The 225,956-nt window shown below is 68.4% G+C and carries 207 protein-coding genes, 4 tRNA genes and 6 pseudogenes (2 of these 217 cut by a window edge); 114 read left to right on the top strand and 103 right to left on the bottom strand.

Features of this window, described 5'->3' with window-relative positions; translation table 11 throughout:
* The 4 genes from rplI to JGR78_RS15645 all read left to right on the top strand — a co-directional run.
* Window positions 1-252, top strand: partial view of a 50S ribosomal protein L9 gene (rplI, locus tag JGR78_RS15660; RefSeq protein ID WP_182790981.1) — the final stretch only. It extends 336 nt beyond the left edge of the window; the window shows 252 of its 588 coding nt (coding positions 337-588); its start codon lies off the left edge, out of view; the stop codon is at window positions 250-252.
* A 123-nt stretch (window positions 253-375) separates the two neighbouring features.
* Window positions 376-591, top strand: coding sequence for a hypothetical protein (locus JGR78_RS15655; RefSeq protein ID WP_182803462.1), 216 nt, complete (start codon window positions 376-378; stop codon window positions 589-591).
* A gap of 97 nt (window positions 592-688) precedes the next feature.
* Complete coding sequence (locus tag JGR78_RS15650) at window positions 689-1,534, top strand: hypothetical protein (protein WP_182803464.1); 846 nt, start codon at window positions 689-691, stop codon at window positions 1,532-1,534.
* A 69-nt stretch (window positions 1,535-1,603) separates the two neighbouring features.
* Complete coding sequence (locus JGR78_RS15645) at window positions 1,604-2,701, top strand: YihY/virulence factor BrkB family protein (RefSeq protein WP_182790984.1); 1,098 nt, start codon at window positions 1,604-1,606, stop codon at window positions 2,699-2,701.
* A gap of 45 nt (window positions 2,702-2,746) precedes the next feature.
* Here the strand turns inward: JGR78_RS15645 and tig are convergent, their stop codons facing one another.
* Complete coding sequence (gene tig / locus JGR78_RS15640) at window positions 2,747-4,081, bottom strand: trigger factor (RefSeq protein ID WP_182790985.1); 1,335 nt, start codon at window positions 4,079-4,081, stop codon at window positions 2,747-2,749.
* Window positions 4,082-4,272: 191 nt separating this feature from the next.
* Between tig and JGR78_RS15635 the strand changes: the two genes are divergently transcribed.
* Window positions 4,273-5,112 (top strand): glycosyltransferase, encoded by an 840-nt coding sequence (locus JGR78_RS15635; RefSeq protein WP_182790986.1) that lies wholly within the window; start codon window positions 4,273-4,275, stop codon window positions 5,110-5,112.
* A gap of 60 nt (window positions 5,113-5,172) precedes the next feature.
* On the opposite strand, the gene JGR78_RS15630 is transcribed toward JGR78_RS15635, so the two are convergent.
* Window positions 5,173-5,257, bottom strand: a tRNA-Leu gene (locus JGR78_RS15630).
* Between the two features lie 64 nt (window positions 5,258-5,321).
* Window positions 5,322-6,920: an NAD(P)H-hydrate dehydratase gene (locus JGR78_RS15625; RefSeq protein ID WP_182790987.1), complete on the bottom strand. Its 1,599-nt coding sequence runs from the start codon at window positions 6,918-6,920 to the stop codon at window positions 5,322-5,324.
* 138 nt (window positions 6,921-7,058) lie between these two features.
* Here JGR78_RS15625 and JGR78_RS15620 point away from each other — a divergent pair, with 138 nt between their 5' ends.
* The 7 genes from JGR78_RS15620 to gap all read left to right on the top strand — a co-directional run bounded on the left by JGR78_RS15620 (window position 7,059) and on the right by gap (window position 14,074).
* Window positions 7,059-7,397 (top strand): P-II family nitrogen regulator, encoded by a 339-nt coding sequence (locus JGR78_RS15620; protein ID WP_090752357.1) that lies wholly within the window; start codon window positions 7,059-7,061, stop codon window positions 7,395-7,397.
* 48 nt (window positions 7,398-7,445) lie between these two features.
* Entirely contained in the window at window positions 7,446-8,861 is a 1,416-nt protein-coding gene (glnA, locus tag JGR78_RS15615; protein WP_182790988.1) for a type I glutamate--ammonia ligase, read from the top strand.
* A gap of 131 nt (window positions 8,862-8,992) precedes the next feature.
* Window positions 8,993-10,162, top strand: a complete 1,170-nt coding sequence (locus tag JGR78_RS15610) for a zinc-dependent alcohol dehydrogenase (RefSeq protein ID WP_182790989.1) — start codon at window positions 8,993-8,995, stop codon at window positions 10,160-10,162.
* 109 nt (window positions 10,163-10,271) lie between these two features.
* Window positions 10,272-11,579 (top strand): adenylosuccinate lyase, encoded by a 1,308-nt coding sequence (purB, locus tag JGR78_RS15605; protein WP_182790990.1) that lies wholly within the window; start codon window positions 10,272-10,274, stop codon window positions 11,577-11,579.
* 67 nt (window positions 11,580-11,646) lie between these two features.
* Window positions 11,647-12,669, top strand: coding sequence for a flagellar motor switch protein FliG (locus tag JGR78_RS15600; RefSeq protein WP_182803466.1), 1,023 nt, complete (start codon window positions 11,647-11,649; stop codon window positions 12,667-12,669).
* A gap of 134 nt (window positions 12,670-12,803) precedes the next feature.
* On the top strand, window positions 12,804-12,947 hold the full coding sequence (locus JGR78_RS15595; protein ID WP_182790992.1) for a hypothetical protein: 144 nt from the start codon (window positions 12,804-12,806) through the stop codon (window positions 12,945-12,947).
* 107 nt (window positions 12,948-13,054) lie between these two features.
* Window positions 13,055-14,074 carry a type I glyceraldehyde-3-phosphate dehydrogenase gene (gene gap, locus JGR78_RS15590; protein ID WP_182803468.1) on the top strand — a complete coding sequence of 340 codons (1,020 nt, stop codon included), beginning with the start codon at window positions 13,055-13,057 and terminating at the stop codon, window positions 14,072-14,074.
* 61 nt (window positions 14,075-14,135) lie between these two features.
* Here gap and JGR78_RS15585 read toward each other — a convergent pair whose 3' ends face one another.
* Window positions 14,136-14,441, bottom strand: coding sequence for an antibiotic ABC transporter (locus JGR78_RS15585; protein WP_234450784.1), 306 nt, complete (start codon window positions 14,439-14,441; stop codon window positions 14,136-14,138).
* A 149-nt stretch (window positions 14,442-14,590) separates the two neighbouring features.
* Between JGR78_RS15585 and pyrC the strand changes: the two genes are divergently transcribed.
* From pyrC to JGR78_RS15550, 7 genes are all read left to right on the top strand, one after another.
* Window positions 14,591-15,634 carry a dihydroorotase gene (gene pyrC, locus JGR78_RS15580; RefSeq protein WP_182803470.1) on the top strand — a complete coding sequence of 348 codons (1,044 nt, stop codon included), beginning with the start codon at window positions 14,591-14,593 and terminating at the stop codon, window positions 15,632-15,634.
* Entirely contained in the window at window positions 15,631-16,299 is a 669-nt protein-coding gene (locus JGR78_RS15575; protein WP_182790995.1) for an orotate phosphoribosyltransferase, read from the top strand. The genes pyrC and JGR78_RS15575 overlap by 4 nt, the downstream gene beginning before the upstream one ends.
* Window positions 16,300-16,437: 138 nt before the next feature.
* A complete protein-coding gene (locus JGR78_RS15570; protein ID WP_182790996.1) occupies window positions 16,438-17,931 on the top strand; it encodes a replicative DNA helicase in 1,494 nt (497 codons plus the stop codon).
* Window positions 17,922-18,272, top strand: coding sequence for a DMT family protein (locus JGR78_RS15565; protein WP_182790997.1), 351 nt, complete (start codon window positions 17,922-17,924; stop codon window positions 18,270-18,272). The genes JGR78_RS15570 and JGR78_RS15565 overlap by 10 nt, the downstream gene beginning before the upstream one ends.
* A 120-nt stretch (window positions 18,273-18,392) precedes the next feature.
* Window positions 18,393-19,790, top strand: a complete 1,398-nt coding sequence (locus JGR78_RS15560; RefSeq protein WP_182803473.1) for a short-chain fatty acyl-CoA regulator family protein — start codon at window positions 18,393-18,395, stop codon at window positions 19,788-19,790.
* Between the two features lie 189 nt (window positions 19,791-19,979).
* Window positions 19,980-21,206 carry a DUF5930 domain-containing protein gene (locus JGR78_RS15555; protein WP_182790999.1) on the top strand — a complete coding sequence of 409 codons (1,227 nt, stop codon included), beginning with the start codon at window positions 19,980-19,982 and terminating at the stop codon, window positions 21,204-21,206.
* Complete coding sequence (locus JGR78_RS15550; protein WP_182791000.1) at window positions 21,196-21,690, top strand: polymer-forming cytoskeletal protein; 495 nt, start codon at window positions 21,196-21,198, stop codon at window positions 21,688-21,690. The genes JGR78_RS15555 and JGR78_RS15550 overlap by 11 nt, the downstream gene beginning before the upstream one ends.
* 50 nt (window positions 21,691-21,740) lie before the next feature.
* Here JGR78_RS15550 and JGR78_RS15545 read toward each other — a convergent pair whose 3' ends face one another.
* The 4 genes from JGR78_RS15545 to JGR78_RS15530 form a co-directional block, all read right to left on the bottom strand.
* Complete coding sequence (locus JGR78_RS15545) at window positions 21,741-22,685, bottom strand: DUF2189 domain-containing protein (protein WP_182803476.1); 945 nt, start codon at window positions 22,683-22,685, stop codon at window positions 21,741-21,743.
* Entirely contained in the window at window positions 22,682-23,203 is a 522-nt protein-coding gene (gene coaD, locus JGR78_RS15540) for a pantetheine-phosphate adenylyltransferase (RefSeq protein WP_182791002.1), read from the bottom strand. Before coaD ends, JGR78_RS15545 begins: the two co-directional genes overlap by 4 nt.
* A gap of 74 nt (window positions 23,204-23,277) precedes the next feature.
* Entirely contained in the window at window positions 23,278-23,718 is a 441-nt protein-coding gene (locus tag JGR78_RS15535) for a CBS domain-containing protein (RefSeq protein WP_182803478.1), read from the bottom strand.
* 56 nt (window positions 23,719-23,774) lie between these two features.
* A complete protein-coding gene (locus tag JGR78_RS15530; protein WP_182791004.1) occupies window positions 23,775-24,668 on the bottom strand; it encodes a LysR family transcriptional regulator in 894 nt (297 codons plus the stop codon).
* Between the two features lie 96 nt (window positions 24,669-24,764).
* Between JGR78_RS15530 and JGR78_RS15525 the strand changes: the two genes are divergently transcribed.
* From JGR78_RS15525 to JGR78_RS15505, 5 genes are all read left to right on the top strand, one after another.
* Window positions 24,765-26,264 carry a CoA-acylating methylmalonate-semialdehyde dehydrogenase gene (locus JGR78_RS15525; protein ID WP_182791109.1) on the top strand — a complete coding sequence of 500 codons (1,500 nt, stop codon included), beginning with the start codon at window positions 24,765-24,767 and terminating at the stop codon, window positions 26,262-26,264.
* A 135-nt stretch (window positions 26,265-26,399) separates the two neighbouring features.
* Window positions 26,400-27,545 carry an acyl-CoA dehydrogenase family protein gene (locus JGR78_RS15520; protein ID WP_182803480.1) on the top strand — a complete coding sequence of 382 codons (1,146 nt, stop codon included), beginning with the start codon at window positions 26,400-26,402 and terminating at the stop codon, window positions 27,543-27,545.
* Complete coding sequence (locus JGR78_RS15515; RefSeq protein ID WP_182791006.1) at window positions 27,545-28,552, top strand: enoyl-CoA hydratase/isomerase family protein; 1,008 nt, start codon at window positions 27,545-27,547, stop codon at window positions 28,550-28,552. Before JGR78_RS15520 ends, JGR78_RS15515 begins: the two co-directional genes overlap by 1 nt.
* Window positions 28,549-29,436 (top strand): 3-hydroxyisobutyrate dehydrogenase, encoded by an 888-nt coding sequence (gene mmsB, locus JGR78_RS15510; RefSeq protein ID WP_182791007.1) that lies wholly within the window; start codon window positions 28,549-28,551, stop codon window positions 29,434-29,436. The genes JGR78_RS15515 and mmsB overlap by 4 nt, the downstream gene beginning before the upstream one ends.
* Before the next feature lie 56 nt (window positions 29,437-29,492).
* Window positions 29,493-29,894 (top strand): hypothetical protein, encoded by a 402-nt coding sequence (locus JGR78_RS15505; RefSeq protein ID WP_182791008.1) that lies wholly within the window; start codon window positions 29,493-29,495, stop codon window positions 29,892-29,894.
* Between the two features lie 18 nt (window positions 29,895-29,912).
* Here the strand turns inward: JGR78_RS15505 and recN are convergent, their stop codons facing one another.
* From recN to murB, 8 genes are all read right to left on the bottom strand, one after another.
* On the bottom strand, window positions 29,913-31,586 hold the full coding sequence (recN, locus tag JGR78_RS15500; protein ID WP_182803482.1) for a DNA repair protein RecN: 1,674 nt from the start codon (window positions 31,584-31,586) through the stop codon (window positions 29,913-29,915).
* 28 nt (window positions 31,587-31,614) lie between these two features.
* Window positions 31,615-32,460 carry an outer membrane protein assembly factor BamD gene (locus tag JGR78_RS15495; RefSeq protein ID WP_182791010.1) on the bottom strand — a complete coding sequence of 282 codons (846 nt, stop codon included), beginning with the start codon at window positions 32,458-32,460 and terminating at the stop codon, window positions 31,615-31,617.
* A gap of 167 nt (window positions 32,461-32,627) precedes the next feature.
* Window positions 32,628-33,566 (bottom strand): UDP-3-O-acyl-N-acetylglucosamine deacetylase, encoded by a 939-nt coding sequence (gene lpxC / locus JGR78_RS15490; RefSeq protein ID WP_182791011.1) that lies wholly within the window; start codon window positions 33,564-33,566, stop codon window positions 32,628-32,630.
* 231 nt (window positions 33,567-33,797) lie between these two features.
* Complete coding sequence (gene ftsZ, locus JGR78_RS15485; RefSeq protein ID WP_182791012.1) at window positions 33,798-35,393, bottom strand: cell division protein FtsZ; 1,596 nt, start codon at window positions 35,391-35,393, stop codon at window positions 33,798-33,800.
* Between the two features lie 197 nt (window positions 35,394-35,590).
* A complete protein-coding gene (gene ftsA / locus JGR78_RS15480) occupies window positions 35,591-36,928 on the bottom strand; it encodes a cell division protein FtsA (RefSeq protein ID WP_182803484.1) in 1,338 nt (445 codons plus the stop codon).
* Between the two features lie 25 nt (window positions 36,929-36,953).
* A complete protein-coding gene (locus JGR78_RS15475; protein WP_234450783.1) occupies window positions 36,954-37,973 on the bottom strand; it encodes a cell division protein FtsQ/DivIB in 1,020 nt (339 codons plus the stop codon).
* Entirely contained in the window at window positions 37,961-38,848 is an 888-nt protein-coding gene (locus JGR78_RS15470) for a D-alanine--D-alanine ligase (protein ID WP_234450968.1), read from the bottom strand. The genes JGR78_RS15475 and JGR78_RS15470 overlap by 13 nt, the downstream gene beginning before the upstream one ends.
* A 199-nt stretch (window positions 38,849-39,047) precedes the next feature.
* Window positions 39,048-39,971, bottom strand: a complete 924-nt coding sequence (gene murB / locus JGR78_RS15465; protein ID WP_182803486.1) for a UDP-N-acetylmuramate dehydrogenase — start codon at window positions 39,969-39,971, stop codon at window positions 39,048-39,050.
* A 123-nt stretch (window positions 39,972-40,094) separates the two neighbouring features.
* Here murB and choX point away from each other — a divergent pair, with 123 nt between their 5' ends.
* The gene (gene choX, locus JGR78_RS15460; protein WP_182791016.1) at window positions 40,095-41,039 is read left to right on the top strand and encodes a choline ABC transporter substrate-binding protein; all 945 of its coding nucleotides are present in this window, start codon (window positions 40,095-40,097) and stop codon (window positions 41,037-41,039) included.
* Window positions 41,036-42,538, top strand: a complete 1,503-nt coding sequence (betC, locus tag JGR78_RS15455; RefSeq protein WP_182791017.1) for a choline-sulfatase — start codon at window positions 41,036-41,038, stop codon at window positions 42,536-42,538. The genes choX and betC overlap by 4 nt, the downstream gene beginning before the upstream one ends.
* Window positions 42,539-42,678: 140 nt before the next feature.
* Here betC and JGR78_RS15450 read toward each other — a convergent pair whose 3' ends face one another.
* The 15 genes from JGR78_RS15450 to JGR78_RS15380 all read right to left on the bottom strand — a co-directional run bounded on the left by JGR78_RS15450 (window position 42,679) and on the right by JGR78_RS15380 (window position 58,529).
* Window positions 42,679-42,960 (bottom strand): hypothetical protein, encoded by a 282-nt coding sequence (locus JGR78_RS15450; protein WP_182803488.1) that lies wholly within the window; start codon window positions 42,958-42,960, stop codon window positions 42,679-42,681.
* A gap of 4 nt (window positions 42,961-42,964) precedes the next feature.
* On the bottom strand, window positions 42,965-44,389 hold the full coding sequence (murC, locus tag JGR78_RS15445; protein WP_182791019.1) for a UDP-N-acetylmuramate--L-alanine ligase: 1,425 nt from the start codon (window positions 44,387-44,389) through the stop codon (window positions 42,965-42,967).
* Window positions 44,386-45,471: an undecaprenyldiphospho-muramoylpentapeptide beta-N-acetylglucosaminyltransferase gene (murG, locus tag JGR78_RS15440; RefSeq protein ID WP_182791020.1), complete on the bottom strand. Its 1,086-nt coding sequence runs from the start codon at window positions 45,469-45,471 to the stop codon at window positions 44,386-44,388. Before murG ends, murC begins: the two co-directional genes overlap by 4 nt.
* Window positions 45,468-46,634 carry a putative peptidoglycan glycosyltransferase FtsW gene (locus JGR78_RS15435; protein WP_182791021.1) on the bottom strand — a complete coding sequence of 389 codons (1,167 nt, stop codon included), beginning with the start codon at window positions 46,632-46,634 and terminating at the stop codon, window positions 45,468-45,470. Before JGR78_RS15435 ends, murG begins: the two co-directional genes overlap by 4 nt.
* 125 nt (window positions 46,635-46,759) lie before the next feature.
* Window positions 46,760-47,233 (bottom strand): GFA family protein, encoded by a 474-nt coding sequence (locus tag JGR78_RS15430; RefSeq protein ID WP_182791022.1) that lies wholly within the window; start codon window positions 47,231-47,233, stop codon window positions 46,760-46,762.
* Window positions 47,234-47,338: 105 nt separating this feature from the next.
* Window positions 47,339-48,742: a UDP-N-acetylmuramoyl-L-alanine--D-glutamate ligase gene (gene murD / locus JGR78_RS15425; RefSeq protein ID WP_182791023.1), complete on the bottom strand. Its 1,404-nt coding sequence runs from the start codon at window positions 48,740-48,742 to the stop codon at window positions 47,339-47,341.
* Window positions 48,739-49,113, bottom strand: a complete 375-nt coding sequence (locus JGR78_RS15420; RefSeq protein ID WP_182803490.1) for a hypothetical protein — start codon at window positions 49,111-49,113, stop codon at window positions 48,739-48,741. The genes murD and JGR78_RS15420 overlap by 4 nt, the downstream gene beginning before the upstream one ends.
* Before the next feature lies 1 nt (window position 49,114).
* Window positions 49,115-50,194, bottom strand: a complete 1,080-nt coding sequence (gene mraY / locus JGR78_RS15415; RefSeq protein WP_182791025.1) for a phospho-N-acetylmuramoyl-pentapeptide-transferase — start codon at window positions 50,192-50,194, stop codon at window positions 49,115-49,117.
* A gap of 5 nt (window positions 50,195-50,199) precedes the next feature.
* Complete coding sequence (murF, locus tag JGR78_RS15410) at window positions 50,200-51,585, bottom strand: UDP-N-acetylmuramoyl-tripeptide--D-alanyl-D-alanine ligase (protein WP_182791026.1); 1,386 nt, start codon at window positions 51,583-51,585, stop codon at window positions 50,200-50,202.
* Complete coding sequence (locus JGR78_RS15405) at window positions 51,582-53,069, bottom strand: UDP-N-acetylmuramoyl-L-alanyl-D-glutamate--2,6-diaminopimelate ligase (RefSeq protein ID WP_234450782.1); 1,488 nt, start codon at window positions 53,067-53,069, stop codon at window positions 51,582-51,584. Before JGR78_RS15405 ends, murF begins: the two co-directional genes overlap by 4 nt.
* A 14-nt stretch (window positions 53,070-53,083) precedes the next feature.
* The gene (locus JGR78_RS15400) at window positions 53,084-54,886 is read right to left on the bottom strand and encodes a penicillin-binding protein 2 (protein WP_182803492.1); all 1,803 of its coding nucleotides are present in this window, start codon (window positions 54,884-54,886) and stop codon (window positions 53,084-53,086) included.
* A 5-nt stretch (window positions 54,887-54,891) separates the two neighbouring features.
* Window positions 54,892-55,332, bottom strand: a complete 441-nt coding sequence (locus JGR78_RS15395; RefSeq protein ID WP_234450781.1) for a cell division protein FtsL — start codon at window positions 55,330-55,332, stop codon at window positions 54,892-54,894.
* On the bottom strand, window positions 55,332-56,294 hold the full coding sequence (gene rsmH, locus JGR78_RS15390; RefSeq protein WP_182791028.1) for a 16S rRNA (cytosine(1402)-N(4))-methyltransferase RsmH: 963 nt from the start codon (window positions 56,292-56,294) through the stop codon (window positions 55,332-55,334). The genes JGR78_RS15395 and rsmH overlap by 1 nt, the downstream gene beginning before the upstream one ends.
* A complete protein-coding gene (mraZ, locus tag JGR78_RS15385) occupies window positions 56,294-56,791 on the bottom strand; it encodes a division/cell wall cluster transcriptional repressor MraZ (protein ID WP_182791029.1) in 498 nt (165 codons plus the stop codon). Before mraZ ends, rsmH begins: the two co-directional genes overlap by 1 nt.
* Window positions 56,792-57,422: 631 nt before the next feature.
* Window positions 57,423-58,529 (bottom strand): Mrp/NBP35 family ATP-binding protein, encoded by a 1,107-nt coding sequence (locus JGR78_RS15380; protein ID WP_182803494.1) that lies wholly within the window; start codon window positions 58,527-58,529, stop codon window positions 57,423-57,425.
* Window positions 58,530-58,966: 437 nt separating this feature from the next.
* On the opposite strand from JGR78_RS15380, the gene rlmJ reads away from it, so the two are divergent.
* Window positions 58,967-59,743 carry a 23S rRNA (adenine(2030)-N(6))-methyltransferase RlmJ gene (gene rlmJ / locus JGR78_RS15375; RefSeq protein WP_182803496.1) on the top strand — a complete coding sequence of 259 codons (777 nt, stop codon included), beginning with the start codon at window positions 58,967-58,969 and terminating at the stop codon, window positions 59,741-59,743.
* Here the strand turns inward: rlmJ and JGR78_RS15370 are convergent.
* From JGR78_RS15370 to JGR78_RS15360, 3 genes are read right to left on the bottom strand one after another with little or no spacing between them, the layout of a single operon-like run.
* Window positions 59,728-60,177 carry a GFA family protein gene (locus JGR78_RS15370; RefSeq protein WP_234450780.1) on the bottom strand — a complete coding sequence of 150 codons (450 nt, stop codon included), beginning with the start codon at window positions 60,175-60,177 and terminating at the stop codon, window positions 59,728-59,730. The genes rlmJ and JGR78_RS15370 overlap by 16 nt on opposite strands.
* On the bottom strand, window positions 60,170-60,526 hold the full coding sequence (locus JGR78_RS15365) for a chaperone modulator CbpM (protein ID WP_182803498.1): 357 nt from the start codon (window positions 60,524-60,526) through the stop codon (window positions 60,170-60,172). The genes JGR78_RS15370 and JGR78_RS15365 overlap by 8 nt, the downstream gene beginning before the upstream one ends.
* On the bottom strand, window positions 60,523-61,452 hold the full coding sequence (locus JGR78_RS15360; RefSeq protein WP_182791033.1) for a DnaJ C-terminal domain-containing protein: 930 nt from the start codon (window positions 61,450-61,452) through the stop codon (window positions 60,523-60,525). The genes JGR78_RS15365 and JGR78_RS15360 overlap by 4 nt, the downstream gene beginning before the upstream one ends.
* Window positions 61,453-61,615: 163 nt before the next feature.
* Here JGR78_RS15360 and JGR78_RS15355 point away from each other — a divergent pair.
* Window positions 61,616-61,692, top strand: a tRNA-Met gene (locus JGR78_RS15355).
* 57 nt (window positions 61,693-61,749) lie between these two features.
* On the opposite strand, the gene JGR78_RS18265 is transcribed toward JGR78_RS15355, so the two are convergent.
* Complete coding sequence (locus JGR78_RS18265; RefSeq protein ID WP_256435013.1) at window positions 61,750-62,412, bottom strand: tyrosine-type recombinase/integrase; 663 nt, start codon at window positions 62,410-62,412, stop codon at window positions 61,750-61,752.
* Here JGR78_RS18265 and istA point away from each other — a divergent pair, their 5' ends adjacent.
* From istA to JGR78_RS15335, 3 genes are all read left to right on the top strand, one after another.
* The gene (istA, locus tag JGR78_RS15345; protein ID WP_200559303.1) at window positions 62,413-63,942 is read left to right on the top strand and encodes an IS21 family transposase; all 1,530 of its coding nucleotides are present in this window, start codon (window positions 62,413-62,415) and stop codon (window positions 63,940-63,942) included.
* Window positions 63,932-64,726, top strand: a complete 795-nt coding sequence (gene istB, locus JGR78_RS15340) for an IS21-like element helper ATPase IstB (protein ID WP_200559304.1) — start codon at window positions 63,932-63,934, stop codon at window positions 64,724-64,726. The genes istA and istB overlap by 11 nt, the downstream gene beginning before the upstream one ends.
* Window positions 64,727-64,979: 253 nt before the next feature.
* A complete protein-coding gene (locus tag JGR78_RS15335; RefSeq protein ID WP_182805314.1) occupies window positions 64,980-65,624 on the top strand; it encodes a hypothetical protein in 645 nt (214 codons plus the stop codon).
* Between the two features lie 60 nt (window positions 65,625-65,684).
* On the opposite strand, the gene bfr is transcribed toward JGR78_RS15335, so the two are convergent.
* From bfr to JGR78_RS15320, 3 genes are all read right to left on the bottom strand, one after another.
* Window positions 65,685-66,170 carry a bacterioferritin gene (gene bfr / locus JGR78_RS15330; RefSeq protein WP_182791035.1) on the bottom strand — a complete coding sequence of 162 codons (486 nt, stop codon included), beginning with the start codon at window positions 66,168-66,170 and terminating at the stop codon, window positions 65,685-65,687.
* Window positions 66,171-66,187: 17 nt separating this feature from the next.
* Entirely contained in the window at window positions 66,188-66,442 is a 255-nt protein-coding gene (locus JGR78_RS15325) for a bacterioferritin-associated ferredoxin (RefSeq protein WP_182791036.1), read from the bottom strand.
* Between the two features lie 115 nt (window positions 66,443-66,557).
* The gene (locus tag JGR78_RS15320; RefSeq protein ID WP_182805312.1) at window positions 66,558-66,734 is read right to left on the bottom strand and encodes a hemin uptake protein HemP; all 177 of its coding nucleotides are present in this window, start codon (window positions 66,732-66,734) and stop codon (window positions 66,558-66,560) included.
* Between the two features lie 213 nt (window positions 66,735-66,947).
* On the opposite strand from JGR78_RS15320, the gene exbB reads away from it, so the two are divergent.
* Genes exbB through JGR78_RS15305 form a run of 3 tightly spaced genes read left to right on the top strand, consistent with a single transcriptional unit; the run spans window position 66,948 to window position 69,333 of the window.
* Window positions 66,948-67,931, top strand: a complete 984-nt coding sequence (gene exbB / locus JGR78_RS15315) for a tonB-system energizer ExbB (RefSeq protein ID WP_234450777.1) — start codon at window positions 66,948-66,950, stop codon at window positions 67,929-67,931.
* The gene (exbD, locus tag JGR78_RS15310) at window positions 67,931-68,389 is read left to right on the top strand and encodes a TonB system transport protein ExbD (RefSeq protein ID WP_182805308.1); all 459 of its coding nucleotides are present in this window, start codon (window positions 67,931-67,933) and stop codon (window positions 68,387-68,389) included. Before exbB ends, exbD begins: the two co-directional genes overlap by 1 nt.
* Window positions 68,386-69,333 (top strand): energy transducer TonB, encoded by a 948-nt coding sequence (locus JGR78_RS15305; RefSeq protein WP_182805306.1) that lies wholly within the window; start codon window positions 68,386-68,388, stop codon window positions 69,331-69,333. The genes exbD and JGR78_RS15305 overlap by 4 nt, the downstream gene beginning before the upstream one ends.
* A 121-nt stretch (window positions 69,334-69,454) precedes the next feature.
* Here the strand turns inward: JGR78_RS15305 and gltX are convergent, their stop codons facing one another.
* On the bottom strand, window positions 69,455-70,783 hold the full coding sequence (gene gltX / locus JGR78_RS15300; protein ID WP_182805304.1) for a glutamate--tRNA ligase: 1,329 nt from the start codon (window positions 70,781-70,783) through the stop codon (window positions 69,455-69,457).
* 84 nt (window positions 70,784-70,867) lie between these two features.
* Between gltX and JGR78_RS15295 the strand changes: the two genes are divergently transcribed.
* From JGR78_RS15295 to yihA, 5 genes are all read left to right on the top strand, one after another.
* Window positions 70,868-71,275 (top strand): metallopeptidase family protein, encoded by a 408-nt coding sequence (locus JGR78_RS15295; protein WP_182805302.1) that lies wholly within the window; start codon window positions 70,868-70,870, stop codon window positions 71,273-71,275.
* A complete protein-coding gene (locus JGR78_RS15290; RefSeq protein WP_182791043.1) occupies window positions 71,272-72,243 on the top strand; it encodes a 1-phosphofructokinase family hexose kinase in 972 nt (323 codons plus the stop codon). The genes JGR78_RS15295 and JGR78_RS15290 overlap by 4 nt, the downstream gene beginning before the upstream one ends.
* Window positions 72,244-72,342: 99 nt before the next feature.
* Window positions 72,343-74,199: a membrane protein insertase YidC gene (yidC, locus tag JGR78_RS15285; RefSeq protein WP_182791044.1), complete on the top strand. Its 1,857-nt coding sequence runs from the start codon at window positions 72,343-72,345 to the stop codon at window positions 74,197-74,199.
* The gene (locus tag JGR78_RS15280) at window positions 74,196-74,954 is read left to right on the top strand and encodes an MOSC domain-containing protein (protein ID WP_182791045.1); all 759 of its coding nucleotides are present in this window, start codon (window positions 74,196-74,198) and stop codon (window positions 74,952-74,954) included. The genes yidC and JGR78_RS15280 overlap by 4 nt, the downstream gene beginning before the upstream one ends.
* Window positions 74,951-75,601 (top strand): ribosome biogenesis GTP-binding protein YihA/YsxC, encoded by a 651-nt coding sequence (yihA, locus tag JGR78_RS15275; RefSeq protein ID WP_182791046.1) that lies wholly within the window; start codon window positions 74,951-74,953, stop codon window positions 75,599-75,601. The genes JGR78_RS15280 and yihA overlap by 4 nt, the downstream gene beginning before the upstream one ends.
* A 3-nt stretch (window positions 75,602-75,604) precedes the next feature.
* Here yihA and JGR78_RS15270 read toward each other — a convergent pair whose 3' ends face one another.
* A complete protein-coding gene (locus tag JGR78_RS15270; RefSeq protein ID WP_182791047.1) occupies window positions 75,605-76,366 on the bottom strand; it encodes an ABC transporter permease in 762 nt (253 codons plus the stop codon).
* 156 nt (window positions 76,367-76,522) lie between these two features.
* On the opposite strand from JGR78_RS15270, the gene JGR78_RS15265 reads away from it, so the two are divergent.
* Both JGR78_RS15265 and JGR78_RS15260 read left to right on the top strand, forming a co-directional pair.
* Window positions 76,523-78,301 carry a capsule biosynthesis protein gene (locus JGR78_RS15265; protein ID WP_182805300.1) on the top strand — a complete coding sequence of 593 codons (1,779 nt, stop codon included), beginning with the start codon at window positions 76,523-76,525 and terminating at the stop codon, window positions 78,299-78,301.
* A 9-nt stretch (window positions 78,302-78,310) separates the two neighbouring features.
* Window positions 78,311-78,985: an ABC transporter ATP-binding protein gene (locus tag JGR78_RS15260; protein ID WP_182805298.1), complete on the top strand. Its 675-nt coding sequence runs from the start codon at window positions 78,311-78,313 to the stop codon at window positions 78,983-78,985.
* On the opposite strand, the gene JGR78_RS15255 is transcribed toward JGR78_RS15260, so the two are convergent.
* Entirely contained in the window at window positions 78,982-80,352 is a 1,371-nt protein-coding gene (locus JGR78_RS15255; RefSeq protein ID WP_182805295.1) for a phosphomannomutase, read from the bottom strand. The genes JGR78_RS15260 and JGR78_RS15255 overlap by 4 nt on opposite strands.
* Before the next feature lie 128 nt (window positions 80,353-80,480).
* Here JGR78_RS15255 and JGR78_RS15250 point away from each other — a divergent pair, with 128 nt between their 5' ends.
* From JGR78_RS15250 to JGR78_RS15240, 3 genes are read left to right on the top strand one after another with little or no spacing between them, the layout of a single operon-like run.
* Window positions 80,481-80,888: a ketosteroid isomerase-related protein gene (locus JGR78_RS15250; protein WP_182805293.1), complete on the top strand. Its 408-nt coding sequence runs from the start codon at window positions 80,481-80,483 to the stop codon at window positions 80,886-80,888.
* The gene (locus JGR78_RS15245) at window positions 80,885-81,466 is read left to right on the top strand and encodes a GNAT family N-acetyltransferase (protein WP_182805291.1); all 582 of its coding nucleotides are present in this window, start codon (window positions 80,885-80,887) and stop codon (window positions 81,464-81,466) included. Before JGR78_RS15250 ends, JGR78_RS15245 begins: the two co-directional genes overlap by 4 nt.
* A complete protein-coding gene (locus JGR78_RS15240) occupies window positions 81,463-82,338 on the top strand; it encodes a carbon-nitrogen hydrolase family protein (RefSeq protein ID WP_182805289.1) in 876 nt (291 codons plus the stop codon). Before JGR78_RS15245 ends, JGR78_RS15240 begins: the two co-directional genes overlap by 4 nt.
* Here the strand turns inward: JGR78_RS15240 and ttcA are convergent.
* The 4 genes from ttcA to rpmH form a co-directional block, all read right to left on the bottom strand.
* Complete coding sequence (gene ttcA, locus JGR78_RS15235; protein ID WP_182805286.1) at window positions 82,329-83,213, bottom strand: tRNA 2-thiocytidine(32) synthetase TtcA; 885 nt, start codon at window positions 83,211-83,213, stop codon at window positions 82,329-82,331. The two genes, JGR78_RS15240 and ttcA, sit on opposite strands and share 10 nt — an antisense overlap.
* 109 nt (window positions 83,214-83,322) lie before the next feature.
* Window positions 83,323-83,562, bottom strand: coding sequence for a membrane protein insertion efficiency factor YidD (gene yidD / locus JGR78_RS15230; RefSeq protein ID WP_182791055.1), 240 nt, complete (start codon window positions 83,560-83,562; stop codon window positions 83,323-83,325).
* Window positions 83,559-83,951 (bottom strand): ribonuclease P protein component, encoded by a 393-nt coding sequence (gene rnpA, locus JGR78_RS15225; RefSeq protein ID WP_182791056.1) that lies wholly within the window; start codon window positions 83,949-83,951, stop codon window positions 83,559-83,561. The genes yidD and rnpA overlap by 4 nt, the downstream gene beginning before the upstream one ends.
* Before the next feature lie 83 nt (window positions 83,952-84,034).
* Entirely contained in the window at window positions 84,035-84,169 is a 135-nt protein-coding gene (gene rpmH / locus JGR78_RS15220) for a 50S ribosomal protein L34 (protein ID WP_073061402.1), read from the bottom strand.
* Between the two features lie 258 nt (window positions 84,170-84,427).
* On the opposite strand from rpmH, the gene JGR78_RS15215 reads away from it, so the two are divergent.
* Complete coding sequence (locus tag JGR78_RS15215; protein WP_182791057.1) at window positions 84,428-85,828, top strand: HAMP domain-containing sensor histidine kinase; 1,401 nt, start codon at window positions 84,428-84,430, stop codon at window positions 85,826-85,828.
* Between the two features lie 77 nt (window positions 85,829-85,905).
* A tRNA-Arg gene (locus JGR78_RS15210) sits at window positions 85,906-85,982 on the top strand.
* Between the two features lie 120 nt (window positions 85,983-86,102).
* Here the strand turns inward: JGR78_RS15210 and adh are convergent.
* The 5 genes from adh to JGR78_RS15185 all read right to left on the bottom strand — a co-directional run bounded on the left by adh (window position 86,103) and on the right by JGR78_RS15185 (window position 90,774).
* Entirely contained in the window at window positions 86,103-87,629 is a 1,527-nt protein-coding gene (gene adh, locus JGR78_RS15205) for an aldehyde dehydrogenase (RefSeq protein ID WP_182791058.1), read from the bottom strand.
* A 77-nt stretch (window positions 87,630-87,706) separates the two neighbouring features.
* Window positions 87,707-88,705 carry a GAF domain-containing protein gene (locus JGR78_RS15200; RefSeq protein WP_182791059.1) on the bottom strand — a complete coding sequence of 333 codons (999 nt, stop codon included), beginning with the start codon at window positions 88,703-88,705 and terminating at the stop codon, window positions 87,707-87,709.
* Window positions 88,706-88,754: 49 nt separating this feature from the next.
* Complete coding sequence (locus tag JGR78_RS15195; RefSeq protein WP_182791060.1) at window positions 88,755-89,564, bottom strand: metal ABC transporter permease; 810 nt, start codon at window positions 89,562-89,564, stop codon at window positions 88,755-88,757.
* Window positions 89,564-90,274 (bottom strand): ATP-binding cassette domain-containing protein, encoded by a 711-nt coding sequence (locus JGR78_RS15190; RefSeq protein WP_182805316.1) that lies wholly within the window; start codon window positions 90,272-90,274, stop codon window positions 89,564-89,566. Before JGR78_RS15190 ends, JGR78_RS15195 begins: the two co-directional genes overlap by 1 nt.
* Window positions 90,275-90,318: 44 nt before the next feature.
* Window positions 90,319-90,774 carry a Fur family transcriptional regulator gene (locus JGR78_RS15185; RefSeq protein ID WP_182791061.1) on the bottom strand — a complete coding sequence of 152 codons (456 nt, stop codon included), beginning with the start codon at window positions 90,772-90,774 and terminating at the stop codon, window positions 90,319-90,321.
* A gap of 77 nt (window positions 90,775-90,851) precedes the next feature.
* On the opposite strand from JGR78_RS15185, the gene JGR78_RS15180 reads away from it, so the two are divergent.
* On the top strand, window positions 90,852-91,766 hold the full coding sequence (locus JGR78_RS15180; protein WP_182805284.1) for a zinc ABC transporter substrate-binding protein: 915 nt from the start codon (window positions 90,852-90,854) through the stop codon (window positions 91,764-91,766).
* On the opposite strand, the gene ptsP is transcribed toward JGR78_RS15180, so the two are convergent.
* Together ptsP and JGR78_RS15170 are read right to left on the bottom strand one after the other, a co-directional pair.
* Window positions 91,763-94,000: a phosphoenolpyruvate--protein phosphotransferase gene (gene ptsP, locus JGR78_RS15175; protein ID WP_182805281.1), complete on the bottom strand. Its 2,238-nt coding sequence runs from the start codon at window positions 93,998-94,000 to the stop codon at window positions 91,763-91,765. The two genes, JGR78_RS15180 and ptsP, sit on opposite strands and share 4 nt — an antisense overlap.
* Window positions 94,001-94,054: 54 nt before the next feature.
* Window positions 94,055-95,311 (bottom strand): aspartate kinase, encoded by a 1,257-nt coding sequence (locus tag JGR78_RS15170; protein WP_182791114.1) that lies wholly within the window; start codon window positions 95,309-95,311, stop codon window positions 94,055-94,057.
* A gap of 359 nt (window positions 95,312-95,670) precedes the next feature.
* Between JGR78_RS15170 and JGR78_RS15165 the strand changes: the two genes are divergently transcribed.
* Window positions 95,671-98,412, top strand: coding sequence for a Hint domain-containing protein (locus JGR78_RS15165; RefSeq protein WP_200559360.1), 2,742 nt, complete (start codon window positions 95,671-95,673; stop codon window positions 98,410-98,412).
* A gap of 64 nt (window positions 98,413-98,476) precedes the next feature.
* On the opposite strand, the gene JGR78_RS15160 is transcribed toward JGR78_RS15165, so the two are convergent.
* The 4 genes and pseudogenes from JGR78_RS15160 to JGR78_RS15145 all read right to left on the bottom strand — a co-directional run.
* The gene (locus tag JGR78_RS15160; RefSeq protein WP_182805277.1) at window positions 98,477-98,899 is read right to left on the bottom strand and encodes a DUF1178 family protein; all 423 of its coding nucleotides are present in this window, start codon (window positions 98,897-98,899) and stop codon (window positions 98,477-98,479) included.
* A gap of 59 nt (window positions 98,900-98,958) precedes the next feature.
* Window positions 98,959-100,164: a 3-deoxy-D-manno-octulosonic acid transferase gene (locus JGR78_RS15155; RefSeq protein ID WP_182805275.1), complete on the bottom strand. Its 1,206-nt coding sequence runs from the start codon at window positions 100,162-100,164 to the stop codon at window positions 98,959-98,961.
* Window positions 100,165-100,222: 58 nt separating this feature from the next.
* Window positions 100,223-100,726 carry an ABC transporter ATP-binding protein gene (locus JGR78_RS15150; RefSeq protein ID WP_234450776.1) on the bottom strand — a complete coding sequence of 168 codons (504 nt, stop codon included), beginning with the start codon at window positions 100,724-100,726 and terminating at the stop codon, window positions 100,223-100,225.
* Between the two features lie 238 nt (window positions 100,727-100,964).
* Window positions 100,965-101,270, bottom strand: a pseudogene (locus JGR78_RS15145) (iron chelate uptake ABC transporter family permease subunit); the annotation flags it as partial.
* 64 nt (window positions 101,271-101,334) lie between these two features.
* Here JGR78_RS15145 and JGR78_RS15140 point away from each other — a divergent pair.
* The 7 genes from JGR78_RS15140 (at window position 101,335) to JGR78_RS15110 (ending at window position 106,982) form a co-directional block, all read left to right on the top strand.
* Window positions 101,335-101,625, top strand: a complete 291-nt coding sequence (locus tag JGR78_RS15140; protein WP_182805273.1) for a cytochrome b — start codon at window positions 101,335-101,337, stop codon at window positions 101,623-101,625.
* 239 nt (window positions 101,626-101,864) lie between these two features.
* Window positions 101,865-102,776, top strand: coding sequence for a VOC family protein (locus JGR78_RS15135; protein ID WP_200559358.1), 912 nt, complete (start codon window positions 101,865-101,867; stop codon window positions 102,774-102,776).
* 50 nt (window positions 102,777-102,826) lie between these two features.
* Complete coding sequence (locus tag JGR78_RS15130) at window positions 102,827-103,198, top strand: winged helix-turn-helix domain-containing protein (RefSeq protein ID WP_182805271.1); 372 nt, start codon at window positions 102,827-102,829, stop codon at window positions 103,196-103,198.
* Window positions 103,199-103,258: 60 nt separating this feature from the next.
* Window positions 103,259-104,014 (top strand): molybdate ABC transporter substrate-binding protein, encoded by a 756-nt coding sequence (modA, locus tag JGR78_RS15125; RefSeq protein WP_182805269.1) that lies wholly within the window; start codon window positions 103,259-103,261, stop codon window positions 104,012-104,014.
* Between the two features lies 1 nt (window position 104,015).
* Entirely contained in the window at window positions 104,016-104,714 is a 699-nt protein-coding gene (gene modB / locus JGR78_RS15120; RefSeq protein WP_182805267.1) for a molybdate ABC transporter permease subunit, read from the top strand.
* Window positions 104,672-105,805: a molybdenum ABC transporter ATP-binding protein gene (modC, locus tag JGR78_RS15115; RefSeq protein WP_234450775.1), complete on the top strand. Its 1,134-nt coding sequence runs from the start codon at window positions 104,672-104,674 to the stop codon at window positions 105,803-105,805. Before modB ends, modC begins: the two co-directional genes overlap by 43 nt.
* A gap of 91 nt (window positions 105,806-105,896) precedes the next feature.
* Complete coding sequence (locus JGR78_RS15110; protein ID WP_182791071.1) at window positions 105,897-106,982, top strand: NAD(P)-binding domain-containing protein; 1,086 nt, start codon at window positions 105,897-105,899, stop codon at window positions 106,980-106,982.
* A gap of 4 nt (window positions 106,983-106,986) precedes the next feature.
* Here JGR78_RS15110 and JGR78_RS15105 read toward each other — a convergent pair whose 3' ends face one another.
* Complete coding sequence (locus JGR78_RS15105; protein ID WP_182791072.1) at window positions 106,987-107,997, bottom strand: NAD-dependent epimerase/dehydratase family protein; 1,011 nt, start codon at window positions 107,995-107,997, stop codon at window positions 106,987-106,989.
* Window positions 107,998-108,001: 4 nt separating this feature from the next.
* Window positions 108,002-109,168, bottom strand: coding sequence for a nucleotide sugar dehydrogenase (locus JGR78_RS15100; RefSeq protein WP_182791073.1), 1,167 nt, complete (start codon window positions 109,166-109,168; stop codon window positions 108,002-108,004).
* Window positions 109,169-109,284: 116 nt separating this feature from the next.
* Here JGR78_RS15100 and JGR78_RS15095 point away from each other — a divergent pair, with 116 nt between their 5' ends.
* The 4 genes from JGR78_RS15095 to JGR78_RS15080 all read left to right on the top strand — a co-directional run bounded on the left by JGR78_RS15095 (window position 109,285) and on the right by JGR78_RS15080 (window position 114,256).
* Window positions 109,285-110,361: a glycosyltransferase family 2 protein gene (locus JGR78_RS15095; RefSeq protein ID WP_200559356.1), complete on the top strand. Its 1,077-nt coding sequence runs from the start codon at window positions 109,285-109,287 to the stop codon at window positions 110,359-110,361.
* A 72-nt stretch (window positions 110,362-110,433) separates the two neighbouring features.
* Complete coding sequence (locus tag JGR78_RS15090) at window positions 110,434-111,252, top strand: hypothetical protein (RefSeq protein ID WP_234450774.1); 819 nt, start codon at window positions 110,434-110,436, stop codon at window positions 111,250-111,252.
* 16 nt (window positions 111,253-111,268) lie between these two features.
* The gene (locus JGR78_RS15085; RefSeq protein WP_234450773.1) at window positions 111,269-113,050 is read left to right on the top strand and encodes a glycosyltransferase family 2 protein; all 1,782 of its coding nucleotides are present in this window, start codon (window positions 111,269-111,271) and stop codon (window positions 113,048-113,050) included.
* A 30-nt stretch (window positions 113,051-113,080) separates the two neighbouring features.
* Entirely contained in the window at window positions 113,081-114,256 is a 1,176-nt protein-coding gene (locus tag JGR78_RS15080; RefSeq protein ID WP_182805261.1) for a glycosyl transferase family 90, read from the top strand.
* Between the two features lie 48 nt (window positions 114,257-114,304).
* Here JGR78_RS15080 and JGR78_RS15075 read toward each other — a convergent pair whose 3' ends face one another.
* Window positions 114,305-115,276 carry an IS481 family transposase gene (locus JGR78_RS15075; protein ID WP_200559354.1) on the bottom strand — a complete coding sequence of 324 codons (972 nt, stop codon included), beginning with the start codon at window positions 115,274-115,276 and terminating at the stop codon, window positions 114,305-114,307.
* Window positions 115,277-115,367: 91 nt separating this feature from the next.
* On the opposite strand from JGR78_RS15075, the pseudogene JGR78_RS15070 reads away from it, so the two are divergent.
* Window positions 115,368-116,363, top strand: a pseudogene (locus tag JGR78_RS15070) (glycosyltransferase family 2 protein); the annotation flags it as partial.
* A gap of 233 nt (window positions 116,364-116,596) precedes the next feature.
* Here JGR78_RS15070 and JGR78_RS15065 read toward each other — a convergent pair.
* Genes JGR78_RS15065 through JGR78_RS15050 form a run of 4 tightly spaced genes read right to left on the bottom strand, consistent with a single transcriptional unit; the run spans window position 116,597 to window position 123,062 of the window.
* Window positions 116,597-118,585, bottom strand: a complete 1,989-nt coding sequence (locus JGR78_RS15065) for a calcium-binding protein (RefSeq protein WP_200559352.1) — start codon at window positions 118,583-118,585, stop codon at window positions 116,597-116,599.
* 15 nt (window positions 118,586-118,600) lie between these two features.
* On the bottom strand, window positions 118,601-120,904 hold the full coding sequence (locus tag JGR78_RS15060) for a sulfatase-like hydrolase/transferase (protein ID WP_182805720.1): 2,304 nt from the start codon (window positions 120,902-120,904) through the stop codon (window positions 118,601-118,603).
* Between the two features lie 2 nt (window positions 120,905-120,906).
* Entirely contained in the window at window positions 120,907-121,611 is a 705-nt protein-coding gene (locus JGR78_RS15055) for a hypothetical protein (protein WP_182805716.1), read from the bottom strand.
* 5 nt (window positions 121,612-121,616) lie between these two features.
* A complete protein-coding gene (locus JGR78_RS15050; RefSeq protein ID WP_182805710.1) occupies window positions 121,617-123,062 on the bottom strand; it encodes a hypothetical protein in 1,446 nt (481 codons plus the stop codon).
* A 149-nt stretch (window positions 123,063-123,211) separates the two neighbouring features.
* On the opposite strand from JGR78_RS15050, the gene JGR78_RS15045 reads away from it, so the two are divergent.
* Window positions 123,212-123,568 (top strand): hypothetical protein, encoded by a 357-nt coding sequence (locus tag JGR78_RS15045; protein WP_182805708.1) that lies wholly within the window; start codon window positions 123,212-123,214, stop codon window positions 123,566-123,568.
* A 52-nt stretch (window positions 123,569-123,620) separates the two neighbouring features.
* Here JGR78_RS15045 and JGR78_RS15040 read toward each other — a convergent pair whose 3' ends face one another.
* From JGR78_RS15040 to JGR78_RS15030, 3 genes are read right to left on the bottom strand one after another with little or no spacing between them, the layout of a single operon-like run.
* Window positions 123,621-124,247: a class I SAM-dependent methyltransferase gene (locus JGR78_RS15040; RefSeq protein ID WP_182805706.1), complete on the bottom strand. Its 627-nt coding sequence runs from the start codon at window positions 124,245-124,247 to the stop codon at window positions 123,621-123,623.
* A gap of 9 nt (window positions 124,248-124,256) precedes the next feature.
* Window positions 124,257-124,994 carry a phosphatidylcholine/phosphatidylserine synthase gene (locus JGR78_RS15035; RefSeq protein WP_182805703.1) on the bottom strand — a complete coding sequence of 246 codons (738 nt, stop codon included), beginning with the start codon at window positions 124,992-124,994 and terminating at the stop codon, window positions 124,257-124,259.
* Window positions 124,991-125,671, bottom strand: a complete 681-nt coding sequence (locus JGR78_RS15030) for a phosphatidylserine decarboxylase (RefSeq protein ID WP_182805701.1) — start codon at window positions 125,669-125,671, stop codon at window positions 124,991-124,993. Before JGR78_RS15030 ends, JGR78_RS15035 begins: the two co-directional genes overlap by 4 nt.
* Window positions 125,672-126,081: 410 nt before the next feature.
* Here JGR78_RS15030 and JGR78_RS15025 point away from each other — a divergent pair, with 410 nt between their 5' ends.
* From JGR78_RS15025 to JGR78_RS15000, 6 genes are all read left to right on the top strand, one after another.
* Window positions 126,082-127,464: an SLC13 family permease gene (locus JGR78_RS15025; RefSeq protein ID WP_182791087.1), complete on the top strand. Its 1,383-nt coding sequence runs from the start codon at window positions 126,082-126,084 to the stop codon at window positions 127,462-127,464.
* A gap of 111 nt (window positions 127,465-127,575) precedes the next feature.
* On the top strand, window positions 127,576-128,763 hold the full coding sequence (locus JGR78_RS15020) for an alanine--glyoxylate aminotransferase family protein (RefSeq protein ID WP_234450771.1): 1,188 nt from the start codon (window positions 127,576-127,578) through the stop codon (window positions 128,761-128,763).
* Between the two features lie 59 nt (window positions 128,764-128,822).
* On the top strand, window positions 128,823-129,248 hold the full coding sequence (locus JGR78_RS15015; RefSeq protein ID WP_182791089.1) for a heme-binding protein: 426 nt from the start codon (window positions 128,823-128,825) through the stop codon (window positions 129,246-129,248).
* Window positions 129,249-129,327: 79 nt separating this feature from the next.
* Window positions 129,328-130,017 (top strand): GntR family transcriptional regulator, encoded by a 690-nt coding sequence (locus JGR78_RS15010; protein ID WP_182805695.1) that lies wholly within the window; start codon window positions 129,328-129,330, stop codon window positions 130,015-130,017.
* 81 nt (window positions 130,018-130,098) lie between these two features.
* Complete coding sequence (locus tag JGR78_RS15005; protein WP_200559350.1) at window positions 130,099-130,788, top strand: GntR family transcriptional regulator; 690 nt, start codon at window positions 130,099-130,101, stop codon at window positions 130,786-130,788.
* A gap of 89 nt (window positions 130,789-130,877) precedes the next feature.
* Window positions 130,878-133,802: an FAD-binding and (Fe-S)-binding domain-containing protein gene (locus JGR78_RS15000; RefSeq protein WP_182805691.1), complete on the top strand. Its 2,925-nt coding sequence runs from the start codon at window positions 130,878-130,880 to the stop codon at window positions 133,800-133,802.
* A gap of 244 nt (window positions 133,803-134,046) precedes the next feature.
* Here JGR78_RS15000 and JGR78_RS14995 read toward each other — a convergent pair whose 3' ends face one another.
* From JGR78_RS14995 to JGR78_RS18260, 5 genes are all read right to left on the bottom strand, one after another.
* Window positions 134,047-135,204 carry a radical SAM protein gene (locus JGR78_RS14995; protein WP_182791093.1) on the bottom strand — a complete coding sequence of 386 codons (1,158 nt, stop codon included), beginning with the start codon at window positions 135,202-135,204 and terminating at the stop codon, window positions 134,047-134,049.
* Window positions 135,205-135,440: 236 nt separating this feature from the next.
* Window positions 135,441-135,650: a hypothetical protein gene (locus tag JGR78_RS14990; RefSeq protein ID WP_182805689.1), complete on the bottom strand. Its 210-nt coding sequence runs from the start codon at window positions 135,648-135,650 to the stop codon at window positions 135,441-135,443.
* Between the two features lie 22 nt (window positions 135,651-135,672).
* On the bottom strand, window positions 135,673-135,840 hold the full coding sequence (locus tag JGR78_RS14985; RefSeq protein ID WP_182791095.1) for a hypothetical protein: 168 nt from the start codon (window positions 135,838-135,840) through the stop codon (window positions 135,673-135,675).
* A gap of 38 nt (window positions 135,841-135,878) precedes the next feature.
* Window positions 135,879-137,438, bottom strand: a complete 1,560-nt coding sequence (locus JGR78_RS14980; protein WP_234450770.1) for a peptidase domain-containing ABC transporter — start codon at window positions 137,436-137,438, stop codon at window positions 135,879-135,881.
* A 26-nt stretch (window positions 137,439-137,464) separates the two neighbouring features.
* The gene (locus tag JGR78_RS18260; protein ID WP_234450769.1) at window positions 137,465-137,818 is read right to left on the bottom strand and encodes a hypothetical protein; all 354 of its coding nucleotides are present in this window, start codon (window positions 137,816-137,818) and stop codon (window positions 137,465-137,467) included.
* Between the two features lie 712 nt (window positions 137,819-138,530).
* Between JGR78_RS18260 and JGR78_RS14975 the strand changes: the two are divergent.
* Window positions 138,531-139,813 (top strand): annotated as a pseudogene (locus JGR78_RS14975) (transposase).
* On the opposite strand, the pseudogene JGR78_RS14970 reads toward JGR78_RS14975, so the two are convergent.
* Together JGR78_RS14970 and JGR78_RS14965 are read right to left on the bottom strand one after the other, a co-directional pair.
* A pseudogene (locus JGR78_RS14970) lies at window positions 139,779-140,734 on the bottom strand (MFS transporter); the annotation flags it as partial. The pseudogenes JGR78_RS14975 and JGR78_RS14970 sit on opposite strands and share 35 nt — an antisense overlap.
* Complete coding sequence (locus JGR78_RS14965; RefSeq protein ID WP_182803222.1) at window positions 140,640-141,023, bottom strand: hypothetical protein; 384 nt, start codon at window positions 141,021-141,023, stop codon at window positions 140,640-140,642. The gene JGR78_RS14965 and the pseudogene JGR78_RS14970, both read right to left, overlap by 95 nt.
* A 161-nt stretch (window positions 141,024-141,184) precedes the next feature.
* On the opposite strand from JGR78_RS14965, the gene JGR78_RS14960 reads away from it, so the two are divergent.
* The 6 genes from JGR78_RS14960 to JGR78_RS14935 are packed head-to-tail and all read left to right on the top strand — an operon-like array spanning window position 141,185 to window position 145,211.
* Window positions 141,185-141,973 (top strand): PAS domain-containing protein, encoded by a 789-nt coding sequence (locus tag JGR78_RS14960; RefSeq protein ID WP_182803225.1) that lies wholly within the window; start codon window positions 141,185-141,187, stop codon window positions 141,971-141,973.
* Complete coding sequence (locus JGR78_RS14955) at window positions 141,970-142,665, top strand: PAS domain-containing protein (protein WP_200559348.1); 696 nt, start codon at window positions 141,970-141,972, stop codon at window positions 142,663-142,665. Before JGR78_RS14960 ends, JGR78_RS14955 begins: the two co-directional genes overlap by 4 nt.
* Window positions 142,662-143,480, top strand: coding sequence for a HAMP domain-containing sensor histidine kinase (locus JGR78_RS14950; RefSeq protein ID WP_182791779.1), 819 nt, complete (start codon window positions 142,662-142,664; stop codon window positions 143,478-143,480). The genes JGR78_RS14955 and JGR78_RS14950 overlap by 4 nt, the downstream gene beginning before the upstream one ends.
* Window positions 143,481-143,497: 17 nt before the next feature.
* Window positions 143,498-144,388 (top strand): response regulator, encoded by an 891-nt coding sequence (locus JGR78_RS14945; protein ID WP_182803227.1) that lies wholly within the window; start codon window positions 143,498-143,500, stop codon window positions 144,386-144,388.
* Window positions 144,388-144,759 carry a response regulator gene (locus JGR78_RS14940; protein WP_182791777.1) on the top strand — a complete coding sequence of 124 codons (372 nt, stop codon included), beginning with the start codon at window positions 144,388-144,390 and terminating at the stop codon, window positions 144,757-144,759. Before JGR78_RS14945 ends, JGR78_RS14940 begins: the two co-directional genes overlap by 1 nt.
* Window positions 144,756-145,211 carry a CBS domain-containing protein gene (locus JGR78_RS14935; protein ID WP_182791776.1) on the top strand — a complete coding sequence of 152 codons (456 nt, stop codon included), beginning with the start codon at window positions 144,756-144,758 and terminating at the stop codon, window positions 145,209-145,211. Before JGR78_RS14940 ends, JGR78_RS14935 begins: the two co-directional genes overlap by 4 nt.
* A 486-nt stretch (window positions 145,212-145,697) precedes the next feature.
* Here the strand turns inward: JGR78_RS14935 and JGR78_RS14930 are convergent, their stop codons facing one another.
* Window positions 145,698-146,261, bottom strand: coding sequence for a DUF533 domain-containing protein (locus JGR78_RS14930; RefSeq protein WP_182791775.1), 564 nt, complete (start codon window positions 146,259-146,261; stop codon window positions 145,698-145,700).
* Window positions 146,262-146,357: 96 nt separating this feature from the next.
* On the opposite strand from JGR78_RS14930, the gene JGR78_RS14925 reads away from it, so the two are divergent.
* From JGR78_RS14925 to JGR78_RS14920, 3 genes and pseudogenes are all read left to right on the top strand, one after another.
* Window positions 146,358-147,701, top strand: a complete 1,344-nt coding sequence (locus tag JGR78_RS14925; RefSeq protein ID WP_234450768.1) for an SLC13 family permease — start codon at window positions 146,358-146,360, stop codon at window positions 147,699-147,701.
* Entirely contained in the window at window positions 147,692-148,132 is a 441-nt protein-coding gene (locus JGR78_RS18255; protein WP_234450767.1) for an SLC13 family permease, read from the top strand. Before JGR78_RS14925 ends, JGR78_RS18255 begins: the two co-directional genes overlap by 10 nt.
* Before the next feature lie 31 nt (window positions 148,133-148,163).
* Window positions 148,164-149,012, top strand: a pseudogene (locus JGR78_RS14920) (integrase core domain-containing protein); the annotation flags it as partial.
* A gap of 50 nt (window positions 149,013-149,062) precedes the next feature.
* On the opposite strand, the gene JGR78_RS14915 reads toward JGR78_RS14920, so the two are convergent.
* Both JGR78_RS14915 and JGR78_RS14910 read right to left on the bottom strand, forming a co-directional pair.
* Entirely contained in the window at window positions 149,063-149,311 is a 249-nt protein-coding gene (locus tag JGR78_RS14915) for a hypothetical protein (RefSeq protein WP_182791774.1), read from the bottom strand.
* A gap of 94 nt (window positions 149,312-149,405) precedes the next feature.
* Complete coding sequence (locus tag JGR78_RS14910) at window positions 149,406-149,933, bottom strand: hypothetical protein (RefSeq protein ID WP_182791773.1); 528 nt, start codon at window positions 149,931-149,933, stop codon at window positions 149,406-149,408.
* 197 nt (window positions 149,934-150,130) lie between these two features.
* Here JGR78_RS14910 and JGR78_RS14905 point away from each other — a divergent pair, with 197 nt between their 5' ends.
* Window positions 150,131-152,818, top strand: coding sequence for a molybdopterin-dependent oxidoreductase (locus JGR78_RS14905; protein ID WP_234450766.1), 2,688 nt, complete (start codon window positions 150,131-150,133; stop codon window positions 152,816-152,818).
* Window positions 152,819-152,915: 97 nt separating this feature from the next.
* Here JGR78_RS14905 and JGR78_RS18250 read toward each other — a convergent pair.
* Window positions 152,916-153,580 (bottom strand): annotated as a pseudogene (locus JGR78_RS18250) (IS5 family transposase); the annotation flags it as partial.
* 673 nt (window positions 153,581-154,253) lie between these two features.
* Window positions 154,254-154,327 (bottom strand) — tRNA-Gly (locus tag JGR78_RS14895).
* Between the two features lie 85 nt (window positions 154,328-154,412).
* On the opposite strand from JGR78_RS14895, the gene JGR78_RS14890 reads away from it, so the two are divergent.
* The gene (locus tag JGR78_RS14890) at window positions 154,413-155,861 is read left to right on the top strand and encodes a TrkH family potassium uptake protein (RefSeq protein ID WP_182803230.1); all 1,449 of its coding nucleotides are present in this window, start codon (window positions 154,413-154,415) and stop codon (window positions 155,859-155,861) included.
* Here the strand turns inward: JGR78_RS14890 and JGR78_RS14885 are convergent, their stop codons facing one another.
* Window positions 155,862-157,277, bottom strand: a complete 1,416-nt coding sequence (locus JGR78_RS14885; protein ID WP_182803232.1) for a peptidoglycan-binding domain-containing protein — start codon at window positions 157,275-157,277, stop codon at window positions 155,862-155,864.
* Window positions 157,278-157,373: 96 nt separating this feature from the next.
* Here JGR78_RS14885 and JGR78_RS14880 point away from each other — a divergent pair, with 96 nt between their 5' ends.
* From JGR78_RS14880 to JGR78_RS14850, 7 genes are all read left to right on the top strand, one after another.
* Entirely contained in the window at window positions 157,374-158,321 is a 948-nt protein-coding gene (locus JGR78_RS14880; protein WP_182791769.1) for a glycine--tRNA ligase subunit alpha, read from the top strand.
* The gene (locus JGR78_RS14875) at window positions 158,318-158,800 is read left to right on the top strand and encodes a DUF6446 family protein (RefSeq protein ID WP_182791768.1); all 483 of its coding nucleotides are present in this window, start codon (window positions 158,318-158,320) and stop codon (window positions 158,798-158,800) included. The genes JGR78_RS14880 and JGR78_RS14875 overlap by 4 nt, the downstream gene beginning before the upstream one ends.
* Window positions 158,797-161,202 carry a glycine--tRNA ligase subunit beta gene (gene glyS / locus JGR78_RS14870; RefSeq protein ID WP_182791800.1) on the top strand — a complete coding sequence of 802 codons (2,406 nt, stop codon included), beginning with the start codon at window positions 158,797-158,799 and terminating at the stop codon, window positions 161,200-161,202. The genes JGR78_RS14875 and glyS overlap by 4 nt, the downstream gene beginning before the upstream one ends.
* Before the next feature lie 611 nt (window positions 161,203-161,813).
* A complete protein-coding gene (gene kynU / locus JGR78_RS14865) occupies window positions 161,814-163,001 on the top strand; it encodes a kynureninase (protein WP_182791767.1) in 1,188 nt (395 codons plus the stop codon).
* Between the two features lie 68 nt (window positions 163,002-163,069).
* Window positions 163,070-164,134 (top strand): efflux RND transporter periplasmic adaptor subunit, encoded by a 1,065-nt coding sequence (locus JGR78_RS14860; RefSeq protein ID WP_234450765.1) that lies wholly within the window; start codon window positions 163,070-163,072, stop codon window positions 164,132-164,134.
* Window positions 164,135-164,136: 2 nt separating this feature from the next.
* Window positions 164,137-165,231, top strand: a complete 1,095-nt coding sequence (locus JGR78_RS14855) for an efflux RND transporter periplasmic adaptor subunit (protein ID WP_182791766.1) — start codon at window positions 164,137-164,139, stop codon at window positions 165,229-165,231.
* Window positions 165,228-168,344: an efflux RND transporter permease subunit gene (locus JGR78_RS14850; protein ID WP_182803234.1), complete on the top strand. Its 3,117-nt coding sequence runs from the start codon at window positions 165,228-165,230 to the stop codon at window positions 168,342-168,344. The genes JGR78_RS14855 and JGR78_RS14850 overlap by 4 nt, the downstream gene beginning before the upstream one ends.
* An 89-nt stretch (window positions 168,345-168,433) precedes the next feature.
* Here the strand turns inward: JGR78_RS14850 and recQ are convergent, their stop codons facing one another.
* Both recQ and JGR78_RS14840 read right to left on the bottom strand, forming a co-directional pair.
* On the bottom strand, window positions 168,434-170,455 hold the full coding sequence (gene recQ / locus JGR78_RS14845) for a DNA helicase RecQ (RefSeq protein WP_182803237.1): 2,022 nt from the start codon (window positions 170,453-170,455) through the stop codon (window positions 168,434-168,436).
* Window positions 170,455-170,748 (bottom strand): YggT family protein, encoded by a 294-nt coding sequence (locus tag JGR78_RS14840; protein WP_182791763.1) that lies wholly within the window; start codon window positions 170,746-170,748, stop codon window positions 170,455-170,457. Before JGR78_RS14840 ends, recQ begins: the two co-directional genes overlap by 1 nt.
* A 143-nt stretch (window positions 170,749-170,891) precedes the next feature.
* Between JGR78_RS14840 and JGR78_RS14835 the strand changes: the two genes are divergently transcribed.
* The 5 genes from JGR78_RS14835 to JGR78_RS14815 all read left to right on the top strand — a co-directional run bounded on the left by JGR78_RS14835 (window position 170,892) and on the right by JGR78_RS14815 (window position 175,364).
* Window positions 170,892-171,467, top strand: coding sequence for an acyl-CoA thioesterase (locus JGR78_RS14835; RefSeq protein WP_182803240.1), 576 nt, complete (start codon window positions 170,892-170,894; stop codon window positions 171,465-171,467).
* Window positions 171,468-171,511: 44 nt separating this feature from the next.
* Window positions 171,512-172,870, top strand: a complete 1,359-nt coding sequence (locus tag JGR78_RS14830; RefSeq protein ID WP_182803242.1) for an MFS transporter — start codon at window positions 171,512-171,514, stop codon at window positions 172,868-172,870.
* A gap of 17 nt (window positions 172,871-172,887) precedes the next feature.
* Window positions 172,888-173,724 carry a penicillin-insensitive murein endopeptidase gene (mepA, locus tag JGR78_RS14825; protein ID WP_182791798.1) on the top strand — a complete coding sequence of 279 codons (837 nt, stop codon included), beginning with the start codon at window positions 172,888-172,890 and terminating at the stop codon, window positions 173,722-173,724.
* A complete protein-coding gene (locus JGR78_RS14820; RefSeq protein WP_182803244.1) occupies window positions 173,700-174,599 on the top strand; it encodes an esterase-like activity of phytase family protein in 900 nt (299 codons plus the stop codon). Before mepA ends, JGR78_RS14820 begins: the two co-directional genes overlap by 25 nt.
* Before the next feature lie 159 nt (window positions 174,600-174,758).
* Window positions 174,759-175,364 carry a queuosine precursor transporter gene (locus tag JGR78_RS14815; protein ID WP_182791759.1) on the top strand — a complete coding sequence of 202 codons (606 nt, stop codon included), beginning with the start codon at window positions 174,759-174,761 and terminating at the stop codon, window positions 175,362-175,364.
* 306 nt (window positions 175,365-175,670) lie between these two features.
* Here JGR78_RS14815 and JGR78_RS14810 read toward each other — a convergent pair whose 3' ends face one another.
* The gene (locus JGR78_RS14810) at window positions 175,671-176,855 is read right to left on the bottom strand and encodes an acetyl-CoA C-acyltransferase family protein (RefSeq protein ID WP_182791758.1); all 1,185 of its coding nucleotides are present in this window, start codon (window positions 176,853-176,855) and stop codon (window positions 175,671-175,673) included.
* A gap of 159 nt (window positions 176,856-177,014) precedes the next feature.
* On the opposite strand from JGR78_RS14810, the gene JGR78_RS14805 reads away from it, so the two are divergent.
* Window positions 177,015-177,602: a lytic transglycosylase gene (locus tag JGR78_RS14805; RefSeq protein ID WP_182791757.1), complete on the top strand. Its 588-nt coding sequence runs from the start codon at window positions 177,015-177,017 to the stop codon at window positions 177,600-177,602.
* Window positions 177,603-177,608: 6 nt separating this feature from the next.
* Here JGR78_RS14805 and JGR78_RS14800 read toward each other — a convergent pair whose 3' ends face one another.
* Both JGR78_RS14800 and JGR78_RS14795 read right to left on the bottom strand, forming a co-directional pair.
* Window positions 177,609-178,205, bottom strand: coding sequence for an outer membrane lipoprotein carrier protein LolA (locus tag JGR78_RS14800; RefSeq protein WP_182791756.1), 597 nt, complete (start codon window positions 178,203-178,205; stop codon window positions 177,609-177,611).
* A gap of 92 nt (window positions 178,206-178,297) precedes the next feature.
* A complete protein-coding gene (locus JGR78_RS14795; RefSeq protein WP_182803246.1) occupies window positions 178,298-179,524 on the bottom strand; it encodes a UbiH/UbiF/VisC/COQ6 family ubiquinone biosynthesis hydroxylase in 1,227 nt (408 codons plus the stop codon).
* A gap of 281 nt (window positions 179,525-179,805) precedes the next feature.
* Here JGR78_RS14795 and JGR78_RS14790 point away from each other — a divergent pair, with 281 nt between their 5' ends.
* The 4 genes from JGR78_RS14790 to JGR78_RS14775 all read left to right on the top strand — a co-directional run bounded on the left by JGR78_RS14790 (window position 179,806) and on the right by JGR78_RS14775 (window position 185,841).
* Window positions 179,806-181,134, top strand: coding sequence for an amidase (locus tag JGR78_RS14790; RefSeq protein ID WP_182803248.1), 1,329 nt, complete (start codon window positions 179,806-179,808; stop codon window positions 181,132-181,134).
* Window positions 181,135-181,224: 90 nt separating this feature from the next.
* Complete coding sequence (locus JGR78_RS14785; protein WP_182803251.1) at window positions 181,225-182,406, top strand: aminotransferase class I/II-fold pyridoxal phosphate-dependent enzyme; 1,182 nt, start codon at window positions 181,225-181,227, stop codon at window positions 182,404-182,406.
* 7 nt (window positions 182,407-182,413) lie between these two features.
* Window positions 182,414-185,029: a DNA translocase FtsK gene (locus tag JGR78_RS14780; RefSeq protein WP_182803253.1), complete on the top strand. Its 2,616-nt coding sequence runs from the start codon at window positions 182,414-182,416 to the stop codon at window positions 185,027-185,029.
* Window positions 185,030-185,049: 20 nt separating this feature from the next.
* Window positions 185,050-185,841: a DUF2268 domain-containing putative Zn-dependent protease gene (locus JGR78_RS14775; protein ID WP_182803256.1), complete on the top strand. Its 792-nt coding sequence runs from the start codon at window positions 185,050-185,052 to the stop codon at window positions 185,839-185,841.
* 1 nt (window position 185,842) lies between these two features.
* Here JGR78_RS14775 and JGR78_RS14770 read toward each other — a convergent pair whose 3' ends face one another.
* The 3 genes from JGR78_RS14770 to ribA form a co-directional block, all read right to left on the bottom strand.
* The gene (locus tag JGR78_RS14770; protein ID WP_182803258.1) at window positions 185,843-186,460 is read right to left on the bottom strand and encodes a rhomboid family intramembrane serine protease; all 618 of its coding nucleotides are present in this window, start codon (window positions 186,458-186,460) and stop codon (window positions 185,843-185,845) included.
* Window positions 186,461-186,561: 101 nt separating this feature from the next.
* Window positions 186,562-187,092, bottom strand: a complete 531-nt coding sequence (locus JGR78_RS14765; protein WP_182791797.1) for a L,D-transpeptidase — start codon at window positions 187,090-187,092, stop codon at window positions 186,562-186,564.
* A 169-nt stretch (window positions 187,093-187,261) separates the two neighbouring features.
* Entirely contained in the window at window positions 187,262-188,323 is a 1,062-nt protein-coding gene (ribA, locus tag JGR78_RS14760; RefSeq protein WP_182791744.1) for a GTP cyclohydrolase II, read from the bottom strand.
* 136 nt (window positions 188,324-188,459) lie between these two features.
* Here ribA and JGR78_RS14755 point away from each other — a divergent pair, with 136 nt between their 5' ends.
* A complete protein-coding gene (locus JGR78_RS14755; protein WP_182791742.1) occupies window positions 188,460-189,146 on the top strand; it encodes a response regulator transcription factor in 687 nt (228 codons plus the stop codon).
* A 124-nt stretch (window positions 189,147-189,270) separates the two neighbouring features.
* Here JGR78_RS14755 and JGR78_RS14750 read toward each other — a convergent pair whose 3' ends face one another.
* Window positions 189,271-190,245, bottom strand: coding sequence for a glutathione S-transferase family protein (locus JGR78_RS14750; RefSeq protein ID WP_182803260.1), 975 nt, complete (start codon window positions 190,243-190,245; stop codon window positions 189,271-189,273).
* A 40-nt stretch (window positions 190,246-190,285) separates the two neighbouring features.
* On the opposite strand from JGR78_RS14750, the gene JGR78_RS14745 reads away from it, so the two are divergent.
* The 5 genes from JGR78_RS14745 to JGR78_RS14725 all read left to right on the top strand — a co-directional run bounded on the left by JGR78_RS14745 (window position 190,286) and on the right by JGR78_RS14725 (window position 193,420).
* Window positions 190,286-191,077, top strand: a complete 792-nt coding sequence (locus JGR78_RS14745; RefSeq protein ID WP_182791796.1) for an exodeoxyribonuclease III — start codon at window positions 190,286-190,288, stop codon at window positions 191,075-191,077.
* A gap of 77 nt (window positions 191,078-191,154) precedes the next feature.
* Window positions 191,155-192,066 (top strand): co-chaperone YbbN, encoded by a 912-nt coding sequence (locus JGR78_RS14740; RefSeq protein ID WP_182791738.1) that lies wholly within the window; start codon window positions 191,155-191,157, stop codon window positions 192,064-192,066.
* Window positions 192,063-192,695 carry an LON peptidase substrate-binding domain-containing protein gene (locus JGR78_RS14735; RefSeq protein ID WP_182803262.1) on the top strand — a complete coding sequence of 211 codons (633 nt, stop codon included), beginning with the start codon at window positions 192,063-192,065 and terminating at the stop codon, window positions 192,693-192,695. The genes JGR78_RS14740 and JGR78_RS14735 overlap by 4 nt, the downstream gene beginning before the upstream one ends.
* Window positions 192,696-192,748: 53 nt before the next feature.
* A complete protein-coding gene (locus JGR78_RS14730; protein WP_182791795.1) occupies window positions 192,749-192,907 on the top strand; it encodes a Trm112 family protein in 159 nt (52 codons plus the stop codon).
* A 3-nt stretch (window positions 192,908-192,910) separates the two neighbouring features.
* Window positions 192,911-193,420 carry a GNAT family N-acetyltransferase gene (locus tag JGR78_RS14725; RefSeq protein ID WP_182803264.1) on the top strand — a complete coding sequence of 170 codons (510 nt, stop codon included), beginning with the start codon at window positions 192,911-192,913 and terminating at the stop codon, window positions 193,418-193,420.
* Window positions 193,421-193,474: 54 nt separating this feature from the next.
* Here the strand turns inward: JGR78_RS14725 and JGR78_RS18245 are convergent, their stop codons facing one another.
* The 5 genes from JGR78_RS18245 to JGR78_RS14700 form a co-directional block, all read right to left on the bottom strand.
* Window positions 193,475-193,921 (bottom strand): DUF1003 domain-containing protein, encoded by a 447-nt coding sequence (locus JGR78_RS18245; protein ID WP_255434692.1) that lies wholly within the window; start codon window positions 193,919-193,921, stop codon window positions 193,475-193,477.
* A gap of 190 nt (window positions 193,922-194,111) precedes the next feature.
* Entirely contained in the window at window positions 194,112-195,017 is a 906-nt protein-coding gene (gene argC / locus JGR78_RS14715) for an N-acetyl-gamma-glutamyl-phosphate reductase (protein WP_182803266.1), read from the bottom strand.
* Window positions 195,018-195,057: 40 nt separating this feature from the next.
* Complete coding sequence (locus tag JGR78_RS14710; RefSeq protein WP_182803269.1) at window positions 195,058-195,387, bottom strand: DUF779 domain-containing protein; 330 nt, start codon at window positions 195,385-195,387, stop codon at window positions 195,058-195,060.
* A complete protein-coding gene (locus JGR78_RS14705) occupies window positions 195,384-196,439 on the bottom strand; it encodes a DNA topoisomerase IB (protein ID WP_182803270.1) in 1,056 nt (351 codons plus the stop codon). Before JGR78_RS14705 ends, JGR78_RS14710 begins: the two co-directional genes overlap by 4 nt.
* A gap of 61 nt (window positions 196,440-196,500) precedes the next feature.
* The gene (locus JGR78_RS14700; RefSeq protein ID WP_182791725.1) at window positions 196,501-197,553 is read right to left on the bottom strand and encodes a quinoprotein relay system zinc metallohydrolase 2; all 1,053 of its coding nucleotides are present in this window, start codon (window positions 197,551-197,553) and stop codon (window positions 196,501-196,503) included.
* Between the two features lie 157 nt (window positions 197,554-197,710).
* Here JGR78_RS14700 and JGR78_RS14695 point away from each other — a divergent pair, with 157 nt between their 5' ends.
* The 3 genes from JGR78_RS14695 (at window position 197,711) to JGR78_RS14685 (ending at window position 200,660) form a co-directional block, all read left to right on the top strand.
* Window positions 197,711-198,502 carry a quinoprotein dehydrogenase-associated SoxYZ-like carrier gene (locus tag JGR78_RS14695; protein ID WP_182791723.1) on the top strand — a complete coding sequence of 264 codons (792 nt, stop codon included), beginning with the start codon at window positions 197,711-197,713 and terminating at the stop codon, window positions 198,500-198,502.
* A 60-nt stretch (window positions 198,503-198,562) separates the two neighbouring features.
* Window positions 198,563-199,621, top strand: a complete 1,059-nt coding sequence (locus JGR78_RS14690) for an aldo/keto reductase (RefSeq protein ID WP_220494863.1) — start codon at window positions 198,563-198,565, stop codon at window positions 199,619-199,621.
* 70 nt (window positions 199,622-199,691) lie between these two features.
* A complete protein-coding gene (locus tag JGR78_RS14685) occupies window positions 199,692-200,660 on the top strand; it encodes a nitronate monooxygenase family protein (protein ID WP_182791722.1) in 969 nt (322 codons plus the stop codon).
* Window positions 200,661-200,665: 5 nt separating this feature from the next.
* Here the strand turns inward: JGR78_RS14685 and JGR78_RS14680 are convergent, their stop codons facing one another.
* Window positions 200,666-202,147, bottom strand: coding sequence for a nucleobase:cation symporter-2 family protein (locus JGR78_RS14680; protein WP_182791720.1), 1,482 nt, complete (start codon window positions 202,145-202,147; stop codon window positions 200,666-200,668).
* A 142-nt stretch (window positions 202,148-202,289) separates the two neighbouring features.
* Here JGR78_RS14680 and JGR78_RS14675 point away from each other — a divergent pair, with 142 nt between their 5' ends.
* Genes JGR78_RS14675 through trxA form a run of 6 tightly spaced genes read left to right on the top strand, consistent with a single transcriptional unit; the run spans window position 202,290 to window position 211,976 of the window.
* On the top strand, window positions 202,290-203,141 hold the full coding sequence (locus JGR78_RS14675; protein ID WP_182791719.1) for an IclR family transcriptional regulator: 852 nt from the start codon (window positions 202,290-202,292) through the stop codon (window positions 203,139-203,141).
* 16 nt (window positions 203,142-203,157) lie between these two features.
* Window positions 203,158-204,591, top strand: coding sequence for a tRNA (adenosine(37)-N6)-threonylcarbamoyltransferase complex ATPase subunit type 1 TsaE (tsaE, locus tag JGR78_RS14670; RefSeq protein ID WP_182791717.1), 1,434 nt, complete (start codon window positions 203,158-203,160; stop codon window positions 204,589-204,591).
* Window positions 204,588-205,271: a nucleotidyltransferase family protein gene (locus JGR78_RS14665; protein ID WP_182791716.1), complete on the top strand. Its 684-nt coding sequence runs from the start codon at window positions 204,588-204,590 to the stop codon at window positions 205,269-205,271. The genes tsaE and JGR78_RS14665 overlap by 4 nt, the downstream gene beginning before the upstream one ends.
* The gene (addB, locus tag JGR78_RS14660) at window positions 205,268-208,204 is read left to right on the top strand and encodes a double-strand break repair protein AddB (RefSeq protein WP_182791714.1); all 2,937 of its coding nucleotides are present in this window, start codon (window positions 205,268-205,270) and stop codon (window positions 208,202-208,204) included. The genes JGR78_RS14665 and addB overlap by 4 nt, the downstream gene beginning before the upstream one ends.
* Complete coding sequence (addA, locus tag JGR78_RS14655) at window positions 208,197-211,616, top strand: double-strand break repair helicase AddA (protein ID WP_234450763.1); 3,420 nt, start codon at window positions 208,197-208,199, stop codon at window positions 211,614-211,616. The genes addB and addA overlap by 8 nt, the downstream gene beginning before the upstream one ends.
* Before the next feature lie 39 nt (window positions 211,617-211,655).
* Window positions 211,656-211,976 carry a thioredoxin gene (trxA, locus tag JGR78_RS14650; RefSeq protein WP_182791712.1) on the top strand — a complete coding sequence of 107 codons (321 nt, stop codon included), beginning with the start codon at window positions 211,656-211,658 and terminating at the stop codon, window positions 211,974-211,976.
* A gap of 32 nt (window positions 211,977-212,008) precedes the next feature.
* Here trxA and JGR78_RS14645 read toward each other — a convergent pair whose 3' ends face one another.
* Window positions 212,009-213,700 carry a bifunctional diguanylate cyclase/phosphodiesterase gene (locus JGR78_RS14645; RefSeq protein WP_182791711.1) on the bottom strand — a complete coding sequence of 564 codons (1,692 nt, stop codon included), beginning with the start codon at window positions 213,698-213,700 and terminating at the stop codon, window positions 212,009-212,011.
* A gap of 166 nt (window positions 213,701-213,866) precedes the next feature.
* On the opposite strand from JGR78_RS14645, the gene JGR78_RS14640 reads away from it, so the two are divergent.
* From JGR78_RS14640 to JGR78_RS14630, 3 genes are read left to right on the top strand one after another with little or no spacing between them, the layout of a single operon-like run.
* Window positions 213,867-214,373, top strand: coding sequence for a 2Fe-2S iron-sulfur cluster-binding protein (locus JGR78_RS14640; protein WP_182791709.1), 507 nt, complete (start codon window positions 213,867-213,869; stop codon window positions 214,371-214,373).
* Complete coding sequence (locus JGR78_RS14635) at window positions 214,370-215,344, top strand: xanthine dehydrogenase family protein subunit M (RefSeq protein WP_182791708.1); 975 nt, start codon at window positions 214,370-214,372, stop codon at window positions 215,342-215,344. Before JGR78_RS14640 ends, JGR78_RS14635 begins: the two co-directional genes overlap by 4 nt.
* A complete protein-coding gene (locus JGR78_RS14630; protein ID WP_182791706.1) occupies window positions 215,344-217,557 on the top strand; it encodes a xanthine dehydrogenase family protein molybdopterin-binding subunit in 2,214 nt (737 codons plus the stop codon). The genes JGR78_RS14635 and JGR78_RS14630 overlap by 1 nt, the downstream gene beginning before the upstream one ends.
* A gap of 15 nt (window positions 217,558-217,572) precedes the next feature.
* Here JGR78_RS14630 and JGR78_RS18240 read toward each other — a convergent pair whose 3' ends face one another.
* The 8 genes from JGR78_RS18240 to JGR78_RS14590 all read right to left on the bottom strand — a co-directional run.
* Window positions 217,573-219,171: a M10 family metallopeptidase C-terminal domain-containing protein gene (locus tag JGR78_RS18240; protein ID WP_220495359.1), complete on the bottom strand. Its 1,599-nt coding sequence runs from the start codon at window positions 219,169-219,171 to the stop codon at window positions 217,573-217,575.
* Window positions 219,172-219,279: 108 nt separating this feature from the next.
* The gene (gene pheT / locus JGR78_RS14620) at window positions 219,280-221,685 is read right to left on the bottom strand and encodes a phenylalanine--tRNA ligase subunit beta (protein WP_182803272.1); all 2,406 of its coding nucleotides are present in this window, start codon (window positions 221,683-221,685) and stop codon (window positions 219,280-219,282) included.
* Between the two features lie 343 nt (window positions 221,686-222,028).
* Window positions 222,029-222,418, bottom strand: a complete 390-nt coding sequence (locus tag JGR78_RS14615; RefSeq protein WP_182803274.1) for a DUF2513 domain-containing protein — start codon at window positions 222,416-222,418, stop codon at window positions 222,029-222,031.
* Complete coding sequence (gene pheS, locus JGR78_RS14610; protein WP_182803276.1) at window positions 222,415-223,497, bottom strand: phenylalanine--tRNA ligase subunit alpha; 1,083 nt, start codon at window positions 223,495-223,497, stop codon at window positions 222,415-222,417. Before pheS ends, JGR78_RS14615 begins: the two co-directional genes overlap by 4 nt.
* A gap of 54 nt (window positions 223,498-223,551) precedes the next feature.
* On the bottom strand, window positions 223,552-224,898 hold the full coding sequence (locus JGR78_RS14605) for a cytochrome P450 (protein WP_182803278.1): 1,347 nt from the start codon (window positions 224,896-224,898) through the stop codon (window positions 223,552-223,554).
* Window positions 224,899-225,017: 119 nt separating this feature from the next.
* Entirely contained in the window at window positions 225,018-225,401 is a 384-nt protein-coding gene (rplT, locus tag JGR78_RS14600) for a 50S ribosomal protein L20 (protein ID WP_182791696.1), read from the bottom strand.
* Between the two features lie 14 nt (window positions 225,402-225,415).
* Entirely contained in the window at window positions 225,416-225,616 is a 201-nt protein-coding gene (rpmI, locus tag JGR78_RS14595; RefSeq protein ID WP_182791695.1) for a 50S ribosomal protein L35, read from the bottom strand.
* Between the two features lie 118 nt (window positions 225,617-225,734).
* Window positions 225,735-225,956, bottom strand: partial view of a hypothetical protein gene (locus tag JGR78_RS14590; protein WP_182791694.1) — the 3' portion only. Its footprint extends 3 nt past the window's final position; 222 of the gene's 225 nt are visible here — the last part of the coding sequence; its start codon lies off the right edge, out of view — the gene reads right to left on this strand; it ends in the stop codon at window positions 225,735-225,737.

Raw genomic sequence — 225,956 nt, 5'->3', positions numbered from 1 at the left:
CAGATCGTTCTGGCCGAGCCGATCAAGGATCTGGGCCTGCACGACGTGACGGTCCACCTGCACCCCGAGGTCGAGGCGAAGATCACCCTGAACGTCGCCCGCTCGCCCGAAGAGGCCGAGCTGCAGGCGACGGGCCGCTCGATCCAGGATCTGGCCGCCGAGGAAGACGCCGCCGCCGAATTCGAGATCGCCGAACTGTTCGACGACATCGGCTCGGCCGGCCGCGACGAGGACGACGCCCCCCGCGGCTGATTCCGGCCTTCTTGAAAACTTTGAACCGCGCCGCATCCCGGCGCGGTTTTCTTTTGCGCGAACCTCACCGGAACGCCCCTGCCCCGCCGCAAGTTGGTCTGCCGGACCTGCAAGGAGGCAGTCATGAGCACGCATCCCACCATCCTCGGCGACATGGTCAGGAACGAGGGGGAAAAGGACGACAGAACCTCGCTGGATGTCGAGCGCGACCTCGGCACACCCACCGGCATCGACAGCGACACGATGGATGTCGCCCGCGATCTGGCGATCCCGCCCTCGGACCTGCCCGATGCCGAGCGGCAGCCGGACACCGCCCCCGGACACAAGCAGTCCAAGTGAAGCGGCGCGCGGCTGCGGGAACGATCGGCCGAGCCGATGTGTTGGAGGACCAAAGGGACCGCATCGCCGCAGACGCGGCAGCAGCAAGGAAAACCTCATGTCCGATACCGACAACCTGCCGTCCAACAGCTATATACCCCAGGGCGGGGGCCTTGGCCGGCCGGTGGACCGCCGGCAGGAACGCTACCAGCCCTCGGGGCACAGCGCCCGCCCGATCCCGCCGCATGGCGACGTATCGCCTGACGGGGAACGGATCTGGCCGCAGCCGTCGATGACCTCGCGCGTGCTGGTCTATGGCGGCGCGGCAATCGCCGCGGCCGCCGCGACCGCCGGCGTGGTGCTGGCCGCGCGGAAGGTGGCCGACATGGTGACCGGCGACGACAGGCTTGACCGCGAGGCCGAGGACGCCGCCGAACGGGCGCGGGTCAAGGTCTATGACGAGTCCCGCGGCCGCTACACCGCGCCTCGCATGGCCGCCCTGCCCGAACGCGAGCGCGAGGCCGTGCGCGCCCGTGCCCGCAGCCGGATGCGCGAGGATGACGCCCAGCGCAGCCGGATGCGCGCGGAAGCCCGGCGCAAGCACGGGGGCGACCGCAAGCCTGCCCCTCCGCGCCAGGGGGTTCAGCCCATGGGCTTTCTGGACGATGTCGAACATACCGCCCAGCGGCTGACGCGCACCGTCAACGACGTGGTGAACGGCATCGGCGCGGCGGTCGCGGCCTTCCGGTCGGTCGCAGCCCAAGCCGAAGGCGTGATGCGCGACTTCCATGGCGCAGCCGATCAGGTGCGCGGCTTTCTGGATACCGGGCGCGGCACCGGAACGAACCCCGCGCCGCGCCGCGACCCTTACCGCCGCCCCGCGCGCCGCGACGTGGTCGACCTGCGCGACACGGGCGAACCCGCGCAGGGCGAGGGCGATCCCGCCCGGACCCACCGCCTGTAAGCCCGGTCGTCCGGCATCCCCGATCCGGCCGCGCCTTTCCGGCGCGGCCTTTCCCCACCCGAGGCACCCATGACCGATCCGAAACCCGATGTCTTCGCAGCCTTGTTCGACCCGCTTCCCGAAGGCTGGCGCGAACGCAAGGGGTTGCCGCCCGAACCCGGAGGGTCGAAGCAGGACAGGCCGGAAAAGCCGGGCCACGGGAAGGAGTCCGCAGCCGCGGCTGCCAAGACCGAAAAGGCAAACGAGGCGCCGCCGCCCCGGCGTCCCGGCGCCCCGGAATCGCCCTGGCAGTTGAGCCGGCAAAGCTGGGTCAAGATCGGCAAGCGCGTCGTCACTGAATTCACCGCCGACCGCGTCACCTCGGTCGCGGGCGGCGTCACCTTCTTTGCGCTGCTGGCGCTGTTTCCCGCGATCACGGCGCTGGTGTCGATCTACGGGATGCTCGCCGATCCGGCGACCATCGCCGACAACCTGTCGATGCTGGATCGCATCCTGCCGGAAAGCGCGCTGGAACTGATCTCGGGACAGGTGATCGCCATCGCGTCGGCCCCCACTACATCGCTGTCCATCGCCGGGATCATCGCGATCCTGATTGCCCTGTGGTCCGCCAATGGCGGCATGAAGGCGCTGATCGAGGCGCTGAACATCGCTTGGTTCGAGACCGAGAAGCGCGGCTTCATCAAGCTGAACCTGGTGTCGCTGGCGCTGACCCTCAGCGCGATCGTGGGCGTCATCCTGATGATCGCACTGGTCGCGGTGCTGCCGGTGCTGCTGAACACCGTCCTTGCCGGCAGCGGCGTCGAGACATGGCTGAACTGGCTGCGCTGGCCGATCCTTGCCGGGATGCTGATCCTGGGGCTGGCGGTGATCTACCGCTTCGGCCCCAGCAAGGAAGACCCCCAGTGGCAATGGATTTCCCCCGGCGCGGCCGTGGCGGCGCTGGGGCTGCTGATCGCCTCGATCCTGTTTTCCTGGTACACGGCGAATTTCGCCAACTACAACGAGACTTACGGCTCGCTGGGGGCGGCGGTCGCGATGATGATGTGGCTGTGGATCGCCGCCATCGTGGTCCTCACCGGGGCCGAGGTGAATTCCGAGGTCGAGCGGCAGATCAAGATCGAGAACGGAGTCGAGCCCAAGGACGAGGACGACATGGACCGCAGATGAAAAAGGCCGCCCCAAGGGGCGGCCCTGTCGTTCAAGCCGGGACGATCAGATCTCGTCCAGCGCCTCGAGCGCCTTTTCCAGTTCCTCCTTGGAAACGGAACGGTCCGTCACCTTGGCGCCGGCGATGATGTGATCCACCACCTTGTCTTCGAAGATCGGGGCGCGAAGCTGCTGGCGGGCGCCCTCGTTCTGCTGGATGAACTCGAAGAAGGCGCGTTCCTGTCCGGGGAAGTTCCGGGCCTGGCGCATGACCGCTTGGGTCATTTCCTGGTCCGAGACGTTGATCTCGGCCTTCTGCCCCACATCGGCCAGCAGCAGGCCCAGACGCACGCGGCGCTCGGCCAGCTTCTTGTGCTCGTCCGTCGGCTCGATGGAGCCGTGGTTGTGGCCCTGCTCTTCCGGGTGTTCCTCGTGCCAGAGCTGGTGGGCGATCTGCGCGGCCTCGGCCTCGACCAGCGATTCGGGCAACTCGAAGCTGACCAGCTCGTCCATGCGGTCCAGCAGGGCGCGCTTGACCAGCGCACGGCTTGCGCCCTGGTATTCGGCCGACAGACGCTCGCGGATCTGGGTCTTCAGCGCGTCCAGGCTTTCCGCGCCGAAGCGCTTGGCCAGTTCGTCGTCGATCTCGGCCGCCTTCGGCGACTTGACGGCGTGGATGGTGGTCTCGAAGACCGCGTCCTTGCCCTTGAGATTCGGGGCGCCGTAATCCTCGGGAAAGGTGACGTTGACGTTCACGCTGTCGCCTGCCTTGACGCCAGCCAACTGGTCCTCGAAGCCGGGGATGAAGGACCCCGAGCCCAGCACCAGCGGATAGCCCTCGGCGCTGCCGCCCTCGAATGCCTCACCATCGACCATGCCCTTGAAGTCGATGGTGACCTGGTCGCCCGGCTGCGCGGCCTCGCCCTCGGCGCGGTCCTCGAAGTCTTGGGCGTTCTTTGCCAGGTTCTCCAGCGCCTCGGTCACGGCCGCTTCCTCGGGCTCGACCGTCAGCCGTTCAAGCTCGACCGCCGACAGGTCCACTTCCGGGATCTCGGGCAGCAGCTCGTAGGAGACGTTGACGACCACGTCGTCGCCGTCCTTCCAGCCTTCGCCGTTCTGCATCTCGATCTTCGGCTGCATGGCGGGGCGGACGCTGTTTTCCTGCATATGCGCGCTGATCGCGTCGTCGATGGATTTCTGCATCGCATCGCCCATGACACGCGGGCCGTAGTTCTTCTTCAGCAGCGCCATCGGCACCTTGCCCTTGCGGAAGCCCTTCATCTCGATCTGGGGCTGCGCCTCGGCCAACTGGCGATCGACCTCGGCGGCCAGATCGGCGGCGGGCAGCGTGAACTGGTAGCCGCGCTTGAGACCTTCGTTCAGGGTTTCCTTGACCTGCATGGGCATTCCTTTTGTCATGTCGAAGGGGCCGCGACAGCAGCGGCCGTGCAGTTTGTGCGCCCTTCTAGGGACCCCCGGCCGCGCGCGCAAGCAGCGGCGCCATGCTGTCGCAGGGCGGACTTCACCGGTTCGTGCCTTGTGCTTGCAACCCGGCTGATCCATCGCGGACTGCCCAAACCAGGGATGGCGTGATGAGGATCGTTGGTCTGTGCCGCTTTTCGCTGGTCGGACGGGGCGACTGGCGGGCCACCCGGAAGATGAGGGCGGAGGAGTTCGGGGCAATCGCCTCGGAACGCGCCGCGATGCTCTTCGCCCCCCGCCGGCTGGAAGCGCGGCTTGCCACCTTCGAGCATCTCACCCTTGCCTCGCTGAAGGGGCAGACGGACCCCGACTTCACCTTTGTCGTGCTTGCATCAAGCCTGATGCCCGAGTTCTACCAGGACCGGCTGGAAGCGGTCTGCGCGCAGGTGCCCCAGGTCGTGCTGCGCTATTTCCCCGTGACCAGTGCCGAGGCGGCCCAAGACGCGACCTTCCGGGAACTCGGCATTCCGTATCGCGACACCCTGCAGTTCCGGCTGGATGACGACGACTGCCTTTGCGCCGATTACGTCGAGGTGATGCGACGGCACGCGGCGCCCCTGATGGACGGCCCTGAGGTCTTCGCCGCAAGCCTGACAGGGGTGATGTTCTCGGTCCTGAACGGGCAAAGGCCGGTGATCCATGACTGGCCGGTGGCGTTCTTCAGCGCCGGCGCCGCCATGCGCCATCCCCGGCGCAGCATCTTCCGCTTTGGGCATTACGCGCTGCCGCAAAGGTTTCCGCATCTGACATTGCCGCGCGGGATGGCGCTTGTGACGCATGACGGCAGCAACGACACCGGCGCGCCGAACGAGACCCGGAAAAAGCGCCGCGGCATGACCGAGATGAGTCCATCCGAGATCGGGGCCGTGCGGGACAGGTATTTCCCGTTTCTGACCGAAGCGGGCATGATGGTGGCCGGACTGACCGGCGCGCTTGAAAGGGCTGGCTGATGCGGCATTTCCCGGCCACATGCCGGGCATGACGGCGCGGCGGATGCTTCAAGGGTGGCATGGTGCGGGTAAAGGGACTCGAACCCCCACGCCTTACGGCGCCAGAACCTAAATCTGGTGCGTCTACCAGTTCCGCCACACCCGCATCCCCGGCGCAGCGCGCCGGTCGGGGCCTTGTAGCAAAGCCGCCGGGCGCGCGCGAGAGGAAATCACAGCCCGAGATCGCGGAACACGCCCGGCAACTGGTCGGGCAGGTCGTCGGCGATCAGGCCGGGGCCGAAGCGGCGGGCGGCGGCGGCGTGCAGCCAGGCGCCGGTCGCCGCGGCCTCAATCGGCGGGAAGCCGCGGGCGAGCAGCCCGGTGATGATGCCCGCAAGCACGTCGCCTGTCCCCGCAGTGGCAAGCCAAGGCACGTCCCAGGCGCCAATGACGCGCGGCGGCCCGGACCCGTCCGCCACGACCGTCGCCGCGCCCTTGTGCAGGAGCACGCATCCGACCCCGCGCGCGGCCTCCTGTATCGTCCCGATGAGGCTGCGGCTTGCGTCGACGCTCTTGGGAAGCAGGCGGGCAAACTCGCCGCCATGGGGGGTCAAGACGACCTCGCGGTGCCGGGTCAGATCGAACAGCGCCTGTGGATCGTCGGCAAAGGCGGTGAGCGCGTCGGCATCCAGCACGAGCCTCAGCCCATGGCGCGCGCGGGGATGGTGCAGCGCCGCCTCGACCAGAGCGCGGGCACGCTTCAGCCCAAGGCCCGGGCCGAGGCAGAGGGCGCGGATGCGTTCATCCTCCAGCGCGGCGGTCAAGTCGTCCGGTCCCGCTATGACCCGGCGCATCAGCGCGTCGGGCAGGGCCGGAGTCACGCCGCCCTCCGGCAACCCCAGCGTCACCAGCCCCGCGCCGACGCGCAGAGCGGCCCGCGCGGCCAGCCGCGCCGCGCCGGCGTGGCTGGCGCCGCCCGACAGCACCAGCGCATGGCCGTGGTCGTATTTGTGCTGCCCCGCGTCCTTGGCGAGCGCGGGCGCAGAGGGCGGCAGATGGCGGGTCCACAAGAGGGGATACTGGTTGAACCTGCGCGAGCCGGGACCGGAGAAGCGCATCCATTCGTTGTGCAGCCCAAGATCGGCAACCATCACCCGGCCCGACAGCAGCGGCCCTTGCCCCAGCACATGGCCGGGACGGGCGCGATGGAACGTGACCGTCAGTTCCGCCGCCGGCTCGGCGGAATCGGCCGCGCCGCTGTCGAGGTCGAGCGCGCTGTGGCCATCGACGCAGACCAGATGATCCGAGTTCTCGGCGAAATCGTAGAGGTTGCCATACCAGCCCTGCGGCATCGGATGGCGCGCGCCCGAGCCGAGGATCGCATCAACCGCGACATCGTAGGAGGTTCCGATCATATGGCCGGGGAACTCGCCTTCCGGGTCGGGCGCATCGTCCACCTTGCCCCCGGCCTCGATCAGCCTCTGGCGGGCGGCGGCGGCCTCGGGGGGCTGGCGCGCGGGATCGCCCAGGCCGATCACGTCCACGGACCAGCCCTTCTCGTGCAGCAGCCGGGCGACGATATAGCCGTCGCCGCCGTTCAGCCCCGGCCCGCAGAGGACCACGGCCGAGCCGGGAAACCGCCCGCCCCCCGGCGCAAGCTCGGGCCATGCCTGCTCGATGGCGGCGACCACGGCAGCGCCCGCGATCTCCATCAGCCCGGCACTGGTCGCCGCGCCGCTGGCGAAGACCTCCTGTTCAAAGGCGCGGATGGTGCGGCAGGGCACAAGTTCGGTCCCAGCTTCCGGGTTCGTTCCAAGTTCGATCAACATCTCACCACCCTGCCCAAGATTTGGGCACCTGCTGCCGAATGCCGGAAACCAGGGCAGTCGCCCGGCGCACCGGCATTTACCCCGTCCATCAAACCCGCCACCACACCTTCAAGGCAAGCCGGACAGGAGCAAAGCGCGATGAAGAAGGTCGAAGCCATCATCAAGCCGTTCAAGCTGGACGACGTGAAGGAGGCGCTGCAGGACGCGGGCGTCCAGGGCTTGTCCGTCACCGAGGTCAAGGGCTTCGGCCGCCAGAAGGGCCATACCGAGCTTTACCGCGGCGCCGAATATGTCGTCGATTTCCTGCCCAAGGTGAAGATCGAGATGGTGCTGCCCGACGACCTGGTCGATGCCGCCATCGAGGCGATCATCGGCGCCGCCCGCACCGACAAGATCGGTGACGGCAAGATCTTCGTTTCCCCCGTCGAGCAGGCGATCCGCATCCGCACCGGGGAAACCGGCGACGACGCCGTCTGAGCCGAAATCCTACCCACGAACCCGCAACCACGCGGCAAGGAGAAGTTTATGGCCACAAAAACGGTCGCAGAGGTTCTCGACCTCATCAAGTCGGAAGAGGTCGCCTATGTGGACGTCCGCTTCACCGACCCCAAGGGCAAGCTGCAGCATGTCACGCTGGACGTGGACCTGATCGACGAGGACTGGTTCGAGGAAGGCTTCATGTTCGACGGCTCCTCCATCGCCGGGTGGAAGTCGATCGACCAGTCGGACATGAAGCTGATGGCCGATCCTTCCTCGGCCTATATCGACCCTTTCTACGCCGAAAAGACGCTGTGCCTGCATTGCAACGTGGCCGAGCCCGACACGGGCGAGCCTTATGACCGCGACCCGCGCAGCACCGCCGTCAAGGCCGAGGCCTATCTGAAATCGACCGGCATCGGCGATGCCTTCTACTGCGGTCCCGAGGCCGAGTTCTTCATCTTCGACGACGTGCGCTATTCGGTGACGCCGCAGAAGGTCAGCTTCCAGATCGACGCCCATGCCGCCGCTTGGAACACCGACGCTGAATACGACAGCGGCAACCAGGCGCATCGCGCGGGCTTCAAGGGCGGGTATTTCCCCGTGAATCCGATCGACGAGGGGCAGGACATCCGGTCCGAGATGCTGTCCACCATGAAGCGCATGGGCATCAAGGTAGACAAGCACCACCACGAGGTCGCCACCTGCCAGCACGAGCTGGGGATGATCTTCGGCGGGCTGGTGGAACAGGCCGACAACATCCAGAAATACAAATACGTGATCCACAACGTGGCCCACGCCTATGGCAAGAGCGTGACCTTCATGCCGAAGCCGATGAAGGGCGACAACGGCTCGGGCATGCACGTCAACATGTCGATCTGGAAGGACGGCCGCCCGCTGTTTGCCGGCGACCGCTATGCCGATCTGTCGCAGGAAGCCCTGTGGTTCATCGGTGGCATCCTGAAGCACGCGAAGGCGCTGAACGCGATCACCAACCCCTCGACCAACAGCTACAAGCGGCTGATTCCGGGCTTCGAGGCCCCGGTGCTGCGCGCCTATTCCGCCCGCAACCGCTCGGGGGCGGTCCGCATCCCGTGGACCGAGTCGCCGAAGGCCAAGCGCGTCGAGGCCCGCTTTCCCGATCCCTCCGCCAACCCCTATCTCGCCTTCGCGGCGCTGCTGATGGCGGGGCTGGACGGAATACGGGGCAAGATCGACCCCGGCCCGGCCTCGGACAAGGATCTCTATGACCTGCCGCCCGAGGAACTGGCCGAGATCCCAACCGTCTGCGGGTCCTTGCGCGAGGCGCTGGAGGAGCTGGAGAAGGACATGGACTTCCTGCTGCAGGGCGACGTCTTCACCCGCGACCAGCTGGAAAGCTACATCCGGCTCAAGTGGGAAGAGGTCTATGCCTTCGAGCATACTCCCCATCCCATCGAATACGCGATGTATTACAGCTGCTGATCCCAGCGGCAGGATGATGCGGAAGGGCGCCCCATGCGGGCGCCCTTTTCTGTCGCGCCCGTCACAACAAAGTTCAGCGGAACACCTCCGCCGTCGCCGCCGTTCGGCTGGCACAACAGTTGGAGGCATGAATGCGCGCGATCACCTTTCAGGGCACCGGCAAGGTCCAGGTGGACAACGTCGACGACCCCACTATCGAGGATCAGGGCGATGTCGTCCTGAAGGTCACCAGCACCGCCATCTGCGGCTCGGACCTGCATCTTTACGACGGCTTCATCCCCGAGATGCGGAAAGGCGACATCCTCGGTCACGAGTTCATGGGCGAGATCGTCGCTGTCGGCTCGGGCGTGACCAGGTTCAAGCAGGGGGACCGGGTGCTGGTGCCCTTCAACATCGCCTGCGGGCAGTGCGACTTCTGCCGCGTCGATGCCTTTGCGCTGTGCGACAACACCAACCCCGACCACGAGAAGGTGGACGCGCTCTATGGCCAGTCTCCCGGCGGGATGTTCGGCTATTCGCATCTCTTCGGCGGTTATGCCGGTGGACAGGCGGAATACGTGCGCGTCCCCCATGCCGACGTGGGACTGGTCGCCGTTCCCGAAAGCCTGCCCGACGAAAAGGTGCTGTTCCTGACCGACATCTTCCCGACCGGCTATCAGGCGGTCGAGCAGGTCGGCACCGGCCCCGGCGATCTGGTCGCGATCTGGGGCGCGGGCCCCGTGGGGCAGTTCGCCATCCGCTCGGCCTTCATGCTGGGGGCCGAGCGGGTCTTCGCGCTGGATTTCGAGGAAGGGCGGCTCGACATGGCCCGCAAGGCGGGGGCCGAGACGATCAACCTGTCGAAAGAGGACAGCTACGAGCGGCTGCTGGACCTGACCGGGGGCAAGCTGCCCAACCGCTGCATCGACGCCGTGGGGCTGGAAGCGCATGGCGCATCCGTCATCGGCAACATCTACGACAAGGCCAAGGCAGCCATGATGCTGGAAACCGACCGGCCGAACGCACTGCGCGATGCGATCATGTGCTGCCGCAAGGGCGGCGCGGTGTCGATCCCCGGCGTCTATGCGGGCGTGGCCGACAAGTTCCCCATCGGCGCGGCCTTCGGCAAGGGGCTGATGATGCGCGGCGGCCAGACCCACACCCGCGCCTATATGGAGCGCCTGCTCAAGCGCGTCGAGGCGGGCGAGATCGACCCCAGCACCATCATAACCCACCGCGGCACGCTGGAGGACGGGCCGGGCTTCTACGAGAATTTCCGTGACAAGCGCTCGGAATACATCAAATGCGTGATGACGCCCTGACGGACGCCTGACCAAGGCCGGGCTAAGCTGCCCGGCCCGATTCGGTTGCACTGCCGGCGTGGGGGGTTCTAAGAGGCAGGCGAACGCTCCCGCGACGGAAGGCCCCGCCATGATCCCCCGCTATTCCCGCCCCGAGATGGTGGCCATCTGGTCGCCGGAAACCAAGTTCCGCATCTGGTACGAGATCGAGGCCCATGCCTGCGATGCCCAGGCCGACCTTGGAGTGATCCCGCGCGAGAACGCCGAGGCCGTGTGGAAGGCGAAAGACGTCCAGTTCGACGTCGCCCGCATCGACGAGATCGAGGCCGTCACCAAGCATGACGTCATCGCCTTCCTCACGCATCTGGCCGAGCATATCGGCGCGGATGAAGCCCGCTTCGTCCACCAGGGCATGACCTCGTCAGACGTGCTCGACACCACGCTGAACGTCCAGTTGGTGCGCGCCGCCGACATCCTGCTGGACGACATGGACCGGGTGCTCGCCGCGCTGAAGACCCGCGCCTTCGAGCACAAGGATACGGTGCGGATCGGCCGCAGCCACGGCATTCATGCCGAGCCCACGACGATGGGCCTGACCTTCGCCCGCTTCTACGCGGAAATGGCCCGCGGCCGCGAACGGCTGGAACGTGCCCGCGAGGAGGTCGCGACCGGCGCGGTCTCGGGCGCCGTCGGCACCTTCGCCAACATCGACCCGGCCGTCGAGGAACACGTCTGCCGCATGATGGGCCTGCGCCCCGAGCCGATCAGCACGCAGGTCATCCCCCGCGACCGCCACGCGATGTTCTTCGCCACGCTGGGCGTCATCGCGTCGTCCATCGAGAACATCGCCATCGAATTCCGCCACATGCAGCGCACCGAGGTGCTGGAGGCGGAGGAGTATTTTTCGCCCGGCCAGAAGGGCTCGTCCGCGATGCCCCACAAGCGCAACCCGGTTCTGACGGAAAACCTGACGGGCCTTGCGCGCCTCGTCCGCATGGCCGTGGTGCCGGCGATGGAGAACGTGGCGCTCTGGCACGAACGCGACATCAGCCATTCCTCGGTCGAACGCGCCATCGGGCCGGATGCCACGGTCACGCTGGACTTCGCCCTGAACCGTCTGGCGGGCGTGATCGAGAAGCTGGTGATCTACCCCGAGAACATGCTGAGGAATATGAACAAGTTCAAAGGGCTGGTCATGTCCCAGCGCGTGTTGCTGGCGCTGACGCAGGCCGGTGTCAGCCGCGAGGATGCTTACCGCTTGGTCCAGTGCAATGCCATGAAGGTCTGGGAACAGGGCGCCGACTTCCGCGAGGAACTGCTGGCCGATCCCGAAGTGACGGCGGCGCTCTCGCCTGCCGAGATCGAGGAAAAGTTCGACCTCGGCTATCACACCAAGCATGTGGACACGATCTTCCGCCGGGTCTTCGGCGCGGCGTGAAGCCGTTAACCTGAGGTTAAGGCCCGTCTGCGAGACTGCCCCCCAGGTCTGATTCACGGGGGCGGACATGCTGAGGGCAGTGCCGGGGTTGTCCCCCCGGCAGAAGGCGGCGGTGGTGGTCCGGGTGATGCTCGCGGACGGGGCGGATCTCGACCTGTCCCGACTGCCGCCCGAGTTGCAGGCGCTTCTGGCGCAGGAAATGGCGGGGATGGAGCTTGTCGACCGCGACACCTGCGACCGGGTGATCGCCGAGTTCTGCGGCCAGTTGGAAGCGGTGGGCGTGACCTTCCCCGGATCGATCGACGGGACGCTCGACATCATCGGCGCGCATCTGTCGGCCGACACCAACAGCCGGCTGCGGCGGATCGCGGCGCTGAACGGCTCGGCAGACCCTTGGGACCGCATCGCCGCGCTGCCCCCCGCGCAACTGGCGGAACTGGCGCGGACCGAGGCCATCGAAGTCGCGGCGGTGATGTTCACCCGCCTGCCCGTCGCCCGTGCGTCAGAGGTCTTCGGGCTGCTCGACCCCGCGCTTGCCCGCCAGATCGCCTATGCGATGTCGCTGACAGCCGGGATCGAGGCGCCTGCCCTGCGGCGCATCGGGCTGGCGCTGATGCGCGCCGTGGACGCCCTGCCCCGGCCCGCCATCGAAGGTCAACCGGTCGAAAAGGTCGGCGCGATCCTCAACTTCGCCCCGGCGCTGACGCGCGACACGGTGCTGGCGGGGCTGGATCAGGACGATGCCGATTTCGCCGGCCGCGTCCGCAGGACCATTTTCACCTGGGCCACCATCCCCCGCCGCATCGACCCCCGCGACATCCCCCGCGTCATTCGCGAGGTCGATGCCGCCACCATCACCAAGGCCCTTGCCGGCGCAACGGGCGAGAATGCCGCAACGGTGGAGTTCCTGTTGTCCGGCCTCAGCACCCGCCTGGCCGACAGCATGCGGGAAGAGATGGAAGGCGCAGGCAAGGTCACGGCCCGCGACGCTGAAGAGGCGATGAGTGCCGTTGTCGCCGCGATCCGGCGGATGGAACAGGCCGGAGAGCTGTTCCTGATCGTCGAGGACGACGAGGGCACCGGCGGATGACGGCATCGCGCACGCTGCGGAAGGGCGATCCGCGGACGAGCCGCCGGGCCGCGGCGCTTGGCCCGCGCCGCCGGCTTGCAGCGGGGCGGGCGGCCCGATTATGACGCGCGCAGGACTTATTCGGGGGCAGAGCCATGACCAACAGCATCGCGCTGGCGCTGGCGCTGATCGTTGTCGGGTTCTTCGTTCTCGACGCGGCGGTGCTGCACTGGAACCTGCCGCTGCTGGTCGGGCGGCAGATGCTGTCGTTGATCGAATGGGTCAGCTTCTGGCGCTGAGCGGGCGCTTTTCCCCGGCGGCGCGGGCGGCTGACCCCTTCGACTGATTGCATTTCCCCGCAATCTTGGGCATTGCGTCCCCGCGCAGTCAGCGGTTGGAGGTATTCATGGCAGTCAAGGTAGCGATCAACGGCTTCGGCCGGATCGGTCGGAACGTGTTGCGGGCGATCGTGGAATCGGGCCGCACCGATATCGAGGTCGTGGCCATCAACGATCTCGGCCCCGTCGAAACGAACGCGCATCTGCTGCGCTACGACTCGGTCCACGGCCGCTTCCCGGCGCAGGTGACCACCACCGCTGACAGCATCGACGTGGGCCGCGGCCCGATCCGCGTCACCGCCGAGCGTGATCCGGCCAAGCTGCCGTGGCAGGACGTGGACGTGGCGCTGGAATGCACCGGCATCTTCACCGACGGCCAGAAGGCCGCGATCCATCTGCAGAACGGCTCGAAGCGCGTGCTGGTCTCGGCCCCCGTCTCGGGCGAATGGTCCACCGACCGCGCGCTGAAGACCATCGTCTATGGCGTGAACCACGACACGCTGGAATCGGAAGACCACGTCGTCTCGAACGCCTCCTGCACGACGAACTGCCTGTCGCCCGTGGCCTATGTCCTGAACGAGGCGGTGGGCATCACCCGCGGCTTCATGACCACGATCCACAGCTATACCGGCGACCAGCCGACGCTGGACACGATGCATAAGGATCTTTACCGCGCCCGCGCCGCGGCGCTGTCGATGATCCCGACCTCGACGGGCGCGGCCAAGGCCGTGGGCCTGGTGCTGCCCGACCTCAAGGGCAAGCTCGACGGCGTGGCGATTCGGGTGCCGACCCCCAACGTCTCGGTCGTGGACCTGACCTTCGAGGCCGCCCGCGACACCTCGGTCGAGGAGATCAACGCGGCGATCAAGTCGGCCGCGGACGGCAGGCTCAAGGGCGTGCTGGGCTACACCGAGGAGTCGCTGGTTTCGATCGACTTCAACCACGATCCCCATTCCTCGGTCTTCCACATGGACCAGACCAAGGTGCTGGAAGGCAAGCTGGTCCGCATCCTGTCCTGGTACGACAACGAATGGGGCTTCTCGAACCGCATGTCCGACACCGCGGTCGCCATGGGCAAGCTGATCTGAATCCCTGCCCCATGAATGACAAAGGCCCGGCAACCGCCGGGCCTTTTCGCTTTCCGCCGCCTCAGAGCCGGGTGCCGAGCCGTCTGGCATTGGCCCGCGTCCGCCGCCCGTAAGGCTTCAGTGCCGCTGCGAGGATCTGGTCGGCCCGCGCCCCGCGCGCCGCCGAGCGGAAGGCCGCGCCGAAGGATTCGCGCACCGCGTCGGTCTTTTCCGATACCATCAGCGTGTTCTCGTTCTTGCCATGCGGCAGCAGTCCCAGCATCCCCGCAGTCCGCAGGGTCATGACGAACTGGGCCTCGATCCCCATCCGCATCATGTCGCCCCAGAGTTTCGCCGAAGGCACAAGCGCGCCAATCATCATGTTCATCAAAGACATCCTTTCGAATTGATCTGCGTCATTGCTGCCGAAGCTGAGGGACGATGGTCAAACACGCCACTCAGCCTTTTGGACAGGGAATCGGTCAGGCGCAGTCCCACCGCTGGCTAACGCGATATGGTTCGTTATAGATGCAGGTCATGAACAACTTCTTGCGACTTCGCCGGCCTGACGATTGGCATCTGCACCTGCGGGACCAGCAAATGCTGGCCGCCGTGGCCCCCTGGTCGGCCGATCTGGGGCGCGCGATCATCATGCCGAACCTTGTTCCTCCGGTAGTTACGGGGTCCGAGGCGGCGGCCTATCGCGACCGGATCACGGCCGCGCTGCCCGAAAACGCGACGTTGCGTCCGTTGATGACGCTTTACCTGACCGAAGCCACCGATCCGGCTGATGTGGTAGGCGCCCACGCCCAAGGAATCATCTCGGCGGTCAAGCTTTACCCGGCGGGCGCGACCACCAACTCGGCCAGCGGCGTGCGTGATTTCGACCGGGTGCGGCCCGTTTTCGAGGCCATGGCAGAGGCGGGCGTCCCCCTTTGCGTCCATGGCGAGGTGACGGACCCCGCCGTGGACATCTTCGACCGCGAGGCCGTCTTCATCGACCGCGTCCTTGACCCGATTCGCCGCGCCACCCCAAGCCTGCGGGTGGTGATGGAACACGTCACGACTTCGGACGGCGTGGATTACGTCCGCGCGGGTGGCGACATCGGGGCCACGATCACGACGCATCACCTCGTCATCAACCGCAACCACATCCTCGCGGGCGGCATCCGGCCGCATTACTACTGCCTGCCCGTCGCCAAGCGCGAATCCCACCGGCTGGCGCTGGTCGAGGCCGCGACCTCGGGCGATCCGCGCTTTTTCAGCGGCACCGACAGCGCCCCCCATCCCGACCGCGCCAAGGAAAGCGCCTGCGGCTGCGCCGGCTGCTTCACTGCCCCGAACTGGCTGTCCATCTGCGCCCATGTCTTCGAGGAAGCCGGCGCAATCGACCGGCTGGAAGCCTTCACCAGCCTGAACGGCCCGGCTTTCTACCGCCTGCCCCCGAACAAGGACCACATCCGCCTGGTCCGCCGCGACGAGCCCGCGGTCTTCCCCGACCGTATCGAGGCGGGCGGCGAGACCGTAACGGTCTTCGACCCCGGCTTCCCCTTGTTCTGGCATATCGAGACCGACGCATGACCCTGAGCTTCCCCACCCGCGAGGAGATCGCCCGCCTCTCGGCCCGGATGCTGCTGGAGATCAGGGCCGTGCATTTCTCGGCCGAGCCCTTCACCTATGCCTCGGGGCTCAAGGGGCCGACCTATATCGACTGCCGCAAGCTGATCTCCTACCCCCGCATCCGGGGCACACTGATGGATTTCATGGCGGCCACCGTCTGCCGCGACGCGGGCTTCGAAGCTTTCGACAACATCGCAGGCGGCGAGACCGCGGGCATCCCCTTTGCCGCGCTGGTGGCGGAACGGCTGGGCCTGCCCATGACCTATGTCCGCAAGAAGCCCAAGGGCTATGGCCGCAATGCCCGGATCGAGGGCGAGATGCGCGAAGGCCAGCGCGTGCTGCTGGTCGAGGACCTGACCACCGACGGCGGATCGAAGCTGTCCTTCGTGGACGCCATCCGCGAGACGGGGGCCACCTGCGCCCATACGGCGGTGATCTTCTACTACGGCATTTTCCCCGAGACGACGCAGCGTCTGGCCGATCATGGTGTAAGGCTGCATCACCTGTGCACCTGGTGGGACGTGCTGGAAGAAGCCAAGGCGCAGGGGTCTTTCGACAGTGCAACCCTTTCCGAAGTCGAAGCTTTCCTGACCGACCCGCGCGGCTGGCAGGCAGCTCATTCCTGATTCACCCACTGAGTTGTCCACAATTTCGCCGGTTATCCACAGCTTTCCCCCGGCCTGCCCCGCGCGATACGGGGCGTGATCGTGGACCCCCGCCCCCTGTCATGAGATAGTCGGGCGCACCCGAGTCGAGGACATGAGATGAACGAGCTTCGCGCGCTCACGCCCCGCCCTGTGGCGGGTGCCGATGAGTCCGATACCCCCTCCGTGCCCTTCTCGATCGAGGCCGAACAGCAGCTTCTGGGCGCACTGCTGACCAACAACGACGTGTTCGATTCGATCACCCGCCTGATCCGGGCCGAGCATTTCTACGACCCCGTCCACCGCCGCATCTTCGAGCTGTGTTCGGAACGCATCGTCAGGAACGCCCTGGCCAGCCCGGTGACGATCAAGGCCTTCATGGAACATGACGCGGGGCTGAAGGAACTGGGCGGCCCCGCCTATCTCGCGCGTCTGGCCGGGGCGGCGGTCTCCTCCTACGCCGCGCGCGATTATGCGAAGATGATCCGCGAGTTCGCCCTGCGGCGCGAACTGATTTCGCTGGGGCAGGAAATCTCGGCCCGTGCCGCGACCGTCGTCATCGATGACGACGCCGAGGAGCAGATCAAGACCGCCGAGCAGACGCTTTACAAGCTGGGCGAGCAGGGCGTGGCGGAACGCGGGTTCCAGTCTTTCCTGCAGGCCGTCACCGGCGCAGTGGAAACCGCAAACGCCGCCTATCAGCGCGGTGGCAAACTGTCGGGGATCTCGACCGGGCTGTCCGATCTGGATGCCAAGCTGGGCGGCCTGAACAAGTCGGACCTGCTGATCCTGGCCGGGCGGCCGTCGATGGGAAAGACCTCGCTTGCGACCAACATCGCCTTCAACGTCGCCAAGGCGCACCGGATGGGCGAGTTGCCCGACGGCAGCCGGGGCACCGTGGACGGCGGCATCGTCGGATTCTTCTCGCTGGAAATGTCGGCGGAACAGCTTGCCGCGCGGATTCTCTCTGAGGCATCGGAAGTGCCCAGCGAGATGATCCGGCGGGGTGAGCTTTCCGAAGAGGAGTTCCGCCGCTTCGTGGAAGCGGCCCATGCGCTGCAGAACTGCCCGCTGTATATCGACGACACGCCGGCGCTGCCGATCAACCAGTTGGCCGCCCGCGCCCGCAAGCTGAAGCGGACGATGGGGTTGGACGTGCTGATCGTGGACTACTTGCAGCTTCTGCGCGCGGCTTCTGCCAAGGACAGCCGCGTGAACGAGGTGAGCGAGATCACGCAAGGGCTCAAGGCCATCGCCAAGGAACTGAACATCCCCGTGATCGCACTGTCCCAGCTTTCCCGTCAGGTCGAGAACCGCGAGGACAAGCGCCCGCAGCTGTCGGATCTGCGCGAATCCGGGTCCATCGAGCAGGACGCCGACATCGTGATGTTCGTCTTTCGAGAGGAATATTACCGCGAGCGCGAGAAGCCCTCGGACCACGACCTCGACAAGATGGCGACCTGGCAGCAGGTGATGGAGCAGGTCCACGGCAAGGCCGAGGTCATCATCGGCAAGCAGCGCCACGGACCCATCGGCTCGGTGGAACTGAGCTTCGAGGGCCGCTTCACCCGCTTCGGCAACCTGGCGCGGAACCACGTCCAGCAATGGGGCTGAGCGTCCCGGCCGTCACCATCGGCCTGCTGATCGCATCCAACCTGTTCATGACCGTCGCCTGGTATGGACATCTCAAGTTCAAGACGGCGCCTCTTTTGATGGTGATTCTCGTCAGTTGGGGCATCGCCTTCTTCGAATATCTGCTGCAGGTGCCCGCGAACCGCATCGGGCACGGGCATTTCAGCGCGGCCCAGTTGAAGACGATCCAGGAGGTCATCAGCCTGACCGTCTTTGCCGGCTTCTCGTGGCTTTACCTCGGCGAGCGGCTGGGGTGGCAGCACGCCGTGGGCTTCGGGCTGATCTGCGCGGGGGCCTGGTTCGTCTTCCACGACTGGGGCTGAGGGACTTTGCAGCGGATGCACGACCGATGCACAGGTGATGCACAGTCGATCTGAACGCCACCCTGCATTTGCGTTTGCAAAACCACCGTGATTTTGCAAACGACGCGGCAGGAGGGATCGATGGCCAACCACAAGATCTACGCCGGCGCCTCGCTGCGCGAGACGCGCAACCGCCACGGGCTGACGCAGCGGGTCTTTGCCGACCGGCTGGGCGTGTCCCTGCCCTATCTCAGCCAGATGGAAAACAACCACCGTCCCGTCTCGGCCGGGGTGCTGCTGCGGCTGGCGTCCGAGTTCTCGGTGGACGTGGGGGCGCTGGCAACGGGGGACGGCGACCGGATGGTGGTCGATCTGGCCGAGGCGCTGGCCGATCCGCTGTTCGCCGCGACGCCGACGCTGGCCGACATGCGGCTGGCCGCGTCCAACACGCCGGGGCTGGTGCGGGCATTTCTGGACCTTTACCGCGCCCATCGCGCCGGGCAGGACCGGCTGGCGGCGCTGGACGAGGCTTTCGGCCCCACGGGCCAGAATGCGCTCACCTCGCCATGGGAGGAGGTGCGCGACTTCTTCCATTACTGCGACAATTACATCGACGCCGTGGACCGCGCCGCCGAACGCTTCGCCTGCCCCGAGGGACGCCGCGCCCCGCCGATGGACCGGGCGCTGGCCGCGCTGGGCGAGCGGGGGATCACCGTCCGCTCGGCCGAGCTTGCGGCGGGATCGGTCTTTCGGCGCGAGGGCGACGTGGTCACGCTGAACACGCTGGCCGATCCCGCCACGCAGGTGTTCCAGTTGCTGAACCTCGTCGCGCGGGAAACGCGGGGCGAGTTGCTGGACGCGACGCTGGACCTTGCGCGGTTCCGCAGCAATGCCGCCCGCGACATCGCCCGGCTGGGGCTGGCCAATTATTTCGCCGGCGCGGCCCTACTGCCCTATCGCGCCTTCCTGGCGGCGGCGCGGGCGGAACGGCACGATCTGGAACGGCTGTCGCATCTCTTCGGCGCCTCGCTGGAGCAGGTGGCGCACCGGCTGTCCACCCTGCAGCGGGCGGGGGAACGCGGCATCCCCTTCTTCTTCGTCCGGGTCGATCAGGCGGGCACCATCACCAAGCGCCATTCCGCCACGCGCCTGCAATTCGCCCGCTTCGGCGGTGCCTGTCCCCTGTGGAACGTGCATCGCGCCTTCGAGACTCCGGGCCGGTTCCTGCGGCAACTGGCGCAGACGCCGGACGGGGTGCGTTACCTGTGCCTGTCGCGCGAGGTGGCCAAGCCCGGCGGGTCCTTCCGCGCGCCCGTGCGGCGCTTTGCCATCTGCCTCGGCTGCGAGATCACCCATGCGCGCGACTTGACCTATGCCGACGATCTCGATGTCGGAAATCCGGCGGGCTACGAGCAGATCGGCGTCAGTTGCCGCATCTGCCCCCGGCAGGACTGCCACCAGCGGTCCGTCCCGGCCATCGACCGCGAGGTGAAGATTCCCGAGGACCGCACCGGTCCCCTGCCCTATGCCATGGCCTGAAAGAGCAAGACACGAGTGGTCGCGCCGCTGTGATTGGGCGGAAACTCTCCACCGGAACGGCTTTCCTGCGCGGGCTTCCGCCGACCCTGCTGCAAAGATTTCGTGAAGCGTTGCAGGTCTGCCACGGTTTCCGCTAGCAAGCCGCAACCGCGAGGCGACCGCCTCGGCCTTCACGAATGGATAACCCCCATGACGCGACCGGCTGTTGACCGTCCCGCAACCATTGCCCCTGTTTCCCCTGCACGCCGCCCGCTGGTCCGGCGGCTCGGCATGGTGGTGGTGGTCGGATGGGCGGCCGCCGCAAGCTCGATCCTGACGCTGGACGCCATGGGCGGGACCGCGCCGCGCAATGCATCCGCGGCGATGGAACAGCAGCTTCAGCAGCTTGCCGCCGAGCGCGACACCCGCGCCGCCGAGGCCGCCGCTGCGCAGAGCCGCTTCACCGCGGCGCTGGACCAGATCTCGGCCATGCAGTCGCACCTGCTGGCATCCGAGGAAAAGCGGCGCGAGCTGGAAAGCGGCATCGGCGCGATCCAGGCCGCGCTGCACGACGTGCAGGCGGAAACCGAGGCGGCGCGCCAGGCCGGAACGATGGACGCCGGGCCGCAGGCCGCCCGTGCCGAGGAAATGTCGGTGGCCTTGGGGGCGCTGTCGAGCGAACTGGCCGCCACCGCCGCGGCAAGGACCGCGGCCAGCCTGCGCGCCGATGCCGCCATCCGCACCGCCGAGGCCATGGCGGTCGAGCGTGACGCCATGCTGAAGCGCAACGAGGAAATCTTTGCCCGGCTGGAAGAAGCCGTCGAGATGTCGGTCAAGCCGCTGGACGAGATGTTCGAGCAGGTCGGCGTGGACAGCGACCGCCTGCTGGCCACCGTGCGCGAGGGCTACGAGGGCACCGGCGGGCCCCTGACGCCCATGGGCTATTCGTCGCGCGGCAATGCCGCCATCAGCGAATCCGAGGCGCGGGCGACCGAGGTCATGGTCTCGCTGGGCAAGGTCAAGGATTACAAGATCGCCGTCAGCAAGCTGCCGCTGGCGATGCCGGTCAAGTCGGCCTTCCGCTTCACCTCGGGTTTCGGTCCGCGCTGGGGCCGCCAGCACCAGGGGCTGGACCTTGCCGGTCCAGTGGGCACCCCGATCTTTTCCACCGCCGACGGTGTCGTGACCTATGCCGGCTGGCAGCGCGGCTATGGCAACCTCATCAAGATCCAGCACGAGCTGGGGACCGAGACCCGCTATGGCCACCTGTCCAAGATCCGGGTGAAAGCCGGGCAGAAGGTCTCGCGCAACAGCCTGATCGGTGATATGGGCAACACTGGCCGCTCGACCGGACCGCATCTGCACTATGAAGTGCGCGTGGACGGGAAGGCCGTGAATCCCATGAGCTTCATCAAGGCCGCACAGAATGTTTTCTAAAACCCGCGTCACCGACCCCGGCCCCCGTGCCCAATCCCAAGAATCGGAAATGAACCGGCCCGCCATGGACATGAAACCCGACTTTCCCCCGCCCGCCGCGATGCGCACCCGGTCAGGGCCGTCGGTCCTGTCCAGCGACCTGACGGTCAAGGGCAACATCACCACCCAGGGCGATGCCCAGATCGAGGGCACGGTGGAAGGCGACATCCGCGCCCACCAGTTGACGGTCGGCGAAAGCGCCACCATCCGGGGCGAGATCGTGGCCGAAGAGATCATCGTGAACGGCCGCGTCGTGGGCCGGGTGCGCGGCCTCAAGGTCCGGCTGTCGGCAACCGCGCGGGTGGAAGGCGACATCGTCCACAAGACCATCGCCATCGAATCGGGCGCGCATTTCGAAGGCTCGGTCCAGCGGCAGGAAGACCCGCTGGGCAACGGCATCACGCCCAAGCTGGCGCCGCCCGTGTCGGCCGATCTGGACGCCTGATCGTCCTTTGGATCTGAGATGACGGGCGCCTTCGGGCGCCCGGTGTCGTTTCAGTCCCAGTCCTCGGGCGGCAGCAGGTGGCGATACATGTGCCAGCTTGCATGGCCCAGCACCGGCAGGGCCACGAACAGCCCCAGGAACAGCGGCGCGATGCCGGCAAACAGGATCGCCGCGATCGTGACTGCCCAGGCCAGCATCACCAGCGGGTTTGCCGTCACCGCGTCGAAGCTGGCGATGATGGCGCTGACCAGGTCCACCTCGCGGTCGAGGATCAGCGGCAATCCGCCCACGGTCATGCCGAACAGGGCCGCGGCGAAGCCCGCGCCGATAACCGTGCCCAGCGCCAGCATGGTCAGGCCGCGGGGCTGCAGCAGCAGTTCGGGCGAGTTGGTGATGTTCGTCAGCGACTGGATGCCCATGAAGACGGCAAAGATCGTGTGGGCGACAAAGACCCAGAACATGAACATCAGCAGGATTGCCATGGCCATCGACGGCACCTGCCGGTCCTTCTGGGCGAAGACCACGCCCAGCACGCCCGCCCAGTCCAGCGCCTCGCCGGATTCGAGCCTGCGGCTGACCTCGTAGAGACCCACGCCCGCAAAGGGGGCGAGCAGGGGAAAGCCCACGATGAAGGGCATCAGCCACCATTCCTGCCCCGAGGCGGCGGCCACCGCCGTCAGGACCAGCCCGCCCAGCACATAGAAGGCGGCGAAGAACAGCCCGAAGGCCGGGGCGCGGCGGAAATCCGACCAGCCCGCCTTCAGCGAATCGATGATCGCGTCGAAGCCGATCAGCGCGGGTTCAGGAATCCTGTCCGCCGCGATGTCGGCCCGCAGCGAGGCCGGGCTGTAGGGGGTGGACCGTTCGTCATGCGTCGTCAGGCGGGTGAAGTTCGTGCGCCGCGCGCGCGGCTCGGGCGCGGGGTCCGGCGCCGGGTCGGGCATCGGCGGGCGGGTGGGATCGGGGATCGGCCGGGGGGGACGCGGTTCTCTCATCCGGCGGGCTTTCCGCTGCCGGCGGCAAGGGCATAGCGGTCCCGCAGCGCCCGGTTGATCGCCGGTGGCACGAACTTGGACACGTCCCCCCCCAGCCGGGCGATTTCCTTCACCAGCTTCGAGGCGATGGCCTGCCGGCGCGCGTCGGCCATCAGGAACACCGTTTCCACGCTGGAATCGAGCGCGCGGTTCATGCCGACCATCTGGAATTCATATTCAAAATCCGCGACCGCCCGCAGCCCGCGCAGGATCACGCTGGCGCCCACGTCGCGGGCGCAGTCGATCAGCAGGTTCTCGAAGGGGTGGACGACGATCTCGATGCCGGTCGTGCGGGCAACCGCCTCGCATTCGGCCTCGACCATCGCCACGCGCTCTTCCAGCGGGAACAGCGGTCCCTTGTCGCGGTTGATGGCGACGCCGATCACCAGCCGGTCCACCAAGGTGGCGGCCCGCTGGATGATGTCCACATGGCCCAGTGTGATCGGGTCGAAGGTGCCGGGGTAAAGGCCGATCCGCATGGGGCTGCTCCGTTCACGGTTCCGTCACGACGGAAAACGTCAAACTCGGGCGCTTTGCAAGCGGCAAGGGGGCTTCAGTTGCCCATGATCATGCCGGTCAGCGCCTCTTTCTCGGCATTCAGTTCCTTGAGCCGGCCGAAGACCACGTCACCGATGGACACCACGCCCAGCATCTCGCCCTTGTCGTCCAGTACCGGCAGATGGCGGAAGCGTCCCTTGGTCATCCGGTCCAGCAGTTCCAGCGCGTCATCGCCGCAGACGCAGGTCATGACCTTGCTGGTCATCAGCTCGCTGGCCTTGCGGTCCAGCACATCGGGGCCGGAACGGCCGAGTTCGCGCACGATGTCGCGTTCCGACAGGATGCCTTCGGCCTTGCGCCCGTCCGAGGACACGACCACCGCGCCGATGCGGCGTTCGGACAGAAGCCGCGCGGCCTCGCCTACGGTCGAATCGGGACGGACCGTCACGATTTCCTCCGGGCCGGCTTTCATGGCGAGGATCTGCTTGACGATCATGGCGGGCACCTTCGCATTCGTTTCACCACCCAGCGTTGCCGCGCAGGATCGTTTCGTCAACCCTGCGCTTGGACGGAAGCCTCAAGCCGCGCGATCTCGCGCCTGAGGCCGTTGGCCACTGCCTCGGCCAGCCGGTTCAGCCGGTCGGACCGGCGGTCGTCGGCCGGGCGCAGCAGCCAGAAGGACCGGGTCAGCGAAATCTCGTCGGCCAGCAGCCGCCGCACGCCGGGCGCGAAGGGGATGGCGAAGTCGTGGACGATCCCCAAGCCTGCCCCCACCCGGATCGCCTGCAACTGCACGCTGACCGAGTTCGAGGACAGCGCCGCGTGATCCGCCCCCGTTTCCGACAAGTAGTCCAGTTCGCGGTCGAAGATCATCTCGGGGATATAGCCGATCATCCGGTGGCCTTTCAGATCGGCACGGCCTTGGATCGGCGGGTGGCGGTCGAGGTAGTCGGCGTGCCCTGCCAAGTGCAGTTGGTAATCGGCGATCTTCTGGATCGCCGCCCGGCCCGTCTGCGGGCGGCTGACGGCGATGGCCATGTCGGCCTCGCGCCGGGAAAGGTTGAAGACGCGCGGCAGGGCGACGATCTGGACCTCCAGCCCCGGATGCTCGGCCATCAGCCGCGCGGCAAGCTGCGGCAGCAGGTAGTTGGCGCAGCCGTCCGGGGCGCCGATGCGAAGCTGGCCGCCAAGGGTTCGCGTGAAGGATTCGGCCGCCGCCTGCGCCGCGGCCTCGGCGGCCTCGGCATGGGGGACCAGCGCCGCGCCTTCCGTCGTCACCGCATAGCCCTGCGGGGTCTTGGCGAAAAGGACGCGGCCCAGCGCGGTTTCCAGCCGGGCGATGCGGCGGCCCACGGTCGAGGCGTCCATCCCCAGCCGCCGCCCGGCGCGGGAGAGCGACTCCTCGCGCGCGACGGCAAGGAAGATGCGCAGGTCGTCCCAGTCCATCCCTGCAATCCTGCAAAACCGTTTGGCCGGATCGTCGCTTTACGCAGGCGTTTGTGCAAGGCTATGGTTCGCCCGAAAATCAGGGGAGAGCCTATGATGCGTTCCGTTCATCACTGGATCGACGGCAAGGAAGCGCCCGGCACGTCCGGCCGCACCGCCGATGTCTTCAACCCGGCCACCGGCGAGGTGCAGGCCAAGGTCGATCTCGCCAGCAAGGCCGAGATGGACGAGGCCATCGCCCGCGCGGCCGAGGCGCAGGTGAAATGGGGCGCCACCAACCCCCAGCGCCGCGCCCGCGTCATGATGGAGATGGTGCGGCTGCTGAACCGCGACATGGACAAGATGGCCGAGATGCTGTCATCCGAGCATGGCAAGACCTTTCCCGACGCCAAGGGCGACATCCAGCGCGGCCTTGAAGTGATCGAGTTCTCGGTCGGCGCGCCGCACCAGTTGAAGGGCGAGTTCATCGACGGCGCCGGCCCCGGAATCGACATGTATTCGATGCGCCAACCGCTTGGGGTCGTGGCCGCGATCACGCCCTTCAACTTCCCGGCGATGATCCCGCTGTGGAAGCTGGGCCCGGCGCTGGCGTCCGGCAACGCGGTGATCCTGAAGCCGTCCGAGCGTGACCCCACCGTGCCGAACATGATCGCGGCGTTGTTCAAGGAAGCGGGGCTGCCGGATGGCGTGCTGCAGGTCGTCCACGGCGACAAGGACGCGGTGGACGCGATTCTGGACAGCGAGATCATCCAGGCGGTGGGCTTCGTGGGTTCCACCCCCATCGCGCAGTATATCTATGAGCGCGCGGCCCAGACCGGCAAGCGGGCGCAGTGTTTCGGCGGCGCCAAGAACCACATGATCATCATGCCCGACGCCGACATGGACCAGGCGGCGGATGCTCTGGTCGGCGCGGGCTATGGGGCTGCGGGCGAACGCTGCATGGCGATTTCCGTGGCCGTGCCGGTGGGCGAGGAGACCGCCGACCGCCTGATCGAGAAGCTGGTGCCCCGGATCGAAAAGCTGAAGGTCGGTCCCTGGACCGCCGGGAACGATGTGGATTACGGCCCCGTCGTGACGAAGGCCGCCAAGGAGAACATCCTGCGGCTGGTGGAAACCGGGATTCAGCAAGGCGCGGAACTTGTCGTGGATGGCCGCGACTTCAGCCTGCAGGGCTATGAGGACGGCTTCTTCGTCGGCCCGCATCTGTTCGACCGGGTGACGCCCGACATGGACATCTACCGGAAGGAAATCTTCGGGCCGGTGCTGTCTACCGTCCGCGCCGCGTCCTACGAGGAGGCGCTGGGGCTGGCGATGGACCACGAATACGGCAACGGCACCGCGATCTTCACCCGCGACGGGGACGCGGCGCGCGACTTCGCCAGCCGGGTGAACGTGGGCATGATCGGGATCAACGTGCCGATCCCGGTGCCGCTGGCCTATTTCACCTTCGGCGGCTGGAAGAAATCGGGCTTCGGCGACCTGAACCAGCACGGGCCGGACGCCTTCCGCTTCTATACCCGCACCAAGACGGTGACCTCGCGCTGGCCCTCGGGGATCAAGGAAGGGGCGGCCTTCAACTTCAAGGCGATGGACTGACGGAGGCGCGGGACCGGGGCGCTGCCCCGGACCCCGGGGATATTTCCACGAAGAAGATGGACCGGAGCGTCGTGGCTTGCGCGGGATGCGCAAACCCCGATGTACTGGCCGCAAGAGGATGCAAGGGGAGGTCGCATGGATTTCGCACTGACCGAGGAACAGCAGGCCATCTTCGACATGGCGCGCGATTTCGGGGCCGAGCACATCGCGCCCCATTCGCGCGAATGGGAGGCAGCGGGGACCATCCCCAAGGACCTGTGGCCGCGCATCGCCGAACTGGGCTTCGGCGGGCTTTACGTATCCGAGGAATATGGCGGCTCGGGGCTGACGCGGCTGGACGCCACGCTGGTCTTCGAGGCGCTGGCGATGGCCGATCCGGCGGTGGGATCGTTCCTGTCGATCCACAACATGTGCGGGGGAATGATCGACAAGTTCGGCAAGCCCGAGGACAAGGAGCGCTGGCTGCCCGACCTCTGCAGCATGCGGAAGGTGTTTTCCTACTGCCTGACCGAACCCGGCAGCGGCTCGGACGCGGCGGCGCTGCGGACGCGGGCCGAGCGGACGAACGAGGGCTGGAAGCTGAACGGGACCAAGGCCTTCATCTCGGGCGGCGGCTATTCGGATGCTTACGTCTGCATGGTTCGGACCGGCGAAGACGGGCCGAAGGGCATCTCGACCGTGGTGGTCGAGGACGGCGCGCCGGGCCTGTCCTTCGGCGCGCTGGAACAGAAGATGGGCTGGCAGGCGCAGCCGACGACCGCGGTGCAGTTCGACGACTGCGCGATCCCGGCCGAGAACCTGCTGGGCGAGGAAGGGCGCGGCTTCGCCTACGCCATGGCCGGCCTCGACGGCGGCCGCCTGAACATCGCGGCGGGCGCCTTGGGCGGAGCGCAGGCGGCGCTGGACCGGACGCTGGTCTACATGGGCGAGCGGAAGGCCTTCGGCAAAAGCCTCGACCAGTTCCAGGCGCTGCAGTTCCGGCTGGCCGAGATGGAGGTCGCGCTGCAATCCGCCCGCACCTTCCTGCGGCAGGCGGCGTGGAAGCTGGACAACAAGGCCCCGGACGCGACCAAGTTCTGCGCCATGGCCAAGATGTATGTCACCGACCGCGCCTTCGAGGTGGCGAACGGCTGCCTGCAACTGCATGGTGGCTATGGCTACCTGGCCGACTATGGTGTGGAAAAGATCGTGCGCGACCTGCGGGTGCACCAGATCCTGGAAGGCACCAACGAGATCATGCGGCTGATCGTCAGCCGCGCCATGCTGGCCGAGAGGGGCTGATGGACGACCTGAACATCCGCCGCGACCATCACGCGGGCCGCATTACCCTGAACCGCCCCAAGGCGCTGAACGCGCTGAGCCACGAGATGGCGAACGCGATCAAGGCGGCGCTTGACGGCTGGCGCGACGATCCGGCCGTGAGGCTGGTCATCATCGACGCCGAAGGCGATCGCGCCTTCTGCGCGGGAGGCGACATCGCGGCGGTCTATCACGGCGGCCGGGCGGGCGACCACGGGATCGGGCAGCAGTTCTTCGCGGACGAATACCGCATGAACGCGACGATCAGGGATTTTCCCAAGCCTATCACCGCCTTCATGCAGGGCTTTGTCATGGGCGGCGGCGTGGGGATCGGCGGCCATGCCTCACATCGGGTCGTGGGCGACACGACGCAGGTGGCGATGCCGGAATCGGGCATCGGGCTGATCCCGGACGTGGGCGGGACATGGCTTCTGGCCCGCGCACCGGGACGGATCGGGGAATATCTGGGGCTGACCGGCGCCCGGATGGGCGCGGGCGACGCCATCCACGCGGGGTTTGCCGACATCTATCTGCCCGAGGCCGAGTGGGCGGCGGTGAAGGAGCAGTTGGCCGAAACCGGCGACATCTCGGTCCTGAAACGGGGGACCCTGCCCCCGGCGGCACTGGAAAGCCGCGACCTGTCGGCCTTTGGAGGCCGCACGGTCGAGGACATCATCGGCGCGCTGGAACATGCGGGCGACGCCGAGGCGCTGAAGGTGATGCGCCGCAACTCGCCCCTGTCGATGGCGGCGACGCTGGCGATGGTCAGGGCGGCGCGCGGCGACCGGCGGATGCAGGAATCGCTTTCGCGCGAATACCGCTTCACCCACCGGGCGACGGCGGAAAGCGACTTCCTGGAAGGCGTGCGGGCGCAGATCATCGACAAGGACCGCAACCCGGCATGGAAGGCGGCGGCCGACCCGGCGATGGTGGACGCGATGCTGGCCGATCTCGGCCCGAACGAGTTGACGTGGGAGGAACAGGCATGAAGGTCGCCTTTATCGGCCTTGGCAACATGGGCGGCCCGATGGCCCGCAATCTCGCGCAGGCGGGGCACGAAGTCACGGGCTTCGACGTGGCGGCGCCGGATGTCGAGGGCCTGATCCCGGCGCTGAGCGCGTCCGAGGCCGCACGGGGGGCCGAGGTGGTCATCACCATGCTGCCGAATGGCGAGATCCTGCGCAGCGTCGCCGGGCAGGTGATCCCGGTGATGCAGGCGGGCGCGGTGTTGTGCGACTGCTCGACCGTGGACGTGGACAGCGCCCGGGCGGTGGCGGACCAAGCGCGGGCCGCGGGGCTGGGGACGCTGGACGCGCCAGTCTCGGGCGGCGTCGGCGGGGCGGCGGCGGGGACGCTGACCTTCATGGTCGGGGGCTTGGCCGGGGATTTCGCCACGGTGAAGCCGCTGTTCGACATCATGGGCCAGAAGGCCGTCCATTGCGGCGATTCGGGCGCGGGACAGGCCGCCAAGATCTGCAACAACATGATCCTGGGCGTGACCATGATCGCCACCTGCGAGGCTTTCGCTCTGGCCGACAAGCTGGGGCTGGACCGGGCGCGGATGTTTGACGTGGTGTCCACGTCCTCGGGCTACAGCTGGTCGATGAATGCCTATTGCCCGGCGCCGGGGGTGGGGCCGGTCTCGCCCGCCGATAACGGCTACAAACCCGGATTTGCGGCCGAACTGATGCTGAAGGACCTGCGGCTGTCGCAGCAGGCCGCCGAAAGCGCGGATGCGGATACGCCGATGGGTGAGATGGCGATGCGGCTTTACACCGAGTTCGTCGAGCGCGAGGACGGCCGGGGCCTCGACTTCTCGGCCATGCTGCCACGCTTTGCCGCCCGCGCCCGTGGGGGCCAGCCGGGGGACTGAGGCGAAACCTGCCTGCCGGTGGCGCGTTGGTTCAGCCACAGCAGAAAGGACGCAGGATGAAACTTTCCGGTTTCCTTGCGGGTGCCGCCCTGGCCCTGTCGCTTGCGCCCGCCGCGCTGACGGATCAGGCGGGCCGGGATAACCCGCCCGGTCCTGCCCCTGCGGAAAGGGACGGACGGGTGGTCGTCGCGCAGCAAAACCCGCCCGGCTGTCCACCGGGGCAGGCAAGGGATGACGGGGGGTGCCTTCTGCCCGGACAGGCGGCACATGGTCCGCTGGTCGGCCGGGTCGTCGATTGGAATGACGTGCATGTTGTCAGGAAGCCGGGGCTTTACGGCCTTGCCGACCCGCCCGAGGGGCAGCATTACGCCATCATCGACGGCAGGCTGGTGCGGATCGAGGCACGCTCGGCCAAGGTGCTGTCGGTGATCCGGGGCGTCGAGGCGATCCTCGACTGACCGCGGCGGCCTGAGGGTTCAGGCGGGCGCGGAGGTCAGCAGGGCGATGGCGGCGGCGCGGGCGGCAGGGGTGATCTCTTCGCCGGCGAGCATCCGGGCGATCTCCTCGACCCGCTCGGAGTCGTCCAGCGCCGCCACCCGCGAGGTGGTGACGCCATCCGCCACCGACTTGGCCACCCGGAAATGCTGCTGCCCCAAGGCCGCGACTTGCGGCGAATGGGTGACGACCAGCACCTGCGCGCCCTCTGCCAGCCGCGCGAGGCGGCGGCCGACGGCATCGGCGGTGGCGCCCCCGACCCCGCGGTCGATTTCATCGAAGATCATCACCAGCGGCTCGCCGCCACGGGCAAGGCAGACCTTGAGCGCCAGCAGGAAGCGCGAAAGCTCGCCGCCCGAGGCGATGCGGTCCAGCGGACCGGCAGGGGCACCGGGGTTGGTGGCGACGGTGAAGGCCCCGCTGTCGCGGCCGTCGGGACCGGGCTCGCCTGCGGTCACGCGGGTCTCGAAGACGGCGCGTTCCATCTTCAGGGGCGCAAGCTCGGCGGCCATGGCGGTATCGAGCCGCCCTGCCGCCGCGCGCCTGTCGGCGCTGACCTTCTTCGCCGCCGCGTCATAGGCGGCATCGGCCTCGCGGACGGCCTGCTCAAGCTCGCCCATCCGTGCCTCGCCCGCGTCCAGTGCCTGCAGGCGCGTCGAGAGTTCCGCGGCAAGCGTCGCCAGATCGTCCGGCAGCACGTCATGCTTGCGGGCAAGGGCGCGCAGGGCGAAAAGCCGCTCCTCAGTCGCTTCCAGCGTCCGGGGGTCGAAGTCCATGCGCGCCAGCGCGTCCTCAACCCCTCGGGTGGCGTCGCCCAGTTCGATCGAAGCGCGGGACAGGGCGACCAGCGGTTCGGACAGCCCTTCGTCACTGTCGCCGATCTTGTCGGCGGCGCCTTCCAGCCAGCGGGTCGCCTCGACAATCAGCCCCTCGGCGCCGAGGTCGGCCCCTGCCCCTGCCAGCATCTGCAGCGCGCGGGCGACATCGCCCCGCACCCGCTCGGCGGCCTGCATCTGGCGGCGGGCGACATCGAGCGTGGCCTCCTCGCCCGGTTGCGGGTCGAGCTTTTCCAGTTCGGCCACGGCATGGCGCAGGAAGTCCTCCTCTTTCCGGGCGGCTTCCAGCGCCGCCTCGGCCTCGGCCAGCGCCGTCGCTGCCTGCCGGCGGGCGGTCCATGCGGCGCGGACCTGCGACAGGTCCAGCGCCCCGAAAGCGTCCAAGAGCAGCCGGTGGCCGCGCGGGTTCAGCAGGCCGCGGTCGTCATGCTGCCCATGCAGTTCCACCAGCGCGTCGGACAATGCCCGCAGCACCTCGCCCGAGACGCGGCGGTCGTTGATCCAGCCGGTCTTGCGGCCATCGGCGGCGTTGACGCGGCGCAGGATCAGTTCGTCCTCGACCTCGATGCCTGCGTCCTCAAGCACCGTCCGCGCCGGGTGTTCGGTAGGCAGGTCGAAGACGGCCGTGACCTCGCCCTGCGCCGCACCGGCGCGGACCAGTTCGGCCCGGCCGCGCCAGCCCAGCACGAAGCCGAGGCAGTCCAGCAGGATCGACTTGCCCGCACCCGTTTCTCCGGTCAGCACGTTCAGCCCCGGCGCGAAATCCAGAGACAAGCGGTCGATCAGCAGGATGTCGCGTATGTCCAGCGTCCGTAGCATCCGCCCGTTCCCCGCCGGCCCGCGGCCGTTACAGCCACCGGCCCTGGATCACCTCGCGGTAGACCCGCGTCAGCCAACTGTCGCCCTGCGGCGTGGCCGTCAGCCCCCGCCCCCGCAGTTGGGCATAGGCGTCGGTGTAGAAGGGCGACGAGCGGAAGTTGTGCCCGAGGATCGCCCCCGCCGTCTGCGCCTCGTCGGTCAGGCCGAGCGCAAGATAAGCCTCGACCAGCCGCATCAGCGCCTCGGGCGTGTGGGTGGTGGTCTGAAACTCTTCGACCACGACGCGGAAGCGGTTGATGGCGGCAGTGTGGTGGCCGCGCTTGAGGTAATAGCGGCCGATCTCCATCTCTTTCCCGGCGAGATGGTCGAAGGCGAGATCGAATTTCAGCACCGAGGAGCGGGCGTATTCGCTGTCGGGATATTGCTCGATCACCTCGCGCAGACCCTGCAGGGCCTGGAAGGTCAGGCCCTGGTCGCGGCCGACCTCGTCCACCTGGTCGTAATAGCTGAGCGCGAGCAGATACTTGGCATAGGCCGCGTCCTCGTCGCCCGGATAGTTGTCGATGAAGCGCTGGGCCGCGGCCCGCGCCTCGTCATACTGGCGGGCCTTGTGATGCGAATAGGCCTGCATGATCAGCGCGCGCTTGGACCATTCGGAATAGGGATAAAGCCGCTCGATCTCGCTGAAATAGCGGACGGCGTCCTGGGGACGGTTCTGATTCTCAAGTTCGTATTCGCCGCGCTTGTAGATTTCCTCGGCGGTGAAATTGTCCAGCGGCTCGGACGTCGCGCCAGCGCCGCCGCGCCCGCAAGCCGCCAGCGAAAGAGACAGCGCGACTGCCATGAGCACGAGGCGCGTTTTGCTGAATGCCATGTCCGTCCTGTCTGTCCGTCGTCCTGCGGTCGCGTGCCCCGCACCCGTCAACGCCCGCGTGGCCCGGCTGTCCTAGCACACAACATGGACCCGCGCAAAAGGGCAAGTCGCCCTGTGTTCAGGCAGTTGTGACCGCGGCGCCCGCCCTTTTCAGGCCGCCACACGCGTCAGGCGACAGCGCGGACGCGGGCGACAACCGGCGCGGTGGCCCGCTGGGCGATGACGCCCGCGCCGGGAAGCTGTTCCTCGATCTCGGGGGTGCAGGTGGTCCATTCCCAGGCGTCGTCATTGGCGAACAGCGTCCGCAGCAGGCGGTTCGTCATCGCATGGCCCGCACGGTTGCCGGTGTAGCGCGCCAGCAGCGGCGCGCCTGCCAGCGCGAGGTCGCCCACGGCGTCCAGCATCTTGTGGCGCACGGGTTCGTCCCGGTGACGCAGCCCGCCGGGCGACAGCACCCGGTCGCCGTCCACCACGACGGCGTTGAAATAGGTGCCGCCAAGGGCAAGGCCATTCGCCCTCATCGCCTCGACATCCGCCTGGCGGCAGAAGGTGCGCGAATCCATCAGTTCGCGCAGGAAGGCGCCATTGGCGAGGTCGAGCCGCTTCTGCTGCCGCCCGATGGCCGCGTCGGTGAAGTCGATGGCGAAATCCATCTGCAGGCTGTCGGCGGGCGAGAGCCGGGCAAAGCCCGCGCCCTCATGCACCTCGACCGTCTTGAGGACGCGGATGGCGCGCAGCGGCTCGGGCGAATGGCGCAAACCGGCCTTGAGGATGCCTGCCACGAAAGGCGCGGATGAGCCGTCGAGGATCGGCACTTCCGGCCCGTCGATGTCGATCAGCGCGTTATGGACGCCGGTGCCGACCAGCGCCGCCATGACATGCTCGACGGTCGAGACGGTGACGCCGTCCTCGCCCTGAAGAAGGCTGCAGAGCGGCGAGGGAACGACGTGATCCCAGCGCGCAGGAATCTGCGCGCCGCCCAGATCGGTGCGGCGGAACGTGATGCCGTGCCCGGCGGGGGCCGGGTTGATGGTCAGCCGGGCCGGTTTCCCCGAGTGGAGACCGGCGCCCTTGAAGCGGGCGGGGGTGGCGAGGGTGGCTTGCATCGTCCTGTCCGTCTTGTTGGGGAACGCAACGGTTCCCGTGTCAGGATCGATGTAGGTCCGCGGGGGGAGTCTCTCAATTAACGATTTGTGACGCCTTGTAACATGGACCGCCGCCGCGCGCCGGAACAGGGCATTCCCCGCAAGCAACCGTTCACGAAAGAAAAAAGGCCGCTTGCGCGGCCTTTCGCTGTCATGTCGATCCTTGCCGCCGTCGCGATCGGCGGCAGGCCGTCAGTTCGCCTGACGGCGCAGGAAGGCCGGGATCTCGACGTTGTCCTGGCCTGCGTCCGGCGAGGCGAGATCGTCGAAATCCGCTTCGGCCTTGCGGGCGCGGGCCATGCGGTCGTTCACCCGCTCGGCGATCGTCTCGGGGCGGGGACGCTCGGCCTCGGCGGAGGTGCCGGCGACGCGGTTCAGCATCCGGCCAAGGCCCGACATCCTGCCCTGCGCAGTGGTGGGCTCGGGCGCGGCGGGGCGGCCGGCGCTGCCGTCGCGGTTGAGGGCGCGGTCCAGCCGCTCCTTGACCGCGGCGGAGGGTTCGGCGCGCGGGGATTGCGGCCGCGCGGGCGCGGTGAAGTCGCTGGCCGGGTCGTTCAGCCGCTGGTCCATGCTGCGGGTGTCCGGGCGGATCTGGACGCGCGGCTCGGGCGCGGGCTCGGGGGTCGTCGGGCGGTAGGCGGGTTCCGGCAGCTCCTCGGCGACCGGGGCCGGACGCGCGGCGGGAGCCTCCATGACCGGGCTGCGGCGGGCGGGGGCCGGCGCCTCCTCGGGGACGGCGGGGGCGGCGGCGCGGCCGACGGTCGGGTGCTGGGTCAGCGGCTCTTTCAGCCCGCGGCGGGGGGCGGGGGCCTCCGTCGTGGCGGCGCTGTCGATGCCGGTGGCCACGACCGAGACGCGGACGGCGCCGTCAAGCGACGGATCAAGGGTCGAGCCGACGATGATGTTGGCCTCGGGATCGACCTTCTCGCGGATCTTCTCGGCCGCCTCGTCCATTTCGAACAGGGTCAGGTCGTGGCCGCCGGTGATGTTGATCAGGACGCCCTTGGCGCCATGCAGGCTGATCTCGTCCAGCAGCGGGTTGGCGATGGCCTTTTCGGCGGCTTCCACCGCGCGGTTGTCGCCGGTGGCTTCGCCCGCGCCCATCATGGCCTTGCCCATCTCGTCCATCACCGCGCGCACGTCGGCGAAGTCGAGGTTGATGAGGCCCGGGCGCACCATCAGGTCGGTCACGCCCTTGACGCCCTGATACAGCACGTCGTCGGCCATGGCGAAGGCTTCGGTGAAGGTGGTTTTCTCGTTGGCGATGCGGAACAGGTTCTGGTTGGGGATGATGATGAGGGTGTCCACGACCTTCTGCAGGTTCTCGACGCCCTCGTCGGCCTGCCGCATCCGCTTGCTGCCCTCGAACTGGAAGGGCTTGGTCACGACGCCGACGGTCAGGATGCCCATCTCGCGCGCGGCCTGGGCGATGATCGGGGCCGCGCCGGTGCCGGTGCCGCCGCCCATGCCGCAGGTGATGAAGCACATGTGCGCGCCCATCAGGTGATCGACAATGTCCTCGATCGTTTCCTCGGCGGCCTTGGCCCCGATCGAGGGCTTGGCCCCCGCGCCCAGCCCTTCGGTGACCTTGGGGCCAAGCTGGATGCGGCTTTCCGAACGGCTTTGCGCCAGCGCCTGCGCGTCGGTGTTGGCGACCACGAAGGTCACGCCGTCAAGCTGCTTCTCGATCATGTTGTTGACGGCGTTGCCACCGGCACCGCCGACGCCGAAGACGGTGATGCGCGGGCGCAGTTCCTCGTCGTCACTCATCATCAGGTTGAGATTCATCGCCGCCTGCCCTTCTGTTTGCCTGCCGGAGCGTCGGGCGCCCGGTCGAATCTGCTCTTTTGCCGCGAAGGTATCAGATTGAGCCCTCGCGTCACTTACCAATCGTCCGCCGTCCGCCGATTCGAGGCCCGGCCGGGGCGGGTTTTGGCGGTATGCCGCCGATAGTGCAACCGGGTGCGACAGCCCGCGCCACCCCCCTACCAATTGGCCCGGAACCACCGGATCGCCCGGCCGATCCCCGCGACCCCGGCCCGTTCGGCGGGCATCTCGAAGTCCCACCATTCGTCCTGCGGATTGGCCGCGTGCAGGGCCAGCCCCACGGTCGCGGCATGGCAGGCGGCGGTGTGCTGCTGCGCCAGCCCCTGTATCCGCAAGGGCCGCCCGATCCGCACGTTGTAGCCGAGAATTCGCGTGGCCAGCGTGTCGAGGCCGGGGATCTGGCTGCCGCCGCCGGTCAGCACCACCTGGCGGGCGGGCATCTGGTCGAAGCCCGCCGCGTCCAGGATCTCGCGCACGCCGTCGAAGATTTCCTCGACCCGCGGGCGCATGATGCCGATGAGGTCGGCGCGGCTGACATGCCGGCGCTCGCCCCCTTGGTCGTCGGGATTCCCGTCGGTGACGGGGATCATCTCGCGGTCGTCGCGGCCGGTCGCCTCAAGGCCGCCGTGGCGGGTCTTGAGCCATTCGGCCACCGTTATCGGCACCCGCAATCCCTGGCTGATATCGCGGGTGACCAGCTCGCCCCCCATCGGTACGGCATCGGCAAAGAGCATGTGCTTCTTGAGGAAAAGCGACACGCCGGTGACGCCGCCGCCCATGTCGATGCAGGCCGCGCCCAGTTCCTGTTCGTCCTCGACCAGCGCCGCGCGCCCGGCCGCATAGGCGGCCGAGCCGAGGCCCGCGAGTTCCAGGTCGCAGCGCCGCATGCAGTGGATCAGGTTCGACACGGTCGTGCTGTCGATGGTCAGGACGTGCATGTCCACCGCCAGCCGGTTGCCCACGATATCGCGCGGGTCCGAAAGCCCCGAGCGCGCATCGACCGCGAAGTTCACCGGCTGGGCGTGCAGCACGTCGCGGTTGCGGCCGAAATCGGGGACCTCGCAGGCGGCCAGGACCGCGCCGATGTCGGCCTCGGCCACCTTGCCCGAACGCAGCGGGACCTCTCCGGCCAGGCCATAGGAGGCCGGGCGGCCGCCCGAGATGGTGGCGATGACGTGATCGACGCGAAGCCCGGCCTGGTTCTGCGCCCCCTGGATCGCGTGGCGGACGCATCGCTCGGTTTCGGCCATGGCCTCGATCTCGCCATAGCGGACGCCGCGGGACTGGGTGGTGAACTGGCCGATCACCCGGAACGAGGATTGCCCGGCCATCGGTCCGACCCCGTCGGCCCCGCGGAACTGGCCGGGGCCGTCGAACTCCAGGATGATGCAGGTGACTTTCGAGGTGCCGATGTCCAGCAGCGCCAGCACGCCCCGCGCCATCGCCGCGCGGCGCGCCTGCCGCATCGCCCGCTGAGCCTCGTAAAGATCCCGCATCCCCGTCGTCCCCCTGTCCCTGTCGTCAGCCGCGCGACGCGCTTGCGGTCTTGGCGCCGGTCTTCGCCCCGTCCTCGGGGTCGATCTCGTTGCCCTGGGCGTCCAGTTCCGGCAGCCCGGCGGCGCGGCGCAGCGTGTTCTGCGCCGTCAGCCCCATCCGCAGCACGGGGCGCGCGGGGTCGCGCATGTCCACCGCCACCACGTCGCGGGCCAGCAGCCCGTCCTCGCGGTCGATGGCGAGAACCCTTTTCAGCGCCGGCAGCGGCCGGTCGGTCGGCAGCATGATCCGCTGGCCGCCGTCCAGCACCACGTCCCAGCGCCGCTCGCCCATGCGTTCCAGGCCCCGCAGGCGCGGCAGGATCGGGCCGATGGCGTTGATCAGCGCCAAGGCCTCGGCGGCGTGACGGCCCGCGCCCTCGCCCGCGATCATCGGCAGGTCGGTCCGCACGTCGCGCGAGGTGACGGAGGCCACGCGATGGCCGCCCGCGTCCAGCAGGTCCAGCCCCCGCGCATGGCGCCACAGGATCGCGGGCGTCCGCTCGGTCACGACGGCGGACAACAGCCCGCCGGGCTGGATCCGCAGTTCCATCTTCTCGATCGCGTCCAGCCGCTCGGCCGCGGCCCGCAGTTCGGGCAGGTCGATGTCGAAGCTGGATGCGGGCAGCGTCACCGGCAGCATGGCCCGCAGCGCCTTGTCCACGGCAGGAGATGCGCCCTCGATCTGCATTCCGTGGACCATGAAGGCTTCCTGCGACTGGATACGGTCCACCATCGCCGTCATCGTGCCCGTCAGGTTCGCGCGGCGGGTGTCGTCGGCCAGCCACGCCCCGGCAAAGGCGCAGATCACGAGGATCGGGATGCCCACGCGGAACAGCCGTCGGTAAAGCGGCGTCAGCCACAGCCGGTTCAGCCGGTAGGCCAGCCGCGAAGGCCCCGGTTCCCGCCGCGGGGTGGTTGCGGGCTGCGGCCGCGCGCCCGCCCGGCGCATGGGCGCAGGCAGGCGCGCGGACTGGAAGGTCCGGGTGAGATGCTTCAGTCCCGACACAGCGCGTCCTCCACGATCCAGCGGCACAGCGCGGGGAAATCGATGCCCGCAAGGGCCGCCTGCTCGGGGGCGAGCGAGGTCGGCGTCATCCCTGGCTGGGTGTTGGTTTCAAGGATCACCAGCCCGTCCAGGCCGCGGCTGTCGTCCCAGCGGAAATCGGTGCGCGACAGGCCCTGGCAACCCAGCGCGTCATGCGCCCGCAGCGCGTAATCCAGACAGGCGCGGGTGATCTGATCGGGGATCTCGGCCGGGACCACGTGGCGCGATCCGCCGGCCGAATACTTGGCCTCGTAGTCATACCAGCCGTCGGTGACGATCTCGGTCACGCCCAGCGCGCGGTCGCCCAGCACCGTCGCGGTCAGTTCACGGCCCGGCGCATAGGCCTCGACCATGACCTCGTCGGGCATATCGTCAGACAGTGGCGGGGCATTGTCGCCCTCGCGGACGATATAGACGCCGACCGAGGACCCCTCGTCATTCGGCTTCACGACATAGGGCGGCGGCAGCAGATGCTCGGCCCGCGCGTCCTCGCGGCTGGCCAGCACGCTTTCGACGACCGGCAGCCCGGCCTCGCGGAAGACCTGCTTGGCGCGGGTCTTGTCCATCGCCAGCGCCGAGGCCAGCACGCCCGAATGGGTATAGCGGTAGCCCAGCCATTCCAGCAGGCCCTGCACGCGCCCGTCCTCGCCCATCCGGCCATGCAGCGCATTGAAGACCACATCGGGACAGGCTTCCGCCAGCCGCAGGGGCAGGCTCGCGCCGTCATCCGGGCCGAGCGCGATCTCGACCACCTCATACCCCGCCACCCGCAGCGCATCCGCGCATCCGCGCCCCGAGGACAACGACACCTCTCGTTCCGCCGAGGGGCCGCCCATCAGGACCGCTACGGTGTGGGCTGTCCTGCTCGACCTGCCCGCCACATCTGCCTTTCGCCCCGTAAGCCGGGGACTGATTCGGGGATCTTCGCCCCCGGTTTCGCCGCGCCTTGGACGGCGCTGTTCGATGCGGTGATGATAGTCACAAAGCCGTGGCCGGGGGAAGGGGGTTCGCGCGGCGAACACACGCTCTGCGCGATCAGCGCTCGCCGACCCGCACGACCTCCCATGCAAGGTCGTGGCCGCTGGCCGCGCGGACGCGGGCGCGGACAAGCTCTCCCAAGTCCTCGAGATCGGCTGCCGTGGCCCCGCCGGTGTTGAGCAGGAAGTTCGGGTGCTTCTCGCTCATCTGCGCCCCGCCAAGGCGGTGGCCGCGCAGGCCGGCGTCCTCGATCAGCTTCCAGGCCTTGAGATCGTGGCTGTCGTCCGCCCGCCCCGTGGAACTGTAGCCCGCCGGGTTGCGGAAGGTCGAGCCGGCGGTGCGGTCCTTCGTGGGCTGGGAAGCGTCGCGTTTCGCAAGCTGCGCCTCCATCTTCGCGGCCAGCGCCTGCGGGTCGCCGGCCTCGGCGCGGAAACTGGCGCGGGTCAGCACCCAGCCTTCGGGCAGCGCCGACGAGCGATAGGCGAAGCGCAGGTCGTCGGAGGTCAGCACCTGCAGATCACCCTGCCGCGTCACCGCCTCGGCCTGCACCAGATGGTCGGCCACATAGGAACCGTAGCAGCCCGCGTTCATGCGGATCGCGCCCCCGATGGTGCCGGGGATGGTGCGCAGGAAGGTCAGGTCCAGCCCCGCCTCGGCCGCGCGGCGGGCCACATGCATGTCCAGCGCGGCGGCGCCGGCATGGACAAGCCCGTTCTCGACCTCGACGCCGTTGAAGCCACGGCCCAGCCGGATCACCACGCCGCGGATGCCGCCGTCGCGCACGATCAGGTTCGAGCCGACGCCCATCGGGAAGACCGGCACCTCGGGCAGCAGGTTCCGCAGGAACAGGGCCAGGTCGTCTCGGTCGGCAGGCTGGAACAGCCAGTCGGCCGGGCCGCCCACGCGCAGCCAGGTCAGCTCGGCCAAGGATCGGTCCTGCGTCAGCGTGCCCCGGATGGGCGGAGGGTTGGTCATCGGCATACTCCTTTCGGCGGCCCCCGCCTAGGGCAGCCGCCCCCGTCGGGCAAGTCGGTTGCAATGCCCCGGCGCCCGCGCCACCATCCTGCGACACCGACGCCCCTGCGCCCCAAGACCGGAGACCCGATGCCCCTGCCCGCCCGTTCCGCCGCCCTGACCGCCGCCCTGGCGCTTGGCCTTGCCGCCCCGGCGCTGGCCGAGGATGCGTCCTGCGAAACCGTCCGGCTGTCCGACCCCGGCTGGACCGACATCACCGCGACGAACGGCGTGGCCCATGTGCTGCTGGAGGCGCTGGGCTACGAGCCCGACGTGCGCTCGCTGTCGGTGCCGATCGGCTACGAGGCGCTGAAGACGGCACAGATCGACGCCTTCCTCGGCAACTGGATGCCGGCGCAGCAGGCTTTCCGGGCCGATCTGGACGCTTCGGGGCAGGTGCAGGAATTGGCCGTGAACCTCGAGGGCGCCAGGTTCACGCTGGGCGTCAACGCGGCAGGCAGCGCGCTGGGGATCACGGATTTCGCCGATCTCGACGCGCACCGCGACGCCTTCGAAGGCCGCATCTACGGCATCGAGCCGGGGGCGCCCGCGAACCTGTCGGTCGCAGGCATGATCCAGGCGGACAAATTCGGCCTGGGCGACTGGGAACTGGTGGAATCGAGCGAGCAGGCGATGCTGGCGCAGGTCGCGCGCAATGACAGCCAGCGAACGCCCACGGTCTTCCTCGCCTGGGCGCCGCATCCGATGAACGTGGCGCATGAGATCACCTGGCTGACCGGGGGCGACGCGGAGTTCGGCCCAGACTTTGGCGGCGCCAGCGTCCACACGCTCGCCCGCAAGGAGTGGGTCGCCCAGTGCCCCAACGCCGCGAAGCTGCTGACGCAACTGACCTTCGACGTGGACATGGAAAACGCGCTGATGGCGCTGATCCTTGACGGCGCCATGACCGGGCCGCAGGCGGCAGAGGCCTACCTTGCCGACAAGCCCGACCTGATCGAGCGCTGGATGGCGGGCGTCACCACGCTGGAAGGCGGCGACGGCACTGCCGCCGTGAAGGAAGCCGTGCTGAAGTGAGCCGTCCGAACATCCTGATCCTGATGGCGGACCAGCTTTCGGGCACATGGTTCCCCGACGGCCCCGCGCCTTTCCTGCACGCGCCGAACCTGCGGGCGCTGGCGGAACGTTCGACCCGCTTCGCCAATGCCTACACGGCCTCGCCCCTTTGTGCCCCGGCGCGGGCGGCCTTCATGTCGGGGGAGTTGCCGCGCCGCACGCGGGTTTATGACAACGCGGCCGAGTTCGCCTCCGACATCCCGACCTATGCCCATCACCTGCGCCGCGCGGGCTGGCACACCTGCCTGTCGGGCAAGATGCATTTCGTCGGCCCCGACCAGATGCACGGCTTCGAGGAGCGGCTGACCACCGACATCTATCCCGCCGATTTCGGCTGGACCCCGGATTACCGTCGCCCCGGCGAGCGTATCGACTGGTGGTATCACAACATGGGCTCGATCACCGGCGCGGGCGTGGCCGAGATCACCAACCAGTATGAATATGACGACGAGGTCGCCTATAATACCTGCCGCAAGCTTTACGACCTGTCGCGCGGCGGCAATCCGCGCCCGTGGTGCCTGACGGTCAGCTTCACCCATCCGCACGACCCCTTCGTCGCCCGCCGCCGCTACTGGGATCTCTACGAAGGCGCACCGGAACTCGAGCCGCCCGCGCCGATTTCTTATGAAGCGCAGGACCCCCATTCGCGGCGCATCCTCGACGCCTGCGACTGGCGGAAATATGACATCACCCCGGAACAGGTCCGCCGCGCGCGGCAGGGCTATTTCGCCAACATCAGCTATATCGACGACAAGATCGGCGAGATCCTGGGCGTGCTGCGCGACACCCGGCAGGAGGCGATCATCGTCGTCCTGTCCGACCACGGCGAGATGCTGGGTGAGCGCGGGTTGTGGTTCAAGATGAACCTCTTCGAACCCTCGGCCCGCGTGCCCCTGATGATCGCGGCACCCGGGATGCCTGCGGGCCGCGTGGACACACCCGTCTCCACCATCGACGTGCTGCCGACGCTGGGGGAACTCGCCGGCATCTCGCTGGACAAGATCGCCCCTTGGACGGACGGGCAGTCGCTGGTTGCGGTCGCCTCGGGCGCGGCGGCCCAGCCCGTGCTGATGGAATATGCGGCGGAAGCCTCGGTTTCCCCCATCGTCGGCATCCGCGAGGGCCGGTGGAAATACACCCGCTGCCTTGCCGATCCCGAGCAGCTTTTCAATCTGGATGCGGACCCGGACGAGCGGGCGAACCTTGCGGCCGATCCTGCCCATGCCGGAACGCTGGCGCGCCTGCGCGCGCGGGCCGAGGCGCAGTGGGACCTTGCCGCCTATGACGCCGAGGTGCGCCAGTCCCAGGCCCGCCGCTTGATTGTCTACGAGGCGCTGCGGAACGGCGCCTATTTTCCCTGGGACTACCAGCCGCTCATGGACGCATCCGAGCGCTACATGAGGAACCACATGAACCTGGACATCCTTGAAGAAAGCAAACGCTTCCCGCGCGGGGAGTAGGACTTTAGGCGGCCCTGAACATTCTCGGGGCCGTCTTGATCGAGGCAGCCGAAGGCAATCAGAGCCCCTCCCTACGCCTTTCTGACGGTCTCAGATATCGCGGCAGGCGATGGGGGCGGAAAGCCCCCCTGCTGCGGTGGTCACAAGCGCCGCCGGTGCGCCTCCCAGAACCCGGCGATGGCGCCAAGCACGACCGAGACGATCCCCGGCACCACCACGAAGAAGATGATCGACGACCGGCGCAGCTGGTCGTCGCCCGTCAGCACGTCGCGGGTCAGGTTCCAGCCGATGACCGCGATCACGCCGATGAAGATCATCACGGCGAGCAGCCCCGCAAGGCCGAAGCGCCTGCCGGCGAGCCAGGCAAGCACTCCCGGCAGAGTCACTGCCAAGGCCGCCGGCAGGGCATAGTCCCCGATCATGCCCTCAGGCCGCCTTCAGCGTCAGCCGTTCGGGCAACCCGTTGGCCCAGGCGCTGATCGTCCCGGCGCCGAGGCAGACCACCATGTCGCCCGGCCGCGCCTGTTCCCGGACGAGCCGTTCAAGGTCCGATTCGTCCATCACCGCGCGGGCATGGCGGTGACCATGGGCGATCAGCCCGGCGACCAGATCGTCGCGCGAGGCGCCGGGGATCGGGTCCTCGCCGGCCGAATAGACCTCGGCGATGGCGACGACGTCGGCCTCGTTGAAGCAGGTGCAGAAATCGTCGAACAGGCTCGACAGCCGCGAATAGCGGTGCGGCTGGTGGACCGCGATCACCCGGCCCTTGGTCGCCTGCCGTGCGGCCTTCAGGACGGCGGCGATTTCCACCGGGTGGTGGCCGTAGTCGTCGATGATGGTGACGCCATTCACCTCGCCCACCTTGGTGAAGCGCCGCCCCACCCCGGCGAAAGCCGCCAGGGCATCCCGGATTTGCGCGCGTTTCAGCCCGAGGTGCCGCGCCACGGCAATCGCAGACAGCGCGTTCGAGACGTTGTGGTCGCCCGGCATCGGCAGGGTGCAGCCCTCGATCATGGGGACCTCGCCGGTCTCGTCGCGCTCGCCCTGCAGGGCCACGTCGAAATGGGCGATTCCGTCCTCATAGCGCAGGTTCACGGCGCGCACGTCGGCCTGGGCGTTGAAGCCGAAGGTCACGACGCGGCGGTCGGTGACGCGGCCGACGAGGCTCTGTACCTCGGGGTGGTCGGTGCAGCAGACGGCGAGGCCATAGAAGGGGATGTTCGACACGAAGTCGGTGAAGCCCTTGCGCAGCGCGTCGAAGGACCCCCAGTGCTCCATGTGCTCGGGGTCGATGTTGGTGACGATGGCGATGGTCGCGGGCAGGCGGTTGAAGCTGCCGTCCGATTCGTCGGCCTCGACCACCATCCACTCGCCCGCGCCCGCCCGCGCGTTGGACCCATAGGCGTGGATCACGCCGCCGTTGATGACCGTGGGGTCCAGCCCGCCCGCATCCAGCAGAGTCGCCACCATCGTCGTGGTGGTCGTCTTGCCGTGGGTGCCCGCGATGGCGATGTTGGATTTCAGCCGCATCAGTTCCGCCAGCATCTCGGCCCGGCGGACGACGGGCAGGCCGCGGCGTCGCGCCTCCTCAAGCTCGGGGTTGCCCTTCCTGATGGCGGTCGAGATCACGACCACGCCCGCGTCCCCGATGTTCTCGGCCCGCTGACCCTCGAAGACGGTGGCGCCCAGCTTTTCCAGCCGGTCGGTGATCTTGGACCGTTTCGCGTCCGAACCCTGAACCGTGTAGCCCAGCGTCATCAGCACCTCGGCGATCCCGGACATGCCGATGCCGCCGATGCCCACGAAATGGATCCGCCCGAGTTCTCCGGGAAGCTTGGTGGCTGCGTTCATGGGGTCAGTTCCGTCACAAGGTCATGCAGGCGGGCCGCCGCGTCGGGGCGGCCCAAGGAGAGCGCGGCTTCCGCCATCCGGCGGGCGCGGGATGCGTCCGTCAGGATCGCCCGCAGATCGCGCGTCAGGCTGTCCGCGTCCAGCACGGATTCGGGCAAGACGACCGCTGCGCCGGTTTCCGCCAATGCGCGGGCGTTGGCGGTCTGGTGGTCGCCCGCAGCCGCCGCATAGGGAATCAGGATCGCGGGCCGCCCGATCACGGTGATGTCGGCGATGGACGACGCCCCGGCCCGGCTGACGACAAGCTGGCAGGCCGCAAGCCGTTCCGGCACGTCGGTGAAGAAGGGCTGCACCTCGGCCCGTATCCCCGCGTCCGCATAGGCGCGGGTGACGCGCCCGGCATCCTCGGCGCGGGCCTGATGGCTGACCTGCAGCCGCGCACGCAACTCGTCCGGCAGGGCGGCCACGGCGGCGGGCACGGTCTGCGACAGTACCCGGGCGCCCTGACTGCCGCCGATCACCAGCAGCTTCAGCGCGCCGTCGCCAGGCGGCTGATAGGGGGCGCCTGCCCGGTCCAGCACGGCCTGCCGCACCGGGTTGCCGACATGCAGGCCCCTGACCCCCTTCGGCAGGTCGGTCGGCCATGTGCCGCAGGCGACCCGGTCCACCCGGCGGGCGAAGATGCGGTTCACCCGGCCCATGATGCCGTTCTGCTCATGGATCATCCGCGGCAGGCCCAGCGCCAGCGCCGCCCCCATCGCGGGAATCGTCGGATAGCCGCCGAAGCCCACCACCACCGCAGGACGATCGCGGCGCATGACGCGGACGGCCCCCGCAAGCCCCTGCCCGATCCGCAGCGGCGCGGACAGCTTGCCCAGAAGCCCGCCCCGCGCCGTGGTGGCGGAACGCAGGATCTCTCGCGTGACCTCGGGCGGGAAGCCCCCGGCATAGCGCGCGCCCCGTTCGTCAGTGGACAGCTTCACCCGCCAGCCCGCGGCCAGCAGCCGTTCGGCCAGCGCCTGCGCGGGGAACATATGCCCGCCAGTTCCCCCCGCTGCGATCAGGGCGAGCCTTCCGCTCATCGGCCCGGCCGCCCCAGCACGTCCGCCAGGGCGTTCTGCGGCCGCGTCCGGGTCAGCGCCAGCAGCATCCCCAGCGTGATCCCCGAGGCGATCACCGACGAGCCGCCATAGCTGACGAAGGGCAGCGTCATCCCCTTGGCCGGCAGCAGCCGCACCGCCACGCCCATGTTGATCAGCGCCTGCACGCCGAAGGCGCAGGCAAGCCCGGTGCCGGCGATGCGGGCAAAGGGGTCGCGTTCCTCCAGCAGCCGCCACAGCGAGCGCACGACGATGGCGCAGTAAAGCGCGATGATCGCCATGACCATGACGAAGCCGTATTCCTCGGCCGCGACGGCGATGATGAAGTCGGTATGCGCGTCCGGCAGCGACCATTTGACCGTGCCCTCGCCGACGCCGACGCCGAAGAAGCCGCCCTCCTGGATGGCGTTGGTGGCATAGCCGATCTGAGTGCGGGGATCGACGTCATTCGACAGGAAGCCGTTGATGCGACGGGCGAAATGCTCGCTGTTGGCATAGGCGAACATGCCCCCGATCCCGGCCAGCCCGACCGTGCCCGCGATCAGCACCACCGGCGCACCGGCGACGAAATACATCACCAGCCAGGAAAACAGCACCAGCGATGCCTGGCCGAAGTCCGGCTGCAGCGCCAGCATGACGATGACGGCGCCCGCGATGAAGAACGAATAAAGCTTGCCCGGCGGCCCGCCCACCGCCTGGGCCGAGGCCATGAACCAGCCGCAGATCGCGATGAAGCCGGGCTTGAGGAACTCGGACGGCTGGACGGAGGCAAAGCCGAGCGACAGCCAGCGCGTCGCGCCCTTACCGAAATCGGTGCCGATCGCCGGCAGCGCGGCGACGGTCAGGAACGCCCCGATGAACAGCAGCACGCCAAGGCGGCGCACCTGCACCGGCGACAGCATCGAGATGACCAGCATCACCCCCAGCGCCATGCCCCCGAAGGCGGCTTGGCGGGTGACATAGTAGAAGGCGGGCAGGTTGTTGCGTTCCGCCAGTGGCACGGATGCGGCGAGGCCCAGCAGCAACCCCAGCGCGAACAGCGCCAGCACGCTGGCCAGCGCCCACTTGTCCACCGTCCGCCACCAGCGTGGAAGAATGGGGTCGCCCACGCGCACGGGCGTGGCGCCGTAGACCATCTCGGTCATGGGTTCACCGCTGTCACTGCCTCTGCCTGCGTCCGGTTCGGCCCGGATCTGGGCAGGAAGATAGCGCGGAAGGCGCGGTGAAGCCAGAAATGTTTGCGCGATCAGCCGCCCTGCCCGCCCGGCCGTCAGGAACCGGAGGGCTGCGCCTGCCGCATCGCATCGCGGCGTGCCAGCGCCGCCGCGGGCCAGTGTTCCGAGGCGCGGTAATAGCCGGGCATGGCCGGCACGCCCTCGGGCAGGATCACCCAGGGCCGTCGGGTGGTCACATAGATGTGGATGTCGGGCGGCACCGCGCCGGGATCGTCCAGCGTACCGGTGCGGACAAAGGCGACTGCCCGCCGCATCCCACCATAATGGCTGAGGATCGTCGTGCGGCAATTGGCGCATGCCACGAGGATCTGCCCCTTGCCCGAGGCCGAGGGGATCGTCCGCTCCTCGACCGGCCCGGACAGATGGACATGCGCGGTCTCGATCAGCGCATTGACGGCGAATGCGCTGCCGGTCTCTCGCTGGCACCAGCTGCAATGGCAGCAGTGGGTGAACAGCGGCGGCTGGTCGAGCCGGTAGCTCACCGCGCCGCAGACGCATCTTCCGTTCATCGGCCCCTCCAGTTTGCCGCCGCCAGCCTGCATCCGGCGATGACGCCCGGCAAGCCGCAAGGGCTTCTTTCTGGCCCAAATACCTCTGGGGGAGGCCGAAGCCCCCTAACGCGGCAAGGCCTGAACCAGCGCCGTGAAATGCTCGCCGCGTTTCTCGAAGTTCGGATACTGATCGAAGCTGGCCGATGCCGGGGCGAGCAGCACCGTGTCCCCGGGCTCGGCCTCCGCGGCCGCCCGGGCGACGGCGGCCTCCATCGTCTCGACGACCTCGTGAGGGGTGTCCGAAAGTTGCAGCGCGAAGTCGCGGGCCGAATGGCCGATCAGGTAGGCCTTGCGGATATGCCCGAACAGCGGCGCCAGAGCGGCGATGCCGCCGTCCTTCCCCATGCCGCCCGCGATCCAGCGGATGTTGTCGAAGGCCATCAGCGCCTTTTCCGCGGAATCGACGTTGGTGGCCTTGGAATCGTTCACCCAGCGCACGCCGCCGATCTCGGCCACCGTCTGGCTGCGGTGCGGCAGGCCCGCGAAGCTGTGGAAGGCGGTCTCGATGTCGCGCGGGGCAAGGCCGATGCTGCGGCAGGCGGCATAGGCGGCGCAGGCGTTCTGGTGGTTGTGGGCGCCGGGCAGGCCCGTGATCCCGCGCAGGTCGATGGAGGCCACCTGCCGCCCCTTGCGCCATTCCGACAGGAAGCCCTTGCGCGCCGACACCGACCAGCCGAAGCCGTCGAGCTTGTCCTCGACCGAGACGCGGATCACCCGGTCGTCCTGCGGCCCCTGCCCCATCTGGTTGGCGAGGTAGCGCCCCTCGTCCTCGTCCACGCCGATCACGCAGCGGTCGGGGCCGCCTTCCGAGAACAGCCTCCGCTTGGCCGCGAAATAGCCGCCAAAGCCGGAATGTCGGTCCATGTGGTCGGGCGACAGGTTGGTGAACACCGCCACGTCCGGCGTCAGCGCGCGGGCAAGGTCGGTCTGGTAGGAGGACAGTTCCAGCACCACCACCTCGCCATCCACCGGCAGTTCCAGCGAGAGGGCCCCGGTGCCGATATTGCCGCCCATCTGGGTGGGCCGGCCCGCGGCCTGCAGGATATGGTGGATCAGGGCGGTCGTCGTGGACTTGCCGTTCGAGCCGGTGACGCAGATCACCCGCGGGGCCACATCGAACGCATCCCAGTCGAGCGCGCCGAAGCTGCGGAAGAACAGGCCGATGTCGTTGTCTACCGGTACGCCTCGGCGCAACGCCTGCGTGATGGCCGGATGCGGGCGGGGGTAGAGATGCGGGATGCCGGGCGAGGTGATGAGCGCGTCGATCCGGTCCCGCCAGCCAGCATCGCGGGTCAGGTCAGTGAGCGTTAGCCCTTCGGCCTCGGCCTGCGCCCGCGTCTCGGCGCTGTCGTCCCAGGCGACGACATTTGCGCCGCCCTCGCGCAAGGCGGCGGCGGTGGCCCGGCCGGAGCGGCCGAGGCCAAGGACGGCGACGGTCTGGTTCTGAACGCCTTGCACGGGGATCATGGTGACATACTCATGGCGAGTTCGCGGACTTCAGTGATGACGATCCCCATGACGAGGCAGATAGCGAAAAGGAATGGCAGGGCAAGCAACTTGGCCAAGCGTCCCCAGCGCCTTACGGGCGGGCCGATCTTCTCGCCTATCAGCACTATAAGGGCGAAACTTTGGGCAAGCGCCAAGAGGATAAGGACAAGAGCGGCCAAGGCGGCGACTGCACCGTCCAGCCCGATGGTAGCGAGACCAAACTCGCCGGCCATCTCATCCCAATTTAGCCCATCCCTGCTGGCCACCAAGCCGGCAGCGGCACTTACACCGATCAACCGTGTCAATCGTGCGCAGACTTCATCGACAGCGTTGAGAGAATTCGATGCCATTCTAGCGCAGCTTCAACGTGCTGAGCCCGATCAGCGCCAAGATCACCGCGATGATCCAGAAACGGATGACGATCTGCGGCTCGGCCCAGCCCTTCTTCTCGAAATGGTGGTGGATCGGGGCCATCAGGAAGACGCGGCGGCCCGTGCGCTTGAAATGGGCGACCTGGATGATGACCGACAGCGCCTCGACCACGAACAACCCGCCGACGATGGCAAGGACGATCTCGTGCTTGATGCAGACCGCGATGGCGCCAAGCGCCCCGCCAAGGGCGAGCGAGCCGGTGTCGCCCATGAAGACGGCGGCGGGGGGGGCGTTGTACCACAGGAACCCCAGGCCGCCGCCAATCAGGGCGGCGACGAAGACCGCGATCTCTCCGGTGCCGGGGACGAAGTGGACGCCGAGGTAGTTGGCAAAATTCGCGTTGCCGACGAGATAGGCGATGATCCCGAAGGTGCAGGCGGCGATCATCACCGGGCCGATCGCCAGCCCGTCCAGCCCGTCGGTCAGGTTCACCGCGTTGGCCGCGCCCACGATCACCAGCATGGCGAAGGGGATGAAGAAGATACCGAGGTCGATCAGCACGTTCTTGAGGAAGGGCAGCGCCAGTTGCCCCGACAGCGGGTCCGGGTTCAGCCAGGCGACCGCGATCCCGGCCAGCGCGCCGATCGCAAGGCCGATCGCCATGCGGATACGGCCCGAAAGTCCCGCGTGGTGCTGCTTGGTCACCTTGGCATAGTCGTCCGCGAAGCCGATGGCCGCGAAACCCGCCGTCACCAGCAGCACGACCCAGACATAACCGTTGTCGAGCCTCGCCCAAAGCAGGGTCGAGATGAACAGCGCCGACAGGATCAGAATGCCACCCATCGTGGGCGTGCCGCCCTTGTGGACGTGGTCCGGGCCGATCTCGCGCAGGGGCTGGCCCTTCTTCTGCTTGACGCGCAGCCAGTCGATCAGCGGGCGGCCGAAGATGAAGCCGAAGATCAGCGCGGTGAAGAAGGCCGCGCCCGAGCGGAAGGTGATATAGCGGAACAGGTTGAAGACGCCGCCATTGTCGGACAGATCCGCCAGCCAGTAGAGCATCGGGTTTACCCCTTGTTGTTATCTGATGCGGGCGTCTGCCGCGCCCGGCGGATCGCGTCAACCACGCTTGCCACGCGCGAGCCCTTCGATCCCTTCACGAAGACCACGTCTCCGTCGCGGACCAGTTCGCTCGCGCGGGCGCAGAGGTCGGCGGCGTCCTCGGACCAGATGCCGCGCCTGTCCTCGGGCAGCGCGTCCATCAGGTGGCGCATCCGGGGACCGCAGGCATGGACCAGCGCAACCCCCTGCATTTGCGGATAATCGGCGATGCCACAGTGCAGGGCAGTCTCGTCCTCGCCCAGTTCCAGCATGTCGCCGAGGATGGCAACCCGACGACCGGGCGGCATCGCATCCAACGTAGCGAGGCCCGCCGCGAGGCTGGTCGGGTTGGCGTTGTAGCTGTCGTCGATCAGCATGATCCCGCCGATCCGTTCGACTCCGCCCCGGCCCTTGTAGGGGCGCCAGTCGGATAGATTCTTGGCGGCGGCCCTGGGGTCAGCACCCAGCGCGGTGACAGCGGCCAGCACGCCCACCGCGTTCATGGCGAAATGCGCGCCTGCGGTGGCGATGGTGAAGTCCAGCGTCTCGCCCAACACGCGGGCGCGGACGTGGGTTTCTCCTTCCGTGACCGCCGAGGACAGGGGCTGCGCTACGCCGCCCTGGCCAAAGCCGACGACGATGGCGCCGGCACGGTCGGCAGCGTCGCGCAGGATCTGCGTCACGGGCAGGTCCTCGGGGAGGATGGCGTGGCCCGCAGGTTCAAGCCCCTCGAAGATCGAGGCCTTTTCCACCGCGATGCCTTCAAGGCTGCCGAAGGCCTCCATGTGGGCGGGGGCGACGGTGGTGATCATCGCCACATGGGGGCGGGCCATGCGCGACAGGGGCGCGATTTCCCCCGGATGGTTCATGCCGAGTTCGAGGATCGCCCAGTCAGTATCTGCCGGCATCCGCGCCAGGGTCAGTGGCACACCCCAGTGGTTGTTCAGGCTTGCCTCGGCGGCATGGACCCGGCCCTGCCCGGCAAGCGCGGCGGCGGCCATGTCCTTGGTCGAGGTCTTGCCGACCGAGCCGGTGATCGCCAGCACCTTCGCGGCGCTGCGGACCCGCGCGGCGCGGCCCAAGGCTTCCAGAGCGGGCAGGACATCGGGGACGATGAGCAGCGGCGCATCCGGGGGAACGCTCTCTGGGATGCGGCTGACCAGCGCGGCGGCGGCCCCCTTTTCCAGCGCCTGCGCCACAAAGTCGTGGCCGTCGCGGGCATCCTTCAGGGCCACGAACAGATCGCCCCGACGAATCGTTCGGGTGTCGATGGAAATACCCTCGGCCACCCAGTCGGCAGTCGCGCGGCCGCCGGTCGCGGCGGCGGCATCCTGCGAAGTCCAGAGGCTCATATCATGCCGTCCAGCGCAGCGACGGCGACCGAGGCCTGTTCGGCGTCGTCGAAGGGGAAGACGTCCGAGCCGATGATCTGCCCCGTCTCGTGCCCCTTGCCCATGATGAGCAGCGCATCGCCCGGTTCCAGCGCGTCCACGGCGCGCAGGATCGCCTCGGCGCGGTCGCCGACCTCGGTCGCATCCGGGCCCGCGCCCGCCATGACCTCGGCGCGGATGGCGGCGGGGTCCTCGGTCCGGGGGTTGTCGTCGGTGACATAGACCACGTCGGCGTGCTGCCGGGCGGCCTCGCCCATCAGAGGGCGCTTGCCCCGGTCGCGGTCGCCGCCCGCGCCGATCACGGCGATGATGCGGCCCATCACATGAGGACGCAGGGATTGCAGCGCCGCGATCACGGCGCCGGGCTTGTGGGCGTAGTCCACGAAAACCGCCGCACCGTTCTGGCGCTGGGCGGCAAGTTCCATCCGGCCGCGCACGGTGGTCAGGCCGGGAAGCGCGGCGATGACGCGGGATTCGTCAGACCCGGTGGCAAGGCACAGGCCCGCCGCGCACAGGACGTTTTCCGCCTGGAAGCCGCCGATCAGGTTCAGGCGGATCAGGTGGGTCCGGCCTTTCACGGAAAACCGCAGCTCCTGCCCCGTCGCGTCATAGCGCTGGGCAAGGATGCGCAGGTCGCAGCCCTCAGCCCGGCCGTAGGTCATAAGCCTCAAGCCACGGTCGCGGGCGATCTGCGCGGCCTCGCGCCCGCGCGCGTCGTCGGTGCAGATGACCGCCGCCGCGCCGGGTTCGAGGATGTGGTTGAACAGCAGCGCTTTGGCGGCGAAGTAGCTGTCGAAGTCATGGTGATAGTCCAGGTGGTCCTGGCTGAAGTTGGTGAAGGCCCCCGCCGCGACCCGCACTCCGTCCAGACGGCGCTGGTCGAGGCCGTGCGAGGATGCCTCCATCGCCGCATAAGTCACTCCGGCGTCAGCCGCTTCGGACAGCACGCGGTGCAGTGTTACCGGCTCGGGCGTCGTGTGGGCCAACTTCGCCGTATAATCCCCTTCCACGCCCATGGTCCCAAGGCTGATCGCTTTCAGCCCCAGCGCCTGCCAGATCTGGCGGGTGAAGTTCGTGACCGAAGTCTTGCCAGAGGTCCCCGTGACCGCCACGACCGTCTCGGGCTGCGTCTCGAACCACAGTGCAGCCGCGCCGGCCAGCGCCGCGCGAGGGTCTTCGGCCACGACCAGCGCGGCAGGGAATGCAGCAAGCTCGGCCGCCGCGATCCCGGCGCCCTGCCTGTCGGTCAGGATTGCCGCCGCTCCCTGCCGCAGGGCATACTGGATGAACTCGCCCCCGTGCAGCGCCGATCCGGGCAGCGCCGCGAACAGATGCCCGTCTCGGACATGGCGCGAATCGACCGAAAGGCCGGTGATCCGGGGATTGCTTCCATCTCCTGCCCGCAGCCCCAACCGGGACAGGCTCATGGCCTTGTCGTTCTCCATGGTCCCCTCGGTCCTTATTTCGCCGAGACCCTTACGGCATCGGCCGGACGGGGTTCAATGACGGGCAGGTCCACCCCGTCGGGCTGCAGGCCCAGCGTGGGTGACAGCCGCTGGATCAGGGCGGCCGCGACCGGCGCGGCGGTGGCGCCGGCGGTCCGCATCTCGCCCCCGCCGGCGGCGGACACCTTGGGCTCGTCCAGAGTCACCACCAGCACATAGGCCGGATCGTCGGTCGGATACATGGATGCAAAGGTCGAAACGTTGCGGTTCTTGTAGTAGCCGCCATTGGGGCGGGGCTTGTCGGCGGTGCCGGTCTTGCCGCCGACCTGATAGCCCGCGACCTCGGCCTGCCGCGCGGTGCCGTTGGTCACGACATGGCGCAGCAGATCCCGCGCCTGCTTCGCCGCAGCCGGCGACAGCACCTGCTCGCCCTGCACGGACTCCTTGCGGTGCACCAGCGTCGGGCGCACCCGGCGGCCATCGTTGGCGATGGTGGCGAAGGCGGATGCCAGATGCAGCGGGCTCGCCGCCAGCCCGTGGCCGAAGGACACGGTAGCCGCCGTCACCGCCGGCCAGCGCGATGGCACGATGGGTTTGCCCGTCGGTGCCTCGGTCATCTCGACGGTGGTCGGCTCGAAGAAGCCCAGGTCCTTGAGGAACTTCTGCTGCCGTTCCGCCCCCAGCATCTGCGCGATCCGTACGGTGCCCACGTTCGAGGACTTGCCCAGCACGTCGCGCACCGACAACTGGCCGCCATAGTTGTGAAAGTCGTGGATCAGGTATTTCCCGATCTTCATGGGCGAGGAGGCGTTGATCATGGTGTTGCCGTTGACCAGCCCCTCGTCGATCGCCTGAGCAATGGGAAAGATCTTGAAGGTCGAGCCAAGCTCATAGACCCCCTGCACCGCCCGGTTGAACAGCGGGCTGTCCGAGGGGTCGCCCTGGGTCAGCGGCCGCGGCCGGTCGTTGGGATCGAAGTCGGGCAGGCTTGCCATGGCGACGATCTCGCCCGACTTCACCTCCATCAGGATGCCGGTCGCGCCCTTGGCGTTCATGACCTTGATGCTGTTGCCCAGCACTTCCTCCATCGCCGCCTGCGCGGTCAGGTCGATGGACAGCTGCAGGGGGGCGCCCGCATTGGCCGGGTCGCGCAACCAGCGGTCGAAGGCCTTTTCGACGCCCGCCATGCCCAGCACCTCGGCGGAACTGACGCCTTCCGCCCCGAACTGGGAACCTCCGAGGATATGGCTGGCGAGCCGCCCGTTCGGGTAAAGCCGCATCTCGCGCGGGCCGAAGACGAGGCCCGGCTCGCCGATGTCATGGACGGCCTGCATCTGTTCGGGGGACAGCTTCTTCTTGATCCAGACGAACTTGCGCTCGCCGGTCAGGTCACGCTTGAGCCTCTCGGCATTCAGGTCGGGAAAGATGCGGGCCAGCTTCTCGGCAGCCGTCTCGGGGTCCACGAGGTCGTGGGGGTGGGCGTAAAGCGCGTGGGTGGACAGGTTCGTGGCCAGCACCCGCCCGCGCCGGTCCACGATGTCGGCTCGCTGCGAGATGATCTGCGCCCCCGAGGCATGGGCGCGGGGTTCCACCGGCTGGCTGCTGGCCAGAGCCCCCATCCGCAGGCCCACCGTGCCGAAGGCGACCATGAAGCCCAGCACCATCAGCTTGATCCGCCCCTCGGCCCGGCGGCGGGCGCGGCCCTGGATCTCGGCATGGCGGCGGGCGCGCTGCTCGGCCTCGATCTCGTCGGGGTCCTGTCCGGCCTGCCGGGCGCTGAGGATGCGGGCCAGCGGGCGCAAGGGGGTGCGGATCATGGCGGTCACTCCTGTTCCGGGGCGGGATCGGCGGACGGCTCGAAGCCGGGGGGCGCGGGGCGCGGCATCGGCGCCCCGCGGTTGTTCGACGGCGTGCGGGGCACCCAGCCGGCCATCGATTCGCCGGGCGTGAGTTCCGTGGGCGGCGCGACCGGCTCGGGCGGCGGATAGTCGATGTTGCGGGCAGAGCCGAACTGGTTGGCCTGCACGGGCGCCAGCCGCAGCCGGTCAAAATTCATGTCCACAAGCTGGCTGAGGCGGTCGGGACGGTTGAGATAGGCCCATTCGGCGCGCAGGACGCCTAGGTTCTCGCGCAGGCTCGCGATCTCGCGCTGGACCACCTGCATCCGGTCGATCTGCGCCTGGGTGCGATAGTTCTCGCGGTAGGCCCAGAAGGCGAGGCCCATGACGGCCATCATGGCCAGAAGATACAGCAGCGGCCGCATCAGCCGTTCCCCGGCAGGCGCGGCAGGCCCAGCGCATCCGCATCGGTGCGGCCTGTAGGCGCGTCGGTGCGGATCGCGACGCGCAGGAAGGCGGAACGGGCGCGGGGGTTCGCGGCCAGTTCGGCCGCGTCGGCGCCCACCGCGCGGCGGAAGGGCAGCGTGAAGGCGGGGGCGTCCTGCCGCACCTCGGGCGCGTAGCGGCTACCGCCGCCCGCCGCGTTGGCGCGGACCTGCATGAAGCGCTTGACCACGCGGTCTTCCAGCGAATGAAAGCTGACCACCGCCAGCCTGCCGCCGGGCTTAAGCGCGCGTTCTGCAGCCTCAAGCCCGGAAAGAAGCTGGCCGAACTCGTCGTTCACCCAGATGCGGATGGCCTGGAAGCTGCGGGTGGCCGGGTGGCTCTGCCCGGGCTTGGGGCGCGGCAGGCAGGACTGGACGACCTCGGCCAGTTGCGCGGTCGTCGTTAGCGGCCGCGCGGCGACAATGGCGCGGGCGATGCGGCGGGCGGCGCGTTCCTCGCCATAGTGGTAAAGGACGTCGGCGATGCGGGACTCCTCGGCGCGGTTCAGCAGGTCGGCGGCAGTGGGACCGTCCTGCGCCATCCGCATGTCCAGCGGCCCGTCGCGCAGGAAGGAGAATCCGCGCTCGGGCTGGTCGAGCTGCATGGAACTGACGCCGAGGTCCAGCACCACGCCATCGACCGGCGCGCCCGCCAGTTCGTCGAGATCCGAGAAGGTGCCCTGCACCAGCCGCAGCCTTTCGCCATAGCCGCTCGCCCATGCGCGGGCCATGTCGAACACCGCCGGGTCGCGGTCGATGCCGATGACGCGCTCGGCCCCGGCCTCAAGCAGCCCGCGCGCATAGCCGCCCGCGCCGAAGGTGCCGTCCACCCATGTGCCACGGACAGGGGCGACCGCCGCCAGCAGGGGGTCGAGCAGGACAGGGACATGCGGCGCGCTCATCAGCTTTCAGCGGGAGGCAACAGCGACAGCGGGTCAGCGCCGGGTTCCAGCGCGGGCATCCCGGCCTCGATCTTGCGCAGGTCGGCCTCATGCGTCTCGGGCGTCGTGACCTTGAGGTAGTCGCCCTGCGCCATGAAGAAGGCGCGGTCGCCCAGTCCGATCTTCTCGCGCAGGCGCTGGGGCAGGACGAGGCGGCCGTCCGAATCGATCTCGGCCTCGTCCGACAAGCCGTTCATCAGGGTTTCCAGATAGCTGCGCTCGGCCGAGCCGCGGGCCATGCGGCTGATGCCCTCGTCAATCTCTTCAATCGCTTCCATGGTATAAAGTCGAAGATGCGTCCAGTCGGCGAAGCCATATACGATGACCATCTGCGCGCGCTGGCGGGATTCAAAATCGGGGTCGGCGGCTTCGAAGACGCGCCGGAAGCGGGCGGGGATCGAGATGCGCCCCTTGGCGTCGATCCTGACCTCTTCCGAGCCTCTGAACCTGCGCGCCAAGCCCTGCCACCTTCCACTGTCCCTCGCCGGAACCGCAAGGCCCTGAAACGAGAAAGGGCGGATCGGGCCGCTGCCACTGCCCGATCCGCCGCCCTCGTCCCATCTCTGGGCCCCGAAGTTTCGGGGATCGCCCGGTCTCATGCGCCACCTCGGGGGAAGGTGCTGCTCGCGCGCGGCCAGGTCGTTTTTCGGAAGGCGGGGTGCCTGTATGAAGCCTGCCTATGGCTTGGGGTCTTGGTGCCCCTTCACTGCCCGTCATCCGTGATGAAGGGATGCCATGGGAAAGCATGGGAAGCAATGGGCTTCTGGGGGGAAAGATGAGGTGCCGGATCAGGCCCGTTAGAACGTGACGCGAACACAAATTCGAAGCCATTGATTCGTGGTCAGCTTTTGGTTGAGCGGAAAGATTCCTACACAAGATGTTGTGGCGGCCGGGGTGTGGCAGGATAGCTGCAGATTAGCCCGTGCAAGGGAAAAACAGCCGCGACTCACTTTGAAATGCTCGTTACGGCCCTTGTGATCACAGCTTTTCACGGGTGCGAGATTCGGATTTGGTGTGCCGGGCAAAAGGCGTCCCGTGCTTTCCCGGGCCGTGTCCGCGCGGCTTTCCCGCGCTTTCCCAGAAGGCCGCTCAGGCCATCCCGCCCCGGACCAGCCGTTGCGCGAGATCGGCATAGGCATCAGCAATCGGCCCCTGCCCCAGGGCCACCGGCTGGCCCGAGTCGCCCCCGAGTCGCACCGACAGGTCCAGCGGCACCGAACCGAGGAAGGGCAAGCCGCGCGCCTGCGCCTCGGCGGCGACCCCGCCATGGCCGAACAGATGCGCCTCGTGCCCGCAGTTCGGGCAGACATAGGACGACATGTTCTCGACCAGCCCCAGAATTGGGGTCTTCAGCTTGTCGAACATGTCGATGGCGCGGCGGGCGTCGATCAGCGCCACGTCCTGCGGGGTGGACACGATGATGGCACCCGTCACCGGCGCCTTCTGGCACAGGCTCAGCTGGACGTCGCCGGTGCCGGGGGGCAGGTCCACCAGCAGCGCGTCAAGCTCGCCCCATTCCACCTGGTTCAGCATCTGCTGCAGCGCGCCCATCAGCATCGGGCCGCGCCAGACGACGGCCTCGCCTTCCTTCATCATCAAGCCCAGCGACATCATGGTGACGCCATGGGCGCGGATGGGAATGATGCGGTCGTTCTCGCTGCGGGGGCGGTCGGTCACGCCCAGCATCCGGGGCTGGCTGGGGCCGTAGATGTCGGCATCCAGCACCCCCACCCGCCGCCCGGCGCGGGCCAGCGCGACGGCGAGGTTCGTCGTCAGCGTGGACTTGCCGACCCCGCCCTTGCCCGAGCCGATGGCAAGGATGCGGTCCACGCCGGGAATTGTCTCCGGGCCGGCCTGCGGTGTGGGGTGACGGCCGAGCTTCAGGCTGGGGGGGGCGCCTGCGCCGGGGTCCGCCCCCTGACCAGAGCGGGCGGTGACCTGCGGCGCGCGGCCGGCCTGCGCGGTGGTGACGATGCGGACCCTTGAAAACCCGAGAGCGCGCAATCGCGCCTCGGCATCCTTGCTTGCGCTGTCCAGCGCACGGGCAAGGACCGCATCCGGGGCCTCGATGACGAAGCTCACCTCGTCATCCGTGATGGTCAGGGCGCGCACAAGGTCGGCATCGACGAGATTGCTGCCGCCCGGAACGGGGATGGCCGAAAGTTCCTGCATGACCCTGTCGCGATTCGCCGTCATCCTGCCGCCCATCCTTCTTGCTGTCCTTGGGGCGATATAGGCGCTGGCATCTGCGGGAACCAGACGCCGGAAAAATGCTGCTTTGCAGCATTAAGAAAAAAGTTCCTGATTTCCGTTGCGTCACACACATAGGTGATACATCTTCCGAGTGTATGATAATAGATTTCTGCGAACTTCTAGGAAGCGAACAACCCTGAGGCGGTTCAACCATGCGCCTGCAGCATAACAGATAGGCGCAAAAAGCCGTTGTGCATTTGCAGCAACCGGGCCATCTTACGGACATGGATCGCAGCCGACCTCCTCCCCGGCAGCGATCCGATTGCAACGCCGCCCTCTCCTCCTCCCTGGGCGCGTTGTCGGCGGCGACCCCTCTCCTCCTCCCCGGGGTCGCCGCTTCCTCTCTTTCCATCGGTGACAGCGGCGGCTAGGCACGCGCCATGTTGTCCTATCAGCACGCCTTTCATGCCGGGAACCTGGCGGATGTGCACAAGCACGCGCTGCTTGCGACCGCATTGGCGCGGCTGACCGGGAAGCCCAAGCCCCTCAGCTATATCGAGACCCATGCCGGCCGCGGGCTTTACAACCTGCGTGCCGAAGCCGCACTGAAGACCGGCGAGGCGGAAGTGGGCATCGTCAGGGCGCTGTCTTCGGGCTGGCTGCCGCAGGACCACCCCTTGCGCGAGGCGCTGGCAGCCATCCGTGCGCAGCATGGCCCCGATTCCTATCCCGGCTCTCCGCTGATCGCAGCGCATTTCCTGCGGCCGCAGGATGCCGCCCATCTGGCGGAACTGCACCCGGCCGAACAAGCCGCGCTGGCCGAGGTCGCCGGTTTCGCGCGCCTTCACCATCAGGACGGCTTCGCCATGGCCAACGCCCTGATTCCGCCGACGCCCCGGCGCGGGATGCTGCTGGTGGACCCGAGCTACGAGGTCAAGCCCGACTATGACCGCATGTCCGACTGGATCACCCGCATGGCGCGCAAGTGGAACGTCGGCGTGATCGCCCTGTGGTATCCGGTCCTGACCGACGACCGCCACCGCCCCATGGTCGGGGCGCTGGCCGCCACCCATCCGCAGGCGCTGCGGTCCGAGGTGCGCTTTCCCCCGGCCCGTCCGGGACATGGCATGGTCGGATCGGGGATGTTCGTCATCAACCCGCCCTATGGGCTGGATGCCGAGGCGGACCGTCTTGCCGCCCTTTACGCGGGACTGTAGCGCAGCATCCCGGCGCGTCCGCCGCCCCCGTCCGAGGGGTGATGCACCCCGTCCGAGACCGGCAGGTCAAGGAAATCGAAGGGACTCACCCCGTCCAGGCAGGCGGCGCTGACGGCAACCTGCCCCGGCACCGACCGGCGTTCATGATGGGTGTTGATGCCGCAGCACCGGCAGAAGTGATGGGCCGCGACCCCGGTGTTGAAGCGATAGGTCGCGAGGCGATCAGCGCCCGAGAGCAGTTCGAACCCGCCCTCGGCGACAGTGACCGAGATGCTGCCCCGCATCCGGCAATAGGAGCAGTCGCAGCACCGGGCCGAGGCGAGGCCCTCGGCCAGCCTCACCCGGAAACGCACCGCCCCGCAATGGCAGCCGCCCTCGGCCGCGGCGAGGTCCAGAGGCGGGCCGCCGGGACGCAGGCGGACGCCGTCACTCACCCTGCACCCGCAGGATGCGGGTTTCCCGGATCACGCGGCGCAGCCGGGCGCGGGTTTCGGGCGGCTCTTCGGCCAGCGCGCCCAGCACCGCCTGCATTTCTCGCTTCAACCCGTTCAACTGGTCGATGAGCGACAGCACCAGCGCAAGCCCGTCGGGGTCGAGCCGGAAGATCTCTTCAAGGTCCACGGCAAGCTGCAGGCGGGCCGCGTCGATCTCGCGGAAGCGCGGCTCGGCCGCGCCCAGGACGGGCTGGACGATCCCCGCCTCGGTCAGCACCGCAAGCGCCTCGTCCGAGAGTTCGGGGATCAGCGCGAGGATCTCGTCCCGGGTCATCGAACGGCGGGTCATCGTGCCTTCCCTCCCTGCGCGCGGGGATCATAGGCGTGATCCTTGCGCCAGTTCTCGACAAAGCGGGCCAGCCCGTCGTCGATCTTCGGCGGCATGACCACGCGCAGTTCCACATGCTGGTCGCCGCGCCGGCCGCCCGCGCCCGCCAGCCCCCGTCCGCGCAACCGCAGCTTCTGCCCCGAGGAGGCGCCCCGCGGGATCGTCAGCATCACCGGCCCGTCGATCGTGGGCGCCTCGACCTTGCCGCCCAGCACCGCCTCGTCCAGCGAGATCGGCAGCACCGTGGTCACGTCGTCGCCCTCGCGCCGCCAGTCGGGATCGTCGCGCACGGTGATCGCCAGCAGCGCGTCCCCCGCGGGGCCGTTGCCCATCCCGGCGCCGCCCTTGCCGCGCAGCCGGATGGTCTGGCCGTCGCGGGTTCCGGGCGGGATCGTCACGTCCAGCACATTGCCGTCCGGCAGGGTGATGCGCGTGGTGCCGCCCCGGGCCGCGGTCATGAAATCGACCTCCAGCGTATAGCGATGGTCCTGCCCGCGCATGTCGAAGCTGCGGGCGCCGCCGAAGCCGGCCTGCCGGGTGCCGCGCCCGCCTTCCCCGAACAGGTCGGCGAAGACATCCGAGAAATCGCCGTAATGCGCCTGCCCGCGATACGGATTGTCGGGCGATTCCGAGAAATCGCGGTAATAGCGGCGCTGCGGGCGTTCCTGCCCCTGGGCATCGATCTCGCCCCGGTCGAATCGGGCGCGCTGATCGGGGTCCTTCAGCAGGTCGTAAGCCGCCGAAGCCGCCTTGAAGCGGTCATGCGCCTTCGGATCGTCGGTCAGGTCCGGGTGATCGGTCTTGGCGATCTTGCGATAGGCCTTCTTGATCTCGGCGTCGCTTGCCGTCTTCGACACACCCAGCGCGGCATACGGATCGTCCGCCATCTGCAACCCCTTGCTATCCCTGCTTCAACGCCCCGCGGCGCGCCCGGTTTCCCTGCACGACCCTGCCCTGCCCGGCAAGGGCCGCATGGCGGTTGGCCGCGAATCCGCTTGACGCATGGCCTTGGTGGCCCTAAATCGCCCGCACCTCTCGCGGGATGCTTGGGGCGGAGTAGCTCAGTTGGTTAGAGCAGCGGAATCATAATCCGCGTGTCGGGGGTTCAAGTCCCTCCTCCGCTACCATTGATCTTAAAGCGTTTTTCCTCTGTGAGTGTTTGGCACTATAGAACAGTTGGGCGCTTAGTTGGGAGTCTTAATCGCTCCCTCGTAGATTTCCCGCTTCCTGATAGCCGACAGACCAAGCGCCGAGTCGCGGCTCAGGTAGTGGGAATCCAGTATCGCTTCGACTTGCTTGAGACTGTGCCCGGTGATGGTTCCAATCTCAGGCGTCGTCGCGCCAGCGACAGCAAGGCGGGTCACAGCCGTCCCCCGCAGGTCGTGAAAGGTAAGTCCGTCAATGCCCGCCGCTTCGCAGGCGGTGCGCCAAGATGAGCGGAAGCCCGACTCGGTCCACGGGGTTTGGCGCGACGTGGCAAGAATCGTTTCGGTTGTCCGCTCGGTGTTGTCGAGGATCAGCCGCAGCGGTTCCCCGACAGTAATAGTGACGCGCGCACTTGTCTTGCTCTGGCGCAGACGGATTTCCTTGCCGTCATAGGCGGACCATTTGAGCCGCAGCAGGTCGCCTTGCCGTTGCCCGGTCCAGATCGCCAGCATGAACGCCAGGCCGATATGAGAGGGGGCGGTGTCGAGAAACCGGCGTTCGTCCTCAAGGGTCCAGACAGAGTCGATGCGTGTTGATTTCCACCCGGAACTGACCCGGGTAGGGGCGTAATTTCCACTGAGAACTGACCCATGTGAACCTTCCCCAAAGCGGAGCGCGGCGGGGGTAATGGAGTGATCCACATGGGACTTTTGAACATCATCCGACGCATGGCGTTGCGGGAGAAGCTGCCGATCCGGGAGATCGCACGGCGGACCGGCCTGTCGCGCAACACCATCAGGAAGTATCTGAGCGCTGGGACCATCGAGCCGAGGTTCGCGACGCCTGATCGGCCGAGCAAGCTCGATCCGTTTTCCGAGAAGCTGGCGGCGTGGCTGAAGACGGAAGCCGGCAAGTCACGCAAGCAGCGCCGGACGCTGAAGCAACTCCATGCCGACCTCGTGGCGCTCGGCTTCACCGGCTCCTACGGCCGGGTCGCGGCCTTCGCCCGGCAATGGCGGATGGACCGGCAGCGCGAGCAGCAGACGACGGGCCGCGGCACCTTCGTCCCCTTGGTCTTTCGTCCGGGCGAGGCGTTCCAGTTCGATTGGAGCGAGGACTACGCGGTTCTGGGCGGGGAGCGCACGAAGCTTCAGGTCGCCCACATCAAGCTGGCACACAGCCGGGCCTTCCTGGTTCGGGCCTATCTGCTGCAAACCCACGAGATGCTGTTCGATGCCCATTGGCACGGGTTCCGCGTCTTTGGCGGCGTGCCGGGTCGCGGCATCTACGATAACATGAAGACAGCGGTTGACCGCGTTGGCCGCGGCAAGGAACGGCAGGTCAACATCCGCTTCCTCGCCATGACCAACCACTATGTCTTCGAGCCGGAGTTCTGCAATCCTGCCGCGGGATGGGAGAAGGGACAGGTCGAGAAGAACGTTCAGGATGCCCGGCCTCGTTTGTGGCAGCCGATGCCGAACTTTCCTGACCTGGCGGCGCTGAACGCCTGGCTGGAACGGCGCTGCCTGGAGTTGTGGCGCGAGATCCCGCACGGGGTTCTGCCCGGAACCGTCGCCGACGCCTGGGCCGAAGAACAGGCCGCGCTGATGCCGCTGCCGCCTGCCTTCGACGGCTTCGTCGAGCGGAGCAAGCGTGTCTCACCCACCTGCCTGATCAGCTTCGAGCGCAACCGCTACAGCGTGCCGGCGTCCTTTGCCAACCGTCCTGTCAGCCTCAGGGTCTACCCGGATCGGCTGGTGGTTGCCGCCGAGGGACAGATCCTGTGCGAACATGGGCGGGTGATCCAGCGGTCCCATCACCTGCCGCCTCGCACGATCTATGACTGGCGGCATTATCTGGCCGTCATCCAGCGCAAGCCGGGTGCCCTCAGGAACGGTGCGCCCTTCGCGGAACTGCCCGCGGCCTTCCGACAGTTGCAGGACCAGATGCTGCGACGACCCGGTGGCGATCGCGAGATGGTCGATATCCTGGCGCTGGTCCTGCAGCATGATGAACAGGCTGTGCTGGTTGCTGTGGAAATGGCCCTGGCCGAAGGCGTCGCGACCAAGACCCATGTGTTGAATCTCCTGCACAGGCTGATCGATGGCAAGACGACCGGCGGCCCGAACATCGACACACCGGAGGCGCTGATCCTGCGCCATGAGCCGAAGGCCAATGTCGAACGCTATGACGACCTGCGGGCGCAGATCGGAGACCGCCATGCGTCATGATCCCGCCAGCGGCGCCATCGTCATCATGCTCCGCAGCCTGAAGATGCACGGCATGGCCCAGGCCGTCACCGACCTGATCGAACAGGGGGCGCCGGCATTCGAGACAGCCGTGCCGATCCTGTCCCAGCTGCTGAAGGCCGAACTGGCGGAACGCGAAGTGCGCTCCATTGCCTATCACATGAAGGCCGCGCGCTTCCCGGCCTACAAGGATCTCTCGGGCTTCGACTTCGCTGCCAGCGAGATCAACGAGGTCACGGTGCGCCAGCTCCACCGCTGCGAGTTCATCGACGGCGCGCAGAATGTCGTGCTGATCGGCGGGCCGGGCACCGGCAAGACCCATGTCGCAACCGCCCTGGGCATCCAGGCCATCGAACACCACCGCCGGAAGGTCCGCTTCTTCTCCACCATCGAACTCGTCAATGCCCTCGAGCAGGAGAAAACCAAGGGCAAGGCGGGCCAGATCGCGGAGGGATTGACCCGGCTCGATCTCGTGATCCTGGACGAACTGGGCTACTTGCCGTTCAGCGCTTCAGGCGGTGCGCTGCTCTTCCACCTTCTGAGCAAGCTCTATGAGCGCACCAGCGTTGTCATCACCACCAACCTGAGCTTCAGCGAATGGGCCACCGTCTTCGGCGATGCCAAAATGACCACCGCGCTGCTCGATCGCCTCACCCACCGCTGCCACATCCTGGAGACCGGAAACGACAGCTTCCGCTTCAAGGCAAGCTCAGCCGCAGCAGCCAGGAAAACCAAGGAGGCCGGCCATGCCTTGACCCAAGCCTAACCCACGAAACATAACCTGAGGGTGGGTCAGTTCTCGATGGAAAACCCGGGTCAGTTCCGAGTGGAAATCAACATTCCTGTTCCATGACGACGCGTCGGTGGCCTGCAATGTCGCGCTCCACGGGGTCCGGAACACCGTCTGCCAAGGTCGATGGTGGAGGCGAGGCCGGCCGGACGCGCTGGAGGATCGCCAGGTCCACAACGCAACAAAAGCCAAGGCCTGGTGCGAAACGGACTGGCTCCTGCATTGCGACGTGGATGAACTGATCTGGTCCGCGCAGGATGTGGGCGAAGTGCTGGGCCTGATCCCCGATGACGTCGGCGGCATCGTCATCAACACCGCCGAGGCGGTCTATGCCGCCCCGCCAAGTCAACACACAATGTTCAGGACGCCTTTCTTCAAGTTCTTCTTCGACGAACGGGGAAGGCCGAGAGCCTATCGCGCCATCTCGCAGCAGGCCTATGGCGATCTTTGGAACGCTTCAAAATATGGCTTGTGGGGGCATATCCTCGGCAAGTCCTTCATCCGGGCAAAGGCGGATGTCGGACGCATGCCTTTGCACCACAAGAAGCAGGAGCGGATCAACGGCTTTCTGATGCGGCAGCAGGCGCCGCAATTGGTGCTGCGGCACTACGACACGCTATCGCCCGAGATGTGGAAGGAAAAGCACCTGCGGCGCATCCGCAGCGAGGTCTCGGTTCCGATGGCAGGACGGTTCAGAGAGCGTCAGCAGGCACTGATCGCCGAGGCGGAAGCAAGGGACGGCAATGCGGGCCTCGACCAGCTTTACCTGCGAATGTCCACGCTGCCGCCCGGCATCCTGGCGGAATGCCTCACCGAAGGCTTCGTGCGGGTGATCCGGCCCGAGGCGCATCTGCTTGCCCAGGACCACAGCTGACGACTGTGAAATGAAAACGCCGCCCGAAGGCGGCGTCCGCAGCTTCTTGGTCGTCGCCGCTCACTCTGCCTTGTCGGCGGGCCTTGCATTCAACTGGCCGTAGTTCTGGGCACCGATCTCGTCCATCAGCGACAACTGCGTTTCCAGAAAGTCGATATGGCCTTCCTCGTCCTCGATCAGGTCGTCGAACAGGGATTTCGACACCTGGTCGTTCACCTGCGAGCAATGCTGCCGCGCCTCGAGATACAGGTTGCGGGCCTCATGCTCGGCGGCGAGGTCCGCTTCGAGCGTTTCGCGCAGGTTCTGACCAATCCGCAGCGGGTCCAGCTTCTGCAGGTTCGGATGCCCTTCAAGGAAGATGATCCGCTCGATCAGGCGATCGGCGTGATGCATTTCCTCGATCGATTCCTCGCGCGACTTCTTGGCGATCCGGCCATAGCCCCAGTCGTCCTGCAGGCGGTAATGCAGCCAGTACTGGCTGACGGCCGTCAGCTCGGACCTGAGCGCGGCATTGAGATACTCGATGACCTTCGGATCACCCTTCATGGACAGCCCCTCTGCTTTCAGACCGCCGCCCGCTGCCGCAATCCGCGCAGAACCGCCGGCACCTGCCTTGGGTCTGCATCGACGGCAAAGCCATCGGCGGCGCGCATCGTCGCGACGAACAGTTTCATGCACCCGCCGCAATCCGCGCGCTTGCCGAGCGCGTGGTAGATCTTGCCGGGCGTCACGATCGTATCAGCATCCGAGGCGCGCATCCAGCCGACCGCGGCGCGGATCTCGCCATCGGTGATCCCCATGCAATGACAGACGATCATCGGGCTGTTTCCTGTTGCGCGATCATGGCAGGGGCCGGGAAGCCGGGGGAAAGGATGACAGGGTGCATGGGGCCGGGCTTTCGTGGGTGGCTGGGCATGCGGGGGGCGTCCCCGGTCACTTGGTCAGGATCAGCTTTCCGGCGCGCGTGATTCGCAGCGTATAGATCTGATCGGCCAGCGCGATCTGGGCCAGATGCCCGCCCGCGGTCAGGGCCGTCGCGTCATGCAAAGGGGCCTGCAGCCGGACCTGGACAGGCATGGGATCGTTACCATGGAAGGTGAGGTCGTTCATCTGAGCCTCCAACTTAAGTGAGCTTGTTGCTCGGGTATGTCAGAGTGTTTACGTCAGGATTGACCTCTGTCAATACGATTCTGTTGCTCAGGTACAGCGCCGGTTGCGGCGAATTGGAAATTTGCCCTCCAGCTCGCAGATAGTTGACAAGAAATGTCAGAGTCTATTTGGACCGGAACGAATGCGGCCACGCCGCTCAGCAAGGTTTGTTCCATGATGTTTGCCCTTCCTCGCGCTGCCCTGCTCCGGCTTTCGCTTGCGCTTGCCGTTGCTGCCGGAAGTGGCGCGCCTGCCGCGCTGGCGCAGGATGTTCCCTTGTCCCCCGCGCCGCAGGTGGTGCCCGCGCCTGTCGCGACGACGCCCGCTGCGCCCTCCGCGCCGCAGGTCGCGCCCCCTGCAGCCATCGCGGCGGGCGAGGCCGGCACCGCCGCCTCGCCGTCCATCGGAACAGATGCGCCTGCTGCCGATGATTCGACCGGGCCGGACTCGAGTCCTCTCGGGGCGATCCCGGCGGATGCACTGCCCCATGACCTGTCGCCGATGGGGATGTACCGGCAGGCCGACATCGTGGTGAAGGCGGTGATGATCGGCCTTGTCTTCGCCTCGATCGTCACCTGGACGGTGCTGATCGTGAAGATGATCGAATACCTGACGGCGATGCGCGCCATAAACCAGGGCGCACGCCGGATCGAGGCGGCCGCCAGCCTGCGCGCCGCCCTGGGCTCGGCCGACGGGCGCGGCCCCGAGGACCGGATGCTGCGGGCGGCGGCGCGCGAGCTGAACCGATCTGCCGAAGGGTTGTCCACCGACGGGGTGCGGGAACGCATCGGCTCGCACTTGGGCCAGATCCAGGCACGGGCGGCGCGGCACATGGGGCGCGGCACCGGGGTTCTGGCCACCATCGGCTCGACCGCGCCCTTTGTCGGACTGTTCGGCACCGTCTGGGGGATCATGAACAGCTTCATCGGCATTTCCGAGGCGCAGACGACCAACCTCGCCGTGGTCGCGCCGGGCATCGCCGAGGCGCTGCTGGCGACCGCCCTCGGCCTTGTCGCGGCCATCCCGGCCGTCGTCATCTACAACTTCTTCGCCCGCGCGATCACCGGCTACAGGCTGCGCCTGAACGAAACCGCGGCAGGGGTCGACCGGCTGGTCAGCCGCGACCTTGACCGCGCGGCGGCGGGGTTCGCGGTCTGATGGCGGGGGGCATCCGGAACCAGCCGAATGGCGACGACGATCTGGTGGAAAACCACGAGATCAACGTCACCCCCTTCATCGACGTGATGCTGGTCCTGCTGATCATCTTCATGGTGGCGGCGCCCCTGTCCACCGTGGACATCAACGTGGACCTGCCGGTGTCGAACGCGCCGGTATCCGGTCGTCCCGACACGCCCGTCTGGCTGACCGTGGGCCCGGATCTGGCGCTGTCGCTGGGCAACGAGACGATCGCCCCCGACGCGCTTGCGGCCGAGCTTGCGGAGGCGACCGGGGGCGACCTTGAAACCCGCATCTACCTGCGGGCCGACCAGGCGGTGGCCTATGGCGACCTGATGGGGGTGATGAACCGCCTGCGCGATTCGGGCTACCTGAAGATCGCCCTGGTCGGAATGGACCGCGCCAGCGCACCGCCGGCGGCGCTGGCGGCAACGCCATGAGCGGCGGGCGCCTGGGCAACGCGGGGGCGTGGCTGGCGGTGGGCGCGCTGGTGCTGTCGGCCCATGTGGCGGCCGCCGCCTGGGCCATGCGCCAGCCCGGCCAGACCCTGCCCGCCGTGCCTGACGCGATCCTGCTGGACCTCGCCCCGCCGCCTGCGGGCGAGGAGGCGCCGGAGACCGACGCCAACGAAGAAACTGCCGACCCGCCACGGGAGTTCACCCCCGAGCCTGTCGATCCGCTGCCCCCACCTGATTTCTCTGAACTGGTGCCACCGGAACCCGAATTCGTCCCACCCGGGGTCGAGCCGCTGACGCCCCCCGATTTCGCCGAGATGCCCCCTCCCGAGCCGGTGCCGGAGTTCGAGCCCCCCCCGGTCGTGCCCCTGCCGCCGCCCGACTTCGCCAGCCTCACGACGCCGCCCGAGGCCACCCCCGCCGCCGTCCCCCCGCCGCCTCGCCGCCCCGAGCGGCTGATGCGGCCCGAGCAGCCCCGCGAGGAGCCGCGAGAGGAACGCCGCCGCGAGGCTCGGCGCGCGCCAGAACAGCCCCGCGCGGAACGCAGCGATCCGCGCCGCGAACAATCCCAGTCGTCGCGTTCGGGCCGACAGGGCCGCGGCGCGGAAAGCGGCGCGCGGCAGGCCCCCGCCGCCGCATCCGGCGCCTCGCGGCAGGCACAGGCCAGTTGGGAACAGCGCGCCGGCGCCACGGTCAGCCGGCACATGAGCCGCACCCGCATCCGCGGCAAGGGCGGCACCGTGCAGGCCACCGTGACTGTCAGCGTAGCCGCCAACGGCGCCACCAGCGCCCGGCTGGCGCGGGGAACCGGCGATCCCCAGATCGACGCGGCGCTTGCCCGACAGGCGGCCCGGATGCCGGGCCTGCCGCCGCCGCCCACCGGCCGGTCCTTCCAGTTCACCCAGCCCATCGCGATCAGGCTGCGGTGACAACTGCGGCACGGGCCGGAGCGCACCGAGGGGCTGTGCGGGATCTGTCCCTCGCAGGCGCTGAAAACCGCCCGCAAGGCACGGGCGCTTGAAGGCCGCGTCTTGCGGAAGCGGCGGCTGCTCAGCCTTCGGCGGCGGGCACCCTTTGCAGCAGCGGCATCAGGTCGGCCATCTCGGGGCCGTGATCCATGCCGGTCAGGGCCTTGCGCAAGGGCATGAACAGCCCCTTGCCCTTGCGGCCCGTGGCGGCTTTCACCGCGCCCGTCCATTCACCCCAGGTCGCTCCGGTCCAGGGACGGGCGGGCAGCATCGCCAGCGCCTGCGGGATGAACTCGGCGTCCTCGGGGTCGATCAGTGGCTGCGCGCCGTCGCGCATCAGGCTCCACCACTCGCCCAGATCGTCCAGCTTTGTGATGTTGGCCCGCGCAACCGACCAGAACCGCTCGGCAATGTCGCCGGGCACGCCCATGGCGGCGATCCGGTCGCGCACCGCCTCGAACGGCAGGTGCTGGTTGCGCTCGCGCGTCAGCGGCCACAGGTCCTCGGCGTCGAACTTGGTGGGCGAGGCGCCGAATTGCGACAGGTCGAAGCCCTCGGCCAACTCGTCAAGGCTCATCCGCAGGGTCACCGGCTGGTTCGACCCCAACCGCGCCATCAGGGACAGCAGCGCCTCGGGGGCGACGCCCTGCTCGCGCAGGTCGCGGAGCGACAGGGTGCCCAGGCGCTTGGACAGTTCCTCTCCCCCCGGGCCGGTCAGCAGCGAGTGGTGGGCAAAGCGCGGGGGTTCGCTGCCCAGCGCCCGGATGATCTGGATCTGCGTTGCGGTGTTGGTCACATGGTCGGCGCCGCGCACGATGTCGGTCACGCCCATGTCCACGTCATCGACCGAGGACGCGAAGGTATAAAGCACCTGCCCGTCATGCCGGATCAGCACCGGGTCGCTGACGGAGGCCGCGTCGATCGACACGTCGCCGATGATGCCGTCGGGCCACTCGATCCGCTCCTGGTCCAGCCGAAAGCGCCAGTAGCCCTCGCGCCCCTCGGCCCGCAGCCGCTCACGGTCCTCGTTGGACAGCGCAAGCCCGGCGCGGTCATAGACCGGCGGTTTCCCCATGTTGAGTTGCTTCTTGCGCTTCAGGTCCAACTCGGTCGGCGTCTCAAAGACCTCGTAAAGCCGTCCGGCCCCGCGCAGCGCATCTGCGGCCTCGGCATAGCGGTCCAGCCGGTCGGACTGCCGCTCGGTCCGGTCCCATTGCAGCCCCAGCCATTCCAGATCGCGCTGGATGCCGTCGGCATATTCCTGCTTCGACCGCTCGCGGTCGGTGTCGTCCAGCCGCAGGATGAACGTGCCGCCGGTTTTCCGGGCGATCAGGTAGTTCATCAGGGCGGTTCGCAGGTTGCCGACGTGGATATGGCCGGTCGGCGAGGGCGCGAAACGGGTCGTGGTCATCGGCGTCTCCTTGATCCGCCCGCTCTTTCATACCGGGCGATTCTTGTCCATATCGGGGCCTGACCGCCACGACCCGGAGACGTCATGACCGACTGGACCGAGGCCACCGCGCCCTCCGCCGCCGATATCGAGGCGCTGGCACGCGAGATTCTGGCCGGCCTGCCCGCCGAGTTCGCCGGCCCCGCCGCCCAGGTCATCCTGCGGGTCGAGGACTTCGCCGGCGAGGACGTGCTGGACGAGCTTGAGATCGACGACCCGCTGGAGCTGACCGGGCTTTACGACGGCGTCCCCGAGACCGAGAAGATGGCGAGCCAACCCCAGCATTTCCCCGACACGGTCTGGCTGTTCCGCCGGGCGATCTTGGACGAATGGGCCGAACGCGGCGACGTGGCGCTAGGGGCGCTGGTCCGCAACGTGGTGATCCATGAATTCGCCCATCACTTCGGCTGGTCTGACGGCGACATCGCCAGCATCGACAGGTGGTGGGAATGATCGTCACGCCCCAGCCGCAGGTCCCGATCCTGACCGTCACCCTGAACCCGGCGCTGGACATCGCCACCAGCGCCGAGAAGGTGGTGCCTGACCTCAAGCTGCGCTGCGAGGCACCGGTCTTCGACGCGGGCGGCGGCGGCATCAACGTCAGCCGCGCCATCGCGCTGATGGCCGGGCAGTCCACGGCGGTGGTGGCTCTGGCAGGCCACAACGGCAAGCGGATGCGGGATCTTCTTCTCTGCGAGACGGGGCTTGAGATCCTGCGCCTGGAGGCGCCCGCCGAGACGCGGCAGTCCGTATCGGTCATCGACCGCAGCACCGGCGAGCAGTTCCGCTTTGTCCTGCCGGGGCCTGAGTGGCAGGAGGACGATGTGCGCGAGGCGCTGGACGCGGTGGCCTCGGCCGCGCCCGAGGACGGCATCCTCGTCGTCTCGGGATCGAACCCGCCGGGCGTTCCGGCCGAGTTCCCGATCCTGCTGGCCGAGCGGCTGAACGGCCGCGACACCTGCCTGTTCGTGGACACCTCGGGCAAGGCGCTGGCCGCCGCCGCCTCGGGCCGGGCCGGTCCCATCGCGGTGCTGCGGATGGACGACGCCGAGGCCGAGGGGCTGGCGGGCCGCGCCCTGTCCCGGCGGCAGGACACTGCCGACTTCGCGTCGAGCCTCGTGCAGGCGGGCGCCGCCCGTGCGGTGATTATCGCGCGGGGATCGGACGGCAATATCGTCGCGAACGCGCAGGGACGCTGGCACGCCGAAGCTCCGAAGGTCGAGGTCGTCAGCAAGGTCGGCGCGGGCGACAGCTTCGTCGCGGGCTATGCGCTGGCGGTCGCCCGCGGCATGGCGGAACCCGACGCGCTGGCGCTGGGCGCCGCCGCCGCGGCGGCGGCGGTGATGACGCCCGCGACCGATCTCTGCCGCGCCGAGGATGTCGAGCGGCTTTACGCGGAACGCGTCGTCACCGCCATCTGATCGGCCCGCGCCAGCCCTGAACCTGCTATTCGCTTGACCTTTGCAGGGGGGTCCGGTTGAAGCGGCGCGTATTTCTCGCACAGACCGGGGTCCCGAAGGATGGACGACAACAACCGCAACCTGATCCTTGCCATGGTGCTGTCGGCACTGGTCATGATCGGGTGGTATGCCTTCTTCGCGCCGCCTCCGCCCGAGCCCGTGGCCCCGGCCACGGTGACGCAGACGGCGGCCGGGACGGTCCTGCCGGATGCGCCGGCCGGGCAGGCGCCTGCGCCGACGCTGATCGGGGCGGCCGACGATCCGGTGCTGACCGCGCCACGGGTGCAGATCGAATCGCCCTCGCTCAGCGGCTCGATCTCGCTGGCGGGGGGCCGGATCGACGACATCCTGCTGACCGGCTACCGCGAGACGCTGGACCCGAACTCGCCCTTCGTGCGGCTGATGTCGCCGACGGCGCAGCCGCGGGTCACGACCGAGGGCACGCCCGTCGCCCCCGGCGCGAACCCGGAAATCGTGGTGCAGAAGCCCTATTACGCCGTCTACGGCTGGATGCCCGGCCCCGGCGTGGACCCGGCGCTGGTTCCCAGCCCCGCGACGCAATGGACGGTGGAAAGCGGCGAGACGCTCGCTCCCGGCCAGCCGGTCACGCTGGCCTGGGACAACGGCGCGGGCCAGATCTTCCGCCGCAGCTTCGAACTGGACGACCGCTACCTGTTCACCGTCACGCAAAGCGTCGAGAACCTGGGGACCGCGCCCTTCGTGGCCGCGCCCTATGGCATCCTCGCCCGCCACGGCCAGCCCGACACGCAGAACTTCTTCATCCTGCACGAAGGTGCGGTCGGCATGAGCGACGGCCAGCTGCTCGAGGCCAAGTACAAGGACATGGCGAAGTTCGACGCGGCCGGACAGGAAGGTCCCGCCGAGATCACCCAGGTCACGGAAAACGGCTGGGTCGGCTTCACCGACAAGTACTGGATGACGACGCTGATCCCGGCGCCGGGCCAGCCCTTCACCTCGGTCGTGAAATACGCGCCGGGCGCCGACATCTACCAGGCCGAGACGCGCCTGCCGATGCAGACGGTGGCAGCAGGCACGCAGCTTTCCTCCTCCAGCTACCTTTTCGCCGGCGCCAAGGAGTGGGAGACGATCAATGCCTACCAGCAGACCAAGGGGATCGACCGCTTCGTCGATTCGATCGACTGGGGCTGGTTCTACTTCCTGACCAAGCCGATCTTCCGCCTGCTGCACTGGTTGAATGGCGCCATCGGCAACATGGGCTGGTCGATCATCGCGCTGACCTTCATCCTCAAGGCGCTGGTATTCCCGCTGGCCCGCAAGTCCTATGTCTCGATGGCCCGGATGCGCGAGCTTCAGCCCGAGATGGAGGCGATCAAGGAGCGCACCGGCGACGACCGGGCGAAATACCAGCAGGAGGTCATGGCGCTGTACCGCAACGCCAAGGTGAACCCGGCGGCGGGCTGCCTGCCCTTGCTGCTGCAGATTCCGATTTTCTTCGCGCTGTACAAGGTGATCTTCGTCACGCTGGAACTGCGCCACGCCCCTTGGGTCGGCTGGATCCGCGACCTTTCCGCGCCGGATCCCTCGTCGCTGCTGAACCTGTTCGGCATGCTGCCCTGGGACGCGCCGGCGCAGGGAACGATGCTGCACTCGCTGTCGCTGCCGGTGCTGGCGATCATCCTCGGCATCTCGATGTGGATGCAGCAGAAGCTGAACCCGGCACCCACCGACCCGGCGCAGAAGATGATCTTCGCCTGGATGCCCTGGATCTTCATGTTCATGCTGGGCGGCTTCGCCTCGGGGCTGGTGCTCTACTGGATCACCAACAACGTGATCACGATCATCCAGCAGTACGGGATCATGTCGATGCATGGCCACCGCCCCGACCTGTTCGGCAACATCCGGTCGGGCATACCCAAACGCAGCCCGAAGAAGTGAGCGCGCGGCTCGCCCAAGTCTTCCGCTATCCGGTCAAGTCGGCCGGCGGAGAGGCGCTGGCCGAGGTCGCCCTGACCGCAGGCCAGCCCCTGCCCGGCGACCGCCGCTTCGCGGTGATGCACGCGGCGGCGGTGCAGCATCTCGACGGCGAGGAACTTCGCCGCTGGCTGCCCAAGTCCGCATTCGTGCGCGGGGTCGCCTCCGCGCGCCTGCAGGCAATCAGCGGCGGCTGGGACGGCGACCATCTGGCGCTGTCGCATCCCGATCTGCCCCCGCTGCGCTTCGATCCCACGCGCGACGAAGCGGCGCTGCTGGACTGGCTCTCGCCCTTGTGGGCGCCCAGCGGCAAGGCCCCGGCCGCGAAGCTGGTCGAGGCTCCGCAGGCGCTGACCGACGTGAACCACCCGTGGCTGTCCGTCCTGTCGCTGTCCTCGCTGCGCGATCTGGAGGAGCGGCTCGGCCAGCCCCTGGGCACCCATCGCTGGCGGGCCAACCTGTGGATCGACGGCTGGGACGCTTACGCCGAACGCGACATGCAATTGCACCGCATCCGCATTGGCGGGACCGTGGTGCTGAAGCTGACCGAGCGGATCGGCCGCTGCGATGCGACCAGCGTGGACACCGACACCGGACGGATCGACGTGGACATGCCCAAGGCGCTGCAGGACCGGTTCTGGCACCAGGACTTCGGCATCTACGCCGAGGTTCAGACCGGCGGCACCATCCGCCCCGGAGACGAGGTCGAAGTCCTGTGAAGGTTTCCTTTCCCCCTGCCCCCGAGCTTGAGGCTGAGGCCGCCGAGGCCGGGCGCCTGCTGTTCGCCGGCCCTGTCGATTTCATCAAGGGCGTGGTTGGCATGGACGGCCTGCCCCCAGCCGACCGCCCCGAAGTCTGCTTCGCCGGGCGGTCCAATGTCGGCAAGTCCAGCCTCATCAACGCGCTGACCGGGCGCAAGGGCATCGCCCGCGCGTCCAACACGCCGGGACGGACCCAGGAACTGAACTTCTTCGCCCTCGGCGAGCGCGGCTACCTGGTGGACCTGCCCGGCTATGGCTACGCGCAGGCCCCTGTGGCGGTGGTGCAGAAATGGCAGGCGCTGCTGAAGCAGTATCTGGCCGGCCGCCCGAACCTGCGCCGGGCCTTCGCGCTGATCGACGCGCGCCACGGCATCAAGCCGGTGGACCACGAGATCATGACGCTTCTGGACCGTTCTGCCGTGCCCTTCCAGGTGGTCGTGACCAAGGCCGACAAGATCGGTCGCGGCACGATGGAGCAGACGCTGGGGCAGATCGAGGCCGAGCTGCAGAAGCACCCCGCCGCCTATCCCGAACTGGTCGTCACCTCCTCGGAAAAGGGCGAGGGCATCCCGACCCTGCGCGCGATCATCGAAGGGCTGACCTGAGGGTCAGCGCAGTTCCAGCAGGTCGCGATAGCGCCGCCACAGCAGCAGCAGGCCCGTGACCAGCGTCAGCAGTGAGACGGTGACCACATAACGCTCGCTGACATAGTCGGCCGGATAGACGCCGTAGATGCCGCGCCGCATCAGGCCGACAATATGCACGATCGGGTTCCACCACAGGATGTCGCGCACCATGGATGGCATCACGTCATAGGTGAAGAAGATTCCCGACATCAGGAACAGCGGCCGGGTCAGGATCGACCAGGCCCGTTCCCAGACCGGAAAGCGTGACACCAGAAAGCAGTTCAGCGTCCCGATTCCCGCCCCCAGCAGCGCTGCCAGTGCCAGCGCATGCAGCACGACCGACACGTCGATCACCAGCGGGATGCGCTGGACGATGGCGATGCCGCTGACAACCACGGTGAAGACGATCACATGCAGCACGCTGTTCAAGATCAGCCGCGCGACCAGCGCATCGACAAAGGTGACTGCCGGATAGGCCAGCAGCGGGCGCGAGAAGCGCAGGCTCTGCGCCATCTTGCCCGCAATGTCATGATACATCTGGAAGGGGATGTAGCCCGAGGCATAGAACAGCGGAAAGCTGGTTCCCAACAGGGGGTTGGTGTTCCCCAACGCGTACTGGAAGACCAGCGTCAGCAGGGCGATGCCCAGGATCGGATCGGCCAAGGCCCAGACATAGCCTCCGGGCGAGCGGCCATAGGTGGTCGCGATCTCGCGCAGGATCAGCGCCACGACGGTGCGGACCATGCGGAACAGCCCGTTCGACGGCGCCCGCGGTCGGGCGGGTGGGACTGGCGTCGGCTTTGAGGGCTGGGGGGTGTCGGACATTTTACTGCTGAGGCTGGCGTTCGATGGCACGGCTCTGTAACAACTGCCCGTAATTTGGAAGCAGCGAAAGCCCATATGGCCAGCGTTCGTCCGCAACCCGCCCCCCAGGCCGAGCCGCCGGGCCAGAGCCGCCCCGCCGCCCCCGCGCAAGCGACGCCGCCCAACGGCCCCGCATGGCCGGGGGCTCCGGGGGCGCAGGGCGCCGCATCCACGCCCGCCAATACGCCCAAGACCGAACCGGCTTCTGCCCCGCCGCAACCCTCGGGGAAACCGGCTTCGAAACCCGCGCCGGCCGCAGCAGAGGCCGGGAAAGCCGCGGAGTCTGCCAAGCCGCAGGCGGCCAGCCCCGCCGCGAAACCGGCGCCCGTGTCCCCTGCCGCCGCGCCCCAGGCGGCCCAACCCGCAGTGCAGCCCGCTGGCGGCACGGCGGCGGCCAGCGCGCCGCCCAAGGCTGCGGCACAGCCCGCCCCGGCGGCCACGCAGCCGAAACCTGCCGCGCCCGAGCCGACGCCGGGGCGCCTGATCCCGGCCGACGCCGCGACCGCCGCCGCAGCCGCGCGCGCCGCGGCAGCCCGCCCGGCACCCGCGCCTGCGCAAGCGCCGGCCACCGCGGCCCAGCCTGCGTCTGTTCCAGCCGCTCCGCGTCCCGTCGCGCCGCCGCCGGCGCCCCGGCCCGCCTCGCCCCCGCCCCCAGCCGTTCCGCCCCAGGCCGCGGTTTTTCCCCCGGTCGCCGAGCCTGCGCCGGTCGCGCGGCCGAAGCGCCGGCACTGGGTGCTGCTGTTCAGCCTGTTCCTGCTGGTGATCCTGCCCACGGCCCTCTGGGGCGCCTATCTGTGGACGCGGGCGACGGACCAGTTTTCCTCGACCGTCGGCTTCTCGGTCCGGCGAGAGGAAGGCACGCCCTCGATCGACATGTTCGGGGGCATCTTCGGCGGCAGTTCCTCGGGCACGGCTTCGGACACCGACATCCTTTACGAATTCATCCGCTCGCCCGATCTCGTGCAGCGGACGGACGAGACGCTGGACATCCGCGCGATGTTCTCGCGCAACTGGCCGCAGGACTTCGTCTTTGCCTTCAACCCCGAAGGCACGATCGAGGACCTGACCAACTACTGGCGGCGGCAGGTCAGTATCTACTACGACGATTCCTCCGGCATCATCACCGTCAAGGTCAGCGCCTTCACGCCCGAGGATGCCAAGGCCATCGCCGACACGGTCTTTGCGGAAAGCGAGCGGGTGGTGAACAGCCTGTCCGAACACGCCCGCCGCGACGCCACCACGCAGGCCGAGGCCGAACTGGAGAAATCCCGCGCCGTGCTGACCGAGGCGCGCCAGGCGATGACCGCCTTCCGCGTCCGCACCCGCATCGTTGATCCGACCATCGACCTGGGCGCGCAGATGACGGTGATGACCACCCTGCAGGGCCAGCTGGCCGAAGCGCAGGTCGCGCTGGACCAGTTGCGCCAGAACGCCCGCGCTGGCGACCAGCGGATCGTCCAGGCCGAGCTGCGGGTCGCCTCGCTGGAAAACCAGATCGAGCAGGAGCGCGACAAGTTCGGCGGCGACACCCCCGACGGCGAGAATTACGCCGAGATGATGGCGGATTACGAACGCCTGAAGGTCGATCTGGAATTCGCGGAAGGGATGCACCAGTCCTCTCGCATCGCCTATGAATCCGCCCTTGCCGCGGCCCAGCGGCAGACACGCTACCTGGCCGCCCACATCACCCCCACCCTCGCGCAACGATCGCTGGAGCCTGCGCGGCCCTGGCTGCTGGCGCTGGGGGCGGGGATGGCCTTTCTGCTGTGGTCGATCATGATCCTGGTCTATTACAGCGTGCGCGACCGGCGCTAAGGCAGCGCGATGATCCGGCTCGAGAACCTGACAAAGATCTACTACGCCAATGGCCGGCGTAAGGTGGTCGCGGACGGGCTGAACGCGGTGTTCCCGACCGGCGCCTCGGTCGGGCTTTTGGGCCGCAACGGGGCGGGGAAATCGACGCTGCTGCGGATGATCGCGGGAACGGCGCTGCCGACGACGGGCAGGATCGTCTCGGACGGCTCGATCTCCTGGCCGGTGGGTTTCGCAGGCAGCTTCCACCACGAGTTGACGGGGGCGCAGAACATCCGCTTCGTCGCCCGCATCTACGGCGTCGACACGGACGGGCTGGTCGATTACGTCGCCGATTTCGCCGAATTGGGCGACAGCTACCACATGCCCTTCGGCACCTATTCCTCGGGGATGAAGTCGCGGCTGGCGATGGGATGCAGCATGGGCATCCATTTCGACACCTACCTCGTGGACGAGGTGACCAGCGTGGGCGATGCCGAGTTCCGGGAAAAGTCGCAGCGCGTCTTCACCGACCGGATGCAGCGGTCCTCGGCCATCCTGGTCAGCCATTCGATGCCGATGATCCGGCGGCTGTGCAACATGGGCGCGGTGCTGGACCGGGCGCGGCTGACGGTCTTCGACAAGATCGACGACGCCATCGCCTACCATGAACATGTCATGGGCGTGCCGGATACGGTCGGCGACTAGCCCGCCAGCAGGGCCGAGATTTCCGCCACCTTCGCCGCGACAAGCGCGGCGTCGCCGCGGGATTCCACGTTCAGCCGCACCACCGGCTCGGTGTTGGACCGGCGCAGGTTGAAGCGCCACTCCGGGTATTCGAGGCTGATGCCGTCGGTGTCGTCCCGCGCGATGGCCTGCGCCTGCATCGCCGCCAGCACGCGGGCAAGGCTCGCGTCGGGATCGGACAGGCGGAAATTGATCTCTCCCGAGGACGGGAAGGCCGCCATGCGGTCCCCCACCAGCCGCGACAGGGGCTGGCCCGAGCGGCTGATGAGCTGGGCCACCAGTGCCCAGGGGATCATGCCGCTGTCGGCATGGGCGAAGTCGCGGAAATAGTGATGCGCGGACATCTCGCCGCCATAGACCGCGCCGCTTTCCCGCATGGCCTGCTTGACGAAGGCGTGGCCGGTTTTCGATTGCACCGCCTCTCCCCCCGCCCGGGCGATGATGTCGCGGGTGTTCAGAACGACCCGGGGATCGTGGACGATGCGGGCGCCGGGATGGCGGTCGAGGAAGGCCGCCGCCAGCAGCCCCACGACATATTCGCCGGGGATGAAGCGGCCCGTCTCGTCAAAAAGAAAGCAGCGGTCGAAGTCGCCGTCCCAAGCGACGCCGAGATCGGCGCCATGCGCCAGCACCGCGTCCGAGGTCATCGGCTGGTTTTCCGGCAGCAGCGGGTTCGGGATGCCGTTCGGAAAGCTCGCGTCCGGCTCGTGGTTGATGCGGACGATCTCCAGCCGCGCACCGCGCCGGGCGAGTTCCGCCGCGATGGCGTCGAAGGCGGGACCGGCGACGCCGTTCCCCGCGTTCACCAGCAGCTTCAGCGGGCCAAGCGCCGGGGCCTCCACGAAGTCGCAGACGCGGCGGGCATAGTCGGCGCGGGTTCCGCTTGCGTCCGTCACCCGGCCCCGAGCAGTCTCGGGAAACTCGCCCGCCTGCGCCACCTGCGCCAGTTCGGCCAGCTCGGTCGCGGGGTCCAGCGGCGCGGCCCCGCGCTTGACCAGCTTCATCCCGTTATAGTCGATGGGGTTGTGCGAGGCGGTGACCTCGATGCCGCCATCCGCGCCCAGGTGATCGGTGGCGAAATACATCTCCTCGGTGCCGGCGAGGCCAAGGTCCAGCACCTCGACGCCGCCCTCGACCAGCCCGCGCATCAGCGCCGCCACCAGCGCGGGCGAGCTTTCCCGCCCGTCGCGCCCCACGACCACCCGCCGGGTACCCGGACGCATGGCAAAGGCGCGGCCCACGCGCCAGGCGACATCCTCATCCAGTTCGTCGCCCAGGCGGCCGCGCAAATCGTAAGCCTTGAAGCAGGTGATGGTGCGGGCGGTCATGGGCGTTCTCCTTTGGCCGCGCGACCCTGCCCAAAGGACGCCCGCCGCGCAAGCCGTCCGACCTTCGGAGGGGGCTGACCTTCGCGCCCCGCCCCGCTAGTCCTTGGGAAACCACGGAAAGGAAGCCCATGTCCCAAGCCGAGACCAAGCAACTGATCGCCGCCTATTACGACGCCTTCAACCGGGGCGAGCCGGAGGCGATGGAAACCATGCTGCACGACGATTTCGAGCATCACGTGAACGAAGGCGGCATCCGCCGCGGCAAGGACGGCTTCGCCGCCTTCAACCGGCACATGAGCGAGACCTACCGCGAGAACCTCACCGACATGGTGATCTTCGCCAGCGAGGACGGCAGCCGGGGCGCCGCCGAGTTCATCGTGAACGGCACCTACCTGAAAACCGACCCCGGCCTGCCCGAAGCGCGCGGGCAGAGCTATCGCCTGCCCGCAGGGACGTTCTTTGCCATCAAGGACGGCAAGATCGCGCGGGTGACGACCTACTACAACCTCTCCGACTGGGTGCGGCAGGTCTCGTGATCACCACGCGCATCCTGACCGGAGAGGCGGCGGCGGGGGTGCTGGACGATCTCGCGCGGCTGCGGATCGCGGTGTTCCGCGACTGGCCCTATCTCTACGACGGCGATGAGGGGTATGAGCGCGAGTACCTCAAGGCCTACACCGCCCCCGGCGCGGTGGTCGTCGCGGCGATGGACGGCACCCGCATGATCGGCGCCGCCACCGGCGCGCCGATGGAACATCACGCCGAGGATTTCGCAGCCGCCTTCGAGGACCGCCCCGAGCGGCTGGAGGACATCTTCTACTGCGCCGAGTCAGTCCTGCTGCCCGAATATCGCGGCCATGGCCTGGGCCACGCCTTCTTCGATGGGCGCGAGGAACAGGCGCGCAGCCTGGGGCGGCGCTTTGCGGCCTTCTGCTCGGTCATCCGCCCCCCCGACCACCCGGCACGGCCCGCGGATTACCGCCCGCTCGACGGCTTCTGGCGCAAGCGCGGCTACCAGCCCCTGCCGGGCGTTGTCGCCAATTTCCACTGGCGCGATCTCGGGGACGCCGAGGAGACGACGAAGCAACTGCAATTCTGGATGAAACCGCTGTGAGCCGCCCCGTCCGCATCGCCGCCGCCGCCTATCCCTTCGATTGGTTCGACGACCTCGCGGCCTATGAGGCCAAGATCACGGCTTGGGTCACTGATGCCGCCGACTGCGACCTGCTGGTTTTCCCCGAATATGGCGCGATGGAACTGGCGAGTCTCGGCGGCCCTGAAATTGCCCGCGACCTTGAAGCCAGCCTGCACGAGGTCGTGCATCACGAGGCCGCACGGGACGCACTCCATGCGCGGCTCGCGGCGGAGCATGGCTGCCATATCCTCGCGACCTCGGGTCCCGCTTTCCCGACGCGCGGCGGGCGGCCAGTAAACCGGGCGGTGCTATTCGGGCCGCAGGGGAGAATCGGGCATCAGGACAAGCAGATCATGACCCGCTTCGAGCGCGAGGACTGGAACGTGACCGGCGCGCCGGGCCTGCAGGTCTTTGACACGCCCGTCGGAAAGCTCGGCATCATCATCTGCTACGACAGCGAGTTCCCCCTGCTTGCCCGCAAGCTGGCGGAAGCCGGGGCCGAGATCCTCTTGGCCCCAAGCTGCACCGACAGCGTGGCGGGCTTCATGCGCGTCCGCATCGGCTGCATGGCACGGGCCTTGGAGAACCAATGCGTCGTCGTCCAGGCCCCGACCGTGGGCGACTGCGACTGGAACCCCGCCATTGACGAGAACCGGGGGATCGCCGCGATCTACGCGCCCCCGGACGGGTTGTGGCCGGAAACCGGGATCGTGGCGGAAGGGGTGATGGACGCGCCCGGCTGGATCAAGGCAGAAATCGACCTCGACCGCATCGCCGAAAGCCGCCGCAACGGGCGGGTGCTGCCCTTCGCGCATTGGCCGGAAAGCGAGGACGTGCCGCTTCAGTCCTGATCACGCAGCCGGGGCACGTCCCCGGCGGGCGTCGGCGCAGGCGCGAGGTTGGCAAAATCGAACAGCACCGGGTCGGGCAGATGCGAGGGGCGCACGTTGGTCAGCGCCCGGAACATCACCTGCCGGCGGCCGGGGCTGCGCGCCTCCCATTCATCCAGCAGCTTCTTGACCTGCATCCGCTGCAACCCCTCTTGGCTGCCGCAAAGGTCGCAGGGGATCACCGGATAGTTCATGGCGCGGGCAAAACGCTCGCAGTCGGTCTCGGCGACGAAGGCCAAGGGGCGCAGCACGTTCAGGTCGCCGTCCTCATTCAGCAGCTTTGGCGGCATCGAGGCCAGCCTTCCGCCGTGGAACAGGTTCATGAAAAACGTTTCCAGAATATCATCCCTGTGGTGGCCCAGCACGACCGCGCTGCACCCTTCCTCGCGTGCGATGCGATACAGGTTGCCCCGGCGCAGGCGGGAACACAGGCTGCAATAGGTGCGGCCCTCGGGCACCTTGGCCTTCACGACGGAATAGGTGTCCCGATACTCGATCCGGTGCGGAACGCCGCGTTCCGTCAGGAACTCGGGCAGCACGGTCGCGGGGAAGCCCGGCTGGCCCTGATCGAGGTTGCAGGCAAGCAGATCGACCGGCAGCAGCCCGCGCCATTTCAGCTCATGCAGCACTGCCAGCAGCGTATAGCTGTCCTTGCCCCCCGACAGGCAGACCAGCCAGCGGTCGCCGGGTGTGACCATGTGATAGGTTTCGATCGCCGCCCGGACCTCGCGCACGAGGCGCTTCCTCAGCTTGCGGAACTCGGTGGAGGAGGGCGCGCCGCGGAACAGCGGGTGAATCTCAGTCTCGTCGGCGGTGTCGGTGGCATCGTCCAGCATCAGGCGGCCCTTGGAAGGTAAGGCGCGGGCATCGCGGGACCCATGCCTCGAAAACGAAAGTCAGCAGCGCAACCAGCAGCAGGCCCGGCAGGATCGCACAGGCGGCCAGTCATCGGCGGGCCGTCCGGGCAGGCGGTACCGGATCATACCCCCAGCCGCCCCAAGGATGGCAACGCGCGATACGCCGCAGCGTCAGCCAGCCTCCGCGCAACGACCCGTGCCGCTCCAGCGCCTCCAGCGCATAGGCCGAGCAGGTCGGCTGGAAGCGGCAGGCATGGCCCACCCATGGGCTGAACAGCAGCCGATAGGCGCGCACCGGCAGCGCGACGATGCGGGCGAGCGGCGTCATCCCCTGCCCCTTCGGCGGGGCTGAGCGCCTGGATCTGGGCTGCGCGGATCGGGACCGGCATGGACGCGGGCCAGCGCGCGGCTGAGGTCGGCGCGCAGATCGGCAAAGTCGCGGGTGGCGGTCGCCTCGGGGCGGCCGACCAGCACATAGTCCCAGCCGCCCTGCCCCTGTACCGGGATCACCTCGCGCGCAAGCGCCCGCAGACGCCGCTTGGCGCGGTTGCGGGCCACGGCATTGCCGAGCTTCTTTGAGCAGGTATAACCAACGCGGATCGCCGTGCCCGCCTCGGCCGGGTCGCGGCGACGGGCCTGCAGCAGAAAGCCCGCCGTTCCCTGACGGCGGGCGGATGCCGCGCGCAGGAAATCGGCGCGGCGGGCCAGGGTCGTCATGGCCGGTCGGCAGGCGTCCTGCGCGTCACCGGCGGGTGCCGGGACGTCAGCGGTCAGCGCCTCGGCCACCGGCTCAAGGCCGATCAGGCCGACAGGACCTTGCGGCCCTTGGCGCGGCGGGCGTTCAGGACCCGACGGCCGCCCTTGGTGGCCATGCGGGCGCGGAAACCATGCCGGCGCGCGCGAACCAGGTTCGACGGCTGGAAGGTGCGTTTCATCGTCTTGCTCCAACAACTGGGACGCGCAGGGTATGGGCCATTGGCCCACGCAGGCGCGCCGGGAATGCGAAACCCGGCTGATACGGCCGGCAGACCCGCGAGTCAACAGAAACACCGCCGCCCCACCTGTTTTTCGCGACGCAACGGCGCGTCGTCGCACCCTTGGAACCCGGCCAGGATCACATATGTTTGAACATCAGCGCCGCCAAGGGCCGATGCGATTGCCGGCGCCCCGGCTCTGGGACGATACGGAACCACATGACCTTCAACAGCATTTCCGGCCGCTTTGCCCTGCTGACGATCGTGTTCGTCCTGCTGGCGGAAATCCTCATCCTTGTTCCCAGCGTCACCAACTTCCGCCGCGACTACCTGGAAACACGGCTGGAGCGGGCGCAGATCGCCAGCCTCGCGCTGCTGGCGACCGACGAATCCATCGCCGCCGACCTTGAAAGCGAGCTGCTGGAAAACGCGGGCGTCTTCAACGTCGTCCTGCGCCGCGACGACATTCGCCAACTGGTGCTGTCTTCGGCCCTGCCGCAGGCAATCTCGGCCACCTACGACCTGCGTGACCGCAACTGGCCTGCCGACGTCCGCGACACGATGAGCCGCCTGCTGAACGCCCAGCCCGAGGTCATCCGCGTGATCGGAGAGCCGGTACGCGACGCGGGGCAACTGATCGAGATCACGATGGATACCGCCCCCATGCGGGCGGCGATGATCGAGTTCGCCCTGCGCCTGCTGGCGGTTTCGGCCGCCTTCTCGCTGCTGACGGCGGTGCTGCTGAACCTGGCGACGCAGCGGCTGATCGTCCGGCCGATCCGGGGCGTGATCGGTCACATGACCGCCTATGCGGCCTCGCCCGAGGACAGCCGCACGATCATCACGCCAGGAGCCAGAATGGGCGAGGTGCGCGACGCCGAGATCGCGCTGGCAGGCCTGCAGCACACCGTCACCGCCTCGCTGAAGCAGCGGGAACGGCTGGCCCAGCTTGGACAGGCGGTGGCCAAGATCAGCCACGACCTGCGCAACATCCTGACCACGGGCCAGATCCTTGCCGACCGGTTGGAGGAAAGCGCCGACCCGGCCGTGCGGCGTGCCGCGCCCAAGCTGATGGGCTCGATCTCGCGCGCGGTGAACCTCTGCGAAACGACGCTGGCCTTCGGCAAGGCCGAAGAGCCGCGCCCCTCGCTGTCGCTGTTCCACCTGCGCCCGCTGGTCGCGGAAGTCATCGAGGCCGAGGAGCTTGCCAGCGAGGCCATGGGCGAGGCGGCCGTCGAGTTCATCGCCGATATCCCCGCCGGAATGCGCATCCGCGCCGACCGCGACCAGCTTTACCGGGTGCTGGCGAACCTTGCCCGCAACGCGCGGCAGGCGATCGAGGCGACCCGCCAGCCCGGCACCATCGAGATTTCCGCCACCGAGGACGAAAGCCACTGGTGCATCCGCGTCGGCGACACCGGCCCCGGCCTGCCGCAGAAGGCGCGCGAGAACCTGTTCCAGCCCTTCACCGGCGGCATCCGCAAGGGCGGCACCGGCCTTGGCCTTGCCATTGCCGCCGACCTGATCCGGGGCCACGGCGGCCGGCTACAACTGGCGCGCACAGACGAGACGGGAACCGAGTTCCAGCTCCGCCTGCCGCGCGAGATCGCGGCGGCCTGACGCGCGGAAAAGATCGCGGTGCGCGATTTTTCCGCTTGCATCCCCCTGCGGCTAGCCCTACCTACCCGCCCTACGACGGACCCGTAGCTCAGCTGGATAGAGCACCAGACTACGAATCTGGGGGTCGGGCGTTCGAATCGCTCCGGGTCCGCCATTTCCCCTTTTTGCATGTATCTTCCGCCCTTACGGGCGGTTGGCTGCTTCCTTGGCCCAAGGGCGCACAAAAAATGCCTGCCGCGTTTCCACGGCAGGCAATCGTTTCAGGCGAAAGGCCTCAGAAGAAGCCCAGCTTCGAGGGCGAATAGCTGACCAGCATGTTCTTGGTCTGCTGGTAGTGGTCCAGCATCATCTTGTGCGTCTCGCGCCCGATCCCCGACTGCTTGTAGCCGCCGAAGGCCGCATGCGCCGGATAGGCGTGGTAGTTGTTCACCCACACCCGGCCCGCCTTGATGCCGCGCCCCATGCGGTAGCAGGTGTTCGCATCGCGGCTCCACACGCCGGCGCCAAGGCCGTAAAGCGTGTCGTTGGCGATCTCCAGCGCCTCGGCCTCGGTCTTGAAGGTGGTGACCGACACCACGGGGCCGAAGATCTCCTCCTGGAAGACCCGCATCTTGTTGTGGCCAGAGAAGATCGTGGGCTTGATGTAGTAGCCCGCGGACAGCTCGCCCCCCAGGTCGGCCACATCGCCCCCGGTCAGGATCTCGGCGCCCTCGTCCCGGCCGATGTCGAAGTAGGAGCGGATCTTGTCGTGCTGCTCCTTGGACGCCTGCGCGCCGATCATGGTGTCGGACGCGCGCGGATCGCCCTGCTTGATCGCCTCGACGCGTTTCACGGCCTTTTCCATGAAGCGCTCGTAGATCGATTCCTGCACCAGCGCGCGCGACGGGCAGGTGCAGACCTCGCCCTGGTTCAGCGCGAACATGGCGAAGCCTTCCAGCGCCTTGTCCATGAAATCGTCATCCTCGCGCGCGACATCGGCGAAGAAGACGTTGGGCGACTTGCCGCCCAGTTCCAGCGTCACCGGGATCAGGTTCTCGGCGGCATATTGCATGATCAGCCGGCCGGTCGAGGTTTCGCCGGTGAAGGCGATCTTGCCGATGCGCTTGGACGAGGCCAGCGGCTTGCCCGCTTCCAGCCCGAAGCCGTTGACGACGTTCAGCACGCCCGGCGGCAGCAGGTCGCCGATTAGGTCCATCAGCAGCATGATGCTGCCCGGCGTCTGTTCCGCGGGCTTCAGCACCACGCAGTTGCCGGCCGCAAGCGCGGGGGCCAGCTTCCACGAGGCCATCGTCAGCGGGAAGTTCCAGGGGATGATCTGGCCCACCACGCCCAGTGGTTCGTGGAAGTGGTAGGCGACGGTGTTGTCGTCGATCTGGCTCAGGCTGCCTTCCTGCGACCGCAGCACGCCCGCGAAGTAGCGGAAGTGGTCAATCGCCAGCGGCAGGTCGGCGGCCATCGTTTCGCGGATGGGCTTGCCGTTGTCCCAGGTTTCGGCCGCAGCCAGCAGCTCGATGTTCGCCTCCATCCGGTCGGCGATGTTCAGCAGAACCCGCGAGCGTTCCTGCGGGCTGGTGCGGCCCCAAGCGTCGGCTGCGGCATGGGCCGCGTCCAGCGCCAGGTTGATGTCGGATTCGTCGGACCGCGCGATCTCGCTCATCTTCGCGCCGGTGATCGGCGTGGTGTTGTCGAAATAGCGGCCGGCGTTCGGCGCGACCCACTTGCCGCCGATGAAGTTGTCATAGCGCGCCGCGAAGGGCATGGCGCTGACGCCCTTGAACTCATGCGTCTGGTCGTTGGGCATGGTGTCTCCTCCCAGAGAATGCGGCCCGGCTCCTCGTTTCCGGACGGGCACATGGTGCAAAGCCCGAAGGCTTGCGGTCAACCGCCGGGCGGGACATCGGCCCGCCCGACTGTCTCGATTCCGGGACGCGCGCCTTCGGGCGCGATCCCCAGGCGGCTCATCCGGCGGTAAAGCGTGGCGCGGCCGACGCCCAGCGCGCGGGCGGCGGCGGAAACGTTGCCTTCAGCGCGGGCCAGCGCCCGGATCACGGCGGCCCGCTCGGCGCGGTCGAACCCGCCTTCGCCGCCCTCTGCCTCGGCCAGCAGGTCCGACAGCGGGCGCGGCTTCAGCGCGCCGGTCTTCGGCAGCCCCAGCGCCCGGCGAGCGGCGCGGGTCGCACCGATGGCGAGGTCGTCGCGGTCAACGGCGACCAGCGCCTCGGTCCCCTCGCCTGCCACCACGATGCGGGCGCCGGGGAAGGCCGCGCGGAACCAGGCGACCTCGATGGCGCGGGCGGACTGGCCGACCATGGCGGCGATCAGGGCGTTGATCCCCTCGGTCGCGTCGGCCCGGGCGCTGGAGACGTCCAGCGCTGCGATGATCTGCCCCTCGGACCCGTGGATGGGCGCGTCGATGCAGCTCATCCCCGTGTTCGAGGACAGGAAATGCTGGTCGCGGTGGATGATGACGCCGCGCCCTTCGGCAAGGCAGGTGCCGACGCCGTTGGTGCCCTGCGCGGCCTCGGACCAGTCGGCGCCGGGGGCGAGCGCCCAGGCGTCGAAGACCGCCGCGTCGGCGGCCTGGGCGCGGCGGTCCAGCAGGATGCCGTCCGCGTCCGTCAGCAGGACGGCGCAGCCCGAGCCGCTGACGAGACGGTAAAGCTCGTCCACCGGTTGGGCCGCGACCGACAGGAAGGCGCCCATGGCCTCGCGCCGGGCGGCGAGTTCCGCCGTTGTCAGTCGTTGCGCCCGGACAGGGGCGGCAGGGTCCAGCCCATGCCGCAGCGCTGACCGCCGCCAGCTTGCCGTCAGCGGCGTCAGGTCGTTGGACGCGCAGGTCCGCTCGATCACGCGGTCGGCGTGATGGCGTGTCTCCATGATTCGGCCTCTCCCTGCGGGCAGTATAGGCGCGGGGGCTGACGTTGGGTCAGGAAAATCCCCGGGCGGCGATGCGGCGGCGGGTCAGGGTCAGCGCCGTGACCATGGCGAACAGCGCCACCGCCGCGCAGACGATGGTGGGGCCGGTGGGCGTGTCCAGCCGGAAGGCCGCGCCGAGGCCCAGCAGCCCGGCACCCGAGCCGATCAGGACGGTGATGGCCACCATCGCTTCGGGGGAACGCGCCAGGGGACGGGCGGCGGCGGCGGGGATGATCAGCATGGCGCTGATGAGAAGCGCGCCGACGATGCGGATGCCCGCCGCGACGACCAGCGCGAGGGCGATGTTCAGCGCCCATTGCTCGGCCCGCGGGCGGATGCCGTCGGCCACCGCCATCTCGGGCGACAGAGTTGCCAGCAGCAACGCCGACCAGCGCCAGGCGATCAGCGCCGCGACCAGCGCCGCGCCGCCCCAGATCAGGGCGAGGTCGGCCCATGTCACCGACAGGATGTCGCCGAACAGATAGGCCGACAGGTCCGTCCTCACCCCCTGCACGAAGCTGACCGCGACCATGCCCGCGGCCAGCGCCCCGTGCGACAGGACGCCCAGCATCGTGTCCACCGACTGCCGCCCGGCCATTCCGGCGACCACCGCCGCCATGACCAAGGCGACCACGATCACTGCCGGGAACAGCGGCAGGGCGAAGGCCAGCGACAGCGCCACCCCCAGCAGCGCCGCATGGGCCGTGGCGTCGCCGTAATAGGCCATGCGCCGCCAGACGACAAAGCAGCCCAGGGGCGCGCAGGCGAAAGCCAGCCCGATCGCGCCCATGGCCGCGCGCAGCATGAAGTCGTCCAGCATCAGGCGGCGTCCTCGTGGCTGTGGGCGCAGGGCTGGCCGTCATCGTGGCTGTGGGTGTGATGGTGACGATAAAGCGCCAGCGCCCCTGCCCCGCACCCGAACAGGCCCAGATAGGCGGGCGAGATCGAGACGGTCTCGGGCGTCCCCTCGCAGCAGATATGGCCGTTCAGGCAGATCACGTGGTCCGAGGCCCGCATCACCACCTGCAGATCGTGGCTGACCATCAGCACGGCGCAGCCGGTCTCGCGGTTCACCTGCTCAATCCGTTCGTAGAAGGCGGCGACCCCCGGCTGGTCCAGCCCCGCGGTCCCTTCGTCGAGGATCAGCAGGTCCGGCCGATTCAGCAGCGCCCGGGCCAGCAGCAGCCGCTGCATCTGCCCGCCCGACAGTCCGGCGAGTGGACGCGCCTGAAGCCCCGCCAGCCCGGCGCGGTCCAGCGCCCCGGCGATGGCGGCCGGGTCGCGCCGCTGCGGCAGGTTCATGAAGCGCCCCACCGTCATCGGCATGGTCGGGTCGATCGCCAGCCGCTGCGGCACATAGCTGAGCCGCAGGCCCCGCGCCCGCGCCAGCCGGCCCGCATCGGGCCGCACCGCACCGATGATCACCCGCATCAGCGTGGTCTTGCCCGATCCGTTCGGGCCGACCACCGTGACGATCTCGCCCCGCCGGATGGTCAGGTCGATGGCTGTCAGGACTGGTTGACCGCCCATCGCGACCGACACGCCCGCCAGCGTCACAAGGGGTTCGCCGCCGGTCACGCGGCGGTCCGGCAGTCGGCGCAAAGCCCCTCGGCCTCGCGCACGGCGGTTTCGATGGCGAAGCCCGCGCCTTCGGCCGCGCTTTCAAGCTGGCCCTGCGCGGGTTCGGCCGAGGCTTCGATCACCCGATGGCACTGGCGGCAGATCAGGAAGGCGGGGACATGGCCCTCTCCGCCTTTCGTGCAGGCGACAAAGGCGTTCAGCGTCTCGATCCGGTGGACGAAGCCCGCGCGGCGCAGGAAGTCCAGCGCGCGATAGGCGACCGGCGGCTGACTGCCCAAGCCTTCGGCCCGCAGGCGGTCGAGGATTTCGTAGGCGCCCAGCGCCCGGTGCCCTTCCAGCAGGATCTCCAGCACGCGGCGGCGCACCGGGGTCATTTGCAGGCCTTCCTCGGCACAGGCGGAATCGACATGGGCCATCGCCCTGGCAATGCAGCGGTCATGGTCATGCATGGCGCCCCTCGCGATTATTGACGGCAGAAACGTTATACTATAACTCGCCGGAATGTTCCAGACCGGAGTGGAAGATAATGCCACGATCCCTGCTGTTCGCGGCGCTGACCGCCGTCCTCGCCCTTCCGGCCGGGGCCGAGCCGCCGAAGGTCGTGGCCGACATCGCCGCCGTCCATTCGCTGGTGTCGCAGGTGATGGAAGGGGTGGGCCAGCCCGACCTGCTGATCCCGCCCGGCGGCTCGCCCCATTTTTACGCGCTGAAGCCCTCGGATGCGAAAAAGCTGCGCGAGGCCGATGTTATCATCAAGATCGGGCCGCAGCTTTCGCCCTGGATGGACCGGCCCCTGACCTCGCTGGCCGGATCGGCCCAGCGGCTGCGGCTGCTGGAACAGCCCGAAACGATCACCCTGCCCATGCGGACCGGCGCCACCTTCGAGCCGCATGACCATGGCGAGGAGGACCATGACCATGCGACGGGCGGCCCCCTCGATTCCCATGCCTGGCTCGACCCCGAGAACGGCAAGATCTGGCTGGGGGTAATCGCCAGGGCGCTGGCCGGCATCAACCCGGAAAACGCAGCTCGCTACCACGCCAATGCCGCGGCGGGCGTCGCGCAGATCGAGGCGGCGGTCGAGGATACGCGTACCATCGTCGCCCCCCTGCAGGACCTGCGCTTTATCGTCTTCCACGACGCCTACCAGTATTTCGAACACCGCTTCGGCCTGACGGCGGTGGGCGCCATCGCGCTCAGCGATGCCTCGCCCCCCGGTCCCGCCCGCATCGCCGAGCTGCGCGACCGGGTGGCCGATCTGGGCGTCACCTGCGCCCTGACCGAGCCGCAGTTCGACCCCGATCTCATGGGAACGGTGTTCCGCGGGCGCGGCGTGAAGACCGCTGTCGTGGACCCGGCCGGGGACTCGATTCCGCTCGGGTCCGGGATGTATCCCGAACTGATCCGCTCGGTCGGAAAGGCGCTGGCCGCCTGCCGCTAGGTGAGACCCAGGAATCGGGCAACGACCGGACGCAGGGTCACGGTGCCTGCCGCGCGCTCGGTGTCGATCAGGGCCTTCAGCGCGGCCAGGTCGGTGCGGCGCAGCAGCGCCTTGACCGGCCCGATGGAGGCCGGGCGCATCGACAGGACCCGCAATCCCAGCGCGGCCAGGGTAGCGGCCTCGGCCGGCCGGCCGGCATCCTCGCCGCAGAAGCTCAGTGGCACGTCGGTGGCGGCGCAGCGGTTCACGATCATCTCGATCAGATCCAGGAAAGGGGCCGACAGCGTGTCATAGCGCTTGCGGACCCGCTCGTTTTCCCGGTCGGCGGCGAAGAAGAACTGCTTGAGGTCGTTGCCACCGATCGAGATGAAATCGCAGGCGCGGAAGAACGCCTCGGGCGCGAAGGCAAGCGACGGGGTTTCCAGCATGGCCCCCACCCTCACGCCGGTCGGCGGCGCGTGGCCCATCGCGGCCTCGCGTTCCATCTGCGCCATCAGCATGGCGCGGGCCTCGTAGAATTCGTCGCAATCGGCGACGAAGGGGAACATCACATGCAGCTCGCGCCCCTCGGCCGCGCGGATCAGCGCCTGCAACTGCATCTGCAGCACGCCGCGCTTTTCCAGCCCCACCCGGATCGCGCGCCAGCCCATCGCCGGATTCGGCTCATCGATGCGTTTCATGTAGGGCAGCACCTTGTCCGACCCGATGTCGAGCGTGCGGAAGATCACCGGCTTGCTGCGGGCGTTGTCCATGACGCGCAGGTACAGCGCCGCCAGTTCGCTGCGGCGGGGAACCCGGCTGCGGATCAGGAACTGCAGTTCGGTGCGGAAAAGCCCCACCCCCTCGGCGCCCGAGCCTTCAAGGCTGGGCAGGTCCGCCATCAGCCCCGCGTTCATCATCAGCTTGACCGTCGTGCCGCACAGCGCCTGCGCGGGCAGGTCGCGCAAGCCCGCATAGCTTTTCTGCGCCTCGGTCTGCATCGCGATCTTGTCGCGGAAGGCGGCGGCGACGGTTTCCTCAGGTCGCAGATGGACAAGGCCGGTGTCCCCATCGACCAGGATCGGGTCGCCGTTCAGCGCGTCCGAGGTGATGCGCGCGGCGTGGATCACCAGCGGGATCGCCAGCGCGCGGGCCACGATCACGGCATGACTGCCGACCGAGCCTTCCTCGAGCACGACACCGCGCAGGCTGCGGCCGTATTCCAGCAACTCGGCCGGGCCGATGTTGCGGGCGACGAGGATCGGGTCCGCGGGCATCGGGATCCCGGTGTTGCGGCCCTGCCCCGTCAGGATCCGCAGCAGCCTGTTCGACAGGTCGTCAAGATCGTGCAGCCGGTCGCGCAGGTAAGGGTCGCCCGTGCTTTCCAGCTTGGCGCGGGCGTGGGACTGTTCCTTTTCCACCGCCGCCTCGGCGGAAAGGCCAAGGTCGATGTCCTCCTCCATCCGCCTCAGCCAACTGCGCGAGCGGGCGAACATCCGGTAGGCTTCCAGCACCCCCTCGCCGTCGCCGCTGACCAGATCGGCGCTGTCGACCATGTCGTCCACGGTCTGGCGCAGCATGGCCACGGCCTCGGTCAGCCGGGCGCGTTCCTTTTCGGGGTCGTCGCCGACGGGATTGGTGATGACGACGCGCGGTTCGTGCAGCCAGACATGCCCCTCGGCCGAGCCCTCCTGCCCGGTGGACCCGCGGAAGACGAGCGGCAGGCGATGGGCCGAAAGCTGCGCGCCGTTGCCCAGGAAGGCGCCCAGTTCCGCCATCTCGGCCAGAACCATCGCCACGACTTCCAGCCCGTAGATCTCGTCGTCGGAATATTCGCGCGCCTCGCGCGACTGGACGACCAGCACCCCCAGCTTTTCGCCCACGCGCTGGATCGGCACACCCAGGAACGAGGGGAAGACCTCCTCTCCCGTCTCGGGCATGTAGCGAAAGCCGGGCTCGGCGGGCGCGTTGGCCGTGTTGATCGGCCGCCCCGTGCGGGCGACCCGGCCCACCAGTCCCTCGTTCAGCCGCAGGCGGGTCTGGTGGACGGCCTGCCGCCGCAACCCTTCGGTCGCGCAGAGTTCAAGGGTGTCGGGATCGCAGAACAGGTAGATCGAGCACACCTGCGTCCGCATCGAATCGGCTATGTGATGCGTGATGCTGTCCAGCCGCGCCTGCCCGTCGCCGGGGGCGGCCAGCGTGTCGCGCAGCCGCCTGAGCAGCTTGCGCGATTCGCTTTCCGTCCGCTCGGGCATGGGTGGCGCGTTCCTTTCCGCGATCACGAGCGGGCCGTGACCGACGCGCGTCAATCAGGCTTTTTCCAGCTCAAAGGCATCATGCAGTGCCTGAACCGCCAGTTCCATATACTTGCGGTCGATCAGCACCGAAATCTTGATCTCGCTGGTTGAGATGACCTTGATGTTGATGTTCTCGTCGGCAAGTGCCCGGAACATGCGCGCGGCAACGCCCGCGTGGGACCGCATCCCGATGCCCACGACCGAGACCTTGGCCACTTCGGTATCGACGGCCAGGTCGTCATAGGCGATCTTGCCGTTTTCGCGAGCCTGTTCCATCGCCTTGCGGGCGCGTTCGACCTGGTTGACCGGCACCGAAAAGGTCATGTCCGTCACGGCGCCCGGATGATCCTCGTAGTCGCGTTCGGAAATGTTCTGGACGATCATGTCCACGTTGACCCCCGCTTCGGCCAAGGGCTCGAAGATGGCGGCCGAGATGCCGGGGCGGTCCTCGACCGTGACCAGCGTGATCTTGGCCTCGTCGCGCGAGTAGGCAATGCCGGAAACGACCCTGGATTCCATGATTTCATCCTCAGCACAGACCAGCGTGCCGCTGGTTTCGTCGGTTTCGTCAAAGGACGACAGCACCCGCAGGCGCACGTTGAAACGCATCGCCAGCTCGACCGAGCGCGTCTGCAGCACCTTGGCGCCCAGCGAGGCCAGTTCCAGCATCTCCTCGAAGGCGATGCGGTCCAGCTTGCGGGCCTTGTCGCTGATGCGCGGATCGGTCGTATAGACGCCGTCCACGTCGGTGTAGATGTCGCAGCGTTCCGCCCCGAAGGCGGCGGCGAAGGCCACGGCCGTGGTGTCGGACCCGCCGCGCCCCAGCGTGGTGATCCGCCCGTCCGGCCCGATCCCCTGGAAGCCCGCGACCACGGCGACCTTCATCCCTTCGGCGAATTTCTGATCGACGTTCTCGCGCGGGATCGACAGGAACCGCGCCGCCCCGTGCTGGGCGGTGGTGTTGATCGGCACCTGCCAGCCCTGCCAGCTTCGCGCGGGCACGCCCATTTCCTGCAGCCGCAGCGCCATCAGCCCCGCCGTCACGTTCTCTCCGCTCGCGACCACGGCGTCGTATTCCCGCGCATCGTAAAGCCGCGAGGTGCCCTCGACCCAGCCCACGAGTTCGTTGGTCTTGCCCGACATGGCGCTGACGATGACGATGACGTCGTAGCCGCGTTCGACCTCGCGCTGCACCTTTCGGGCGGCATTCGCGATGCGGTCGAGGTCGGCCACCGAGGTGCCGCCGAATTTCATCACCAGAAGCGGCATCCAGACAAGCCCCCCAGTCGCAGGTTTCGGACGGCAGGCTCTTAGGGCCGCGCCCGCGCAAGGGCAAGTGCGGCATCCTTGCAACTGGATGGCAGGGCGATGTTTTTCCGGGTTTTCGCGTTAACCGTGTAATGTTAGGGTATACGCACTTTAAACGGGTATCTTGCCCGACGATTCGGCCGCCTCGGCGGGCTGCAGTCTGAAAGTTCGCTTGATCCGGCCCCCAGGGCGGAATCGCATTCATTCAGCCTCATTGGTCGTCGGCTTTGCTTCCCGTGCGAAGCCGTATCTCGCGCTTCGAACAGGCGCACAGGCCGGTCCTGCCGGTGATGACCTTGATTTGAAAACGGAGCATGATCATGCCCACCGGCTACCGCGTCAACCTCAATACCGGGACGCTCAGCGACAATACGCTCTGGTATGGAGACGCCGTCGCAACGACGCCCACGGACTTTGCGGATGCCATTCCCCGCATCGGCGCAGGCAGCATCCTGGCGGCCGGCCGCGAAACCGCAAGCGGAGAGACGTTCCCCTCACGTCCGATCGCCGGCACCTTCTATGCCTCTGGCAACGACGTCTTCTTCGTGCCCGCTTCCTCGGGCCTGACGATCGACACGGCGACCGTTCATATCTCGCCGATCTACACCACCAATGCGCCGATAACCGGCTCCAACACTAACCTCTTAACCGAGACGCTCAACGGCACCACCAGCCCCAATACGATCAATGGACTTGGGGGTCCCGACGTTCTGAGAGGCGGTGGCGACGCTGGCACGATCACCAACCCGAATCCGCCCGGCGCGGGTGGCGCCACGGACACCGACGTCCTCAATGGTGGCGCGGGCAACGACACCCTGTACGGCCAGGGCGGCTGGGACCGCCTGATCGGCGGGACCGGCAACGATGTGCTGGACGGCGGCATGGGACTGGACATCGCGGATTATTCCGCGGGCGCGACCGGCGGCGCGACCATCATCATGTCTGCCAACTCGTTCACCGTCAGCGTGCCGGGCCTAGGGACGGATACCCTTTCGGGCATCGATGGCATCATCGGCACCGCTTTCGGCGACAACATCACCGGGACCAATGGCGACGGCGTCGATGCAGACGGGTCAACCTATGCGAACTATATCGACGGTGCCGGCGGGAATGACACCATCAACGGCCTGACCGGGTCGGATTACCTTTTCGGCGGCAGCGGCGACGATTCCATCATCGGCGGGTTGTGGGACGGGGATCCCGGCATCACGCTCAGCACGGGCCGTGGCAGTGGCGAGGGTGGCACCATCGATGATCGCATCTCGGGCGGCATCGGAAACGACACCATCTATGGTGACGACATCGCGGGAACCGACACCCTCGGCGGCAATGATCTGATCGACGCCGGCGACGGGGAAGACAGCATCGTTGCCGGCTTCGGGAACGATACGGTCTATGCCGGTGCTGGCAACGACACCGTCATCGGCGGGCTGGGCGCCGACACCCTCTACGGCAATGCCGGAAACGACACGATCTACGGCGATGATACGGCAGGAGCCGACTCGCTCGGCGGTGCGGACAACATCTTCGCAGGCGATGGCAACGACTCGGTCATTGCCGGGGCGGGCAACGATACCGTCACCGGCGGGCTGGGCGCCGACACCCTCTACGGCAATGCCGGCGACGACACGATCTACGGCGATGATACGGCAGGAGCCGACTCGCTCGGCGGTGCGGACAGCATCTTCGCAGGCGATGGCAACGACTCGGTCATTGCCGGCGCAGGCAACGATACCGTCACCGGCGGCCGGGGCGCCGACATCATCTACGGCAATGCCGGCGACGACACGATCTACGGCGACGACATCAACGGCACCGACAGCCTCGGCGGCGCGGACCGCCTGTTCGGCGGCGACGGCAACGATTCGATCCTCGGCGGCTTCGGCGACGACTCGCTGGAAGGAGGCGCCGGCAACGACATCCTGCAGGGTGGCGCCGGCCGCGACACGCTTCTGGGCGGCGAGGGCGCTGATCTGCTCGAGGGCGGGGACGGAAATGACTCGCTGGTTGGCGGCGCGGGCGCGGACCGCCTGTTCGGCGGCGCAGGCGACGATGTGCTTGAAGGCGGGGATGGCAACGATACGCTGGATGGCGGCACAGGCAACAACATGCTGACCGGGGGTGCCGGCAGTGACGTGTTCGTCGTCCGCACGGGAGACGTGATCACCGACTTCACGGTCGATAGCCTCACCGGAGACAACGATCAGGTCGACCTCGGCAGCTATTACAACGATGCCAACCTTGCGATCCTTAACGCCTCGCGCGCGGCGCAGGGGCTTGCAACCTACCAGAACGCGCTTGGCTGGTTGCATGCGGACCAGGCTGACGACGGGGTGTTGAACAGCATCACGACCGCAAACGGCTTCCAGCAGGCGTTTACGCTGAGCATTCGCAATAATAACACGGCGGTGGCGGGCGACAGCCTCACGAATGACAGCGTAGCAGTTCTCTGCTTCGGCGCCGACGCGCTGATCGACACGCCCGAGGGCCGGGTTCCCGCAGGCGACCTTCAGGTCGGGATGCTGGTCACGACAAGGGACGCAGGCCCCCAGCCGATCCGCTGGATCGGGCACCGCCACCTGACCGAGGCCGAGCTTGAGGCCGCGCCGAACCTGCGCCCGATCCGCATCAGGGCGGGCGCGCTGGGACGCGGCACGCCCCGGGCCGACCTGGTGGTGTCGCCGCAGCACCGGGTGCTGGTCCGCTCGAAGCTGGCGCAGCGTCTGTTCGGCGCACCCGAGGTTCTGGTCGCGGCCAAGCAGTTGCTGCTGGTCGACGGCATCGACGTGGCCGAGGATCTGGCGGGCGTCGATTACGTCCACTTCCTGTTCGACGACCATCAGGTGGTCTGGTCGAACGGCGCCGAAACGGAATCGCTGCATCCGGGGCGCAACGCGCTGAACATGGCGGGCGAGGCCGGGCGCGACGAGATCTTCGCGATCTTCCCCGAACTGCGGGACGAAAGCGTCAGCTATCCCGCCGCCCGCACGATGGCGTCGGGCCGCATGGGGCGCAAGCTGGCGATGCGGCACGTCCAGAACAACAAGCCGCTGGTGTCCTGAAGGACATCGGAAGGGCATCAGAAAGACCGGCTTTCCGTCGGTCTTTTCCATTTCCGCAGGCGTCTCAGCTCAGCTTGCGGGTGACGCGGAAGGGCAGCGGCGCGACCGGCACGCCGTCTTCCAGCAGCTTGCGCGCCTCATCCGGCCGCGCCTCTCCGTGGATCAGGCGGTGCGGGATCTCGCCGTCATGCATCTGCCGCGCGGTTGCCGCGAAGCTCTCGCCGACATAGTCGGAGTTTTCCTCGACATGCCGGCGCAGCATCGTCATCGCCGCCTCGAGCGCCGAGCCGGGCTGGTCGAGCGGCCGCGCCCCCGTCTCGTCGCGCGAGGGCACCGCCGGGGCCATCGGCGCCTTTTCGACGGCGGCGCTGCCGCAGATGGAACAGTTCACCTGCCCTTCCGCGTTCAGCCTGTCAAAGCCCGCGGCCGAGCGGAACCAGCCGTCGAAATCGTGCCCCTTGTCGCAGCGCAGTGCATAACGGATCATGCGGTTCAACCCTCCAGGGCGTTGAATATAGGCATTCCCCGAGGGCGGCGGAAGGCGGATCAGGCGGGCGGTGCCAGCGCCAGCAGCCGGGCGACAAGGTCTGCCGGATCGGGCGCGGCGGCGTCCAGCGCCCGCCGCGCCGCCTGTCCCATCGCATGGCGACGCGGGGGATCGGACAGGATCGCGGCCAGTTCGCCCCCCAGCGTATCCGCCCGGACCTGCCGCGCTGCCCCCTGCGCGCCCAGCAGCGCATAATCGGCGCTGAAATTCGCGACATGCGGCCCGTGCAGCAGCGCGCAGCGCCAGGCGGCGGGTTCCCACGGGGTATGGCCGCCGCGGTCGGACAGGGAACCGCCGGTCAGGCAGGTGCCCGCCGCCCTGTAGGCTTCGGCCATGACGCCCAGCCGGTCGACCAGCAGGACCGGCGGCTCGCCCGCCTCGGCGATGCCGCGGTCGCCAAGGCGGGCGACCTCGAAGCCCTGCGCGGCGATCAGCCCCGCGACCTCTTCGGCCCGGCGCGGGTGGCGGGGGGCGAGGATCAGCCGCAGCCCCGGAAAGCGCGCCAGCAGGCTCGCATGGGCGGCAAGGATCGGCGCTTCCTCGCCCTCGTGGGTCGAGGCGGCGAGCCAGACGCGATCCCGCCCGGGTGCGTCCTGGGGCGGCCGGATCGCGGCGGGGCCGAGCAGCTTGAGGTTCAGCCGTGGCGCGATTGCCCCTTCCGGCAGGCCAAGCGCGCGCAGCCGCACCTCGGTCCCCTTGTCCTGCGCCGACAGCAGATCCAGCCCCTCCAGCACCGGGCCGATGAGACCGCGCGCCCTGCCCCAGCGCCGGGCCGAGCGTTCCGACATCCGTGCCCCGATCATCGCCTGCGCGATGCCCCGGCGGCGCGCGAATGCGGCGCGGTTGGGCCAAATCTCGTTCTCGACCGTCAGCATCAGCGCGGGCCGGGCGGCGTCGAGGAAGCGGGCGACGGCCCCCGGCACGTCCAACGGCGCCAGCCGCGCGGGCAAGCCCCAGCCCTGCGCCACCGCCCGGCCGGTTTCCGTATTCGCCGTCACAAGCAGCGGGCGTTCGGCGGCCAGCGCCTCGATCACCGCACGGGCCGAGTTCAGTTCGCCGACACTCGCGCCATGGACCCAGATGCCGCCCTCGACCGGGAGGGGAAGGGCGTCCAGCACCAGCCGCTCGCGCAAGGCCACGCCCGCCAGCGGAACCGCAGCGCGCAGCGCCGCTCCGACAAGGGTGGCGGCGGCGCGGTAGATCATGGAGGACACCTCATGGAACGGGCACAGGACAACCGGCCGCGCGCGGAATGTAAACCGCTCAGGCGCTCTCGCCGTCGATCAGCACCATGAGACGGCCGCGAGAGCAACGCTCGACCCGCGCCTCGACACCATGGACATCGGCCAGCATCTTCGGCGTGACGACCTCGGCTGGGGTGCCGAAGCTGTGAAGCCGGCCCCGGTGCAGCACGGCGATGCGGTCGGCCCATTGCGCGGCAAGGGCAAGGTCGTGCAGCACCACCCCTCCCTCGGCGGCAACGCGGCGCACCTCGGTCACCAGGCGGACCTGCCGGTCCATGTCCAAGGCGCTGGTCGGCTCGTCCAGCAGCAAGAGCGCGGGGTCACGGACCAGCGCCCGCGCCAGCCCCGCCATCTGCCGCTGCCCGCCCGACAGCCGATCCAGCGCCAGGTCGCCGATGCCGAGCCGGTCCAGCACCGCAATCGCCGCCCGGTCGGCGCCCGTCCCCTCGCTGCTGGCCGAGCGCGTGGCGATCACGGTTTCCAGGACCGACAGCGCCGCCCCCGAGGGCAGCGTTTGCGGCATGAAGCCCAAGGTCTGCGCCCGGTCCACAGCGGACAGCGCCGAAAGGTCGCGGCCCCGAACATCACCCGGCCGCGCACCGGCAGAAACCCGGCAATCCCCTTCAGCAGCGAGGATTTGCCGGCCGCGTCCGGTCCCGTCAGCACCACGATCTCGCCGGGCATCAGGGGCGGCAGGTCCGGCCCCTCGAGGACGCGGCGACGGCCGTAGGAAACGGTCAGTTCCTCGATCCGCAGGCCGCTCACCGCCTGTATCCCCGCAGGATCAGCGAGACGAAGATCGGCAGCCCGATCAGCGAGGTCACAAGCCCTACAGGCAGCAGCACTCCCGGCACGACAGTCTTGGACACCAGCGAGGCCAGCGACATTATGACTGCCCCCGCCAGCAGGCTGCCGGGCAGGAAGAAGCGGGGATCCTCACCCAGCAGCATCCGGGCGATATGCGGCCCCGCAAGGCCCACGAAGCCGATCACGCCCACCATCGACACAGCCGAAACCGCTAGCAGGCTGACCCGCAGCCGCGACCAGCGCTTCAGGCGCGCCACGCCGAAGCTGCGCGCCTGCCCGAACGACCGCCCCGCCCATGGCCATCATTCCTGAGGCCGCGCGGCCTTGCTGAACCATGCGGTGCTGTATGCCGTGATGCTGGCTGTGCCCACGATCACCCTGATCCGCACTTATGGCAGCAACCGGGACTTCGCGCCCTTCGGCTTCACGATCTTCGCGGCGCAGGAGCCGCCGATCGGCTGGATGGTCAACCCGGGCGGCCTGCTGCATGGCGAACCGGGCTGGCTGCTGTCGATCCTGATCGCGGGGCACATCGTCATGGCAGGCGCCCACGAATCCATATGGCGCGACGGCACGCTGGCCCGGATGCGGGGGTGCAGGCGCGCGGCGAACTGACGGACCTGCCGCGTCCCGGCCCCTTCGACCGGCAGGCCGGGACCATGCGCTTTCGGACCCTGCCCATGCCCGGCATCCGAACCGATGCGTCCTGCGGAAAAGCCATGCCTCGCCTCGTCCCTGCCCGCGCCATCTCAGGCGCCGCAATGGCTGCCTGAAGGAACGGTCGCCATTCCTTCCCGATGGGGCAAGTTCTCCTTCCCGGCGGGGCGGTTATCAGGGCCGCGGCAAGGCTCCATATGAAGTTCAACCGGATGATGGAGATCACCATGCGCCAAGCAAAGCCCCATGCCGCCCCGCAAGGGGAGCCCGCCCGCGCGGGCATCACATCAGGAGGATCGCCCCTGCGGATCGGAACGGTCGCCCTGACCGTGCGCGACCTGGACCGGGTCAGCCGCTTCTACCAGGACATCATCGGCCTGCGGCTGATCGAAGCGGACGCCCGGGGCCACCGGCTGGGCGCGGGCGACCGGGTGCTGCTGGACCTGCGCCACGATCCCCGGGCGCAGTTGTCCGACCGCCACCAGGCCGGGCTGTTCCACACCGCCTTCCTTCTGCCCGACCGCGCCGCGCTGGCCGACTGGCTGATCCATGCCGCGGGCCAACGTGCGGCCCTGGACGGCGCTTCGGACCACCTGGTCAGCGAGGCGCTGTATCTGACCGACCCCGAAGGCAACGGCATCGAAATCTACCGGGACCGCGACAGCGCCGACTGGACGATCGTGCCGGACGGCACCGTGGCGATGGCGACTTTGCGGCTGGATCTGGACGACCTGGCGGCGGCCGGAACCGGCAAACCCTTTGCCGGGATGCCGGGCGGCACCATCGTCGGCCATGTCCACCTGCAGGTCGGCGATCTTGACCCGGCCGAGGCCTTTTACGCCGGCGCGCTGGGGTTCGAGGTCATGACCCGCTACAACGGGGCGAACTTCTTCGGCTCGGACGGCTACCATCACCACATCGGCACCAACATCTGGAACAGCCGCGGCGCGGGGCCACGCCCTGAAGGCAACACGGGGCTGGCCGAGGTCGAGCTGCTGGCGACGCCCGGCGTTGCGGCCGGGATCGCCTCGCGGCTGGGCGAGGCCGACAGCGGAGAGATCGCCGCCCGCGACCCTTGGGGCACACGGCTGACCATCCGCACGGTCTGACTTTCCGGCGCGCTCTTGTCCCCCTCCCCGCGATGCGGGAACCTTGGGGCATGAGCGCGCCGCGACTGCACCCCGAGTTCTTCATCCGCCTGTTCCTGGGCGAAAACGCCATGCTCGGCCCAGGCAAGGCGGCGCTGCTGGAAGGGATCGCGCGCACCGGCTCGATTTCCGCCGCGGGGCGCGAGCTTGGGATGAGCTACAAGCGCGCCTGGATGCTGGTCGAGGCGCTGAACGGGATGTTCCGCGAGCCCTTGGTGGAAAGCGCGCGCGGCGGCGCGGGCGGCGGCGGCGCCAGCCTGACCGACACCGGGCGGCAGGTGCTGGCGCTTTACCGCGGGATCGAGGCGGCGGCGGCCGGGGCCAGTGCCGACCGCCTGTCGGCACTGCGCGGGCTTCTGCCCGATAGCTCCGCGCAGAAATAACGGTTGAGCCTTGGCGCGGCTTGGTTATGTTCACCCGGACATAACCCATGGAGCCGCCCCATGCCCCGCCTGCCCGTTGCCCTCGCTGCCGCCCTCCTTCTGCCCCTGTCTGCCGCCGCCGCCGAGGTCGTGGTCTTCGCCGCCGCCTCGATGAAGACGGCGCTCGACCCCATCGCCGAGGCGTTCCAGCAGGCGACCGGCGACACCGTGACGATCAGCTATGCGGGGTCGAACGCGCTGGCCCAGCAGATCCTGCAGGGGGCGCCGGCGGATATCTTCATCTCGGCCTCGACCCAGTGGATGGACGAGGTGGAACGGGCGGGCGATGTCGCCGAGGGCACCCGCACCGACCTGCTGGGCAACCGCCTGGTGCTGGTCGCCCATGACGAAGCCGCGCCGCAACTGACGCCCGCGCGGGGCTTCGATCTGGTGGGCGCGCTGGACGGCGGCAAGCTGGCGATGGCGCTGGTCGATGCGGTGCCCGCCGGGCAATACGGGAAAGAGGCGCTGACGACGCTCGGCGTCTGGGATCAGGTGGAACCCCATGTCGCGCAGGCCGACAACGTCCGCGCCGCGCTGACGCTGGTGGCGACCGGGGAGGCGCCGATGGGCATCGTCTATGCCACGGATGCGGCGGCCGAGCCGAACGTCCATGTCACCGGCACCTTCCCCAAGGACAGCCATGCGCCCATCACCTATCCTGCCGCGCTGCTGGAAAACGCCTCCGACGAGGCCGACCGCGCCTTCTTCGACGCGCTGGGCGCGCCCGAGGCCGATGCGGTGTTCCAGCAACAGGGCTTCACGCTGCTGAACTGACTTGGCCGACTGGCTGACCCCCGCCGAATGGGACGCGCTGCGGCTGTCGCTGCGCGTGTCCTTCTGGGCGACGCTGGCGAGCCTGCCGCTCGGCCTGCTGACCGCCCATGCGCTGGCCCGCTGGCGCTTTCCGGGGCATGGGCTGCTGAACGGGCTGGTGCACCTGCCGCTGGTCATGCCGCCGGTCGTCACCGGCTACCTGCTGCTTCTGACCTTCGGGCGGCGGGGCTGGATCGGCCAGTGGCTCGACCAGTGGTTCGGGATCGTCTTCGCCTTCCGCTGGACCGGCGCGGTGCTGGCTGCGGCGATCATGGCCTTTCCGCTGATGGTCCGGGCGATCCGGCTGTCGATCGAGGCCGTGGACCCCAAGCTGGAACAGGCGGCGGGATCGCTGGGGGCGTCCGGGCCATGGGTCTGGGCCACCGTCACCCTGCCCCTGATCCTGCCCGGCGTGATCGCGGGGGCGGTGCTGGCCTTCGCCAAGGCGATGGGAGAGTTCGGGGCTACGATCACCTTCGTGTCCAACATCCCCGGCCAGACGCAGACCCTGCCCTCGGCCATCTACACCTTCCTGCAGGTGCCGGGGGGAGAATCCGCCGCTGCCCGGCTGGTCGTCATTTCCATCGTCGTGGCGATGGCGGCGCTGGTCGCGTCGGAATGGCTCGCCCGCCGGGCCATGCGGCGGGTGCAGGGGCGATGAGCGTCTCGGTCGCGCTGCGCCATCGCTTCGAGGGGTTCTCGCTGGATGTAAGTTTTGACGCGCCACACGGCGTGACGGTGCTGTTCGGCCACTCCGGTTCCGGCAAATCCACGGTGCTGAACGCGGTGGCGGGGCTGCTGCGGCCTGATGAGGGCCGCGTAACGGTGGACGGCACGGTGCTGACCGACAGCGCTCGCCGCATCCACCTGCCTCCGCACCGCCGCCGCCTGGGCGTGATCTTTCAGGACGGCCGGCTGTTCCCGCACCTGACCGTGCGGCAGAACCTGCGCTATGGCCGCTGGTTCGCGCCCCGCAGCTCGCGCCGGACCTCGGAAGCGGCCGTTGTGGAAATGCTGGGCATCGGCGCGCTTCTCGACCGTACGCCCGCGACGCTTTCGGGGGGCGAGCGCCAGCGCGTCGCCATCGGCCGCGCGCTGCTGGCCGATCCGCGCCTGATCCTTGCCGACGAGCCGCTGTCGGCGCTGGACGACGACCGCAAGGCCGAGATCATGCCCTATCTGGAACGCCTGCGCGACGAATGGCGCGTCCCGATGCTCTATGTCAGCCATTCCCCCGCCGAGGTCGCCCGCATCGCTACTACCGTGGTGATGCTGGACCGGGGCCGCATCCTCCGCATGGGCCCCGCGGCCGAAGTGCTGGCCGACCCTGCCGCCGCCGGGCCTGGACGAGAGGCCGGTGCGGTGATCGAGGCCATCGTCACCACACATCACCTGGACGGTGTGACGGAACTGCGCGCCGGAGGACTGCCGCTGTTCCTGCCTACCCTTGCGGCGGCGCCGGGCACGCGGCTGCGGCTGCGGATCGCGGCGGCGGACGTGATGCTGGCGCGCGGCCGCCCCGACGGGCTCTCGGCTCTGAACATCCTGCCCGGCACGGTTGAATCCGTGACCGAGCGTGAAGGTTCCGTGCTGGTCCGCCTTGCGACGGCCGCAGGACCGATCCTGTCGCGCGTCACCCGAAGGTCCGTCGTGCAACTCGGCATCGCGCCGGGCGAGTTCCTGACAGCCATCGTCAAATCCGTCGCCCATGACGCGTCTCACATGGGACGCGCCCGCAAGGAGGATGCGTAAACCCCGGCGGATCGCGCCGGGGCAGCAAGCCGTTGCCATGGGGCAAGCGGAACGGGATGATGCCGCAACCCCTATGCCGCGAAAGGTCCCCATGACCCCGAAAGTCACGATCAAGGTCGATATCGCGGTGATCGGCGCCGGTCAGGCCGGGCTGTCCTCGGCGTATCACCTCGCGCGGCTGGGGCTGCGGCCCTGGCGCGGCTTCGCCGTCCTGGACCGCAACGCCGGGTCGGGGGGCGCCTGGCAGCATCGCTGGCCCTCGCTGACGCTGAGCACGGCGAACGCGATCCACGACCTGCCCGGCATGGCGATGTCCGAGGCCGTCGAGACCGGCGACGGAAAGGTCCGCGCCGCCGAGGCCGTGCCGCGCTATCACGCTGCCTATGCCCGCCGCTTCGCCCTGCCGATCCTGCGCCCCGTTGCCGTCCGCGCCGTCCGCCCGCATGGCGAGCGGCTGCGGGTGGACACCGACCGCGACAGCTTCTCGGTGCGCGGGATCATCAACGCGACGGGAACATGGGACACGCCGAACATGCCGCGCTATCCGGGGGCGGAACGCTTCCGGGGGCGGCAGATGCACTCGCGCGATTATCGCCGCCCGCAGGATTTCGCGGGCCGGCATGTGGTCATCGTGGGCGCAGGGATCTCGGCGCTGCAGCATCTCGACGAGATCTCGCAGGTGACGACGACCACCTGGGTCAGCCGCCGCAGGCCGCAGTTCAGCGAGCGTCCGTTTACGGCGGAGGACGGCCGCGCCGCCGTCGCCCGCGTCGAGGAGCAGGTGCGGCGGGGGCTGAAACCCGGCTCGGTGGTGTCGGTGACGGGGCTGCCGTGGACCTCTGCGCTGCGGGCGGCCCGACAGCGGGGCGCGCTGGAATGGCGCCCGATGTTTTCCGAGATCACCGAGACCGGCGTCCGCTGGCCCGACGGGACCGAGCAGCGGGCCGACGTGATCCTGTGGGCGACGGGGTTCCAGCACACGCTCGACCACCTCGCGCCGCTGGGGCTGGAGGAGGACAGCGGCGGCATCGCGATGACCGGGCGACTGGCCACGCAGGTTGCCCGCGATCCGCGCATCCACCTTGTCGGCTACGGACCGTCCGCCTCGACCATCGGGGCCAACCGCGCGGGCGGGGCAGCCGCGCGGGAACTGGCGTCACATCTGGGGATGGCCTGAAGCTTCAGCCCCTGTCCACGCCGTAATAGTCGCGGAACCAGTCCACATATTGCTTCACGCCGTCGCGCACGCCCGTCTTCGGCGCATAGCCCGAGAGCGCCTGCAGCAGCGTAGTGTCGGCCCAGGTCGCGGGCACGTCGCCGGGCTGCATCGGCAGCATCTGCTTTTCCGCCGGACGGCCCGCGGCCTCCTCGATCGCGGCGATGAAGTCCAGCAGCGGCACCGGCGCGCCGTTGCCGATGTTGACCACGCGGAAGGGCGCGACCGGTGAGAGACTGTCGAACTCGCTCGCAGGCTTCTCCCCCGGCACCGCGTCGATCAGCAGCCTGATCGCCCGCACGAGGTCCAGGACGAAGGTGAAGTCGCGCTTCATGTCGCCGTGGTTGAAGACCTTGATCGGCCGCCCATCGAAGATCGCGCTGGTGAACAGGTAGGGCGCCATGTCCGGCCGCCCCCAGGGACCATAGACGGTGAAGAAGCGGAACATCGTCATCGGCAGCCCGAACAGATGGGCATAGGAATGCGCCGTCGCCTCGTTCGACTTCTTGGTCGCCGCGTAGAAGGACATCTGGGTGTCCGCCTTGTCGGTTTCCCGATAGGGCATTTCCGTGTTGGCGCCATAGACGCTGCTGGTCGAGGCCAGCAGCATGTGCTTGGGCGGGTATGCCCGCGCGGCCTCCAGCAGTTCGAAGCTGCCCAGAAGGTTCGCCTGCACATAAGCGCGCGGGTTCTCGATCGAATAGCGCACGCCCGCCTGGGCGGCGAGGTGGACGACCGCCTCGGGCCTTTCGGCGGCGAGCAGGTCCATCAGCAAGCCCGGGTCTTCCACCGACCCGCGAACCGAGCGGTAGTTGGGGTTCGCGCGCAACTGCGCCTCGCGCGCTTCCTTCAGGGACGGGTCGTAATAGTCGTTGTGGTTGTCCAGCCCGATCACGCGCCAGCCTTCGTCCAGCATGACCTGCGCAAGATGGAAGCCGATGAAGCCGGCCGCGCCGGTGACAAGGACCGTGCGCATCAGGTCAGTCCTGCCCGAAGAGGTCGCGGGTATAGACCTTGTCTGCCACGTCGGCCAGGTCCGGGGTCAGCCGGTTGGCGATGATGAGGTCGGCCTGCTGCTTGAACTGATCAAGGTCGCGGATCACCGGCGAGTGATAGAAATGGTCCTCGGTCAGCACGGGCTCATAGACGATCACCGGGATGCCCTTGGCCTTGATTCGCTTCATGATCCCCTGGATGGAACTGTCGCGGAAATTGTCCGACCCTGCCTTCATCACCAGCCGGTGGACCCCAACCGTGCCGGGCGCGCGGGCGACGATCTGGTCGGCGATCACGTCCTTGCGGGTGCGGTTCGATTCCACCACCGCCGCGATCAGGTTCTGCGGCACCTGGTCATAGTTCGCCAGAAGCTGCTTGGTGTCCTTGGGCAGGCAGTAGCCGCCATAGCCGAAGCTGGGATTGTTGTAATGCGCGCCGATGCGGGGATCGAGGCACATGCCGTCGATGATCTCGCGCGCGTTCAGGCCGTGGGTCAGCGCATAGCTGTCCAGCTCGTTGAAGAAGGCCACCCGCAGGGCGAGGTAGGTGTTGGAAAACAGCTTGATCGCCTCGGCCTCGGTGGCGCCGGTGAACAGCACCGGCACGTCGGGGTCCAGCGATCCCGCGGCCAGCAGGTCGGCGAAGCGGCGCGCCTCGGGCGTGGTGTCGCCCACGACGATGCGCGAGGGATGCAGGTTGTCGTGCAGCGCCCGGCCTTCGCGCAGGAACTCGGGCGAGAACAGGATCCGGTCCGTGCCATGCTCGGCCCGGATCCGTTCGGTGAAGCCGACGGGGATCGTCGATTTCACCACAACCGTCGCCTCCGGCGCGTACCGGCGGGTGCCGGCGATCACCTGCTCGACCGTCGAGGTGTCGAAGCGGTTGGTGCGCTCGTCATAATTCGTGGGGGTCGCGACGATGACGTAATCCGCCCCCGCCAACGCCTGCGCGGCGTCGGTCGTGGCGGTCAGCTTCAGATTGCCGCGGGCCAGGAAGGCGCTGATCTCGGCATCCTCGATCGGCGAGGTTCCCGCGTTCACCTGGTCCACGCGGGCGGCATTGACGTCCAGCGCCACGACCTCGTGTTCCTGCGCCAGCAACACGGCAAGGGAAAGCCCGACATAGCCCAGGCCGGCGACAGCGATCTTCATGAGGCAAGCTCCGCTCTGCTTTTGGGCGTTCTCTTAGCAGGAAAATCGGTGTAATCCATGCCCATCGGTCCGCAGACGCTCGCCGGACGCTCAACCTGCGGCAGATGATGCGCCTGATGATCACCACGATGCGGGACGAGGCGCCATTCATCCTGGAATGGATCGCCTATCACCGGCTGATCGGCTTCACCGACTTCCTGATCTATTCCAACGACTGCGCGGACGGCACCGACGCGATGCTGGACCGGCTGGCCGAACTGGGCATCGTCACCCATGTCCCCAACCCGCGCCGGGGCCGCAAGACGGTCCAGTGGCAGGCGCTGACGCGGGCGCGGAACCACCGGCTGACGCGCCGGGCCGAGTGGATCATGGTCGCTGACGTGGACGAGTTCCTGGTGATCCACGCGGGCGAGGGCCGGCTGGACGACCTCTTCGCCGCCGTCCCCGACGCCACGGGTTTCGCGGTGCCGTGGCGGATGTTCGGCAGTTCGGGCCGCATCCGGTTCGAGGAAGAACTGGTGACCGCGCAATTCACCCGCGCGGCCCCCGACCGGATGCTGTGGCCGCTGCGCGCCGGCCAGTTCAAGAGCCTGTTCCGCCGCGATCCGCGCCTTGTCCGGCTGGGCGTCCACCGGCCGCTGACCGAGGAGGGCGAGCCCGTTCCCGGCCAATGGGTGGACGGGAACGGCAGGCCGTTCACCCTGACCGACAGTTCATTCGCGGTCACGGCGCAGGAACGCTACGGGCTGGCGCAGATCAACCATTACGCCCTTGGCTCGACCGAGAACTTCCTCGTCAAGATGGCGCGCGGTCGGCCCAACCACATGGACCGGCCGATCGACCTTGGCTACTGGGTCGAGCGCAACTTCAACGCGATCGAGGACCGCCGCATCCTGCGCTATCTGGACGGCCTGCGGGCGGGGGTCGAGGCGTTCCTGGCCGACGATGTGCTGGGCCGGCTGTACTGGCAGGCAATCGCATGGCGCCGCCGGCGCATCGCCGAGGCGCTGACGGATCACCAGCAATTCCTGCTGTTCACGCGGCTGGTGCAATGCCCCGACACCCCAGTCCTGCCCATGGAGCTTCAGATGGAACTGCACCGGATGCGGCTGCAGGCGCATCCGGTGAAGAAACCGCCCCGGCCGCGCCACGAAACTGACGCCGATACGCAACGCAGGGATGTAAATTCCTGACCTGTGGCTGGATGATGCCCGGCGGATTGGGTAAGGGGCAGCAACGCAAGCGCCCCTGACCCGCGGATGGACATGAAACTCGATCGACGCCCGGTAGCCTCGCTGTGGATCGGCGACAGGCTGCACTACCTCAACCAGCTTTGCCTCAGGTCGCATCTGCTGCATGGCCATCCGGTGACGCTGTATTGCACCGACAAGGTGGACAATGCCCCCGAGGGCGTCGAGATCCGTCCCGCGTCCGAGATCATGGACCTGGACATGAAACTGGTCGAGGACACCTCGGCCTCGTTCCTGTCGAACGTCTTCCGCTACAAGATGATCCGCAAGACCGCCGCGCTGTGGATCGACTGTGACGCCTTCTGCCACAAGCCCTTCCCGGACGAATGGGACTATGTCTTCGCCGGCCACGGGATGCGCGGGGCGCTGAACTGCGGCGTCGTGGGCCTGCCGCAGGACTGCGAGCTGATGGACCGGCTGCTGGATTACTACGACAACCTGCCCGGCTATCCGGCCTGGTGGAACAAGAAGCAGCGCCGCCAGATGGACAAGCTGACCGAAAAGGGCGAGCTGTCCCACGGCGCGGCAATCTACAAGACCGAGCGCACCGCCTTCGGCCCGCAGGCCTTCACCTGGTTCGCGCAGCAGACAGGCGACATCGACAAGGCCATGACGCCCGACGTCCTTTATCCTGTCCCCTTCCAGTTGAACGACGTGTTCTTCGACCCCCATGGCCGGGTCGAGGGCCATTTCACCGACAGAACCGTCTCGGTCCATCTTTACACCAACGGCACCAAGCCGTGGTGGCGCAAGAACCCGCCGCTGCCGAACTCCTATGCCGCGCGGATGTGCGAGAAGGCCGGCATCGACCCGGCGACGGCGCTGGAGGAATGACCGCAAGGACCGCGCCGTGAACCTGAAAAAGCACGTCAGCCCGCACGGGACCGTCATGGCGATGTCGATGATGAAGGACGAGGCGCCGTTCCTGCTGGAATGGTTTGCCCACCACCTTGCCGTGGGCTTCACCGACATCCTCGTCTATACCAACAGCTGCACCGACGGCACCGACGAGATGCTGCAGCGGCTTGAGGAACTCGGGCTGGGGTATCACCGCCCCAATCTAATCAAGCCCGGCGTCAAGCCGCAGCCCTCGGCCCTGAGCCACGGGCAGGCCGAGCCGCTGGTGCAGGACGCCGACTGGCTGCTGGTCTTCGACGCCGACGAGTTCCTGGCGATCAACCACCCCTCGGGCCACCTGGACGGGATGCTGGACGACGCGGTGGCCAGGGACGCGAACGGCATCGTCATCACCTGGCGCATCTTCGGCTCGAACGGGATCGTGGACTGGTCGCGGGCGCCGGTGACGGAACAATACACCCGCGCGGCACCCTCCGACTGGAACAAGGGCTGGGGCGTCAAGACGCTGTTCAGGTTCGACCCGGAATACTGGAAGCTCGGCATCCACCGGCCGTCCATCAAGAACAAGCATATGGAAGATGGCTTCCCGGACACGGTGCGCTGGCTCAACGGCTCGGGCCAGCCGATGGAGGATTACTTCAAGTTCCACGGCTGGCGGTCGATCAAGCGCACGATCGGCTACGACTGGGCGCAGATGAACCATTACGCCGTCAAGTCGGTGGACAGCTATGCGCTGCGCAAGTTCCGCGGCAACGTGAACAACAAGGCCGACAAGTACAACGCCGACTACTGGGCGCTGCAGGACCGCAACGAGGTGCCCGACACCCGCATCCTGCGCCACGCCGCCGCCCGCGCCGCGATCATGGCCGAACTGCTGACCGACCCGACCTTGCGCGAACTGCACGAAACCGCGCTGGCCCGCGTCGAGGCGCGGCTGGCCGAATACCGGGAAACCTCTGCCTACCTCGAGTTGCGCGAGGGTCTGATCGCCGCCGGACAGGTGCCGATCGCCAATGTCGAGGCCAAGCCTCCCAAGCCCCGCGACCCGACCCGCATCGCAGAGTTGATGAACCGGGTCAGGAGCCCCGGAGACCCGACGGCCGGGGACGCGGACCAGCCAGTGCTTCGCCCAGCGAACTCGGCAACCTACATCACGCCCGTCGATCTCTCGACGCAGCTTGACGTGGAGTGGCTCCCGAACCGCGAGCTTCAGCTTCCCGCCGATCCTCGCATCTTCACGGCCGAGGCCTTGTCAGCAATCCGCGCCGGCAAGTTCGAGCGCCGCGCCGCCCGCAACCTGCCCGGCCATCTCGACGGCTGCCGGCGGCTTCTCGACATCGGAGGAGGCGTGGGCTTTCCGGCGATGGCCGCTCTGCGCGCAATGCCCGGCCTGACGGTGATGCTGCAGGAAGACCGCCCCGGATTGGCCGCGGCCGCCCGGATGATCCACCGCCACAACGGGATCGAGGACACCGCCCGCCTGCGCGTCGTGGACGGCCCCCTGCGGCTGAGCGGAGACGGCGCGACCGCCGCCGCCGGCCTTTCCGCCTGTTTGCGTGACTTCCGCCCCGACGCGCTGCGCCTGTCCCGGCTTGAGGTGGTCCCCCCCGAACTGCTTGCCGCGATGCCGCTGGACACGGTGAAGCGGGCAATCGTCGCGACGGGGGGGAAAGATGGCCTGAGCGCGGCCTATGGCGAAGCCTTGGCGGCCGCCGGGTTCAGGGAAAAGACCGAGGTCACGAGTGGCGGATCATCCCTGTTCGTCCGTCAGTAGCACGTCAATGGTTTACGGCAGAGGGCTGGCATGACTGCTGCTGTTGACGACGCCGAGTTCGTCCGCATCCAGGTGGCCCACCGGCTGGGCTCCATCGGGAACATCCGCCTGAAATCCACCGAGGCAACGCGACAGCGGCTTGAACGAAGCTGCTCGGGCTCGGCTCTGGTCTGGAATGCAGGGGAAGGCCGCCCGGCCGCGTGGAACGGCTGGGACAGCGTTGGTTGCGATGTGGACAGCATTCGCCTAAACGGCCGATCACCAGAGCGCGCACCCAAATATTTCCGTGCGCTTAAGGAGGTGCTCGCCGCCGGAGCCGACTTCGACTTTGCGATGGACATGCAGGACAGGCGCGTCCGCAGTCCGGTCGTGTCCGAGGGACCGGACGCGGGATGCGCCGTGCCCGTCTTCGTCTTCAACAGGCTTGAAAGCGTTGCCGGAGCCGTCCTCTGGCCCCTGCCCCTTTATCACGACCTTGGGTCCGATGGCTTCCTCGGCAACTTCGATCAGCATCGCATTCCGTGGGAAATGAAGGGACCTCGCTTCGTCTGGCGCGGAAGCCCCGGAGGCCGCAATTCCATCGGAAAGCCGTCAGAGCATGCCGCGGATACGCGTATGCGGCCGCTGCTGCAGCGGCACCGCGATGGCCGCATTTCCGATGGAAACCTGCGAGCGCAACTCGACCTCTTTCCCCGATACAGGTTCGTCAGCCGCTACATCGGGGATGTCCGAGGAGATGTCGGTTTCACCGAGCGCAAGGACATCGGCATCGACAACTGGCCGGCTCTGCGGCCGTTGAAGCTTGAAGCGATCCCGCAGCGCGAGATGTTGCGCTTCAAGTATCTTGTGGTTCTGCCAGGCCTCGACATCGGGTCTTCGTTCTTCTGGACGATGAACAGCGGTTCTGTCGGATTGGTCATGGAAACGCCGTTTGAAAGCTTTGCATCCGTCCACTTCAAGCCTTGGGAGCATTACGTGCCGTTCCGGCAAGACCTGTCCGACTTCGAGGATCGGCTTGCATGGTGCAGGAAGAACGACGCCGAGTGCCGCGAGATGACAGAGCGCGCAGCTGCAGTATGCCGGCAACTCGGCCGCACGGATCTCAGGCACCAATGCAATATGCTGGTCATTGAGGAGGTTCGCCGCCGCATCGAGCGGAGCGACGATTTCTCTTCCGAAATGCCTGACACATCAGGAAAGGGATAAGGGCATGGCTCGGAATCTGCTTGTCGCGATCATGCGTGACGAAGCGCCTTATGTGTCACATCCCGCGTGATTATACGGCTGCTTCCTGAACAGCTCTGGTCTTTCGTGATGCCAGACCTTGAGGGCATCGATGGGTGTTCGACCTTTGAGGACAGACTGGGGCAGCTGGCCGTTGTAGAGGCGGACATAGCGCAGGATGGTCTGCTCCAGGTCCTCGCCACTGCGGAAGCGGTGGCTCTGCAGGATGTCCTCGATCCGGCCATTGAACCGCTCGACCATGCCATTCGTCTGCGGTCGCATCGGCGGCGCCAAGCGGTGTTCGATGCCGAACTCGGCGCAGAGCCGGTCGAACTCGTGGTTGCCGGTGGCGGCGCGGCGGCGCAACCCGAAGAGCCGGTCGGTGAACTCCTTGCCATTGTCGGTCAGCACCCGGGCGATCTTCATCGGCGCCGCGCGCTCCAGATCACGAAGGAAACGGCGTGCGTTGGCAGCCGTCTTCGCCGGGTAGACGCGCACGAAGACCCATCGGGTGGCGCGGTCGATCGCGACGAAGAGGTAGCGCCGGCGGTCCTCGTCGGCCATCTGCGGCAGGTATTTGACGTCGATGTGGAGGTAGCCGGGCGCATAGGCCTTGAAGGGCTTGTGCGCGGGCTGCGGCGCGGCAGGCTTCAACTCGCGCAGGTTGCCCGCCCCGTGCCGCCGCAGGCAGCGGTCCAGCCCCGAGCGCGAGACGTCCGGGTTGAGGAACTCGCGCACTACCGCGAGCAGGTCGTCGAGCGGCAGCAGCAGGGACTTGCGCAGCGCCACCGCCACGGCCTCCTGCGCTGGAGTGAGCGTGGTCTGCAGCCGGTGCGCCGTGTGGCTCCGGTCTTGGACGCTGTCGCGCTTGCGCCATTTCCAGACCGTCTGCTCGGAGATGCCGTAGCGTTCGGCGACCATCCAGGCCGGTTCGCTGCTCGCCTGGATCGCGGCCCGGATCTTCGGTGTCGTCGTCGCCTGCTTGTGCAAAGAGATCAGCATGGTCGGCCCTCCTCCCGGACGACGCCAAGGATCGATCTTGCCATGAAGAGGGCGCTCCGGCGAGGGTCTATGTAATCGTCCGGGATGGAACACTTATGTCATTGAATGGGTCGCGCACTATCGGGCATTGGGGTTTACGGATATCCTCGTATTTACAAACGACTGCTCGGATGGGACCGATCGGATTCTGGACCGGATGATGGATCGGCATCTTGTTGTTCACGCCCCCAATCCCAAGTCCGTTTTCGGAACCTTGGGTGTCTGGCAAGTCGCCGCTCTGCGCTATGCGTCGGCTTTTGGCATCTTCCGCCGTGCAGATTGGGTTTGCACTGTCGATGCGGATGAATTCATCGAGGTTTCCACCGGTGACGGTACGCTATCGGCCTTGTTCGAGGCTGCTGGAGACTGTGACGTCATCAGCTTGCCGGTTATCGGTTACAGCAGCGATGACCATCCGAGCGTCGGAGATGGCCAGGTTTTGTCGCGCTTTCGACGACCCAGGGTAAATCTGGCTGATCGCGAAGGTTGGACGCCGCAGGCCCAAGCGGTTAAAACTCTGTCCCGACCAGCAATACCGGGCGCGCAGTTCCGCAATCACCGCCCGAAGATCAACGGCTTTTCGACCACAGGCCGTGTGTGGCTGGACGGCAGCGGAAATGCCATGCCTGCGGAATTCACCGACAAGAAAGTCAACGGCTACCTGTTCCCGTTCTATCCGCGCCTTGCCCATGTGAACCATCATTCGCTCAGGTCGCTGCATGGCTTCATGGTCAAGACGCTTCGAGGCGATGCAGTCACCGCTTCTCGGCTTGGCGTCGAAACGAAGCAGCAGCTCGACAATGCAGCGCGTTACTGGACAGCGCGCAATCAGTCTGACCAACACCCGCGTGACGTGCACCTGCCCCCAGGCGCCCAGGAACTGGCAGCAGAGCTGCACGCAGATCCGGTCCTTGCCGACCTGCATGGGCGGGCACTCGAACATCACGAAAAGATGGTTGCGCGGCTGCTGCAATCACCCGCTGGTCAGGCACTCGACCGGACTTTGCGCGCCACTCCGAGTCAGAAGGCATTGCAAGGCACGGTATGATCGGCCGCCATTTCTGAGCGCCAACTCCGGCCCAGTTCCTCATCAATGCGCCCTGTTGCGCCACCGGTTCGGGGCCGCTGCCTGTCGGCCTCGCGACCTGCGCGCACGCGCGTCAGAGCGGAGCCGTCCGACAAAAGGCTTTGTCGAATTGCTGGACGCATAGACAGATGGCCAGCTTGCCGCCGTGGTGGGGCAGCCTCGCGATCCTGTCCCGCATCCCGCGCTGCCGGGCGTCACCGCCCCGTCACCACCACCCGTCGCGGCCCCGCGTTTATGATGTCGCCCTCGGTCAGCCCCTCTGCACCCGGCATATGGACCGTCAGCTCGCCCCAGACCAGCGTCGTGCCGTCGCCCGAGCCGCGCAGTTCCAAAGTCGGGGCGCGCTTGGGGGTCTGAAGCAGGGACAGGTCCAGCCTGTCCTCGCCGGGAGTGAAGTCGGTGAAGGTGATCTCGCCGCGCAGCCAAGGCAGGAAGCGGTCGGAGCCGGGGCCGCCGGTCAGGATCGCGCCGTCGCCCGACGCGATCAGCACGTCGTCACCCTCGCCGCCGTCAAGCGTGCCCGTGCCTTCGAGGTGGTCGTCGCCGGACCCGGCCGTCAGCGTGTTCGCGCCCTCGGGGTCGATCAGCCTGTCACCGCCGTCGCCGCCGTCCAGCATGTCGTCGCCGCGACCGCCGAACAGCCAGTCGTCACCGGTGCCGCCCCGCAGCAGGTCGTTGCCTTGCCCGCCGTAAAGCAGGTCCGGCAAGTCGCCGCCGGTCACGCGGTCATTGCCGCCCAGCGCATAGATCAGCCCGTGCGGGTTGGACACGCCGTCCACGACATGGTCGGCCGTTTCGTCTTGGGCGGGATCGACCGACAGGACCTCTTCCCCCGTCCCGCCCCAATGCTCGGTCGTGCCGGCGGGACCTTGGGTCTCGTCGCGCACCCAGCCCCAATGGGCGAAGGCGGCGGATTCGATCTGGATCTCGTAGCCCGCCTTGCCGCCGCCCCATTTCAGCATCTGCGAGGCGCGGCCGACCGGCGGCCACCAGGTCCAGCCGATGCCGTTGTCGGCAAACCACGGCAGCTTGCGGGCCATGTTGAAGCTCTGCGCGGCCCGCGCGCCGCTTGTCGCGGGGTCGAGCGTCCCTGCCTCGGTGTAAAGCTGCGATTCCGTCACCACGATGTCGTCACCTGCTTCGGTCAGCGTGCCGATGCGTGTGCAGATCTGGTCGCGGAACATGGCGCCGTCCGGGTCGGGGGTCTTGGCGACCACCCAGGCGGGATACATATGCGCCGACCAGACCAGCCGGTCACCTGCCGCCTCGCGGATCAGGTCGTGGTCCAGGTGCTGGAACTGGGCCGAGGCGCGCAACCCGCCCACGAACAGCCGCTTGTCGCCCCAGTCCATCGCACCGATCAGGTCGGCCATGTGGCGGCTGTAAAGCGCGCCCGCCTGCGCCGTGTTGCCATAGGCCATCGGCTCGTTGATCAGTTCCCAGCCAAGGACGGCATCAAGGATCTCGGCGTTCTCGGGGCGCTGGAACCATTCCAGCATCCGTTCCCAGTCTTCCCGGACGTTGTTGATCTTCCATTCGCCCGAAACCTGCGCCAGCGCGTCGGGCGGCCCGAGTTCCACCGGCTCGGCGCGCTTGAGCCCGCCGGCCAGGTCGCCGTCCGAGTTCTGGATCACCAGCCCCAGCCCGGCCCGCGCGGCGGTCAGGGCGAAGCCGCGCCATTCCTCGGTCATGCCGGCGTTGTCCACGCTTTCGGCGTTGAAATCGAGCCGGACCACGTTCACCTCGGGAAAGCTTTCGCGCAGGGTCGAGACGAAGCGTTCGGCCCCGCCGCCGACCTGCAGGTGGACGCCCACGTCGGATCGCCAGCTCACCATGGATTCAAGTCCCGCCGGGCGGTCCTTGCCCTTGCCCGGCGGGTCGATCGTCAGCAGCCGGCCATCGGACAGGCGCGCGGGCTGCCGGGTGACAGGGTCCAGCAGCACCGCGAAGCCACCGCCGTCCGTCAGTTCGGCAGCCTCGGCCCCGTCCTGCGCCGACAGGCGGCCCGCAGCGCGGGCGTTCATGTTCGACACGAGAAAGCCCCGCAGCGCCTCATCCACGTCGCTGCCGTCGCGCGTCTGCAGCGCCGCGGGGTCGCTGACGACCACCTTGTATTCGGTCGCCATCGAAACCGCGTTCCACCCCGCCATCTGCGAATGGAACTGAAGCGCGTCGCAATCCATGTCGATCTCCGTCGATCAGGCGCCCTCGACCTGGGCAAGAAGGTCTGTGCCCTCGGGGCAGTCGGTCACGACAAGGCACGAGGTCGCCGCGTAAAGCATCGTCCCGCCGCCATCCAGCACCCGCTGGTGAATCGGCCCGGACCAGTCCTTCAGAACGTAGCGCTGCGCCTTGTCCCAGCCGGTAAGCTCGACGGTCGCACCATGTTCCAGGATGAACCGCTTGGCGCCCTGCCCGGCCGTGATGCGGTTGGGGCCGGGGCCGAGCGTCACGCGATGGCTGCCCCCGGCCAGGTCGATCACGTTGCGTCCCGGCCCGGCGTCGATCTCGGCTTCGCCTTCATCGGCGCGGATCTCGTCATTGCCCGGTCCCGCGACGGCCAGTCCGCGGGCGCCGCGCAGGTGGATCACGTCATCGCCCGAGCCGCCGTAAAGGCTGTCGCGCCCCGGCCCGCCGATCAGGGTGTCGTTGCCGGACCCGCCGTGGAAGACATTGCGGTCCTTGGGCCGCTTGGAGGTCGCGACCAGCAGGTCGTCGCCCCCCTGCCCGTGAAAGGTCGCGCCGCCGTATTTCTGCCCGATCATCACGTCGTCGCCATTCGAGCCGATCACATGCACCGACACCCGTTCCGAGCTTTCAAAGCGGAAGGGGCTGTCCGGGTGGCCGACGATCCGCAGCGTCCGGCCTTCGCGCGATTCGCCCCCCTCGGTGCGGGCGACCACCGTGGCGACCCGCAATTCGTGCATATGGGGCGGCATCTGCAACACGAAGTCGTTGGGACCGCCGAGATACCAGAGCGTGTTGTGCCCGCCGTCCGCCTCGGCGCTGATCCGGGCGGTGTCGGCGCCATAGGCCCAGTAATGGGTGTCCCCCGCGCCCCCCGCCAGCACGACCGAGCCATCCACGGCCATCATCGCGTTGATGCCATAGGCCGGGTTCTCTGCCCCCGAAAGGTCGATGCCAAGATCGGCCGCGTTCCGCACCAGTTCGTCCCGCAGCCGGTCCATGGGCGCGGTTCCGGCGAGGTTCGTGGTCTCGCCGGGGTCGGCGATCAGGTCGTAGACTTGTTCCTCGCCGTTGGGATAGCGGAAATACCGCAGATGGCGCAGGTCGGGCGCGGTGGGGCGCACCGACAGGGTGCCGAAGACCGAGGTCACGGGGGATTTCGTCTCGTCGAAGCTGCCGAAGCTGTCGTCGATCAGCGGCAGCAGGCTCTGCCCCGAGGGCCAGTCGGGCCGGCACGGCAGGCCCGCAAGGTCCATGATCGTCATCGGCAGGTTGTGCAGCGAGATCGGCAGATCGACCACCCGGCCAGCCTCCATCCGCGGGCTCCAGATGCCCAAGGGAACATGGGCGGCACTGTCCCACTGGCTCATCTTGTGGAAGCTGTCGTGGTTGCCGAGGTTGAAGCCGTTGTCCGACAGGAAAACCACCGTCGTCCGGTCGCCCAGGGCCGAGGCCGCCAGCGCGTCGAGGAACCGGCCGATCTCGTGGTCCACATGGCTGCAGGCGGCGAAATAGGCGCGCACGACCTGCCGCCAGCCCTCGTCCCCCGCCTTTTCCGGGGTCCAGCTTCCGTTGACGATATAAGCCAGTTCATAGACCGCCATGCCGGGCTGGGGGCCGTGGAAATCCTCGGGCGCGGCGACCGCGGGCCAGGTGATCTCGGCCGGGTCATACATCTGGTAGAAGCGGTCCGGGCATTCCAGGTTGAAATGCGGGTGCTTGAAGCCAAGCTGGATCAGGTGGCGGCGGCCTGGGTCCGCGCGCTGCAGATGGTCGATGGCGTTCTGCGCGACCCAGTAGTCGTAGAAGCGGTCGTCCTGAGAGCCGTCGTCATCCGGGTGGTTCACCCCCGAGACGCCCGGCCCCTTGCCGCCCAGATAGTCCTTGACGTTGCGCCGCCCCCCCTTGTCGCTGGCTTCGGGGTCCTCGTGGAACAGGATGCGCCGGTAGTCCTCGGGCATCGGCTTGTAATGGGCGTCGGTCTTGCCGGTGGTGAAATTGTAGAAGCCCGCGCGCCGCAGGTCATAGGCCCAGGCGCGTTCGGGCGGCATCACGTCGCGCCAGACGCGGTTCAGGTCCACCAGCCCCGAGCGATAAGGCGAGATCCCCGTCGCCACCTCGGCCCGGCAGGGCGCACACAGCGGCACCGAGGCATAGGTGTTGGAAAAGTGCACCCCCGCGTTCAGCAGCCGGTCGATGTTGGGGGTTCGGATGGTGACGCCGAAGGCGTCGCGCCAGGTGAAGACGTCGATCATGTCATCCACCCAGATCAGGCAAATGTTGTCGCCCTCGATGCTGTCGCGGGTAAAGGCCATGCTCAACTCTCCCACAGCAGAAGGTCGTCCAGCGCATGGCGCAGGTCGGCGCCGGCATCGGACAGGATGTCGAGGCCGGGCCAGAGCCAGACCTCGGCAATGCGGCCCGCGCCCAGCGTCCGGCGCATCCCGCGCCGGGCGCTGCGGCAGCCGATCAGCAGATGCGCCGGGCCTTCGGGAACCACGAGCCCCTCTGCGCGGGCGGTCTGCCCATCCTGCGAAAGCCGCAGTGTGCCATCAACGCAGGAAAGCAGCGTCAGCCGCCAGCCCCTGCCCCGATGCGGCAGGCTGGCCAAGGCGGTGCCGTCGTCGTCGCGGAAGACCAGCCCTTCCTCGGTCTCGGAAAGATGGACCGGATTGCCGCCGCGTTCGGGCCGCATGGCCAGCAGCGCCTGCGCGGGGCTGTCGCTGGTCCACAGGATCGCCGCCGACCAGCACGCCGGGTCGGGGACGGCATCAGGCAGGTGCAGGCCGCCGTTCTCTCCCGCCGTCAGGTTCAGCGCCATGCGGCCGGCGTGCAGCGCGAAGGCGGGGGGATCGGCAACCGGCGCCGCGGTTGTTCCACCATCCGTTGCAGGCCATCGGTCCGCCCGGCCATCGGCGCCGCGCAGCCATACCCCCCCGGCCTCGTGCGTCAGCCTGGACAGGCGGGCGGACTCGCGATTGGTCAGGGCAGCTTCGGGCACGGCAAAGGGAAGCGTCAGCATCGGCGTCACCGGATCACGAGACTGCCGGGCAAGGCCCAGCGCCGCAGTGTTCCGCCATCGCGGTTCAGCGACCATTGGTCCCGCAACGCCCCGCAGGCCGGAGGGTGCGCCGCGCCCCGGCCGCGCGCAGGGCCGCCGACGGCGTAGTCCAGCCGCGGCTGGGCACCGGCAAGCGGTTCCAGCGGGCCGTCCAGATGGATGAGAACGCTCTGCGGATCGTCGGGGGCAATCTCGACGCCCGAGATGCCCGCCGCGGTCCCGGCCAGCGCAAAGCCCGCCGCCGGACCGGCTCCGAAGGGGTCGGAGGCATCGATCGCCAGCGGCCCGTCGGCCTTGAAGACGGCGCGGAGCCTGCGGTCGTCCCGCTCGGCAAGGCACAGTATCGGGCAGGTCCAGGGTTTCCGCCGCAGCAGGGTCTCCAGCGCCTCGGCCTCGATCCGGGCGCGGTCCAGCAGGGCCGCCTCGGTCGGCTGGCCGAGGTCGTCCTGCGCAAACATGTAGGATGGCGCGACCACCGTGAGATCATGCAGGCCGGGGCGCAGCGCCAGCAGATGCTGTCCCTCGATCGCCGCGCGGTTCGCATCAGCGTCATTCGCCCACCATGGTCCCGCATCCGCGACCATCAGAAAGCGCGGCGTGCCGAGATCGGGCGCCAGCCGCGCCGCGATCAGATCCATGAAGGCCAGCGCATCGGCATGGAACCGCGCGGCGGTGACGGGAGCCTGATCGTGGCCGATCTCGATGCCGATGCAGGCAAGCCGCGCGGGTTTTCCAAGCGAGCCCGCCAGTTCCTCCAGCCGCCGCAACTGGTCGTCCAACCCCGCCATTGCGGGACCTGCGGCCGAGGGCAAGGGTCCAAGCGGCAGGGGCATGGGCATGGCGACGATCAGCGGCAGCGCGCGATAGGCCTCGTGCCGCAACGACAGCAGCGCATCGGCGAGCATGGTGTCCGCGCCCCGGTTGCGCCAGCCGGTCACGGGCAGATCCGGCTCGCCCTCGTCGGGGGGGGCACAGGCCATGACGTGATGGGGAAAGCAGGGTGCGCCCGCAAAGGTGGTCAGCCGTCGTCCCGCGCCCAGCGACAGAAGCCCCAGGACCGGGCCGGGCGTTTCGGCGATCACGCCGCCGCCCGCGACATGGCGGCGATAGCGCCGTGCCCCTTCCGCCCCCGGACGATGCGCGACAAAGCGCAGCCAGTCGCCTTCGCGCTGCAAGTCCCAAGCATCGATGTCGCCCAGCAACCCTGCATCCAGCCGCTCGGCCGGGACGAGAGCCGCGGGTTCGCCGGCAGGCACGGCAGGAGTGCCGAAGGGGGGTCGCGGAAGGCGGCGGGCGATGTCCCGGATCACCCGGTCAGACAGCCGCAGCACCAAGCCGGTGGAGTCGGCCTCGACCACCGGGCCGTTGGTGGCGGCTATCAACGTCTGGTTGTTGTCCGGGTCACGCGACATGGCCGTTGTGTGCGGCAGATTCGCGCAAAAGGGAAGGGTCGCTGCCCGCGTCCTCCGGCTGACGCGGGGATGGCGAAGCCCGGCCCCGGCCGCTACGATCCCCCGCAAGACCGGGACCGACCCGACCCCTTGCCGCAAAGGACTGCGCCATGCTGAAACCCGTTCTTGTCGTGCTGACGCTGGCGCCCGGAGGCGGGGCCACGCATCTGGCCCTGTCCTCGCCCGAGGACACCGCCGCCTGCGCGGCCCGCGCCGAGACCGTGCGCGGCGTGCTGGAAGGCGCCGGGGTAAAGGTCATCGCGACCCGCTGCGCCGAGACCGACCTGAGCTTCACCGCCTATGCCCATGGCGAGGCACAGGGACCGCATGTTCACCCTTGGCGTGTGACGCTGCCCGCAAGCGGCGCCGTGATCGAGCCGCTGGGCGCCACCGAGAACTGCCACCCCGCGCCCGCGGCCACCCCTGCCGTTCACTGCGCGGTGTCGGCGCAAGCTCTGACGGACTGATCGGCGGAGTCCGTAGCGGCCGGGCCGGAACCGGCGGGACCGCGGCATCGGATCAGGTATGGCTGCCGCGCTTGCCCAGCACCAGAAAGGTCATCAGGCCCAGCGGCGGCAGGGCCTTGCGCTGTTCGAGGGCAAGCGAGTCTTCTTGCAGGACGGTCTCGATGCGGAAGTCGGAATGCCAGCCGATCCTGTCGGCCAGCGGGGCCAAGACGCGTTCCAGCGCGGCAAGCCCGCCCTTTTCCCGCGCGAAATGATTGGTGATGACGACCTTTCCGCCGGGCCTGCAGACCCGCGCGATTTCGGCCATCACCCGCTCGGGCTCGGGGACAACCGAAAGGACGTGCATCGCCGCGACCATGTCGAAGCTGTCATCGGGAAAGTCGAGACTGCGCGCATCCATCTGCCGCAACTCGCGGACATGGTCCAGTTGCAGCCGCTCGGTCTTGGCGATGGCCTTCTGCAGCATCTCGCGGCTGAAATCGATGCCGGTGACCTGCATATCCGGCCCGTAAATGTCGAGCGACAGGCCGGTGCCCACCCCGACCTCAAGGACCGATCCCGGACGGCTGTTCATGTAGTCCACGGCCCGCCGCCGGCCGCTTCCGGTGATCGCCCCGAAGGTGCGGTCGTAGATCGGCGCCCAGCGCGAATAAGAGGATCGGACCGCTTCGATATCCATGGAGACCTCCTATCCGCTTCGGGGGCGTCGCCGGTCGATCCACGCCCAGATCACCATGGCGACATAGCCCAGGCAAAGCACGATCAGCGTCGCCCAGGCAAAGCTGAACAGGGCCGCGCCGAAGACCACGACGCCGACAAGGAAGAACTTGACGTTCTCGCGCGAGATCTTCGTGGTCTTGAAGGACCATGTCGGCAGCCGGCTGATCATCAGCAGCCCCACGAGGATCATGTGAAGGCAGATCACCACGTCCGGCAGCACCGCCCGGTCGGCAATCGCAAAGGACAGATACATCGGCAGCATGACCAGCAGCGCCCCCGCGGGCGAGGGCACGCCCTGGAAATAGGCGCTGTCGCCGGGCGCATCCGCCTTGGCCGAGACGTTGAACCGCGCCAGCCGGATCACGCAGCAGACCGCGAAGACCAGGACCGCGATCCAGCCAAGCCCGCGCATGTCCTGCAAGGCCCAGAAATACAGCGTCAGGGGCGCGGCCACGCCGAAGTTCAGGAAGTCGGCAAGCGAATCCAGCTCCGCTCCCATCTTGCTGGAACTGCCCAAGAGCCGCGCCAGCCGCCCGTCGATCCCGTCGATGATGCCCGCGCCGATGATCAGCAGCACGGACACGACGTAATCCCCCTGCACGCTGAAGCGGATCGCCGTCAGCCCGGCGCAGATCGCAAGAATGGTCAGGACGTTCGGCAGAAGCTGGAACAGCGAGAACTCGGCCTGGGGGGCGGGCTGGATCATGTCTGCACCGGAACGATCGCGTTCAGGTCGGCAAGGATGGTTTCCCCGCCCACCATGGTCTGGCCGATGCCGACCAGAGGCGCGACCCCCGGCGGCAGGTAGACATCCAGCCGCGAGCCGAAGCGGATCAGGCCGAAGCGTTCCCCTGTTGCAAGCCGGTCGCCGGGCCGGACGAAGCACAGGATGCGCCGCGCGACCAGCCCGGCGATCTGCACCACCGCAAGGTCGCGCCCGTCCGCCATGCGGATGCGCAGGCTGTTTCGTTCGTTATCGGCGCTCGCCTTGTCCAGCGAGGCGTTGAAGAACTTGCCGGGGCGATACGAGATCGCCGTGACCTCGCCCGCGACGGGGCTGCGGTTGATGTGGCCATTGAAGACACTCATGAAGACGCTAACACGGGTCAGGGGGGTGTCGGCCATTCCCAGCTCGGCCGGCGGGACCGCAGGCTCGATCAGGGAAACGATCCCGTCGGCCGGGCTGACCACCAGTCCGGGACGGGCGGGCGTCACCCGCTCGGGGTCGCGGAAGAAGTAATAGCACCAGACCGTCAGCCCGGTGCCGATCCAGCCGAGCGGCTCCCACAGCAGGAACAGCAGGATGGTGACGGCGGCGAAGATCGCGACGAAGCGCCTGCCCTCGGGGTGCATCGGCTTGATGATCGTGTCGCGCATCCGCATTGAGAAGCTTCCCTGTCCTGTCTGCCCTGCGCGTCATAAAGCACAGGGGCGCCGGTGATCCATCCCGGATGATCACCGGCGGCGTCCCGGCGTCATCGGCCTTGGCCCCGGCGGCGACGGGCCGTGCGCAGCGGGATCGGGGCCGGCACATGTCATCCTGCCCGGCGTGCCAACAGCCTGCAAGGGCAGCGGTGCGGAAGATCGGCCCATCAATCCTTCCTGAAACAGCCCTCGCCCCTGCACCTGACCGCAGCCCGTGGTCCGCCTGCCAGCACGGGACCAGGCATCTGCCACATGGACCAGCCCTGATGCATGACATCCCTTGTCGAGATCGAATTCATAATTCATAATTTTTCACAACGGCGGCATCCATGGCGCCGGACATACCATGCGAGGAAGGGAGGCCGCGCGTGACACATCATCTCATTGCCATCTGCGCGCTGGTTGCGATGTTCGTCATTGCAACCGCATTGCCGATCAATATCGGCGTTCTCGCCTTCGTGGGCGCGTTCCTTGTCGGAACGCTGCTTGCGGGCGACACCACAAAGGAGATCATCGGAGAATTCCCCAGCGGCCTGTTCCTCACACTTGCGGGGATCACCTGGCTGTTCGCGCTGGCGCAGAACAACGGCACCATCGACTGGCTGGTCCGGTCGGCCGTCCGCGCGGTCAAGGGGCGGCTCGCGCTGATCCCCTGGATCATGTTCTCGATCTCGGCGGTGCTCACCGCCATCGGCGCGGTGACGCCGGGGGCCGTGGCCATCGTGGCGCCGATCGCGCTGAGCTTCGCCTTCCGCTACAAGATCTCGCCCCTGATGATGGGGATGATGGTGGCGATGGGGGCCTCGGCCGGGGCCTTCTCGCCCATCGGGATCTTCGGCAGCATCACCAACGGCGTGGTGGAACGCTCGGGCCTGCCGCTCAGCCCCGGCGTGACCTTCGCCGCCAGCTTCTTCTGCAACCTCGTCTGCGTGGTGATCCTGTTCCTCGTCCTTGGCGGGCGCGAGCTGATGAAGGCGCGCGTGGACCTGGGCCATACCGTCACCGTCCCGCATCTCGAAATCGCCCGACCGGCCACCGGCCCGCAGATCTTCGGCGACAGCGAGGCGCAGGCCCTTACCCCCCGCATCGGCGCCGAGGCCGGGGGCGACCCCAACCGGCTGACAACCGACGCGCCCAAGGGCGAGATGCCCGACGGCAGCCCGATCCAGATCATCACGGTCGTGGGGCTGGCGGCGCTGGCGCTGATGGTGCTGGCCTTCAAGCTCGACATCGGCTTCGTGTCGCTGACCATCGGCCTTGTCATCGCGCTGTGCCAGCCCAACCTGCAGAAGCGGGCGATGGCGCAGGTCGCCTGGCCCGAGATCATGCTGATCACCGGCGTCGGCACCTATGTCGCGGTGCTGGAAAACATGGGCACCATCGATTTCGTCGGCAACAGCGTGGCCTCGATGGCTTCGCCGCTGATGGCGGGGCTGCTGCTGTTCTACATCGGCGGGATCGTCTCGGCCTTCGCCTCGTCCACCGCGCTGCTGGGGGCGCTGATCCCGCTGGCGGTGCCTTTCCTGCAGGCGGGCACGGGCATCAGCCCGGTCGCCTTCATCGCCGGGATGGCGGTCGCCTCGACCATCGTGGACGTCAGCCCCTTCTCGACCAGCGGCGCCCTGGTGCTGGCCAACGCGCAGGGCATCGACCGTCAGGTCTTCTATCGCCAGTTGCTCGGCTATGGCGCACTGGTGACAGGGGTGGCGCCCTTCCTGCTGTGGATCATCTTCGTGGTCATCCCCGGCTGATCCCTGCCCCGGGATGCGGCGTGGTTGCGCCGCATCCGCTTTGGCCTTGACCCACGATGCCAAAGATTGCATTCATTATTCAAAATTACGCTTCTTATGGGAGACAGGTCCATGACCCATGTGTTCGGTCGTCACTTCCTTCAGATCCCCGGTCCCAGCCCGGTGCCGGACCGCGTCCTGCGGGCCATGTCGGCGCAGGTCATCGACCACCGCGGCCCCGAGTTCGGTGAACTGGGCCTGAAGGCGCTGGCGGGGATGAAGACGATCTTCAAGACGGAAGCGGACGTCATCATCTACCCCTCCTCGGGCACCGGCGCATGGGAAGCGGCGCTGGCCAACGTCCTGAAGGAAGGCGACCGCGTCCTGATGTACGAAACCGGCCATTTCGCCACCCTGTGGCAGAAGATGGCCGAGAAGCTGGGCGTCCGGGCCGAGTTCATCGGCGGCGACTGGCGCGCAGGCGCCGATCCCGACCAGATCGAGCAGCACCTGCGCGCCGACACGGACCACGAGATCAAGGCCGTCTGCGTCGTCCACAACGAGACCTCGACCGGCTCGGTCTCGCCCATCGCGGATGTGCGGCGGGCGATCGACGCGGCAGGCCACCCGGCGCTCTTGATGGTGGATACGATCTCGGGTCTTGCCTCGATCGACTTCCGCTTTGACGAATGGGGCGTCGATGTCGCCGTATCCGGCTCGCAGAAGGGCCTGATGCTGCCGCCGGGGATCAGCTTCAACGCCGTCAGCGGCAAGGCGCTGGAGGCCGCGAAGCAGAACGGGATGCCCCGGTCCTACTGGGACTGGCAGGAGATGGTCGAGATCAACGGCAAGGGCTATTTTCCCTATACCCCCGCGACCAACATGCTCTACGGCCTCGTCGAGGCCATCGCCATGCTGCACGAGGAAGGACTGGACACCGTCTTTGCCCGCCACCAGCGCCATGCCGCCGCGACCCGAGCCGCCGTCCGCGCCTGGGGGCTGGAGGTGCTGTGCAACCGGCAGGGGCATGAAAGCGGCGTCCTGACCACGGTGATGATGCCGGAAGGGCACAGCGCCGACGCTTTCCGGGCCGCAGCCCTGCGGCATTACAACATCTCGCTGGGCAGCGGGCTGTCCAAGGTCGCGGACAAGGTGTTCCGCATCGGCCATCTGGGCGACATCAACGACCTGACGCTGGTGGGTGCGCTCAGCGGCGTGGAAATGGCGCTGTCCAAGGCCGATGTGCCGCATGACAGGGGCGGCGTCGCGGCCGCCATGGCGCATCTGGAAGCCACCCCCGCCCCCGGCATCGACGCCTGAGCGGCTTGCGCCCCGCATCGCCGGGGCGCATCACCACGGGGAACCGACAGGAGGACCGCATGACCCTGACACTCGACATGGCCCGCAAGCTGGCCGATCTCTGCCTCGACCGGGCCGGAGAGATGAAGCTGAAGCCGCTGACCGTGGCGGTGCTGGACGCCGCCGGGCATCTCAAGGTGCTGCTGCGGCAGGACGGGACCAGCCTGCTGCGGGCGGAAATCGCGCAGGGCAAGGCGCGGGGGGCCATCGGCATGGGGATGGGCTCTCGCGCGATCTACAACCGCGCGCAGGAACAGCCCTATTTCATCCAGGCGATGAACACGATCGCGGGCGGCAGCCTCGTTCCCGTGCCGGGCGGCGTGCTGGTCCGCAAGGACGGCGAGATCATCGGCGCGGTCGGCATCACCGGCGACACATCCGACAATGACGAGGTCTGCGCCGTCGCCGCCATCGAGGCCCTGGGCCTGCAGGCCGATCCGGGCTGAGGGTCTGGCGCGGGGTGCGGGGGCGGTGATACCATCGCCCCCGAAGACCCCGCCCGGACCAGCCACAGGCGACCGCTTGATGAACTACGTCCCCGACAGCATGAAGCCGCCGCGGCGCCGGACGCTGCACGAGGAACTGACGCAGCGCCTGCGCGACCTCATCATCCACGGCGAGTTGCCGCCGGGGGCGAAGGTGCCCGAGATGGAGTTGTGCGAGGCCTATGACGTGTCCCGCACGCCGCTGCGCGAGGCGCTGAAGGTGCTGGCCTCGGAAGGGCTGGTGGTGCTGGAACCCAACCGCGGCGCCCGCGTCAGCCGGATCACGCAGGAAGATCTGGACGAGTTGTTCCCTGTCATGGGCGCGCTTGAAGCCTTGGCGGGCGAACTCGCCTGCCAGAATATCACCCCCGCCGAGCTTGGAGAAATCCGCGCCCATCACGCCGCGATGCTGGACCGTTACCGGGCAGGCGATCTTGGCGGCTATTACGCCGCGAACCAGAAGATCCACGAGGGCATCCTGAATGCCGCCCGCAACCCGACCCTGACCGCCCATTACCGGGCACTGTCGGCGCGGGTGCAGCGGGCGCGCTATGTCGCCAACACCACCCCCGCCCGCTGGGCGCAGGCGGTCGAGGAGCATGAGTGGATTATCGAACACCTGTCGGCCCAGGACGGTGAGAAGCTGGCCACGACCCTGCGGCAGCATCTGGAAAACAAGTTGCGCGCTGTCAGCCAGTCGCTTGCGGGCCAGGCGGCGGGCACGGCTTGATTGCATTCAGTCCGCGCCGCGATCTAGGCGGATTGCCACCCACCCGCTATGCTTGCTGCCCGGATGACAGGGAGGGGGCGGATGAACGACCTGACGACACGCGACGGGCCTGCGGCCCAACGCATCGGCACCACCCTGCATGGCGAGATCCTGTCCCGACTGCGCGATCACGTCGTGCACGGCGATCTTCCCGACGGCGCCCGCATCTCGGAACGTGAGCTGTGCGAACGCTTCGGCGTCTCGCGCACGCCGCTGCGCGAGGCGCTGAAGGTGCTGGCCTCGGAAGGGCTGATCGAGCTTCTGCCCAACCGCGGCGCCCGCGTGAAGGTGCTGACGCCCGACGAGATCGGCGAGTTGTTCGACCTCATGGGCGGGCTTGAGGCCCTGGCCGGGCGACTCGCCTGCGAGCGGATCACACCCGCCTGGTTCGACGCCATCGAAGAGGTCCATCGCGAGATGTATGCCTTCTACCTACGCGGCGACCGGCAGGGCTATTTCGCCTGCAACCAGAAGATTCACGAATCGATCCTTGCCGCCGCTGGCAACGACGCCCTGTCCTCGGCCGCCCGCATCCTGCTGGGCCGGCTGCGCCGCGTCCGTTTCACTGCGAACCTTGACGAGCAGGGCGAACGCTGGCGCGAGGCCGTGCGGGAACATGAACTGATCCTCGACGCCCTGCGCCGCCGGGCGGGAGGCGAACTGGCGGACCTGCTGTTCGACCATCTGCGCAGCACGAAGGACGCCATCTTACGGAACCTCGCTACGAACTGAATACGATCTCGCGCCTGAATCCAAATATTGTATTCAATCCATGCGTCGTCTAACTTTCCCGCACCCCACCAGCAGGAAGGCACCGGCAGATGAACGCATCCACCAAGCCCCGCACCCCTCCGGCCGCCCGCAGCCAAGCGTTTCAGACAGCCCTGGCCAAGGCGCTGGAAGGCGAGGTCCGCTTCGACGCCTTCACCCGCGGGCGCTATGCGACGGATGCCTCGATCTACCAGATCATGCCCCGCGCCGTGGCCTTCCCCCGGCACACGACCGACATCGCCGCCGCCCTGCAGGTCGCGGGCGAGCATGGCGTGCCGGTCATCGCGCGGGGCGGCGGCACCTCGCAGAACGGCCAGCCGATCGGGGACGGGCTGATCCTCGACATGTCGCGCCATTTCAGCGGCATCACCGCCTATGACCCGCAGGCCCGCACGGTCCATGTCCGCCCCGGCACCGTGCTGACCACGCTGAACGACCATCTCCGCAAGGACGGGCTGTTCTTCCCGGTCGAGCCCTCGACCGCCTCGCGCTGCACCATCGGGGGGATGGCCGGGAACAACTCGTCCGGGGCACGCTCGCTGCGCTTCGGCAAGATGGTGGACAACGTGCTGGCCATTGACGGGATGCTGCCGGACGGCGAGGACTTTTCCCTCGGGGACGCGCCACTGACCGCCCTGCCCCTCCGCGCCCGCGGGATCATGGAGCGGCTGACGGCACTCGCCCGCGAGCATCGCGCGGATATCGAGACGATCTTTCCCAAGGTCCAGCGCCGCGTCGGCGGCTACAACCTTGACGAGCTACTGCCGGAAAACCCGAACTACTCGCATCTGCTGGTGGGTTCCGAAGGCACGCTGGCGCTGACCACCGGCGTCACGCTGAAGCTGTCGGCGCTGCCGAAGCATCGCGTCATGGGCGTCTGCCATTTCCCCACCTTCCGCGGCGCGATGGAGACGACGCAGCACATTGTCGCGCTCGACCCGGTCGCGGTCGAACTGGTGGACAACAACGTGCTGGTGCTGGGCGCCGACATCCCCCTGTTCGTCCGCACGCTGAGCGACATCACCCGCGGCAAGCCCAACTGCCTGCTGCTGGTCGAATTCGCGGGCGACGACCTCGACGGGCTGAAACGCGACCTGAAACGGCTTGACCAGTGCATGGCCGACCATGGCTTCCCCGACGCGGTGGTCGAGGTGATCGAGCCGGCCCGCCAGAAACCCGTCTGGGACGTGCGCGAGGCCTGCCTGAACATCATGATGTCGATGAAGGGCGACGGGAAACCAGTCTCCTTCATCGAGGATTGCGCCGTCCCGCTGGAACACCTGGCCGATTACACCGACGCCGTGACCGAGGTCTTCAGCAGGCACGGCACTGTCGGGACATGGTATGCCCATGCCTCTGTCGGCTGCCTGCATGTCCGTCCGATCCTGAACATGAAGACCGAAGACAGCGCGCGGAAGATGCGCGCCATCGCCGAGGAGACGGCCGATCTGGTGCGCCGCTACAAGGGATCGTTCTCGGGCGAGCATGGGGACGGCATCTCGCGGTCGGAATTCGTGGAACCGCTGTTCGGCGCCAAGCTGACCCGCGCCTTCGAGCAGGTGAAGGACAGCTTCGACCCGGAAAACCGGCTGAATCCGGGTAAGATCGTTCGTCCGCTGAAGATGGACGACCGCAACCTGATGCGTTTTCAGCCCGGCTATGCGGCGACGCAGCCGCAGAAGACGGCGCTCGACTGGTCGGAATGGGGCGGCTTCGGTGGCGCGGTCGAGATGTGCAACAACAACGGCACCTGCCGGAAGCTGGCGGGCGGGACCATGTGCCCGTCCTACCGCGCGACGCGCGAGGAACAGCACCTGACGCGCGGCCGGGCAAACTCGCTGCGGCTGGCGATCTCGGGGCAGTTGGGGCCGGACGCCTTCACCTCGGCCGAGATGAAGGAAACGCTGGATCTTTGCGTTTCGTGCAAGGGCTGCAAGCGCGACTGCCCCACGGGCGTGGACATGGCGCGGATGAAGATCGAGTTCCTGCACCATTACCACAAGAAACACGGGCTTCCCCTGCGCGAACGGCTGATCGCCAACCTGCCGCGCCTTGCCCATCGTGCGAACCGCCTCGCGCCCGCCCTGAACCTGCGCGACCGGCTTCCTTTCGTGGCAAAGCTTTCGGAACGGATGCTGGGCGTTTCCGCGAAACGCAGCCTGCCAAAATGGGGCAAACCGTGGAAGGAGGCGCGTCCCGTGGCCCGGCCCGAGGATGTCGTGGGCGACGGGCTGGATCTCGTCCTCTTCGGCGACACCTTCAACCGCTATTTCGAGCGTGGTAACCTCGAGGCCGCCGAGCAGGTGCTGATCGCCGCGGGCTACCGCCTGCACCGGGTCCAGCCCGCGGGCAGCACAAGGCCCATGTGCTGCGGGCGGACATGGCTCGCCTCGGGGCAGACCGACGAGGCGCGGGCCGAGGTCCGCCGCTCGGCCGAGGCGCTCAGGCCCTTCGTGGAACGGGGCGCGCGGGTCGTGGGGCTGGAGCCGTCCTGCATCCTGACCTTCCGCGACGAGATGACGGCGCTGCTGCCGGCGTCCGAGACCGGCTTCCTCGACGGGCAGGCGCTCTTGTTCGAGGAGGTGCTGGCCGCCGACCTCAAGGCGGGCCGCATCAGCCTGCCGCTGGCCGACCAAGGGGGGCGCGTCGCCCATCTGCACGGGCATTGCCACCAGAAGGCCTTCGACGTGATGGGCCCGGTCGAAACTGTCCTGCGCGCCGTGCCGGGGCTGGAACTGAGGGTAATCGAAAGCTCCTGCTGCGGGATGTCGGGGGCCTTCGGCTATGCAACCGAGAACCACGAGGTGTCGATGAAGATGGCCGAGCTGTCGCTTCTGCCCGCCGTCCGCAAGGCCGGGCCGGACGACCTGATCGTGGCCGACGGCACCAGTTGCCGCCACCAGATCCAGGACGGCGCGGACAGGCAGGCCATCCATGTCGCGCAGGTGCTGGACCGGGCGCTGATCCGGGGGTGACCCTGCCCCTGCACCCTGCCGAGGGGATCTGAACCTTCCGGCAGGGTGTGAAAGCCGGGACGTGCCGGGGAACAGGACGGCTCCGGCAGGGTGCCGGAACATGGGACCGCGGAACAGGATCACAGCAGGCGCATTTCCCGGCTCGAAGGTTCGGCTGCCCGAACTGGCAGGGCATCAGGTCTTCGAGACAGCTTCGGGGGCTGCGAGATCGTGCGCAGCGTGGCTGCGATATGGCTGGCTGGGTTCAGGTCAGCGCTTCTGCAGGTCGCGAGAGCAAGGCGATCTCGGCCCCGGCACCGTGACCTGCGACGAAGGCATCCGCTTGGTTCAGGGCAATCTCTCGTTCATTCGTCCCATCTCGGGCGTCATGGCGCGTTTCTGCCAGGTTGCTCGCACGGCAGCTACGCGGCCTTGAAAGGCGCTCCGCGATCTCCTCGGCGAGGATGCCGTGGCCCACGGCGTAGCGCGCAAGTTCAAGGTGCATCTCGTCCAGGGCGTCGCAGAAGACGCTCTCGCGGCTGAAGCCATGCGCGCGGCTGTAGCGGTTGAAGACGTCCCCGCCGCCGCAGACGCGCCGCCAGTCGCAGCCGCGCTGGGGAAGCTGGTCGATGCCCGTGACGATCCCCTGCCAGAGCGGGCTTTCGACGAAGTCGCCGAGGGTGGTGCCGAAGACACTCATGCCGGTTTCCTGGAAGCGCGGGTCCTGGCCCTTCAGGTTGTCGTCCGGCCCCAACTCGCCGTCGCTTGTCACGGTGATGACGTTGTGGCGGTTCGCGATCCATATGTCGCGCCATGCCGCGCCCCCGTCCGAGATCATGCCCTTCAGCGGCTCGGACAGGATCCGCATCGGCACGGTGGATGTCGCCGGATCGGTCCAATGCGGCACGAGCCGGCGCATGAAGCCGCGCCATTTCCCGGCGTCGATCTGCATCCGGGTGTCATGCCCCTCACGCGGCAGCAGGAAGCCGAGTTCCCCGATCAGGTGATCATAGATCTCTGCCGGGTCCTGATCGGGGTCGATGACGCAAACGCAGCCGGGCTGCGGTATCCTGCCTGCCCGGGCGGCCTCCTGCGCGATGCGAAGACCCTGCAGGACGCGGGCATGGCTGCCCCTGCCCTTCTTGTCGATCCAGGCGCGGTCGTTGACCGCCGCAGGCCCGTCAAGGCTGATGCCGATGCCGACCTTTTGCTTTTCGAAGAGATCGATCCATTCCGCGTCGATCAGCATGCCGTTGGTCTGCACGCCGAAGTAAAGCCTGGTCCGCTCGGGCGTCGCCGCCCGCAGGCGGATGCACATCGCATCGAAGGCGGGCTTCTTCATCAGCAGCGGATCGCCGCCGTGCAGGCCGAGGTAGATGTCGTCCAGTTCCAGTTCGCTGGCCCCGAACCAGGAACCCGGCAAGCGCGTCGATCGTCTCGGGCTTCATCACGGCCGAGTGGCGAAGCCATGTTTCGTCCCCTCCCGAAGAAGAAATAGGTGCAGGCCAGGTTGCAGCGTTCGGTGATCTTGGCGACGATGTCGATCGAGCGCTGCCGGCGGACTTGGGTCATCGGGATCTCTTTCGGAAAGCAAGCCTGCCGCAACAGGCGACGGTCTGGGGTAAAGGGCGCGGCATGAACCACACCCTCCCCGGCGCCTCAGCGCTGAACGGTGCAGTCGGTTCGAGAATCGTGGTTGGTTCCCGAGATGGTCGACATGTGGCTGGAACTTGAACTGTGCCTACAGCCACAACGCCCGCCCGAGACCTCGGAGAGATGCTCGTCGAGGAGTTGCGTGAGCGGAGCGGCCGGCTCGCCCGAGCCGGTGATGCCGCCGATCAGGCGGCCATAGGTGGAACGCGTGGTCATGTCCGTCTCTCCTGCCGGCGGCTTACCTGCACTGGGTGCGGCTGTCGTGGGTCTCGTTGCAGCCCGTCGAGATATGGGCGCAGCCCAATCCGGGGTTCGCCCCACCCGACATGCTGTCGAGATGCGCCTCGAGAAGCGGCGTCAGTTCGCCCTGCTTTCTGTCGGGGGCGATGCGCTTGATGACGTCCATGACGGTTTTCTCCTTCCGGTTGGTGGCCAGGCTGGTCGTTATTCCGCGGCCGTCACGAACGCCTCGCCCCGGACCTCGCCCAGGCTCACCACCCGGTCGGTGGCGGCGAGGGTCGAGGGGCGGTGCGCCACGACGATGCGGGTGATGTCGAGCCGACGGACGGCGGCGTTGATCGCGCGCTCGTTTTCCTCGTCGAGGATCAGGATGCCTGGGCGCGGGTAAAGTGCCCTGGCAAGAAACAGCCGCTGGCGCTGACCGCCGGAAAGCGCGCCTCCCATGTCGCCCACCAGGGTCTCGTAGCCCATGGGGAAGGCCTCGATCTCGTCATGGATCGCGGCCATCCGCGCTGCAGCGATAACCGCATCCCGGCCTGCCTCGGGATCGAAGCCGGCGATGTTGTCGGCGATGGAACCGGCAAACAGCCGGTCATCCTGCAGCACGCAGCCGATCCGGTCGCGGTAAGCCGCAAGCCCCCTCCGCCCGAGCGGGATGGCGTCGATCAGCATCTGCCCCTGCGTGGGACGCGCGAGGCCCGCGATAATCGCCAGAAGGGTGGATTTGCCCACCCCCGACGGGCCAGTGATGCCCAAGCATTCTCCGGCGCGGACATGAAGGGAGAAGTCCGACAGCACCTTGGGGTCGCCCGGCGCGTAGCGGAAGGAGACGTCATGCAGCTCCAGCGAAGCCGCCTTCCAGCCGATCCGCGCAGGAAGTGCTGTCGGCGGATCGGGTTCCTCGGTTTCGGCCAGCGCGATGTCGGCGATGCGTTCGCCGTGCAGCGACATCATCAGGAACTGCAGCGCCGTATCGACAAGCGCGTTCACCCGCGTGGCGAACTGGTCCTTGTAGGCGAGGAAGGCGACCAGGGTGCCCACCGTGAGGTCACCGGTCAGAATCGCCCGGGCGCAAAGCGTCATGACTAGGATGCGATCAAAGCCGAAGAGGCCCGAGCTTGCGGCCACGAAAGCGGCATCCATCTTCTGGACCCGCAGCTCGGCATTCACCCGGTCGATCAGGTGGTTGATCCAGGTGCCCCGGCGGCGCCCCTCAATGTTCATCGCCTTGACGCTGCCGATGCCGCGCACCGATTCCATAAAATGGGTGGTTTCCTGCGCCGCGTGCAGGATCGCCTCCTCGGACATCGCCCGATAGGCGCGGTACGAGGTCAGGCGTAGCGCGATATAGGCGCCGAGGCTGGCAATCGCGGTCCAGATGAGCCAGCCGCCATACAGCCACATGATCACCACCAGCGTGACCGACATGATGCCGTCGATGATCGACTGGATCGCCCGCGTCGTCAGGGTGCGCTGCATCGCGTCGGTCGAGCCGAAGCGCGAGACGACGTCACCGATGTGCCGCTTGGTGAAGAAGGCAAGCGGCAGGCGCACCATCTGGTCGAAGAGGCTGACCTTCCACTGCAGCGTCAGGCTGGTGCCGAGAATCATAGTTGCCCAGGCGCTTGCAAATCCCTGCGCGACCGGCGGCGCGAGAAGCAGGCGGAGCGCCAGCGCGATGATGGTGAGCAGGTCGACATTTGCCGCCGCCGCCACCTCGTCGAGGATCAGGGCAAAGCCGATCGGCAGGGCAATCACCGCCACCTCAAGCGCGAGGAAAATGGCGAGGATCAGCAGGACATGCGCGTAAGCCGGAACCAGGCCGCCGCCAGGATGAAGGTCGCCACCATGAAGGGCTGGGCGCGCCAGAAATCGGAGAACATCGTGATGGTGGCGATGACAAATAAGGCACTGAAGGTGCTCGCCAGCAGATACCGGGGGCCGTAGCGCATCCCGTATCCGAGCGTGATCCAGATCAGCACCATGAAGATCGGCAGCAGGATCCTGTCCCCATCGACAGGACAAAGGCCGTGCTGCCGTAGTCGTTGAGCATCGCCAGCGCCCGCCGCCGGTGCCGGACACCGGGATCGCGGCGGATGGCTGCAAAGAGCCAGGTCGAGACCAGAAAGAATATCCCCATCCACGCGGCGACAAGCGCCGCAACGCCTGGCGGCGGCAGATCAAGAACTAAGGGCAATGAGGATGTAGCCGGCTGCGGCACCTTCGATCCAGAAGCGAACGATCGCCTGGGCCAGTTCGGTGTCATTCGCCTCGTCCGCCCCGGAGCCTGATAGCAGGTGGTGCTCGCAGCGCGTACTAATTTAATCATTTAAATTCAGTGTCTTACTACTTTACGCCCGTATTCGGGCGGCCTGAAGGCTACCTTTTCTGAAAGCGCCGTCCAGCCGCCGCAGAAGCCAGCGGCCAAGGCCCTTGATCCATGAGAGCGTTGCGACCCCGACGGCACCGCGACGCATTGCATGACCTCGCGCCCGGGCGCATCCGCTGCAACCTCTGCATGGCTGCGATCCACGGAGGCGCACCCAACCTGCAGACCGGCGTTGTGGTCTCAGCGGACAACAGAGTGCATTCCCAGAGCCTGCTGGAATATCCCCGCATCCTTGCTGGCGAAATCGGGGACTCAGTTATCGGGAGGGTTACCGGCAAGTTGAGCTTGCGCAGTGGTGCCAGTGGAGGATCCCGAGAATGGCGTTCACTCACCTGCCCATGAGCAGGCTGCACGACACGTCCTCCACGTCTCATTCGCAAGGCTTCCTCTTCAGTTCTCCATGTGGTCCGCCCCCTGAAAGTGGTCCTCCCTGACGCAGGCTTTCGAGCCGGATGGAGGCCGGCGGAATGTCCCGGAAGAAGCACGAACCCGAGGAGATCGTGGCCAGGCTCCGGCAGGTCGGCGTGTTGGTGTCGCGGGGCCGGTCGGTGGCCGGGGCGGTGCGCTCGATCGGCGTGGCGCAGTTGACCTGCTCCCGGTGGCGCAAGGAGTTCGGCGGGCTGCAGAGCGATCGGGTCAAACGCCTGAAGGAGCGGGAGAAGGAGAACGGGCGGCTGCGGAAGGCCGTCTCCGGCCTGACGCCGGAGAAGCTGATCCTGCGTGGTGAGGCCTGTGGCCGAACGCCTCGGGCAACTTCCAGGCCCCGCGCGTCGCCGTGCCTGCATCGGGCAGGTCCGGCAGGAGTTCCGTGTCTCGGCGCGCCTCGCCTGCCGCGTGCCCGGCCCGCCTCGCTCGACCCGAGCCGGAAGGTGCCGCGCGGACGGGCCGATGAAGAGGCGCTGACTGCCGGCATCGTTGCGCTTGCCGCCCGGCAGGGGCGCTGCGGCCAGCGGCGGATCCCGGCCCTGCTCGGGCATGCCGGCCGGACGGGGAACGTGACGCGCGGCGAGGGGGCGAGGCCTGCGTCGCCGGCGGCGGGAGGGGCTGACGGCGCCTGCGCCGCAACCGGGGAAGGCGCGGCTCCGGCGCGACGACGGATCGTGCCTCCGTCTGCGGCCAGCGCGTCCAGACCACGTCCGGTCTTGCGACTTCGTCGCGGCCCGGACCCGTGACGGCGGGAAGTTCCGCATGCGCGACCTGATCGGCGGGTTCGCCCGGGAATCCCTGGCGCTCCGGCTCAGCCGCAAGCTGAACGCGCCGGCTGTCATCGACGTGCTGCCGGACCGGTTCCTCCTCCGCGGCGTGCCCGGCCCTGTCCGGCCGGACAACGGCCCGGCGTTCGTGGCCACCGCGCTGCGCGACCGGATCGCCGCGGCCGGCGCCGGAACGGCCTCTGTCGAGCCTGGATCCCCCGGGGAGGGAGGAGGATCAGGAAACGGTCCGGGGGACTGTGTGCCCGACGACGGGCCGCTGCGAGAGCTTCACCGCCAAGCTGCGCGACGAGCGGCTCACCGGCGACATCCTCTGCAGCCTCGCCGCGGCGAAGATCGTCCTCGCGGCGGGGCGCCGCCCTTGCACCACAAAGCGCCCGCATTCCTCCCCGGGCGAGCGGCCCCCCGCTCCCGAGGTCCCGCAGGGACCGCCTTCGCCACCCGGAGCATGGCGCCAGCACCCGTCATGCACCAAGATCGGAAAGGGACCACCCCAGCAGGGCAGGCCAGGCAGGACCCGAGTGCGGACAGCAGCATGAAAACCAGCAGCGGCGTCACCCCCGCACCCGACACAAGGAAATAGCCGGCAAGCGCCGCCCCGCCCGCGACCGCCATTGCGCCCTCCAGCCCGCTAGCGGTGCCTGCGAACTAGGGGCGCACGCTCATCATGCCGGCATTCGCGTTCGGCAGGACCATGCCATTCCCCAGCCCCATGAACGCTCCTGCCCCGAAGAACATCAGCGGGTGGTGCAACTGTGCCAGATCGGCGGTCAGCGACACTGCGGCCACCGTCACCCCTGCGCCCCACAGGATCATCCGGTCCATGCCGAGGTGGATCGACCAGCGGCCTGAAGCGAAGTTGCCCAGCAGATAGCCGACCGAGGCGCGGCAAACCAGTAGCCCACCTCGGCAGGGGTGAGCCGGAACACTGTCTCGCCCACGAACGGTGCGCCGTCCAGATAAGCGAAGAAGGCCCGCAAGGCGAGCGTCGCGGTGAAGCTGGCCTTCCAGCCCCAAAATTGATCCAGCGCGCCGCCCAATACGGGGGGCAGCATCGGGACGACCGCCATGCCCATGGTGACACAGCCGATCCGGCTTGCGACCGCAGGGCCGGACACCATGTCGCGCACGACGGCGCGTGACAGCACCGGCCCGGTGGTCACCACCGCCTGGATCATTCGCATGGCCAGGAGCCAACCCGCGGTCGGCGCCAGCAGCGTCCCCGCGGTCGCAGCCAGGAAGATCGCCAAGGCGCCCAGCATCACCGGGCGGCGTCCCCAGCGATCACTGATTGGCCCGACGAGCAACTGCACCACCGCCGAGGCACCGAGACAGGCCGAGACCCACAACTGCATCAGTCCGTATTCAACGCCGAAATACCGCGCCATCGCCGGCCGCGACGGCAGGAACACGTTCATGGAAAGAGCGGCGATCCCTGCCCATGCCATCAGCGTCGCCATCCTGGGCGGAGATCGAGTACCGGCCGTGAAGGACAATCCATGCTCCCGAGCAGATCAGGGAGAAACCCGCACCATGTTGGCGGGTCGGGTTATCGTCCAGATAGAGCCATGAAAGCACGCCGAACACGGACAGGCTGATGATCTTCCGGATGGTCTTCAGCAGGTCGGCATGCTTGGCATGGTTCTGCGAGGCACCGTCGCCCTGGCGTAAAGGCTCGGCCGGAAATGCCAACAAGCGCCTGCGCCGCTGATCTGCCGGGACACCGATCCGAACACCGACGGATTCCATTCTGAAACGCGACATCCCTATGCCGGCTGGCGTTTTCGACATGGAGGAACGGCCCGGCTCCTGACGCGGGCAAAATGCGCCGCCCGCATAACTTCCCCGGAACGGCTGGCCGCGCACCGGGTTGAGGCGAGCCCCGCCAATCCTTGCCGCACGAGGCCACCTTGGACCCTGCCACTCCGGCCCCCACTGCCTGCGGACCCTTCCCCGACCGGGCCGCGCTCGATGCGCTCGGGTTCGGGCTCTACTGCCTCGATGACGAGGGGCGCTGCACCTATGCAAACCCGGCCTGCCTGGCGATGCTGGGCTATGCCGCGGACGAGGTGCTGGGGCGCAACATGCACGACCTGATCCACCACAGCCATCCCGACGGCTCGGCTTATCCGCAATCGGCCTGCCCGATGGTCGCCACCCGCATGACGGGGCGGGCGGTGCGGCTGTCGAACGAGGTCCTGTGGCGCTGCGACGGCAGCTTCTTCACCGCCGAATATTCCGCCTGGCCACTGCGGGACGGCGACCGGATCGCGGGCAGCGTGGTCACGCTGGTCGATACTGCGCAGCTGGGCGGGGCCTCGGACCGGCTGGCGCTGCAGGTCACCGTTAGCCGTGTGCTGGCCGGCATGGCCGAACCCGAGGAGGTGCTTGCCCGCCTTCTGGCGGCGGTGGGCGGCAGCCTCGGCTTCCAGGCGGGCTTCTTCTGGGACGTGAGCCACCGCGAGCGGCAGCTGACCGCGACCGCCAGCTGGACCGCGCCGGGCTTCGAGGCGGGCGCGCTGGCCGGGCAGACCATGGCCCTGACGCTCGACCGCGGCGAGGACTTGCCCGGCCGCGCCTGGGAGGAAGGCGAGATCCTGCACACCCCCCCGAGGGCCGGGAAGCGGCGGCGCGGGCGGCGGGGCTGGTTTCGGCGCTGGCCATCCCGGCGCGCCTCGGGCGGCGCGTCCTCGGCGTGATCGAGCTTTACGCCGACCGCCCCGTCGAAGCGGGGGACGACCTGATCGACAGCGCCTCGGCCATCGGCCAGCAGGCGGCGCAATACCTGCGCCGCAGGCGGGCCGAGGCCGCCCTGCGCGACCGCGAGGAGGAGTTCCGCGACTTCGCCGAGAACCTGCCGCAACTGACCTGGATCACGGATGCGACCGGGGCGATCAACTGGTTCAACTGCCGCTGGCACGACTACACCGGCACCACGCCCGGCCAGGCCGAGGGATGGGGCTGGCGCGCCCTGCATCACCCCGACCATGTCGAGCGGGCCGAAGCCTCCTACCGCGCCGCCATCGAGGCCGGGACCGTGTGGGAGGACACCTTCCCCCTGCGCGGGCAGGACGGGCGCTATCGCTGGTTCCTGTCCCGCGCCGTCCCGATCCCCGACGAGGACGGCCGCATCACCCGCTGGTTCGGCACCAACACCGACATCACCGCACAGCGCCAGGCCGAGGCGCGGGCGCTGGCCGCCGAGCGCCGCTTGCGCTTTGCCCTGCAGGTCGCCCGCATCGGGTCCTGGACCTGGGACCTCGACCGCGAGACGCTGGAGGCGGACGAGGGCTTTTGCGCACTCTTCGACCTCGACCTCCACCCCGGCGAGGCCGACCTGCCCGCCGCCGACTTCCTCGCCCGCCTGCATCCCGGGGACGCCCCCGCGTGACCGAGGTCCTGGCCCTGGCCCGCCGCGAGCAGGGCGAGTTCGACCTTGAATTCCGCCTGTGCACGCGGGACGGCGAGGTGCGTTGGGCGGTCCTGCGCGGCTCGGTCGAGCGGCGGCCCTTCGGGCGCGGCGTCTATGCCCTGGGGATCACCTGGGACGTGACCGAGCAGAAGCGGCGCGAGGAGGATCTGGCCGCCGCCAAGCTGGCCGCCGAGGAGGCCAACCGCGCGAAAAGCCAGTTCATCGCCAACATGAGCCACGAGCTGCGCACGCCCCTGTCGGCCATCATCGGCTATGCCGAACTGCTGGAGGAGGAGGCCGAGGACCTGGGCGAGGCCGCGGGCAACATGGCCGAGGACCTGGGCAAGATCGAGGTCAGCGCCCGGCACCTGCTGTCGCTGATCAACGGCGTCCTTGACCTGTCCAAGATCGAGGCGGGGAAGATGGAGGTCGAGGTCGAGGCCTTCGACCTCGCTCCCCTGCTGGACGAGGTCTGCACCACCGTCGAGGGGCTGATGGCGAAGAAGGACAACCGCTTCGCCGCGGACCTCGCCCCCGACCTCGGCGCGATGCAATCCGACCCGGTCAAGCTGCGGCAATGCCTGTTCAACCTGCTGTCCAACGCCGCCAAGTTCACCGAGGGCGGCGAGGTGACGCTGAGCGCCCGGCGTACGGGCGGGCGGCTGGTCTTCCGCGTGGCCGACACCGGCATCGGCATGACGCCCGAGCAGCAGGAGAAGCTGTTCCAGCGCTTTACCCAGGCCGACGTGTCCACCACCCGCCGCTTCGGCGGCACCGGGCTGGGGCTGGCCTGACCAAGGCCTTCGCCGAGATGCTGGGCGGATCGATCGCCGTCGACAGCGCCGAGGGGATGGAGACGGTCTTCACTCTGACCCTGCCCGCCGACCTGCGCCATCCCGAAGGCTCCGACGCTGCCCCCGCCGTGGGCGAGGCGACCGGCGGCCAAGTGCTGGTGATCGACGACGACCCGCATATGCGCGACCTCCTGGTGCGCTTCCTCGGTCGCGACGGGCTGGGGGTCGCCACGGCCGCGAACGGGCAGGACGGGCTGGCGCTGGCGCGCGGGATTTCGCCCTCGGCCATCATCCTCGACGTGATGATGCCGCGGATGGATGGCTGGGCGGTGCTGTCGGCGCTGAAGGCTGACCCGGATCTGACCGAGATCCCGGTCATCATGGTGTCGATGATCCGGGAAACGGGGCTGGCCTATTCGCTGGGGGCGGCCGACTACCTGACCAAGCCCGTGGACTGGCAGCGGCTCAAGGAGACGGTGGACCGCCACCGCCTGCCTTCGGCCCCGCCCGCGGGGCTGGCGCTGCTGGTCGAGGGCGACGCCCCCGCGCGCGAGGAACTCGCCCGCCTGCTGGAAGGCGAGGGCTGGGAGATGGCGCAGGCCGAGGCCGCCGGGCCGGCCCACGCCCGCATGGCCGAGCGGCGGCCCGACCTGATCCTCGTCAACCTGGACCTGCCGCAGGTCGGGGGCTTTGCGCTTCTGGGCGAACTGCGCCGCGACCCCGACCTGCGGCGCATCCCCGTCATCGCGCTGACCGAGGGCGGCCTGTCGCCCGAGGACCGCGCCCGCCTGCGCGACCAGGTGCGGCAGGTGATCCAGCCGGGCGAGGAGAGCGTTGAGGAGTTGCTGGACGAATTGAAGCGCATCGCCGGCGAGCGGGAAAAGGCACGGGTGAAAGGACAGGGCTGATGGCCAAGCTGCTTCTGGTCGAGGACACGCCGGAGATCTGGGACTTCCTGTCCCGCCGCCTGGCCCGGCGCGGGCACGAGGTCGCGCTGGCCCATGACGGGCAGGCGGGGCTGGACGCTGCGCAGGCGGCCCGGTCGCAGGTGATCCTGCTGGACATGAACCTGCCGGTGATGGACGGCTGGACGGTGGCGCGGCGGCTCAAGGACGACCCCGCGACGGCGGCCATCCCGATCATCGCCCTGACCGCGCACGCGCTGGCCGGCGACCGGGAAAAGGCGCTGGCGGCGGGCTGCGACGACTATCACCCCAAGCCCATCGACTTCTCGCGCCTGATGACCCAGATCGACGCCGCTCTGGGGGCCGCGGCATGAGGGTGGGCGAGATCATGGCGCGCCATGTCGACTTCATCCCGGCCGACGCCCCCGTGTCCGAGGCCGCCGAGCTGATGGGCGAGCTGGAGGTCGGCGCCCTGCCCGTGGGGACGGCCGAGGACCTGCTGGGCGTGGTGACCGACCGCGACATCCTTTATCGCGTGGTCGCCCGCGGCCTCTCGGCCGCCGAGCTGCCGGTGGGCGAGATCGCCACCCGCCCCGTGATCGGCTGCGGCGAGGAGGACAGCCTGCGGGACGCGATGAACCTGATGGCCGCCCATCACATCCGCAGGCTGGTCGTGCGGGACGCGGGCGGCAAAGTCATCGGCTGGCTGACACTGGCCGACCTTGCCCGCCACCTGCTGGTCGAACGCGGCACCGTGCAGGCGGCGCTGCGCGAACTGACCGAGGGGCCGGGAACCGAAGCCGCGCCCGCGCCGGCACAGGGCTGAGGGCGCGGGCCGGGCAGCACGGACTGGCGGCTGCGGGGTTTCGGGAAGAGCCGCATGGTTCTGAGATCCGGACTGCGCCTGCGCCCTGAACGGCGGTCCGCTGCCCGGCCGGGCCTTGCAGAAAGGGACTGGTCAAATCCGGGAACGGGATCTGACTGCGCGCTGAACTGCGGCCGGCCGCCCGGCCCTTCCTTGAGGGACGCCTTCTCCATCTGCCGCCGGGTCGCCAGCCGATGACAGGCGCCCTGCCCTCTTCCACCACTGCAAGGCAATGGCCGCTGCCCACCGCATCGAACATGATGCGGCAACGGCATGTCGCCTTTGCCCCTGCCGGCCAAGTCGCGGCCGCGATGTCCAAGGGGCGGAAGCCCGCAGGACGCCCCGAGGGGGGGACAGGCGGCACCCGGCCCTTCGCGCGGGCTGTGAGACGCGGCTGGAAGGGACCGGGCGGGACGCCCGGAAAGTGCCGCGCGCGCCCTGCTCCCTTCAGGCGCGGTAGCGGCGTTCGAGGCTGCGGGCGACCTCGGCTGCAAGCCCCAGCCGGCCGGCCAGGTAGTCCAGAAAGGCACGGTTCACCCTGTCCCGCCGGTTGATCGCCAGCAGCGCCGCGGCATAGGCGTGGGTTGCCAGCCCCTCGACCTCGACCCGCGCCAGCAGCGCCCCGAGGTTCTGCGGCTCGGCCAGGGCGGCCGCCAGCCGCGCATCCTCGGGGGCGTCCGCGCCGACCCGCCGCAGCACCTGGGGCAGCGCCTGCGCCTCGCGGGGATCGACCGCGCCGTCGGCCTGGGCAGCGGCGGCCATCACCTCGACCAGCAGCGCGGCCTGCCCGGGGCCCATGGCGCGGAAGTTCAGCGTGTGCGGCACCAGCAGCTGCTGGCCGTTCGACAGCCAGCCGTCGAGCAGGCGGGTGGCCAGCGCCACCTCCAGCCGTGCCTCGGGGTCGGGGGCGGGACCGGAGGGTAGCGCGGATGCGGGCGGGTGAAGCGCCGGTTCCTGCAGTGCCACGGCCTGGCCGTCGCGGTAGCGCGAGGCCCGGAAAAGCCATCCCATGATATCCACCGCCAAAGGCTCCCCTGCGTCAATGCCGGGTGGAACCGGGTCCGAGGGCCGGCGGTTCCGCGCTGCCCTTGCGGAGTGACCCCGGAATTGACCCTCGATCAAGCGCTTGCCTTCGGACTGATGGCCGTCACCATCGGCCTGTTCATCTGGGGGCGGCTGCCCTACGACCTTGTCGCCCTGCTGGCCCTGCTGGCCGGCGTCCTGATCGGGATCATCCCCGCGGCCGAGGCGTTTTCCGGCTTCGGCGACGACGTGGTGATCATCGTGGCGACCGCCCTGCTGGTCTCGGCCGCCGTGGCACGGTCGGGGGCGGTGGAAACCGCGATGCGGCCCCTGCTGCGAAACCTCAGGGGCGCGCAGGCGCAGGTGACGGTGCTGGTTTCGGCAGTCACCGTGCTGTCGATGGTGACCAAGAACGTGGGAGCGCTGGCCATGATGATGCCGGTCGCGGCGCAGCTGTCGCGGCGTACGGAGACGCCCTTGTCCCTCATGCTGATGCCCATGGCCTTCGGCTCGCTGATCGGCGTGATCGTGACGCTGGTGGGCACCTCGCCCAACATCCTCGTCTCCAAGGTGCGCGAGGATATCCTGGGCAAGCCCTTCGGGGTGTTCGACTACACGCCCGTGGGCATCGTGATCGCCATGCTGGGCGTGGTATTCCTGTCCTTCGCGTATCGCCTGCTGCCCGACCGGCGCGCGGCCAGCCGCTCCATGGACGCGGCCTTCACGCTGGAGGAATGCGCCACTGAGGCCCGCGTGCCCGAAGGCTCTCCCTTCGTCGGCCGCACGGTCGCGGACCTCGAGGCGCTGGCCGAGGGAGGCCTGCGCGTGATCATGGTGATCCGCGAACGCTTCCGCCGCCATGCGCCCCGCCCCGACGAGGCGCTTGAGGCCGAGGACGTGCTGCTGCTGAGCGGCGAGCCCGAGGACCTGGAGCGCGTCGTCGCCCGCGCCCGCCTGCGTCTGGCAGGCGAGGAGGTGGCCGAGGATGAGGCCGACGAGAACGAAAGCGTGGTCGCGGAAGGCGTCGTCACCGCCGATTCCGTGCTGGTCGGCCGCACCCCGGCCGAGGCGCAGCTTTTGCGCCGCCACGGGCTGCAGCTTCTTGCCGTCAGCCGCCGCGGCCAGCGCCTGAACCGGAGGCTGCGCCGCCTGCGGCTGGAAGTCGGGGATGTGCTGATCCTCAAGGCTGCCCCCGAGCGGCTGGCGCCTTCCTTGGGCGAGCTGCGCATCCTGCCCCTGAGCCAGCGCGACGTGGCACTTGGAAGCCGCAAGCGCAGCTGGCTTCCGATCCTGATCCTGGCCGCGGCGATGGTGCTGGTTGCCGGCCATGTCGTCCCCGTGGCCGTGGCTTTCGCGGGTGCGGCGGCGCTGCTGCTGCTGCGCGTGATGACAATGGACGAGGCCTATCAATCGATCGAATGGCCGTGATCGTCCTGCTGGCCGCACTGATCCCGGTCAGCAACGCGATCCAGGCGACCGGCGGGTCGGACCTGATCGCCGCCGGGCTGCAGCGCGTGGCCGGAGAGGTGCCGCCACTGGCCGCGGTGGCGCTGATGATCGTGCTGGCGATGGCGGTGACGCCCTTCCTTAACAACGCCGCAACCGTTCTGGTGATGGCCCCCATCGCCGCGAGCCTCGCCGGGCGGCTTGAGCTGAACCCCGACCCTTTCCTCATGGCGGTGGCCCTGGGCGCGGCCTGCGACTTTCTGACCCCCATCGGGCACCAGTGCAACACGCTGGTCATGGGACCGGGCGGCTATCGCTTCGGCGACTACTGGCGGCTCGGCCTGCCGCTGTCGATCCTGATGGTGGTCGTCGGCACCCCGATGATCGCGCTGATCTGGGGCCTGGGCGGCTGACGGGGGTGAACCTGGTCGCCAGGCTCCACCTGCCTGGATGGTTGCCGAGCGCTACGGCATCTCTTGGCAGACCGTCTGGAAATGGCGCAAGCGCGACAGCCTCCATGACCGGAGCCACACGGCGCACCGGTTGCAGACCACGCTGACGCCCGCCCGAGGCAGGCGGTGGCGGTTGCGTTGCGCAGGTCGCTGCTGCTGCCGCTCGACGACCTGCTGTCGGTGGTGCGGGAGTTTCTGAACCCGAATGTCTCGCGTTCCGACCTTGACCGCTGCCTGCGGCGGCATAGCGCTGGCAACCTGCGCGATCTGAAACCGGCCACGCCGCGTCCGGCCCACAAGCCCTTCAAGGACTATGCTGCGGGCTACCTCCACATCGATGTCAAATACCTGCCCCAGATGGCCGACGAGGACCGCCGGCGCTACCTCTTCGTGGCCATCGACCGCGCCGCACCGATGCGGATTACTCGGGTGCTGACCGATAACGGCAAGGAGTTCACCGACCGGCTCTTCAGGCTGCGCCGCCGCGCCGCCACCGGCAACCACGAGTTCGACCGTCTTTGAGACGTTCTCGGCATCGAGCACCGCCTGGCACCCCGATGCACCCCGATGCACCCCGATGCACCCCGATGCACCCACAAACGAACGGCATGGTCGAGTGGTTCAATGGCCGGATCGAGGATGTCCTGCAGAGCCACCGCTTCCACAGGGGCGAGGACTTGAAGCAGACCATCCTGCGGCTCATGTCCGCCTCTACAACGGCCAGCTGCCCCAGCCTGTCCTCAAGGGTCGAACGCCCATCGACGCGCTCAAGGTCTGGCATCGCGAAAGACCCGAACTGTTCAGGAAACAGCCCTATAATCACACGGAATGTGACATGTAACGCCAAGCGCAACCGCTGAAGGGGAGTGTCACAGCCGACGCCTTCATCTGCTACGACACCCGGACCCCCTTATCGGCTGCCATGGGGGTGGCGCCGTCGTTGATCCGTACCGACGATCTGGAGCGTGGTGCCGCTGCGCACTGATAGCGCGCAACCGGGTCGTCTGGGAAGCCGTCGCTGACATGATGTTCGGTTGCCCCGATCAGGCGCGCGAGGGCAACCGCAACGTTGCCCGCATGTCCCTGCTGCTGGCGGGGATGCCGGTCGGCGACTTTCAACCAACCCTGCGACTCGGGCATGGATGCCGTCCTGAACGGCTGCCCGAGCCATGAAGGCAGCCTCCCATCCTCGGACACTGAGGCTGCATTGTCTCTGCGGAAGACTGCCCGGCGGTCAGTTCGCCGCTTCGGCTGGTTCCGCCGGGGCGTCGTTCGCCGACTGCGCCGCCGTGCCGGCGGTGGACCCACCGGCGGCATCGGCTTGTGGCAACTGGTCCGCCACTGCCGGACAGCCGATGCTCACCACCGGATCGCACTGGCCTTCGAAGCCGGTGTCCTCGACAGCCATGTCCGAGTTCCCGGCCCTTTCCTGCTCCACTGGCCGGATGGTGGCGGGATTGGTCGTCGGGATCGAGGTCGAGGTCCCCGGCTGCGGGTTGCCGCGCTGCGCCGTGGGCGAGCCCTGCGGGCCGCCGCTCATCTCGTCCAGCAGCCTGTGAGGATCAGCCGCCGGGTCGGCCGCGGCCCCCGCACCCCCCACAGCGCCCTGAGCCGGGGTCCCTGAAGACTGCGCGGGAACCGCCGACGCCCCGGTGTCGGCCGATGGTGCCGGTGTCTGCGCCAGGGCCGCAACCGGAAGCAGCACGGACAAGGCCAATGCGGCAGCCAGTCGCCCGGCGCCTGCAGCGTGATTGGTGAACATGGTGTTTCTCCTTCCACTATCTCGCGACACAACGCCGCAGATTCCCGGTATGTTCAAGTCCCTTGCGCTTGCTGTGGTTGCTGCGCCTTGCCATTGCCGCGCCATGTCTTCAGACTTTGGCTCACCCATCGCGCTTCAACCATCCCTTGTAGCGGACAGTTGAAGGGGTGGCGGAGCGAACAAGAAAGGTGGCAGCCATGACCATGCAATTTTCCCGTCGCAACTTCATGCAGGTCGGCGTCGCCGCCGCAGGGGCGCTGTCGATGGGTCGGCTGATGAACAGCACCGCGCTGGCTTCGATCGATCCCAACTCGCATTCGCAGCGGATCTTCCACGCTTCGCATTACGGCCCCTTCGAGGCGGTGGTGCGCGACGGCCGCATCACGGCGATCTCGCCGGTCACGGAACTGGACCACCAGCCGACCGACATGCTGATGCTGGGCACCGTGGACCGCACCTATGACGAGACGCGCATCCTTTATCCCATGGTCCGCAAGTCCTACCTGGACGGTTGGCAGACCGGCGACACCAAGCCCGAACTGCGCGGCAAGGAAGAGTTCGTGCAGGTCGACTGGGACACCGCGCTGGCCCTGGCGGCCAATGCCATCATCAACACCATCGAGGCTGACGGGAACGAGGCGATCTTCAGCTCGTCCTATGGTGGCTGGTCGAACGCGGGCTCGTTCCGCCCGAACGTCATGCAGCAGCGCTTCTTCAACCTGATCGGCGGCTGCACCATCACGCAGGGGGACTTCTCGGCCGGGGCGGCGCAGGTGGCCCTGCCGCATATCATCGGCGACATGGAGGTCTATTCGCCCCAGACCGCCTGGGAGGTCATCCGCGACAACACCGAGGTCTTCGTCCTCGTCGGCTGCGACCCGGTCAAGAACAACCGGATCGAGTTCACCGTCGCCGACCACGGCATGTCCCGCCCCTGGGCAGAAATCCGCGATGCCGGCTGCCGCTTCATCTCGATCAACCCGCAGCGCACCGCGTCCGATTACTACCTGAACGCGGAATGGCTGCAGATCATCCCGAACACCGACATCGCCCTGTTCCTCGGCATGGCCCATCATGTGCTGGAAAACGGGCTTGAGGACCGCGCCTACATGGACAAATACACGACCGGCGCCGACCGCTGGATCGCCTATGTCCGCGGCGAGGACGACGGCACCCCCAAGACGCCCGACTGGGCCGCCGCGATCACCGGCATCCCGGCCGAGAAGATCCGCGAGATGGCCGAGCTGTTCGCCTCTTCGCGCACCCAGTTCGGCGGCGCCTGGTCGCTGCAGCGCGCCCATCACGGCGAACTGGTCCACCACGCGATCATCAACTTCGCCGCGCTGACCGGCAAGATCGGAAAGCCGGGCGAGGGCGTGGGCTTCAGCTGGCATTATGGCGGCGGCGGGATGCCGCAGTCGGGCCAGCCGACGCCCACGGGCCTGTCCTCGGGCAAGAACATGGTGTCCACGCTCTGCCCCGCCAGCCGCATCGTCGAGATGCTGGAAAATCCGGGCAAGGAATTCTTCTACAACGGCCAGACCCGCGCCTATCCCGACATCAAGATGATCTACAACGCGGGCAACAACTTCGTCTCGCACCAGCAGGACCTGAACCGGCTGCTCAAGGCCTTCGGCAAGCTGCACACGATCGTCAGCCAGGACGTCTGGTGGACAGCGGCCGTGCGCTGGGCCGATATCGTGCTGCCGGCATCCTCGACTCTGGAACGCGACGATATCTCGGTCGGCGGCACCTATTCCAACGACAAGATCTACGCGATGAAGAAGGTCATCGAGCCGTTGGGCGAGTCGATGAGCGACTACGAGATCTTCGAGGCGCTGGCCGACAAGATGGGCCTCTGGGCGCAGTTCACCGATTCGCTGGACTACATGGACCACATCATGGCGGCCTATGGCCGGACGGGTGCGTCCAAGACCACGCCCTTCGAGGAGTTCTGGGAAAAAGGCTACGCCCTGCAACCCGCCCCGCCCGAAGCCCGCAAATGGGTCCGCCACGGCGCCTTCTATGAGGACCCCGAGAAGAATCCGCTGCACACGCTGTCGGGCAAGGTCGAGATGTTCTGCACGACCATCGCGGACATGAACGTGCCCGACAACCCCGGCATGCCGATCTGGCAGGAGCCGCTGGAATACCTGGGCAACGCGCAGGAAGGCCAGTTGCACATCGTCAGCCCCCACCCTTGGTATCGCCTGCACAGCCAGATGGACAACTCGGCCCAGTTGCGCGAGCTTTACAAGATCGACGGGCGCGAGCCGGTGCGGATCAACCGCCAAGATGCCGAGGCGCGCGGCATCGCCGAAGGCGACTTGGTCGAGATCCGCAACGAACGCGGCGCGATCATTGCGGGCGCGGTGCTGTCGGACGACATCATGCCGGGCGTCATGTCGCTTTACGAGGGGGTCTGGCCGGACCTCGACAGCAAGGGGCGCTGCAACTCGGGGCAGATCAACTGGATCACCTCGGAACGCCCGGCCTCGGGGCTGACGCAGGCGACCATCGCCAATACCTGCGTGGCGTCCGTGGCCAAATGCGAGGATGCCGAGCGCCCGAACCAGGCGCATCAGAAGCCGCCGATCTTGACCGACTACCAGTTCGCCGCGGTGGACGAATCCGAACTGGGCCTCGACCGCGTGGCCGAACTGGTCGAATCGCTTTATGCCGACATGGAGCCGGGCGAGCGCATCTTCTACCAGCGCTGCACCGTCTGCCATGGGCCACGCGATCCTGGCGGTTTCACCCAGTTGCAGTGGCGCGGCATCACCCCCTCGATGTTCCCGCGCGCGGGGCTGGATGCCGACGAGGCGGCGATGGTCACCGACTTCCTGATGCGCAACGCCTCGGACGCGGCGACGTCGGTCAACTGACCCGCCAAGGGAGCGCAACTGCAGCCGTGCAGACTGCGCTCCCTTTCAATGCAGCGGATTTTGCTCAGGGCCATGCCAGGCTCATGACCCATCGTCTTCATAGCCAGAAGATGACGGTGGTGGCGGGGGATCGACGCACGGATCGACGCGGAAACGCAGACCTTCGGGCGTCTGTCGTGAGCTGGGTTGCTCTGCGCCGCCAGTTTTCCACACGACCGAACATGATCTCTATCCTGTTGCGACGCCGGTATCGGCGCTTGTCATACCTGATGGGTTTGGCGCGTGATTTCCGGCTGGGGATGCAGGCACGTATCCCTTTGTCCCTCAAAGCTTCCCGGAACCATTCGGCATCGCAGCCCGTATCAGCCAGCAACCATTCCGCCGCGGGAGGGTCGCTCAGAAAGGCAACTGCCCTGACGTAGTCGCCGTTCTGACCTGCGGCCATGAAGAACCGGATCGGACGGCCTTGGGCGTGGGTGATGGCATGAAGTATGGTGCTCATGCCGCCTGTTCTCGGGAAAACGATCTCGCAGATCCTTTTCTGATGCTCGAACTGCGGCCGATCAGGCGTCCACACCCCTTTTCGCCCGCAAGCTGGAAGCCGTGCAATGTGTCTTGAGGTAGGTGGTGTCGATCATGATTGTCCCCGGTCGCTCCTCCGTGGCGGCAAGCCCTTCCATGATCCGGGGCGAAGCCCCCCATGTCGCTCCACCCTCTCCAGCGATTGTAGAGGGTCTTCGCCGGACCATACTCCAGCGGCGACGGCGGCCGCTGTCGGTGATGATCTCGATCTCAGACATAAGGACGTGCTCAGGCGCATGCCTGAGCTTCCATGACTATGCCCGGGTGTGCGGTCGGAAGGGGGGCCAGTTCAGTGGGCGAATTGCCGACACTTCGACAAGCCTTCCTCGTCAGCATCCTTGAACTGCAGAGCAACCCTGGCAACACCTTTGTCTGAAACCTTGAAGCTCATCTCGTGCGCCAGCTTGTTCCTGAGAGCGTTGGCACTCTTTGCCCAGCGCAGATTCTCACCTCTCAAAATGTCCAGATGTCCAATGAATAAAGCAATGCGGCTCCTTGCTCGAATGACATGGATTTAACCTGATCGGCCCATTTGGTGCAGACCAACTACTCAAGAAGATTGCAACTACATGATCAAAAGCCAGGCGGCGTTTAGAACTTGATTTCCCATGTTGTTGAGTTTCAAGCGGCCGCCTGCTTCGTTGATGCTGAAGCAAGACTTATGGTAGAGGGCCTTCAACCCTACCGGATCATCGAGTGGATCGTCAAAGCCCGTGGTGGCGATTCCCTGCAAAACTCTCGCGACCGACCTCTTCATTCGCCCAAAACCATGTTGCTGGGTGCGAAACTGGGTGGCGCCTGACCGCTTGGACCAGGATAAAATCCAGTTAAATCAGATCAAAAGACGGGAAGGTGGAGCGGGTGATGGGAATCGAACCCACGTATTCAGCTTGGAAGGCTGCTGCTCTACCATTGAGCTACACCCGCATGGGCGGCAGCTTTACCCAAGCGCGCCCGCCCGTGCAAGCGGGCTGCGCTTGACCGGCGCGGATGCCGGGGGCACTCAGGCGCAATGATCGACATCCGCCCCGTGGTCCACGCGATTGCCATGCTTTCCGTTGCCATGGGCGGGCTGATGCTGCTGCCGGCGGCGATCGACTGGACGGCGGGCGATCCCAACTGGCTGGCCTTCCTCGCCACCGGCTGCGGGACGATCCTGCTGGGCAGCATGACCATGCTCGCCACCCGCAGCGACGGCGGGCGGTTCCAGATCGAGCAGGCGTTTCTGCTGACCTCGGGGCTTTGGCTGGTGCTGCCGGTTCTGGGGGCGATCCCCTTCATGCTGGGCGCGCCGGGGGCGGGCTGGACCGACGCGATGTTCGAATCGATGTCGGGCATGACCACCACCGGCGCCACGGCGTTCCGGGACCTCGACGGCCTGCCCCTGGGCACGCATCTGTGGCGCGGCATCCTGCAATGGTCGGGGGGCCTGGGCATCGTCGTCGTCGCCATGGTCTTCCTGCCGGTCATGCGCGTCGGGGGGATGCAGTTCTTCAAGTCCGAAGGCTTTGACACCATGGGCAAGGTCATGCCGCGGGCGGGCCAGATCGCGGCCGAGATGGCAGAACTTTACCTCGGCATCACCATCGCCTGCGCCCTGACCTATGCGGCGCTGGGCATGAACGGCTTCGACGCGGTGATGCACGCGCTGACGACCTGTTCCACCGGCGGCTTCGGCCGCTATGACGCGAGCTTCGGCCCTTTCATCGGCCCGATCCAGTATGCGGCGTCATTCTTCACCATCCTCGCCTCGATCCCCTTCGTGCGGATGCTGCAACTGGCGCATGGCGACCCCCGGCCGATCTGGCGCGACAGCCAGATCCGAGCCTATCTGGGTATCATCGCCACCGTCTGCGCGCTGATCGTGGTCTACGAGGCAATCTGGCGCGAGGTCGCCCTGTCCCATGACCTTATGCGCGAGGTGATCTTCAACGTCGTCACCGTCATCTCGGGCACCGGCTTTGCCTCAACGGACGTGACGCAGTGGGGGCACCTGCCCTTTGTGCTGCTGATCCTCATGGGACTGGTCGGGGGCTGCACCGGCTCGACGGTCTGCTCGATCAAGGTCTTCCGCTATCAGGTGCTGTTCGAGGCGCTGCGCGGGCAATTGGTGCAGATGCACTCGCCCCATCGTGTGCGGCCGCTCAGGTTGCAGGGGCGCAGGCTGGACGCCGAGGTGGTGAACTCGGTCATGGCCTTCTTCACCATGTTCGTGCTGAGCTTCGGGGTGCTGATCGTGGCCTTGGCGCTGAGCGGGCTGCACGCGCGCACGGCACTGACCGCCGCCTGGACCGCCATCGCCAATGTCGGGCCGATCTGGGGACCCGAGGTCACCGCGAACGGCGGCGTGACGAGCTTTCCCGGCACGGCCAAGTGGCTGATGATCGGCGGCATGTATCTCGGGCGGCTGGAACTGATTACCGTCTTCGTGGTGCTGATGCCGCGCTTCTGGCGGCAGTGATCAGGCGGGATCGTCCGGGGACAGGGGGGCGTCCTCGGGCACGGGTTCCGCCGCCGGCGTAACCCGGATGCTGTCGAGGATCTCGGCGGCGACGCGGGGCTGGTCCGCGGCGTCCATCACCGGCCAGATCAGCACCATGCCCTGCACCCGGCCGTCCGCGACCCGCGCCTCGGCCTGGCCGATATGGGTGTCGTTGCGGCCGACCAGCGTGGCGCGGCCCCGCGCCACCTGCCGCTCGGGCGAGGGCACCCAGCCCAGCGCGGTGACAAGGCCGGTGAAATCCAGCATCTCCTGCTGGCCGCCCGGCGCGCCGTAAAGGATCAGCGCCGCGCCCGAGCCGTCCCTGGGACCATAGATCGACAGCCCCTGCTCGTTGCGGTCGAATTGCAGCCGATCCATCGGCGCGACCAGCGACAGCCCGGACTGCGGGTCGTCCAGCCGGGTCAGGTTCATGTCCTCGCGCCAGTCCTCGCGCTGCGCGATCAGCGCCTGCATCGTGGCGGCAGGGTCCGGCGAGGCCCGCAGCGCCAGCACCTCGGCCGCGATGGCGGCGCGGGTCTGGGGGCCGTCCTTGCCGTCGATCTCGCCGTCGTAATGCCCCGCCCAGCGCAGGGCGCGCTGGATGTCCTCAAGCGGCGGCATCTCGGCGGCGGGGCCGGGGGCGGGCAGGTCGATCTCTTCCGCCGGCTCCAGCGGCTGGCCCAGGTCGGCGGGCGGCAGGACGGCGGCGAAGCGGCCGACGCGCTGGGCGGTGCGGAAGGCGCCCAGCCAGGCCTCGGCCACCTCGGCAGGCATCGGGCCGAGGGCGATGGCGAGGCCACCGTCGGGCTGCTGGAACAGCCCGGCCTCGGGGAAGTCCTCGCGCCATGACGCAAGCGCCGCATCCGCCGCCTCGCGGGTGTCGAACCGCTGCAGGCGCAGGTAGTCGCCGGCGGGTGGCGCGGGGGCTGGCTCCACCGCCGCCGTCTCCGGCGCATCTGCCTGTTCGTCGGCTTCGGGTCCAGTATCGGCAGGGGTGGCAGGTTCGTCCCCCTCGGCACCAGAGGGCACGAAAGTCGAGGAACCCGGGGCCGGTCCGGCCGCCGAGGGGCCCTCCGCTTCCGGCGGCGCGGCTGTGGCCTGCACGGGCTGCGCGCCCTCGGGCACCGGCACGATGAAGCTGTCTCCCGGGATCTCGCCCGAGGCGCGCAGGCGCGCAAGCTCCGCCTCGGCCGCCTCCCGCTCCATGGGGCCAAGACCGATGCCGGTCCAGCCGCCCGGCAGCGGGAAAGTCATCACGTCGGGGAAGCGCCCGGCCCAGCCCTCGGCCACCGGAGCGACTGCCGCGCTGCGCTGTGCCTCGATCCGCAGCACCACCGGTTCGGCCAGCGCCGCCCCCGGCAGCATCGCGACGATCAGAAAGCCCAAGCCCCGCATCGGCAACCCCCTTGCCCCCGTGGGCCGATTGACCCGGCCCGGACCGCACCCTATGAGCGGCCTGCATTCGCGTCAGTTATGCGAAAGGACGCCGGGATGACCAGCCCCGAACAGACCGACCGGCCGCGCTGTTTCCAGGACGTGATCCTGCGGCTGCAGGACTATTGGGCGGCCACAGGCTGCGCGATCCTGCAGCCCTATGACATGGAAGTGGGCGCGGGCACCTTCCACCCGGCGACGACGCTGCGATCTTTAGGGACGCGCCCATGGGCCGCTGCCTATGTCCAGCCCTCGCGCCGCCCCACGGACGGTCGCTATGGCGAGAACCCGAACCGGCTGCAGCATTACTACCAGTATCAGGTCATCATCAAACCCTCGCCTCCGAACCTGCAGGAGCTTTACCTGGGTTCGCTCAAGGCGATCGGGCTGGACCCGCTGGTCCATGACGTCCGCTTCGTCGAGGACGACTGGGAATCCCCGACGCTCGGCGCTTGGGGCCTTGGGTGGGAGGTATGGTGCGACGGCATGGAAGTCAGCCAGTTCACCTATTTCCAGCAGGTCGGCGGGCATGACTGCCGCCCGGTGTCGGGCGAGCTGACCTATGGGCTGGAACGGCTGGCGATGTATGTGCTGGGCGTGGAACACGTCATGGACATGCCTTTCAACGCCCCCGACGCGCCGATCCCGCTGACCTATGGCGACGTCTTCCGCCAGACCGAGCGCGAATATTCCCGCTGGAACTTCGAGGTGGCCGACACCGCCATGCTGCTGCAACATTTCAAGGACGCCGAGGCGGAATGCGCCCGCATCCTCGATGCGCCGCCCGAGGACAGCGCGGGGCGGCATATCCCGATGGCGCATCCTGCCTATGACCAGGCGATCAAGGCCAGCCACATCTTCAACCTGCTGGACGCCCGCGGGGTGATCTCGGTCACCGAACGGCAAGCCTATATCGGCCGGGTCCGGGCGCTGGCGAAGGCCTGCGCCGACCTGTTCGTCACGACCGAGGCTGCGACCGGGGCGAACGCGGGGGCCGAGGCGTGACCACCGGCAAGATCATGGCCTCGATGCTGGTGCTGACCGCGCTACTGGCGGGCCTCGCCATGTATTACCTGCAGGTCTACGGTTTCTACGAGGACGTGGACGAGATCACCGGCGCATCCGAGATGATGGTGACGCTGCTCGACGGCTCGACCCGGCCGGTTGCGGTCGGGGGCTTCCGGGCCATCGACGCGGACTCCTCGCCCATCCGTTGGCGGTCCTGCTTCACGCTGGACCCGGCCGAGGTCGCGGACGCCACCCCCTTCCCGCAGGCCACGCCCCTGAACGGGCCGGGCTGGTTCCAGTGCTATTCCGCGCGTGCCCTGACCGCCGACCTCGAGGCCGGGAATGCCCGCGCCATCCTGGGCCAGTCCGAGGTTCACCCCGACGTGGACCGCGTGATCGCCGTCTATCCCGACGGCCGAGCTTTCGGCTGGCACCAGTTGAACGACAAGACCCCCGCACGCGGAGTGATGGACTGATGGACCTGCTGATCGAGCTGTTCTCCGAGGAAATCCCCGCCCGGATGCAGCCCCGCGCAGGCGAGGACCTCAAACGCCTGATCACCGACGGGCTGGTGGAAGCGGGCCTGACCTATGCCTCTGCCGGCGCCTTTTCCACGCCGCGGCGGCTGGCGCTTGCGGTAGAGGGGCTGACGCCGGAATCGAGGCCCGTGCGCGAGGAACGCAAGGGACCGAGGACGGACGCGCCCGAAAAGGCCATCGAGGGCTTCCTGCGCTCGACCGGCCTGACGCTGGACCAGCTTGAACGCCGCCCCGAGAAGAAGGGCGAGGTTTATTTCGCCGTCATCGAGAAGCCGGGCCGCAAGGCCGCCGAGATTGTGGCCGAGGTGCTGGAGGCGACCATCCGCGACTTCCCCTGGCCCAAGTCGATGCGCTGGGGCTCCGGCAGTCTGCGCTGGGTTCGCCCGCTGCATTCCATCATCGCGATCCTGTCCGACGAGGCGGGGGCGCAGGTCGTGCCGCTGACAGTGGACGGCATCGCCGCGGGCGACACGACGCACGGCCACCGCTTCATGGCGCCCGACGCCTTCCGCGTGACGGGCTTTGACGACTACGCCGCCAAGCTGCGCCGGGCAAAGGTGATGCTCGACCCCGCCGAGCGCGAATCCGCGATCCGGCAGGAGGCCGCGAACCTCGCCTTTGCGCGGGGGTGGGAGATCGTGCCCGACGAGGGCCTGATGACGGAACTCGCCGGGCTGGTCGAATGGCCGGTGCCGCTGATGGGGGTGATCGAGGCGCGCTTCCTCGACCTGCCGCCCGAGGTGCTGCAGACCTCGATGAAGGCGCACCAGAAGTTCCTCTCGGCCCGCAACCCGAAGACGGGCCGGATCGAGGGCTATGTCACCGTCGCCAATATCGAGACACCCGATCACGGCGCGACGATCCTGGCCGGCAACCAGCGCGTCCTCGCCGCCCGCCTCTCCGACGCCGCCTTCTTCTGGGAGAACGACCTGCGCGAGGCCCTCACGGGGATGCAGGCCTGGGCTACTGGACTGGGGAAGGTAACATTCCACGCCAAGTTGGGCTCGCAAGCCCTCCGAGTACATCACATCGCGGATCTGGCGCGCAAGATCGCGCCCGCCATAGGTGCGGACCCAGATCAAGCGGAACAGGCCGCGCGTGTCGCAAAGCTGGACCTGCGGTCGGCGATGGTGGGCGAATTCCCTGAGTTGCAAGGGACGATGGGTCGGTACTACGCGCAGGCTGCCGGGCTGCCTCAGGCGGTCGCGGATGCGGCCCGCGACCATTACTCGCCGCTGGGGCCGTCGGACGAGGTGCCCTCCGCGCCGGTGTCGGTGGCCGTGGCACTGGCTGACAAGCTGGACACGTTGGCCGGGTTCTGGGCGATTGACGAGAAGCCCACCGGGAGCAAAGACCCTTTTGCCCTGCGGCGGGCGGCGCTGGGTGTGATCCGGCTGGTGACAGGAAATGGGCTGCGGTTGGGATTGAAGGCGCAGCTTTCAACCCATCTAAATGAGCGAGCCTTTTTCGGACGACGAACTCTTGACCTTGTGTTTTCCTTAGCCCTCAACCCGTTGGATTTTGTAGAGGCTCTTGAGCATTCCGTTCCCCGCTCACTGCAGGACATGTATCTGCTCCACGGCGTAAGTGATAGTCTGCGGCACCGGATTTCGAACGCTGTTGAAGAGGCCGTTACCAAGGGCATCCTTTTCTCAAAGCATACAGACATCCTTGAAGTCCTCGGTCCGCTGTCCATCGAGGAGAGGACTGCTGCCGAGGTCTTTCTTGGAAAGCTAAATATCGCGGAAGAGGAATGTGGTGAAATCCCGGAAGAAGCCGAAGATTCGCTCGCGGCATTTGTTGCTCCACTTACCGCCGACCTCCTCGCCTTCCTCCACGACCGCCTCAAGGTCCATCTCCGCGACCAAGGCATCCGCCATGACGTGATCGACGCGGTGCTGGCGATGCCGGGGTCGGACGACCTCACGCTCGTCGTGCGCCGCGCCACCGCGCTGAACGGGATGCTGGGAACCGAGGACGGCCCGAACCTGCTGCAGGGGCTCAAGCGCGCCGCCAACATCCTGGCGCAGGCCGAGGAGAAGGACGGCGTCGAATACTCCTTCGGCGCGGACCCGAAATTCGCGGAAACCGACGAGGAACGCGCACTCTTTGCAGCACTCGACGCCGCCGAGCCGAAGATCGCCGCCGCCATGCGGGCCGAGGACTTCCCCGCCGCCATGTCGGCCATCGCCGCCCTGCGCGCGCCCATCGACGCCTTCTTCGAGGCGGTGCAGGTCAACTCCGACAACCCCATCCTCCGCCGAAACCGCCTGAACCTGTTGTCCCGCATCCGCGAAGCGGGCCGCTTGATCGCCGATTTCGGCAGGATCGAGGGGTGAGGGACGTCCGCAAACGGTCCGGTGGACCGTTTGAAGCCCCGAGCGCAAGCGAAGGGCCGGGCCGGATCAGGGAAAGGTCCGCCGGACCTTGCCGCCGGCGAAGGCCCCGGCGCAGGCAAAAGGCTGGCCGCAGACAATCCCGTGGACGGTTTGCAGTCCCGAGGCCTGCCGCGCAGGACTTGGGCAGGGTGCTGGAAAGTTCCGGCGACCGCGCCTCCTCGAACGCCGAAGTGCAGGTGACGAGTTGGAGGGGATCCGAAGATGGCAGGTGCCGGACAGCACAGATGCAGCTGGCGGTTGGCCATTGCTTCATCCGCGAGCCTGGCCCCTGTTGCGCCGCCGCACGCGGGCTGTCTGCCCCTGCGAGGCCTTCGGCCTCTTCCCCCGGGGATATTTCAGGACCGTCTGAAACAACCTTGAGCGGCCCTGAACATCGCGGCGGCTTTTAGCAGGCGGGTCAGGGAACCGATGCCACGGCTGTCTTCCGGCCGGATGGGGCTGCTGGAGCCTTTCGGCAAGGAAAGCCGCGGCGGCGGGCCGGAAGGATGAATGGCATGCGCCATCTTGCAGCCGCCGGTTGCGCTGCTAGCCTCATACCAAAGGGGAACCACATGACCGACTTCGCCCAGACGCGTGCCGCCTTCCATCTGCCTGACGGGATCACCTATCTCGACGGAAACTCGCTGGGGCCGATGCCGCGCCATGCCGCCGACCGGGCGGCGGCGATGATGCGGGACGAGTGGGCCGGGATGCTCATCACCGGCTGGAACCGGGCCGGCTGGTATGTGCAGCCGCGCCGCGTCGGCGACCGGATCGCGCGACTGATCGGCGCGGGCGAGGGGCAGGTCGTCATGGGCGACACGCTGTCGATCAAGGTGTTCCAGGCGCTGTCCGCCGCGCTGCGGATACGGCCGGACCGGCGGGTGATCCTGTCGGACAGCGGCAACTTCCCCTCGGACCTTTACGTCGCGCAGGGGCTGGCCGAAACCGTTGGCGCGGAACTGCGTGTCGTCGCGCCTGAAGAGGTGGCCGCGCACATCGCGCCCGACATCGCCGTGCTGATGCTGACCGAGGTCGATTACCGCACCGGTCGTCGCCACGACATGGCCGCGCTGACAGCCGCCGCGCATGAGGCAGGGGCGCTGACGGTCTGGGACCTTGCCCATTCGGCCGGGGCGGTGGACGTGGACCTGCTGGGGGCGGGCGCGGATTTCGCGGTGGGCTGCACCTACAAGTATCTGAACGGCGGCCCCGGCGCCCCGGCCTTCATCTGGGTCCACCCGGACCATGCGGATGCCGCCCGACCCTGCCTGCAGGGCTGGATGGGGCACGCCGCGCCCTTTGCCTTCGACCAGGCCTATGCCCCCGCACAGGGCATCGAGCGGATGCGGGTCGGAACCCCTCCGGTCATCGCGCTTGCGGCGCTGGATGCGGCCCTGGACATATGGGAGAGCGTGGACATGGCCGCGCTGCGCGCCCGGTCCATCGAGCTGACCGAAGCCTTTATCCGCGGCATCGAGGCCGCCTGCCCCGATGTCGCGCTGCATTCCCCGCGTGACCCTGCGCAGCGGGGCAGCCAGGTGGGCTTCCGCCACCCGCAGGCCCATGCCGTGATGCAGGCACTGATCACCGAGGGGGTGATCGGCGACTTCCGCGCGCCCGACGTGCTGCGCTTCGGCTTTGCACCGCTTTACAACAACACGGACGACGTGGCGCGGGCGGTGGAGGTGCTGGCGACAGTCCTGCGGGAAGGCCGCTGGAACAGGCCCGAACACCACCGCCGGGCCGCGGTGACCTGATCCGGGGCAATGGCCTTGCAGTGGACCGCGCCGCGCCATAACGCCCCGATGAACCGTGGAGTCGTCGCTTGACCGGCCGTTCGCTTCTGACCTTCTGCGCGATCATGGCCATGGCGGCGGCGGCACCCGCACAGTCGCCCGACGCCCCCATCGCAGTCGAGATCGTCCGGGTCGGCGAGCGCCCGATGACGATCGACCTTCGGCTGACCGGCTCGATCACCGCGCAGCACAGCATTGACCTGTCCTTTCCGGCGGCCGGCCGGATCACCGACATCCATGTGCAGGCGGGCGACCGGGTGATGGGCGGCCATGTGCTGGCCCGCACCGAGGGCGTGCAGCAGCGGCAGACTCTGGTTCAGGCCCTGGCCGCCCGCGCCGCTGCCGAGGCCGCCGAGCAGCAGGCAGGCCACGCCGCGGCCCGCGCGGCCGAGCTGCTGCGTCGGGGCATCGGCACCCGTGCCGCCGCTGAAGCCGCCGAACAGGCGCTGTCGGCGGCACAGGGGCAGTTGGAAAGCGCTCGCATCATGGTCAACCAGTCCCGCCGCGCGGTCTTCGACGCAATGATCCGCGCGCCTCAGGCCGCCGTGGTGACCGCACGCATGGCCGAGCCGGGGCAGGTCGTGGGCGCCGCCCAGCCGGTCCTGACGGTGGCGGCGCTGACCAGCCTCGAGGCCGTCTTCCAGGTGCCCGACGCGCCGCAACTGGACATGGCGATGGGCGCCGATGTCTCGCTGAGCATCATCGACAGGCGGGGTATCGAATTGCAGGGCCGCGTGACCGAGATCGCGCCCCTGGTCAATCCGGCCAGCGGGTCGGTGGCGGTGCGGGCCGAGATCGAGGGCCCCTTTGACGCCACGCTGCTGGGCGCGGCGGTGCTGGGCATCGTCCACCTGCCCGCCGGGACCGGGATCGAGGTGCCCTGGACGGCCCTGACCTCGACAGGCGCCGACCCGGCCGTCTGGCGCGTGGCCGAGGATGGCACCGTGGCCCTCGCCCCCGTGGGGATCGAACGGTTCGACACCGGCCGGGTGGTGCTGAGATCGGGCCTTTCGCCAGGGGATCTGGTCGTGGGCGAAGGCTCGCAGCTCATGTATCCGGGCCGCCGGGTGACAACGGCGGAAGAGAAAGGTTGAGGATGCGTCTGGCCCTTTTTCTGGCGCTCGGCCTGTTGGCGGCGGCCCCCGCGGGGGCCTTCACCCTGCACTTCGGCCCGGCGCGGGCCGGGACGCCGCCCCTGCCCCGCCCGGTCGTCACCGAAATCGTCACCAACGGCGACAGCCGTCCCGTCGGCCGCAGCATTCCGGGGGTGGTCACCGCCGCGACCGAGGTGCAGATGGCCTTCCAGACCCTGGGCCGGATGATCGAACGGCGCGTGGACATCGGCGACCGGGTGAACCAGGGGGACGTGCTGGCCCGGCTCGACCCCGAGGATCTTGCCGGCGCCACCCTTGCCGCCGAGGCCGCGCTGGCGGCGGCCGAGGTGAACCTGACGACCGCCGACAACACCGCCGCGCGGGCGCAGGCGCTGCTGGACCGCGACGTGACCTCGACCGCCCAGCTTGAACGGGCCGAGCAGGCGCTGTCGGCCGCGCGCTCGGCGCTTGAACAGGCGCGCGCGCGGGTGGAAAGCGCCCGCGACGCGGAACGCTTTGCGGTGATGAGCGCGCCGGTTTCGGGCGTCGTCAGCGCCGTGCGGGCGACGCCGGGGGCAGTGGTCGCGGCGGGCGATCCGATCCTGACGCTGTCCTCGGAAGACCGCATCGAAGCCCGCATCGACCTGACCGAGCCCGAGCTTGCCGGGCTGGCGCCCGGCGCCCTGTTCCTGGTCTGGCGCGACCACGAGATCGAGCAAGGCGTCCGGGGAGAGGTCAGCCGCATCTCGCCGGTGGCCGACCACCTGACCCGCACCCGCCGCGTCCATATCGCCCTGCCCCCCGGCACCGGCTTTCGCCTGGGCAGCCTGATCCGCGCCGGCCGCGTCACCTCGCGCGCAGCAAGGCTGTCCGTGCCGGCATCGGCGCTGGTGGAAAGGCCCGAAGGCCATGCCGTCTGGGTCGTGGCCCGCGAGGGCGAGACCGCCCGCGTCACGCTGCAGGTCATCGTGACGGGCGCGCGGCTTGACGGCCGCGTCGAGGTGATCGGGGGACTTGCCCTCGGGGCCGAGGTGGTCGTGCGCGGGGTCAACTCGCTGGCGGACGGGCAGGCGGTCGGGCGCCGGGTCGATCCATGAGCCGCCGCGGCTTCAACCTTTCGGACTGGGCGCTGCGGCACCGCTCGCTCGTGTGGTTCCTGCTGATCCTTTCGATGATCGCGGGCACCATGGCCTATCGCGCCCTGGGACGCGAGGAAGACCCCAGCTTCACCGTCAAGGTCATGGTGATCACCGCCGCCATGCCCGGCGCCACCACCGACGAGATGATGGGCCAGGTCACCGACCGGATCGAGACCAAGCTGGAGGAGCTGGACCAACTGAAGCTGACGCGCTCGGTCACGCTGCCGGGGCTGGCGGTCGTCTATGTCGAGCTGCTGGACAACGTGCGCGGGCAAAATGTCCGGCGAAGCTGGCAGCGCGTGCGCAACATGATGGACGACCTGCGCCCCGAGTTCCCGCAGGAATTCGCGGGCTTCCAGTTCAACGACAGCTTCGGCGACGTGTTCGGCAACATCTACGCCTTCACGGCGGACGGCTTCACCCCGCGGGAACTGCGCGACCGGGTCGAGGCAATCCGCAAGCAGGTGGGCGCCCTGCCCGCCGCCGGCAGGACCTCGCTTCTGGGGGTGCGCGAGGAACAGATCTACATCGAGTTCTCGCCCGCCCGGCTGGCGGCGCTGGGGCTGAACGAATCGCAGGTGCTGCAGACGCTGGCCGCGCAGAACGCCATCGCCCAGGCGGGGATCGTGCAGGCCGGCCCGGAACAGGTGCTGCTGCGCGTCGGCGGCCAGTTCGACACCGCCGAGGCCGTCGCCGCCGTCAACCTGCGGATCGGCGACCGCTTCTTCAACCTGGGCGAGGTCGCGACGGTGCGCCGCGCCTATGCCGACCCGCCCGCCACCATCTTCCGCCACAACGGCCGTGACGCCATCGGGCTGGAAATCGCCATGCGCGAGGGCGAGAACATCCAGAGCTTCGGGACCGATCTGGACGCGCTGATGGCACGCATCGCGCTGGACCTGCCCATCGGCATCGAGATGCACAAGTTCGCCGACCAGCCCGAGGTCGTCCGCCATGCCGTCGGCACCTTCGTCAAGGCGCTGGCCGAGGCGGTGGCCATCGTCCTGCTGGTCAGCTTCCTCAGCCTCGGGCTGCGGGCGGGGCTTATCGTGACGCTGACCATCCCGCTGGTGCTGGCGATCACCTTTGTCGTCATGCAGGTCTGGGGGATCACCCTGCAGCGGGTGTCGCTGGGGGCGCTGATCATCGCGCTGGGCCTGCTGGTCGATGACGCCATGATCGCCATCGAGACGATGATCTCGCGGATGGAGCTTGGCGAAAGCCGGGAACAGGCCGCCAGCTACGCCTGGACCTCGATCGCATTCCCGATGCTGACGGGGACGCTGGTGACGGTCGCGGGCTTCATCCCGATCGGGCTGAACAGCTCCATGGCGGGCGAGTTCACATTCTCACTGTTCGTCGTCATCGCCGTCTCACTGGTGATAAGCTGGATCGTCGCGGTGCTGTTCGCGCCGCTTCTGGGCGTGACCTTCCTGCCCCGCGCGCTGAAACATCAGGCAGGCCGCGTCAGCCGCCTGCGCCGGGCCTTCCACGCGATGCTGCGCTGGTCCATGCGGTTCCGCTGGATCACCATCGGCGTGACCCTTCTGCTGTTCGCCGCCTCGGTCTGGGGGATGCGCTTCGTCGAGCAGCAGTTCTTCCCGCCTTCGGACCGGCCCGAGTTGCTGATCGACGTCACCGAACGGCACAATGCCTCCATCGCCCGCACCGACGCCTCGATCGCGAATCTCGAAGCCTTCCTGGCCGAGCAGCCAGAGGCGCTGTTCTGGACAAGCTATGTCGGACGCGGCGCGCCGCGCTTCGTGCTGGCGCTGGACATACCGACGCCGGGGCCGTTCATGGGGCAGGTGCTGGTCCAGACCTCCGACATCGCCGCCCGCGACGCGCTGAAGGAAAAGATCGGCCGGTTCGCGGAAAGCCGGATGATCGGCACCGACATCTATGTGAAATTCCTGGAGGTCGGTCCCCCGGTCGGCAAGCCGGTGCAATACCGCGTCAGCGCCAGCGACCCGGCGGAAGCGCGGGACGCCGCCCGCGGCCTTGCCGCCGTGCTGGCGGGCGAGCCGCGCCTGCGCGACATCGCGCTCGACTGGAACGAGCCCGCGCGGGTGGTCCGGGTCGAGGTCGATCACGACCGCGCCCGCCGGCTGGGGGTATCGAGCCAGGACATCTCGAACACGCTGGCGACGGTGTTCTCGGGGCTCACCGTCACCCAGTTGCGCGACGGGATCTTCCTGATCGACGTGGTGGCGCGCGGGGTCGAGGCCGACCGCCAGTCGCTTGAATCGATCCACAACCTGGAACTGGCCACGCCCTCCGGCACGCCGATCCCGCTGGCCGGACTGGCGCGGCTGAGCTTCGACACCGAGCAGCCGCTGATCCTGCAGCGAAACGGCGTGCCGACTGTCACGGTCAAGGCGGACGTGGCGACCTCGGACCAGCCCGCGACGCTGGTGGCTGCGCTGGCCCCGCGGGTGGCGGACTACGCGGCCGGGCTGCCGCCCTCGGTTTCCATCACGGTGGGGGGGACGGTTGAAAGCTCGGCCGAAAGCCAGCAGCCCATCGCGGCGGTGGTGCCGCTGATGCTGCTGGCGATCGCGCTGCTGGTGATGATCCAGATGCAGAGCTTCCGCCTGTCGCTGATCGTCTTCGCCGCGGCCCCCTTGGGGCTGATCGGGGTGGTGGCGACGCTCCTGCCCTTCGGCGTGCCCTTGGGATTCGTCGCGATCCTCGGCATCCTTGCGCTTGGGGGCATCCTGATCCGCAACTCGATCATCCTTGTCCACGAAATCCAGTCGCTGCTGGACCGCGGCCGCAGCCGGTGGGACGCGGTGTTCGAGGCCTCGGACAGCCGCGCCCGGCCGATCCTGCTGACGGCGGCTGCCGCGAGCCTTGCGCTGATCCCGATCTCGCGGCAGGTGTTCTGGGGTCCAATGGCCTATGCCATGATGGGCGGCATCATCGCGGGGACGCTGATCACGCTGCTGTTCGTGCCGGCACTTTATTGCGTCTTTTTCCGGGTGCGCGAGCCGCAGGGTCAGGCTTCACCCTCAGACCGCAGGCCAGCCCCCGGACCTCCGGGATATTCGAGACTGTCCGAAGAACCCTGAGCATGTTTTGGACGGTCACAAATATCCTCCGGGGGAGTCGCCGGAACGGCGACGGGGGGGGCGGACAGCCCCCTGCGGCGCTGAAGTCGTCAGTCCGCCGCGATCTCTTGCGCGAAGGCCGCGCCGAAGCGGTCGAGCCTTGCGGCATCCAGATAGCGCGACAGATCGCGCGGCCGATCCTCGGCAATGCGGCGCAACTGGCTGGCTGTCAGCGACAGGGGCTTTCCGGTGCCGTTCTCGCCGCGGGCGAGCCGCTGGGCGGTTTCAGCCAGCCGGTCGTAAAGCGCGCCCGAGGCGCGGCCCGCCAGCGCCCGGCGCGCGGGGTGCATGGCGGGGATCTCGCCCGCGATGACCGACAGGAACGCCGCGCCATAGCTTTCCAGCTTCTTGGCACCCACGCCGTTGATGCGGGCCATCTCGTCCAGTGTCGAGGGCCGCGCCTGCGCCATCTCGATCAGCGTGCGGTCGGGGAAGATGACATAGGCGGGCACCCGCTGCGCCTCGGCCAGCGCCCGCCGTTTGGCTTTCAGCGCCGACAGAAGCGGCGCATCCTCGTCATCGACCTGGGTGCGGACGACGGTGGCGGGTTTCGCGCGCCGGATCAGGTCGCGGCGCAGGGTGACGGGGGTTTCGCCGCGCAGCACCGGATGGGCGGCGGCTGTCATCCTCAGACCGCCGTGGCGCTCGGGGTCGGGGCGGATCAGGTCGTGGCCCAGCATCTGCCGCAGGATCGCCTGCCATTCCGCCTTGGACGTGGCCTTCCCCACCCCGAAGGTCGGCAGCTTGTCATGGCGGCGCTGGGTGATCTTGTCGGTGACATTGCCGGTCAGCACGTCGATGATGTGCCCTTGCCCGAACCACTCGCCCGTCCGCAGGATCGCCGACAGGGCCATGCGGACGGGCTGGGTCGCATCGAAGACCTCGGGCGGGGTGTCGCACAGGTCGCAGTTGCCGCAGGGCTCGGCGGTTTCCCCGAAATAGGCGAGCAGGTGCTGGCGGCGGCAGGCCACGGCTTCCGCCAAACCAAGCAGGGCATTCAGGCGGCCGTGGTCGGCTTCCTTCCGGGCGGGCGGCGCGAGGCCCTCGTCAACCTGCGTCCGACGCAGGCGGATGTCGTCGGGACCGTAGAGGGTCAGCGTTTCCGCAGGTGCCCCGTCGCGGCCCGCGCGGCCGATTTCCTGATAGTAGGATTCGATCGACTTCGGCAGGTCGGCGTGCGCCACCCAGCGGATGTCGGGCTTGTCGATGCCCATGCCGAAGGCGACGGTGGCGGTGACGACCAGCCCGTCCTCGCGCTGGAAACGCGCCTCGACCTCACGGCGCAGGTCGGCCTCCATCCCGCCGTGATAGGCGACGGCCGCGATGCCGGCGGCGTTCAGCGCGGCTTCCAGCGTCTCGGTCCTGGCGCGGGTGGCGCAGTAGATGATGCCGGACTGGCCGCGGCGGGCGCTGGCGAAGTCCATGATCTGGCGGCGCGGGCTGTCCTTGGGCTGGAAGGCCAGATGGATGTTCGGCCGGTCGAAGCCGCGCAGAAAGGTCAGGGGCGCGCGGCCATCGAACAGGCGCGCGACGATCTCCTCGCGCGTTTCCGCATCCGCGGTGGCGGTAAAGGCGGCCAGCGGCACGTTCAGCGCGCGGCGCAGGTCGCCCACGCGCAGGTAGTCGGGGCGGAAGTCGTGGCCCCACTGGCTGACGCAATGCGCCTCGTCCACGGCGATGGCGGTGACGCCCGCGCGCTTCAGCATGGGGATGGTCCCGCCGGACGCGAGCCGCTCGGGCGCCATGTAGAGCAGCTTGAGGCTGCCTTCGGACAGCGCCCGATAAACCTCGTCGCTTTCCGCCTCGGTGTTCCCCGATGTCAGCGCGCCCGCAGCCACCCCCGCCTCGCGCAAGCTCCGCACCTGGTCCCGCATCAGGGCGATCAGCGGAGAGATCACCACCGTCACGCCCTCGCGCATCAGCGCCGGCAACTGGAAGCACAGCGACTTGCCGCCGCCTGTGGGCATGATCGCCAGCACGTCGCGGCCTTTGGCCACGGCCTCGACGATCTCCTGCTGGCCGGGGCGGAATCCGTCGAAGCCCCAGACCTGCCGCAGCAAGTCCCCCGGCATCAGTAGCCCAGGAAGAACCCGGCGTTGTTCACCAGAGCCCGCTGCAGGATGATGATGCCGATGAAGACCACCAGCGGCGCAAGGTCCAGGCCCCCGAGATCCGGCAGGATGTTGCGGATCGGGCGATAGAGCGGTTCCAGCAGGCGCGACAGCCCGTCCCAGATCTGCCGCACCAGCGGCTGGCGCAGGTTCAGCACGTCGAAGTTGATGAGCCACGACATGATGATATGCGCGATCATGATGAACCACAGCACATCCAGGATCAGCATCAGCGCCTGAAACAGTGTCGTCATCCCGTGGTCCGCCCTTTTTCTCTTGCGCGCCTGAGTTAGGTCAGCCGGCACCGTCGCGCAAGCGCCCGCGCGCAAGACCGCGGCGTCGTGATTGACGGGGGCGTGCCCGCTCTCTAGCCCCGTGCGAAAAAGGAATCCGGCCCATGTATCCCATCCTGCGCTTTCTGGGCGAGGTCGCCTCGGCCCGCCGCGCCCCCCGGCTGGGGCCTCTGGACCCGCATGTCTCAACGCACCGGATCTCGCTGCTTGACCTCGATCCGTGGCGCGAACTGAACAACGGCCGGACGCTGACGCTTTATGACCTGGGCCGGATTCCGATGGCGATCCGGCTGGGCATCACCGAGACGCTGAAGAAGAACGGCTGGGGCTTCACCGTGGCGGGCAACACGGTGCGTTACCGCCGCCGGATCAGGGCATTCCAGCGCATCACGCAGGTGTCGCGGGTGATCGGCTGGGACGACCGCTTTGTCTACATGGAGCAGTCGATGTGGGCCAAGGGCGAATGCCTGAACCACATGCTGCTGCGTGTGGCCATCGTCGGCGGCGCGGCGCGGCGCGGCATGATCGCCCCCGCCGAGTTCATGGCCGCCATGGGCTATTCCGACCCGAGCCCGCCCCTTCCCGACTGGGTCGCGGCCTGGATCGAGGCCGACGCCCGGCGCCCATGGCCGCCCGTTCTGCCACCGATCACCGATCGCACCGACGACTTGCCAGCATAGGGCACCTGCGGCCTTATGCGCCGCGCATGGGCATGGGGACGGCGATGGACCGCAAACGCATCTGGGGCTGGTGGTTCTTCGACTTCGCCAGCCAGCCCTATGCCACACTGCTGCTGACCTTCATCTTCTCGATCTACTTCGCCGAGGTCGCGAGCGCCCGCTTCGTCCTTGAAGGTGCGGACCCCCGGCAGGCGGGCGCGCAGGCGCAGGCGCTGTGGGGCTGGGGGCTGGCGCTGGCGGGGGTCGCGATCGCGGTGCTGGCCCCCGTCCTCGGGGCGGTGGCCGACACCACGGGGCGGCGGATGCCGTGGATATGGCTGTTCTCTGCCTTCTATGTCGCAGGCGCGGCGGGGCTGTGGGTGCTGGCGCCCGGCGGCAGTGCGCTGGTGGCGGCGCTGGTCTTCTTCGGCCTCGGCCTGATCGGGATGGAGTTCGCCACCATCTTTACCAACGCCCTGATGCCGACGCTGGGAAGCCGGGACGAGATCGGCCGCATCTCGGGTTCGGGCTTCGCCTTCGGCTATGTCGGCGGCGTGCTGGCGCTGGCGGTCATGCTGGGTCTGTTTGCCGAAAGCGCGGTCACGGGACTCACGCTGCTGGGGAAGCCGCCCGCGCTGGGGCTGGATGCTGCTGCGCGCGAGGGCACGCGCTTCGTCGGTCCCTTCACCGCGCTGTGGTATCTCGTCTTCATGATCCCCTTCTTCCTGTGGGTGCGAGAACCACGCGGCATTGCCCGCCCCCTGCGGCTGGGGGAGGCAATGCGCGACCTCGGGACCTTGCTGCGCAGCCTGCGGCACCGGCGCTCGCTGGCGGCGTGGCTACTGTCGTCGATGTTCTCGCGCGATGCGCTGAACGCGCTTTACGGCTTCGGCGGGGTCTATGCAGGGACGGTTCTAGGCTGGCCGGTGATCCTGTCGGGCATCTTCGGCGTCGTCAGCGCCCTGTCTGCCGCCGTGATCTGCTGGATTGGCGGCCGCGCCGACCGGCGCTGGGGGCCAAGGCCGGTGATCGCCGCCTGCACGCTGGTCCTGATCGCGGTCTGCATGCTGGTCGTGGGCATGGACCGCGCCAGCATCTTCGGCGTCGCGCTTCTCCCCGGGTCGCGCCTGCCCGATGCGCTTTTCTTCTCCTGCGGCGTCGCCATCGGCGGCGCGGGAGGGGTGGTGCAGGCCGCAAGCCGCACCATGATGGTGCGCCACACCTCGGCCGAAAAGGCGGCGGGCACCTTTGGCCTTTACGCGCTGTCGGGCAAGGCCACGGCCTTTCTCGCGCCTTTCCTGATCGCCGTTGTCACCACGGCAACAGGCAACCAGCGGCTTGGCATCTCGCCCCTGATCGTGATGTTCCTTCTGTCGCTCGCCCTGCTAAGCTGGGTAAAATCCGAGGGAGAACCCGAGCAGTGATCCGCAACCTCAAATCCATGCTGGCCGCCCTGGCCCTGTCGGCGCTGGCCCTGCCTGCCGCCGCCGACCCGCTGGCCAAGGATGTCTTCGGCGCCTTCCGGCAGTCGAACGGAGGCCCGGCGGGCGCCTTCGGCGGCTATTCGCGCGGCTGCGCCACCGGCAACGTCGCCTTGCCCGAAACCGGACCGACCTGGCAGGCGATGCGGCTGTCGCGGAACCGTAACTGGGGGCACCCGCAGTTGGTCGATTTCCTCGTGGGTCTGTCGCAGCAGGCGACCCGCCACGGCTGGGCCGGGCTTTACATCGGCGACATGAGCCAGCCGATGGGCGGGCCGATGCTGACCGGCCACGCCAGCCATCAGATCGGGCTGGACGCCGACATCTGGATGCTGCCGCCCGCCTCGCTGCAACTGACACCCTCGCAGCGGGAAAACATCTCGTCGCAGTCGGTGGTGGCCAGGGGCGGCACGCAGCTCAGCCCGCTGTGGTCGGCCAGCCATCACGCGATTCTGCGGGCGGCCGCGTCCGACCCGCGCGTGGCCCGCATCTTCGTCGATCCGGTGGCGAAGCTGGCGATGTGCCAGTCCGAACGCGGCAACCGCGCCTATCTGCGCAAGATCCGCCCCATCAATGGACATGACTATCACTTCCACGTCCGGCTTTCCTGCCCCAACCAGGGCTGCGAGGATCAGGCCGCCCCACCCCCCGGCGACGGCTGCGAGGAAGCCGCGCAGTGGATCCGCAACCGGATCGACCCAGCCCCGCCCGCGCCTGCGGACCCGAACTACCGCCATCCCCGCAGCTATCGGCTGAGCGAGCTTCCCCGGACATGCCAGGCCCTCGTCGCGCGCTGATCTCGGCGGCGTTGGGACTGGCGCTGTCGGCAGGGGCAGCGGCCCCGACCTGCGCCGATATCACGGTCGAATATCTGGGCACCCACGTCTGGACCGGGGCCGACGAGGATTTCGGCGGTTTTTCGGGGATTGATGTTTCCGCCGACGGCTTCAGCTACACGGTGCTGTCCGACCGGGGCACCGTGCGCTGGGGCAGCATCCTGCGCGATGGCCAGGGCCGCATCCGGTCGCTGTCCACGGCAGGCCGGGCGCGGCTGCAGGACAGCACCGGCACCAAGCTGCGCCCGGGCTATCTGGGCGATGCCGAAGGGCTGGCGATCGACGGGGAAGGCCGGATGTTCGTCAGCTTCGAGGGGCTGGACCGCATCGCCCGCTTCGACGACCCCGACGGCCCTGCCACCCGCATCCCCCCCGCGCCCGAGTTCCAATCCCTGCTGCGGAACGCCGGGCTTGAGGCGCTGGCGGTGACGCCCGAGGGTGACCTGCTGACCATGCCGGAACGCTGGAACTCGCCCGAGCCGCTGACCCCGGTCTGGCGCTTTCGCGACGGGGCCTGGTCCACCGCCTTCCATCTGCCCCGCGACGAACGCTGGGCCCCGGTCGGCGCCGATGTCGGCCCGGACGGCAGGCTTTACGTCCTTGAGCGCGACTTCCGGGGCCTGCGCGGCTTTGCCAGCCGGGTGCGCCGCTATGCCATGGACGACGCCGGCCTCGGCCCGCCCGAGCCGATCCTCGAAACCAGCCTGATGCAATTCGACAACCTCGAAGGCATCGCAGTGTGGGCGGACGGACAGGGCATCCGCATCACCATGATCTCGGACGACAACTTCCTGTTCGTCCAGCGCACCGAACTGGTGGAATACCGCATCCGCTGAATCCGGCCCGTTCTTCATCGCCCAAATATCCGGGGAAGCGCGGAGCGCAGGGGCAAAGCCCTCCCTTCCTTGACTTTCCCGCCCGCAGGGCGTAGCCGCCTGCCGTCCCGTTCCGCGGGGCCGAGTTCTTCCGCCACCTTGTAAAACGGAAAAAATCCGATGCGCCCGATCCTTCCAGCCATCCTCGCGATGGCCGCGACCGTCCTTGCGTCGAACATCCTCGTGCAGTTCCGCCTGGGCGACTGGCTGACATGGGGGGCGCTGACCTATCCGGTGGCCTTTCTCGTGACCGACATCACCAACCGCGTCCACGGGTTGCAGGCCGCGCGCCGGGTGGTGGTCGCGGGCTTCGTGATCGGCGTCTTCTGTTCGCTGGTCGCGGCGGCGGGCGGGGGGACCACGCTTCGCATCGCGCTCGCCTCGGGCACGGCCTTCCTGCTGGCGCAGCTTCTGGACGTGTGGCTGTTCGACCGGCTGCGCCACCGCGACTGGTGGCAGGCGCCCTTCCTGTCCTCGGTGGTCGGGTCGGTGGTGGACACGGTGCTGTTCTTCACCATCGCCTTTGCCGTGTTCCTGCCCGCCGATGCCAACACCGGCTGGTCGAACGAAGCCGTGCCGCTCTTGGGCGCAGGCCCCATGGCGCCGCTGTGGATGTCGCTGGGCGTGGCCGACTGGGCGGTCAAGATGGCGCTGGCGCTGCTGGCCCTTGTGCCTTTCCGGGTGCTTGTCCGCAAAATATTGTCAGGCCCCGCCAGCGGCTATTGACTTGTAGCCGGCCTGTGCCAACCTTCACCCCACGAGTAACATTGAAAGGAGGTGGTCCAGTGTCGAGAGTGATGTTGGAGAGAGGAACCGGGACAGCCAGGGGGGTCGCCGCCTGAGGGCAGCCCCGAGGGTGAAGAACCCTTGTCTGGGACGGATCATCCATCCCTAACCGGACCATCTTCCTGATCTCGCGGGCCGTCCCAAAGGGGCGGCCCGTTCGAGTTTCCGGCGCCCGCTTGTGCGGGAAGGCATGAAAAAACCCCGGCCGCCTTCCAGCAGCCGGGGTTTCCTGTTTCAGGGCAGGCGTCAGATCCGCTCGATGGCCAGCGCGATGCCCTGGCCACCGCCGATGCACATAGTGATCAGCCCGCGCTTGCCGCCGGTGCGCTCAAGTTCGTAAAGCGCCTTGACGGTCAGGATCGCGCCGGTCGCGCCGATCGGATGGCCCAGCGCGATGGCGCCGCCATTCGGGTTCACCTTCGCCTCGTCGAGGCCGAGGCCCTTGTTCACCGCCACCGCCTGCGCCGCGAAGGCCTCGTTCGATTCGATCACGTCGAAATCGTCCACGGTCAGGCCGATCTTTTCCATCAGCTTCTGGACGGCCGGGATCGGGCCGATGCCCATGACCTCGGGCCGGACGCCCGCATAGGCATAGCCGAGGAAGCGGGCGCGGGGCTTGAGGCCGGCGCGCTCGGCCGCATCCGCGCGGGCCAGCACGATGGCGGCGGCGCCGTCGTTGATGCCGCTGGCGTTGCCTGCGGTCACGCTGCCGCCGTCCTTCTTGAAGGCGGGGCGCAGACCGGCAAGCGCCTCGGCCGAGGTCTTCTTCGGGTGCTCGTCGGTGTCAAAGGTGACGACGCCCTTGCGGGTCTTGATCTCGACGGGGACGATCTGGTCCTTGAAGCGGCCTTCCGCGATGGCACTGGCGGCGCGGGACTGGCTTTCCAGCGCGAAGGTGTCCTGCTCGTCGCGGCTGATCTGGTGCTCGGACGCGACATTTTCAGCGGTCACACCCATGTGGCCCGTGCCCATCGGGTCGGTCAGCGCCCCCACCATCATGTCCAGCACCTGCTGATCGCCCATCTTGGCGCCGTGGCGCATCGAGGGGACGATATAGGGCCCGCGGCTCATGCTTTCGGCCCCGCCTGCCAAGCCGAAATCGGCGTCCCCCAGCATCAGCGACTGCGCGACCGAGGCGATGGCCTGCGCGCCCGAGCCGCACAGCCGGTTCACGTTCATCGCCGGGGTGGTTTCCGGGATCCCCGCGTTCAGCATCGCCACCCGCGACAGGTACATGTCGCGCGGCTCGGTGTTGATGACATGGCCGAAGGCCACGTTGCCGATCTGGTCGGGCGAGACGCCCGCGCGTGCCATCGCCTCCTTGGCGACGGTGGTCGCAAGCTCGATCGGCGGCACGCTTGCCAGGCTGCCGCCAAAGCCGCCGATCGCGGTGCGGACGCCCGACAGGATCACGATGTCGCTGTCTGCCATTCTCAAATCCCCCTCGGACAAAACTGTCGGGCCAAGCTTAACGAGGCGGCGCGCCGGGTGACAAGGGGCACTGTCCCGCCGATGCTGACGCAAAGGCGATTTCCCCGCCGGGCCATAATCCCTAAGATGTCCGAAAAAGAAAAACCGGGGGCACAGGCAATGAACACCTATCTCAAGCTGGCCATCGTGATGCTGGTCGCGTCCTGCGGCGGCGGCGGAGGCAACTTCAAGGCGCCGCGCGATCTGGACAACGCCTGCTCGATCGTGGCGCAGCGCCCGGCCTATCTGCGGGCCATGAAAGCGTCAGAACGGCGCTGGGGCGTGCCGGTGGCGGTGCAGATGGCCTCAATCCACCAGGAATCGAAGTTCATCGGCGACGCCCGCACCCCGCACCAGTTTGCGCTGGGCATCATCCCGATCGGAAGGCAAAGCTCCGCCTACGGCTATTCGCAGGCGCTGGACGGGACGTGGGAGGAATACCTGAAGGAAAACGGCAAGCGCCGCGCCCGCCGCGACGACATCCGCGACGCCACCGACTTCATGGGCTGGTACATGCACGGCACGGCGCAGCGGCTGGGCATCCCCAAGAACGACGCGGCGAACCAGTATCTCGCCTATCATGAGGGCCGCTCGGGCTTTGCCCGCGGCAGCCACATGTCAAAGCCGTGGCTGCTGGGGGTCGCCGGGCGGGTGCACCAGCGGGCGGGGATGTATCAGGCGCAGCTTTCGGCCTGCGGGCGCGCCTGACCGGGTTCAGTTCCGGCGCTGTGCCTCGCTGGTGATCGAAAAGCGCGAGGCGGGGATCTGCACGCCCTTCTGCATCTCGCCCAGGATCACGGTGGTCTTCTTGCCGGTGTCGTCGGTGACGACCCACTGGCGCAACTCGGTCGGGTTGGCGGTGAAGACCATCTGGATGTTGCCGTATTCCGGGTGCTGAGGGTCCTGCGCGGTCACCACGGTCGTGTTCTTGCGTTCCGTGTGCCCGATGACGGATCCGCTGCGCGCAAGGTTCACGTTGTCGGCGAGGATGATGTTCAGGGGCGTGCGCGCCAGCGGATACTGCTGCGCGCCCGAGTTCGACTTGCGGTCGAAGACCGCCACCGTCCCGCCCGAAGCCAGCACCAGCGTGCTGTCGCCCTGGTATTCGAACCGCACCCGGCCGGGGCGATGGATATAGACGCGGCCCGGCGTGACCGAGCCGTCGGCATTCACCTGGGTGAAGTCCGCCACCACCGTCTTGAGACCGTTGAGGTAGCGCGAGATTTCATTGAGCGAGATCCTCTCGGCCGCCGCGGGCAGCGCGAAGATCAGAGCGAAGGCGGGCGCAAGAGCGAGAGAGCGAAGGTTCATGAGCGATGTGATACCGCCTTTCCAAGGACTTGCACGTCACGATAGCGGGACGGCACGGGCCCGAACGCTCGCGTTCCGGTGACGGTTCCGGGCTACAGCGGCCGCCCCGTCAGCAGCCGGGGCATCATGGGCGCGAGTGACAGCCCCGCCGCCTGCCGCATGAAGGCGCGGCGCAGGGGAGGGATGGCGGTGACGATCCCCATCCCAAGACCCCGCGCCTGCCGCAGAAGCGGCAGGTCATTGGAAAACAGCGTGTTCACCCCGTCCATGCCGAGGCCCAGCGCCGTTGCATCGAATCGCCGCCACCTCTGGTAGCGCCCCAGCACATCCGGCGCGCCGATATCCTCGCCGCGTCGGGAAGCCTCGGCCACGACCTCGGCCAGCGCCGCCACGTCCCGCAGCCCGAGGTTCAGCCCCTGCCCCGCGACGGGATGGACCCCGTGCGCGGCATCCCCCACCAGCGCGATGCGCGGCGCGACATAGGCTTCGGCCAGGCTGAGGCTCAGCGGATAGGAGAACCGCGGCCCGGCCAGCCGTATCTTGCCCAGATAGTCGCCGAAGCGGGGGCGCAGCACGTCGAGGAACGCGTCATCCGGCAACGCCGCGATCGCCCGGGCATTCTCGTCCGTCTCGGACCAGACGATGGAACTGCGGTTGCCCGGCAGCGGCAGGATCGCCAGAGGGCCGGTCGGCATGAAATACTGCCAGGCCACCCCGCCATGCGGCTTTTCGTGATCGAGCGCGCAGACCAGCGCCGTCTGCCCATAGCCATGCCCGCGCCGGGTGATGCCAGCCCGCGCGGCCACGCCCGAGCCGCGCCCGTCCGCGCCGACCAGCAGCCGTCCGGTCAACGCGCGCCCGTCGTCCAGGGTGACCGCGACATGGCCGGGACGCTCGTCCTGCGCGACAACCTGACGGCCGGGCAGATGGGTGACGCGGCCCGCCATCGCCTCGACCAGTGCTGCGTAAAGGAAGCGGTCCTCCAGCATGTGGCCGACTGGTCCTTCCTCGATCTCGGCCGAATCGAAGATCAGGTGGAACGGTCCCGCGCCCTCGCCGGGCTGCCCCTGCGCCGCCTCGACCCGCAGGATCGGCTGGGCCTTGTCGGCCAGCCCCTTCCACAGCCCCAGCGCCGTCAGCAGCCGCCGCGAGGCCAGCGCCAGAGCATAGGCGCGCCCGTCGAAGCCCACCTCGGCCCTTGCCCGCACCGGCCGCGCGTCGATAACGGCGACCGACAGCCCGACCTCGGCCAGCGCAAGCGCCAGCGTCGGGCCGTTCAGCCCGCCGCCCGCAATGATGACATCGTGATCAACAGCCATGGCACGCACCCTAACCGTCCGCCCCGCAACCGTCCATGCGGCGCAAGCGCCTGCGCATCTTCTTTCCGGCCGAAATGCCGCGGGGCTTCCGAGCGCCCGGAACAGGTGGTGGATCAGAAAACAGCCATCAAGGCTGTTTTCCCGCCGAATGGGTCCAGTGGACTGTTTTCGGCGAGGAAGGGGCGAGGAAGGGGAGCAGCCCGGGCGGGCAGCGCCCCGGTCCGGCATTGCCGCCCCGGCCCTGCGCCGCTAGCGTGAACATAAAATTCAGGGAACATCGCATGGACTGGCTGAAAGCCTCGGCGACGGAACAGGGACGGGCGATCATGGCCGGGCTGGTCAGCCCCATCGATCTGGCCGAGGGCTATCTGGACGCAATCGAGCGCGCCCCCCTTGGCCCCCGCATCTTTGCCCGCACCACGCCCGACCGCGCCCGGGCCGAGGCCATCGCCGCCCATGACCGCGCCAGGGCGGGTCTGCGGCGCAGCCTGCTGGACGGGGTGACGCTGGCCTGGAAGGACAACATCGACAGCGCGGGCGTGGCGACCGAGGCCGGGTCCATGCTGCTGGAAGGCCGCATCCCCGACCGCGACGCGGCGCTGCTGGAAACGGCGACCCTGCAGGGGGCGATCTGCCTTGGCAAGACCCACATGACGGAACTGGCCTTCTCGGGCCTCGGGCTGAACCCGACCGTGGCCACCGTGCCCAACGCCTATGACGCGGACCTTGTCGCCGGAGGCTCCTCGGGCGGATCGGCGGTTGCGGTGGCGATGGGGCTTGCGGCGGCGGCGATCGGGTCGGACACCGGCGGCTCGATCCGCCTGCCCGCCGCCTGGAACGGCATCGTCGGCTTCAAGCCCACGCCCAGCGCGGTGGACATGACCGGCATCCTGCCGCTCTGCCGCCGCTTCGATGTCGTGGGGCCGATGGCCCGCACTGTCGAGGACTGCGCCGAGATCTTCGGGCTTCTGCGGGGCCACCCCGCCCCCGACCTGCGCGGGGCGTCCGCCCGCGGGTTGCGGCTGATGGTGCTGGACGGCCTGCCCTTCGAGGACGCGCGCGAGGAACCCGTTGCCGGTTTCGAGGAAGCGGTGCAGCGGCTTGCGGCGGCAGGCGTCTCGATCACCCGCGCGGCGCCCCCTTGCGTCACCGACGCCGCCGCGCTTTCGCCCACGCTCTTTGCCTCCGAAGCCTATGGCCTGTGGCGCGATCAGATCGAGGCCGCGCCGGAACTGATGTATCCCCCGATTCTCGAACGCTTCCGCGGCGGGCGCGAGGTCAGCGCCGCCGATTACGTCGCTGGATGGGAACGGCTGTTCCATCTGCGGCAGGACTGGGCCGCCACCGCTGCCCCCTTCGACGCGGTGATCCTGCCCACCGCCCCGACCCTGCCGCCCGAGATCGCCCGGCTGGAAGAGGACGCCGCCTATTTCGCCTCCCAGAACCTGCTCGCGCTGCGCAACACCCGCATCGGCAACTCGATGGGCCTGCCCGCGATCAGCCTGCCGACGGCGCGTCCAGCCTGCGGGCTGATGCTGATGGGTCCGGCAGGCGGCGACCTCAGGCTGCTGCGGGTGGCGCAGGCCGTCGAGATGGCACTACGGGACTGATCCCGCCCGGCCTTTGTCTGGACGCATCGGCGCTTTGCCGCTAGTCTTGCCGCAAAACGGGACGGCACGATCCCGTGATTGCGAGGCAGCATGGCATCTCCCGAGCGGTTCTCGAACCTGCCGGAATACGCGTTTCCGCGCCTGCGGAAGCTCTTGTCCAACGTGGCCCCCGGCCCCGATCCGATCGTCATGACGATCGGAGAGCCGCGCCATGGCATCCCCGATTTCGTCGCCCCGATCCTGTCGCGAACCGTCGATGAACTGGGTAAGTACCCTCCGAACGAGGGCACGCCCGAACTGCTGAAGGCGATCTCGGGCTGGCTTGCCACCCGCCACGGCATCGAGGTGCCGCCCGAGGGCATCACCATCGTCAACGGCACCCGCGAGGGTCTGTTCAATGCGGCCCTCGCGCTCTGCCCGGAACGCAAGAACGGCGCCACGGCGCGAATCCTCGTGCCAAATCCCTTCTATCAGGTCTATGCCGTGGCCGCCGCCGCCGTGGGGGCCGTGCCGGTCTTCGTCAACGCCACCGCCGAAACCGGCCACCTGCCCGATTTCGCCGGGCTGGATGCGGCCACGCTGGATGCGACAGCCATCTGCTATCTCTGCTCGCCCGCAAATCCGCAGGGCGCGGTGGCGGGCCGCGACTATCTGGAACGGCTGGTCGAACTGGCCGAGCGCCACGATTTCCTGATCTTCGCCGACGAGTGCTATTCGGAGATCTGGCGCACCGCCCCGCCCCCCGGCGCGCTTGCCGTCGCAATGGGCATGGGGCTGGGCCACCGCGTCATCATGTTCAACTCGCTCAGCAAGCGGTCGAACCTGCCGGGCCTGCGCTCGGGCTTCATCGCGGGGGCACCCGAGCATATCGCCCGCCTGCGCGTGCTTCGCAGCTATGCCGGCGCCCCCGTCCCCTTGCCCCACCAGCGCGTCAGCGAATCCGCCTGGGCCGAGGAAGCCCATGTTCAGGCGAATCGGGCGCTTTATCAGGAAAAATACGCCATCGCCGACCGGATCTTCGGCAATGTGCCGGGCTACCAGCCGCCCGAGGGCGGGTTCTTCCTGTGGCTGCCCGCCGAGGACGGCGAGGCCGCCGCGCGGAAGCTGTGGGCCGAGGCCGGGGTGCAGGTGCTGCCCGGCGCCTACCTGGCCCGCGACACCGACCAGGGCAATCCCGGCCGCAGCTATGTCCGGGTGGCGCTGGTGGGTCCGACGGCAGAGACCGAGGATGCGCTGACCCGCATCCGCGACACGCTTTATGGAAAGGGGTAAGGCAGGCATGGCGAGCTGGCACGCGAGACACCGCGACCCGCTGTTCGACCAGACCACGCAAGTGGCGCTGCAGCGCCGCAGCAAGGAACTGGCGGGCGCCGGACTGATCGTGGCAGGCGTTCTGGTCGCCATGATACTGTTTTCCTACACGCCCGACGACCCCGGCGTGGGCACCGCGACCGACCAGCCGGCCCAGAACCTGCTGGGGCGGCTGGGCGCCTATATCGCCTCGGCCCTGTTCATGATCGTGGGGCAGGGAAGCTGGATGCTGGCGGTTTCGGGCATTTTCTGGGGCCTGCGCCTGATGCTGCACCAAGGCGAGGAGCGGCTGCTGCGCGGCGTCTTCACCCCCATTGCCATGGTGGTCGTGTCGGTCCACGCAAGCTCGCTGGTCCCGCCCGAGGGCTGGACGCAGAGCTTCGGCCTCGGCGGCTATCTCGGCGACATGCTGATGGGCGCGATGCTGGGCCTGCTGCCCGTCAGCGCCGCCGCCGGGCTGAAGATCCTGGCCTTCCTGACCGCGATCGGCACGGTGGCGATCGTGGCCTTCGTCCTCGGCTTCGACCGGCGCGAGCTGATGGGGATCGGCCGGTTCCTGTCGGCCGGGCTGGCGACCGCCTATGACCTGACGATGACCCTTCTGGGGCGGGGCGCAAGCGCCTCGGTCATCGCCGCCCGCGAGGTCCGTCGCCGGGCCGAGGCCTGGCGCCAGCGCACCGCCGCAGCCAAAGAGCAGGCGCCCGAGGCCTTGCCCGAGGCAGAGCCGGCGCCTTCGGGCATGTTCTCGCGCCTGCGCCCTCCACCCGAACCCGAGGTCCTGCAGCCCGAACTGGTCGAGCCTGACCCCCATTACGACGAGGCGACCGCCGCGCCGGATGCCGGGGAGGTCAGCGCCCGCATCACCGACGCCATCCGCCATCACCGCACCGATCCCGAGCCGGAGGCCCGCCAGCCGGCAGAGGACGGCCGCTCGACCCTGGCCGCCGTCACCGCGCGCCTGACTGGCCGCGCGCCGGTCCCCCCTGCCCCGCTGATGGAAAGCGTCCGGGCCGCCGTGCCGCCCCCGCCGCAAGCCGCATCCCCGCGCGAGCCGGCGCTGCCCGCGTCGTCCTTCGACAACAGCCTTTACGAACGCCCGCCACTGTCGCTGCTGGCCGCCCCCGCCACGGTCGAGCGCCACACGCCGAGCCAGGAAGCACTTGCCGAGAACGCCCGGATGCTGGAAGCGGTGCTGGACGACTATGGCGTCAAGGGCCAGATCACCGCCGTCCATCCCGGCCCGGTGGTGACGCTTTACGAACTGGAACCCGCACCGGGGCTCAAGGCCAGCCGGGTGATCGGGTTGGCCGACGACATCGCCCGATCGATGTCGGCGCTGTCGGCCCGCGTGTCCACCGTGCCCGGCCGCACCGTGATCGGGATCGAGCTGCCGAACCAGCGCCGCGAAAAGGTCGTGCTGCGCGAGATCCTGTCCTCGGGTCCCTTCGCCGACAGCGCCGTGCCGCTGCCGCTGGCCTTGGGCAAGGACATCGGCGGCGAGCCGGTGGTGGCGAACCTCGCCAAGATGCCGCACCTGCTGATCGCGGGGACAACCGGCTCGGGCAAGTCCGTGGCCATCAACACGATGATCCTGAGCCTGCTCTACAAGCTGACGCCCGAGGAATGCCGGCTGATCATGATCGACCCCAAGATGCTGGAACTGTCGGTCTACGACGGCATCCCGCATCTGCTGTCCCCCGTCGTGACCGACCCCAAGAAGGCCGTCGTGGCCCTGAAATGGGTCGTCTCGGAAATGGAGGAACGCTACCGCAAGATGTCCAAGATGGGCGTCCGCAACATCGAGGGCTACAACAGCCGCGTCCGCGAGGCGCTGGAGCGGGGAGAGTTGTTCCGCCGCACCATGCAGACCGGCTTTGACGAGGACACCGGCGAGCCGGTCTTCGAGACCGAGGAGTTCCAGCCCGAGACCTTCCCCTATATCGTCGTCATCGTGGACGAGATGGCCGACCTGATGATGGTCGCGGGCAAGGAAATCGAGGCCTGCATCCAGCGCCTCGCGCAGATGGCCCGCGCGTCCGGCATCCACATCGTCATGGCGACGCAGCGCCCATCGGTCGATGTCATCACGGGCACGATCAAGGCGAACTTCCCGACCCGGATCAGCTTCCAGGTGACAAGCAAGATCGACTCGCGCACCATCCTGGGCGAGATGGGGGCCGAGCAGCTTCTGGGCATGGGCGACATGCTTTACATGGCCGGGGGAAGCCGCATCACCCGCGTGCATGGCCCCTTCGTGTCGGACGAAGAGGTCGAAGAGGTCGTCACCCACCTCAAGTCCTTCGGCCCGCCGCAATATGTGTCCACCGTGATCGAAAGCCCCGAAGACGAACGGGACGCCGAGATCGACCAGATCCTCGCCAGCGACGGCTCGGACGACGCGCTTTACGATCAGGCGGTGGCGATCGTGGCCAAGGACCGCAAATGTTCCACCAGCTACATCCAGAGGAAGCTCGCCATCGGCTACAACAAGGCCGCCCGGCTGGTCGAGCAGATGGAGGAGCAGGGCGTCGTCAGCCCCGCGAACCACGTCGGCAAGCGCGAGGTTCTGGTGCCCGAGGTCTGAGCCTCGGTCACCGGCGCGCCATGCCCTACTGGCAGGTCCATTTCCTGAACGCCCGCCACGCGCTGACCGGCATCATGCCCGAGGTCAGGGCAGCCGTCGCCGAATCGGTGGCGCTGGCGACGGGCCACCTCGACCTGCCCGACTTCGACCTCGTGGTGCAGGCGGGTGACGGGGGGTCCGACTGGGGCGTCCTCGGCACCGCCCGCGCGCCGGGCGTGATCGAGCTGACCCTGTCGCCCGCGCGCTTCGCCCATGACCTTACGGTGCGGCGGATGGTGCGCGAGCTTCATCACCTCGTCCGGTGGGAACGTCCCGGCTATGGCCGCTCGCTGGGCGAGGTGCTGGTCAGCGAGGGGCTGGCCGGGCGTTTCGTCGCCCGCGTGCTGGGCGGACCGCCCGACCCATGGGACGCAACCACGCCGCCCTCGGGGCTGGCGAAGCGGGCGATGACGGAATGGGCCTGGCGCGATCTCGACCGCGGGCTGTGGTTCGAGGGCCGCGGCAACATCCGCAAATGGGCGGGCTACGGCCTTGCCCACCGGCTGCTGGCCGAGCATCTGTCGCGCGAGCCGGACCTCGACCCGCTGGACCTGATCCATGCCCCGGCCGAAACCCTGCGCCCCGCCATGCGGCGGCTGAGCGGCGCGCCCGAGGCCGAAGCTGATGAAGCGCCGGAACCCGCCGGCGACGCATCGGAAACAGACGCCGTCCCGCTGCCCGAACCTGACGTAGAGGCGCAGGGGACGGGCAGCGAACTACCAGCGCAGACCGAGGACTCCTCCGCTGACACGCGCGGGGAACCCCCGGCCTGACTCAGCGCCGCAGCCGAGGACGGTAAAGCGCCCCGATCACCACCCCGGCCAGCGCCCCGCCCAGATGCGCCTGCCAGGCGATGTTCGGCACCGCCAGCGTCAGCGCCACGTTCAGCAGGACGAACTGCAGGACCGGCCCGGCCAGCAGGCGCAGGCTGCCGCCCTTTGCAAGCTGGATGCGCGCGGCAATGGCGATCTCGGCCCCCGCCAGTCCGAAGATCGCGCCGGATGCGCCGACCACCGGATAGGGGCTGTCGGACAGCCACAACTGCACCACACCCGCCACCACCTGGGCCACGACGTAAAGCGCGACCATCGCGCCCCCCCGCATCGCCACCGACAGCGAGCGCGCCAGCACGTAAAGCGCCAGCATGTTCATCCCCAGGTGCAGCAGCCCGCCATGCAGGAAGCCGTAGGTGAGGAACATCGTCACCTGCTGGCCGGGAAACATCGGCCTGACATCCTGCAGAAGCTGCGGCCAGAGCGCCCCGTGCAGCATCGCCCATTCCCGCAGCGCGGGCGACAGCGTCAGCAGGTGGACCGCGACGCAGGCGACGATCACGCCCATGAAGGCGCGGGGGACGGATGGGCGCAGGAAAGAGTCGATCCGGTCGGTCATGGCCTGAACATAAGGGCGGATTGCGCGGCGGGAAACCTGGCGCCGCCTGCCGGAAGGCGATTCACCCGCCTCCATCGCCGCCCCTGCGGGGAGGGCGCAACTCAGGCGCCATGGGCGACCGCGCCGCGCCTGCCCATGCGGCCCGCAAGCGTGGCGGGCACGATCAGCCTTGTGCCGGGCGGGGCAAGGCCGGCGATCCGCATCAGGTCGCGCCGTGAGAATGCGATGCAACCGGCCGTGGGATGGCGCGGGCGCCGCCACTGGTGCAGGAAGATGGCCGACCCCTTCCCCGCCCGGGCAACAGGCCAGTTCCAGTCCGTGACCAGCACCAGGTCGTAAAGCGGATCGGGCCGCCGCAGCCGCTCGTGGCTGGCGGCAAGGGGCGCCCGCACCCAGCGGTTATAGGCAGGATGGCCGCTGTCATCGCACCAGAGATCGCCGGGACCGATGGGCTCGGCCCAAGGCGCGGGCCGCGCGATCCGGTCGGGGCGATACAGCAGCCCGACGATCCGGTGGACGCCTGCGGGGGTCGCGCCGTCGCCCTCGCGCTTGGCGGCCGAGACGCCGGCGCGGCCAATGCCGCAGGGGATCAGGCGGCCCCCGAAACGCAGGCCAAGGGGCGTCAGGACCATGTCGTCCCTCTGCGCGATGGGCGCAGACCGGGGCCGATCCGGGGCGCGGCAGGCGTCCCCTGCCATCTGCGGGTGCAGGGTCATGGCCGATCCTCCATCTCGGTTCGGAAAACCGCAATGGCGGGGCGCGGCCGGGACGGACGCTGCCCATGGCCTGCAGGCTGCCGCCTCACAGCAGATGCCCCGACTTGTCGCGCTTGATCGTCAGGTATGCGTCGTTCCAGCGGTTGCGGCCGACCTGAAGGGGGACGCGCTCGACCACCCGGATGCCGTGGCCTTCCATCATCGCCACCTTGCGCGGGTTGTTCGTCATCAGCCGCACCGCCGAGAATCCCAGCCGCCGCAGCATGGCGGCGCCAAGGCGGAAGTCGCGCTCGTCGTCCTCGAAGCCCAGCCGGTGGTTCGCCTGCACCGTGTCGAAGCCCTGGGCCTGCAGGTCATAGGCACGCATCTTGTTGGCAAGGCCGATGCCCCTGCCTTCCTGGTTGAGATATAAAAGCACCCCCGCGCCCTCGGCCCCCATCGCCGCCAGCGCCGCGTGCAACTGCGGGCCGCAGTCGCATTTGAGGCTGCCCAGCACGTCGCCGGTGAAGCAGGCCGAATGCAGCCGAGCCAGCACGGCGGCATCGCGGGGCGGCTCGCCGATCTCGATGGCGTAATGCTCGTCGCTGCCGTCGTCGGGTCGCAGGATGTGCAGGCGGGTGTGCTCGGCCGCCGCAATGGGCAGGCGGGCGGCGGCGACAGGCGACAGCGCCGCCTCGGCGGCAAGCTGCGCCAGCGTCGGGCCGGCGGGCAGGACGGTCAGGCCGGGGGGCGGAGCATCAACCGGCACCACCAGCACGGCGGGCAGAAGCTGCGCCGACTTCGCCAGCGCCAAGGCTGCGCGGTGGGGCGCGGGGTCACCATCGCGCCGGGTGAACAGCGGCCCCTTCATCGGCACCCGCAGGTCATCCGAGGGGTCTGCCACCGCCCGCAGCCATGTCAGGTCGGCGTCCGGGGGCAACTCGACCCGCGCCAGATCGCCGTCATAGGCCCGCGCCTTCAGCGTCTCGGCCCGGCGGTCCGTCAGCGCCACCACGGACTTGCCGAATCCCCGAATCCCCGCCAACCGGGCCGGCGACAGTGTCTCGACTGCCGCCGCCAGATGGCCGTCGATCACGACCGGCAGCCCCACCCGCAGGTCGGTGCGGGCGCGGCTGATCGTCTCGGTCAGGGTGGGCAGCAGGGTCATGGGGCGGGCAAATCCTGAAACAATCCGTAACATAAGGGCGCCCCGCGACAACTGCTTGTGAGAAAGGTTTCAACCCGCTGGACGCCGGGCATCCCTGCGCCATCTTGCCGCCAAAGCGCAACCGATGGAGGCTGCAATGGCCGGACTGAAGAAGATCCTTCTTGTGGACGACGAGGAAGACCTGCGCGAGGCGCTGGCCGAGCAACTGGTCGCGACCGAGGATTTCGACGTCTTCGAGGCCGGCACCGGCGCCGAGGCGGTGGAAAAGACCAAGGGCGCGATCTTCGACCTGGTGGTTCTGGACGTGGGCCTGCCCGACACCGACGGGCGGGAACTCTGCAAGCGGCTGCGCAAGCAGGGGGTGAAATGCCCCATCGTCATGCTGACGGGCCACGACACCGACGCCGACACGATCCTCGGCCTCGATTCGGGGGCGAACGACTACATCACCAAGCCGTTCAAGTTCCCCGTCCTGCTGGCCCGCCTGCGCGCCCAGTTGCGCACGCACGAGCAGTCCGAGGACGCGATCTTCCAGCTTGGGCCTTATACCTTCAAGCCGTCGATGAAGATGCTGATCGACGGCAAGGACCGCAAGATCCGCCTGACCGAGAAGGAAACCAACATCCTCAAGTTCCTGTACCGCGCGCAGGACGGGGTCGTGCCGCGCGACGTGCTGCTGCACGAGGTCTGGGGCTACAATGCGGGCGTCACCACCCACACGCTGGAAACCCACATCTACCGCCTGCGCCAGAAGATCGAGCCGGAGCCGTCCAACGCGCGGCTGCTGGTTACGGAAAGCGGCGGCTACCGGCTGGTGGCCTGAGGCGGGAACCGCACCGCCCCCCGCGCGTTGAACGGACGAAGCCCAGTGGCCGGGGACGCGGCCACATTCCTCCCTCCCTGTCTTACTGGCCCCGGCATTGCGCCGGGGTTTTTTTCTGCGCGGGTCAGCCGCGTCCGTGCGGCTCGTCCCAGTCGATCACCGGGTTGATCGGGATCAGGCCGTGCGGGTTCAGGTCGGGGTGGCTGCGGTAGTAGTGGTGGGTGATGTGGTCCTGCCGCACGGTGGGGGCGATGCCGGGCATCTGGTAAAGTTCGCGCGTCCAGGCCCAGAGGTTCGGATAGTCGCGCAGCCACTGGCGGTTGCACTTGAAATGCGTGTGATAGACCGTGTCGAAGCGCACGGCGCTGGTGAACATGCGCCAGTCGGCCTCGGTCAGCCGGTCCCCGGTCAGGTAGCGCTGGCGCGAAAGGATGTCGTCGGCCCACTCCATCGTCTCGAAAACGGGGCCGATGGCCTCGTCATAGGCGGCTTGCGTGGCGGCGAAACCGGCGCGATAGACCCCGTTGTTGAAGTTCGGATAGACGCGCTCGTTCACCGCCTCGATCTCGGCGCGCAGGTCCTCGGGCCAGTAATGCGCCTCGTTCCCGGTCAGCGCGTCGAAGGCGCTGTCCAGCATGCGGATGATCTCGCTCGATTCGTTGGATACGATGGTGTTCTGCTGCTTGTCCCAGAGGACCGGCACCGTGACCTTGCCGGTCATCTTCGGGTCGGCGCGCAGGTAGATCTCGCGCAGGTAGTCGGACCCGAACAGCGGGTCGCCGGTGGCCCCGTCGAAATCGGTGGCGAAGGTCCAGCCCTCGTCCCCCATCACCGGATGGACCACCGAGACGTCGATATGCGGCGCAAGTCCCTTGAGTTCGCGGAAGATCAGCGTCCGGTGCGCCCATGGGCAGGCGTAGGAGACGTAGAGGTGATAGCGCCCGCTTTCCGCCTGAAAGCCCCCCTGCCCCGATGGCCCTGCCTCGCCGCCCGGCGTGCACCAGTTGCGGAAGCCCGCGTTCTGGCGCTTGTAGGCGCCGTCCTTTTTCGACGCCCCGATGCTGCCCTTGGTCCAGACCCCGTCCACAAGCTGGTTCATCGGCTTCCCCTTTCCCGCGCTGCGCGTTAAGTCGCGCCCCATGTTCACCATTGCCACCTGGAACATCAACTCGGTCCGCCTGCGGGCCGGTCTCGTCACCCGTCTTCTGGGCGAGGAAGCCCCGGACATCCTCTGCCTGCAGGAATGCAAGTCGCCGATCGAGAAGATGCCCTTCGATCTGTTCCACGATCTCGGCTATCGCTGGATCGTGGCCCGCGGCCAGCGCGGTTACAACGGCGTGGCGATCCTGTCGCGCCTGCCGATCATCGATGCGGGCGACCAGGACCACGCAGGGCTGGGCCACGCCCGCCATGTCGCCGCAAGGCTGGAGAACGGCGTCACCATCCACAACGTTTATGTCCCCGCAGGCGGCGATGTCCCGGACCGCGAGGTCAATATCAAGTTCGGCCAGAAACTCGACTACCTGACCGACATGCGCGACAGCTTCCATTCGGAAAAGCCCGCGCGGTCGATCCTCGTCGGTGACCTCAACATCGCGCCGATGGAGGATGACGTCTGGTCCCACAAGGCGATGCAGAGGATCGTCAGCCATACCCCCATCGAGATCGAGCATCTGGCCCAGACGCAGGACGCGGGCGACTGGGTGGATGTCACGCGCAAGGATATCCCCGACGGCAAGCTTTATTCTTGGTGGAGCTATCGCGCCCGCGACTGGGACGCGGCCGACAAGGGCCGCAGGCTGGACCACATCTGGGCGACCGCCGACATCGCGCAGGCGGGCCACGCCAGCCGCATCCTGCGCCCCGTGCGGGGATGGGATCAGCCCAGCGACCACGTCCCCGTCTTCGCCTGCTTCGACCTGAGCGTGTGACCGCAAGGCCCCTTCCGGTCCCGCGCGCCAACGCCCATATTGCGGCCAATTGAAGAAACACTCCGGGGATCAGGACGATGCTGCTGCAAGGCTCGGGCGAGACGCCGCCGAACACCGCCGATTTCATCAAGGACGTGACCGAGGCCGATTTCATGGCCGAGGTGATCGACGCCTCGATGCAGGTGCCGGTGATCGTGGATTTCTGGGCGACATGGTGCGGCCCGTGCAAGACGCTGGGTCCGCAGCTTGAGGCCGAGGTCGCCCGCCACAAGGGCCGGGTCAGGATGGCCAAGGTCGATGTGGACAAGAACCAGATGATCGCCCAGCAGTTGCGGGTGCAGTCGATCCCGACCGTTTATGCCTTCTTCCAGGGCCAGCCGGTCGATGCCTTCCAAGGCGCGATCCCGCAGAGCCAGATCAAGGCTTTCGTGGACAAGCTGGCGGCTTTGGGCGGCGATGACGGCGGCCTCGGCGCCGCGCTGGAAGCCGCCGAGGCGATGCTTGCCGAAGGCGCCGCGCTGGATGCCGTCGAAACCTTTGCCGCAATTCTGGGAGAAGAACCCGAAAACCCGCAGGCCTGGGGCGGGCTGATCCGCGCCCAGTTGGCCGGGGGCGACACCGAAGCGGCCGAGGCGGCGCTGGGGCAGGTGCCTGCCGCCGTCGCCACGGCCGCCCCGGTCGAGGCCGCCCGCGCGCAACTGGCGCTGGCCCGGCAGGCCGCCAATGCCGGGCCGCTGGCGGATCTGGAATCGCGGGTGAACGCCGACCCTTCGGACAGCCAGGCCCGCTTCGACTATGCGACCGCGCTGCACGCCGCGGGCCGGGTCGAGGAGGCCATCGACCAGTTGCTCGAATCCTTCCGTCGCGACCGCGACTGGAACGACGGCGCCGCCAAGGCGCAGCTGCTGACGATCTTCGACGCGCTGCCGCCCACCGACCCTCTGGTGCAGAAGGGGCGCCGGCGGCTGTCGTCGCTGATCTTCGCGTGAGCCTGCGCGGCACCCTGCCCGACACGATCCCGCTGTTCCCGCTGCCCGGCGCGGTGCTGCTGCCGCGCACCCGCCTGCCGCTGCATATCTTCGAGCCGCGCTACCTGCAGATGGTGGATGACGTGCTGAAGACGGGCGACCGGATGATCGGGATGATCCAGCCCAACGGCGACGGTCTTGCCACTGTCGGCACCGCCGGGCGTATCACGATGTTTTCCGAGGCTGACGACGGGCGGCTGATGATCTCGCTGCGCGCGGTGTCGCGGTTCCGGCTGGCGGAACGGATCGAGGGCTTCACTCCCTACCTGCGCGGCCGGATCGAGTGGAGCGAGTTCCGGTCGGACCGCGCCGGCTCGGTGCCGCCCGATCCCGCCTTCGACCGCCCCGGTTTCATCGAACGGCTGCGCCGCTACATGGACGAGCGCGAGCTGTCCACCGATTGGAACGCTGCCGAGGAGGCCGACGACGAGCTGCTGGTCAACAGCCTGTCCATGCTGCTGCCGCTGGGCGTCGAGGAAAAGCAGGCGCTGCTGGAAGCCCCCGACCTGCCCGCCCGGCGCGAGATGCTGGACGGCCTTCTGGAATACGCCCTGCACGGCGGCGGCGATGACGAGGAGATGCTGCATTGACCACCCCGCCCCTGCCCGAAGCCCCCGCCCCCGCCCCCGCCTTCGACCGGCATATGCTGGAAGCGCTGGTCTGCCCGGTGACGCATGGGCCGCTGTCCTATGACGCCGCGCGGCAGGAACTGGTGTCGCGGACGGCTGGCCTCGCCTTCCCGATCCGCGCGGGCATCCCGATCATGCTGGTGACCGAGGCGCGGCAGATCAAGGCGGACTGAGCAATGCCCGACCCCGGCGTCACCCTGCGCGAAGAGGTCCCCGGCGATGCAACTGCGATCCGCAGCCTTGTCACCGAGGCATTCCGGGGCGCGGCCCATGCCAGCGGGACCGAGGCGCAGATCGTGGACGGCCTGCGCGCGGCGGGCGCCCTGAGCCTGTCGCTGGTGGCCGAGGGGGACGCGGGCATCCTCGGCCATGTCGCGGCCTCGCCCGTCGGCATCGGGGATGCGCCGGGCTGGTTCGGCATCGGCCCCCTTGCGGTCAGGCCCGACCGGCAGTCGCGCGGCATCGGCGCGGCGCTGATGCAGGCGGCGCTGGCGCGGCTGCGGGCCGTAGGGGCGCGGGGCGCGGTGCTGGTGGGCGAGCCTGCATATTACGCGCGCTTCGGCTTTGCGCCCGATCTCGGCCTCACCGTGCGCGGCATCCCGGCAGACTATGTGCTGGCGCTGCCCTTTGCCGAACCCGCGCGGGGCGAGGTCCGGCATCACCCCGCCTTCGGCCTCGAGGGCTGAGCATCCGCAAAGGCGCGAACGCCAGCGGCACCCGCTGAACCGGCCCGGGCAGGTTCAGCCGTCCGGCCGCAGCCCCTGCGCCGGGCGCGCGCCGCCGTCCCCGTCCACGCGCCGCAGCAACTCGTCCAGTTGCCCGGCGATGCGGGCGATGTCGTCCCTCATCGCCAGCAGCTCGCTGTGACGCAGCTCATCCAGCTTTTCATGCAGCGCCATGATCTCGAGCGCGGCCTTCAGGTTGACCTCGTAGTCATGGGCCGCGTCGATGCGGTCACGCTGCGCCTGCCGGTTCTGGCTCATCATGATGACGGGCGCCTGGATCGCGGCCAGCATCGACAGGATCAGGTTCAGGAAGATGAAGGGATAGGGATCGAAGGCCCCGCGCCCCGGCAGCCAGGTGTTGCCGACGGTGCACAGCAGCATGAAGGCGCCGAACCACAGGATGAAGGGCCATGACCCGCCGAAGCGGGCGACGGCATCCGCGAGGCGCTGGCCGAAGGTCAGCCCGGTTCCATATTCCCCGCCGGTATCCCGCGCGATCGGCCGGCGCGTGACCGAGCTTTAAAGGACGCGATGTTCCGGCCCGTTCAGCCCCTCGGGCGGGCGGCTCAGCCAGCGTTGCGCCATGTCCTCGACTGTCCTGCTCATGACCGGTCCTCCTTTCCATCTTCGGGATCGGAGACCGGCGGCGGGGTCAGAGCCCCGCGCCCTCGTCCGCCCCGATCATCAGGTTCAGGTTCTGCACCGCCGCGCCCGACGCACCTTTCCCGAGGTTGTCCAGAACCGCCACCAGCACCGCGCAGCCGTTCTCGTCGCTACCGTGGACGGAGAGATGCATCTCGTTGGTGTCGTTCAGGACGGTGGGGATCACGCGGGCCACAGGCTCGACGACCTTGACGAAACGCGCGCCCTCATAGTGGCGGGCCAGCGCGTCGCGCAGGTCCGAGAGCTTGCGGCCCTGCAGTTGCAGCGGGATCTGCACGACCATGCCCTGCGCGAACTGTCCCACGGAGGGCGCGAAGACCGGGCGGCGGGTCAGCTTGGAATGCTTGATGATCTCGGGCAGGTGCTTGTGGCCCTGGCCCAGCGCATAGACGAAGTGGGCGGGCGCGCCCTCGATCTCCATCTCTGCGATCAGTTCCTTGCCGCCGCCGGTATAGCCGGACACCGCGTTGATCGAGGCGATCTCATCCGGGGCCACCAGCCCCGCCGCCACCAGCGGCGCCGCTAGCGCGATGGCGCCGGTGGAATAGCAGCCGGGGTTGGACACATGGCGAGCCGTGGCGATGGCCTCGCGCGCGCCGGCGGTCAGTTCGGGGAAGCCGAAGGCCCAGCCGTCGGCCACCCGATGCGCGGTCGAGGCGTCGATGAAGCGCACCTCCAGCCCCTCGGCCAGCGCCACCGCTTCCTTCGCGGCGGCGTCGGGAAGGCAAAGGATGGCGACTTGGGCCTCGGCCAGCGCCTCGCGCCGGGCCTCGGGGTCTTTCCGGCGAGCAGGGACGAGTTGGACCAGCTCGATGTCGCGGCGTGGGGCCAGGCGCTCGCGGATCTGCAACCCCGTGGTTCCGGCCTCGCCGTCGATGAACACCTTGTGCGCCATGTCGCCCCCTTTCGCTTGCCCCGCGATGTGGACCCTGGGCCTAAGAGGCGCAAGTGGGCGCGCGCAGGACGAAATGGCGGTCCAGCGCATTGTCGAGGCTGAAGCCCGACCCGCGCCCCGGCACCGCATCCACCATCAGGTCGGTGTCGGCCCATGCCTCGGCCTGAAGGCTGCCGGTCCAGAAGGGTGCGGTGCCGATGGTGCCAAGCTGCACGTCATTGCTGCCGATGCGGAAGTCGCCCTGTGCATAGACCATGGGCGCGGTCCCGTCGCAGCAGCCGCCCGACAGGTGGAACATGACCGGGCCATGCGCGGCCTCGATCTCGGCCAGCAGGTCCAGCGCGGCTTGGGTGGCGGTGATGCGGTTCATGCGGCGAGCCTCTGCTTGAGGAAGTCCAGCACCTGCCGTTCCTCGAGGCGCAGGGCGGGTTCCTCCAGTTCCTCGGCGATCTCCTCGGTGATTTCCAGTGCGAGGTCGTCGGACAGGTAGCTGTCGATCACCTGCGGGTGGACATAGCACTTGCGGCAGATCGTGGGCGTGTTGCCCAAGCGGGCCGAGACCTGTTCGATCGCCTCGCGGACGTTGCGCTTGGCGGCGGCCGCGCTGTCGGCCTTCTCGTATTCGGCCAGCGCCAGCGCCGCCAGCACCGTGCCGGTCCAGGTGCGGAAATCCTTGGCGGTGATGTCGGTGCCCGAAATCTCGCGCAAGTAGGCGTTCACGTCGCCCGAGGTGACGGATCGCCGCTCGCCATCCTCGTCGAGATACTGGAACAGGTGCTGCCCCGGCAGGTCCTGGCTGGCCTTGACGATCCGCGCCACCCGGCGGTCGCGGATGCCGAGGTTCCATTCCTTGCCGCTTTTCCCCTTGAAGCGGAAGCGGACCTGCGAGCCTTCGATCTTCACATGGCGGTCGTTCAGCGTTGTCAGCCCGTGCGACTTGTTCTGCTTGGCGTAATCGGCGTTGCCGACCCGGATCATCGTCGTTTCCAGCAGATGCACCACCGTCGCCAGCATCTTTTCGCGCGGCATCCCCCGGCGGCTCATGTCCTCGTCCACGCGGGCGCGCAGGGAGGGAAGGGCGGCCGCGAAATCCAGCATCCGCTCGTATTTCGTGCTGTCGCGGGCCTCGCGGAAGCGGGGGTGATAGCGATACTGCTTGCGCCCGCGGACATCGCGGCCCGTCGCTTGCACATGGCCGTTGGAGTCGGGGCAGATCCAGACATCGGTATAGGCGGGCGGGATCGCCAGAGCGCGGATGCGGGCCAGCGTGTCCTTGTCCTTGACCGTTTTGCCGTCAGGGCCGGGATAGCTGAAGCCCTTGCCCGCGCGGCGGCGGCGGATGCCGGGTTCCGAGTCGCTGACGTAGACGAGCCCGGCGCTTTCGGCGGCATCCTGCGGATCGACGATGCTGCCTGTCGCCATGATTCATCCCTTGCGGCTGTGGCGAAGAACGCGAGCCGGCCCGTTCCGGTTCGCGGGCGGCTCAGTCCCATTCCATCTCGGCATAAGCTGCGGCAGCGTTCCTCGCGGTCGTCGCGGGAAAGTCGGCCCAGCCATCCGCCAGCGGGGTCATCGCCACCCCCATCGCCGGGACCGCCGCCGACAGGCCCTGCCCCGCGTCCAGTGCCGCCCGCACGGCGTCGCGCAGGGCCTCCAGATAGGACCGCTGCGCGGCGTTTGCCTCGGTGAACGAACCTGCCACCGGACCGTGCCCCGGAATGACCGGAGCCCCCTCGTGCGGCTGGGCGTTCCAGTCGAGCCAGCCTTTCAGCGAGCCGTCCACGACCGGCGTCAGCCCCCGAAACACCAGATCACCGGTGAACAGCGCCCCCGTGGCGCTGTCGCGCACGGTCAGGTCGCTGTCGGTATGGGCGCGGGGCACCGGAGACAGTTCCAGCGTCCGCCCCCCGAGGTCCAGCACCTCTGGCCCCGAGATGGTCCGTGTCGGACCGATCAGGACCGTGCCCGCCCATGCCGCTGCGCCGATCTGCGCGGGGATGCTTTCGGCCCAGGTCTCGCGGCGGAGGTCCAGCGCCTCGGGCAGGCGGGCGTCGCCTATGATCTCGGCGCCCGCCTCGGCGAAGACCTCGGCACCGGCGATGTGATCAGGGTGCATGTGGGTCAGGACCACAGGGCCGATGGGCAGGCCGGTCAGGCGGCGGATGGCGGCGTACAGTGCCTCTCCCTGCGCGCGCGAGCCGCCGGGGTCGATCACCGCCACGCGGCTGTCGCCCACAACCACGCCGAGGTTGGCGATCCAGCCGCGGTTTTCGGGGGAAAGCTGCGCGTCGGCGCCGCGATGGACGTGGACGCCGGGGGCGACTTCGGCAAGTTCCAGCGCCTCGGCCCGGGCCAGCGGCTCGCAGCGCCAGCCCTGACCGGTCAGGTCCGGGTGCGCGGCCAGCCAGGCGGCGGCGGTATCCTCGGCCTTGGCCTCGCATCCTGCCGCATCCAGTGCCTCGGCGGCGGGCAGCAGGCGGTCCGCGCAGGCCAGGGGATCGGCAGCAAGGCAGGCGGTCAGGATCAGGACGTGCATCGGCGGGCCCTCCGGCGGGCAGAGTGTCGCGCTCTCGCGGCCTGCACAGCGCCGGAGACAGGTTCTACGACCTTGGTCGGGGTCGCCGTCCCGGCCCCTGCTTTGTCACCATCCTTCAGCATCCGGCCGGTCCGCACCGGCCAAAGGGAGATTCGCCATGTCCCTTCGCCTTTCACCGCTGCCCCTGGTCCTTGCCTTGGCAATCCTTGGCAGCCCCGCGCTGGCTGCGGACAACCCGCTGCAGCCCTCGCCCGCCTGGGACGACATGCGATCCGGCGTGATCGGCACCGATGCCGAGCCGCCGGTCGATCCCGCCATCTTCGACCTCGATGCCCCCATGCGCGCGGAAAACCCGGCGCTGGTCCCGATCCGTATCACCCAGGCCCCCGGCAGCCCCCGCATCACCGGGCTGGCGCTGGTGATCGACCAGAACCCCGCACCGGTGGCGGGGGAATTCACCTTCGGCCCCGCCACCGCGCCCTTGGACTTCGAGGTTCGGGTGCGGGTGGACGCCTATTCCGACGTCCGCGCCATCGCCACGCTGGAGGACGGGCGGCAGGTCATGGCCGGGCGCTTCGTCAAGGCCTCGGGCGGCTGCGCGGCGCCTGCCGGCGGCGGCGCCAAGGCGCGCGAGGGGATGGGCGAGATGCGCTTCCGCAGCGAACCGGCGGAGGGCCGCGCAATGGGGACGCTGATGATCCGGCATCCCAACTTCTCGGGCCTGCAGCGCGATCAGGTGACGCTGCTGAACATCCCTGCCGAGTTCGTCCAGACCATCGAGCTGAAACAGGGCGACGAGGTGCTGATGACGATGGAGGGCGGCATCTCGATCTCCGAGAACCCGGTGTTCCGCCTCGGCTACAAGCCCAACGGCCAGCCGGTCACTGCCCATGCCGAGGACACCGACGGCCGGGTGTTCCAGCAAAGCTTTCCGGCAGCGGGCGGCTGACCGCTTGCCTGCAGGGGGCCGCGCTGTCAGGTTGCCCGCGCATCCGCGACGGGACCATCCATGATCAACACACGCAAGCTGGGCGGCCTGACCGTCAGCGACATCTGCCTTGGCACCATGACCTTCGGCAAGGACACGGCTCGCGAAGAGGCGCTGGCCCAGATGGACCGGGCGCTGGACGCCGGGATCACCTTCTGGGACACGGCCGAGATGTATCCGGTGAACCCCGCCCTGGCCGAGACCTACGGCCTGACCGAGGAGATCATCGGCGAATGGCTGTCCTCGCGCGGGGGACGCGAGCGGCTGCAGATCGCCACAAAGGCCAGCGGCCCGAACGGCGGCCACACGCGTGGCGGCAAGGGCTTCGAGCCGGAGAACATCGCGGGCGCCGTGGACGAATCGCTGCGGCGGCTCGGAACCGATCACATCGACCTTTACCAGCTTCACTGGCCCAAGCGCGGCAGCTACGCATTCCGCCAGAACTGGACCTATGACCCCAGCCGCGCGTCCAAGGCGCGGGCGCAGGACCACATGGACGGCATCCTGACGGCGATGCGCGAACTCGTGGCTGCCGGAAAGGTGCGCGAGTTCGGCCTTTCCAACGAGACCGCCTGGGGCACCATGTCCTGGCTGGCCGCAGCCGAGCGCACCGGCGGGCCGCGGGTGGTCTCGATTCAGAACGAATACGGGCCTTTGCATCGGCTTTACGACACCGATCTGGCCGAGGTGGGCCACAAGGAAGGCGTGACGCTGATGGCCTATTCGCCGCTGGCCGCAGGACTGCTGACCGGCAAATATGCGGATGGCGCGATCCCCGAGGGCAGCCGCGCCGGGAACGACCGCCTGCGGGGCGGCGAGGGCGACCTGCACGGGCGCGCGACCCCGCGCGGCATCGCCGCCGCCGAGGCGTGGGGGCAGATGGCGCGCGGGCTGGGACTGGACCCGATCCACGCGGCCATCGCCTTTGTCCGCCAGCGGCCCTTTCCGGCGATCCCGATCCTCGGGGCCACGCGAATGGCGCAACTGGACCACCTGATCGCGGGGCTGGACCTGCGGCTAAACGCCGAGGCCACGCGCGCCATCGACGCGTTCCACCGGGGGCACCCGCTTCCCTTCTGACGCAGCGGTGGGGGTTGCGGCCCCCGCACCGGCCCGCATCATGGCCGCGTCCGGTCAAAGGGGAAAAACCATGCTGCCGCCGATCCTGTCGAACCTGCGCCTGCCGGTCGTCGCCGCGCCGATGTTCATCGTCTCGTCCCCCGACCTGGTGATCGCCCAGTGCAAGGCCGGGATCGTCGGTTCCTTCCCCGCGCTGAATGCCCGCGAAAGAGACGGAGAGCCGCCGCTGCTGGACGCCTGGCTGACCCGCATCGCCGAGGAACTGGACCGCCACAACCAGGCCAACCCCGACCGGCCCGCAGCACCCTTCGCGGTGAACCAGATCGTCCACCGATCCAACGCCCGGCTCGACCGCGACATCGAGATCTGCCACCGCCACAAGGTGCCGATCTGGATCACCAGCCTCGGCGCGCGCCCCGAGGTGAACGAGGCCGCCCATGATTGCGGCGGCATCACGCTTCACGATGTCATCAACAAGACCTTCGCCCGCAAGGCGCTGGAGAAGGGCGCGGACGGGCTGATCGCGGTCGCGGCGGGCGCGGGTGGCCATGCGGGACCGCAAAGCCCCTTTGCCCTGATCGGGGAAATCCGCGAGTTCTTCGACGGTCCCTTGCTGCTCTCGGGCGCCATCGCCACCGGCCGCGCGGTGCTGGCCGCGCAGGCGATGGGGGCGGATCTTGCCTATGTCGGCAGCCCCTTCATCGCCACCGAGGAAGCGAATGCGGTCCCCGACTACAAGCGGATGATCGTCGAATCGGGGGCCGAGGACATCGTCTATTCCCCGCTGTTCACAGGCATCCACGGCAACTATCTCAAGCCCTCGATTCGGGCGGCGGGGATGGACCCCGACGCGTTGGGGGACGCCGCGCCCGAAACCATGGACTTCGGCAAGGGCAGCGCCAAGGCCAAGGCCTGGAGCCAGATCTGGGGTTCGGGCCAGGGCATCAGCGCGGTGAAGGAGGTCGTCCCGGCAGGCGCCCTCGTGGACCGGCTGGCCCGCGAATACGCCGAGGCCCGCCGGTCCTTGTTGGAAGGGTAAGCCCCTCAGTGGGCGTCGGCCTGCGCGGCGGCGCGGGTCAGTTCCGCCTGATCGACATGGCGCGCGCCGTTGAAGAACCAGTTCAGGAACACCGCCGACAGCGCCGCCAGCAAGATGCCTGAATGGGTCAGCACCTTGGTCCCGGCGGGCAGCCACTGGTCGAAGTTGTTGGCGATCATCGGGATCATGCCCATGCCGATCGACACCGCCACCACGAACAGGTTGTGCCGGTTGCCGGCGAAATCAACCTGCGACAGCACCCGGATGCCGGTCGCCGCGACCATCCCGAACATCACCACCCCGGCGCCGCCAAGGACGACCGTGGGCAGCGCCTCGACCAGGGCACCCATCTTGGGGATCAGCCCGAGGACGATCATGATCGCGCCGCCCGCCACGCAGACATGGCGCGAGCGCACTCCGGTCACAGCCACCAGCCCCACGTTCTGGCTGAACGAGGTATAGGGAAAGGTGTTGAAGATGCCCCCCAGAAGTGTGCCCACGCCATCGGCGCGCAGGCCCGCGGCAAGCCTCGGCTGGTCGATGCGCTGGTCCACCATGTTGCCCAGCGCAAGGAACATGCCCGTCGATTCGATCATCACCACCAGCATGACCATCGTCATGGTCAGGATCATCAGCGGATCGAAGATCGGCATGCCGAAATGGAAGGGCCGGATCGGCGCGAACCAGGCGGCGGCGGCGACCTTCTCGAACTGCATCAGTCCCAGCGCCGTGGCGAGGATGCCGCCGACGAGGATGCCGACCAGCACCGCGATATTGGCCAGGAACCCGCGGGCGAAGCGGGCGATCAGCAGGATCGTCGCCAGCACCACGGCAGCGATCACCATGTTGCGGGGGGCGGCGTAAAGCGTGTTCGGCATGCTCGGCGCAAGGCGCAGCCCCTCGGGGACGCCGCCGGCCGCGACCTGCGCGTCCAGCCAGGCCTGCATCGCCGGGTCCACCAGCGTGGGCGCGGTCGGTCCGACCTGCAGCCCGAAGATCCAGTTGATGCCGATGGGCATCAGGCTGACCCCGATCACGAGGATCACCGTCCCCGTCACCACCGGCGGGAAGAACCGCAGCATCCGGCTGACCAGCGGCGCGATCAGGATCGAGATCACCCCCGCCCCGATCACCGCCCCGAACAGCGCCCGCGCGCCTTCCTGCCCCGGCGTCTGGTTGGCGATGGCGACCATCGGACCTACGGCGGCGAAGGTCACGCCCATCATCACCGGCATCCTGACACCCAGCCAAGCCCCCGCCCCCAGCGACTGGATGATCGAGGCGATACCGCAGACGAAAAGATCGGCCGAGATCAGGAAGGCCACCTCCTCGGGCGGAAGCTGCAGGGCGCGGCCGACGATCAGCGGCACCGCGATGGCGCCCGCATACATCACCAGCACATGCTGCAGCCCCAGCGTGAACAGGCGCGGCGCGGGCAGCATCGCATCCACCGGATGCACGGCCCCCCGGTTGGTCAGGTCGGTCATGGTTTCCTCCTGCCGGGCCTGTCGGTCCGCCCGGTCCCTCGGGGCCAGACTGCAACGGAGGCGGCGCGGCGCAAAGGCTTTCCTGCGGCTTTCCGCGATGCGGATTGCGGGGTAGCGCGGTTTGCGGCAGCTTGGCCGGCGCATGGACGACGCACGAATCCGCAAGGGCCCTGCCCCCTCGCCCGCCCGCGCCCCGCGACAGGGACCGGCCGTCGGTTCCCCCGTGGTGGACCGGGCGCTGATGCTGCTGGAGGTGCTGGCCGAAAGCGACGGGCTGACCCTGTCCGAACTGGGGCGACGGCTGGGGCTGGCGCCCTCGACGGTGCATCGTCTGCTGTCGGCCTTGGCCGCCCGCAGGCTGGCCGAGGCCGATCCGGCAACGCAGATCTGGACCGTCGGCCCCGGCGCCTTCCGCCTTGGCGCCGCCTTCCTGCGGCGCGGAGGTCTGGCCGAGCGCGCCCGCCCGGTTCTGGCGCGGCTGGCACAGGACAGCGGCGAAACCGCCGTGCTGGCGGTGCCGGACGGGGATTCGGCGCTGGTGGTGGCGGAGGCGCCGGGCGGCGCAACCCTGCGCGCCGTCCTGCCGCCCGGCACCCGCCTGCCTTATCACGCAAGTGCCCCCGGCAAGGCGCTGATCGCGCATCTGCCGCTGGCACGGGTCCGCGCGCTGCTGGGCCGCGCCGCCCTGCCCGCGCTGACGCCGCGTTCGCTGACCGATCAGGGGGAACTGACCGCCGATCTTGCAACCCTGCGGCACGGCGGCTGGCTGACGGAGCGGGGCGAAGCCACCCTCGGGCAGAACGGCATCGCCGCGCCGGTCTTCGGCGGCGCGGGCGAGCCGGTGGCGGCGCTGGGACTGGTCGGCCCCTCGGCGCGGCTGGACGACGCCGCGCTGGCCGCGCTGGGGCGCCGGGTGGCCGAGGCCGCAGCGGCGCTGGGCGCGGCCCTGGGCGGACCCTCCGGGCATCTTCCCCCGGCCCCGCGCAGGGGCTAGTTTCGCCGCCATGGACATGACCCTTCCCGCCCTCGCCGCCCTCGGCGACGCCGATGAAACGCTGACCGCCGCCTTGGCCCGCGTGCTGGGGGCCGTGCTGCGCCCCGGCGACACCCTGCTGCTGGAAGGCCCCGTGGGCGCCGGCAAGACCCATTTCGCCCGCGCCCTGATCCGCGCCCGGCAGGGCGAGGCGCCCGAGGACGTGCCCAGCCCCACCTTCACCCTTGTCCAGACCTACCGCGACGTGGCGGGGGTCGAGATCTGGCACGCAGACCTGTACCGCCTGACCGACCCTTCGGAGCTGGTGGAACTCGGGCTGGACGAGGCGATGACGCAGGCGATCACCCTCATCGAATGGCCCGACCGGTTGGGCGCCCCGCCGCCCGGCGTGCTGACCGTGACGCTGCACCCCTTGGAAAACGACCGCCGCCAGATCGTCCTGTCGGGCGATCCCACCCGCTGGTCCGACGCGCCGAGGCTGCTGGAGATCGCGCAGTTTCTGCAGGCCGCCGGCTGGGCGGGCGCGCGGGTCGCGCCGCTGGCGGGCGACGCCTCGGCCCGGCGCTATTTCCGGCTCTGGGGTGAGGACGGCACAGCGGTCCTGATGGACGACCCCACCGGCGCGATGCCCCGCTATCTGGAAATGACCGACTGGCTGCGCCAGCGCGGCTTTCACGCCCCCGCGCCCATCGCCCATAACGAACCCCACGGACTGGCCGTGGTCGAGGATCTGGGCGACGACCTCGTGGCCCGCGTCCTTGACCGCCAGCCCGAGGCCGCGCCCGCGATCTACGACCGCATCGCGGACCTGGTCGTGGACCTGCACAGTCACCGCCCGCCCGAGTTCGTCCCCGCGCTCGACGGCCCGGCGCTGGCGGAACAGGTGGGGCTGTTTGCGGACTATGCCGCCGCCGCAGGGGCGCCCATCGACGCGGCCGCACTGTCCCGAAACATTGCCACGCTTCATGCCGCGCTTTGCGACGACACCCTGCCGGTCCTGTCCCTGCGCGATTTCCACGCGGAAAACCTGGTCTGGCGGGGCGAGGCGCCGCTGGGCCTTCTGGACTTTCAGGACGCCGTGACGGCGCATCCGGCCTATGAGCTGGCCTCGGTCCTGCAGGATGCCCGCCGCGACGTGTCCCCCGAGATCGAGGAAGCCGCGATCACCCGCTACCTGACCGCGACGGAAGGGGACTACGCCGCATTCCGCGCCGCCTACGCCCTGCTGGGGGCGCAGCGCAACCTGCGGATCATGGGGATCTTCACCCGCCTCTGCCTGCAGGACGGCAAGGCCCGCTACCTCGACATGATGCCGCGCGTCTGGGCCGCGATCACCCGCAACCTTGCGCATCCGGCGCTGGCGCCCCTGGCGCGGGTGCTGAAGGACGTGCCCCCGCCATCGCCCCAGGTCATCGCGGCGATCCGCGCCCGCTGCGGAACGGGACAATGAGCGCGCCCGATACGCTGATGCTGTTCGCCGCCGGAAAGGGGACGCGGATGGCGCCCCTGACCGACGTGACGCCGAAACCCCTGATCCCGGTGGCGGGGCGGCCGCTGATCGACCATGCGCTGGCGCTTGCCCGCGCAGGTGGGGCGCGGCGGATCGTGGTCAACGTGCATCACCTCGGGCGGCAGATCGTGGACCATCTCGCGGGCGGCGAGGTCCTGATCTCGGACGAAACCGACACCCTGCTGGAAACCGGGGGCGGGCTGAAGAAGGCCCTGCCGCTGCTGGGCCACGACCCGGTTCTGACGATGAACCCGGATGTGATCTGGACCGGGCCAAACCCTGTCGCCGCGCTGCGGGCGGCGTGGGACAACCGCATGGACGCGCTGCTGATGCTGGTTCCCGTCGAGCAAGCACAAGGCCGCATCGGCGGCGGCGACTTCGCGCTGGACCCGCAGGGCCGGATCACCCGCGGCGGAGACTTCGTCTATACCGGCTGCCAGATCATCCGCACCGAGGGACTGGCCGGGATCGGGGAACCCGCCTTCTCGCTCAACCGCCTCTGGGACCGGATGATCGCGGATGGCCGCGCCTATGGCATCGTCCACCCCGGCGGCTGGTGCGACGTGGGCCGCCCCGACTGCATCCCGCTGGCCGAGGCGATGCTGGAGGCCGTGCCATGACGATGCGCGGCCTTTATGCCCTTCCCCCCGGCGTCGATTTCGGCGCCGAACTCGTGCGCGGGTTGCTGTCCCGCATGGCCGGGCGTCCGCCCGAGGCGCTTGCCGCCGTCACCATCTACGGCAACTCCAGCCACACCCTGCGGGCCATCGAGGCGGCCTTCCACGAGGCCGGTCCCCTGCTTCTGCCGCGCCTGCGGCTGATCGCCGAGATCGGCAGCGAATGCGGCTTTCCCCCGCCCGCGCCCCCCTTGGCGCGGCAGCTTCAACTGGCGCATCTGGTCGCGCGGGCGATGGCGGGCGATGACACCGGGCAGTCGGTCCCGGCGCTGACCCGCTCGCTGGCGGAACTGATGGCCGAGATGCAGGCCGAGGGGCTGGGTCCGGACGCGCTGGACGGCATCGACGCCGCCGATCACGCCGCCCACTGGCAGCGCACGCTGGCCTTCCTGCGGATCGCGGCGGGCTTTCACCTCGACGGCCAGCCCATCGACCGCGAGGCGCAGGCCCATGCCGCCGCCACGCGGCTGGCCGCCGACTGGGCCGAGGGGCAGAACCTGCCGCAAGGGCCGGTGATCGTCGCCGGCTCCAGCGGCTCGCACGGGGCCACGCGGCTGTTCATGGAGGCCGTCGCCCGCCTGCCCGAGGGCGCGGTGATCCTGCCCGGCCACGACCCCGACACCCCCGGCCACGTCTGGTCGATGCTGCGCGACGGCAACGAGGATCACCCGCAGGCCCGCCTCGGCCCGCTTGTCGCCAGTTGCGGGGTGCCACGCCCCTGGACCGAGGCGCGGGCGGCGGCTCCGGCGCGGAACCGGCTGGTCAGCCTTGCGCTGCGGCCCGCGCCCGTGACCGACCAGTGGGTGGCCGAGGGGCCTTCGCTGGGCGATCTGGAACGGGCGACCGAGGGCCTGACGCTGATCGAGGCCGAAAGCCCCGCCGCCGAGGCGGGCGCGCTCGCCGCGCTGATCCGCGAGGCCGTCCACAGGGGCGAGCCGGTGACGCTGATCGCCGCCGACCGCAGCCTGACGCGGCGGGTCTCGGCGGCGCTGGACCGCTGGGGGATCATCGCCGACGACAGCGCGGGCGTGCCGCTGCCGCTGACCGCCGCGGGCCTTTTCGTGCGCCATGTGGCCAGCCTGCCGGGGCGCCCCCTAGGCATCGATACGGCGCTGATCCTGCTCAAGCACCCCCTGACCGCGACCGGAGGCGGCCGCCATGCCCGCCGCCTGCACCTGCTGCAGACGCGCGAACTGGAACTGCACCTGCGCCGCCACGGTCCCGCCTTCCCGGATGGCGAGGCGCTGCGGACATGGGGCGCCCGAGGCCGGCGCGGCAAGCCGAATGCAGTGCGTGCCGCATGGGCGGACGGGATCGCCCGGATGCTGGATGCGACGGTGCCGCTGATCGCGGATGGCGGGCCGCTGCCGCTGGCGGAACGCGTCGCCCGCCACCGCAGGCTGGCCGAACTATGGGCGGCGGGACCGGGTGGCGAGGTGGAAGCCTCGGCGCTTTACGCCGAAAGCGCGGGCGAGAAGCTGCGGGCGGTGCTGGATCACTTGGCGCTGCACGCAGCCCACGGCCCGGAGATGCCGGCGAGGGACTTTGCCCGGCTGCTGGCCGATCTGCTGCAAGGGCAGGCGGTGCGGGTGGATGCCGCGGCGCATCCGCTGGTCCGCATCCGTGGCCCGCGCGAGGCGCGGACCGAAGCGCAGGGCCTTGTTATCCTTGGCGGACTGAACGAGGGCGGCTGGCCGCAGGCGCTGGATCCCGACCCCTGGCTCAGCAGGCCGATGCGGCGGCAGGCGGGGCTGACGCTGCCGGAACGGCGCATCGGGCTGGCGGCGCACGACTTCCAGATCAGCGTGGCCGCGCCGAAGGTGGTGCTGTCGCGGGCGCATCGCAGCGACGAATCCGAGACGATCCCTTCGCGCTGGCTCAACCGGCTGATGAACCTGATGAACGGGCTGCCCGCACAGGGCGGTCCCGCCGCGCTGGCGGCGATGCGGGCGCGGGGGCAGCTGTGGCTCGACCGGGCGGCGGCGATTGCGGCCCCGAGGGCGCAGGATGCGGCGCCCCCCTGCCCCCGTCCCTCGCCCCGCCCGCCTGCGCCTGCGATCCGGGAATTGTCGGTCACGGCGGTCGCACAGTTGATACGCGATCCGTATGCGATCTATGCACGCCACGTGCTGCGGCTGCGGGCGCTGGACCCGCTCTGCCCCCAGCCCGATGCGGCGGAGCGCGGCAACGTGCTGCACGCGATCATCCAGAGCTTCCTGTCGCCCACCCCGCAGCCGCACGAAGGCCCCGAGGCGCTGCTGACCCGGCTGATGGAGGCCGCCGACCGGGTGCTGGCCGAACAGGTGCCTTGGCCCTCGGTGCGGATGTTCTGGCGGGCGCGGATCGCGGGCATCGCGCAGCGGCTGGTGCGGGACGAGCATGAGCGACTGCAGGCGGGCCAGCCGCTGGTGGTCGAGCGGCAGTACCGGCTGACCGTGGATGGGCTGGACTTCACCCTGACCGCCAAGCCGGACCGCATCGACCGGCTGCAGGACGGGCGGGCGGTGATCTATGACTACAAGTCCGGGACGCCCCCCACCCGCCCGCAGATCCTGACGTTCGACAAGCAGCTTCCACTGGAAGCCGCGATGGCGGAACGCGGCGCCTTCGGCCAGAAGATGAAGGTCGCGGACCTGCGCTATATCCGCCTTGGTGGCGAGGGAGAGACCACGCCGCGCGGCTGGGACGACGAGATGGCGGAAACCTGGGACCAGTTCGTCGCCCTGATCTCGGCCTATCTGCAGGGCGAGCACGGCTTCACCGCCCGCCGCGCGATGGAGCGGACGGGCTTCGGGTCGGACTATGACCACCTTGCCCGCTATGGCGAATGGTCCGAGGCCGATCCGCCGCAACCGATCAGGGTGGGCCATGAATGATCTTTCCGTGAAGGGCATGGGGCCGGACCCCGCGACCCGCGCCCAGCACGTCGCGGCGGACCCGGACCGTTCCACCTGGCTGACGGCCAACGCGGGGTCCGGCAAGACCAGCGTGCTGACCGACCGGGTGGCGCGGCTGCTGCTGGCGGGGACGCGGCCGGAACGCATCCTCTGCCTGACCTATACCAAGGCCGCCGCGACCGAGATGCAGAACCGCCTGCTGCGCCGCCTGGGCGAATGGGCGATGCTGGACGACGCCGCCCTGACCGGGCGGCTGGCGCGCATGGGCGTGGGCGCGGGGGCCGACCTGAACGCGGCGCGGCGTCTGTTTGCCCAAGCCATCGAGACGCCGGGGGGCCTGAAGGTCCAGACCATCCACAGCTTCTGCGCGGGCGTCCTGCGGCGCTTTCCGCTGGAGGCCGGGGTGCCGCATGGCTTTGCCGAACTCGACGAGCGCAGCGCCGCCAACCTGCGGGCCGAGATCATCGAGCGCATGGCCGGCGACGACGCCCCCGAGATGGCCGACCTGCTAGCGCTGCAATCCGACAGCGGGCTGGACGATTTTCTTGCCAACCTCAAGGATTTCGACCGTCCGCCCTGCCCCGAGACGCTGTGGACGGCCTGCGGGTTGCCGCATGGCTTCGATGAACCCGCGCTGCTGGCGCAATGCTTCGACGGCGACGAGGCCACGCTGATCCCGGCGCTGATCCCGCTGCTGCAGGCGGGCGGCAAGACCGACGCCGGGGCGGCGGCGAAGCTGTCGGTCCGCGTCTGGGACCGCGCTGGGATCGAGGAACTGGTCACGCTGGAAGCCGTGCTGCTGACCGGCGAGAGTGCCAAGGCGCCGTTTTCGGCCAAGCGCGACAGTTTCCCGACCAAGGCGCTGCGCGAGGGGTCCTGCGCGGCGCTGATGGGGCGGCTGGATAGGCTGATGTCCCGCGTCGAGGCCGCGCGGCCGATGCGGCTGCAACTGGCCCATGCCCGGCGCACACTGGCGCTGCAGCGATTCGGCCATGCCTTCGGCAGCCGCTATGCGGCGGCGAAGACGGCGGGGGGCTGGCTCGACTTCGACGACCTGATCGGGCGGACGGCAAAGTTGCTGGACGATTCGGCCATGGCACAATGGGTGCTGTTCCGGCTGGACGGGGGGATCGACCATATCCTCGTGGACGAGGCGCAGGACACCTCGCCGCTGCAATGGCGGGTGATCCAGCGGCTGACGGACGAGTTCACGGCGGGCGCGGGCGCCGCCGACCGGGCGCGGACGCTCTTTGTCGTGGGCGATCCCAAGCAGTCGATCTATTCCTTCCAAGGCGCCGACATCGCCGTCTTCGAGGCGCGCCATGCCGAGTTCTCGGCGGCCTTCGACGCCGCGGGCCAGCCGATGCAAGACGCGGCGCTGCGCCATTCCTTCCGATCCTCGCCCGCGATCCTGCGGCTGACGGATGCGGTGTTTTCGGGCGAGGCCGCGCAGGGACTCGGCGACACCCCCAGCCACATCGCCTTTCACGAGGGGATGCCCGGCCGCGTGGACCTGTGGCCGCCGGTGCCGGACCCGGAAAAGCCCGAAGCGATGCCTTGGCACGCGCCGGTCGATACCGTCGCCGCCAATGCTGCCCCCCGCGTGCTGGCCGAGGCGGTGGCCAAGGCCGCCCACGACATGATCGGCACGCCCATCACCCTGCGGAACGCACGGGTGCGGCCGCTGCGGCCGGGCGACATCCTGATCCTCGTCCAGCGCCGCTCGGCCATCTTCCACGACCTGATCCGGGCGCTGAAGCAGGCCGGGCTGCCGGTGGCAGGCGCGGACCGGCTGCGGCTGGGGGGAGAGTTGGCCGTCAAGGACATCCGCGCCGTCCTGTCGGTGCTGGCCACGCCCGAGGACGACCTGTCGCTGGCCGCCGCCCTGCGCTCGCCCATCTTCGGGCTGAGCGAGGAGGAGCTTTACCGCCTTGCCGCTCCGCGCAAGGGCCTGCTGATCCAGGCGCTGCGGCGGTCGGGGCATGAGCGCGCCCGCGAGATCCTGTCCGACCTGCAGGGGCAGGCGGATTTCCTGCGGCCCTATGACCTGATCTCACGCCTGCTGGTGCGGCACGGGGGCCGGGCGCGGCTGATCGGGCGGCTTGGCCCCGAGGCCGAGGACGGCATCGACGAACTGTTGGCGCAGGCGCTGACTTATGAGACGAGCGAGACGCCCTCGCTGACGGGTTTCCTCGTCTGGCTGGCCGATGACGAGGCGCAGGTGAAGCGCCAACCGGGGGCGGCGCAGGAAGGGGCCGGGCTGATCCGGGTGATGACGGTGCATGGCGCCAAGGGGCTGGAAAGCCCGGTGGTGATCCTGCCCGACTGCGCCAAGCGCAAGGGACCGGGACGGACCGCGCAGACGATCCTGCCGGATGACGGGCCGCCCGCGCATTGGCGGGCCGCGAAGGCTTGGCAGACGCCGCAGGTGCAGGACTGGATTGCCCGCGACCAGCAGCGGCAGGAGGAGGAACGGCGGCGGCTTCTGTATGTCGGCCTCACCCGTGCGGAAAGCTGGCTGATCGTGGCGGCGGCGGGAGAGACCGGCGCGGCCACCGAAAGCTGGCACGCGATGGTGGCGGATGGAGTTTCCCGCGCCGAGGGGCTGGCGCAGGCCGACCTGCCCTGCGACTGGGGCGACTGCGGCATCCGCCGCCTGTCCTTCGGCGACTGGCCGACTTTGGCCGAGGCGGAGGTCCGCGCCGCGCGGCCCGCAGTGACGCTGCCCGACTGCCTGCACGAGAAGGCGCCGCCGGTGCCGCACGCGCCGGGTCCGGTTGCGGCAACGGCGCTGGGCGGCGACAAGGTGCTTGCGTCGGACCCTGCGAACGGAGGCGGGCGCGAGGCCGCGCTTCTCGCCGGCACGAGGCTGCACCTGCTGCTGGAGCATCTGCCGGGGGTGCCTCCCGAGGAGCGTCCTGCCCGCGCCCGTGACCTGCTGGCGGGGGCCGAGGGGGGCCTGCCGACCGAACCAGAGCTTGCCGCGCTGCTGGAGGAACTCGCCGCCCTGGTCGAGGCTGAGGAACTGGCGCCGCTGTTCTCGCCGCAGGGAACGGTGCTGCGCGAGGTGGCGCTGACCGCGCCGCTGCCGGGCGGGCGCAGGCTGTCGGGGACCATCGACCGGCTGATCGTGACCGAGGGGCTTGTCACCGCGCTCGACTACAAGTCGAACGCCGCCGTTCCCGAAACGGTTGACGCCGTTCCCGAAGGCTACCTGCGCCAGATGGCCGCCTATCGCCACGCGCTGCGGGCGATCTATCCGGGCCGCAGAATCGACTGCGCGATCCTGTGGACGCGGGCGCGCCAGGCCATGACGCTGCCCGATCCGCTGCTGGACGCGGCATGGGAGGCTGCCATGCGCGGCCTTGACCCTGCGCGGGTGCGTCCATAGCTCTCACCTGACCCGAGATAGCCCGAAAGGTTTGCTCCCATGGCCACGACCAAAGCCACCGACGCCGATTTCGACAGCGTCGTCCGTCAGTCCGATGTCCCCGTCGTGGTGGACTTCTGGGCCGAATGGTGCGGCCCCTGCCGCCAGATCGGCCCGGCGCTGGAGGAACTGTCCGACGAATACGCCGGCCGCGTGAAGATCGTGAAGGTCAACGTGGACGAGAACCCCGACATCCCGGCGACGCTGGGCGTTCGCGGCATCCCGGCGCTGTTCATGTTCAAGGACGGCGAGGTGGTGTCGAACCGCATGGGCGCGGCGCCCAAGGCCTCGCTGAAGGCCTGGATCGACGAGGCGGTCTGACGCCTTTGAACGCCGTCCGAACGGGGCGGCGTTCACGCCACCGCCGGGCGGTTCCCGTAAAGATCGGACAAGCGCCGCGGCCGGTCGAAGTAATAGCCCTGCACCAGCCGGACGCCTGCGGCCCGCAGCGACTCCAGTTCGGCGTCGGTCTCGATCCCTTCCGCCACCACCGTCAGGCCGAGGTCGTCGCAGAGGTTGACGACATGGCGCAGCACCAGCCAGGCGCGGTCGCTGGTGCAGCAATCGGCGATGAAGTCGCGCGACAGCTTGATCCCGTCGAAGCGGCCGGAACTCACATGCGACAGTGCCGCGTATTCGGTCCCGAAATCGTCCAGCACCAGCCGGAAGCCGTGGCGGCGCAGGCTTTCGACCTCGGTCCCCGAGGCGACGGCGCTGGCCGAGACGCTTTCCGTCAGTTCAAGCGTCAGCCGCCGGGGATCGACCCCATGGGCGCCGACGATCGCGGCGGCGGCATCGGCAAAGCCCGGCTCGGCCAGTTGCCGGGCCGAGACATTGACGTTCAGCCGCACATCCCCCGGCACGCGCAGCAGGTCGGCGCAGGCGCGGTCCAGCACCCAGCGCCCGAGTTCCGAGATCATGCCGTTCTGCTCGGCCAGCCGCACGAAGGTCGATGGCTCGACGCGCCCGAACTGCGGGTGCTGCCAGCGCAGCAGCGCCTCGAAGGCAAAGGCCTGCGCGCTGTCCAGCGACACGATGGGCTGATATTCCAGAAAGAGCTCGTTGTTGCGGCAGGCCGAGCCGATGGCGTGCAGCAGCAGTTGCCGCGCGTCCGATTCGTCCTGCATCGCGGCTTCGAAGCGGACCGCCGTGCCCGGCTGCGACTTGGCGTGGTAAAGCGCAAGGTCGGCCCGCCGCAACACGGTCGAGACAGGATTCGGCGCGGTCCAGTCCGCATCGGCGATGCCGGCGCTGATGCCCGTCGGGCAGCGAAGGCTGCCAACGTCGAAGCCCGCGGCGCAGGTGGCCGACAGCCGCGCGAACAGCGCCTGCGCCTCGGCCTCGTCGGCCAGCACGACGCAGAATTCATCCCCGCCCATCCGCGCGCAGACGGCGTGGGGCGGGGCGCTGGCGACCAGCGCCCGCGCCAGCCGCACCAGGAAGCGGTCGCCGACATGGTGGCCATGGATGTCGTTGATCGCCTTGAAGCGGTCCACGTCGATCAGCGCCACCGTGGCCGAGGCGTTCTTGTCCGACAGCCTGTGCAGATGATCGTAAAGCGAGCGGCGGTTGCCGAGGCCGGTCAGCGCATCGCGTTCGGCCAGATAGCGGGCGCGTTCCAGCGCCAGCCGTTCCTCGTGCATGTCCTCCAGCGTGCCCACCCATTCGGCAGGGTAGCCCGGCCTTTCGGGGATCAGCACCCCGCGCCCGCGCATCCAGCGCCAGCGGCCCTGGGCGTCCAGAACCCGGCCTTCCGCCAGCACCGAACTGCCGATCTCTCGGCCACGGAAGTCCAGCCGGGCACGGTCCTCGGGGTGGAAGCGGGCGATCGCCGCGCGGTCCAGCGCGCTGTGGTCGGGCAGGCCGGTCAGCGCCTGCCAGCCCTTGGCCGCAATGATGCGCCCGGACAGATCCGCCCGCCACAGGACCAGCGCCCCCGCCCTCAGCGCCGCGCTGTAGCGTTCGCAACTGCGCTGCAGGATCTCCTCGGGCGTGGCGGACGCAGTGTCATCGCCCAGGAAGCCGTCGTCGTGCCAGTCAACCATGGGCTTTACACGTCACAACCAATCCTTGTGCTTCTACAAGCGAATTCCTGCCGGTCAAAGGGAAACTGCTTGCCATGTCCGCGGCATAACCGCGCCGCGGCAGTGCCACATGGAACCGGCCCCGCTTGCTGTCGTTGAGGAAACAGCCAACCTTCGGGGAACAGCCATGCAGATCAGCCTGACCATCAACGGCCAGCCGCGCGAGCTTGAGATCGACGACCCGCGCGTGACCCTGCTGGACCTGCTGCGCCAGCGTCTGGACCTGACCGGGACCAAGAAGGGCTGCGACCACGGCCAATGCGGCGCCTGCACGGTGCTGCTGGACGGCCAGCGGATCAATTCCTGCCTGACGCTGGCCGTCATGCACGACGGGGCCGCCATCACCACCATCGAGGGGCTGGGCACGCCCGAGGCGATGTCGGACCTGCAGCGCGCCTTTGTCACCCACGACGGGATGCAATGCGGCTATTGCACGCCGGGGCAGATCGTCTCGGCCACCGCCATGCTGGAGGAAGCCGCCCGCGGCTGGCCCAGCGCCGTCAGCCCCGATCTGACCGCACCGACCTTCGACGAGGAGGAGGTGAGGGAAAGGATGTCGGGGAACCTCTGCCGCTGTTCCTGTTATCCGAACATCGTTGATGCGATCCGCAGCGTGGCGGAGGATGCGGCATGATCCCCTTCACCTACCAGCGCGCGGGCGACGAGGTTGCGGCTCTGGCCGCACAAGGCCGCTTCATCGCCGGGGGCACCAACCTTCTGGACCTGATGAAGCTGGAAATCGAGCGTCCGCCGGCGCTGGTGGACATCAATCCCCTGCCCTTGGCCGGGATTTCCGAAGAGGCCGAGGGCCTGCGGATCGGCGCCATGGTCCGCAATGCCGAACTGGCGGCGGACGCGCGGGTACGCCGGGACTGGCCGCTTCTGTCCCGCGCGATCCTGTCGGGGGCCAGCCCCCAGATCCGCAACCGCGCCTCGACCGGCGGCAACCTGCTGCAGCGGACGAGGTGCCCGTATTTCTACGACCTCGACGCCCGTTGCAACAAGCGCGAGCCGGGGTCGGGCTGCGATGCCATCGGCGGGCGGAACCGCAACCTCGCCATTCTTGGCGCCTCTGAAAACTGCATCGCCACCTTCCCCGGCGACATGGCGGTGGCGCTGGTGGCGCTGGACGCACAGATGGAAATCACCAGCCCCTCAGGGGTGCGGACGATCCCGGTGGCCGAATTCCACCGCCTGCCGGGCGATCATCCCGAACGCGACACCGTGCTGGAACCGGGCGAACTGATCCGTGCCGTCCTGCTGCCTGCGCCCACCGGCGGCATCCAGATCTACCGCAAGGTCCGCGACCGGCGCAGCTATGCCTTTGCGCTGGTCTCGGTCGCGCTGGACCTGACGATCGAGGAGGGGCAGATCGCCCGGCTGGCGCTGGCCATCGGCGGGGTCGCCGCAAAGCCCTGGCGGGTGCCCCAGGCCGAGGCCGCCCTGACCGGCACCGGCGGCGATGCCGCCGCCGTTGACGCCGCCGCCGACATCATCCTGCAGGACGCGCAGGGACAGGGCGACAATGATTTCAAGATCCCGCTGCTGCGCCGCACGCTGCATGCGGCCATGCGGCAGGCCCTGGACGGCAGAAAGGTTGCGTGATGCGCGATGCCATCGAACTGAAGCTGTCCCACCGGATGGATGCCAAGGACGAGACGAACTTCCTCGACACCACGGCGCAGGGGGTGATCCATGCGCCGCTGGATCGTCCTGACGGGCCGCTGAAGGCCACCGGCCGCGCGACCTATGCCGACGAGGATCACCCCGAGGGCACGGTCTACGGCTTCTTCGTCCGCAGCCCCATCGGCAAGGGCTTCGTCACCGGCATGAACAAACCCGAGCTGATGGCGATGCCGGGCGTTCTGGCGGTGCTGCGCGACGACCGGATGCTGCAGACCCCGGCGCAGGGCCAGGCGGGCAAGGCGCCGATGCGGGGACCGTCCGAGATCCTTTATGTCGGCCAGCCCATCGCGCTGGTCGTGGCCGAAACCTTTGAGCAGGCGCGTCATGCCGCGCTGAACGCGCGCCCCGAGCTGATCGAGCGCAAGCCCACGGTCAGCGCCGAGCCTTCCGACTATGCCACCCCAAAGGCCAAGCAATCGGCGCAGGGCGATCTGGACCGCGCCATGACCGAGGCCGCGCATCGGCTGAACGTGGCCTACACGACCCCCTCGATGACCCATGCCGCAATGGAACCCCATGCCGCCGTCGCCTGGTGGGAAGACGGCAGGCTGACGGTGCGCGGGTCGTACCAGATGCTCAAGTTCAACAAGGCCGAGCTGGCGGATGCGCTGGGTGTGCGGGCGAAGGATGTCCGCATCCTGTCGCCCTTCGTCGGCGGCGGCTTCGGCAGCAAGCTTGGCATCTCGCACGAGGCGGTGGCGGCGGCCATCGCGGCGAAGAAGCTGGGTCGGCCGGTCGCCATCGCCCTGCACCGGCGCAATGTCTGCGAGGCGACCACGCGGCGGTCGGAATCGCGCCAGCGGGTGCGGCTGGCGGCGGATGCCGAGGGGCGGCTGACCGGCTTCGGGCATGAGGCCTGGGTGTCCTCGCTGCCGGGGGAGTCGTTCTCGGAGCCGGTGACGCAAGCCTCGCCCTTTACCTATGCGGGCGAGAACCGGGTGGTCGGCCACCATGTCGCCTCGTTGAACGTGACCAACGCGGGGTCCATGCGGGCGCCGGGCGAGGCGATCGGCGTGCCGGTCATCGAATGCGCGATGGACGAACTGGCCGAGGCCACGGGGATCGATCCCATCGAGCTGCGGCTGCGGAACATCCCGGAGGACGAGCCGGGCACCGGTCGCGCCTATTCCTCGCACCGGATGGCGGACTGCCTGCGCGCGGGGGCCGAGGCTTTCGGCTGGGACCAGCGCCAGCCTGCGGGCACCCGGCGCGAGGGCGAATGGCTGGTGGGCATCGGCATGGCGACCGCGGTGCGGGTCAACATGCTGCAGGAATCCGAGGCCACGGTGATCCTGAACCCCGACGGCACTGCGCGGGTCGAAACCGACATGACCGACATCGGCACCGGCAGCTACGCGATCCTGACCCAGATCGTGGCCGAAGCGCTGGGCTTGCCCATGGACCGGGTGACGACAGTGCTGGGGGACAGCGAACTGCCGCCCGCCTCGGGTTCGGGCGGGTCGTTCGGGGCGGCTTCCGCGGGATCGTCGGTGCTGCTGGCGGCGCAGGCGGTCCGGGCAGAGATCGCAAGGCGGCTGGAGGTAGACCCCGGGGAACTGACGCTGAAAGACGGCGCGGCCATCGCCGGGAACCGCATCCTGCCACTGGCCGAGATCCTTGACGGCGATTCGCTGAAGGCCAAGGGCCATATCCAGCCGGGTCTTGCCGAAAAGACCGTGCGCCAGGCAAGCTGGGGCGCGCAATTCGCCGAGGTCGCCGTCAGCGCCCTGACCGGCGAGGTGCGGGTCCGCCGCCTTTCGGCCACCTTCGCGACAGGCCGCATCCTCAACGAGAAGACCGCCCGCTCGCAATGCATCGGCGGCATGATCTTCGGCCTCGGCGCTGCCCTGATGGAGGAGGTCCAGCACGATCCCCGCGACGGCCATTTCGTCAATCGCGATCTCGCGGAATACCACGTCCCCGCCAACCTGGACGTGCCGCATATCGACGTGACCTTCCTGCCCGACCGCGATCCTTACGCGAATCCCATGCAGGCCAAGGGCATCGGCGAGGTCGCCATCTGCGGCACCGCCGGCGCGATCCTGAACGCGATCCACAACGCGACGGGCGTGCGGATCAGGGATTTCCCGGCCACGCCCGACAAGCTGATCGCGCATCTGCCGATGACCTGAGTCCGTCCCTTCGGATCACCAGATGAAGTCGTCGGCGGCGAGGTCCGAAAGCCTCGTCCATTCGATGCGCAGCGCATGGCCGTCCTGCCGGAACTCGACATGGTTGCCGGCTTCGGCCAACTGCTCGCGGACATCGGCCCATGAATCCAGCCCGGCGAAGCTGCTCAGGTTGATGCTGTCCTGAACGGGATCGAAGTTGCGGATGGTGTCCGAGCCGAGGTTGAAGACGAAGCGATCTGCCCCAGCGCCCCCGCGCAGCAGGTCATTGCCCGCACCGCCGTCGAGAAAGTCGCTGCCGCCCTCGGCCGCGAGGTCATCGTTGCCGGCGCCACCGTAAAGGGTGTCGTTGCCCACGCCGCCAATGATGATGTCATGGCCGCCGCCGCCCTCGATCCGGTCGTTGCCTGCTTGGCCGAACAGCCGGTCGCCGCCGTCGCCGCCTTCCAGCCGGTCGTGTCCGGCATTGCCCGACAGGCTGTCCGAGCCGGCGCCGCCGATCAGCCGGTCATCGCCGCTGCCGCCGATCAGCACGTCATTGCCCGTGCCACCGTCCAGATAATTCGTTCCGGCCGATTCGATCAGGCGGTCATTGCCGGCCCCGCCGTAAAGCGAATCGTTGCCGGCGCCGCCGATCAACTGGTCGTTGCCATCCTCGCCCCAGAGCTTGTCGTTCCCGGCACCGCCGTCCAGGACATCGTTGCCGGCCCGGCCATAAAGCAGGTCATTCCCGGCATTCCCGACCAGCCGGTTGGCGGCCCCGTTGCCGGTGATCCTGTCGGCGCCCTGCCCGCCGGTCGCGTTCTCGATCTGCGTGTCGGGCGCGATCTGCATGTTGCCCATCGCGCCCATGACGTCCGAGATCGCCCCGGCGGCAAGGTCGATCCGCTGGCCCGCCGTGCTTCTGGCGAAGTTCACATGATCGGTTCCACCGCTGTCCGCGATCAGGAAGGCCGCCCGAGCGCCGAGGCTCGCCGCCACATCCAGCGAACCGCCCGCGTTCGAGTTCACCCCGTAGACCGTGTTCCCGGCATGGATGGTTGCGGGACCATACATCTGCTTCAGCGCAAGGTAATCGGCCACCATCGGCGTCAATTGATAGGCCTTGGTCGCGTTGATCCGGGTGTTCTCGTCCTGGTCGAAATAGGACATGAGGCTGATCTGCCAGCTGTCATTGTGGATGGCCGACTGCGAGAACTCGCGCGCCCGGCCATAATCCTGCGGATGGCCCAGCCCGAGGGCGTGCAGCGTCTCATGCATGTAGGTGCGGAAAGCGAAGCTGCCGTAGCCGTCCGTGTCACTGACCCGGTCGTTGCTGATCCGCACGGTAGCCTTGTTGATGGTCGTTCCCGAGGCCGTCGTGCGGGTGTTCGCCCCGGTTCCGTCGTTGCTGTAGGTGATCTGGGCCGCGCCCGTGGTCTCGCGGAACCGCAGGCCGGTCACTTCGCCGATCTCGCCCAAGGCGGCGCGGGCAAGCCATTTCTCCTGCCCCGTCAGGTCGGTGATGTTGACGCCGATCGCGCCGTCGGAACCCGGACGCATCGTCCGGGTCACGCCGTCGCTGTAAAGGCTGGTCATCAGCCGCTGGGCATATTGCTGGGGTGTCAGAACCGACACGGGCAGAATCCTTCCGAACGGGGGCAGGCCCACACTAAGGCGGCATGGACCCGCTCACCAACCTGAGATTGTGCTTGTGGTTAACTATCCACCAACACGCGAAAAAGCTCAGCCGCGCAGGGTTCCCCCCGTGGCCTTCCCCACCTTCTCGACGATCTTCGCCGCGACCGCCTCGATGTCCGCGTCGGTCAGGGTCTTGCCTTTCGGCTGCAGGCGGACGGTCAGGGCGATGGATTTCTTGCCCGCGCCCATCTGCGCCTCGGCCCGCTCGCCCTTGAACTCGTCGAAGACGGTGACACGTTCGACCAGCGCCTTGTCGGCGCCTTGCGCCGCGTTGACCAGCGCCAGCGCCTCGACGCGGTTGTCCACGACGAAGGCGAAGTCGCGTTCCACCGCCTGCAGGTCGCTGATCTCCAGCGCAGGGCGCGTGGGGGTCTTGACCTTGGGCAGCGGCACGTTGGCGAGATGGACGGTGAAGGCGACCGCCGGTCCCTTGACGTCCAGCGCCTTGAGGATGCGGGGGTGGACCTCTCCGAACGTCGCCAGCCGCTTAGGCCCCAGCGCGATGTTGCCGGCGCGGCCGGGGTGCCACCAGCCGTCGAGCTTGCGGTCGATCTGGGCGCGGGCAGGCGCGCCGATGGCGGAGAGGATCGCCTCGGCATCGGCCTTGGCGTCATAGATGTCCACCGCGCGGCGAGAGCCATGCGGGTCGCGGGGGGCGTTCCCCCCAACCAGCAGGCCGGAAAGCTGCACGGCCTGCTCGCCCGGCTCGCCGCCGGTGAAGACGGGGCCGACCTCGAACAGCGACAGGTCCATGAAACCGCGCGCCTGGTTGCGGGCAGCCGCCGCCAGCAGGCCGGGCAGCAGGTCGGGGCGCAGGTGGGTCATTTCCGACGAGATCGGGTTCTCGATCCGCACCGCCTCGGACCCGCCGCCGAACAGCGCGGCCGAGGGCTGGTCGATGAAGCTGTAGGTCACGCATTCGTTGTAGCCCAGCGCCGCCGCCATCCGCCGGGCGGCGGACTCGCGGCGCTGCAGGGGGGTCAGCACCGGCTGCGGCACGCCCGCGCGGGGGCGCGGCAGGGGCTGGCCCTGCAGGCGCGAGAGGCTGGCGATGCGGGCGATTTCCTCGACCAGATCGGCCTCGCCCTGCACGTCCGGGCGCCAGCTTGGCACATGGGCCATGGCGCCCTCCAGCCGGAAGCCCAGCGCCTCCAGCGTGGCGCGCTGCTCGGCTTCGGGGATGTCCAGCCCGACAAGGCTCTGGGTCCGCGCCGGGTCCAGCCGGTAGGCGCGGGCATGGTCCGGGGCAGCGCCGGTCTCGACCACGTGGCTGGCCTCGCCCCCGCAGAGATCGAGGATCAGCCGCGTTGCCAGTTCCAGCCCGTCGCGGGTGAAGGCAGGGTCCACGCCGCGTTCGAAGCGGTAGCGGGCGTCCGAGTTGATCTTCAGCGCCCGGCCCGTCGCCGCGATGCCGATGGGCTGCCAGTAGGCGCTTTCGAGGAAGACATCGGTGGTCACCTCGGTCACGCCCGAGGCCTCGCCGCCCATGATCCCGGCGAGGCTTTCGGGGCCGTTCTCGTCCGCGATCACAAGGTCGCCCGCGCGCAGGGCATAGGTCTTGCCGTCGAGCGCGAGCAGGCTTTCCCCTTCCCGCGCGCCGCGCACGGTCAGGTCGCCTTGGACTTTGGCCGCATCGAAGACATGCAGCGGGCGGTTCAGGTCGAAGGTGAAGAGGTTGGTGATATCGACCAGCGCCGAGATCGGCCGCAGCCCGATGGCGCGCAGACGCTGCTGCAGCCAGTCCGGCGAGGGGCCGTTCGTCACGCCCCGGATCAGCCGGCCCGCGAAATGCGGGGCGCGGTCCAGCACGTCCGGCTCGATCGTCACGCCGAGGAGGCTGTCGAAACTGCCCGCAACGGCCTGAACCTCCAGCGGCTTCAGCCTGCCCAGCCCCCGCGCGGCGAGGTCGCGGGCGATCCCCCGCACGCCCAGCGCGTCGGGGCGGTTCGGGGTGATCTTGATGTGGATCATCGGGTCGATCCTGTCCGGCGCGTTCTCGGCCAGCCAGTCCACGAAGCGCTGCCCGACCCGGCCCGAGGGCAGTTCGATGATGCCGTCATGCTCGTCGGAAAGCTCAAGCTCGCGTTCCGAGGCCATCATGCCGTGGCTCTCGATCCCGCGGATCTTGCCGACGCCAAGGGTCGTGTCGATCCCCGGCACATAGTCGCCGGGCTTCGCCAGCACGCCGACCAGCCCCGCCCGCGCATTCGGCGCGCCGCAGACGATCTGCTTTTCGCCCTCGTCGGTGGCTACCCGCAGCACCCGCAGCCGGTCGGCGTCGGGATGCGGCTCGGCATGTTCGATCCGGGCAAGGGTGAAGGAGGCAAGCTTCGCGGCGGGATCGACGACCTCCTCGACCTCGAGCCCGAGGTCGGTCAGCGCGTCGGTGATCTCGGTCAGGGTCGCCGTGGTGTCGAGATGGTCACGGAGCCAGGAGAGGGTGAGTTTCATTTCCTGTTCCAAACCTTTCTTTTTACGAGAATTCCTGTCCCCAAGCATACGCAGATGACAAAGAACAGCAGCGTCACTGGAAACGTTAGAAACGCAACGACAGAAGCGAGTCCGTAAGTTCCTGCAATATATCCGCTAGCACCAGTAAATATTACAGCACCTGAACTGTGAGCAACTGCGCTAAATCCCAAAGCCGACAACAGGGCATTAGCACCAATTCCCGCCATCCCTACGCCGGTTGCGGCTCCTGCTATCCACCGATCCTTTACCCTGTCAGGCATGTAACCGGCTATTTCGGCCAGGGAAGAAAATGCAGCATAACGAAGCAACCGGACCGCACCACTCACAGAACTAGTCCCGCCCGCTGCTCAACCTGCTTTCGGAGAAAACCGACTGCCAGAGTCCTAACGAATTCTATCGTGGTGTTCCCGCCAATTTCTGCCACCTGCCGCTTGGTCCGCTCCCATACACCTTCGTCCCGAACAGCATCAAGGAAGTCACATCCTTTAGCCGTAACCCGAACATAGTTGCTGCAGCCACTCACCAAAGATAGCAGTCCATCGTCGATCATCCACCGGACGTGCTCAGCGCGAACTTGGTTGGCGCGCCCCTTTTCGGTGTCAGTTCCCCGCTCAAGAATACCATTTAGGGCAAGCCGCTCCTCAAAGTGGTTATACCGAGAGCTTTCCATTTCAAAAAGAATGGAGCGAATTTGGTCTATATCGCGCTTCACCGCGACAGTCCCCCACTCACACTCGGCACATCCCCCGCCGCAAACCCGTAATGCCGCAGCCAGCGCAAATCGCTCTCAAAGAACGCCCGCAGGTCGGGGATGCCGTATTTCAGCATCGCGATCCGGTCGATGCCCATGCCAAAGGCGAAGCCCTGCCACTCGGCGGGGTCGATCCCCCCGGCCTGCAGCACCTTGGGATGGACCATGCCGCTGCCCAGTATCTCCAGCCAGCTTTCCCCCTGCCCGATCTTCAACTGGCCGCCGGACCAGTCGCAGCGGATGTCCACCTCGGCCGAGGGCTCGGTGAAGGGGAAATGCGAGGCGCGGAAGCGCAGCTCGACCTGATCGACCTCGAAGAAGGCGCGGCAGAATTCCTCCAGCGTCCATTTCAGGTTGGCCATCGAGATGTCCCGCCCGATCGCCAGCCCCTCGACCTGGTGGAACATGGGCGTGTGGGTCTGGTCCATGTCCATGCGATAGACGCGGCCGGGGCAGATGATGCGGATAGGGGCGCCCATCGCCTCCATCGCGCGGATCTGGACGGGCGAGGTATGGGTGCGCAGGACATGGGGCGGGCGGGTGTCGCCTGTCGCGCGGGCCATGAAGAAGGTGTCGTGTTCCTGCCGCGCGGGATGTTCGGGCGGGATGTTGAGCGCGTCGAAGTTGTACCAGTCGGATTCGACCTGCGGCCCCTCGGCCACGGCGAATCCCATGTCGGCGAAGATGGCGGTGACTTCGTCCATGACCTGTGACACGGGGTGGATGGTGCCAGCCGGGCGCGGGCGGCCGGGCAGAGTCACGTCCAGCCACTCGCCCGCAAGGCGCGCGTCCAGCGCCGCGTCTTCCAGCGCCAGCTTGCGGGCGCGGAGCGCGGCGTCGATCTCGTCCTTGACGCGGTTGAGGGCGGCGCCTGTGGTCTGCCGCTCCTCGGAGGTCATCTTGCCCAGTTCGCGCATCTTCAGCGCGATCTCGCCCTTCTTGCCGAGGGCCGCCAGACGGACCTCCTCCAGCGCCGTGACGCCTTCGGCCTCGGCGACGCGGGCAAGCCAGGTGGAACGCAAGCTGTCGGGGTCGGTCATCGGGGGGCCTCGCGGGAATTGCGGGGCGGGGTTAGCACGGGGGACGCGCGGTTTCTAGCGCGGCGTGGCGCGCAGCCAGACGCCGCCTTCGGGGCGCAGGGTCAGGATCATCCGGGGGCGCGGGTCGCGACCGTGCACCAGCGCGAAGTCGAAGCGGGAGAGCAGCGTGGCAAGGATGATCGCGGCCTCCTGCAGGGCAAAGTTCGCGCCGATGCAGATGCGGGGGCCGCCGCCGAAGGGCAGGAAGGCGAAGCGGTCACGCTCGATGCCGGGGGCGAAGCGCTCGGGGTCGAAGGCGTCGGGGTTGTCCCACAATAGGTGGTGGCGGTGCAGGGCATAGATCGGCAGCATGACGGTGTCGCCGGGCTGGATCTGGCGGCCGCCCAGCGTGTCGGCTTTCCGCGCTGTCCGGGACAGGAAGGCGGCGGGCGGGTAAAGGCGCAGCGTTTCCTGCACGACCTGCTGGACATAGGGCAGGCGCGGCAGGTCGGCGGCGGTGATGCGGGGACCGGCCGCCTGCGACTCGGCCGCGGCGCGGGCCTGCACGGCGGGATCGAAGGCGCAGAGGTAAAGCGCCCAGGACAGCGTCAGCGCCGTCGTCTCGTGCCCCGCGACGATAAAGGTCAGCAGGTTGTCGCGCAGTTCCGAGGGGTTCATGGACCGTCCCGTTTCCGGGTCCACGCCGGACTGCAGCAGATCCAGAAGGTCGGGCGGCACGCGGGGGCCTCGGCGGGCGCGCTCGGCGATGGCCTGGTCGGCGAGCTTCTTGGTCCGCTTCAGCGCGTTGCCCGAAATCATCCGCCCCGGACGCGGCACCCAAGGGGGTGCGCCCAGCACGTCCAGCACCGACACCCGCGCGGTCGAGGCGATGTAGCGGTCGATGGCATGGTGGACGGCGTCGCGGTCAAAGGCGTTGTCGCCGGAAAAGGTGACGTCGCTGATGACGTCGAAGGTCACGGCGATCATCTCGGCAAAGGCGTCGAAGGGTTGGGGGGCCGCGGCGATGCGGGCGGCGGATGCCTCGGCGGCGGCGGTCATCACCGGGGCCAGCGCCTCGACATGGCGGGCGGCAAAGGCGGGGGCGGCGGCGAGCCGCTGCCAGCGCCACTGCGCGCCTTCGGCGATGAACAGGCTGTCGCCGATGGCGGGTTCCAGGATCATCCGGGTGACGGTGGACTTGGGGTAATCCTCGGGCCGGTCCTTCAGCACGCGGCGCAGGGCGTCGGGGTCCATGACCATGTGCCAGCGGATGCCCAGCTTGCCCGACACCATCGGCTGGCGCAGGGCGAGTTCCGGGATCAGTTCCAGCACGTTGCGCCGGGCGGTCAGGGCCGAGCCGAGGATGCCCAGCGGGCGCGAGGCGAGGGGAACGCGGGGCGGCAGGCGGGTGGCGATGTCCATGCCGGATCAACCCCGCAGCGGGAGCGGCGGTTGCGGGCCGGGGCGGGACGTCACGCGGGCGTGAAACAAAGAAACCCGCGCCGGGGCACGGGTTTCTGCAGATCATCCTGTCCGAATGATCAGGCGGCGACGGGGGCCGGGGTGTCGGCGGCGGCTTTTGCCTGGGCCACGATGGCGTTGAACGCCTCGGGCTCGTGCACGGCCAGGTCGGCCAGGACCTTGCGGTCCACCTCGATCCCGGCCTTGGACAGGGCGGCGATGAAGCGGGAATAGGTCATCTCGGCATCCACCGCGCGGACGGCGGCGTTGATGCGCTGAATCCACAGCGCGCGGAAGTTGCGCTTGCGGACCTTGCGGTCGCGGGTTGCATACTGCAGCGCCTTGTCCACGGCCTGCGTGGCGGTGCGGAAGTTGCGCGAGCGGTTGCCGTAATAGCCCTTGGCAGCGTCAAGGACCTTCTTGTGGCGGGCGTGGGTGACCTTGCCGGATTTAACGCGGGACATGGTTCAGATCCTTTTCAGCGGTCGTAGGGCATGTATTTCTTGACGATCTTCGTGTCCGCGTCGGACAGGATCATGGTCCCCGTCGTTTCGCGGATGAACTTCGTCGAGCGCTTGATCATGCCGTGGCGCTTGCCCGCCGGGCCCGCCTTGACCTTGCCCGAAGCGGTCATCGAAAACCGCTTCTTCGCAGCGGCCTTGGTCTTCATCTTCGGCATTTTCTTCTCCTAAGTCAGAGTGAACGCGCGACTCGGCAATGCCATAGGGCCGGCCGCGCGGATGTCGAAGCGCGCCTGATAGCGGCGTCCGGCCCGGATGGCAAGGGAAAAGCCGGCCTTACAGCCGGATCTGGCCGCTCAGAAGCCTCTGCCAGGCCAGCCCCAGATCCTGCACGCGGAAGGGCGTCGGGTCCAGCCAGGCTCCCGCGAACAGGGCTGCCAGCCCGAAGACAAAGGCGATGGCGGCGCCGCGCGGCGGCTCGGTCCGCGCCAGTGCGGCGATCGCCAGGATGACCGACACCGCCATCAGCGCGGTGCCCAGCAGGATGAGGATGTCGGA

The organism is Paracoccus sp. MC1862 (assembly GCF_016617715.1).
Taxonomy (GTDB): Bacteria; Pseudomonadota; Alphaproteobacteria; order Rhodobacterales; family Rhodobacteraceae; genus Paracoccus.
This window is presented reverse-complemented; position numbering and strand designations above follow the sequence as displayed.

Bases quoted from the DNA above. Each gene is read 5' to 3' on its own strand.
- JGR78_RS15160 (WP_182805277.1), bottom strand. From the start codon at position 98,899: ATGATCCGTTATGCACTGCGCTGCGACAAGGGGCACGATTTCGACGGC.
- JGR78_RS15545 (WP_182803476.1), bottom strand. From the start codon at position 22,685: ATGAGAGAACCGCGTCCCCCCCGGCCGATCCCCGATCCCACCCGCCCG.
- pyrC (WP_182803470.1), top strand. From the start codon at position 14,591: ATGAACAACTTCTTGCGACTTCGCCGGCCTGACGATTGGCATCTGCAC.
- JGR78_RS15015 (WP_182791089.1), top strand. From the start codon at position 128,823: ATGACCCTGACACTCGACATGGCCCGCAAGCTGGCCGATCTCTGCCTC.
- JGR78_RS15650 (WP_182803464.1), top strand. From the start codon at position 689: ATGTCCGATACCGACAACCTGCCGTCCAACAGCTATATACCCCAGGGC.
- JGR78_RS15525 (WP_182791109.1), top strand. From the start codon at position 24,765: ATGCGTTCCGTTCATCACTGGATCGACGGCAAGGAAGCGCCCGGCACG.
- JGR78_RS15600 (WP_182803466.1), top strand. From the start codon at position 11,647: ATGCTGAGGGCAGTGCCGGGGTTGTCCCCCCGGCAGAAGGCGGCGGTG.
- JGR78_RS15320 (WP_182805312.1), bottom strand. From the start codon at position 66,734: ATGAACGACCTCACCTTCCATGGTAACGATCCCATGCCTGTCCAGGTC.
- JGR78_RS18255 (WP_234450767.1), top strand. From the start codon at position 147,692: ATGGCCGTGATCGTCCTGCTGGCCGCACTGATCCCGGTCAGCAACGCG.
- JGR78_RS15040 (WP_182805706.1), bottom strand. From the start codon at position 124,247: ATGGATATCGAAGCGGTCCGATCCTCTTATTCGCGCTGGGCGCCGATC.
- ftsA (WP_182803484.1), bottom strand. From the start codon at position 36,928: ATGCGGGATCTTTACGAGGCTCAGCGGGCGATGCGGCAGGCGCGCCGC.
- JGR78_RS14730 (WP_182791795.1), top strand. From the start codon at position 192,749: ATGCTGGAAGCGCTGGTCTGCCCGGTGACGCATGGGCCGCTGTCCTAT.
- JGR78_RS15515 (WP_182791006.1), top strand. From the start codon at position 27,545: ATGGACGACCTGAACATCCGCCGCGACCATCACGCGGGCCGCATTACC.
- JGR78_RS14635 (WP_182791708.1), top strand. From the start codon at position 214,370: ATGATCCCCTTCACCTACCAGCGCGCGGGCGACGAGGTTGCGGCTCTG.
- JGR78_RS15400 (WP_182803492.1), bottom strand. From the start codon at position 54,886: ATGATCCGCACCCCCTTGCGCCCGCTGGCCCGCATCCTCAGCGCCCGG.
- JGR78_RS15470 (WP_234450968.1), bottom strand. From the start codon at position 38,848: ATGGGCGGCCCCTCGGCGGAACGAGAGGTGTCGTTGTCCTCGGGGCGC.
- JGR78_RS14775 (WP_182803256.1), top strand. From the start codon at position 185,050: ATGCCCTACTGGCAGGTCCATTTCCTGAACGCCCGCCACGCGCTGACC.
- JGR78_RS15295 (WP_182805302.1), top strand. From the start codon at position 70,868: ATGACCGACTGGACCGAGGCCACCGCGCCCTCCGCCGCCGATATCGAG.
- JGR78_RS14710 (WP_182803269.1), bottom strand. From the start codon at position 195,387: ATGAACCGCATCACCGCCACCCAAGCCGCGCTGGACCTGCTGGCCGAG.
- JGR78_RS15505 (WP_182791008.1), top strand. From the start codon at position 29,493: ATGAAACTTTCCGGTTTCCTTGCGGGTGCCGCCCTGGCCCTGTCGCTT.
- JGR78_RS15095 (WP_200559356.1), top strand. From the start codon at position 109,285: ATGATCACCACGATGCGGGACGAGGCGCCATTCATCCTGGAATGGATC.
- JGR78_RS15550 (WP_182791000.1), top strand. From the start codon at position 21,196: ATGTTTTCTAAAACCCGCGTCACCGACCCCGGCCCCCGTGCCCAATCC.
- murD (WP_182791023.1), bottom strand. From the start codon at position 48,742: ATGATCCCCGTGCAAGGCGTTCAGAACCAGACCGTCGCCGTCCTTGGC.
- JGR78_RS15495 (WP_182791010.1), bottom strand. From the start codon at position 32,460: ATGGCATTCAGCAAAACGCGCCTCGTGCTCATGGCAGTCGCGCTGTCT.
- JGR78_RS15450 (WP_182803488.1), bottom strand. From the start codon at position 42,960: ATGATCGGGGACTATGCCCTGCCGGCGGCCTTGGCAGTGACTCTGCCG.
- rlmJ (WP_182803496.1), top strand. From the start codon at position 58,967: ATGTTGTCCTATCAGCACGCCTTTCATGCCGGGAACCTGGCGGATGTG.
- JGR78_RS14765 (WP_182791797.1), bottom strand. From the start codon at position 187,092: ATGGTCCTGACGCCCCTTGGCCTGCGTTTCGGGGGCCGCCTGATCCCC.
- murG (WP_182791020.1), bottom strand. From the start codon at position 45,471: ATGAGCGGAAGGCTCGCCCTGATCGCAGCGGGGGGAACTGGCGGGCAT.
- JGR78_RS15030 (WP_182805701.1), bottom strand. From the start codon at position 125,671: ATGCGGATGCGCGACACGATCATCAAGCCGATGCACCCCGAGGGCAGG.
- JGR78_RS14885 (WP_182803232.1), bottom strand. From the start codon at position 157,277: ATGCGGGGCTTGGGCTTTCTGATCGTCGCGATGCTGCCGGGGGCGGCG.
- JGR78_RS15000 (WP_182805691.1), top strand. From the start codon at position 130,878: ATGAACGCATCCACCAAGCCCCGCACCCCTCCGGCCGCCCGCAGCCAA.
- JGR78_RS14840 (WP_182791763.1), bottom strand. From the start codon at position 170,748: ATGACGACACTGTTTCAGGCGCTGATGCTGATCCTGGATGTGCTGTGG.
- JGR78_RS15585 (WP_234450784.1), bottom strand. From the start codon at position 14,441: ATGAACATGATGATTGGCGCGCTTGTGCCTTCGGCGAAACTCTGGGGC.
- istA (WP_200559303.1), top strand. From the start codon at position 62,413: ATGGGACTTTTGAACATCATCCGACGCATGGCGTTGCGGGAGAAGCTG.
- JGR78_RS14750 (WP_182803260.1), bottom strand. From the start codon at position 190,245: ATGAACCAGCTTGTGGACGGGGTCTGGACCAAGGGCAGCATCGGGGCG.
- pheS (WP_182803276.1), bottom strand. From the start codon at position 223,497: ATGACCGACCCCGACAGCTTGCGTTCCACCTGGCTTGCCCGCGTCGCC.
- JGR78_RS14755 (WP_182791742.1), top strand. From the start codon at position 188,460: ATGGCCGGACTGAAGAAGATCCTTCTTGTGGACGACGAGGAAGACCTG.
- JGR78_RS14940 (WP_182791777.1), top strand. From the start codon at position 144,388: ATGGCCAAGCTGCTTCTGGTCGAGGACACGCCGGAGATCTGGGACTTC.
- JGR78_RS14725 (WP_182803264.1), top strand. From the start codon at position 192,911: ATGCCCGACCCCGGCGTCACCCTGCGCGAAGAGGTCCCCGGCGATGCA.
- JGR78_RS14640 (WP_182791709.1), top strand. From the start codon at position 213,867: ATGCAGATCAGCCTGACCATCAACGGCCAGCCGCGCGAGCTTGAGATC.
- JGR78_RS15255 (WP_182805295.1), bottom strand. From the start codon at position 80,352: ATGACCGCCCGCACCATCACCTGCTTCAAGGCTTACGATTTGCGCGGC.
- JGR78_RS15055 (WP_182805716.1), bottom strand. From the start codon at position 121,611: ATGCTGACGCTTCCCTTTGCCGTGCCCGAAGCTGCCCTGACCAATCGC.
- JGR78_RS15135 (WP_200559358.1), top strand. From the start codon at position 101,865: ATGAAGTTCAACCGGATGATGGAGATCACCATGCGCCAAGCAAAGCCC.
- choX (WP_182791016.1), top strand. From the start codon at position 40,095: ATGCCCCTGCCCGCCCGTTCCGCCGCCCTGACCGCCGCCCTGGCGCTT.
- JGR78_RS15165 (WP_200559360.1), top strand. From the start codon at position 95,671: ATGCCCACCGGCTACCGCGTCAACCTCAATACCGGGACGCTCAGCGAC.
- ribA (WP_182791744.1), bottom strand. From the start codon at position 188,323: ATGACCCTGCTGCCCACCCTGACCGAGACGATCAGCCGCGCCCGCACC.
- JGR78_RS15395 (WP_234450781.1), bottom strand. From the start codon at position 55,332: ATGCGGCCGCTGCTGTATCTTCTGGCCATGATGGCCGTCATGGGCCTC.
- JGR78_RS15625 (WP_182790987.1), bottom strand. From the start codon at position 6,920: ATGTTGATCGAACTTGGAACGAACCCGGAAGCTGGGACCGAACTTGTG.
- JGR78_RS14855 (WP_182791766.1), top strand. From the start codon at position 164,137: ATGCGTCTGGCCCTTTTTCTGGCGCTCGGCCTGTTGGCGGCGGCCCCC.
- JGR78_RS15435 (WP_182791021.1), bottom strand. From the start codon at position 46,634: ATGACCGAGATGGTCTACGGCGCCACGCCCGTGCGCGTGGGCGACCCC.
- mepA (WP_182791798.1), top strand. From the start codon at position 172,888: ATGCTGGCCGCCCTGGCCCTGTCGGCGCTGGCCCTGCCTGCCGCCGCC.
- modC (WP_234450775.1), top strand. From the start codon at position 104,672: ATGGCTCGCCCGCCGGGCCATGCGGCGGGTGCAGGGGCGATGAGCGTC.
- mraY (WP_182791025.1), bottom strand. From the start codon at position 50,194: ATGCTCTACTGGCTGGCGGATCTGTCCGACAATGGCGGCGTCTTCAAC.
- pheT (WP_182803272.1), bottom strand. From the start codon at position 221,685: ATGAAACTCACCCTCTCCTGGCTCCGTGACCATCTCGACACCACGGCG.
- JGR78_RS14935 (WP_182791776.1), top strand. From the start codon at position 144,756: ATGAGGGTGGGCGAGATCATGGCGCGCCATGTCGACTTCATCCCGGCC.
- JGR78_RS15010 (WP_182805695.1), top strand. From the start codon at position 129,328: ATGAACTACGTCCCCGACAGCATGAAGCCGCCGCGGCGCCGGACGCTG.
- gltX (WP_182805304.1), bottom strand. From the start codon at position 70,783: ATGACCACGACCCGTTTCGCGCCCTCGCCGACCGGCCATATCCACGTC.
- JGR78_RS15610 (WP_182790989.1), top strand. From the start codon at position 8,993: ATGCGCGCGATCACCTTTCAGGGCACCGGCAAGGTCCAGGTGGACAAC.
- purB (WP_182790990.1), top strand. From the start codon at position 10,272: ATGATCCCCCGCTATTCCCGCCCCGAGATGGTGGCCATCTGGTCGCCG.
- JGR78_RS14745 (WP_182791796.1), top strand. From the start codon at position 190,286: ATGTTCACCATTGCCACCTGGAACATCAACTCGGTCCGCCTGCGGGCC.
- JGR78_RS15250 (WP_182805293.1), top strand. From the start codon at position 80,481: ATGTCCCAAGCCGAGACCAAGCAACTGATCGCCGCCTATTACGACGCC.
- adh (WP_182791058.1), bottom strand. From the start codon at position 87,629: ATGCCCAACGACCAGACGCATGAGTTCAAGGGCGTCAGCGCCATGCCC.
- trxA (WP_182791712.1), top strand. From the start codon at position 211,656: ATGGCCACGACCAAAGCCACCGACGCCGATTTCGACAGCGTCGTCCGT.
- ftsZ (WP_182791012.1), bottom strand. From the start codon at position 35,393: ATGAATCTCAACCTGATGATGAGTGACGACGAGGAACTGCGCCCGCGC.
- JGR78_RS15215 (WP_182791057.1), top strand. From the start codon at position 84,428: ATGACCTTCAACAGCATTTCCGGCCGCTTTGCCCTGCTGACGATCGTG.
- exbB (WP_234450777.1), top strand. From the start codon at position 66,948: ATGATGTTTGCCCTTCCTCGCGCTGCCCTGCTCCGGCTTTCGCTTGCG.
- JGR78_RS15060 (WP_182805720.1), bottom strand. From the start codon at position 120,904: ATGGCCTTTACCCGCGACAGCATCGAGGGCGACAACATTTGCCTGATC.
- JGR78_RS14800 (WP_182791756.1), bottom strand. From the start codon at position 178,205: ATGAACCTTCGCTCTCTCGCTCTTGCGCCCGCCTTCGCTCTGATCTTC.
- rsmH (WP_182791028.1), bottom strand. From the start codon at position 56,294: ATGAGCGCGCCGCATGTCCCTGTCCTGCTCGACCCCCTGCTGGCGGCG.
- JGR78_RS14890 (WP_182803230.1), top strand. From the start codon at position 154,413: ATGATCGACATCCGCCCCGTGGTCCACGCGATTGCCATGCTTTCCGTT.
- JGR78_RS15180 (WP_182805284.1), top strand. From the start codon at position 90,852: ATGCCACGATCCCTGCTGTTCGCGGCGCTGACCGCCGTCCTCGCCCTT.
- JGR78_RS14930 (WP_182791775.1), bottom strand. From the start codon at position 146,261: ATGGGATGGCTTTTCCGGGCCTCGCGCTACCGCGACGGCCAGGCCGTG.
- JGR78_RS15075 (WP_200559354.1), bottom strand. From the start codon at position 115,276: ATGCTGATCTCTTTGCACAAGCAGGCGACGACGACACCGAAGATCCGG.
- JGR78_RS15185 (WP_182791061.1), bottom strand. From the start codon at position 90,774: ATGCATGACCATGACCGCTGCATTGCCAGGGCGATGGCCCATGTCGAT.
- JGR78_RS15530 (WP_182791004.1), bottom strand. From the start codon at position 24,668: ATGGACTGGGACGACCTGCGCATCTTCCTTGCCGTCGCGCGCGAGGAG.
- argC (WP_182803266.1), bottom strand. From the start codon at position 195,017: ATGGCGCACAAGGTGTTCATCGACGGCGAGGCCGGAACCACGGGGTTG.
- addB (WP_182791714.1), top strand. From the start codon at position 205,268: ATGACGATGCGCGGCCTTTATGCCCTTCCCCCCGGCGTCGATTTCGGC.
- JGR78_RS15265 (WP_182805300.1), top strand. From the start codon at position 76,523: ATGGCCAGCGTTCGTCCGCAACCCGCCCCCCAGGCCGAGCCGCCGGGC.
- JGR78_RS14945 (WP_182803227.1), top strand. From the start codon at position 143,498: ATGCTGGGCGGATCGATCGCCGTCGACAGCGCCGAGGGGATGGAGACG.
- JGR78_RS14805 (WP_182791757.1), top strand. From the start codon at position 177,015: ATGAACACCTATCTCAAGCTGGCCATCGTGATGCTGGTCGCGTCCTGC.
- ptsP (WP_182805281.1), bottom strand. From the start codon at position 94,000: ATGCCCGAGCGGACGGAAAGCGAATCGCGCAAGCTGCTCAGGCGGCTG.
- JGR78_RS14605 (WP_182803278.1), bottom strand. From the start codon at position 224,898: ATGGACATCGCCACCCGCCTGCCGCCCCGCGTTCCCCTCGCCTCGCGC.
- JGR78_RS15420 (WP_182803490.1), bottom strand. From the start codon at position 49,113: ATGGCATCGAATTCTCTCAACGCTGTCGATGAAGTCTGCGCACGATTG.
- JGR78_RS15635 (WP_182790986.1), top strand. From the start codon at position 4,273: ATGAGGATCGTTGGTCTGTGCCGCTTTTCGCTGGTCGGACGGGGCGAC.
- JGR78_RS14835 (WP_182803240.1), top strand. From the start codon at position 170,892: ATGTATCCCATCCTGCGCTTTCTGGGCGAGGTCGCCTCGGCCCGCCGC.
- JGR78_RS15090 (WP_234450774.1), top strand. From the start codon at position 110,434: ATGAAACTCGATCGACGCCCGGTAGCCTCGCTGTGGATCGGCGACAGG.
- JGR78_RS15130 (WP_182805271.1), top strand. From the start codon at position 102,827: ATGAGCGCGCCGCGACTGCACCCCGAGTTCTTCATCCGCCTGTTCCTG.
- JGR78_RS15110 (WP_182791071.1), top strand. From the start codon at position 105,897: ATGACCCCGAAAGTCACGATCAAGGTCGATATCGCGGTGATCGGCGCC.
- JGR78_RS15360 (WP_182791033.1), bottom strand. From the start codon at position 61,452: ATGGCGGACGATCCGTATGCCGCGCTGGGTGTGTCGAAGACGGCAAGC.
- JGR78_RS15150 (WP_234450776.1), bottom strand. From the start codon at position 100,726: ATGCCGCAAACGCTGCCCTCGGGGGCGGCGCTGTCGGTCCTGGAAACC.
- gap (WP_182803468.1), top strand. From the start codon at position 13,055: ATGGCAGTCAAGGTAGCGATCAACGGCTTCGGCCGGATCGGTCGGAAC.
- murC (WP_182791019.1), bottom strand. From the start codon at position 44,389: ATGAACGCAGCCACCAAGCTTCCCGGAGAACTCGGGCGGATCCATTTC.
- JGR78_RS15560 (WP_182803473.1), top strand. From the start codon at position 18,393: ATGGCCAACCACAAGATCTACGCCGGCGCCTCGCTGCGCGAGACGCGC.
- kynU (WP_182791767.1), top strand. From the start codon at position 161,814: ATGACCGACTTCGCCCAGACGCGTGCCGCCTTCCATCTGCCTGACGGG.
- JGR78_RS14910 (WP_182791773.1), bottom strand. From the start codon at position 149,933: ATGTTCACCAATCACGCTGCAGGCGCCGGGCGACTGGCTGCCGCATTG.
- JGR78_RS14645 (WP_182791711.1), bottom strand. From the start codon at position 213,700: ATGGTTGACTGGCACGACGACGGCTTCCTGGGCGATGACACTGCGTCC.
- JGR78_RS14630 (WP_182791706.1), top strand. From the start codon at position 215,344: ATGCGCGATGCCATCGAACTGAAGCTGTCCCACCGGATGGATGCCAAG.
- recN (WP_182803482.1), bottom strand. From the start codon at position 31,586: ATGCTACGGACGCTGGACATACGCGACATCCTGCTGATCGACCGCTTG.
- tig (WP_182790985.1), bottom strand. From the start codon at position 4,081: ATGCAGGTCAAGGAAACCCTGAACGAAGGTCTCAAGCGCGGCTACCAG.
- istB (WP_200559304.1), top strand. From the start codon at position 63,932: ATGCGTCATGATCCCGCCAGCGGCGCCATCGTCATCATGCTCCGCAGC.
- JGR78_RS14695 (WP_182791723.1), top strand. From the start codon at position 197,711: ATGTCCCTTCGCCTTTCACCGCTGCCCCTGGTCCTTGCCTTGGCAATC.
- JGR78_RS15190 (WP_182805316.1), bottom strand. From the start codon at position 90,274: ATGGGCGGTCAACCAGTCCTGACAGCCATCGACCTGACCATCCGGCGG.
- lpxC (WP_182791011.1), bottom strand. From the start codon at position 33,566: ATGCAAGCCACCCTCGCCACCCCCGCCCGCTTCAAGGGCGCCGGTCTC.
- coaD (WP_182791002.1), bottom strand. From the start codon at position 23,203: ATGCGGATCGGCCTTTACCCCGGCACCTTCGACCCGATCACACTGGGC.
- JGR78_RS14850 (WP_182803234.1), top strand. From the start codon at position 165,228: ATGAGCCGCCGCGGCTTCAACCTTTCGGACTGGGCGCTGCGGCACCGC.
- JGR78_RS15655 (WP_182803462.1), top strand. From the start codon at position 376: ATGAGCACGCATCCCACCATCCTCGGCGACATGGTCAGGAACGAGGGG.
- JGR78_RS15535 (WP_182803478.1), bottom strand. From the start codon at position 23,718: ATGATCGTCAAGCAGATCCTCGCCATGAAAGCCGGCCCGGAGGAAATC.
- JGR78_RS15380 (WP_182803494.1), bottom strand. From the start codon at position 58,529: ATGACGGCGAATCGCGACAGGGTCATGCAGGAACTTTCGGCCATCCCC.
- yidD (WP_182791055.1), bottom strand. From the start codon at position 83,562: ATGACGCCGCTCGCCCGCATCGTCGCGCTGCCGGTGCGCGCCTATCGG.
- JGR78_RS15570 (WP_182790996.1), top strand. From the start codon at position 16,438: ATGAACGAGCTTCGCGCGCTCACGCCCCGCCCTGTGGCGGGTGCCGAT.
- rplT (WP_182791696.1), bottom strand. From the start codon at position 225,401: ATGTCCCGCGTTAAATCCGGCAAGGTCACCCACGCCCGCCACAAGAAG.
- JGR78_RS15170 (WP_182791114.1), bottom strand. From the start codon at position 95,311: ATGCCGCTTCTGGTGATGAAATTCGGCGGCACCTCGGTGGCCGACCTC.
- JGR78_RS14795 (WP_182803246.1), bottom strand. From the start codon at position 179,524: ATGGCTGTTGATCACGATGTCATCATTGCGGGCGGCGGGCTGAACGGC.
- JGR78_RS14675 (WP_182791719.1), top strand. From the start codon at position 202,290: ATGGACGACGCACGAATCCGCAAGGGCCCTGCCCCCTCGCCCGCCCGC.
- modA (WP_182805269.1), top strand. From the start codon at position 103,259: ATGCCCCGCCTGCCCGTTGCCCTCGCTGCCGCCCTCCTTCTGCCCCTG.
- JGR78_RS15645 (WP_182790984.1), top strand. From the start codon at position 1,604: ATGACCGATCCGAAACCCGATGTCTTCGCAGCCTTGTTCGACCCGCTT.
- JGR78_RS14790 (WP_182803248.1), top strand. From the start codon at position 179,806: ATGGACTGGCTGAAAGCCTCGGCGACGGAACAGGGACGGGCGATCATG.
- exbD (WP_182805308.1), top strand. From the start codon at position 67,931: ATGGCGGGGGGCATCCGGAACCAGCCGAATGGCGACGACGATCTGGTG.
- JGR78_RS14685 (WP_182791722.1), top strand. From the start codon at position 199,692: ATGCTGCCGCCGATCCTGTCGAACCTGCGCCTGCCGGTCGTCGCCGCG.
- murB (WP_182803486.1), bottom strand. From the start codon at position 39,971: ATGCCGATGACCAACCCTCCGCCCATCCGGGGCACGCTGACGCAGGAC.
- JGR78_RS14965 (WP_182803222.1), bottom strand. From the start codon at position 141,023: ATGGAATCCGTCGGTGTTCGGATCGGTGTCCCGGCAGATCAGCGGCGC.
- JGR78_RS15045 (WP_182805708.1), top strand. From the start codon at position 123,212: ATGCTGAAACCCGTTCTTGTCGTGCTGACGCTGGCGCCCGGAGGCGGG.
- rnpA (WP_182791056.1), bottom strand. From the start codon at position 83,951: ATGACGACCCTGGCCCGCCGCGCCGATTTCCTGCGCGCGGCATCCGCC.
- bfr (WP_182791035.1), bottom strand. From the start codon at position 66,170: ATGAAGGGTGATCCGAAGGTCATCGAGTATCTCAATGCCGCGCTCAGG.
- JGR78_RS14830 (WP_182803242.1), top strand. From the start codon at position 171,512: ATGGACCGCAAACGCATCTGGGGCTGGTGGTTCTTCGACTTCGCCAGC.
- JGR78_RS15155 (WP_182805275.1), bottom strand. From the start codon at position 100,164: ATGATCTACCGCGCCGCCGCCACCCTTGTCGGAGCGGCGCTGCGCGCT.
- JGR78_RS15405 (WP_234450782.1), bottom strand. From the start codon at position 53,069: ATGGAGAACGACAAGGCCATGAGCCTGTCCCGGTTGGGGCTGCGGGCA.
- JGR78_RS14915 (WP_182791774.1), bottom strand. From the start codon at position 149,311: ATGCCCGAGTCGCAGGGTTGGTTGAAAGTCGCCGACCGGCATCCCCGC.
- JGR78_RS15305 (WP_182805306.1), top strand. From the start codon at position 68,386: ATGAGCGGCGGGCGCCTGGGCAACGCGGGGGCGTGGCTGGCGGTGGGC.
- JGR78_RS14905 (WP_234450766.1), top strand. From the start codon at position 150,131: ATGACCATGCAATTTTCCCGTCGCAACTTCATGCAGGTCGGCGTCGCC.
- rpmI (WP_182791695.1), bottom strand. From the start codon at position 225,616: ATGCCGAAGATGAAGACCAAGGCCGCTGCGAAGAAGCGGTTTTCGATG.
- JGR78_RS14680 (WP_182791720.1), bottom strand. From the start codon at position 202,147: ATGACCGACCTGACCAACCGGGGGGCCGTGCATCCGGTGGATGCGATG.
- JGR78_RS14690 (WP_220494863.1), top strand. From the start codon at position 198,563: ATGATCAACACACGCAAGCTGGGCGGCCTGACCGTCAGCGACATCTGC.
- ttcA (WP_182805286.1), bottom strand. From the start codon at position 83,213: ATGCTGGACGATGCCACCGACACCGCCGACGAGACTGAGATTCACCCG.
- JGR78_RS15065 (WP_200559352.1), bottom strand. From the start codon at position 118,585: ATGGATTGCGACGCGCTTCAGTTCCATTCGCAGATGGCGGGGTGGAAC.
- JGR78_RS14665 (WP_182791716.1), top strand. From the start codon at position 204,588: ATGAGCGCGCCCGATACGCTGATGCTGTTCGCCGCCGGAAAGGGGACG.
- JGR78_RS15595 (WP_182790992.1), top strand. From the start codon at position 12,804: ATGACCAACAGCATCGCGCTGGCGCTGGCGCTGATCGTTGTCGGGTTC.
- JGR78_RS14705 (WP_182803270.1), bottom strand. From the start codon at position 196,439: ATGGCGACAGGCAGCATCGTCGATCCGCAGGATGCCGCCGAAAGCGCC.
- JGR78_RS14880 (WP_182791769.1), top strand. From the start codon at position 157,374: ATGACCAGCCCCGAACAGACCGACCGGCCGCGCTGTTTCCAGGACGTG.
- JGR78_RS14985 (WP_182791095.1), bottom strand. From the start codon at position 135,840: ATGGACGTCATCAAGCGCATCGCCCCCGACAGAAAGCAGGGCGAACTG.
- JGR78_RS15365 (WP_182803498.1), bottom strand. From the start codon at position 60,526: ATGACCCGCCGTTCGATGACCCGGGACGAGATCCTCGCGCTGATCCCC.
- JGR78_RS15555 (WP_182790999.1), top strand. From the start codon at position 19,980: ATGACGCGACCGGCTGTTGACCGTCCCGCAACCATTGCCCCTGTTTCC.
- JGR78_RS15105 (WP_182791072.1), bottom strand. From the start codon at position 107,997: ATGCGCACGGTCCTTGTCACCGGCGCGGCCGGCTTCATCGGCTTCCAT.
- JGR78_RS15080 (WP_182805261.1), top strand. From the start codon at position 113,081: ATGACTGCTGCTGTTGACGACGCCGAGTTCGTCCGCATCCAGGTGGCC.
- JGR78_RS15200 (WP_182791059.1), bottom strand. From the start codon at position 88,705: ATGGAGACACGCCATCACGCCGACCGCGTGATCGAGCGGACCTGCGCG.
- JGR78_RS15100 (WP_182791073.1), bottom strand. From the start codon at position 109,168: ATGAAGATCGCTGTCGCCGGCCTGGGCTATGTCGGGCTTTCCCTTGCC.
- JGR78_RS14770 (WP_182803258.1), bottom strand. From the start codon at position 186,460: ATGACCGACCGGATCGACTCTTTCCTGCGCCCATCCGTCCCCCGCGCC.
- JGR78_RS14990 (WP_182805689.1), bottom strand. From the start codon at position 135,650: ATGACCACGCGTTCCACCTATGGCCGCCTGATCGGCGGCATCACCGGC.
- JGR78_RS15020 (WP_234450771.1), top strand. From the start codon at position 127,576: ATGACCCATGTGTTCGGTCGTCACTTCCTTCAGATCCCCGGTCCCAGC.
- JGR78_RS15325 (WP_182791036.1), bottom strand. From the start codon at position 66,442: ATGATCGTCTGTCATTGCATGGGGATCACCGATGGCGAGATCCGCGCC.
- JGR78_RS14810 (WP_182791758.1), bottom strand. From the start codon at position 176,855: ATGGCAGACAGCGACATCGTGATCCTGTCGGGCGTCCGCACCGCGATC.
- JGR78_RS14700 (WP_182791725.1), bottom strand. From the start codon at position 197,553: ATGCACGTCCTGATCCTGACCGCCTGCCTTGCTGCCGATCCCCTGGCC.
- JGR78_RS14785 (WP_182803251.1), top strand. From the start codon at position 181,225: ATGGCATCTCCCGAGCGGTTCTCGAACCTGCCGGAATACGCGTTTCCG.
- JGR78_RS15050 (WP_182805710.1), bottom strand. From the start codon at position 123,062: ATGTCGCGTGACCCGGACAACAACCAGACGTTGATAGCCGCCACCAAC.
- JGR78_RS15620 (WP_090752357.1), top strand. From the start codon at position 7,059: ATGAAGAAGGTCGAAGCCATCATCAAGCCGTTCAAGCTGGACGACGTG.
- JGR78_RS15195 (WP_182791060.1), bottom strand. From the start codon at position 89,564: ATGCTGGACGACTTCATGCTGCGCGCGGCCATGGGCGCGATCGGGCTG.
- JGR78_RS14780 (WP_182803253.1), top strand. From the start codon at position 182,414: ATGGCGAGCTGGCACGCGAGACACCGCGACCCGCTGTTCGACCAGACC.
- murF (WP_182791026.1), bottom strand. From the start codon at position 51,585: ATGAGCCTCTGGACTTCGCAGGATGCCGCCGCCGCGACCGGCGGCCGC.
- yidC (WP_182791044.1), top strand. From the start codon at position 72,343: ATGGACGACAACAACCGCAACCTGATCCTTGCCATGGTGCTGTCGGCA.
- mmsB (WP_182791007.1), top strand. From the start codon at position 28,549: ATGAAGGTCGCCTTTATCGGCCTTGGCAACATGGGCGGCCCGATGGCC.
- JGR78_RS15270 (WP_182791047.1), bottom strand. From the start codon at position 76,366: ATGGTCCGCACCGTCGTGGCGCTGATCCTGCGCGAGATCGCGACCACC.
- JGR78_RS15575 (WP_182790995.1), top strand. From the start codon at position 15,631: ATGACCCTGAGCTTCCCCACCCGCGAGGAGATCGCCCGCCTCTCGGCC.
- JGR78_RS15290 (WP_182791043.1), top strand. From the start codon at position 71,272: ATGATCGTCACGCCCCAGCCGCAGGTCCCGATCCTGACCGTCACCCTG.
- JGR78_RS15565 (WP_182790997.1), top strand. From the start codon at position 17,922: ATGGGGCTGAGCGTCCCGGCCGTCACCATCGGCCTGCTGATCGCATCC.
- JGR78_RS15035 (WP_182805703.1), bottom strand. From the start codon at position 124,994: ATGATCCAGCCCGCCCCCCAGGCCGAGTTCTCGCTGTTCCAGCTTCTG.
- glnA (WP_182790988.1), top strand. From the start codon at position 7,446: ATGGCCACAAAAACGGTCGCAGAGGTTCTCGACCTCATCAAGTCGGAA.
- JGR78_RS14815 (WP_182791759.1), top strand. From the start codon at position 174,759: ATGCGCCCGATCCTTCCAGCCATCCTCGCGATGGCCGCGACCGTCCTT.
- rpmH (WP_073061402.1), bottom strand. From the start codon at position 84,169: ATGAAACGCACCTTCCAGCCGTCGAACCTGGTTCGCGCGCGCCGGCAT.
- JGR78_RS15005 (WP_200559350.1), top strand. From the start codon at position 130,099: ATGAACGACCTGACGACACGCGACGGGCCTGCGGCCCAACGCATCGGC.
- JGR78_RS15260 (WP_182805298.1), top strand. From the start codon at position 78,311: ATGATCCGGCTCGAGAACCTGACAAAGATCTACTACGCCAATGGCCGG.
- JGR78_RS15430 (WP_182791022.1), bottom strand. From the start codon at position 47,233: ATGAACGGAAGATGCGTCTGCGGCGCGGTGAGCTACCGGCTCGACCAG.
- tsaE (WP_182791717.1), top strand. From the start codon at position 203,158: ATGACCCTTCCCGCCCTCGCCGCCCTCGGCGACGCCGATGAAACGCTG.
- JGR78_RS14740 (WP_182791738.1), top strand. From the start codon at position 191,155: ATGCTGCTGCAAGGCTCGGGCGAGACGCCGCCGAACACCGCCGATTTC.
- JGR78_RS14820 (WP_182803244.1), top strand. From the start codon at position 173,700: ATGCCAGGCCCTCGTCGCGCGCTGATCTCGGCGGCGTTGGGACTGGCG.
- addA (WP_234450763.1), top strand. From the start codon at position 208,197: ATGAATGATCTTTCCGTGAAGGGCATGGGGCCGGACCCCGCGACCCGC.
- JGR78_RS15520 (WP_182803480.1), top strand. From the start codon at position 26,400: ATGGATTTCGCACTGACCGAGGAACAGCAGGCCATCTTCGACATGGCG.
- recQ (WP_182803237.1), bottom strand. From the start codon at position 170,455: ATGCCGGGGGACTTGCTGCGGCAGGTCTGGGGCTTCGACGGATTCCGC.